Below are 224447 nucleotides of genomic sequence, written 5' to 3'. Positions count from 1 at the left end.
TCCGCAGCGCCTCCGCGCTGCGCAAGCCGCCGCGGGGACTGGGCGGGCACGTGGTGCTGCTGGGCCTGGGGAAGATCGGGACGCGGGTGCTGACGCGGCTGCGGGAGCTGCACATCCCCGTGGTGTGCGTGGAGTCCGACCCGGAGGCACGAGGGCTCGCCACGGCGCGGCGGCTGCGGGTGCCGGTGGTGCTCGGGGACGTCACGCAGGAGGGGGTGCTGGAGGCGGCGAAGATCCACCGGGCGCACGCCCTGCTGGCGCTCACCAGCGTGGACACGACGAACCTGGAGGCGTCGCTGTACGCCCGGTCCCTGCGGCCCGACCTGCGGGTCGTGCTGCGGCTGTACGACGACGACTTCGCGACCGCCGTGTACCGCACGCTCCGGGCCGCGCATCCCTTCGCGCTCACCCGGAGCCGGAGCGTGTCCCACCTGGCCGCGCCCGCGTTCGCCGGGGCCATGATGGGGCGGCAGATCCTCGGGGCGATACCGGTGGAGCGGCGGGTGCTGCTGTTCGCGGAGATCGAGGTGGGCGGGCATCCGCAGCTGGAGGGGCGGACGGTCGGCGAGGCGTTCCGCGCCGGGGCGTGGCGGGTGCTGGCGCTCAACACGGCACCCTCCGGAGGACGGCGCGGTGACGGCGCGAGCCCCGACGCGGACGGCGGGCCGGCCTCCGGACTGGTGTGGGACCTGCCTCCCACGTACGTCCTCGGGCCGGGCGACCGGGTGGTGCTGGCGGCGACCCGGCGGGGACTGGCCGAGCTGCTGGGACGCAGACGGCGGGACCGGGCGGGGGCGTGACGCCGGGCGGTGTCCCGGCACGGCCCGGCGTCCCGAGGTGCCCCCGACCGGTGCCCGGGCCGGATCGGATGGGCGACCCGGCGCGGCGGGGCACCGGACTACTGGGCGCTCGCCCTCACTGGACGCTCGCCATCACTGAGCGCTCGCCATCACTGAGCGCTCATCATCACTGGGCGCTCGCCACCCCCTTGAGATGCCGCTCCGCGAACTCCAGTTCCAGCCGGACCTGCTTGATCCGCTCGTCCACCACCAGCGAGCCGTGCCCGGCGTCGTACCGGTACACCTCGTGGACCGCGCCTCGCGCCTCCAGGCGCTTGATGTAGTTCTCGATCTGGCGGATCGGGCAGCGCGGGTCGTTGACGCCGGCCGAGATGTAGACCGGGGCCTTGACCTGGTCCACGTACGTGAGCGGGGACGAGGCCTCGAAGCGGTCGGGCACCTCCTCCGGCGTGCCGCCGAGCAGCGTGCGGTCCATCGCCTTCAGCGCCTCCATCTCGTCGTGGTACGCCGTGACGTAGTCCGCGACGGGCACCGCCGCGATGCCCACGGCCCACGCGTCGGGCTGGACGCCGAGGCCGAGCAGGGTGAGGTAGCCGCCCCAGGAGCCGCCGGTGAGGACGAGCCGCTCGGGGTCGGCCAGGCCCGAGGAGACGGCCCACGCGCGGACCGCGGCGATGTCCTCCAGCTCGATGAGGCCCACGCGGTGCTTCAGGGCGTCCGTCCAGGCGCGGCCGTAGCCCGTGGAGCCGCGGTAGTTGACACGGATCACCGCATAGCCGTGGTCGACCCAGGCGGCCGGACCCGCGGCGAAGGAGTCGCTGTCGTGCCAGGTCGGGCCGCCGTGGATGTCGAAGACCGTGGGGAGCGGGCCGGTGGCGCCCCGCGGCTTCTGGACGAGGGCGTGGATGCGGCCGCCCGGCCCCTCCACCCACACGTCCTCCACGGGCACCGAGCCGGGCGACTTCATGCCGGGCGGGTCGAGGACGACACCGCCCGCCGTGGAGCGCACCGCCGACGGCTCGGCCGCCGAGGACCACAGGTACTCCACGCTGCCGTCGGGCCGGGCCGTGGCGCCGGAGACCGTGCCGGGCGGGGTCGGGATCTCCGTCAGGGCGCGGCTCGCCAGGTCGTAGCGGAACAGCTCGCTGCGGGCCTCGAAGCTGTGTGCGACGAGCAGGCCCGTGCCGTCCGGGTACCACTCGGCGCTGACGTCGCCGGGCAGCTCCAGCGCCAGGTCCGCCTCCTCGCCGGTGGCCACGTCCCAGACGAGGGGCTCCCAGCGGCCGCGGCGCTGGTGGCCGATGAGCAGGCGCGTGTCGCCGTCGACGGGCGCGAAGCCGAGGACCTCCAGGCCCAGCTCGCGCGTGCCGCCCTCGGTGTCGTCGAGGTCGGCCACCGCCGTGCCGTCCGGGCGCAGGACGCGCAGGGCCGAGTGCATGGCGTCGCCGTGCTCGGTGTGCTCGATGGCGATGAGCGAACCGTCGTGGGACAGGTCGCCGACGCCGGCCGACTCGCGGTGGCGGTAGATCTCCACCGGGGCCTCGCCGGTGCGGACGAGGTGGATCGTCGTGCCGTCCTCGTCCGTGGAGCGGCCCACGACCGCCGTACGGCCGTCCCGGCCGAGGGCGAGGCCCGCCGGGTAGGAGGCCTCCAGGCCCTCGGCGGCCGGTTCGTCCGGGCCGCCCTCGAAGGGCTGGCGGCGCCACACACCGAACTCGTCGCCGTCCTTGTCGTCGAACCACCAGATCCACGCGCCGTCCGGCGACAGCACACCGTCCGTCGTGCCGTTGGGCCGGTCCGTCACCTGGCGCTGCTCGCCCGTCGCCCGGTCCCACGCGTACAGCTCGTACGTCCCCGTCGCGTTCGACACGAACAGGGAGCGGTCCGGCGCGTCCTCCGCCCAGTCGGGCAGGGACACCCGGGGTGCCCGGAAGCGCTTCTCCCAGTCCGGCATCCGCTCCTGCTGTCCCGCCGCCACCACGTGCTCGTGCTGGTCCCGCTCATCCCGTGCGCCGGGCCCGTTGCTCTCAGTCATGGCCCCATACTGCCCGCCTCAGCCGTCCTTTCGCTGGCCAGGCCCCCAGCCTGTGGACAACCTCCACCGCATACCCCCCGGGACGACGCCCACCCCGCGGGCCGGGAGCGGGCGGCGGCCCCGTACCGTGGGGGTGTGTACCGGTTTCTGCTGACGCCCCGATGGTGGGGGATCAACCTCTTCGTAGTGCTGTCGATCCCGTTCTGCATCTTCATGGGGTCCTGGCAGCTGGGCCGGTTCGAGGACCGCGTGCAGGACCATCGCACCGCGACCGAACAGGTCTCCGAGGCCGGGCGCGAGGCGCCGCGGCCGCTCGGGGAGATGCTGCCGGTGACCAAGGCGACGTCCGGCAAGCCGGTCACCGCGACCGGCCGCTACGGCAGGCAGCTGCTGGTGCCGGGGCGTGAGCTCGACGGCCGGCAGGGCTTCTACGTGCTCACGCTGCTGCGCACCGACTCGGGTGAGGCGCTGCCGGTGGTGCGCGGGTGGCTGCCCGGGACGGCCGACCCGGCGAAGGCGCCCGCGGCGCCGCGCGGTGAGGTCACGGTGACCGGGGCGCTGCAGGCGTCGGAGACTCCCGGGGACAACGGGGTCCGTGCGCAGGGCGGGTTGCCGGCCGGGCAGACCGGGGCGATCAGCGCGGCGTCGCTGGTGAACCTGGTGCCCTACGACGTGTACGACGCGTGGGTCACGCTGACGCGGGGCGACTCGGGGATGAAGGCCGTGCCGGCCGCGGCCCCGCCGGACACCGGGCTGGACTTGAAGGCGTTCCAGAACCTCGGTTACACCGCCGAGTGGTTCGCCTTCGTCGGGTTCGTGATCTTCATGTGGTTCCGGCTGCTGCGGCGCGAGGTGGAGTTCGCCCGGGACGCGGCGCTGGGGCTGGTACCGGACGAGGAGCCGGCCCCGGCGGAGGCCGCCGCCGCCAAGTGAGCGGGTTCCCCGCCTGCCATACCGAGTAGCGGGCGTCCGGGCTGGGGCGCCCCGTGAGCGAGCGCCCGGATTGAGACGCCCGGTGAGCGGGAGTCCGGGCTGAGGGCCCGAGTGAGCGAGCGCCCGGACTGAGACGCCCGGTGAACAGGCGCCCCGACTGAGGCCCTGAGTGAGCGGGCGTCCGCCCGAGACGCCCGGTGAGCAGGCGCCCGCGCTGATGCCGGGCAGGCCCGCCGCCCGGCGTTGCGCGGAGGTCCCTACCGTGCGCCGTGCCGGCCGAGGGCTCGGGCACCCGCAGCGGCGGCCGCCGGGGGGACATCTCGGCCGACCTGGACGCCCTCGACCTCGACGGCACCGAGGGCCCGGCTACGCCCCCGTCAGCATTCCCGTCCAGTACACCGTCCCCGCGCACGCGTTCGGGACGACGACCGACGTGCCGCCGGAGCCCGTGCCGGGCGTGTAGACGACCGCGACGCTGCCGTCGACCGTGCCGTCCTCCCGGACCAGTTGCGGGGCCGTGCCCGTGTCGCCGCCGGTGGACGTGCCGGCCGTGGTCGCCGGGTCCTCCGAGGGGGTCGGGTCGGGGGTGGGGTCGGGGCCGCCGACGCTGCCGCCGTCCGACGGGCAGGTCTCCGAGGGCACCCAGGCGAACCTCACGTCGTAGCCCAGGCCCGGCTGGAGCACCACCTCGGCGGCCTCCAGGGACGGGTCGGGCAGCAGGCCGGCCGCCGCGTCCCCGGACATGTGCCGGGCCGCGCCGACCTTGCTGATGTCGGCCGCGCCCTGCGGCGCCGCGCTCACCGAGCCGGGGCCGCTGACCGTGCAGGCCACGCCGGAGACGTTCGTGACGCGGAAGGAGCCGGAGACGGCGCCGGTGGAGTCGGGGGCGCTGCTGCTGCCCGCCGCCGGGCCGAGCTGGGCCGCGGTGCAGGCGGAGATGCCGGCGGTGGTGGTGGAGGAGGGTCCGGTGCCCTGGGACGTGCCGCTGCCGGTGCCGGAGCCGCCGCCCTTGTCCTTCTCCTTCTCCTTCTTGTCGTCCTTCTCCTTGCCCTCGGACCTGTCCGAGGAGCCGCCCGTGCTGCTGCCGCCGCCGTCGGGGCCCTTGCCCTGGCTCGCGCCGCCCTGGGTCTCGGAGGCGTGGCCGATGGCGGACGGGTTGGCGTCGGAGCCGGTGGCGTTGGAGACGTGGACGAGAGCGGGGATGGCGGTGCCGATGAAGAGCGCGGCGGCGGCCATGCCCACGACGGCCTGCCGCTTGCGGGTGCGCCGCTGGGGCACCGCCTTGCGCAGGTACTCCAGCGTGCCGTCGCGCGGCTCCACCTCCTGCACCGCCTGGTGCAGCATCGTGCGCAGGTCCAGCTCGTCCGAGTCGAGCCCTTGGGGGCTCTGGTCGTCGGGGCCGTGGTTCACAGTTCCGTTCCCAGCGTGCGATTGCTTCGGATCTTGCCCGTGCAGCCTTGTCGGCTCGTGCCACTCGAAGGGCTCGTGCCGGTCGCGCCCGTCACGGCGCGCGCCGTCCGGTTCGCTCATGCCGGCGCCTCCATGGCGACCCTGAGCGCCGCGATCCCCCGCGAACCGTACGCCTTGACCGAGCCCAGGGATATGCCGAGCGTCTCGGCGACCTGCGCCTCGGTCATGTCGGCGAAGTAGCGCAGCACCAGCACCTCGCGCTGGCGGCGCTGCAGGCCCTTCATCGCCTTGATGAGGGAGTCGCGCTCCAGCTGGTCGTAGGCGCCTTCCTCGGCGCTGGCCATGTCGGGCATGGGCTTCGACAGCAGCTTCAGGCCGAGGATGCGGCGGCGCAGCGCCGACCGCGAGAGGTTCACGACCGTCTGGCGCAGGTACGCCAGGGTCTTCTCGGGGTCGCGCACCCGCTTGCGGGCGGAGTGGACACGGATGAAGGCCTCCTGGACGACGTCCTCGCAGGAGGCGGTGTCGTCGAGGAGGAGGGCGGCGAGACCCAGCAGGGAGCGGTAGTGCGCCCGGTAGGTCTCGGTGAGGTGGTCGACGGTCGTACCGGCCGCGACACCGTCCTCGGCGCCGTCACGCTGGTTCGGGATGCGGGCCGGCCGCGCTGCGGGCACGGGCGCGATCACCGGCATGCCACCGGGCGTACCGGGCATGCGGGGTCGGAGAGCCGCCGGACGGGGCGGTCGGAGGACCGTGCCGCGTGCCGCGCTGAAGTCGAGAACCTCTGCCACGCCTGTTGGACACGCTGACCCCCGTGAGGGTTGTACGTGCCGGGCATCACTTTCAGGTCGGCCGTCGTCGTCGACGGTCTACCCGCGTCAGGCAGCACAACCGATGGTGCATCACATGCCCTCATGCGTCCCGCTCTTCCCCTATGTCCAGATGTGAACGGACGTCCCCACGTCCGGTTCCAGGCGTCCCCACGCCTGAGAAGCGCTCTCGCGGCCGAAGAGGCGACCGCAAAGACGCTCCCCGCCCTCCGCGCGGTTGCGGAGGGCGGGGAGGTAAATCCTCTGCCGCCGACGGGCCCGGGACAAGTGGTCCGGACCATCGACCTGCTCACATGGCGTCCACAGATCCTACAAAGCACCTCTGACATCGGCCCGGGGTTTTGCCGTGGTGAAACGCCCGCCACGCCCCGGCCCCGCGGCCGGCCGGTCCGTCAGGGCAGCTCGGCCGCGACCAGCTCGGCGATCTGCGCGGTGTTGAGCGCGGAGCCCTTGCGCAGGTTGTCCCCGCACACGAAGAGTTCGAGCGCCGTCGGGTCGTCCAGGGCCCGGCGCACCCGACCGACCCAGGTCGGGTCGGTGCCGACGACGTCGGCGGGGGTCGGGAACTCGCCCGCGGCCGGGTTGTCGAACAGCACGACGCCGGGCGCCGTGGCCAGGATCTCGCGGGCCTTGTCGACGGTGACCTCGCCCTCGAAGCGGGCGTGCAGGGTCAGGGAGTGCGTGGTGATCACGGGGACGCGCACGCAGGTGACGGCGACGGGCAGCCCGGGCAGTCCGAGGATCTTGCGGGACTCGTCGCGCACCTTCAGTTCCTCGGAGGACCAGCCGTCCTCGCGCGCCTCGCCGGCCCACGGCACGACGTTCAGCACGACCGGCTCGGGGAAGGGCCCGGTGCGGTCGCCGACGGCCCGCCGTACGTCACCGGGGCCGGTGCCGAGTTCCGTGCCGGCGACCAGGGACAACTGCTGCCGCAGGGTGGCCACGCCGTCGCGCCCGGCACCGCTGACGGCCTGGTAGGTGGAGGCGACCAGCTCGCGCAGGCCGAACTCGGCGTGCAGCGCGCCCAGGGCCACGATCATGGAGAGCGTCGTGCAGCTGGGGTTGGCGATGATGCCGCGCGGGCGCATGCGCACGGTGTGCGGATTGACCTCGGGCACGACGAGGGGCACGTCCGGGTCCATCCGGAACGTGCCCGAGTTGTCGACCACCACCGCGCCCTTGGCGGCGGCCAGGGGCGCCCACCGCTCGGCGACCTCGTCGGGGACGTCGAACAGGGCGACGTCCACGCCGTCGAAGGCCTCCTCGGTGAGGGCCACGACCTCGGTCTCCTCGCCGCGCACGGCCAGCTTGCGGCCGGCCGAGCGCGGTGAGGCGACGAGTCGGATCTCGCCCCAGACGTCCGCCCGCTGGGAGAGGATCTGGAGCAGGACCGTGCCGACGGCTCCGGTCGCTCCCACCACGGCGAGCGTGGGCCGGCCCGACCGGCCGGTCCGGCCGCCGCCCCGTCGAAGGTCGGCCATCAGCGGCCGGTGCCTCCGTAGACGACGGCCTCGTCGCTGTCGGAGTCGAGCCCGAACGCGGAGTGCACGGCGCGGACGGCCTCGGGGACGTCGTCGGCGCGCGTGACGACCGAGATGCGGATCTCGGAGGTCGAGATCAGCTCGATGTTCACGCCCGCGTCGGACAGGGCAGTGAAGAAGTCGGCCGTGACGCCCGGGTTGGTCTTCATGCCGGCGCCGACGAGGGAGATCTTGCCGATCTGGTCGTCGTAGCGCAGGGAGTCGAAGCCGATGCCGGCCTTGTTCTTCTCCAGCGCGTCGATGGCCTTGCGGCCCTCGGTCTTCGGCAGCGTGAAGGAGATGTCCGTCAGGCCCGTGGAGGCGGCGGACACGTTCTGCACGACCATGTCGATGTTGATCTCGGCGTCGGCGATCGTGCGGAAGATCGAGGCCGCCTCGCCCGGCTTGTCCGGCACGCCGACGACCGTGACCTTGGCCTCGGAGGTGTCGTGCGCGACACCGGAGATGAGAGCCTGCTCCACCTGCTTGTCCCCTTGCTCGATCGGCTCGCTGCTGACCCACGTGCCCTGCAGTCCGCTGAAGCTGGACCGGACGTGGATCGGGATGTTGTACCGGCGGGCGTACTCCACACAGCGGTGGAGCAGCACCTTGGACCCGGACGCCGCCAGTTCGAGCATGTCCTCGAAGGAGATCCAGTCGATCTTCCGGGCCTTCTTCACCACGCGCGGGTCGGCGGTGAACACGCCGTCGACGTCGGTGTAGATCTCGCACACGTCGGCGTCGAGGGCGGCCGCCAGGGCCACCGCCGTGGTGTCGGAGCCGCCGCGGCCGAGGGTGGTGATGTCCTTGGTGTCCTGGCTGACGCCCTGGAAACCGGCGACGATCGCGATGTTGCCCTCGTCCACCGAGGTCTTGATGCGACCCGGCGTGACGTCGATGATCCGGGCTTTGTTGTGGACCGAGTCGGTGATGACACCTGCCTGGCTGCCGGTGAACGACTGGGCCTCGTGGCCCAGGTTCTTGATCGCCATGGCCAGCAGGGCCATGGAGATCCGCTCTCCGGCGGTCAGCAGCATGTCGAGCTCGCGCCCGGCAGGCATCGGGGAAACCTGCTCGGCGAGATCGATCAGCTCGTCCGTCGTGTCGCCCATCGCGGAAACCACGGCAACCACCTGGTTGCCGTTCTGCTTCGCTTCCACGATCCGCTTGGCGACGCGCTTGATGCCCTCGGCATCGGCTACGGAGGAGCCTCCGTACTTCTGCACGACAAGGCCCACGTGCGCTCCTCGCTCAATCCGTCTCTATCCGCTCATACGCATTCGTACCGCGGTCGGCTCAGTCTAACGAGCGTCCGAAAATCCCCTCCGTGATATCGCATGGTGAGATCCGGCGCCCGTCCAGAGGGGCTCATGCCCATCTGGGCACGGGCCACGCGAGAAAGTGCCAGGGGTCACAAGGGGGCGCGACCCGGGCCCGTTCGCCAAACTTTCAAGTACTAGGGTTCGCCTGTGCGCGTACTCCTGGTGGAAGACGATGAACCGGTCGCCGAGTCCCTGCGCCGCGGCCTGAGGCGCTACGGCTTCGAGGTCGCGTGGGTCACCACCGGCGGGGCGGCGCTGCGGCACGAGGACCCCTACGAGGTCGTCCTGCTGGATCTGGGCCTGCCCGACGCCGACGGCCTGGACGTCTGCCGGGCGCTGCGCGAGCGCGGCGACGTCCCGATCATCGTGATCAGCGCCCGCAGCGACGAGACGGACCGGGTGGTCGGCCTGGAGCTGGGCGCCGACGACTACGTCTCCAAGCCCTTCGGCGTCCGGGAGGTCATCGCCCGGATACGGGCGGTCATGCGCCGCGCGCGGCCCCGCACGCCGGCCGCGGACCCTCCCGGCGGCCCCGACCGCTACGGCACGCGCCTGACGATCGACCGCAAGGCGGCCCGGGTGCGCCTGGACGGCACGGAGGTGGCCCTCGCCCCCAAGGAGTACGACCTGCTGGCCTTCCTCACCGAGGAGCCCGGGGCGCTGATGTCGCGGGAACAGATCATGGAAGCGGTCTGGGACGCGAACTGGTTCGGGCCCACCAAGACGCTGGACGTGCACGTGGCGGCGCTGCGGCGCAAGCTCGCCGGGGCGATCGCGATCGAGGCGGTGCGCGGGGTCGGGTTCCGGCTGGAGATCGTCACGGACGAGGACGACGGCGCCTCGTGATCCGCCAGCTCGTCCGCAGCTACGTCCTGCTGGTCGCGGTCGCCATCGCGCTGTTCACCGTGCCGGTGGCGTTCACGCTCACCGACCAGCTGCGCGGCGACACCGAGTCGGCGGTGCTGCGCGAGGCGAACGCCATGGCCCTGCTGCTCGGCGACGGCCGCCCGGCGTCCTGCCAGGCCCTGGAGGAGATGGCCCGCGCCTACGACGACGAGATCCAGGTGACCCGCACCCCGGACTGCGCGGCGAACCTGCCGCGCCCGGCGGCTGACGAGGTCCTGGCCCGGGCCCTGGAGGACGGCAGGTCCACCACCGACTGGGGCTCGTCCTTCATCTGGGGCCCCGAGCTGGTGATCACCGTGCCCGCCCGTGCGGCCGGCACCGACCGGATCGACGGCGCCGTCCGGGTCGTGTACGCCACGGACGAGCTGACCGGCCGCCTGTGGCAGATCTGGGGCTTCAGGGCGGTCCTGGCGGTGCTGGTGCTCGGGGTGGCCGCCCTGCTCGGCGCCGGGGTGGCCCGGCGGCTGACCCGGCCGCTGCGCCAGCTCAACGACATGGCCAGCAGGTTCAGCGACGGCGACCTGACCGCCCGCTCGCCCGTGACGGGCCCGCCCGAGACCCAGACCCTGGCACGCACCCTCAACCAGGGCGCCGAACGCCTGGACACGCTGATCGCGGCCCAGCGGATCTTCGTCGCGGACGCCTCCCACCAGCTGCGCACCCCGCTCACGGCGCTGCGGCTGTCCCTGGACAACATCGCGGACGGGGTGGACGACGCGTTCGTACGGGAGGACGTGGAGCAGGCGACGGCCGAGGTGGTGCGGATGAACCGCCTGGTCAACGGCCTGCTGGTGCTGGCCAGGGCCGAGGCGAAGGTGTCGGCGGCGGAGCCGCTCGCGCTGATGGACGTCGTGCGGGAGCGGCTCGCCGTGTGGCGGCCGGCCGCCGACGAGCGCGGCGTCGCCATCACGCTCACGGGCGGCGCCGACGGCCGGACGGCCGTGCTGGCCAGCCCCGGTCATCCGGACCAGATGCTCGACAACGTGCTCTCCAACGCCCTGGAGGTGTCACCGGACGGCGCCACGATCACCGTGCGGGTGGAACCCCGGGGCGAGGCGGTGGAGGTGTCGGTGCTGGACGAGGGCCCCGGCATGACGGACGGCGAGAAGTCCCGCGCCTTCGACCGCTTCTGGCGCGGCCGGGGCCTGACCGGGCGGACCGGCTCCGGCCTCGGTCTCGCCGTCGTCAGGCAGCTGGCGACGGACGACGGCGGGACCGTGGCCCTGCGGGACGCGCCCGGGGGCGGCCTGTGCGTGACGATCGCGCTCCGGGCGGCCCACCGGGGCGGCGGCTGACGCGGCTCAGCCCTCCGGCATCCTCGAGGAGTGGTGGTTGACGATCAGCCACGTGCCGCCGGGCTGCTTCTCGTAGACGTAGGTGTAGCGGGCCTCGACGGTCCTCACGGCGCCCGTCCCGGGATCGGTGAGCGCGAACTCGTACACGCCCGTGTCGATGACGGTGTTCCGGTCGAGGATGTCCACGTACGAGTCGATCTTCGTGCCGACCGGCTTGTTCCGCAGGAAGTGCGCGAAGTAGTCGGTTATCCCGGCTCTGTCGGTGCGGACCTCGTCGGAGACGGTCGGCAGCAGGACCGCGTCCGCGGCGTACAGGCGGGCGACCTCGCGCGGGTCGCCGGTCCTCAGTGCGGCGTTCCAGGTGTCGAACAGGCCGAGCACCTGCGCCCTGGTGACCGGCCCGGTGTGCTTCCCGGCCTGGCTCCCGGTGCCGGCTCCGGCGACACCGGCACCGAGGGCGAAGGAGCCGGTGACGGCGACGGCGACCGCGACGGCGACCGCCGTGCGTCGGCGGACAGGGCGACGGTTCATGGCATCTCCAGGGGGTGCGAGGGGAGTTGACCTGCCTCCGCTTGCGCTGCGGTGGAAGTGACTCCAGCCTCGCGTCCCCCCGGCCAGGGGCCGTGCAGGGGACGTACAGGAGACGTCCAGGATGCCGCCAACTCACGCAGGGTGAGGCGCCGTTGCCGTCGGGACGGCCGCAGCGCCGGGAAAAGGCGGCGCGGGCTCCCGGACGGGGCGCTACCTTCGGCGCCATGGAGATACTGCGCTACGTGGCGTTCAGCACGGACCCGGAGGGCGGCAATCCCGCGGGGGTGGTGCTCGACGCGAGCGGCGCCGACGACGCGGCGATGCTGGCGGCGGCGGCCGAAGTGGGCTACTCGGAGACGGCGTTCGTCACCCCGGCCTGCGACGGCTCCCTGGCCGTGCGGTACTTCAGCCCGCTCGCGGAGGTGCCGTTCTGCGGCCACGCGACGGTCGCGACGGCCGTGGCCCACGCGGAGCGGCACGGCCCCGGGCGCCTGCTGCTGCGCACGGCCGCCGGCCTGGTGCCCGTCACGACCGAGAGGGCGGCGGACGGCACGCTGGTGGCGACCCTGGTGAGCGTCGCGCCGCGCACGGCGCCGATCGGCGAGGCCGACCTGGCGGAGCTGCTGGCGGTCCTCGGCTGGTGCACGGGCGACCTGGACCCGCGGCTGCCGCCGCGCGCGGCCTTCGGCGGGGCCTGGCACCCGGTCCTCGCCGCCGCGACCCGCGACCGGCTGGCCGACCTGGACTACGACATGCCCGCCCTGGCCGCCCTCATGGCCCGCGCCGGCTGGACCACGATCGACCTGGTCTGGCGGGAGTCACCCACCGTCTTCCACGCCCGCAACCCGTTCCCGCCCGGCGGGGTGACCGAGGACCCGGCGACGGGCGCGGCGGCGGCCGCGTTCGGCGGCTACCTCAGGGAGCTGGGGCTCGTCGCACCGCCGGCGACGGTGACGGTCCATCAGGGCGCCGACATGGGACGGCCGAGTGTGATCACGGTGTCCGTGCCGGAGGGCGCGGACACCGGGATCTCCGTCACCGGACCGGCCGTCCGGATCTGAACCGCTACTTCGCCGGGCCCAGCCCCAGCGGGCCCGCGATCTCCTCCGCCATGACCCGGCCCGCCTCGATCTCCAGCGTGTCGTCGCCCATGCCCTGGTCCGTGTCCAGCCCGTCGAGCTCGGCGAGGGGCTGGTCGAGGCGGACGTGGGCGAGGACCGACTGCAGGGCCCGGAGGGTGGCCGAGGCGGTGGAGCCCCAGTTGGAGAAGTACGAGAACTGCCACCACCACAGGGCCTCGGTGGTGCGGCCGGCGCGGTAGTGGGCCATGCCGTGGCGCAGGTCCGTGATGACGTCCGTGAGGTCGTCGGAGATCCGGGCCGGCACGGGGGCCTTGCGGGGCTCGTAGGGGTCGAAGACCTCGGAGTAGACGTCGATCGGGTCCAGCAGCCGGGCCAGGTTCTCGCGCAGCTCGTCGACGTCCGCGTCCGGGCCCGTGTCGGGCTCGTAGCGCTCGTCGGGCACGATGTCCTCGTGCGCGCCGAGCCGGCCGCCGGCCAGGAGGAGTTGGGAGACCTCCAGCAGGAGGAAGGGCACGGCCGATTCCGGCTCGTCCCCCTTGGCGACCTCGGTGACGGCGACCAGGAAGCTCTCGACCTGGTCCGCGATCTGGACCGCGAAGTCGTCCGGGTTCTGGTCGGTCGCGAGCGTGGCGTCAGACATCTAGGAGTCGTCTCCCCTCGAAGGCGCGACCGAGCGTGACCTCGTCCGCGTATTCCAGGTCCCCACCCACCGGGAGGCCGCTGGCCAGGCGGGTGACCTTCAGGCCCATGGGTTTGATCATGCGGGCGAGGTACGTCGCCGTCGCCTCGCCCTCGAGGTTGGGGTCCGTGGCGAGGATGAGCTCGGTGACGGTGCCGTCGGCGAGACGGGCCAGGAGCTCCCTGATGCGCAGGTCGTCGGGGCCCACCCCGTCGATCGGGCTGATCGCGCCGCCCAGGACGTGGTACCGGCCCCGGAACTCCCGCGTGCGCTCGATCGCCACGACGTCCTTCGGCTCCTCGACCACGCAGATGACGGCCGGGTCGCGGCGGCTGTCGCGGCAGATGTTGCACAGCTCCTCCTGCGCGACGTTGCCGCAGGTCGCGCAGAAGCGGACCTTCGCCTTGACCTCCATCAGGGCCTGCGCGAGACGCCGTACGTCCGTCGGCTCGGCCTGGAGGATGTGGAAGGCGATCCGCTGGGCGCTCTTGGGACCGACGCCGGGCAGCCGCCCCAGCTCGTCGATCAGGTCCTGGACCACGCCTTCGTACAACGGACTGCCCTTCCTGGATCTTCGAGGCCGGTACGCGACCTCCCGTGAGTACCGTAGTTGTCAGCCGCCCGTCCGAGGAAGGCGGTACGCGGGGTCAGAACGGCAGGCCGGGGATGCCGCCGCCCCCAAGGCCCTGCGCGAGCGGGCCCAGCTTCTGCTGCTGGAGCGCCTGCGCGTTCTCGTTCGCCGCCTGCACGGCCGCCACGACGAGGTCGGCGAGGGTCTCGGTGTCCTCCGGGTCCACCGCCTTCGGGTCGATCTTCAGGGCGCGCAGCTCGCCGGAGCCGGTGACGGTGGCCTTCACCAGGCCGCCGCCCGCCTGCCCGTCGACCTCCGTCTGCGCCAGTTCCTCCTGCGCCCGCGCCAGGTCCTGTTGCATCTTCTGGGCCTGCTGGAGCAGCTGCTGCATGTTGGGCTGGCCACCACCGGGGATCACGATCAGCTCCTTGCTCGGTACGGGTTTTCCCGTTCGGCACGAGCCTACGTGGTCGGGCCCGCCGTCGCCCCGGCACTCTTTCGAGTGAGTCCCCCTCGCGCCCCATAACCGATCAAGGAATACTTCCGGGCGGAAAAGCGGCGAAAGCCACGCCTTCGCCACCCGGAGGGGGGTAGGAAGGGTCCGGCGTGTTCCGGGCGCGGACCTCACGTGTCCCGCGTGTCGGGTTGTCACGTGGGTCGGTCGTCGTGTCGGTGGGTCGCGCAGCGTGATCGGTGAACGCACCGCGCGTGGTCGTTCGTGGTCAGTTGGGAGTGCCGGGTGGGTCAGCCGGAGATGCAGCCCGAGGGGCCGCCTCAGGACGGGCGGGGCGAGCAGGCGGCGGCCCGGCCGCGGCCGGGCGATCTGGCCGGGCGGCCCCTTCCGCTCGGGGACTGGGGCGAGCCCGCGGCCCGGCTGGACGAGCTGTACCGCTGGGTGGAGCGCGGCGCGCTGCACACGGCCGCCTGGTACCTGGCGGACCGGGTGTGGAAGCGGCGGTGCGCGCGGAGCCTGCGCTGCGGGGCCGCGGCCGGGGCGGTCACCGGCGTCGCGCTGCCGCTGCTGGACCTGACCGGGGTGGTGGGCGGCATCGCTCCCTGGGGGTGTCTGGCGCTGCTGCTCGGGGTGGCGTGCGTGGCCGCCGACCGGTACTTCGGGCTGACGTCCGGGTGGATGCGGGACGTGGCGGCCGCGCAGGCCGTGCAGCGGCGCCTGCAGGCGCTCCAGTTCGACTGGGCGGCCGAGAGCGTGCGGGAGGTGCTGGGGCCGACGGAGGGCACCGCCGGGGAGGCGGCCGAGCGGTGCCTGGGGGTGCTGCGGAGGTTCTCCGAGGACGTCACCGAGCTGGTGCGCGTGGAGACGGCCGACTGGATGGGGGAGTTCCGCGTCGGGGGCGCCCCGGTGGGCGTGCAGGCGGTGGTCTTCCCCGGCGGGGGCCGGGGAGCGGAGGCCGGAGGCGTGAACGGGAGGTTCCCGGTCCCGCCGCACGGCGGGGCCCGGCCCAACATGCCCCGGCAGCGGCCACCGGAGCCGCGGTGAGGCCGGAGCGCCGGTGAGGGCCCGGGCCGCGATGAGGCCGGAGCCGTCGATAGGGCCCGGGCCGCGGTGAGAGCCCGGGGCCGCGGTGCAGGTGAGGGCCGCGGTGAGGGCCGGAGAGCGGGAGTTCACTCCTCCCTCGTGTACGTCAGCCGCTCCCCGCTGCTGGTGTTGCTGCGCTGCAGGGTGCCGTCGCCGAGGAGGGTGATCTCGGTGGCGGCACCCGGGGTGCAGGCGGTGCGCGGCTGCCCGACGGTCACGGTGGACGGGCCGATCCGCAGCGGCCCGCCGGCGCCGGGCGTGCCGGTCAGCTCACCCTCGAAGACGCAGTGGTAGGTGCCGCCGCCCTTGGTCGGGCCGTCCGCGACGAGCGACAGGACCGTGTCGCCCGGCTCGCCCTGCTGGAGCGTGAGCCGGCGGCTGTGCTGCCCGTCGGCGTTGTCGATGGTGGTGGTCCAGGTGCCGAGGTACGCGGTCGGGATCGCGCCGTCCGCCGGGGAGGCGGAGGGCGTCGGCGACGGGCCCTGGGTGGTCGGGGGCGCGCCGGTGCTGTGCGTCGGCGAGGGCTGCGCGCGGCCGTCGGTCCCGTCGTCGCCGCCCTGCATCAGGGCGTACACCGTCCCGCCCGCCGCCAGCGCCACCACCAGGGCGATCACGACGAGCAGCGCGGTGGACCGGCCGTTGCCCCGGGGCGGCTCGTGCCCGGGCCCGTACGGCGGGGCCGCACCGTACGGCGGCGGCCCGTAAGGCGGGGTGGGGCCGAGACCGCCCTGGCCCGGGTACGACGGTCCGGCACCGCCCGGGGGCCCGGACCGGGGGTGCTGCTGCGGGTAGCCGTAGGCCGGGTACGACGGCGTCTGGGCGTGGGGCGGGACACCCGGCCCCGGGAACGCGGCGGGGGCCGGCGGCGGTGCGGGGGTGACCTGGCCCTGGCCATGGCTCTGCCCGGCGACCATGGTGGGCAGGTGGTTCAGGGGCGCACCCGAGCCCGGCGCTCCAGGCGGAGGCGGGCCGGGAGCGGCGCCGGGCACCGGCGGCACACCACCGGCCCCGGACGCGTCGGCGACGGCGGCGTGCTCCGGGGTGGATCCGGGACCTCCGGCGGGGACGGCGGCAGGGCCGGGGACAGCAGGGCCGGGGACGGCCGAAGAGCCGGGAGCGTCGAGACCCGGGACCGCCGAAGAGCCGGGAGCGTCGAGGCCCGGGACCGCCGAAGGACAGGGAACGGCAGGGCCAGGAGCGGCCGAAAAGCCGGGAACGGCAGGGCCCGGGACGGCCGAAGAGCCGGGAGCGGCGGGGCCCGGGACGGCCGAAGGACCGGGAGCGGCAGGGCCGGGAACGGCCGAAAAGCCGGGAACGGCAGGGCCGGGAACGGCCGAAGGACCGGGGGCGGCGGGCCCGGGCCCGGAGGGGCCCGCGGCGCCGGCGGCACCGAGAGCGGCGGCGGCACCGGCGGCACCCCCTACGGCAGAGCCACCTGCGGCACCGGCCTCACCGGCAGCTCCGGCCGGACCGGCTGCCCTCGACGCCCCGGCGGCACCAAACGGGCCGGGCGGGCCGGACGCGTTGGACGGGCCGGACGAATGCGACGAGCCGGACGGGCTGGACGGGCCGGACGAGGGGCCGGGCGGGCTCGCGTCCGGGCGGCCGGACGACGGCCCGGGCACCGGGGCCGGTGCGCCCTCCGGGTTCTCCGCGTCCAGCAACCGGACCGCGTGGCGCCCCAGTTGGGCCACCAGCGCGCTGGGGAGCCACGGGTCGAGGGCGCGCCCGTCGGAGACGGTGTCGTCGGCGCCCGTGCGCTGCAGGACGCGGTCGAGGGACGGCCGGGCGGCGGGGTCCTTGCGCAGGCAGTCGCGGACCAGGTCGGCGATGCCCTCCGGGACGCCCTCCAGGTCCGGTTCCTCCTGGGCGATGCGGAACATCAGGGCGTGCACACCGCTGTTGGCGGAGCCGAAGGGCAGCTTGCCGGTGGCGGCGTAGGCGAGGACCGAGCCGAGGCAGAAGACGTCGCACGCCGGGGTGATGCGGTCGCCCCGCACCTGCTCGGGCGCCATGAACCCGGGCGATCCGACGAGCGCGCCGGTGCGCGTGAGCCCGCCGTCGGTCACCGTCTCCAGGGCGCGGGCGATGCCGAAGTCGATGACGCGCGGGCCGTCGATGGTGACCAGCACGTTGGACGGCTTGAGGTCGCGGTGGACGATGCCCGCGGCGTGGATGTCCTTGAGCGCGTGCGCGAGACCGGCGGCGAGGATGCGCACGGTCCGCTCCGGCAGGGCCCCGTGGTCGTGCCCGACGACCTGCTGCAGGCTCGGCCCGGCGACGTACCCGGTGGCGACCCACGGCACGGCGGCCTCGGTGTCGGCGTCCAGCACCGGCGCCGTCCAGTACCCGCCGACCCGCCGCGCGGCCCGCACCTCCTGCCGGAACCGCTCGCGGAACTCCTCCTGCGCGGCCAGTTCCTCACGCACCAGTTTCACGGCGACGGTACGGCCCCGCTCCGAGCGGGCCAGGTACACGTGTCCCATGCCCCCGGCGCCGAGCCGGGCCAGCAGCCGGTACGCCCCGATCCGCCGCGGATCCCCCGGGCCCAACGTCTCCATCGCGCAGCCGCCTTCCCCCCACACGCGAGCAACAGACCGAGAATAGTGCGGGGCCCGGGCCGGACGACCGGGCAGACGTCTACGGTTCCGTAACAGGCGTACCGATGCCGTCGAGCACCTTCGACAGCCGTTCCAGCGCCCGTACCGCCTCCGCCAGTTCCGCCTCCCCGAACGCCTCCGCCAGACGGTCGGCGAAGGCCGCGTGCCCGGGGTCGATGCGGGCGACGGCCGCGCGGCCCTCGTCGGTCGGCGCGAGGAGCTTGGCCCGGCGGTGCGCCGGGTTCGGCCGGTACTCCGCGAGACCGCGCTCCACCAGCAGATCGGCGACGCGCTGCACGCTCTGCCGGGTGATGCCCATGGCGCGGGCGACGCCGGAGACGGGCAGCGGTTCGCCGAGGACCGCGCCGAGCACCTGCCACCACGCGGCGGTGAGCCCGGCGGGCCGGGCCAGTTCCTCCGCGACGGCGAGGAACTGGCCGTTCAGCCGGAACACCCCGAGGGCGCTGCGGCTGAGCAGGTCCTGATGCTCCCGGCTCACAGCGCCCCGGCCTTCTCCAGCACCGCGTACGCCGTCGCGTCGGAGTCGTGGAAGAGCCGGTACCAGGCGTCCAGCACCTCGCCCTCGTACACCCCGAGCAGCCGGAGGATCTCCCGGGCGAAGGCGACGGGCTCGGTCGGGCCGGCCGTGACCAGGCCCGCGTCGGTGACGGCGTCGGTCTCGACGTAGCGTCCGGCGCCCGCGTAGCCGGTCGCCGCCAGGTAGAAGGAGACCGCGCTGGTGTGGTCGCGGTCGTCGAGCAGGCCCTCGCGGGCGAGTCCGGCGGTGGCCCCGCAGATCGCGGCGACCGGGACGCCCGCCTCCAGGAAGGCCCGGGCCGTGCGGGCGAAGGGGGCCAGGTCGCCGGTGCCCGCCGCGGTAGCGACTGATGCCGCATCCCAGAGGTCGGCGCCCGGGAGGATCAGCAGGGAGCTGTCCTCGGGGCGCAGTTCGTCCAGGGGCAGGTCGGGCTGGATGCGCAGGCCGCCGATGCTGGTGACCGGGGCGGTGGTCGGGCCGACCGTGCGGATCGTGTGGCCGGAGCGGGCGAGGTGGGCCGTGGCGTGGCCGGTCTCCCAGTCGGCGAGGGTGTCGTAGACGGCGAGATGGACGGGCTTGCGGCCTGCGGTGGCGTTCATGGTTCCTCCTCGGGACCCCGTGCCTTATGACAGCATCCTGACATCTGGACAGGAAGCTGTCAATCGATCCGCTCCCGTCTGGACAACCTGTCGCGGAAAGCGGCCGACGCCAGACAGGCCGCCGATACCACCGCCCGCTCCCCCGCGCCTACGCTCGCCCGCATGACCCCTCAGCCGAACCCCGAAGCCGGCGCCGCCGTGAAGGCCGCCGACCGCGCCCACGTGTTCCACTCCTGGTCCGCGCAGGAGCTCATCGACCCGCTCGCCGTCGCCGGAGCCGAGGGGTCGTACTTCTGGGACTACGACGGCCGCCGCTACCTCGACTTCTCCAGCGGGCTCGTCTACACCAACATCGGCTACCAGCACCCGCGGGTCGTCGCCGCGATCCAGGAGCAGGCGGGGCGGCTGGCGACCTTCGCGCCGGCGTTCGCCGTCGAGGCCCGCTCGGAGGCGGCCCGGCTGATCGCCGAGCGGACCCCGGGCGACCTGGACAAGATCTTCTTCACCAACGGCGGCGCCGACGCCGTCGAGCACGCCATCCGGATGGCCCGGCTGCACACGGGGCGCCCGAAGGTGCTCTCGGCCTACCGCTCCTACCACGGCGGCACGCAGCAGGCCGTGAACCTCACCGGCGACCCGCGCCGCTGGGCCTCCGACAGCGGCACGGCCGGGGTGGTGCACTTCTGGGCGCCCTACCCGTACCGCTCCCGCTTCTACGCCGAGACGGTCGAGCAGGAGTGCGCGCGGGCGCTGGAGCACCTGGAGACGACGATCGCCTTCGAGGGCCCGTCGACCATCGCGGCGATCATCCTGGAGACCGTCCCGGGCACGGCCGGGATCATGGTGCCGCCGCCCGGTTACCTAGCCGGGGTGCGCGAGCTGTGCGACCAGCACGGGATCGTCTTCGTCCTGGACGAGGTCATGGCCGGGTTCGGGCGGACCGGCGAGTGGTTCGCGGCGGACCTGTTCGACGTCACGCCCGACCTGCTGACCTTCGCCAAGGGCGTGAACAGCGGCTATGTGCCGCTCGGCGGGGTGGCGATCTCCGGGGCGATCGCTCAGACGTTCGGGAAGCGGCCGTACCCGGGCGGTCTGACCTACTCCGGGCACCCCCTCGCGTGCGCCGCCGCCGTCGCGACGATCGAGGTCATGGCCGAGGAGGGTGTGGTCGAGAACGCGGCCCGGCTGGGCGCGTCCGTCCTCGAACCGGAGCTGCGGGCGCTCGCCGAGCGGCACCCGAGCGTCGGAGAGGTGCGCGGCGTCGGCATGTTCTGGGCGCTGGAGCTGGTGCGCGACCGCGAGACCCGCGAGCCGCTGGTGCCGTACAACGCGGCCGGGGAGGCGAACGCGCCGATGACCCGCTTCGCCGCCGCCGCGAAGGCGGGCGGGCTGTGGCCGTTCGTGAACATGAACCGCACGCACGTGGTGCCGCCCTGCACCGTCAGCGAGGCCGAGCTGAAGGAGGGCCTGGCCGTCCTGGACGCGGCACTGTCGGTCGCCGACGAGTACACGGCGTAAACAGTCGTAAACCCGTCAGTAACCAACATTCTCGGGTCTCGTTCGAACGCGTAAGGTGGCGTGCTCGTAGACATATACGCGCACGCCACCCGAACGCGACGAGGGAGACGCCCTGACCATGCCCGGCAGTACCGGCGCCGTGATGCGCAGCACCCTGCGCCAGCAGATCGCCGACGCGCTCCGTGACGAGGTGCTGGCCGGGCGGCTCCAGCCGGGGCAGGAGTTCACGGTCAAGGAGATCGCCGAGCAGTACGGCGTCTCCGCGACGCCGGTCCGCGAGGCGCTGGTCGACCTCGCCGCCCAGGGGCTGCTGGAGGCGGACCAGCACCGCGGTTTCCGGGTCCACGAGTACTCGGTGGAGGACTTCCGCGGCATGATCGAGGCCCGTGACCTGGTCATCGAGGGCATGTTCCACGCCCTGATCACCGGGCAGCGCGCCTCCATACGGACCGACGACCCCCGCGTGGCGGCGACCCTCGCCGGGGTCCGGCGGCGCGGCGAGGAGGCCCAGCGGGCCGCCGCGGCCGGTGACCTGACCGTGCTCATCGGCTACGACCTGCGCTTCTGGCGCGAACTGTCCGCGGTCTTCGGCAACCCCTACCTCGGCGACTTCCTGCACCGGCTGCGCGTGCGGACCTGGGTGTGCGCGGTGCAGTATCTGCGCCGGCTCACCGACCTGCGCGGCGAGCTGTGGGCGGGGCACACCGAACTGGTAGACGCCCTGGGTGCGCGCGACACCGACACCGCCCGGGCCATCATCGCGGACTACAACACCCACTCGCTCGCCCTGATCGAGCGTCTTGCCTCCGGATGACCCGCGTCGCGTCTGTCCGTGTGGGTATGGGACATGCACGGCAGGAGCCGCGACCGTGCCGCACCGCTACTCTTCCCTGACCACCGTGCTACCCGACCACCGCGCTGAGCGAGGAGCCTTCTTTGGCCTGTGATCTGTGGCTGGTACCGCTCGTCGACGTGTTGTGCCACACGCCGGACAACCCCTTCGCCGAGGAACTCGCGCAATACAACAAGGTGCTCGCCGAAGCCGGGCTGCCACCGGTGCCGGTGTACCAGTACATGCCGGGCCTGTCGGGCGACGTCGCCCCGGTCGCGGGCTTCGACTACGACGCGCTGCACTTCCTGCGCCGCGCCTACCTGCTCCAGGTGTGCGGTCTGCCGGTGACGCCGGTGGACGAACTGGGCGGGGACTACGAGCAGTTGCTGGAGATGTTCGAGTCGACGGCCCAGCAGTCCCACCTGGTCTGGCACTACGACCACGCGGGCGCGTACGTCCCGGTCGACTTCCCCAGCCCGCTCGCCGACGACGAACTCCTCGCGGGCGGCGGCCCGCTGGGCTCCTCGCACGCCCTGCTGCGGGAGCTGGAGGTGGTCGCGCCCGCGATCGGCATCGATCCGGCCAACCCGCCGGCGGCCCCCCAGCCGCCGCCGGTCCCCACGGAGCTGGAGGAACCCGCCGTTCCCGCCCCGTACGACCCCAGCCCGTTCGCCCGTGAACGGCACGTCTGGCTCGGTCTGCACGCGGCCGTGACCCGCAGCCTGGCCCAGGGCTCGATGATCGTCTTCAGCTAGGCCGCTGGGCCGCGCGCTCAGCGCCCCAGCTGGGCCAGGCCCTTCTGCACGTCCTCCACGTTCATCACCGGCGTGTAGGTGATCTCCGCGCCCAGGTGGAGGAAGAAGGGCTCGCTGAGCACCGGCATCTGCGAGCTGTCCTGCATGTCGAAGACCAGGTAGGCGGTGCGCTTGCCCTGGTCGGAGGTGAAGTAGGCCGCTTCCGGCTTGATCTGCTCCAGCGACTCCTGGAGCAGCTTGCCCATGGTGCCGTTGCGGATGGCCTCGTTGGCCTTCTCCGTGTCCATGCGGGCCTTGAGCAGTACGCGCATCGCACTCACCTTCTTCTGGTCGACGCACGCGGGGTGTTGCTTTCAGCCTATGCCCGTTCGCGCCGGGTCTCCCTGCGAAGAACGCCGGCCGCCCCCGTGCGGAACGGGGGCGGCCGGCGGACGCGGGGAGGACCCGGGGCGTCAGATGAACGAGTTGATCTCGATCGTCTCGTCCCGGCCCGGGCCCACGCCGATCGCGGAGATCGGGGCGCCGGACATCTCCTCCAGCGCCTTGACGTACGCCTGGGCGTTCTTCGGCAGGTCGGCGAAGGTCTTCGCCTTGGAGATGTCCTCGCTCCAGCCCGGGAGCATCTCGTAGACCGGCTTGGCGTGGTGGAAGTCGGTCTGCGAGTAGGGCAGCTCCTCGACGCGCCTGCCGTCGATCTCGTACGCGACGCAGACCGGGATCTGCTCCCAGCCCGTGAGCACGTCGAGCTTGGTGAGGAAGAAGTCGGTCAGGCCGTTCACGCGGGTCGCGTAGCGGGCGATGACCGCGTCGAACCAGCCGCAGCGGCGGTCGCGGCCGGTGGTGACACCGCGCTCGCCGCCGATGCGCCGCAGCGCCTCGCCGTCCTCGTCGAACAGCTCGGTCGGGAAGGGACCGGCCCCGACCCGGGTCGTGTACGCCTTGAGGATGCCGATCACCCGGCTGATCTTCGTCGGGCCCACGCCCGCGCCCGTGCAGGCGCCGCCCGCGGTCGGGTTGGACGAGGTGACGAAGGGGTACGTGCCGTGGTCGATGTCGAGCAGCGTGCCCTGGCCGCCCTCGAACAGGACGACCTTGTCCTCCTCCAGCGCCTGGTTCAGGACCAGGACGGTGTCGGCGACGTACGGCGCGAGCTTGTCGGCGTAGCCCAGCAGCTCCTCGACCACCTGGTCGACGGCGATCGCGCGCCGGTTGTACAGCTTGGTGAGGATCTGGTTCTTGACGTCGAGGGCCGCCTCGACCTTCTGGGTGAGGATGGACTCGTCGTAGAGGTCCTGCACACGGATGCCGACGCGGTTGATCTTGTCGGCGTAGGTCGGGCCGATGCCGCGCCCGGTGGTGCCGATCTTCCGCTTGCCGAGGAAGCGCTCGGTCACCTTGTCCACCGTCACGTTGTACGGCGTGATGATGTGCGCGTTTCCGCTGATGAGGAGCTTGGACGTGTCGACGCCACGCTCGTTCAGCCCGCTCAGCTCGGAGAGCAGGACCGACGGGTCGACGACGACGCCGTTACCGATGACCGGCGTGCAGCCGGGGGACAGGATTCCGGAAGGGAGCAGGTGCAGGGCGTACTTCTGGTCGCCCACGACCACCGTGTGGCCTGCGTTGTTACCGCCCTGGTAACGCACCACGTAGTCGACGGATCCGCCTAGCAGGTCCGTCGCCTTTCCCTTGCCTTCGTCACCCCACTGAGCACCGAGCAGCACAAGTGCGGGCACGCGCGTACACCCCTTCCGGGCGGGGCATGTCCATGGTCGAGGGCGAACGCGGAGCTTTCGCAGCCGCGTGCACCGCGACCGCCGTTGGCCGCCAACCGTCGGACCGGATGCCCCGGAATAGACGAAGCCCCTGGCGCAATAGCGCAAGGGGCTCTTGCACAAAGATGCTACCCGAGGAAGCGAGGCATGGCCGAGGTGGCGACTTCCGCGAGGTCCGAGCAGCTGCTGGTGGTGGTCGACCCGGTCGCCCGTCGGTCCGACGGCGAGTCCGTGCGGATCGCGAAAGACGTGCTCACAGCGGGTGCGGCGGTGAAGCTGTGCCTGCCGGACGACGCGGAGGAGTTCGCGCGGGCCCTGCGCCGGCGGGGCTCGCGCCGCCCGGTGGTGGTGGGTGACGACCGGGCCCTGATCCGCGCGGTGGCGCTGCTGCACCGGCACCGGGAGCTGGCCGGATGTGCGCTGTCGGTGGTGCCCGTCGGCGGGGCGCTCTCGCTGGCCCGTTCCCTGGGGGTGCCGACCGGGACGGTGGCGGCGGCCCGGGCCGTGCTGGACGGGGTGGAGCGGCGGATGGACCTGCTGGTCGACGACAGCGACGGGGTGGTGCTCGGCGCGCTGCGGATACCGCCGGTGACGGCCGCGTCGCAGGAGCCCGAGCCCGAGGGCGCCGAGCCGGGCCACCCCTGGCTGCGCACCTGCCAGTCCCTGGTGCGCACGCTGCGGCCGGCCGCCCGGCCCTCCCGGCTCGCGGCCGCACCCGAGCCGGGGCCGTCCCGGCTGCGGGTCGAGGTGGACGGCAAGACCCTGGTCGACCTGGACCAGCCGGTGGAGGCGGTGTCGGTGTCACCGGGCCCCGACGGGAACGCGTCGGTGGAGGTCCGGCCGGTGTCGGTGGGCGCGGAGGCCTCACCGCTGCTCGCGGAGGGCCGGACGGTGACCGTCTCGGGGGCGCACTTCCGCTACCGCGCGGACGCGGTGGTGTCGGGTCCGGTGCGGACGCGGACGTGGGTGGTGAGGGAAGGGGCGTGGGGGCTGACCTTGCCGCCGGGGGCTTAGGGCCTGGGTTCAGTCCCGGTCCGGGCCGAACCTCTTCGCCCGGTGGGCGCGCCAGCGTTCCATCATCGCCACGACCTCGACCTCGACGAACTCGAAGAACGCCAGCGTCTCGGCCATCCGGCGGCCGGCGGGCGTGTCGGGTCCGAGGCTGGTGACGCCCTCACGCAGGGCGCCCTCCCAGCGCTTGATGACGGCTTCCCGGTTGGTCAGGGCCTCGTACCACTGGTCGCCGTGCACCCGGTAGCGCTCCCTCCGCGAGCCGGGCTCCCGCTCGCGCGACACCATGTGCGTCTGGGCCAGGTAGCGCACCGCCCCGGACACCGCCGCGGGGCTGATCCGGAGCTGTTCACTCAGCTCGGCCGAGGTCAGCACGCCTGTGTCGGAGGAGAGCAGCGCGGCGAAGACCCGGGCGGGCATCCGCGCCATCCCGGCCTCGACGAGCTGCGCCGCGAAGGACTCGACGAACCTCGACACCGCCTCCACGTCCCGGCCGCCACCGGCTGATTCCGTCATGCGGCTCACCCTATCCGCGATTCATACGTTTTCTTAACTTCACAAATTTCTGAAGTAAGCGTAGCTTCGTCGGCATGACGAAGGCCATCACCGTCTCCGGACTGCACAAGTCCTTCGGGCGGACGCACGCGCTCGACGGGCTCGACCTGGAGGTCGCCCCGGGCGAGGTCCACGGCTTCCTCGGCCCCAACGGCGCCGGCAAGTCCACCGCCATCCGCGTCCTGCTCGGCCTGCTGCGCGCCGACTCCGGGGCCGCGCGGGTGCTGGGCCGCGACCCGTGGGCGGACGCGGTGGAGGTGCACCGCCGCATCGCCTACGTCCCCGGCGACGTGACGCTGTGGCGCAACCTCTCCGGCGGCGAGGTCATCGACCTCTACGGCCGGCTGCGCGGCGGCCTCGATCCCCGGCGCCGGGCGGAGCTGGTCGAGCGGTTCGAGCTCGACCCCACCAAGAAGGGCCGCACCTACTCCAAGGGCAACCGGCAGAAGGTCGCGCTGGTCGCCGCGTTCGCCTCGGACGTCGACCTGCTGATCCTGGACGAGCCGACCTCGGGCCTCGACCCGCTGATGGAGGAGGTGTTCCAGCGGTGCGTCACCGAGGAGCGCGACCGGGGCCGCACCGTCCTGCTCTCCTCGCACATCCTCAGCGAGGTGGAGGAGCTGTGCGACCGGGTGAGCATCATCCGCAAGGGCCGCACGGTCGAGAGCGGGTCGCTCGCCGAGCTGCGCCACCTGACCCGCACCAGCGTGGTCGCCGAGCTCGCGTCCCCACCGGACGGGCTGGCCGGGCTGCCCGGCGTGCACGACCTCGACGTGCAGGGACACCGTGTCCGGCTCCAGGTCGACACCGACCGGCTGGACGGCGTCCTGCGGTCGCTGACCGCGTCGGGCGTGCGGTCGCTGACCTCGACCCCGCCCACGCTGGAGGAACTGTTCCTGCGGCACTACCAGGACGAGGCGGCCGCCCGATGACGACCCTGGCGGCACGGTCCGGCGGCACCCGACAGCTGGCCGGTACGGGCACCCTGCTGCGGTTCGCGCTGCGCCGCGACCGGCTGCTGATCCCGGTGTGGATCGCGGTGAACGCGGTCATGGTCCTGTCCATGCCGGGCACCCTGGAGGGCCTGTACGGCACCCCGGCCGAGCGCGCCGACCTGATCCGCCAGGTGGGGACCAACTCCTCCCTGCGCGCGATGGTCGGCCCGGTCTTCGGCGACTCCCTGGGCGCCCTGACCGCCTGGCGGGCCGGCGTGTACGCCGGTGCCCTCGCCGCCGTCCTCGGACTGCTGGTCGTCGTACGGCACACCCGGGACGAGGAGGAGAGCGGCCGTCAGGAACTGCTGGCGTCCGGGACGGTGGGCCGCAGGGCCTCCCTGACGGCGGCCCTGCTGGCGGCGGCGGTCGCGAACGGGACCCTCGCCCTGCTGCTGACGGCGGGTCTGGCCGGCCAGGGGGTGCGCGGCGCCCTGGCGCTGGGAGCCGGCATCGCGGGCGTCGGCATGGTCTTCGCCACGCTGGCGGCGATCGTCGCGCAGCTGACGGAGAGCGCGCGGCTGGCCCGCGGTCTGACGGCCGCGGTGCTGGGCGTCGCGTTCGTGCTGCGCGCGGCGGGCGACTCGGCGACCGACGACGGCTCCTCGGTGCTGACGTGGCTGTCACCGCTGGGCTGGCTGGAGAACCTGCGCCCCTACGCCGGCGAACGCTGGTGGGTGCTGGCGCTCCCCGCCGCGGCCGTGCTGCTCCAGGCGGCGGTGGCGTACGCCCTGGCCGGCCGGCGCGACACCGGCATGAGCTTCCTGCCGACCCGGCCCGGTCCGGCGACCGGCCGGCTGGGCAGCGCGGGCGCGCTGGCCTGGCGGCTGCAGCGCGGCAGCGTGCTCGGCTGGGGCGTCGGCTTCTTCCTCGCCGGCGTCGTCTACGGCGGCATGGCCGAGGGCGCGGCCGACCTGGTCGGCGACAACGCGGGCGCCCGGCGCGTCATCGAGCGGATGGGCGGCCGGTCCGGTCTGACCGACGCGTTCCTGGCGTCGATGACCGGCATGCTCGGGCTGGTCGCGGCCCTCTACATCGTCGCGTCGGTGCTGCGCCTGCACGGCGAGGAGACCTCCGGCCGGGCGGAACCGCTCCTGGCCAACGCGGTGGGCCGGCTGCGCTGGGCCGCCGGGCACCTGGTCATCGCCTTCGGCGGAGCCGCCCTGATCATGCTCCTGGCCGGCCTCGGCCTCGCCGTCGGCTACGGCAGGCGGACCGGCCCGGTCCTGGCCGCGTGCCTGGTGCAGCTCCCGGCGGTGTGGGTGATCGGCGGTGTGACGGTCCTGCTGCACGGCGTGCTGCCCCGGGCGGCGACGGCGGCCTGGGGCGTCGCCGGGGCGGTGCTGCTGATCGGCTGGGTCGGTCCGGCGCTGGACGTGCCGCAGGCGGTGCTGGACCTCTCGCCGTTCGGCCATCTGCCGAAGCTGCCGGGCGGCTCGATGGAATGGGCGCCCGTGGGGGTGCTGACGGTGCTGGCGGCGGCCCTGGTCGCCGCAGGGCTGGCCGGGCTGCGCAGACGGGACCTGTCGGTGTGAACCGGCCGGCCCCGCCCCGCGCCCGGCCCGGGGTCAGCCGACCTCCACACCGAGCCCTTCCAGCCCTCTGATCACGAAGTTGGGCTTGCGCTGCGGCTCGGCGGCGAGCCGCAGCGCCGGCGCCTTCTCCAGCAACGCCGCCATCGACGCCGCCAGCTCGATCCGGGCCAGCGGCGCGCCGATGCAGTAGTGGATGCCGGCACTGAAGGAGATGTGCGGGTTGTCGGCGCGAGCGAGGTCGAGGCGGCCCGGGTCGGCGAAGACCTCCGGGTCGTGGTTGGCGGAGCCGAAGAGCAGGGCGATCTCCGCGCCGCGCGGGATCGTCGTCCCGTCGATCTCGATCTCGTCCAGCACCCAGCGCTCGAAGAGCTGCAGCGGGGTGTCGTAGCGCATCAGCTCCTCGACCGCCCGGGGGACGAGCGAGTGGTCGGCGCGCAGCCGCTCCAGCTCGGAGGGGTTGCGGAAGAGGGCGTACCAGCCGTTGACCGTGGCGTTCACCGTCGCCTCGTGGCCCGCGTTGAGCAGCAGGACGCAGGTGGAGATCATCTCCTGCTCGGTGAGGCGGTCGCCCTCGTCGTGGGCCGCGATCAGGCCTGAGACGAGATCCTCGCCCGGCTCCTTGCGGCGGGCCGCGATCAGCTCGCGCAGGTAGTCGGAGAACTCGACCGACGCCCGCACCGCCCGGCGTGCCGTCTCCGGTGACGGCTTCAGCTCGTACATCCCGCAGATGTCCGCCGACCAGGGGCGCAGCGGAGCCCGGTCGGACTCGGGGATGCCGAGCATCTCCGCGATCACCGCGACCGGCAGGGGCTCGGCGACCTCCTTCAGCAGATCCCCGCCGCCCCGCTCGACCAGGCCCGCGGCGAGCTCGTCGGCCAGCTCCCGCACGTACGGCTTCAGCCGCTCCACCGTGCGCGGCGTGAACGCCTTCGACACCAGGCGGCGGATCCGGGTGTGGTCCGGCGGCTCCAGGTCGAGCATCCCGTGGTCGTTGAGCGTGTGGAACGGCTCGTGCTCCGGCGGAGGCGGGGTGCGGCCGAACTCCTCGTGCGTGAAGAGGTGCTGGTACGTCCGGCCCAGACGCCGGTCGCGCAGCAGCGCCGAGACGTCCGCGTGGTGCGGGACGAGCCACTGGTTCGTGGGCTCGAACCAGTGCACGCGGCCCCGGGCACGCAGCTCGGCGTAGGCGGGGTACGGGTCGGCGAGGAACGCCGGGTCCCACGGGTCGAACCCGAGGTCAAGAGCAGCTGCCATGAACGGACGCTAGCCCGCCCCACCCCACTCTGACCAGGGGCGGCACCCTGCGTCACCCGGGCGTCACCAGCCGCGCCTCGTAGGCGAACACCGCCGCCTGCGTCCGGTCCCTGAGACCCAGCTTCACCAGGATCCGGCTGACGTGCGTCTTGATCGTCGACTCGGCCACCACCAGCCGCTCGGCGATCTCCGAGTTCGACAGGCCCTGCGCGATCAGCACGAGCACCTCCGTCTCCCGCTCGGTGAGATCACCGTAGGCCGCCTGCGCGGAGGGCAGCAGGCGCGGCTTCTCGGCGAGCTTGGAGAACTCGGTGATCAGGCGCCGGGTCACCGAGGGGGCCAGCAGCGCCTCGCCGGACGCCACGACCCGCACCCCGTCGGCGAGCTGGCGGGCCGAGGCGTCCTTGAGCAGGAAGCCGGAGGCGCCCGCGCGCAGTGCCTGGTAGACGTACTCGTCGAGGTCGAACGTGGTGAGCACCAGCACCTTCGCCGCGCCGTCGGCGGCGACGATCTCGCGGGTCGCCTCGATGCCGTTCAGCTCGGGCATGCGGATGTCCATGAGCACGACGTCAGGGCCGAGTTCGCGGACCTTGGCCACGGCCTCCCGGCCGTTGACCGCCTCGCCGACGACCTCGATGTCCGGCATCGCGTTCAGCAGGACCGAGAAGCCCTCGCGCACCATCATCTGGTCGTCCGCGATCAGTACGCGGATGGTCATGCCTCATCCTCGTCCGGCAGGGCGACCGGCAGGAACACCGTCACCTCGTAGCCTCCGTCGTCCGTGCCGCCCGCCGTCATCCCGCCGTTCAGCATCGCCACCCGCTCCCGCATGCCCGTGATGCCGTGCCCGGCACCCGGCGAGGGCTTGATCAGGCTCGGGTTCGGCGGCGGGCCGTTGACTATGCGCAGGCCCAGGCCGCCGAGCACGTACCCGATCTCCACCCGGGCGGTCGCCCCCGGGGCGTGCCGCAGGCTGTTGCTCAGCGCCTCCTGCACGATCCGGTACGCCGACAGCTCCACGCCCTGCGGCAGCTCCCGCACCGCCCCGGTCACGGCCTTCTCCACGTTCAGCCCGGCGTCCCGCACATTGGCCAGCAGGCCCTCCAGGTCGGCGAGGGTGGGCTGCGGGGCGTCCGGGGCCTCGTAGTCCTCGGCGCGGACGACGCCCAGGACACGGCGCAGCTCGGTCAGCGCCGCCACCGCGTTCTCCCGGATCGTGGCGAAGGCCTTCTCCAGCTCCGGCGGCGGGTTCTCCACCCGGTAGGGCGCGGCCTCGGCCTGGATGGCGACCACCGACATGTGGTGCGCGACCACGTCGTGCAGCTCGCGGGCGATGGTGGTGCGCTCCTCCAGCAGCGTGCGCCGGGACCGCTCGTGCGCGGTGACCGTCTGCTGGGCGGTGACCTCCTGCTCGGCGTCGCGCCGGACGTGCCAGACCGTGACGGCGAGGAGGACGAAGGCGGAGACGGCGAGCATGGGGCCGGTGTTGGTGCCGTAGCGGCCCGCCGAGCCGAAGATCGTCTCCGCGAGGAGGCCGTAGAGCGCGGTCAGCGTCCACATCCAGGCGGCCGTGCGCGGCCGGGTGCGGATGGCGACGATCGTCAGCACCGTCAGGTGGCAGGCGAAGCTGCCCGGCAGCCAGGGCCAGTCCCCCCACGGGTCGCCGAAGGGAAGCGCGAGCGGGGTAGCGGCCAGGGACAACCAGAAGGCGCCGATCGGCCGCACCATGGTCAGCAGGATCGGGACCACCGCGAGCAGCCCCAGCGGCAGGGCCACGCCCCGGTCGACCGTGGCGATCGCCAGGGCGAACAGGGCGATCACGCAGATCACCGCGTGCGGTGTCCAGGCCGCGTACTCCCGCAGGCGCCCGGGCAGCCGCCGGGTCAGGGGGCCGTCGACGCGCATGCGCGGCAGCAGGCGGTAGGCGAACGCGTCGTGCATCAGGTCCTGCCGCAGCCCGCGCAGGGCGTCCGCGGCCAGCCGGAACTCCGGGCTGCGCGGCTTGGCCCCGTCCCCCGGCGGCGTGGTCTGCAGGTGAGTCGTCTCGGTCACGTACAGAACGGTAGGCGCGCCGGGGGGTCGCGGTCGTCCCCAGTGAGAGGGGTTCGGCGGCATCCCTCTCAGGTACTACGGGGTCCGGGTCAGTACCCCGACGGCCGCACCAGTCCCGACTCGTAGGCGAACACCGCCGCCTGCGTCCGGTCCCTGAGGCCCAGCTTCACCAGGATCCGGCCCACGTGCGTCTTCACCGTCTGCTCCGCCACGAACAGGTTCCGGGCGATCTCCGCGTTGGACAGGCCCTGCGCGATCAGGGCGAGCACCTCCGTCTCCCGCTCGGTCAGGTCGCCGACGCGTTCCTTCAGCGGGGCGCGGGGTCTGCCGTCCAGCCGGGAGAACTCGGCGATCAGCTTGCGCGTGATGACGGGGGCGAGCAGCGCGTCCCCGGCCGCCACCACCCGGACCGCCTCGGCGAGCTGCTCCGACGAGGCGTCCTTCAGCAGGAACCCGGAGGCCCCGGCGCGCAGCGCGTCGTACACGTACTCGTCGAGGTCGAAGGTGGTCAGCACCAGCACCCGGATGTGCGGGTGCGCGGCGGTGATGCGCTCGGTGGCCTCGATGCCGCCGACGCCGGGCATGCGGATGTCCATCAGGACGACGTCCGGGGCGGTCGCCGCGGCCTTGGCGACGGCCTCCTCGCCGTCCCGGGCCTCGCCGACGACCTCTATGTCGGGCTGGGTGCCGAGCAGGACGGTGAAGCCCTGCCGGACCATGCCCTGGTCGTCGACGATGAGGACCCGGATGGGGTCGCCGGTGCCGCTCGTCATGGTGTCCTTCCCTCGCGGTCGGTGCTGCGGTCGGTGCCCGGGGCGTCGGCGGGCGGGGTGTCCGGGAGGAAGGCGGTGACCTTGAAGCCGTCCCAGTGCCACGGGTGGGCCGTCATGGTGCCGCCGAGCATCGCCACGCGCTCCCGCATGCCGAGCAGCCCGTGCCCCGCCCCGGTCGAGGGCGGCGGGGGCGCGGTCGGGCGGCCGTTGACGATCTCCACTTCCAGGCCGTCCGGCCCGTAGGTGAGCCGGACGGTGATCCGCGCGCCGGGCGCGTGCCGCAGGGCGTTGCTCAGCGCCTCCTGCACGATCCGGTACGCCGACAGCTCCACCCCGGGCGGCAGGGGGCGCCGCTCGCCGTCGATCTCGGTGAGGACCTCGCGGCCGGCGGCCCGGGTGTTCTCCACCAGGGCGTCGAGCCGGTCCAGCGTGGGCTGCGGGGCGTGCGCGCCGCCCGGGCCCGCGGTGTCCCCCGGCCCGGTCTGCTCCGAGCGCAGCACGCCCAGCACCCGGCGCAGCTCGGTCAGCGCCTCCAGCGCGTTCTGCCGGATGCCGGCGAGGTTCTCCTTGAGCTCGTCGGGCGGGTCCTGCACGAGGTGCGGGGCGACCTGCGCCTGGATGGAGATGACCGACATGTGGTGGGCCACCACGTCGTGCAGTTCGCGGGCGATACGGCTGCGCTCCTCCAGCAGGGTGCGCCGGGTGCGCTCCTCGGCGGTGAGCGTGGTCTGCGCGACGAGCTGCGCCCGGGCCTCGCGGCGGCCGCGCAGGGAGGTGCCGACTATCACGACGACGGTGAACAGGGAGGTGGCGAGCACCCCGGTGGTGTCGTAGCGCCCGCCGCCCAGGCCCTCCAGGACGTAGGTGAGCAGCGCGGTCAGGGCCAGGGCCGCCGTCGCCGCGCGGGTGGGCACCCGCAGGGCGAGCAGCAGCAGCACGAACGTCTCGCCGATCAGGCCGGCCGCGGTCCAGGGCCAGGTGTAGGTCTCCGGGCCGTCGAACGAGAGCCGGCCGCGCACCGTCAGGGCGCACACGAGGAAGGCGCCCAGGGACAGCCACCAGGCCGGCACCGGCCGCCACAGCCCCAGGACCATGGCGCCGCCCTGCGCGCCCGCGACCAGCAGGGCCAGGCCCGAGCCCAGGTGGCCGTTGTCGGTCATGTCGCCGGCGCCGCCGACCAGGACCCCGAACGCCGCCAGGCACACCACCGCGTGCGGCAGCCAGCGCAGCCAGGTGGAGGGCGGCAGCGGATCCGCCCGGAGGTGCCACAGGTCCGCGCCCAGTGCGCGCAGCCATCCCGTGACGCGCGCTCGCAGCGCGCGGCCCACCCCCGTGTCCCTCACCCGGCCCAGCCTAGACATGACGGGCCCGAGCCGTCGTCCCCCGGTCGGAGGGGCGGTGCTCGCGCACCACCCGCGACCTGCGCCCCGGGCCCCCGCCCCGCTCGAAGGGGTGGAAGGCGGCCCAGCAGACGGCGAGGGCCGCGGCGAACACGGGCAGCCACAGCAGCCGGGCCCCGACCCAGCCGAAACCGTCGGGCGGGGTGTGCAGCCCGGGGAGCCGGCCCGCGAGGAGGCCGGTGGCGGTCGTGGCCATCAGGGCCGTCTGGTGCCAGAGGAAGACGGTCATCGCCGAGAGGTTGACGAGCGCCACCGCCGCCCAGGCCACGGGCCGGCGCATGGCCCTCCGCAGCCGCTCGCGCAGCAGCAGGGCGAGCCCGCACTGGGCCAGGCCGAAGGTGACGACGGCCAGGGTCGGCGGGTCCAGGTTGGACACGCCCTGGCCCGGGACGCCGACCATCGACGCCGGGTAGCCCACCCAGGCGACGAGCGCCGCGGTCGCCACCGCGCCCGACCCGAGCAGGATCCAGCCCGCGCGCGGGCGCTCCAGCTCGCCCCGGGTCCAGGCGGCGCCCAGGGTGTACGGCACCAGCCACCCGGCGACCACGTTCACCCAGCCCAGCCAGGCCGGGCCGCCGAGGCCGAAGCGCAGCAGGTCCACGTGGAGGACGACGGCCAGCGGCCACAGCGGGTTGAGCCGGGCCAGCAGCGGGGTCGCCGCCGTCAGGACGGCGAACACCACGAGGAACCACAGCGGGGACAGGGCCAGCTTCACCAGGGTGCGGACCGTCCCGAACTCCGCGCCCGACAGCAGCAGCGCCGACGCCGCGACCGTCCACAGCGCGAGGACGGCCAGGACGGGCCTGCCCAGCCGGGCCAGACGGCCCGCCAGCCAGCCGCGGTAGGACACGCCCCGGGCCCGGGCCGAGGCGTGGCCGCGGGTGGCGACATGGCCCCCGACCAGGAAGAACACCGCCAGCGTCTGGAAGATCCAGGAGATGGGCGCGAGCCAGGGCATGGGCCGCAGGGGGCTGGCCGTGCGCAGCGTGCCGCTGTCGGCGACCAGGGCCGTGACCAGCCAGTGCCCGAGGACGACGCCGAGGACGGCGGCGGCCCGCAGGGCGTCCACCGCCCGGTCGCGGCCGGGCGGGGTGGCGGCGCCGAACCGCCGCGCACCGCGCCGCAGTCCGCCGCGGATGCCTCGTACGCCGGGGTCAGTCATGGGTCACCGCCTTGGTCTCGCCCAGGACGATCCGGGCCAGGTTGGTCAGGGAGGTCGAGCCGGGTCGGAAGTAGTCGCTGTGACCGCCGTCCCCGGCAGAGAAGACGCGGGCGCCGAAGCCCGGGGAGACGGGGTCGGTGCCGAAGCCGACGGTGGTGCCGAACAGGCCGGCGCTGACGTGCGGGACGTTCTCCACCCAGTCGGCGGCGCCCCGGGCCGCCCACACGCGGGCCCGGGTGCGCAGGCCGGCGGCGGTGCCGGCGCCGGTGCCCGGGCTGCCGACGAGCGCGATGTCGTCGACGGCGAGCCCGGCGGCGGCCCGTGCGCACACCACCGAGCCGTAGGAGTGGCACAGCAGCGCGATGCGCGGTCCGCGGCCGGTGACGGCCCGCAGCCCGGCCACGAGTTCCCGCAGGCGCGGGGCGGCCCGGTCGGCTCGGCCGGTCGTGGTGACCGCCGTGCTGACCGTGCCCGGCGTCTCGTAGCCCAGCCAGGCCACGACCGCGGTGCGCGTGCCCGGGGCCTGCCGTGTGAGCTGCCCGTACAGGGCGGCGGCGGCCGCGTGGAACCGGCCGTAGGTGTCGATGCTCGTGTCGGAGCCGGGGACCAGGACGGCGACGCGCCCGGCGCGGGCCAGGTCGCCCAGGACCTCCGTCACCCGGCCGGGGCCGCGGCCGTCGAACGCGAGCAACTGCCGCTTCTCGGAGGCCAGTCGGCGGTCGGCCGCGGCCCGGTCCCGGTGGTGGTGGGCGGCCGCGGTGCGGGCCGCCTCGGCGGCGTTGGCCCGGTTGGCCGCGTACGCCGCGTCGAGCGTCGACGCGTCGAGCGGGGCCAGGACGGCCGGGGGCGGTGCGGGGATCTCCGGTCGCACGGCCGCGGAGAGCGGGAACACCACGGCGCCCGTGACGAGGGCGGCGAGCACGGCCCGGCGCCACCGTCCGGCACGGGACCGCCGTGCCCCGTCGCCACGGCGGTCCTTCGCTGCGAGTCCCACGGACGTCCCCCTCCACCGCGCCCGGCCATCGGGTCCGCGTGGAAAGGAAGTTACGGAGCGGGAGCCGTCGTCCGCGTCCCGCCGCGGAGCTCATCCGCGGCGTAGCTCTCAGGTACTAGGGGTATGACCGGGGCCGGACCACCACGGGCCTCGAACAGGGCCGTTCACCAGGCCAGTTGCGCGATCTCCTCGGCCACCACCGCGCACGCGTCCGCCGCCGGGTCGATGAGCGGGAAGTGCCCCACGTCCTCCAGCAGCGTCACGCCCACCATCTCCCCGGCCTTCGCCGCCGCGTCCGCGTACGACTCGGCGACCAGCTGCGGCACCTCGCGGTCCGCGCGGCCCTGGACGAGGGTGGTGGCGATGCCGGTCGGCAGCAGCAGCGCCGGGTCCGCGTACGGCTGCCGCTCGGCGAAGTGCTCCTCGCCGCCCAGCAGTTGGCGTACCGCGCCGCCGCACACGTCCAATTTGTCGGCGACCGCGAGGTCCGCGATCGGCGCCAGGGCGACCACGCCGCGCAGGGTCGCCGAGCCACCGCCGCGCCAGGGCGAGCCGGCCGGCAGGACGTGCCGGGCCGCACCCCACAGCGCGAGGTGCCCGCCCGCCGAGTGACCGGTGAGGACCGTGCGGCGTGGATCGGCCTGCGGCAGCACCTCCCCCACGAGCGCGGGCAGGGCGTCCAGCGCGGCGGCGACGTCGTCGAACGTGTCGGGCCAGCGGCCCGCGCCCGCGACGCCGTCGTCCCCGCGCCGGTACTCGACGCTGGCCACGGCGAACCCGCGCCGGGCCAGGAACTCGGCGAAGGGGCTGATGTGGCGCCGGTCGTACGGGGCCCGCCAGGCACCGCCGTGCAGCACGGCCACCACCGGGGCGGGCCCGCCCGGGCCGCCCTGCCGGCGGGGCGCGTAGAAGTCGATCACCTGGTCGGGGTGGTCGCCGTAGGCAGCGGTGGCGTCGGGGTCGACGGGCGCGTGGGAGAAGGCCGCCTCCTCCTCGGCAGCGGCCCGTGCTGCTGCGACGTCGTCCGTCATGCTCCAACCTCTCAGCGATGAAACGTACGCGGCGGACCGGTGACCGTTCAGCCGTTGGCCGGGACGGTACCAGGCCCGTGACATGCGGGGACACGGGCATGTCACGCTGGGTGAAGCCCACGGGGATCCACTGCCGCGGCGGCGCGGGCCGGGACCGCCGGGGGCGTCCCGGCCCGCCGCGGCTCAGGCCAGCGTGCCGGCCAGCACCCGTGCCGCCCGCTCCACGTCGGCGAAGCCCGTGTACAGCGGGGTGAATCCGAAGCGCAGCACGTCCGGGGCCCGGAAGTCCCCGACGACGCCCTGCTCGACGAGCCGCTTCATCACCTCGGCGGCGTCGTCGCAGCGCAGCGCGACCTGGCTGCCCCGCTCGGCGTGCGCCAGCGGCGTCAGGCACTGGACCCGGTCACCGGGCACGTACGCCGCCACGCACTCCAGGAAGAAGTCCGTCAGGGCGAGGGACTTGGCCCGCACGGCCTCCACCGACACCCCGTCCCACACCTCCAGGGCCGCCTCCAGGGCGAGCATGGAGAGGATGTCCGGCGTGCCGACCCGGCCGCGCGGCGCACCGGCGGCCGGTGTGTAGCCGGGGCGCATCCCGAACGGCTCGGCGTGCGAGTTCCAGCCCGGCAGCGGGGAGTCGAAGCGGTCCTGCAGCTCCCGCCGCACGTACAGGTACGCCGGCGAACCCGGCCCGCCGTTGAGGTACTTGTAGGTGCAACCGACCGCCAGGTCCACGCCGTGCTCGTCCAGCCCCACCGGCAGGGCGCCCGCGCTGTGGCACAGGTCCCAGACGGCGTACGCCCCCGCCTCGTGCACCGCGGCGGTCAGGGCCGGCAGGTCGTGCAGCCGGCCGGTGCGGTAGTCGACGTGGTTGAGCAGGACGGCGGCGGTGCGCCGCCCCAGCGCGCCCGGCACCTCCGCCGGTGCCACGGGCCGCAGCGTGCACCCGGTCATCCGGGCGGCGGACTCGGCGATGTACCCGTCGGTCGGGAAGGTCGTGGCGTCGACGAGGATCTCGTCACGCCCCTGCCCGGCCATCCGCACCGCCCCGACCAGGGCCTTGAAGACGTTGACGCTCGTGGAGTCGCCCACCACGACCTGCCCGGGCGCGGCCCCGACCAGCGGGGCGACACGGTCGCCGATCCGCTCGGGCGCCGTCCACCAGCCGCTCTCCTCCCACGAGCGGATGCGCAGCTCGCCCCACTGGCGGCTGACGACGTCCGCCACCCGGCCGGGGACGACGGCCGGCAGGGCGCCGAGGGAGTTGCCGTCGAGGTACACCACGTCGTCGGTGACGAACTCCGCCCGCTTGCCGGCCAGTTCGTCGGCGGTGTCCAGTTTCTCCGCGCGTACGGTCAGCTCAGACATACGACCGCGCCGTCCACAGCTCGGGGAACACGTTCTTCTGGGCGCGCTTCTCCAGCCAGGCCACCCCGGCGGAGCCGCCCGTGCCGGTCTTGGCGCCCATCGCGCGGCGGGTGGCGACGAGATGGTCGTTGCGCCAGCGCCACACCAGCTCGGCGACGTCGCTCAGCGCCTCGCCGAGGCGGGCGATCTCGTGCTGCTCGTCGCCCGAGTAGACGGCCGTCCACGCGGCCTCGACCTCCGGCGAGGGCTCGTAGCGCCGCGCGACGTCGCGCCGCAGCACCGACTCGGGGATGTCGTACCCGCGCCGCGCGAGCAGCCGCACGACCTCGTCGTACAGGCTCGGCTCGTGCAGCGCCTTCTCCAGCTCGGCGTGCACGCGCTGGGCGCCCCGGTGCGGCACGAGCATCGACGCGGACTTGTCGCCGAGCAGGAACTCCATCCGCCGGTACATCGCCGACTGGAAGCCGGAGCCCTCGCCGAGGGCGCTGCGGTACGAGTTGAACTGGGCGGGCGTGAGCTGGGCGAGCGGCTTCCAGGAGGAGTTGAGCGCCTCCAGTTCCCGCACGGACCGCTTCAGCGCGGCGATGGCGGTGGGGACGTCGTCGCCCCTGAGCGCGTGTGCCGCCGTCTCCCACTCGTGGACGATGACGGTGAACCACAGCTCCATCACCTGGGTCGTCACCAGGAAGACCATCTCTCCGGGGTCGTCGGAGAGGGTGTGCTGGAGGTGCGTGAGCACGTCCGCCTTGACGTAGTCCTCGTACGGCGTGGTGCCGTGGAAGTCGAGATGCGGGGTCTCGGGCTCGTGAGCCTCGTGGGACATCGCTGTCTCCTGCAGATAACTCCGGGTAGCGGTCCGCCCCTGCCGATGCCGGCACGGGGGCCCCGGTCCCCAATCCGCATCCTGCGGGGTCGCTCTCCGAACCGCAAGGCCCGCCCGCCGGACGGGACGGGCCTCACGTGCACGGAGCGTTGCCGGCGCGCCGTCAGCGCGCCGTCAGGCCGCCGTCAGCCCAGGACCTGCGCCGCCGTCGGCGAGGAGTCCTTCAGGAACTGGGAGCAGCGCTCGTACTCCTCCTGCTCGCCGATCGCCTGGGCGGCGCGGGCGAGGGCGTGCAGGGCGCGCAGGAAACCGCGGTTCGGCTCGTGCTCCCACGGCACCGGGCCGTGGCCCTTCCAGCCGTTGCGGCGCAGCGCGTCCAGGCCGCGGTGGTAACCCGTACGGGCGTAGGCGTACGACTCCACGGCCGCGCCGCGCTCGAACGCCTCGTCGGCGAGCTGCGCCCAGGCGAGCGAGGAAGTGGGGTGCGCGGCGGCGACGTCGACGGACGAGGCGCCCGACGCGAGCATCTCGCGCGGCCCGGGGTCATCGGGCAGGTGGGTCGGGGGCGGGCCCCCGAGGAGGTTCTCGTGAATGGACATGCCCCAAGTCTGCGCCATCCCGCCGACGGCAGCGCAGTGGGCCGGGGGCTGGGCCGGAGGGCCGGGCGGGGGCCGGCCGGGGGCTGGGCTCCCCACCCATGGGTGCCCCTCCCTGCGCGGCGCCCCGCTCACTGCGTGGTGCCCAGCTCACCGCGTGGTGCCCTGCCTCCGCGTGGCACCCCGTCCGGTGCGCGGTCTGCGTGCACTGCGCGGCGCCCCGCCACCGCGCCGCGCGGACGGGGCACCGGGCGGTGACCGGGGCACCCCGCCAGGACGGAGACCGCGCACCGGGCGGAGGCCTGATACCGGCCGGACGCCACTCACTGGGCCGGACACCACTCACCCGGCCGGCCGGACACCACCCACGCGGCCGGACACCACCCACCCGGCGGACACCACTCACCCGGCGGACACCACTCACTGGACCGGTCACCACCCACGCGGCCGGACACCACCCACCCAGCCGCAGGCCGCGTACTGGGTCGGAGGCCGTACCGGCCCGTGGCGGGACGGGGTCGCTATCCCAGCGTCTTGCGTACCGGCTCCCCCTCCAGCGGCGGTGCCGTCACCCCGCCGTGCCGCAGGCATTCCGGCCGCTTGCAACCCGGCGGCGGCCTGCGTACCGCGGCGGCCGCGACCACCGCCCCCACGACCAGCGCCCCGGCGCACCACACCATCGCCCGGCCGAACGCCGCGTCGAAGGCCGAAGGCTCCCGGTACGCCTCCTCGCCCATCCCCGCCAGCAGCGGCAACGCCGCCACCGCCAGCAGCCCGGCCGCCCGGGCCGCCGCGTTGTTGATGCCGCTCGCCAGCCCGGCCCGCGCCACGCTCACCGACCCCAGCACCGTCGCCGTCAGGGGTGCCACGAGGGTCACCATGCCCAGCCCGAGCACCAGCAGCGCCGGCAGCACATCGCCCGAGTAGGACGCCCCCGGCCCGACCCGCAGCATCAGCAGCATCCCGGCCGCGCTCAGCAGCGGACCCACCGTGAGCGGCAGCCGCGGCCCGATCCGGTCGGCCAGTTCCCCGGAGCGCGCGGACAGCAGCAGCATCAGCACGGTCGTGGGCAGCAGCGCCGTACCGGCGGCGAGGGCCGAGTAGCCCACCACCACCTGCAGTTGCAGCGCGGCGAGGAAGAAGAACCCGCCGAGCGCGGCGTACACGCACAGCGTGACCAGGTTGACGGCTGTGAACTGGCGGGACGCGAAGATGTCCGGCGGCATCATCGGCTCGGCCCGCCGCCGCTCGACGACCACGAACGCGACGGCGGCCGCCACCCCGGCCACCGCCGAGACAGCCGCCACCGCACCGCCCTCACCGGCCTCGATCAGCGCGTACGTCACCAGCGCGAGCGCCACCGCCCCCAGCACGGCCCCGAGCACGTCGAACCGCCCGTGGGCCCGCCCGTCCCCGGACTCGGGCACATGCCGCAGCGCGACCGGCACGCACAGCACCGCCAGCGGCACGTTCAGCAGGAACACCCACCGCCACCCCGGCCCGTCCACCAGCCAGCCCCCGACGAACGGCCCGACCGCGGCCCCGATCCCGCCGAAGCCGGACCACAGGCCCACCGCCCGTCCCCGGTCGTCGGGGTGGAACGACGCCTGGATCAGCGCCAGCGACCCGGGCGTCAGCAGCGCACCGCCGACCCCCTGCAGGGCCCGCGCGGCGATCAGCACCTCCGCGCTCGGCGCCAGCCCGCACAGCAGGGACGCCACCGCGAACCACACCACCCCGACGACGAACACCCTGCGCCGCCCGTACCGGTCCCCGAGCGCCCCGCCCAGCAGGATCAGCCCGGCCAGCGTGACCATGTACGCGTTGACCGTCCACTGCAGGGCGGCCAGGTCCGCGTCGAGGTCGCGGCCGATGCGCGGCAGGGCGACGTTGACGACGGTCGAGTCCAGCAGCGCCATGCTGGAGCCGAGGACGGTGGTGAGCAGGATCCACTTGCCCTGCGGTGAGGCCAGCCGGACATCGGGCATGCAGGGAGCATACGGAAGAGCCCGGCACCTGGTCAGGTGCCGGGCTCGACGCGCGGCGGACTTACTTGATCTTCGTGCCGGTGGAGCGCAGGTGGCCACAGGCCTCGACGACGCGGGCGGCCATGGAGGCCTCCGCCAGCTTGCCCCAGGTGCGCGGGTCGTAGGTCTTCTTGTTGCCGACCTCGCCGTCGACCTTCAGCACGCCGTCGTAGTTGCGGAACATGTGGTCCGCGACCGGGCGGGTGAAGGCGTACTGGGTGTCGGTGTCGATGTTCATCTTCACGACGCCGTTCTCCAGCGCGGTGCGGATCTCCTCCTCCGTGGAGCCGGAGCCGCCGTGGAAGACGAAGTCGAACGGCGAGCCCTTGCCGAACTTGGCGGCCACGCCCTCGTTGAGCTCCTTCAGCAGCTCGGGGCGGAGCACCACGTTGCCCGGCTTGTACACGCCGTGCACGTTGCCGAAGGAGGCGGCGAGCAGGTAGCGGCCCTTCTCACCCAGGCCGAGGGCCTCGGCGGTGCGGATCGCGTCGTCGACCGTGGTGTACAGGGAGTCGTTGATCTCGTGGGAGACGCCGTCCTCCTCGCCACCGGTCGGGGTGATCTCCACCTCGAGGATGATCTTCGCGGCGCGGGCCTGCTCCAGCAGCTCCTGCGCGATGGAGAGGTTGTCGGCGAGGGTCTCGGCGGAGCCGTCCCACATGTGCGACTGGAACAGGGGGGACAGACCGGCGTCGACGCGCTTCCTGGACAGGGCCAGCAGCGGGCGTACGTACCCGTCGAGCTTGTCCTTGGGGCAGTGGTCCGTGTGCAGCGCGATGTTCACCGGGTACTTCTCGGCGACGATGTGCGCGAACTCGGCCAGGGCGACCGCGCCGGTCACCATGTCCTTGCTGTACTGACCGCCCAGGAACTCGGCGCCACCCGTGGAGATCTGGACGATGCCGTCGCTCTCCGCCTCAGCGAAACCGCGCAGGGCCGCGTGCAGGGTCTGGGTGGAGGTCACGTTGATGGCCGGGTAGGCGAACTTTCCTGCCTTCGCCCGGTCCAGCATCTCGTTGTAGACCTCGGGAGTTGCGATGGGCATGCGTCCGCTCCTTGTATCTGCGGGTTGACGTACTGCTGTGTCTAACGGCCCTGACCTAGACCTTGGGGTGCGACGTCATCGTCGGCCCCATCTTTCCAGACTCGGCCGGAAGGTCCAGGCCACCGTCCACGCCCTGGTCAGGTCCCGGTCAGTCGAGGCCCAGCTCGTCCTTGGAGAAGGCGAAGAGGTACGGCACCCCGGCCCCCTCCTGGATCTTCTCGGCGGCGCCGGTCGCCCGGTCGACGATGGTCGCGACGGCGACGACCTCGGCCCCGGCCTCGCGCACGGCCTCGACGGCGGTGAGCGGGGAACCGCCGGTGGTGGAGGTGTCCTCGACGACCAGCACACGGCGGCCGGCGATGTCCGGGCCCTCCACGCGGCGCTGCAGCCCGTGCGCCTTGGCGGCCTTGCGCACGACGAACGCGTCCAAGCGCCGGCCGCGCGCGGCGGCCGCGTGCAGCATCGCGGCGGCGACCGGGTCGGCGCCCATGGTGAGGCCGCCGACGGCGTCGAACTCCAGGTCCGCGGTCAGGTCGAGCAGCACCTGCCCGACCAGCGGGGCGGCCTCCCCGTCGAGCGTGATGCGCCGCAGATCGACGTAGTAGTCGGCCTCCAGGCCCGACGACAGGGTCACCTTGCCGTGCACCACGGCCTTGTCCTTGATCTGCTGCAGCAGCGCGCCGCGTGTGTCCGTCATGGCGCCCAGCTTAGAGGCGGCGCCAGCTCCAGGTGGTGGTGGCCTCCAGCGGCTCCAGGGGCGTGACCAGGCGCGGCAGGGTGTTGAGGCCGTTGGGCGGGCCGGTCTGCGGCTCCACGCACACGGCCTCGGCCTGCTCGTCGTAGACGACCACCCACTCCTCGCGGCTGGCCACCTTCAGCTCCAGCTGCCCGGGCCAGGTGAGGGTCACGTCGACGCCGCCGGGCATGCCGAAGCAGTCGTCCCAAGGGCCGGGCCTGGGGTCGATACGGTTGCCGGTGGGCAGGTGGTCGTCGCCGCGCTCCTCCTGCCAGGCGGGGTCGAAGGCGAGCGTCACGTCCTCACCGCCGAGGTTCCGGTTGAACCAGGGGTGCCAGCCGATCTGCGCAGGGAAGGACGAACCGTAGGTCTCGACGGACATGGTCAGCGTCAGGCTGTCCCCGGTGAGGGCGACGATCTGGCTGACGCGCGCGGGGTAGGGCCAGGGGTCGACGAGCTCGTAGGTGATCACGGCCTCGTCGGTGCTCGTGCGGGCGGTGCGCCAGGCGTGGTCCCGGACGGTGCCGTGGATGGCGTGGGGCGGGGCGTTCAGGGGCATCTGCCGCACCGCCGCGCCGTCCAGGAACCGGCCGTCCCGGATCCGTCCGCACCACGGCACCATCGGGAAGCAGCCGAACCGCTCGCCCTGGCGCAGCAGCTCCACGCCGCCGATCCGCAGCCCTCCGACCCGGCCGCCGTTGCCCGGCTGCACGGTCACCTCCGCGTCGCCCGCGGTCAGCGTGATGTCTTCGTCACTCACGGGACGACCCTACTGGGGTGATCAAGAGGGCCTCGGCGACCGGCCCGTCCGGTGTCCGCGGCGGGCGGCCTCAGCGGCGCCGGCGCAGGGCCCGTACGGCGACGATCGCCGAGGCCACGGCGAGGGCGGCGGCGGGGGCGGCCCAGCGCAGCGGGGCCGGGGACGAGACGGTCTGGGGCGCGGGCACGGGCGCGTAGCGACCGCGGGGCGGGGCGTGGTCGACCTCCTCGGCGCTGCGGCCGATCATGGTCCGCCGGGCGTGGGCCGCCTCGGCGATGTCCTCGTCGTCCGTGCCGTCCGTGCCGTCCGTGCCGTCCGTGTCGTCCACGTCGTGCGCGTCGCCCGTGTCACCCGCGTCCGCGGGGCCGTGCGCGGAGCGCGGGGCCCCGGCGCCGAAGACGGGCCGGCGCCCCTCCGCCGGACCGGGGTCGAGGGCGTCGTCCGCCGGGCCGGGGCCGGCGGACCGGTCCTCGTGGTCGCCACCACCGCTTCCCCCGGCGCCGGCGTCGGCGCCCGCGTCGGCAGCGGTCCCGCCGGCACCGGCGCCCGCGTCGGCAGTGGTCGGGCCGTCCTTCTCGTCCGGGGCAGCCGGGCCTCCCGTCGCCGCCGGGGGCGCCGGGGGCGGCGGGTCGTCGGCGTCGGGAGCCGTCTCGTGGTCCGTCGTGGCCCGGGGCTCGAAGTCCTGGGTGGCGGCGGGCGTGCCCGGCTCGGGGGCCGTCTGCGCGAGGTGTTCCGCGAAACGGTTCAGCAGCCGGGTCACGGCGCTCTCCACCGCGTCCGCCGGCAGGTCCGTGATCCGGCCGTCCGCCGTGGCCGTCCCGTCGAACACCACCGTGCAGCCGTCCTCCGCCTCCCGCAGCACGATCCCCAGCGCGAGCGTGACCGAGCCGCTGCCACGCGACTCCTCCGCCGTCCCCTCGACGCCGTAGCCGCCGGTGTCCCGCCGGGTCACCCGGACGGCACCGCGGTAGGTGACGGAGTGGCTGCCGACCCGGATCTTCAGCCGCCCGGCGACGGGCTCGGCGCCGGCGTCCTGCTGGAGCCCGGGCACCGCCCGGGCGACCCGCGCGGGGTCGTCCAGCACCTCCCTGAGCCGCTCGGCCGGAACCGGAACGAACACCTCGTGCTCCATGTCGACGGACTCTACCCAGCCGCGGCCGCATCGCACCCGCGCCTGATGAATTACCCCTCGATCCGCTCCCGATCTGCCCCCCGATCCGCCTCCGAACCGCCTCCGCACCGCCTCCGCACCGCCTCCGCACCGCCTCCGCACCGCCTCCGCACCGCCTCCGCACCGCCTCCGCACCGGCCGCGCCGGGCGTACCCTCCGGCGGCCCGCGGACACACCGGAGCCGGTCCGGCTCAGTACCGCGGATGCACCAGCGTCGACGCCGGCAGCCCCGCGATCCGTGTCCGGCGCGCCACCCGCTCCCCCGCCGCGAGGGACGCGTCCGTCAGGACGCGGGGGCGCGGCCCGTCCGGGTCGAGCCGGGGCCGCGGCTCCGTGTGCGCGGCCAGGACGAGACCCCAGTCCCGGGACGCGCGGGAGCGGTCGGCGGGCGTGCGGTCCGGGCCGACCGCGAACCCGGCGTGCCGCCCGCCGGCCCGGTACGGGGCGGTCTCGAAGCCGGCGGCGCGCAGGGTCGACTCCACCGTCCAGTACACGCGCGGGCTGGACGCCACCGGCCCGGCGTGCACCACGACCCGGCCGCCGGGGGCCAGCACGCGCCGCGCCAGGCCGTAGAACTCCTGCGAGTACAGCTTGGTGCTCGCCGTGATCCCCGGGTCGGGCAGGTCCGAGACGACCACGTCGTACGCAGCCGTGGGCGCGCCGCGCAGCCAGCCGAAGGCGTCACCGGTCGTCACGTGCACGCGCGGGTCGCCGAACGCGTGCTCGTTCAGCGCGGACAGGCCCGGGTCGGTGCGGGCGAGCCGGACGACCTCCGCGTCCAGTTCGACGACGTCGACCCGGTCCACCCCGGGATGGCGCAGCACCTCGCGGGCCGCCAGTCCGTCCCCGCCGCCGAGGATCAGCACGCGCGCGTGCGGGCCGGTCATGGCGGGGTGGACCAGGGCCTCGTGGTAGCGCCGCTCGTCCCGCCCGCTGACCCGCAGCCGCCCGTCCAGGAACAGGTCCAGCGGCCGGCCCTCGGTGCCCCCCTTGAGGACGACCTCCTGCACGTCGCTCTTGAGGGCCACCCGCACGCCCCCGCCGTACACGGCGTCCCGCGCGGCCCGTTCGAAGTCGTCGACGAGGACGGCGGCCGAGGCGAGGATCGCCAGCACGAGCGCGTTGCCGAGCAGCAGCAGCCGGCGGGCCCGCCGGGTCAGGTCACGGTGGAACAGTCCCAGCACCAGCGCGCAGCCGACGACCGCGTTGACCGCGCCGGTGAGCAGCGCGCCCGTCAACTGGCCGAACAGGGGCAGCAGCAGGAAGGGGAAGGCGAGTCCGCCGACCAGCGCGCCGACGTAGTCCGCGGCGAACAGGTCGGCCACGGCGCCGCCGGCGTCCTGGCGGCGGATGCGCTGGATCAGCTCCATCAGCAGCGGCACCTCGGCCCCGATGAGCAGTCCGGTGGCGAGGGAGAAGGCGACCAGGACCCAGCGCGGCCCGTCGGCCCACATGCCGCCCCAGTCGCCGGTCCAGGCGAAGACGGCGTACAGGGCCATCGCGCTGCACCCGCCGACCAGGGCGAGGGTGGCCTCGACCGCGCCGAAGCCGGCGGCGGCGCGCGGGCGCAGCCGCTTGGCGGCGAGGGAGCCCAGTCCCATCGCGAAGACCATGACGGACAGCACGACGGACGCCTGGGTGACCGAGTCGCCCATCAAGTACGAGGCCAGCGCGACGAGTTCCAGTTCGTACACGAGTCCGCAGGCCGCGCAGACGAACACGCCCGCGAGGACCAGGAACCGCCCGGTGCCGGGCCGGACGGGCAGTCGCGCCGGGCCACCGGGGCCGCCCCGCGCGCTCCGGTGCGGCGGGGAACCGGGCGGGGCGGGCGCGTGCGGCTCGATCACCCTGCGACGTTACGTCACGCCCCGACCGCGGTACGTCACCCACACGTGTGGTGCTGGTTTACCCCGGGGCGATCCCGGTACGAGATCGGGTTCGGCACCGAAACCGCTTGCCCGCGAGGCCCGTTCAGTTGGCCGAGGCCGCCGCGGGGACCCGCACGCCCACCTTCGTCCGGGTCGCCACCAACTGCCCGTCCTGCGGATACGCGTGCCAGGTCCGCCAGTGCACCTGCCCCTCGTGGTGCTGGGCGAGCAGGGCCGTGAAGGCGTGCGGGTTGCCGGGGAAGACACCGGCGAGGCCGTGCGGGTGGTCGGAGACCAGGGCGAGCAACTCCTGGGCGCGGCCCGCGAAGGAGCCGGGCGAGAGAACCTCGACGCGGGCCGCGAACTCGTACTCCCAGTCGCCCATCCGCTTGGCGACGCCGAGCGGCAGCGGGGTGCTGCTGCCCGGGATGCACGCCACCGTCTCCGAGCAGATGCCCCGCTCCTCCTCCAGCAGGACCTGGTGGGACGCCCCGAGCAGGCGCAACTGCAGGCGCGCGCCGGTCAGTTCGAGGTCGAGTGTGGCCAGTGCGGGAAGCGGCTCGCGCCCCAGGGCCCAGGCGAGATCGGCCGCGCGGGTATCGGTGTAGGAGGTGTTCAGGGTCGTGAGCATGGATCGGCTCCGCAAGCACACAAGGAGAGGGAGGTGGGTCCGCCGCGCCCCGGTCGCACCGGGTGATTCGGCCCGGGTAAACCCGGTCGGCCGGTTTCGGGGAGGTGTCCGCAGGACGTCCGAGAGGCTGCGTTGGTGAGGGAAGGGAATCATGAACCGCGGCGCCCCCACAGCGTTTTTACCCAAGTTCGGTGGGTTTCCATCCCTCAGAGGGCTCCACAGCTCAACTGTTCAACTACGGCGTGCGCCGGTGCCGGGGAGGCGTGCGCCGGTGCGCCTCCCCTCACGCCCGGCACCGGGCCGAGCCGACGCCGGGGGCGCGCGGCCGGCCCGCGAAATGCACCTGTTGACGGGCGCAGTTGCCGCAGTCACGCCGGGACGGGGCGCGTTCGGGGCTGTCTTGTCCTACAGGCATGCGAAGTTGCCAGGATCCGCCCGAAGACACCCGACATCCGTACGACGGCTCCTCCGTCCGGGAACCCGGAGCGGAGGACCAGGACCCCGGCACGGCGTCGCGAGACCCCGGCACCGCGCCACGCAACCCCGGCAGCAGAGCCCGAGGAACGCGAACCCCGACCCCGGAGCGCGAGAAACGCGAACCCCGACCCCGGAACGTGAGGACCGCGCCCCCGGCACAGGAGCTCACGCCCCGGACGCGGAAAACGCGGGGCCCGCCCCAGGTGCGGACCCCGCGCTCGGTGGTTGCGGCTTCCCCGTCGGGCAAGCGGCCGACCTCAGTCAGCTGCCTCCGCCGCCGCAGCCACCTCCACCGCCCCCGCCGCAGGACGACCCGCCTCCGCAGGACGAGCTGCCGCCGCCGCAGGAGCTTCCCCCGTGGTGGCTGTCGCCGCCGGACGAACCGGAGTCTCCCCCGGCCCACCAGCTGCCGCTGCTGCCGCTGTCGTGACGCGTTCCGGTGGACGCCGCCGCCCCGCGGCCGGCCGTCCGCGCCGGACGGCGTGAACCGCCCCTGCGGGCGAGAGACACCAGAGCCCCCACGAAGAGGACCCCGATCACCGCCAGGATGATGCCGACGATCATGGCGCCACCCTCCTTCCGTTTCCCCCGAAGCGGCCCCCCGTGGGCGCCTCGCTCTTGCGTGACCGGGAGATGCCCTCCCGCCACGCGCGCCAAAGCAGAGTTGAGGAACTCCAGAGCTTCGGCGCAGGATGACCGGCATGACCTCCAGTGCGCGCCCCCTCCTCAACCGCCGGCTCGCCGAGTTCGGGACGACGATCTTCGCCGAGATGTCGGCCCTGGCCCTGAGCACCGGGGCCATCAACCTCGGGCAGGGCTTCCCCGACACCGACGGCCCCGAGGAGGTCAGGGAGGCGGCCGTGCGGGCGCTGCGCGACGGCCTCGGCAACCAGTACCCGCCGGGCCCCGGCGTCCCCGAGCTGCGCACCGCGGTCACCGCCCACCAGCAGCGCCGCTACGGCCTGTCCTACGACCCCGACACGGAGGTCCTGGTCACCGCCGGCGCCACGGAGGCCATCGCCGCCGCTCTGCTGGCTCTGGTGGAACCCGGTGACGAGGTGATCGCCTTCGAGCCGTACTACGACTCCTACGCGGCGTGCATCGCCATGGCCGGCGGGCGCCGGGTGCCGGTCACCCTGCGGGCGGACACCGGGGAGGGCCGCTTCCGCCTCGACCTCGACGAGCTGCGCGACTCCGTCACCGACCGCACCCGCCTGCTGCTGATCAACACCCCGCACAACCCGACCGGCACGGTCCTCACCCGCGAGGAGCTGGCCGCGATCGCCGAGCTGGCGGTGGAGCGGGACCTGCTGGTGGTGACGGACGAGGTGTACGAGCACCTGGTGTTCGACGACGCCGAGCACGTGCCGCTGGCGACGTTCCCCGGGATGCGCGAGCGCACGGTGACGATCTCGTCCGCCGGCAAGACGTTCTCGTTCACGGGCTGGAAGGTCGGCTGGGTGACGGCCGCCCCGGCCCTGGTCACGGCGGTCCGCTCGGCGAAGCAGTACCTGACGTACGTCTCGGCGGGCCCGTTCCAGTACGCGGTCGCCGAGGCGCTCGCGCTGCCCGAGTCGTACTTCGCGGACTTCCGCGACGACCTGCTGGCCAAGCGGAACCTGCTGGCGGCGGGGCTGGAGGAGGCCGGCTTCCGGGTCTTCCGCCCCTCGGGCACCTACTTCGTCACCACCGACGTCAGTCCCCTCGGCGAGAGCGACGGCTTCGCCTTCTGCCGCGCCCTGCCGGAGCGCGCCGGTGTCGTCGCCATCCCCAACGCGGTCTTCTACGACCACCGCGACCAGGGCGCGCCGTACGTGCGGTTCGCGTTCTGCAAGCGGACGGAGGTGCTCCAGGAGGCGGTGCGGCGGCTCAAGGGGCTCGCCGGCGGCTGACGCGCGGGCGGCGGGCGACCGGGATGAGAAGACAGACGGCGCGTACGGCGCGCACCGTGTGCGTACGCGCCGACGCGCCGTGAGAGACAGCCGGAGGGCTACTCCTCGTCGTCCTCGGGCTTCTCCGCCTCGTTGACCTCCTGCTCCAGACCGAGCTGCTCGACGAGCCACTTGTCGAACTCGATCGCGGCGCGCACCCAGCTGACCGTCGAGGAGACGAAGTGCTCCAGGCTCACGCCCATGCCGATCAGCATCTGGGCCTCGCCGATGAGGCGGACCGTGCCGTCGTCGTGGGTGTGGCTGTAGACCTTGGGCCACAGGGTGCGGCGGTTCCAGTCGTCGATGGACTCCAGGATCTGCGGCTTGGCCTCGATCTCGTGGGGCCGGTCGTAGAACGTCCGCACGGAGAAGACCTGCTGGTCTCCCTCTCCACGGAACATGAAGTAGGTGCGGAACTGCTCCCACGGCGCCGCGAGGTCACCCTCGTCGTCGACGACGTACTTGAGCTCCATCTGGTCGAGGAGCTGCTTCACGAGGTCCTGATCCGGGACGACGGGGCCCGCCGGTCCTTGGGGCTGCGGCTCGGGCTGGCCCCCGAAGTTCGGAATCGAGGACGGGTCGATGGTCACCGTGAATTTCCCTTCGTACGGATTCCGCCATCCTCCCCCATGCGGGGAGGGGGGTGGCAAGCCCCGACAGACCCTGTCAGCCCACGGCTGACACGATCCGGTCAACCGCAACCTCCGGGTGCCGCAGCCCGTCTCCCCCAGCGACGGACGAGGGGGCGAGGGCCATGGCGGCGACGGACCGAGGGCACACCCGGTGGGGGCTGACCGTGCCGTTCCTGGCGGTGCCGGTGCTCGTACTCGGGTTCCTCGTTCCGGGCCTGTTCATGTGGGCTCCGGACGACCGGCACGATCCGGATGCCGGGGCCGCGCAGCAGGACGTGTGCGCCGAGGCGCTGGCCTTCGGCGGCGCCCGGGCCCCGGCGGGCGCGGACCTGCGCGACTGCACGGTGCAGCGGGGCATCGACACGGCGTACTCGGCGGTGCTGCTGATGCCCCGCGAGGACGTGGCCGGCTGGCTGAGGTCGGCCTACCCGCACGCCCCGCGGCCCCGCACCGGCGGCGGCTCCTGCGGGGCGCTCTGCCTGGACGTGACCCACCAGGACGGCCTGCCCGCGTCGGCCCGGGCCCACGTCGTGCAGGTGCGGGTGGAGGACGGGAACGCCGAGACCGCGCGGGTGCGCTTCTCGGCGTTCACGATGTGACGTCCCGCCGGCCTACCGCGTCCCGCCCGTGGCCGGTCCCACCAGGAGCCCGTCCTCGAAGCGGTCCACCCGGACGGTGTCGCCGTCCTTGATCTCCCCGGAGAGGATCTCCTTGGCGAGCCGGTCGCCGATGGCCGACTGCACGAGCCGCCGCAGCGGCCGCGCCCCGTAGGCCGGGTCCAGGCCCTCCTCGGCGAGCCAGGCCAGGGCCTCCGGTGTGATGTCGAGGCTCAGGCGCCGCTCGGCGAGCCGCTTGGCCAGGCGGTCCAGCTGGAGCTTGGCGATGCGCTCCAGCTCCGGCTTGGTCAGCGCGGCGAAGACGACCAGGTCGTCCAGGCGGTTGAGGAACTCCGGCTTGAAGGAGCTGCGGACGACCTCCAGGACCTGTTCCTTCTTCTCCGCCTCGCTGGTGATCGGGTCGACCAGGAACTGGCTGCCCAGGTTCGACGTCAGGACGAGGATGGTGTTGCGGAAGTCGACCGTGCGGCCCTGCCCGTCGGTGAGGCGCCCGTCGTCGAGCACCTGCAGCAGGATGTCGAAGACCTCGGGGTGGGCCTTCTCGACCTCGTCCAGCAGGACGACGGAGTACGGCCGCCTGCGCACGGCCTCGGTGAGCTGGCCGCCCTCCTCGTAGCCGACGTATCCGGGCGGGGCGCCGACCAGGCGGGCCACGCTGTGCTTCTCGCTGTACTCCGACATGTCGATGCGGACCATGGCCCGCTCGTCGTCGAAGAGGAAGTCGGCCAGGGCCTTGGCGAGTTCGGTCTTGCCGACGCCCGTCGGGCCGAGGAAGAGGAAGGACCCGGTGGGCCGGTCGGGGTCGGCGATCCCGGCGCGGGAGCGGCGTACGGCGTCGCTCACCGCGCGCACCGCCTCGGTCTGGCCGATGAGGCGCTTGCCGAGCTCGTCCTCCATGCGCAGCAGCTTCTGCGTCTCGCCCTCCAGCAGCCGCCCGGCCGGGATGCCGGTCCAGGAGGCGACGACGTCGGCGATGTCGTCGGCGCCGACCTCCTCCTTGACCATGGTGTCCTTGGCGACCTCTTCTTCTGCCTCGGAGGCGGCCTCCAGCTCCTTCTCCAGGGCGGGGATCTCGCCGTAGAGCAGCTTGGAGGCGGTGTCGAAGTCGCCGTCGCGCTGGGCGCGTTCGGCCTGGCCGCGCACCTCGTCGAGGCGTTCCTTCAGCTCGCCGACGCGGTTGAGGGACTGCTTCTCCTTCTCCCAGCGGGCGGTCAGGCCGCGCAGCTCCTCCTCCTTGTCGGCGAGGTCGCGGCGCAGCTTCTCCAGGCGCTCGCGGGAGGCCGCGTCGGTCTCCTTGCCGATCGCCAGCTCCTCCATCTTCAGCCGGTCGACGGCGCGCTGGAGTTCGTCGATCTCGACGGGCGAGGAGTCGATCTCCATGCGCAGCCGGGAGGCGGCCTCGTCGACGAGGTCGATGGCCTTGTCGGGCAGGAAGCGGGAGGTGATGTACCGGTCGGACAGGGTGGCGGCGGCGACCAGGGCGCTGTCGGCGATCTGCACCTTGTGGTGGGCCTCGTAGCGGCCCTTGAGTCCGCGCAGGATCGCGATGGAGTCCTCGACGGACGGCTCGGCGACCAGCACCTGCTGGAAGCGCCGCTCCAGGGCGGGGTCCTTCTCGATCCGCTCGCGGTACTCGTCGAGGGTGGTGGCACCGACCATGCGCAGCTCGCCGCGGGCCAGCATGGGCTTGAGCATGTTGCCGGCGTCCATGGCGGAGTCGCCGCCGGCCCCGGCGCCCACGACGGTGTGCAGCTCGTCGATGAAGGTGATGATCTGGCCGTCGGAGTCCTTGATCTCGGCCAGGACGGTCTTCAGGCGCTCCTCGAACTCGCCGCGGTACTTGGCCCCGGCGACCATGGCGCCGAGGTCGAGCGCGACGAGCCGCTTGTCCTTGAGGGACTCGGGCACGTCGCCCTTGACGATCCGCTGGGCGAGCCCTTCGACGACGGCGGTCTTGCCGACGCCGGGCTCGCCGATCAGCACGGGGTTGTTCTTGGTGCGGCGGGACAGCACCTGCACCACGCGCCGGATCTCCTGGTCCCGGCCGATGACCGGGTCGAGCTTGCCCTCGCGGGCGGCGGCGGTGAAGTCGGTCCCGAACTTCTCCAGGGCCTTGTACTGGCCCTCGGGGTCGGCGGTGGTCACGCGGCGCTGTCCTCGCGTCTTCTGGAAGGCGGCCTGGAGCTTCTTGGCGTCGGCGCCCTGCCGGGAGAGCACCTCGCCGGCCGCGCCGCCCTTGGCGGCGATGCCGATGAGCAGATGCTCCGTGGAGAGGTACTCGTCGCCGAGGTCCTTGGCGCGGGCCTGCGCGTCGGCGACGACGGCGAGCATCTCGCGGTTGGGCTGGGGCGGCGCCACGGTCGACCCGGTCACGCTGGGCAGCCCGGCGAGCACGCGCTCGGCGCCGGAGCGCACGGCGGCCTGGTCGGCGTCGACCGCGGCGAGCAGGTCGGTGATGTTCTCGTTGTCCTGCCCCTGGAGCAGTGCGAGGAGCAGGTGGGCGGGGGTGAGGTCGGGGTGTCCCTCGGTCACGGCCCGGTTGCTGGCAGCGTTGATCGCGTCCCGGCTCCGGTTGGTCAGCTCGGCGTCCACGTTCGCGTTCTCCTCCTTGCACTGACCCGATCGACGTACACAAAGTTGAGTCTAGTCCACTCAAGGCCGTTTCGGGGAGCGTGCGGGAGTTAAGTTCCGGGCCATGGCGAACGACTACTCCGTCGACCCGGGTGCCCCGGACCCGTCGTATCTCGACTTCTGGCGGGAACGGCACCTGTGCACCCTGACGACGCTCCGCCCGGACGGCACCCCGCACGTGGTCCCCGTCGGGGTGACCTACGATCCCGCGGTCCGGCTCGCACGGGTGATCACGAACAGGACGAGCGCGAAGGTGCGGCACGTGCTGGCCGCAGGCGAGGAAGGGGCGGCGGTCGCCGTCTGCCAGGTGGCGGGCCGGCGCTGGGCGACGCTGGAGGGGCGGGCCTTCGTGCGCGCCGAACCGGAGCGGGTGGCGGAGGCGGAGCGCCGCTACGCGGAGCGCTACGAGCGGACCCCGGCACCGAATCCGTCGCGTGTGGTGATCGAGATCGAGCTGACGCGCGCGCTGGGGCGCGGTTGACCGAAGTGAAAATCCACACCGGTGATCGACCGGTTCCAGCCACAGGGGAAGCGGACGGATGCCCGGACATGTCCCCACAAACTGCAGCGGCGTCACCGTGTTCAGGTCACGGTGACGCCGCTGCGGGGGGAAGCACCTGAGCGATCTGTTACGACGGGGGAATCGCGTCAGGCACTGCGGGGGGTGGCAGAGATGGTCCGCGGGACAGGCGCGTCGGCCTCCACCTGCTGGTGGTCCCGTTGATCCAGGTTCACAAAGATCATTCCGTACCGTACGGCACATCGCACTGGCTGCGGCGCCCCCCGAGGCCGCCGCAGACACCGGTACGCCCGTACGTCTCCGTCCTCGTCCCGCGTGACGACGACCGGCTCACCGAACACGGTCACCATCAGCGAGTCACCGCTGTGGGGGATGGCGGTGACCAGGTCGATGAAGTGCCAGCCGGAGCGGTAGGCGGTGGCCATCTCACGTCGGAAGGAGCGGTCGTCGGGTGGAGTGGTCACGGTCAGCTCCCCGCCCCGTCTGCCCCGGGGGTCGGCCACTGGGTGTTGTCAGCGACTGCCGCGTTCACAGCCACCGCCGGCCACTGCGTGTTCGCCCGAGTTCCGCTCTCCTCATCGGAGAAGCCGCTCAGTGCAACGAGCGCTGCGACGGCGGAGAAGGCGGCGACAAGCACCGAGCGAAGCATTTTGTTACGCATAGTCGGCTTCGTCCTCACTTGAAGGTCCCCTTTTCCCCCGTCGAGTACGACGATGGCTCATTCGGGCACGTCATGGCCACACAATCGATGCATCATGTTCCTGCATGTTCAGGACCCTGGGGGGTGGAGATTTGGCAACGAATCCGACAAGTGAGACACATCCCCATGCGATGACCCAGTGGTGCGAGGAGGGCGGCCGTCTGTATGCCGCCGCTCTGCGTACCGGACGTATCGCACGAGCGGAAGTGGCGTCGGCGCCCTGCCTGGTGGAATTCGACCTCCTCCACCCCGACCCGGACGACCCCGACTGGCTGCGTCCGGTGCCGCCGGTCATCGCCCTGTCCCGGCAGCTCGGTCCGCTGGAGAGCGAGATCGCCGAGCGCAGGCGCCAGGCCGTGAACCTGGCGGAGACCTTCCAGCCGTTCATGGCCATGGGTACCCACACGGCGTCCAGCGACTCCATCACGGTCCTCGAGGGCGGTGAACGCATCAACGCCGCGCTCAACCTGGCCACCGCCCAGTGCCAGGCCGAGCTCCTGACGGTGCAGCCCAGCGACCGTGTCTCCGAGAGCAGCCTGCTGCGCAGCCTCGAACGGGACAAGCCCCTGATCGAGCGTGGCGTCAAGGTCCGGAGTCTGTACCAGCACACCGCTCGGTACAACCCCGAGAAACTGGCCTATGTGGCCCGGCTCTCCGAGGGGAAGGTGGAGTACCGCACCATCGACGAACTGGTCGAGCGCCTGATCATCTGCGACGAGGCGGTCGCCTTCATCCCCGCACGCGACGACCAGCAGGTCGCCCTGGAACTGCGCCACCCCGGGCTGGTGCGCTACCTCATCAAGGTCTTCGAGTACCTCTGGGACCGCGCGGTGCCGATGAGCACCGGCGCGCCCTACGAGGCGGCGTCCGGCGGCATCACCGAGATCCAGCACTCCATCGCCAAGCTCCTGGTGGAGGGCCACGTGGACGAGGCCATCGCCCGCCGCCTCGGCATGAACGTCCGTACCTGCCGGGCCCACATAGCCAAGCTGGCTTCGGCCCTGGGCAGCGGCAGCCGGGCCCAGCTCGGCTACCTCATCGCGCAGTCGGGGATCCTGCAGCAGGACCACTGAACAGGAGGAAGCCCCGGGCGACTTCGGCGCCGCACCGCCCGCACGCCCCGGAAGAACTGTGCCCCGCCGGCGCGGAGTCGTACGAGCGTGCCCTGCGGGAGGACGAGGGCTCAGCTCGGGTGCCTCATCGGGCGGTCCGGGATTCCCGGCCGGGAAGACCGACCGGCCGGGCCGCGCCGGACCGGGGCGGTCCGTCCAGACCCGCCTGGGCGATGCGCACGCCCAGCTGCGTACGGCTCGCCGCCCCCAGCGTCTCCGACAGCCGCGCGATGTGCGCCCGGCACGTCCGCACGCTGATCCCCAGCCGCTCCGCGATCACCGCGTCCTGGTGCCCCTCGGCAAGCAGGGCCGCGATGGACTGCTCCCGGTGGGAGATGCCCTCGATGCCCGTGTCGGGCAGCGGGGCCGTCAGGGGGATCGCCAGGCGCCACAGCCGCTCGAAGACCGTGACCAGGTACTCGATCAGCGCCGGATGCCGCAGCTCCAGCGCCATCGTCCGGTCGGTGTTGGCCGGGATGAACGCCACCGTCCGGTCGAACAGGATCAGCCGGTCGATCACCTCGTCCAGCGTGCGCGCCTCGACCGCGGTGCCCATCAGCTCCAGATAGGTGAGCAACCCCTGCCCGTGCCGGGCGACATGGGTGTACAGGTCCCGCATCCGCACCCCGCGGCCGCGCAGCGCGAGCGCCCGGTGCAGGCCCTCGGACAGCTCCGCCTCCCGGCGGATGCCGCCGGGCTGCACCGTCAGCACCTCGGTGGTGCACGCCTGCGTCGCCTCGTCCATCGCGGCCTGGATCCGGGCGAGTCCGTCGAGGACGCGGATCGCCGGGCCCTCGGCGGCGGCAGCGGCCGGCTGCACCTGACGGCCCAGCCCGGCGTACCACTCGACTGCGGCCACGGCCGAGCCCACCCGCCGCTGGCTCGCGCTGACCTCGTCGTACATCCCGCGCAGCAGCCGGGTCATGACCTCCTGCGGCGAGGTCGGCACCAGCCAGTCCATGTCGTCCGGATCCGGGTGCAGCAGGGCGAGTTCCAGCAGGCAGGGCACCGGCTCGGCGTCCCGGCGCGGCACCCGGCCCCGCCGTACGGCCCGGGAATACACGCGATCCCCGGCCTCGCACAGCCGGTCGGCACCGTGAGGATGCTCCTCCGCCCCGTGCCCGGCCATCGCCCATCCCACCCCCGGTTCCGCCGTGTCCGCAGCGCAACTATGCGCGGCCCGGACCTGCTCCGCAACACGGCTCCCGGGGGCCGGAGTTCCCTTTTGCGCCGTTCGGTCCGTGATTCCGCTCGCTCCCACCTGGCCGGTTGGCGCGTGCGGGGGGTGCCGGGCCGGCGGTCGATGTGCGACCTTTTGTGATCACGGGCCGGGACCGGGCCCGCTGCCCGGTGAGGGGGAGAGATGAACGACCCGGGGGGACGGGTGGACCCGCGGCGCCTGCCCGCCGTCGACGCGCTGCGGGGCTTCGCCCTGCTGGGCATCCTGGTGGTCAACAGCGCGCAGATGATGAGCCCTTACGAGGCGGAGGGGTTCCGCGACCCGGACGCGGCACCCGTGGACCACGTCGCCGTCTGGCTGGTGACGGCGCTGGCGTCGAGCAAGTTCTACCTGCTCTTCTCGTTCCTGTTCGGCTACAGCTTCACCCTGCAGACGGCCTCCGCCGAGCGGGACGGCGGGAACCCGACCGCGCGGTTCCTGCGCCGGTCCCTCGGCCTGGTGCTCCTCGGCCTGGCGCACGCCGTCCTGCTGTACACCGGCGACATCCTGATGGCCTACGGCCTGCTCGGCCTCGTCCTGCCGGCGGCGCGCCGGATCGCCCCGGCCACGGCCGTGAAGGCCGCCGGGTGGATCTACGGGGTGTTCGCGACCGTCCTCGTCGGGCTGGGGACCCTCGCCACGGCGGTGGACGAACAGGAACCCGTCCCGCACGGGGCGATCGACCGGGCCGTGGCCGCCTACCGCGGCACCGTCGGCTCCGTCGTGCGCGAGAACCTGGACCGGCTGCCGCTCACCCTCGCCGCCGCGCTCCTGATGGCCCCGGGCGTGCTCGCGGCCTTCCTCCTCGGCCTGGCGGCGGGCAAGAGACGGCTGCTCGCGCCCGGCGGGGTGGACCGCGCCCGGCTGCGGCGGACCGCGGCCGTGGGACTGGCCGTCGGCGTCCCGGGGGCCGTCTTCTTCGCCTCCGCCGCCCAGGGGCCGCTGGACGACCGCTGGCACCTCCTGGGCATCGGCGTGGGCACCCTGACGGCCCCGGCCCTGTCGGCCGCCTACGCGTGCCTGCTGCTGCTCCTGCTGGACTCGCCGTGGGGCGGGCGGGTGCGGCTGGTGTTCGTCCCGGCGGGCCGCCTGGCGCTCACGCACTACCTCGGGCAGTCCCTGCTCGTGATGTGCCTGGCGTCGGCGTACGGCCTGTCCCTGTACGGCCGCCTGGGCGCGGCCGCCGTGCTGCTGCTCGCGGTCGCCGTCTACGCGTTCCAGCTCGCCCTCGGCACGGCGCTGCTGCGGCGCTTCCGGCACGGGCCCGCCGAGTGGCTGCTCCGGGCGATCACCCTGGCGGGGCGGCCGGGGCGGACCCGCGCCCCGCGGGCGCCGGAACCGGCTAGTTGAGGCCCGCCGCCTCGCACGCCGCCTTGTACGGGGCGGTGCAGATGTCCGACACCTTGTAGATGTCGTCGGCGACGACCGTGTCCTCGATGTTCTTCTTGGTCAGCGCGACCACCGGGACGAGCTGGGCCGGGATGCCCTTGTGTGTGGGGCTGTCGACCTTGTCGCGGGTGAGGGCGGCGAACTGGATGTCGCGGCCCTGGACCTTGGCGACGGCCATCTCCGCGGCGTTCTCCGCCTCCTGCGGGTACGACTTGTAGACGCTCATGTACTGCTTGCCGGCGAGGATCCGCTGCACGGCGGCCAGTTCCGCGTCCTGGCCGGTGATCGGCGGCAGGTCGGTCACGCCCGCGGCCTCCAGGGCCTTGACGATGCCGCCGGCCATGCCGTCGTTGGCCGAGTAGACGGCCTTGATGTTGTCCTTGCCGATCTTCGCGATGGCCTGGGCCATGTTGGCCTCGGCGTTCTCCGGCTTCCAGTCCGCGGTGTCGAAGGACTGGGCGATCGTCACCTTGCCGTTCAGCTCGGACATCGCCCCGGCCTTGAACTGCTTGGCGTTGGGGTCCGTCGGCGAGCCGTTCATCATGACGATCTTGTCGGTGAGGCCGGCGTCCTCGCCGATGGCCTCCAGCAGGGTGCGTCCCTGGACCTCGCCGACCAGCTCGTTGTCGAAGGAGATGTACGCCTCGATCGGGCCCTCGGCCAGCCGGTCGTAGGCGATGACCGGGATGCCGGCCTCCTTGGCCTTCTTCACGCTGCCGGCGATGGCGTGCGAGTCGACCGCGTCCAGCAGGATCACGTCGACCCGGTCGTCGATCATCTGCTGCATCTGGCTCGCCTGCTTGCCGGCGTCCGCCTCGGCGTTGGCGTACTCGACGCGGCCCTTGTCGTTGGTGAGGGACTCGACCTTCCGCTTGATGATCGGGTAGTCGAAGTTCTCGTAGCGCGTGTTGGCCTTCTCCGGCAGCAGCAGGCCCACCGTGATGTCGTTGCCCTTGGTCGGGCTCGCGTCGTCACTGCTCCCGGTCGCGTTGAGCACGCCGCAGCCGGCGAGCGTGAGGGAGATCGTGGCGGCGGCCACGGATATGGCGATACGACGACGCATACGGGGGCTCACTTCGCGTGTGATTCGGACGTGGGCACAGCATTGCGGCCCATGTGTCTGAAAAGACAACGCGGACGCGCCCCCCAGCGTCAAGCGGAACCACTTAACGAGATGGCAACACCACGCTCCGCAGTAGTTGTGAAGACTCTGCGGAATCATCTTCAAGTGCCCTGCACCACACGGTCATCGGCGGGAGGGTGGACGAAACCGCCCAAGGCGCGCGAAAGGGACCGGGAGTCAACTCCCGGTCCCTTTCCCGTGCTTTCGCGGACGCCGCCGCCTCAGTCGGACTGCTGCTGCCGTTTCGGCCGCCACACCACCAGCGCGCTGGTCTGCTGCACCTCCTGGTACGGCACCAGGTCCCGGCGGTACGACGCGTGCACCGCCGCCTCGCGCTGGCGCATCGCCACCGCGGCGCCGTCCAGCGCGTCCTCCAGCTCGGCCACCCGGGCCTGGAGGGCGGCGACCTGGTTCTCCAGTTCGATGATGCGCTTGATTCCGGCCAGGTTGATGCCCTCGTCCTGCGACAACTGCTGCACCTGACGGAGCAGTTCGATGTCACGGGCCGAGTAGCGGCGGCCCCGGCCGGCGGTGCGGTCGGGGGACACCAGGCCCAGACGGTCGTACTGGCGCAGGGTCTGCGGGTGCAGGCCGGACAGCTGGGCCGCCACCGAGATGACGTAGACCGGGGTCTCCTCGGTCAGTTCATACGGGTTGCGTCGACGACCGTCCATCTGACTCATGCTCCCTTCGCGGCCTGGAACAGCTCCGCCCGCGGATCCTCACCCGCGGTCGCCTCGCGATACGCCTCGAGTGCGTCACGAGCCTTCCCCGTCAGGTCCTTCGGGACACTCACCTCGACGGTGACCAGGAGGTCGCCGCGGGTGCCGTCCTTGCGGACCGCGCCCTTGCCCCGGGCGCGCATCGTCCGGCCGTTCGGCGTGCCCGGGGGCAGCTTCAGCGTGACGGGCGGGCCGCCCAGCGTCGGCACCCGGACCTCGCCGCCGAGGGCCGCCTCGGTGAAGGTGACCGGGACGGTGACGGTGAGGTTGTCGTCCTTGCGGCCGAACACCGGGTGGGAGTCGACGTGCACGACCACGTACAGGTCGCCCGCCGGGCCGCCGCGCTCACCCGGCGCGCCCTTGCCGCGCAGCCGGATCCGCTGCCCGTCGCTGACGCCCGCGGGGATGCGCACCTGCATGGTCCGCGAGGACTTGGCCCGGCCGCTGCCCTTGCAGACGTCGCAGGGGGTCTCGGCGATCAGGCCGCGGCCCTTGCAGTCCGGGCAGGGGTCGGTGAGCGAGAAGCCGCCGCCGCTGCCCCGGGCGACCTGCCCGGTGCCGACGCAGGTCGGGCACACGCGCGGCGTGCCGTTCTTGTCGCCGGTGCCCGAACAGGCCTTGCAGGGCGACTGCGAGGACATCCGCAGCGGGACGGTCGCGCCCTCGATGGCCTCCGTGAAGGTGAGGGTGACCTCGGACTCGATGTCCTGGCCGCGCCGGGGCTGCGTACGCGTCCCCGGGCCGGCGCCGCCGCGGTTGAACAGGCCCCCGAAGACGTCACCGAGGCCGCCGCCGAAGCCGCCGGCGCCCTGGCCCCCCTGGGCGCCCCCGAAGAGGTCGCCCAGGTCGAAGTTGAAGGAGCCGCCGCCCGCGCCCGGCCCCGGGCGGAAGCCGCCGTTGCCGAAGAGGGCGCGTGCCTCGTCGTACTCCTTGCGCTTCTTGGGGTCACCGAGGATGTCGTTGGCCTCGGAGATCTCCTTGAAGCGCTCCTCGGCCTTGACGTTTCCCTTGTTGGCGTCCGGGTGGAACTCGCGGGCGAGCTTCCGGTACGCCTTCTTGATCTCGGCCTCGGTGGCGTCCTTGGGGACGCCGAGGACCTTGTAGTAGTCCTTCTCGATGAAGTCCTTGGTGCTCATCCTCGACGCCCCTCCTTCCCTTCGTCCGTGACGTCAGCCCTCGTCCGGGCCACCGCTCTCCTTGTCGTCGGCGTCGGCGGACTCCTCCGCCTTGACCGTCTGCGCCCCCGGCTGGGGCTCGGCCACCGCCACCCGCGCGGGGCGGATGGTGCGCTCGCCGATCCGGTACCCGGGCTGCAGAATCGCCACGCACGTCGTCTCGGTGACGTCCGGTGCGTAGCTGTGCATCAGGGCTTCGTGGATCGTCGGGTCGAAGGGCTCGCCCTCCTTGCCGAACTGCTGCAGGCCCATCTTGGCCGCCGTGCTCTCCAGCGACTCGGCGACGGACTTGAAGCCGCCCACCAGCTCACCGTGTTCGCGCGCGCGGCCGATGTCGTCGAGCACGGGCAGGAGCTCGGTCAGGAGGTTCGCGATGGCGATCTCCTTGACCGCGATCCGGTCGCGCTCCACCCGGCGGCGGTAGTTCTGGTACTCGGCCTGGAGCCGCTGCAGGTCCGCGGTGCGCTCGCCGAGGGCGGTGCGCACCTGGTCCAGCTGGGCCACCAGACCGGCGTCCTGGCCCGTGTCCCCGGCCGGGGCCGCCCCCTCCTCCGTGGAGGGGGAGGCGGCCTTCGGCTCGGCGTCGTCGGAGGTGGCGCCGGAAGGGACGTCGGGCTGCTGCTCGTCGAAGCCCGGGGTCTCCTCCGTCACGCGGCACCGTCCTTCCGGTCCTCGTCGACGATCTCGGCGTCGACGACGTCGTCGTCGGCCTTGGCGTCACCGGCACCCGCGCCGGCTCCGGCGGAGGCACCGCCGGCGGCCTGGGCGCCCTGCGCGTCGGCGTACATGGCCTGGCCCAGCTTCTGGGAGACGGCGGCGACCTTCTCCGTGGCCGTGCGGATCTCGGCCGTGTCCTCGCCCTTGAGCTTCTCCTTCAGCTCGGCGACGGCCTCCTCGACCTCGGTCTTGATCTCGCCGGGGACCTTGTCCTCGTTGTCCTTGAGGAACTTCTCGGTCTGGTAGACGAGCTGCTCGCCCTGGTTGCGGGACTCGGCGGCCTCGCGGCGCTTGTGGTCCTCCTCCGCGTAGCGCTCGGCCTCCTCGCGCATGCGGTCGACCTCGTCCTTCGGCAGCGAGGAGCCGCCGGTGACGGTCATCTTCTGCTCCTTGCCCGTGCCCAGGTCCTTGGCGGTCACGTGCATGATGCCGTTGGCGTCGATGTCGAAGGACACCTCGATCTGCGGGACGCCGCGGGGCGCCGGGGGCAGACCGGTCAGCTCGAACATCCCGAGCTTCTTGTTGTACGCCGCGATCTCGCGCTCGCCCTGGTAGACCTGGATCTGCACGGACGGCTGGTTGTCCTCGGCGGTGGTGAAGATCTCGGACCGCTTGGTCGGGATCGTCGTGTTCCGCTCGATGAGCTTGGTCATGATGCCGCCCTTGGTCTCGATGCCGAGGGACAGCGGGGTGACGTCGAGGAGCAGGACGTCCTTGACCTCGCCCTTGAGGACACCGGCCTGCAGGGCGGCGCCGATGGCGACGACCTCGTCCGGGTTGACGCCCTTGTTGGCGTCCTTGCCGCCGGTCAGCTCCTTGACGAGCTCGGCGACGGCGGGCATACGGGTCGAGCCGCCGACCAGGACGACGTGGTCGATCTCGCTGATGGAGATGCCGGCGTCCTTGATGACGTTGTGGAACGGCGTCTTGCAGCGCTCCAGGAGGTCCGCGGTCAGCTGCTGGAACTGGGCGCGGGTGAGCTTCTCGTCGAGGTGCAGGGGGCCCTCGGCGGAGGCGGTGATGTAGGGCAGGTTGATCGAGGTCTCGGTGGACGAGGACAGCTCGATCTTGGCCTTCTCGGCGGCCTCGCGCAGACGCTGCAGGGCCATCTTGTCCTTGCCCAGGTCCACGCCGTGGCCGGACTGGAACTGCTGGACCAGGTAGTCGACGATGCGCTGGTCCCAGTCGTCACCACCGAGGTGGTTGTCACCGTTGGTGGCCTTCACCTCGACGACGCCGTCGCCGATCTCCAGCAGCGAGACGTCGAACGTACCGCCACCGAGGTCGAAGACCAGGATGGTCTGGTCGTCCTTGTCGAGGCCGTACGCCAGGGCGGCCGCGGTCGGCTCGTTGACGATGCGCAGCACGTTCAGACCGGCGATCTCGCCGGCCTCCTTCGTGGCCTGGCGCTCCGAGTCGTTGAAGTACGCCGGGACGGTGATGACCGCGTCGGTCACCTTCTCGCCCAGGTAGGCCTCCGCGTCCCGCTTCAGCTTCTGCAGCACGAAGGCGCTGATCTGCTGCGGGTTGAAGGGCTTCCCGTCGAGCTCGATCTTCCAGTCCGTGCCCATGTGGCGCTTGACGGAGCGGATGGTCCGGTCCACGTTCGTGACCGCCTGGCGCTTGGCGACCTCGCCGACGAGCACCTCACCGTTCTTGGCGAAGGCGACGACGGACGGCGTGGTCCTGGCGCCCTCGGCGTTGGTGATGACGGTGGGCTCGCCGCCCTCCAGAACGCTGACGACGGAGTTAGTCGTGCCCAGGTCGATGCCGACCGCACGTGCCATGGTTGGTTCCTCCAGCTGACTTGAGTGCAACGGACTCAAGTGTGCACGACGGCACCCCACCGGTCAACAGAGCTGAGTCGACCGGGCTCAAGTCTTATCCGTTCCTTACACGCAACGAGGCATTGACCTGCGACGACACCGGCCTCCGGTCGGCGTACACAGGGACACGGAAGAGGACGAACACCAGCACCAGCGCCCCGCCCGCCACCCACCACAGGGCGTCGTCCCCGACCCGGCCGGCGTGCGCGAGTACCCCTACGAGCACGCCGGTGAACGCCGCGCAGCCCAGCAGCAGCGTGACCCCGGGCACGGTCAGCCCCAGCCGGCGCAGCCGGTGCGCGAGGTGGTCGGGCCCGCTGCGGACGAGGGGCCGCCCGCCCAGCCGCCGCGCCAGCAGCACCAGCAGGGCGTCGGCGCTCACCAGGGCCGTCAGCGCGAAGAGCACCCCCGCGCTCTCCCCGAGCCCGAACCCGGCCCGCACGTGCACCAGGCCGAGGGCGATCACGAACCCGGTGGACATGGAGCCGCAGCTGCCCAGCGCGGCGCGCGCCGGGTGCCAGTTGTGCAGCAGGAACCCGGTCAGCGCCGCGGCCAGCGCGCTCATCAGCGCGGCGACCCCGTCCAGCACGTCGACGGCCGCGCAGGCCGCCACCCCGAAGGCGGTGACCACCCCGACCGTCCCCGCGAGCCCGTCGGCGTGGTCGAGCGCCCGGAAGGCGAAGGTCACCCCGACGGCCCAGACGACGGCGAGCAGCCCGGGCCCCACGCCCGTCTCCCCGTAGGGCACGACACACGCGGCGGCCACGGCCGTACCGGCGGCCAGCACCCGGCGGCGCAGCCGCCACACGTCGTCGACGAGCCCGAGCAGGGCGACGGCGCCACCGGCGAGGAGCAGTCCACCGATCCCGCCGCCGTCCGACTTCCACTCCCCGAACCCCGCGACCGCCCCGGTGACGGCCACGACGGCCACCCCGCCCGACAGCGGCACCTCCCGCTGCCGCCGCCGCTCGACCAGCCGCAGCCGCAGCGCGGGCCCGCGCAGGGCGGCCGTGAGCAGGGCGGTGAGCAGGAGGGCGGTGGCGGCGGCAGCGATCCCGTAGAGCACGGATATAAGTTAGGCGTCACTATGACAATTCGGTATGAATAACACGACCGGATCGCGGCCGGATTCCGTGCCGCTTCTGAGGCAACCCTCAGCGATTCAGATCACTGCCCACCCGGCTACAGTGCGGCGGAAGATAGGGGTAGTCTCAGACGGACTGCATAAGTTACCGCTTAGTAATTTCGGGGAACCCTCCATCGCGACAGGTCGCCCCGACGAAACCCTCGCAGGCCCGAGGAGCCCCCATGCAACTCGCCGCGATCATCGTGTCGCTGGTACTGACCGTGGTCGGCGTCGCGCTGCTCGCACGCGCGATCGGCCAGTTCGTCCGGTACTTCAAGCTGGGCCAGCCCGTGCCCGCCGGTACCCGGACCGACAACCCCTACCAGCGCAGCGTGACCCTGGTGAAGGAGTTCCTCGGCCACACGCGCATGAACCGGTGGGGCATCGTCGGCATCGCCCACTGGTTCGTCGCGATCGGCTTCCTGACGCTGCCGCCGACGATCATCACCGCGTACGGGCAGCTGTTCCAGGCCGACTGGACCCTGCCGGTGCTCGGCGGCTTCCTCCCGTACGAGCTCTACATCGAGTTCATCGCGGCCATGACGACCCTCGGCATCGCCACGCTGATGGTCATCCGCCTGCTGAACCTGCCCTCGCGCCCGGGCCGCAAGTCCCGCTTCGCCGGTTCGAAGATGGGCCAGGCGTACTTCGTCGAGTACGTCATCCTCACCATCGGCCTGGCGATCTACGTACTGCGGGGCCTGGAGGGCGCGCTGCACCACGTGGACCACTACGAGGCCGCGTACTTCGCCTCGTACCCGCTGGTCCTGGCCTTCAAGGGCCTGAGCGTCGCGGCGCTGCAGAACCTCGTCTACTTCTTCGCGATGATCAAGCTCGGCACGACCATGATCTGGATGATCACGGTCAGCCTGAACACCAACATGGGTGTGGCCTGGCACCGCTTCCTGGCGTTCCCGAACATCTGGTTCAAGCGCGAGGCGGCCGGCGGCACGGCGCTCGGCGCGCTGCAGCCGATGACCTCCGGCGGCAAGCCGATCGACTTCACCGACCCGGGCGACGACGACGTCTTCGGCGTCTCCCAGGTCGAGCAGTTCTCCTGGAAGGGCCTGCTGGACTTCTCCACGTGCACCGAGTGCGGCCGCTGCCAGTCGCAGTGCCCCGCCTGGAACACGGGCAAGCCGCTCTCCCCCAAGCTGCTGATCATGTCGCTGCGGGACCACGCGCACGCCAAGGCGCCGTACCTGCTGGCCGGCGGCGGCAAGACCATGGAGGGCGAGGAGAAGGCGTCCGAGGAGCAGCTGGCGGGCGTCCCGGCGGCGGCTCTGGCCGAGGCCGAGCGCCCCCTGGTCGGCACGCTGGAGGACAACGGCGTCATCGACCCGGACGTCCTGTGGTCCTGCACCACCTGCGGTGCCTGCGTCGAGCAGTGCCCGGTGGACATCGAGCACGTCGACCACATCGTCGACATGCGCCGCTACCAGGTGATGATCGAGTCGGCCTTCCCGTCCGAGGCGGGCACGATGCTCAAGAACCTGGAGAAGAAGGGCAACCCCTGGGGCCTGGCGAAGAAGCAGCGCCTGGAGTGGCTCAAGGAGGTCGACTTCGAGGTCCCGGTCGTCGGCAAGGACATCGAGGACCTGTCCGAGGTCGAGTACCTGTACTGGGTCGGCTGCGCCGGTGCCCTGGAGGACCGCGCGAAGAAGACCACGAAGGCCTTCGCGGAGCTGCTGCACATCGCGGGCGTGAAGTTCGCGATCATGGGCGGCGACGAGAAGTGCACCGGTGACTCCGCCCGGCGCCTGGGCAACGAGCCCCTGTTCCAGGAGCTCGGCATGGAGAACGTCATGGCGCTGAACATGGCGTTCGGCGAGGAGATGGACGACGACGGCAAGGTGACGCCCGAGTCGGCGAAGCCGAAGTCCGCGAAGAAGATCGTCGCCACCTGCCCGCACTGCCTCAACACGCTCGGCAACGAGTACCCGCAGCTCGGCGGCGACTACGAGGTCATCCACCACACGCAGCTGCTGCAGCACCTCGTCGACGAGGGCAAGCTCATCCCGGTCACGCCGGTCGAGGGCATCATCACGTACCACGACCCGTGCTACCTGGGCCGCCACAACAAGATCTACACGCCGCCGCGCGAGATCATCGCCGCCGTCCCCGGCGTCCGCAACGAGGAGATGCACCGCCACAAGGAGCGGGGCTTCTGCTGCGGCGCGGGTGGCGCGCGGATGTGGATGGAAGAGCGCATCGGCAAGCGCATCAACAACGAGCGCGTGGACGAGGCCCTGTCGGTCAACCCCGACATCGTCTCGACGGCCTGCCCGTTCTGCCTGGTCATGCTCACGGACTCCGTGAACGGCAAGAAGAACGAGGGCAAGGCGAAGGAGTCCATCACGGTCGTGGACGTCGCCCAGCTCCTGCTGGACTCGGTGAAGACGCCGGTCCCGGCGGAGGCCGACGACACCGACGGCGACGACGAGCCCCCGGCGGGCACGGCGGACTCCGAGAACGCCCCGGAGCCGGAGCCGGTGAAGTAACTCCCCGCTCCGCGCACCGCACGTCGACGCCCCCTGTCCGAGTCATCGGGCGGGGGGCGTCGGCGTTCCAGGCGGGGCATCTGTGCGAGTTGCAGTACGAGTTCGTGCCGGAGTGACGCTGTCCGGCCGGACTCACGACTCCTCCAAACGCACAGCTTCGCCGAGTTCGTCGACCGCGGTCCAGTACTGATCAAGAGCCGTGTGGAACGCCGATGTCCCGGCGACACCCTCCGCTATGTCGCCCAGCGCCATGTAGAGGCTCCTGGACGCGGTGAAGACGCGATCGCACGCCTCGATGACGCTGCTGCTCCGGGCGTGCACGGTGGCGATCTGACGGGTGTGACGGAAGGGGCCGAAGACCTCGCGCAGGCGGGCCCGGTGCTCGTCCAGCAGCGTCCGGCGCTGCTCCTGGCCCTCGATGCTCAGGATGGACGGAGTCCGGCGATACTCCATACCCATGAGGTGCGCCTGCTCGAGGAAGGCCAGGTAAGCGGCTCGTCTGATCTCCCGCTGGCGTGTCTCCTCCTGGGCCGAAGCGGAGATCTCGGCTTGTAACCGTGCCGCTCGCGTGTGGCCACGACTGGTGACCCAACTGGCGAGTACCGCCGTTGCGCCCGTCAGCCCCGCGATCCAGAGTCCGGTGTCCCCCACGTCAGTCGAGTGTGGGGCTTGGCGCGCTGTCGGACCAGTCCGAGAACAATCACCGGGACGCAGCCGGTCGAGCTGGAGAGTGCGGGTGTCGCGGACCAGGCGCCGATGCGTGCTCAACGAACGAGACGAGCGGCCTTGCGGGCGTGGATACGGTCGCATCATGGAGTGGATCACACTGATCAGCACCGTTGTCGGCGCCGTGATCGCTACCGGCTCCACCATGCTCCTGGACCGGCAGCGGTGGCGACGCGAGCAGGGGGATCGCGAGACCCGGGCACGTCGCGCCCTGTACGGGGAGTACCTGGCCGGCCTCTCGGAGGCCCGGCACGCTTGTGGAAACGTGGCCCGGGATCCGGACATGGCCGTCGCGAAACGTCGCACCACGGCCCGCGAAGCCTTCGGCCCGTGCATCGGTCTGAGGTACCACATGACCATCAGCGCGCCCAAGACGGTGGTGAGCGCCTCCGAAGACGCGTTCCGCCGCCTGCGTGACCTGCGGGATCACGTGATGGAGGGCGTCCCGGTCACGGAATCCGCGTACCTGCAGGGGCGTCGAGCCTATGACGATGCTCTTGCCGCACTCCGGGCGCGCATGCGGGAAGACCTGCGCGTCAGTGACGACAGCACTGCTCTCTGACCGTTCAGGCCCTCGCTGAAGAAGACCCCGCCCTCCCCTGCAGCCGCCGGCCGAGTGTCCGGCGGGTGGGGCCGATCACCACGCGGCCGTGGGTTTTCTGGCCGGTCAGTTCCACTCGTAGAGTCACCGGCGTATCGGGGGCCGTCGGGGACTGGCGGTGCTTGATCCTGCAGTGCGTCAGCTGCAAGCCGTCCGTGTCGACCACGATGCCCGGTCTCGTGACCAGGGTCAGGGTCTTGCCCGTCATCGCCACGTCGATCCGCAGCGTGTCGTGCGTGATCACCGCCTCCGTGAAGTCGAGCGTCACCTTGCAGAACGTCACCGCGAGCTCCAGCCTCCGCGGTACCACCCAGCGGCCCAGGCGCTCGACCGGGCCGCTGTGGACCTGCTCGATCCGGACGACGTCCTTGGCCTGCGTCCCGGCCGCACCGGTCCCCGCCAGGGCGGATGGGAGGTCCGCGGTCAGGGGCGCCAGTTCCTTCAGGGTGCGCGCCGACAGGGCCGTCTCCAGGCGCTCGTCCAGCTCCTCCGCGGTCAGCAGGCCGTCCCCCGCCGCGATGCGCAGCACGTCCACCACCCGGTCCCGGTCGGCGTGGGAGGCCCGCAGCTCGGGTGGGGAACCGGGGCGGGCGGACTGCTCCTCGGTGGGCGAGATCTCTCCCGGCATGCTTCGGTCCTGCTTCCGTCCTGATCGAGACGACCGTCGGCGCGCGACGCGGGCAGCGGCACTCATCATCCCGAGCCCGGGCCGGGGCGACAACCGCCTCCCGCCGCCGAGTTCACCGGGCGGCGGCACACAGGGGGGCTCGCCCTCCCCGCGCTCCCCGCGCTCCCCGCGCTCCCCGCCTGAACCTAGAATCGAACGTATGAACGATCCAGAGTCGCGGCTCGCGCTGCTCCGTTTCCTGGAGCGCGTGCAGGAGCGCGACCTGGCACGCACCCGTCGGTGGATCGCGGACGAGGAGCGCCGCCAGGCGGAACGGCGGCGCGGCCTCGCGGCCCGGCCGCCCGCGCCCGACTGGCTGATCGAGCGCGGGCTGTCCGGCCAGGAGGCCGTGTACGTGCACGTCGGCGGCTGCTGGAACGCCGGGCAGCGCAGCCGGGGCGTCGACCGTGACCGCGCCCGGCAGGCCCTGGCCGAGGGCGTCAAGGCCTGCCCGCAGTGCCGGCCGGACACGGCCCTGGGCTTCGTGGACGGGTAGCCGCTCTCCGCCGGGCGCCTCAGCGCCCCACCCGCACCACCTCCGACGTGGCGCCGCGGAACGACCCCGTCTCCTCGAAGCGCGCCCGGTACGAGCCGCGCCCCGCGTCCGGCAGGTCCGCCGAGAACGCGTACCCCTCACCGGACCACTGAGCCTCCACCGTGCGCAGGTCCGTCCAGCGCTTGCCGTCCCGGGAGTACTCGACGTGCACCGGGACGGTGCCCGGCGTCCAGCCGTCGGGGAAGTCCATGGCGCCCTCGACGTGCACGCCGCCGCCCTGCGCACGAGTGGCCGAGAAGGACGTGAAGACCGAGGCGCGCAGGACCTTGATCTCCGCGCTGTTCCTGGAGGCCGGCGCGATGAACGGGTCGTCACTGTGGGAGGCCACGCGGAACGTGCCGGTCTCCCAGGGGGCGTGGGTGAAGCCGATCCTGCCGTCGGCCCCGGTGGTGAAGTAACCGACGCTCGCGAACTGCCCTCCGGCCGACGGCTCGAACAGCACCCCGCCGCTCTGGCCCTCGAACGGCACCCAGCCCTGCGGCGTCTCGCGCTCCAGCGTCGCCGTGATCGTGACCTCCTCGCCGAGGTCGATCGTCCGGGCCGCCGCCGGTGCCTCGATCGTCCAGCGCGTGGCCACCTGCCGGATGCCGATCTGCGTGGGCGAGGACTCGCCGTGGAGGACGTACGGGTTGGCGTTGTCGTGCCGGTAGACCGCCTGGACCGGGACCGCGTCGTTCACGGTGACCGTGCCGGAGAAGTGGCCCTGCGCGTCGGTGCGGACGGTGTTCTCCGTCCAGTAGTCCACGTCGAGGTCCACCCGGTGGTCCGCCAGCGGCTCGACCTCACGGGTTCCGGGCCAGCGTCCCTTCAGGGTGCCGTCGATCCGCACCTGGCGGTCGTCCGTGTCGATCTCCGTGCGGTCGGTGCGCACGTCCTCGAACACGGCCGCGACGTAGTAGGCGAGCGTGCCGGCGGAGGTGTCCAGGGTGCGGTCGCCGTCGGCGTCCGTGGCCTCGACGCGGACGTCGTAGGTACCGAGGGCGGGCAGGTCGAGCGGCTGCCTCGTGTGCCACACGCCGTCGTCCGCCGTGCCGTGGGCCAGGGTGAACGCGTCGAACTCGACGACGGCGACCTCCTGCTGCGTGGCCGCCGAGACGAGGTGGGCCCGGATGCCCGTGACGGCGCTGTCGGAGCGGATGCCGATCTGCAGCGTGCCGAGGTCGCCCGAGACGCTGTTGGCGTAGCGGACGTCCGGCGCCTGCCCCTCCACCCCCTCCGCCGCGTACGCCGCCGGCCCACCGGTCAGCAGGAGCGCGGCGGCCGTACCGATGGCAGCGCAGGCCGCCCGAGTTCTGAACAAGGTCCCCCCACAGGAACGCGTCAACGCCGCACCGGACAGCCCGCGCACGGCCGAACAGTCTTTCTACCGCACGCTTCTGACGACGGTCCCCTGGGTTTCCGCGCCTCCCTCCACCCCACAGCAGACGCAACTCACAGCAGCCCCGAAAACAACCGAACTCACGTACAACCCTTACGTCCTCACACAGGTCTCCTGATCGCCGACCGCCCATGAACGCCAGGACAACTTCCGGCGAACGGGGACGGTTCCGGCACCCCACCGACCGCGGATGCCCGCCAGGCACCCCGCACGCCGCAGGAGACCCCGCATGGACCAGCACGTCCCGCCGCACGGCGCACCGCACCGGGCCTGCGCGCCCACGCCCCAGGCCGGCCACGGCACCCCCGCCGTCTGAGCCCCTCCACCCCGACCCGGAGTCCCGCCTTGCGCAAGCGCACCCTCGTCCTGGCCGCCGCCCTCACCACCGGCCTGCTCACCGCCTCCCCCGCCGCCACGGCCGCACCCTCCGGCCTCTCCGGCGACTTCAACGGCGACGGCTACCGCGACGTCGCCATCGGCGCGTTCGCCGCCGACGTCGGCTCGGTGTCCGGCGCCGGCGCCGTCGTCGTGCTGTACGGCTCGTCGTCCGGCGTCTCGGCGGCCCGCCGGACCGTCATCACGCAGGACTCCGCCGGCGTCCCGGGCGCCGCCGAGGAGGACGACCGCTTCGGCTACAGCCTCGCCGCCGGCGACCTGGACCGCGACGGCTACTCCGACCTGGTCGTGGGCGCCCAGTACGAGGACATCGGCGACCGGGACGGCGTCGGCTCGGCCACCGTCCTGTGGGGCGGCACGTCGGGCCTGTTCGGCGGCAAGGGCCTGCCCCAGCCGTCCGACCTCACCGAGTGGGGCGGCTTCTCCTCCGGCGTCGCCACCGGCGACTTCGACGGGGACGGCGCGACGGACGTGACGATCACCGGCCAGTCCCGCACCCGCCTCTACAAGGGCCCCTTCACCCGCACGGGCGGCCCCGCGAGCCACACCGGCCTCGGCACGTTCGGCTCCACGTACGAGGTGTTCGCGGGCGACCTCGACCGGGACGGCGACGCCGAGCGCGTCTACCCGTTCCTCGTCGACGGCGATGTGGGCGGCGAGATCAGCTACCACGGCTGGACCGGCACCAGGTACGCCGCCACCGACCTGCCGGATGCCGACGGCGAGGAGGGCACCATCGCCGACGTCAACGGCGACGGCTACGGCGACCTCGTCCTCGGCGACTACCAGGACCCCCGCGCCGAGAAGCCCGGCGGCCACAAGGGCGGCCAGATCACCGTCTGGTACGGCGGCCCCACCGGCCCCGACCCGGCGCAGCGACCGACCGTGATCCACCAGGACACCTCCGGCGTGCCCGGCGCCGGCGAGGCCGGCGACCTGTTCGGCTCGGCGCTGTCCGCCGGGGACGTCAACGGCGACGGCTACGCCGACATCGCGGTCGGCGCCTGGTCCGAGGACATCGGCTCGGTGGAGGACGCCGGCTCGGTCACCCTGCTGTACGGCTCGGCGAACGGCCTCACCGGCACCGGCGCCAAGTCCTGGTCGCAGGACACCGCGGGCGTCCCCGGCAGCAACGAGACCATGGACGCCTTCGGCATGACCGTGCGCCTGGTCGACCTCGACAGGAACGGCAAGGCCGACCTGGTCACCGGCGCCGGCTACGAGAACGGCTACGGCGCGGTCACCGTCCTGCGCGGCTCCGCCTCCGGCCCGACCACCACCGGGTCGCTGTTCGTGTCGGCCCGTGACGTCTCCCTCAAGGGCGGCGCCGCCTTCGCCTGGGCCATCGCCCAGTGACCCCCCGACGACTCCTCAGCGAGGCACCCACCCCCATGCGGACCCGTATCACCGCCGTCCTGCTGGCCGCGGCCCTGACGCCGCTCACCCTCACCGTCTCGGCCCACGCCGCCACCGCCGCCGCCCCCTGGGACTTCAACGGCGACGGCCGCACCGACCTCGCGATCGGCGCGCCCGGCGCGACGGTCTCCGGGAAGGCGAAGGCGGGCGCGGTCTCCGTCGTCTACGGCAGCACCGGCGGGCCGAAGACCGCCACGCGCACGCTCCTCACCCAGGACACCGCCGGGATGCCCGGCGCGGCCGAGGCCGACGACGCCTTCGGCTCCGCCCTGGCCTCCGCCGACCTCAACACCGACGGCTACGCCGACCTGCTGATCGGCGTGCCCGGCGAGGACGCGTACGACACCAACAACGGCGCGGTCACCGTGGTGTGGGGCTCGGCGACCGGCCTGAGCGGCGCCCGTGCGCTCTACAGCCCCTTCGACCGGGACTACGACCGCTACGGCCAGACCCTCGCCGCCGGCGACTTCGACCACGACGGCACCCTCGACGTGGCGGCCGGCTCCACCGGCCCGATCACCCTCACCCTCGTCAACGGCCCCCACACGAAGACCGGTTCGCCCAACGGCGCCTCGGGCTCCCGCAACAGTTGGTGGTCGGCCACCGCCGGCATCACCCACCTCTCCGCCGGCGACGTCACCGGCGACGGCCACCCCCACGCCGTCCTGCACGGCCGTGCCGCGCACGACGGTGCCGCCACCACGGCCCTGGCCGACCTGGAGATCGGCAACTACAACGACTGGCTGCAGAAGCTGCCCGGCGGCTTCGTCTCCGCCGTCGGGGACATCGACGGCGACGGCCACGACGACATCGCCGTGGGCAACGACCGGGAGGCCTCCGCCGATCCCGGGGGCGCCCTCGGCGGCAAGGTCTCCGTCGTCTACGGCGGCCCCGCCGGCCTGGACCCGGACCGCGCCCCGCTCGTCCTCACCCAGGACACCGCCGGGGTGCCCGGCGCCGCCGAGAAGGGCGACCGCTTCGGCAGCGGCGTCGCGCTCGGCGACGTCAACGGCGACGGATACGCCGACCTCGCCGTCGGCACCGCGGGCGAGAACTCCGCCGCGGGGGCGGTGACCGTGCTGTACGGCTCGGCGTCGGGCCTGACCACGAAGGGCGCGGTGTCGTACACCCAGAACACGGCGGGCGTCCCCGGCGCCTCGGAGAACGGCGACCGGTTCGGCGAGCGCGTCGCCCTCACCGACACCACCGGTGACCGCCGCGCCGACCTGGCGGTCGCCGCCCCGGGCGAGAACGCCGGCGACGGCGCGCTGTGGTCCCTGCGCGCCACGGCCACCGGCCTGACGACGTCCGGCGCGACGAGCTTCGGCCCGGGCACCACGGGCGTCTCCACGGCGGGCGCACCGAGCTACGGCACCGCCCTCACCACCTGACCACCCGGCCTTCCCTCACCCCCGTCACCTGGAGGTTCCCCCCATGCGCAGGCAGACCGCAGCCGCACTCGCCGCCGCCCTGCTGACCGCCGGACTCACCCCGCTGACCCTGGCGGCCCCGGCCTCCGCCGCGCCCGCCGGGTACGCCGACGACTTCAACGGCGACGGCTACCGCGACCTGGCCACCGCCGCGCCCTACACGCCCGTCGCCGGCAAGGCCGACGCGGGCGCCGTCGTCGTCACCTACGGCTCCGCGAGCGGCATCGCCGCGGCCCGCCGGACCGTCCTCACCCAGGACACCGCCGGCATCCCCGGCACCGCCGAGCAGGGCGACCGCTTCGGCAAGGCCCTCGCCGCCGGCGACCTGAACGCCGACGGGTACGCCGACCTGGTCGTCGGCAGCACCGGTGAGGACGTCGGCTCCGACGCCGACGGCGGCTCCGTCACGGTCGTCTGGGGCGGCAAGAACGGCCTGTCCGGCGGCAAGGGCGTCACCGACCCGGCCGTCTCCGCCCACGACGAGTACGGCATGTCCCTCGCCGTCGCCGACTTCGACGGGGACGGCCGCCCCGACCTCGCCACCGGCAGCACCGGCGGCGACGTCTGGATCCACCGGAATTTCACCAAGACCACCGGCTCGACGTCCCGCTCCGAGCTCGCCACCGGCCTGCGGGGCGGCGCGGGTCTGGCCGGCGCCCGGAGCCTCTCCGCCGGCGACATCGACGGCGACGGCACCGACGACCTGGTCGCCACCGGCAGCCGGGCGTCGGACTACGAGGACGGCGCCATGGTCTTCCTCGGCGGCGCCTCCGGCCTCACCCACCAGACGTTCCTCACCAGCGGCGGCTGGGAGCTGGCCACCGTCGGCGACCTCAACGGCGACGGTCACGACGACGTCGTCACGGCGGACTACGGCGGCGACGCCAAGAGCCTCGGCGGCTCGGTGAGCGTGTACCCCGGCGGCCCCGGCGGCGCCCGCACCAGCCCGCAGCTCACGCTCGACCAGGACACCCCCGGCGTCCCCGGCGCGGACGAGGAGGGCGACTGGTTCGGCAACGACCTGTCGATCGCCGACGTCGACGGCGACGGCTTCGGCGACCTGGCCGTCGGCACGATCCACGAGGACGTCGGCACCGCGGAGATCGCCGGCGGCGTCACGGTCCTGCGCGGCTCGGCCGGCGGACTGACCACCACGGCCGCCCAGTCGTTCACCCAGGACACGGCCGGTGTCCCCGGCACCGCCGAGTCCGCCGACCGCTTCGGCTCCTCGGTCCGCCTGTCCGACCTCACCGGCGACGGCAAGGCGGACCTGTCGATCGGCTCCGACGGCGAGAACCACCCCTCGGGCGCGGTCTACAGCCTGCGCGGCTCGGCCTCGGGCATCACCACGAAGAACGCGGTCAGCTTCGGCCCCGGTTCCCTCGGCATGTCGACCACCGGCTACCTGCGACTGGGCCAGGACATGCTCTAGCCGCCGCCCCGGCAGGCCACCGGTGCGGCCCGTACGGCCCAACCCTGACGGCTCACGGACGCCCAAGGGCCCTGCCCCTTAAGGGATGTCACAGCTCGGCCGCAAAGCCGGGCCCGGACGCCCGGGCCCGGCACGCCACCGTCCGGGACCAGGTACGTTCGAAGACGTGGCTGGATTCAGGATCGGACGCGGCCGGAACAACGGCGCTCCTCAGACGCGACCGCACAACCCTCCGTACGGGCAGCAGACGCCGCAGGGGCCGTCCTACGGCTACCCGCCGGCGCCGCAGCCGTACCCGCAGCAGCAGCCGTACGGCAACGGCGGCGGCCCCACCTGGCCGCAGTCGAACGCCGGCGGCGGCCCCGGCGGGGGTTACGGCGGCCAGGGCGGTCACGGCGAGCCGGAGTACTTCGGCGACGGCGCGTACCCACCCGGCCCCCAGGGCCCGCACGACCCGTACGCGGCGAACAACCCGGGTCACACCCAGGCCTTCTCGGTCGGCGAGGACCCCTACACCCAGGGCGACACCTACCGCGCCGGCTCGGCCGCCCCGCCGCCCGGCCCGGTCGGGCCGCGCCTGCACTGGAAGGCCCTGCTGAGGGGGATCGTCCTCGCCCCGAACCAGACGTTCCTCCAGATGCGGGACTACACGATGTGGGGCCCGGCCCTGATCGTCACGTTCCTCTACGGCCTGCTCGCCGTCTTCGGCTTCGACGGCGCCCGCGCGGATGCGATAAACGCCACACTGTCGAACGCGGTGCCGATCGTCCTGACGACGGCCGTCGCGATGGTGCTGAGCGCGTTCGTCCTGGGCGTGGTCACCCACACGCTGGCCCGCCAGCTCGGCGGCGACGGCGCCTGGCAGCCCACGGTCGGCCTGTCCATGCTGATCATGTCGCTCACGGACGCGCCCCGCCTGGTCTTCGCGATGTTCGCCGGCGGCGACGCGATGTTCGTGCAGCTGCTGGGCTGGGCCACCTGGATCGCGGGCGGCGTCCTGCTGACCCTGATGGTCGGCCGCTCCCACGACCTGCCCTGGCCGAAGGCCCTGGGCGCGTCGGCGATCCAGCTGATCGCCCTGCTGTCGATCGTGAAGCTCGGCACGGTCTGAGGCTCGTCACGGTCTGAGGCTCGTCACGCACGAGAAAGGGGGCTCCCCGCACCGGGGAGCCCCTTTCCGCTGCCACTGTGGCCCGCTGCCGGCCGCTGGCAGCCGTGCTCAGGCGTCGAGAACCTGCCCGGCCCGCCGCACCACGGGCGGTTCGACACTCCACGGGAAGTTGATCCACTCGTCGGTGCGCTTCCACACGTACTCGCACTTCACGAGCGAGTGGGACTTCTCGTAGACGACGGCGCTGCGCACCTCGGCGACGGTGTCCAGGCAGAAGTCGCGCACCAGCTTGAGCGTCTTGCCGGTGTCCGCGACGTCGTCGGTGATCAGCACCTTCTTCTCGGAGAAGTCGATCACGTTCGGGACCGGGGCGAGCATGACGGGCATCTCCAGCGTGGTCCCGACGCCCGTGTAGAACTCCACGTTCACGAGGTGGATGTTCTTGCAGTCGAGGGCGTAGGCGAGGCCACCGGCGACGAAGACACCGCCGCGGGCGATGCTGAGCACGACGTCGGGCTGGTAGCCGTCGTCGGCGATCGTCTGCGCGAGCTCGCGCACCGCGACGCCGAACCGCTCGTAGGAAAGGTTCTCCCGCACAGGGCTCATGCTGCTGTCGCTCACACCTGGGTCCGATGGAAGTTGAGGAAGGACCGGGAGGCGGTCGGCCCCCGCTGGCCCTGGTACCGCGATCCGTACCGCTCACTGCCGTAGGGGAAGTCGGCGGGCGAGCTCAGCCGGAACATGCACAGCTGCCCGATCTTCATCCCCGGCCACAGCTTGATCGGCAGCGTGGCGAGGTTGGACAGCTCCAGGGTGACGTGTCCGCTGAACCCGGGGTCGATGAACCCGGCCGTGGAGTGCGTCACCAGCCCCAGCCGCCCCAGCGAACTCTTGCCCTCCAGCCGGGAGGCGAGATCGTCGGGCAGCGTGATGACCTCGTAGGTGCTGGCCAGGACGAACTCACCCGGGTGCAGGATGAACGGCTCGTCCCCCTCCGGCTCCACGAGCCGGGTCAGGTCGGCCTGCTCGATGGCGGGATCGATGTGGGGGTACCGGTGATTCTCGAACACCCGGAAATAGCGGTCGAGACGCACGTCGATGCTCGACGGCTGCACCATCGCGTCGTCATACGGATCGATGCGTACCCGTCCGGCGTCGATCTCGGCCCGGATGTCCTTGTCTGAGAGAAGCACGCCCCGAGGATACGCAGGGCGCGCGGAGCGCCCGCAACCGGACGCCACCGCGCGCCTCGCACACCTGCTCCTACGTACTGCTATGTACTGCTACACGCTCTGCTGCGGTACTGCTCGCTGTGTCCGCTACTGCTTCTGAAGGCTGACGGGCACCACGCTCCGGAGCCGCGCACATCGCGGGCACCGAAGCAGCCGCCCGGGGCCGAGCCGCTCGGCCTGCTGCATCGGGAACGAAGCGGTGGTGAACACGTGCCCATCGGCACAACGGACGACGGTGCGCTCCATCAAGTCCAAGAGTCCCTTCCCCAAGAGCCGCGTCGGGCTGCTGCTCGCCCGACGACAAAAGCCACAGTACGGGATCAAAGGGACGGCTCTCCAGGCGGCACTCCGGTCCCGCCCGGACCCTCCTCGACGCCCACACCGTACGCCCCAACTCCGTTCCCCCGCAGCCGCATCCCATCCCTGAAACAGCCTCAGGCCCCGCGGCACGGACACCGGGGGCCTGGCATGTTGTAGAGTGGGCGAGCATTCGGACACCGACTCCGGTCGGCGTCTTACGCGGGTGTAGTTTAATGGTAGAACATCAGCTTCCCAAGCTGAGAGCGCGAGTTCGATTCTCGTCACCCGCTCCATGTGAAACCCCCAGGTCAGAGACCCGGGGGTTCTTTGTTGTCTAGACCGGCGGCCCGGTCGCGCACCACAACCGCACCGTTAGCTCTCGGCAGCCTCCTCACTGTGGTGCGCGGGGTCGTCCGTGTGGCACTTCGCACGCTCGGCCCGCACCAGGTCGTCGAGCCCGGCGGCCACCTCCCGCTGCCGCTCCTCGTCGGAGTGCTGGTAGATCAGCGCGGCCTTCTCGGAGGACTGCCCGGCACGGACCATCGTGTCCTTGAGGGTGGCGCCAGAGCGGGTCGACAGGGTGTGCCCGGTATGGCGGAGGTCGTAGAAGCGGAAGCCGTCCGGGAGGCCGGCGACCGCGCGAGCACGGCGCCACTTCCGACCGAAGGAGGTACGCCGGAACGGGGCGCCCTTCTCGCCGACGAAGACCAGCCCATCGGGCCCCTGCTCGGCGGTGGCGACGTTGGCGCCGAGGGACGCCGTCAGTGCGACGAGGAACCAGCACCACCCGGCGGTTTTCGGCTCACCGGAGCGCAGGCGCCGCCAGGCCGCCACCAACAGCAGGTCGACGGAGATCGGGTAGGCCCAGGCCTTCCAGCCGTCCTGTCCGGCGGCGAGCGCCAGGTCGTGCAGGTGGGCGAAGGACAGCGCGGCGGCGATCACCGCTTGCACGAGCACGGCGTCCACACGGACGGGCAAGGCACGCACGGCCACTCCTTCCAGTTCCGGGCATGGGTGGGGTAGGGACTTGGCGCGGGACGGCCGCGCCGACCGTGGGAGCGGGTCGGTTACTCGGTGATGGGCCGAGGAGCGGCCAGGGGGCCGGACTCCGTCACCGGCACGGGTGGAACGTGAGGCCGGAACGGCGCGAGCGCCGGAACGTCCGGGGCGAGGTGCGCCGTCTCGCGACAGGTGGCCGCAGCGTCGGCGAGGGAGAGGTGAGGGGTGCGGATGCGGGACCAGCCGCCGGACGTGTCGCCGACGACGGCGAGGCCGGGCAATTCGGCAGCGATGGCGCAGGAGGCCAAGACAGCCTCAGGGGCGATGTCACCGAGCGCCATATTGTCAAAGTAGAAGCGGAGCGAACTCTTACCTTCCGGGCCAGGCATCGGCCACTACAAAGGAGACGACGGTTCCGCCGAAGCGGCTCGGTGCCGCGTGCCACGATTCGGCCAGCGAATCAACCAGGAGCAGCCCGCGCCCGTGGGCGTCGTCGGCGTCGGGATGCCTCAACCGCACGTTCGCCGGAAAGCCGGGGTTGTGCACGTCGACCCGGAGCGAAGTCCCCTCACGGAACCACTCGACCCGCACGAGCCAGGGTTCGTCCGACCGGCCGTAAGCGATGGCGTTGGTCACCAGCTCCGAGATCATCAGCGCACAGTCATCGACGGAGCAGGCCGGGTTGTAGGGGGCGATGAACTTGCGGAACCAGCGCCGAGCCCGTGACACAGACTCAGCGACAGGGTGCAAGGTCATCGCACCGAGACGCGGTGACTCCTCAGACGGGTAGCGGTCGATCATGTAGGCCATGGGTGCTCACTTCCTGCCGCTGCCGTCGCAGTCGAGGCAGCGCCGCTTCGATGTGGCACGGGTGCGATCGGCGGCGGTGGCAAGCGCCAGGGTCGTTCGCGAGCCGACACGCTTCCAGCCGCGCCCCCGGCAACCCCGGCAACGTAAGTGCGTGCCCTGATCCGGCCGCTGACTCGTCACACCACGCCTCCTCCCAGTGAAGTGGCCTTAGCCACTTCCTGGATAGTGGCATTAGCCACTTGGAGGACGCAAGCGGTTCGCCGCAACTGGCCCCCTCAGGTGAGGGGGTAGCCCTGCTCGAACGCCCAGCGATGCGGCGGGTAGGTGGCCTCAGCAAACTCCAACGGACGGTCCTGGAGGTCGAAGACGACGTGGTGCACGATCAGCACGGCGGAGCCGGCGGCAAGTTGCAGGTCCTCGGCCTCTTCGTCTGTGGCCGCACGCGCGCACATGCGATCCTCCGCGTAACTCCCCTGCCGTCCGGTCATGTTCTCGACGTACAGCAGCGTCCCCTCTTGGATCCGCTCCGGCTCCAGAAGCTTCGGCGCACGTTGACCGACATCCGGAGCGAACCACGAGGTGGAGAGCGTGATCGGCCCGTCCTGGTTGTTGGTCACCCGCCGCCGGTGCACCGCCCGGCGATCCTTGACCAGGCCCAGCGATTCAGCCACGTGGTCCGGCGCCTCCAGCCAACCGGCAGAAGTGATCACGGCGTACTCGCCGGGCGTGTAGATCTTCCCGGTCTGCCGAGCGCGCCCGTACAACTCACGAGCCCGCCGGTTGACTTCGAGGCTGCGCACATACGTGCCCGACCCCTGACGCTTCTCGACGAGCCCTTGATGACTCAGCGCCTCCAGCGACCGTGCGGCCGTGGGCCGAGACACCTTCCAGTCCGCCGCCAACTGCCGCTCCGACGGCACCTCGTCCCCCGGTCGCAGGTCACCCCGAAGAATCTGATCACGGATGTAATGCGCGATCTGGAGATACTTCGGCTGAGCCTCCTCGATCTGCGGCATCAGTCCTCCTAACCCAAGGCGAGCCCCAGGCGAGTAGGCGGGCACCCCGCTACCGAGCTGAGGCCTGCTTCTCGATACAAGTGGCTATGGCCTCTAGCCACTATAGGGTGAGTGGTCAACCCCCCACCCCGTAGGCTGAGACGCATGACGCGGTTGATCGTCGCAGCAGGAGGAGGGGGCGACGCAGTCGCCGCCGCAATGATGCACGCCGCCCTCTACGGCGACGTGGACCAGGCGGTGATCCTCACGTACGCGTGGGACCGTCTTCTGATCGACCCGGTTCCGGGTCCCCGAGGACCGGCCAACTTCACCGGCCTCCAGCACCTGGCCCCAGCAGTCTGGGCAGTGCCGGCCGAGGCTCGTCCCATCGCTCCGGCGGGCTCGACGCTCCCCCGACTCGCAGCAGAGCTCCGGCACACGTTCGCGCTGATCGACGCGCGCCGCGGAGTCGAGGGTGTCACCCGCCAACTCGAAGAACTGGTGGACCACTTGTCACCAGAGTCGATCGACCTCCTGGACGTGGGGGGCGACATCCTCGCCCGCGGCGATGAGCCGACATTGAAGAGTCCGCTTGCCGACGCCGTCACACTCGCCGCGTGCTGCCAGGTGAACGCGCCTGTCCGCCTCCTGGTGACGGGCCCCGGCCTCGATGGCGAACTCCCTCTCGACGAACTGCGCGGCATGCTCGGCCCGCTCATCCACACCCTCACAGCGAAGGACGTCGAGCCGATCCGCTCGGTCCTGGAGTGGCACCCCTCCGAGGCGACCGGGATGCTCGCTGCGACAGCCCGAGGCGTACGCGGCACCTGCGAGATGCGAGACGCCGGCCTTCCGGTCCCCCTCACCGACGAAGGACCGACAGTCCATGAGGTCGACCTGGACGAGGCGCTGACCCGCAACCAGTTGGCCCGAGCCATCCTGACGACCGCCACCCTGGACGAGGTCGAGGCACACAGCCGCGAAATCTGCGGCTACTCGGAGATCGACTACGAGCGCAACAAGGCCGCATGGCTCAAGGACCAGCCACCAGCACCGCTCGACCGTGAGGCCGTGCTGTCTCAGCTCGGCCAATTCGAAGCAGAGGCCCGGAACCGCGGAGTCACCCACACGACGTTCCGCCGCATCACTGAGGCCCTGAACCTCAACGGCTCCTTGCGCGAGGACCTGCGCCAACTGCTCATCAACGGACGTCCGGATCAGTACGACGCTCCCTTGTGGCGCATCACGGCCACTCCTGAGTAACAACCTTCTTCACGGGTTCAAGGGCGGCTCGCTCCGCTCACCGCGCGCGGCCCGGCCCCCGTCCGGGCCTGCGCTCCTGTCTCCGCCCCGCTCCAGCCCGGCCGGCGCCCGTGCCGCGACGCACAGCAAGCGGCCACCTGATGCCAGAAGAGGGGAACGTCGTGGCTGGGGCGGTCGGCTCCACGGCTTTAGGCAGCCACTTTGGCGCGAGCCTCGAAGATCATGGCCCCAACGTCGTGCTCTAGCGGGCAGGTCCACAGACTGCCCGACGCGCCGGAAGCTTACGGCGCCATGATCACTCGCGCCAAAGCAGCTCCAGCCCAAAGCCGTTCCGCCGACCTTCGTTGTCATTTACGCCTGCCCACACTCAGTGCTGCATCTTGCGTCACGGGAATGCAGGCTGTGACCCCATCGCGTATCCAAAAGATTCCTGCGTGGTGAACGAACTCATGGCATTTAAAAATATGGCAGGACCAACGCAGACCATGAGCCTGATCTAAAGTGAGTACGCCCGGATGGGGAATAGCTCGCTCTGTCATGCTATCGCTTCACGCGGTTACGAATTGACAGCAAGGCCAAAGCAATTAGTAGTGGCACAGCGACCCGTATTGATATCCGCATCAGCTGCCCCCACGCCGTGAGTTCTATGGAATCCATACTCGTGAGGTAAATTGCGGAATGCATGGCGTACAGAGCGGTTTCAGGATAGCTCAAACACTTCCCTGCGAAGCCGAAGTGCTGAAGCGGTAGCGCGATTACAAAGACAAATGCTATCAGGGTTACGACTACCCGCCACGCGCGAAGGGCGTAGCCAGAGATGACCCAGTAGGCATAAAGAATACAGCGCTCGCCGAAATTAGTGGAGTCGGCGTGGCGTCGCATTTCCATTTCCCCATAATAAAAATCTGCCGCCCCGGGTTCGTTCTTGTTATCCTCCTCAGACTTTCTCAACGCCCGATAGGTAGCGGCAATAGTTTCTGGACTCTGCTCTTCTACAGGCCGTGGCGATACACCCCCGGGAAATGCCGTTGTCAGAGGAGGATGTTGTTCAATGGTTCTCCATCCATTCCTGAGCCGCTGGCTTGCACGCCAGTGACTTTCTTCTACCAGGACCTGCCTCGATGACCAACGCCACAGTTTCCCGTAGAGTTTTTTCGACCCTGTTGAAGGCGTGCGCATGAACTCGCAACCCTCAATACGGAGTCCGTCCAGTCTGTGAGCACTCGCAAATAGACATACACTCAGATCGAGGCCAGAAATCGTCAGATTCTCGCCGTCTATTCCTCTTGAAGAGACCAACTTTACTATTGATCCATCCGTTTCTCCGAGAGCTTGACGGGCTTTCTCTTCCACTTCACCCTCATCGAGCAGCGCATCCGGGATATACGGGCTCCGGAAGGTCTCGCTGACAGCGGCGATGAGCATGGGTTGCGCGAATGTAGCACTCTCCAAACTCACGTGCGCATAACGGAGGCGGGCCCTACCTCCTAGAACGAACCGAGACCGGTCGAACCACACTTCAGAGGCGGCAACATCGAGAAGTGCCCTCCCTTCAAATATGGCCCCTCTGAAGACCGCACTACCGGCAACGGCAATCGGCCAAAGCCACACGTCATCACCAAAACGCGCAGACGCAAAAATAACGTCACTTGCGAAAACAACTCGCTCAAATACGGCACCGGCAGGAAATACCGCATCTTCGAAAGAGGCAGAGTGGCTGAATTTTGTGGACCCGGTGAACCAGACATCGTCACCAAAATGCGCCCCAGTGAAATTGACCTCTCCGTAGAATTTAACGTCACCGAAGCTGATTGTGCCAATCAGAAGAGACTTCTTAAAGGTAACTCCCTGGAAGAACTTGACCCTTGCGAATTCGACGCCACGGCTGAAATATGTAAAATCAAATCGCGTCGAACCTGGCGGCCCCTGAAATACAGTGTCATCAAATGAGGCCAATTCGCTGAATTGAGCCCCTGTGAACTTGGCTCGATTCAACGTTGCGTCACCAAATTGGGCCTCGCCGATGAACTGCGCATCGCTAAAGTCGGCAATTCGCTCAACATTCGCATGCCTGAAATCTGCCAGACCTAGGAAGTGCGTCCGGCAGTAGTATGCCCGCTCGCAACTTACATGAAAGAAGTCCGCTTTTCCTGTAAATCGGGCATCATCGAACCGAATGACACCCATCTCATTGTTGAGGTGCCGCTTAATTTCCCCAAATCGGTCGGCGTCTATCTTTGTGGCACGCAAGTCTAGATTCGCGTGTGGCGGCAGGCTCAATAGATAGGAACGAAAATCCGCTTCGCTTGCATGCTCCAAGCAATGCGGGGTATCGCCGATGCGGCGCCCACGGCACTTCTCGCAGAATATCTTGCGGTCGATCATGATTCCCGGCTTCCAATTGATACTCATTGGTAATCGGGGCAGGCGACCACCCTCGGTGCCCTCGTCGGCGGTGGTGCCGTGGGTGCCGTGGCCGAGGCCATTTAAGCGCAGCGGAACCGTGCATAATTCCGCGCCTTCTTCTGAACGGTGACTCGCAGGTAGCACTACGCGCACCTCTCTCAGATTACCTCCGAAAGCACTTCCTGTCTTTCTGGGCCGCTGCGTCGCCATGCCTCGACACAGGCGACATCGAGCACTTCACAGCACAGGAGATCGCCTGAGCCAGACCGATGACTACGCAAAAGCGTGCACCTCAACGCATGATGTGCGGGGGAGCCCTTCGTCGACGACCGTCGCGAGGCGGTCCCTGCCGAGTAAGGTATTCGTAACCCGTGAGTGGTCGTACAGAGGCTCCGACGGCAGTGACGGCAGCGCTGACGGCAACGAGCACGAACGGCGACAGCGCTCAGCGGTTGGCAACGGCATCGGCACGCACCGACGAGACGTGACCATAAGGGCCTGCCCGCATCTTCTAAGCGCTTGTCAGATGCGACTCTGAAGCGGTCTCGCTAGCCCGCCATGTTCGACATCCCCACATGTCCCCCGACAGCGAGCGAAATCGGGAAAGTTGCAGGTAGAGGGTGGTTAACTGAGCCCGCTGTAAATCTGCCGGCTCAGGCAGCCTGCCTGCTGACCCACTCAGATGGCACCTGAGGAAGTCGGTTTCAGGGACGAGCCCGGCTGGCAGATCGTCTACCTCACTATCGGCGGCTGGCAGTGCTCCTGGCACATCAGCCCGCGGGACGCCGACCTCTTCCAGCACGTCGAGCGCGTCGGCACCCTCGACGTGCGGGCCGTGTGGGACGGCCACACCACGGAGAGGAAGTACCAGCACATCGCCGCGTGGACGGCCGAGCTGGCGCAGCACGGCGGACCGGCACCCCTGCGCACTGGGCACCCGACCTACGAAGCAGAGGCGGGCCCGTAAACCTCCTGGCCGCGGGGCACCCCCATCCGGTGACCCCATCGCCGCGGTGAGCCGCTAGGGCTTTCGGGGCAACTTTGGCCTGAACAGCATGGCCGCCATCCGCCCCTGCCCAAGCCCCCTGTAGTGTGCCTACACTGAGGACAAAAACAGGGGTAGGTTGCGAGCAGATTGCCTGTGAACTGGGCCTTTGTGGGGACCGGAGGGGCCAATGGGGCAGACATACACGGAGACGCACCCGTGGATCACATTCAACATCGACCTGAACGACCTGGACCACGTGGCATGGATGCTGCTCGGTGAGGCCATCTCAAAGTGCGAGCACATCTCCGGCGTGCCCCTTCAGCCCGAAGTGGCTCGGCGGCTCAATGCGGTGTACCTGACCAAGGGCGTGCATGCCACCACCCACATCGAGGGCAACACGTTGTCCGAGGAGGAGGTGCACAAGCGCATCGATCATGACCTCAAGCTGCCCCCCTCCCAGGAATACCTGGGTCAAGAGGTCGACAACATCGTCGAGGGCTACAACCTGATCATCAGGGACGTCATCGAAGGGCGACCGCTCACATTGACGCCGGAGCGGATCAAGCAATTCAACGAGATCGTACTGAAGGACCTTCCACCGGAGGAGGGAGTAGTCCCGGGTGAAGTGCGCTCGGACAGCGTACTGGTGGGATCGGTGTATCGGGGCGCTCCCGCGGAGGAGTGTGACCACCTGCTGGAGCGGCTGTGCGAATGGCTGAACGGTCTGTCTCAAGCGCCCGAGTCTCTCCGCAAGCCTGTGGCTCTCGTCTCAGCGATCCTCGCCCATCTGTACCTGGCATGGATTCATCCCTTCGGCAATGGCAATGGTCGCACTGCACGCCTGATGGAATTCCAGCTGCTGCTCGCCGCCGGGGCTCCGACTGTCGCGGCTCACGTGCTGTCCGATCACTACAACCGGACGCGGAGCGAGTACTACCGGCAGCTCGCCATGACGAGTCGAAAGCCGTACGACATCGCCAACTTCATTCGATACGGCCTACAGGGCTTCGTGGATGGCCTTCGCGAGCAGATCGAGGCAATTCGGGTCCAACAGATGGCCGTGACCTGGCAGAACTTCGTACACGAGGAGTTCGAGGGCAGCGAGACGCCGGCCTGCCTGCGGCAGCGGCGACTCGTGCTGGATCTTCCTTGGGGGGTGCTGACCCCTACCTCCGCGATCCCTGACCTGACGCCTCGGCTGGCGCGTGACTACGCCGACAAGGGGGCGCGCACAGTACCTCGGGATGTGAACGCTCTGGTCAAGCGCGGCCTCGTCATCAAGGGCAAGAACCGCACCGTGATGCCGTACACCGACCAGCTCCGGGCGTTTCTTCCGGTGCGGGTAGACGACTGGTCAAGGTCGCAGTAACCACGTCGACGGCCCGGATCGACCTCCGACCACCGCAGTAGCGAACTGGGAGCCGTGCGTCCCCTCGGGGAACGGACGGCTCTCAGCGCGTCCAGGTCTCCGGCCCGCTTCGACGGAGCGAGCGGGGCCGCCCCGTCTGGCCTTCTCCCGCCAGCAGGCTCTTCCCTGCCGAATGGGCGCATCCTGCCAGCAGCCTGGCAACCGGGAGCGTCCTGATCACCCGATCCTCCGCCCGTACGCCGATCGGCCCCGCGGCTGAGCCCTGGCCGTGCCATAGGCGTGCCAGATCGTGCGGGGAACCGCGGGGAACCACGGGGCGTCAACGAACCGCTCATCCAGCGTCGACTCGTCGCCACCGCAGCTCAGTAGCCCAACCGCACTCAGAGGACCCAAGCTTCCCAAGCTGAGAGCGCGAGTTCGATTCTCGTCACCCGCTCCACGAAGAAGGCCCAGGTCAGAGACCTGGGCCCTTTTGCTGTCCGGGGTGATCACTGGCCGCGTGCCAGATCCGAGGGCGGATTCGCCCACAGGGGCCGCACATCCGTCCACAGGCTGTGGACACATGCGAGGCACGCTGCACTCAGGCAGCTGCTCCGCAAGCTGCCGCTACCCTCAAGCCCGTGGAAGAGGACAGCCGCCGCGCCCCACGACACCGTCGAGGAACACCTCGCCTCGCGGGCGTGGCACGAGGTCGTGGCGTGTGCCGGACGTCTCGCCTCGGTCATGGTCGCGAGTGACCTGAAGGAGCTCGTTCGTCACACTGCACGAGTCCCTGTCGGCGACCGATGGCGTGCTGCCCAGCACCTCAGGATCCGCCCCGCCAGCGCGCCAGATCGGGCGAGGAGCAGCAGGGAACCAGGGCGAGGAAGAACAAGTCTAGAGACAGGTCAGCAACCTGAAGCCGGTCGTGGTGCCTCGTGATCAGTAGGCCCGTATCAGAAGCTCGCCCGATCTCCATGACCAGTGCACGACCCGACCCGGTGGTTCAGCCGCAAGGTTCACCGGCCGGCCGACGGCCGAAAGCGAAGGCGCGGTTCCAGGAGATCGAGGGCCTCCTCCCACCGGAAGCTGTCGGCGCCACCGCCTGCCTTGGGCCGGTGGGGTTCGTACGAGCCGATCAGGATGTCCATCTCCCGGAGCTGGTCCACACTGCGCCGATAGGCGGGGTGAGCCGCTTGGGCGGCGTTCAGGTAGGGGAGGGCAGCTGTGGGAACACCCATCCCGTACGCCTCACAGAGCACGCCCAGAGCGAGAGTGTCGGATATGCCGGCCGCCCACTTGTTGACCGTGTTGAAGCTGGCCGGGGCGACAGCGATGGCGTCCGCCGGTGGGAGCGGACGAGGATCGCCGGGTGCGCGCCAGGCGGAGCGGATCGGATACCCCGTCTGCGCCTCGACCGCCGTGGCGTCGAGGAACCCCAGACCTTGCGGGGTGGCGACGACTCCCACGTCCCACCCCCTGCCCTGCGCGGCTGTGATCAGCCTGCCGACGTCACCGGCGACACCGCAGGCGCACACGACGACGTACAGGAAGGGCCTCTTGTCCCAGGCGCTCGGCTCGTTCACGCGGTGGCTCCCAGTCGGCGGCTGAAGCGGTGCAGCTCCGGCAGAGTACGACGGCGATCGCGGGCGGCCATGTCGGCGACCAGCTCACGGACGGCGGGGCGGCGGACATCCTGGGCGGCGCAGGTCTCGGCGATGCGCAGAGCCTGGTAGCCGTCGGCGAGCCGGCCCTGCTGGCTGTAGGCACGGGCCGCCTCCACCCACAGCGCGGCCCGGCGCTCCGGAACAGGAAGAGGACGGCGCATGAGCGGGCGGGCCGTCTGGAGGGCGAGACCGGCGTCTCCGAAGGCCACCAGGGCGCTGACCTCGTGCAGGGCGACGTTGGTGGGGCTGAAGCTGGCCCAGGCATCGGGTCGGTCGAACGCCACGTACCGCGCCACCTGCTTCGCCTCCGCGAGCAGTTCCCGCGCAGCGGGACGGTTCCCGCCGCTGCCGGCCGAGGTGACACCGCGCAGCAACAGCAGTCCGAGGGCGGCGAGATACTGCGGAGACCTGCGGTCGTAGGACCCGGTGAGCCGCTCGGCGGTGTGCCGGACCAGGCTGACGGCCTGAGCCGGGTGCTTCGCGCGGGCCAGGACGTGGGCCTGCACGCGGACACTCGAAGCGAGGACGACCGGGTCGCCGCAACGCTCGGCCTCGGCCATGGCCCGGCCGACGGCGAGCCAGGCGTTGCCCTGGTCGTCCTGCTTGAGCAGCAGGCTGGTCAAGGTCTGATACGCGGTGGCCAGCAATCCTGAGAGGTCGGCGCTGTCGGCCGTACCACCGGACGCCAGTCGCAGGTCCGCGATCAGACCGGGCAGCGCCTGCTCCAGCCCTTGGTAGTCACAGAGGTGGAAAAGCCTGCGAGCCGCGCCGACACGCGAACGAAGGGAGTGCGTCTCCAGGCCGGCTCCGGTACCTGCCGGGCTGGTTCCCGGCAACAGTGCCCGCACAAGGTCGTCCTGCACGTCGGCGGAGCCTGCGCCCGGAGCCCGGCTGCCGTAGAGGTCGGTGGAAGCAGCGAGGGCGGCAGTACTCACCGCCACGCTCGCGGCGATGAACGTGCGGCGCTGCATCCCTTCTGCTTCCGCATCGACAGTCAAGCCTTCACCGGCGACGGCGAGACCCAGTTCCTCCGCTGGAATGCGCAACTCGTCGGCCACCGCACGGAGTACCCCCACGCTGTCCGTGCCACGCCCGCTCTCCAGCCGACTCACCTTGGACTGGTGGTAGCCCAAGGAGGCAGCGGCATCCTGTTGCGAACGGCCTTGTGCCACCCGAGCACGGCGGATCACTTCACCGATCCGTCTCGCCTCACTGTGTGCTCCAGCCATCTGACACGGCTCCTTCCGCCGCCGATCCTGCCTGCTCAACGAGCCTAGAAGCGGCGGACGTTGCTGACATGCAGAACGTGCATGACCAATGCAGCGCCCGCACCTTCCCGGTCGCTGATCGCACCGGCCTGCTTGCCTGAAACGGTCACACCCGCTCCAGAAGGGCCGCTGATGAAGCCGCACGAGTTCGCCCTGCCGGTACCCGCCAGCCCACCGGCCGTCACCGACGCCCGGCACCGAGCGGTGAAAGCCCTAGGGCACTGGGGCGGTGAGTTGGACGCCGAGGTGCTGCAGACAGCCGAACTCGTACTCAGCGAACTCCTCACCAACGCAGTGCAGCACGCCGGCACCGGTCGCATCTCCCTGATGCTCCGCCGTCTGCCTGACGCTGTGCGGATCGAGGTCGATGACGCCAACTCGTCGCCGCCGAAGCTCGATCCCCCGGACGCGTACGACGAGCACGGCCGAGGCATGCTCCTGGTCTCCGTACTCGCCGGCCGCTACGGGACCGAGCGGACATGCGAGGGCAAACGCTGCTGGGCCGAGATCAACCTGCCCACCCCACCGAACCGGCAACTCAGCCCTGGTCCCTCGGACCGTCCCCGCGCTGGCCGACCACTCCCCCAACGGCAGCGCGGACGCCAGGTGGCCGGCATGTACGACTGCTCCACCTCGAACGACTCGGCTGAGGCCCCTCCCCGCCGCGCGTCAACTGCCGCTACCTCGACGGGCATCCAGCCGGGCGACCACTGATGCCGACGACGACGGCGCAGTGGGGCTTCTGGTGCGAATGCTGGACGGAGGACTTGATGAGGCGGGGTCGTCCGACCCTGGTGGCATCGTTCGACGCCCACTCGGCGGCTCAGGCGGACCGTTGGGTCGCGGTGGCGCTCCGCACGATCTCACCGGCTCTGGACGCGGCCGCTTGCGACCAGGCTTGGGAGTGGCTGCGCGACGGTCGTATCGACACGAGACGAGCCCTCCTGCGGGCCGAGCCCTGCGCGGTGTCGGTAACCCACGCGAACACCCTGATCACCTGGACGATCCACCCTGTGCTCTTCCTGCCTCTGGCCCACCGACAGGGCACCGAACGCCTTGAGTGCGCACACGTCTTCCCGATGGCCTGCATGCCAGAGTGAGTTACAACTCCATCACTGCCTTCAAGGCAGCTCGCTCCGCTTACCGCGCACCGTGCCTCGCCGTCGGCGGACACAAACCCCTTATGAGAGCGGGCACTTGGCCACCGCGAGTCCTGCGTCAGAGCGGGAGGTCGTCGGGGAGTACCCGGAACGCCTTGTGGCGGCCCAACGGGCGTACGGCCCGGAAGTCTCGGCGGTCGAGGGTGAGAATGGTGTCCGTGTCGTAGTCGGCGGCAAGCGCCACGTTCACCGCATCGGCGAGGTCGAGGTCCAGCGCGCGGTAGCGGACACGGACGGACTGGGCGGCGCCCAGGTGATCCTCCGTGATCTCCGGCATGACGACACGCCCCCGGCTCATCCAGCGCCGCAGGTCGTCGACCGCGCTGAGGGCAGCCTCCCTGCCGAGTTCACGCGTCGCCACGTGATCCAGTTCGGCCAGCAGGAGCGGCGACATGACCAGCAGGCCGGCCGCCATGATCGCCTCGTTCGCCGCCCGGTGTTCCGGATGAGCCGAGTCCAGGGCTGCCAGAAGGCCGGACGTATCGGCGATGACGATGATCACGCGGCGGATCCGGAACCCGAGCCGGTCTCACGTCGGACGGCCTCGGCGACTGTGTCGCCGACCTCCTGCTTGTCGAGCGTGCGACCCGGCCCTTCGAAGGTGCGTGAGAACAGCGGCTCGTCCCAGACCCGGTTCGCCATGGCTGCAAGGTGGATGCCCTGTCGGATGATCTCGGCCTCGCTTATACCTCGGCGCTTGGCTGCCTCCTTGATGATGGCCAGGTCCTCGGGGTCGGCGTAGACGTTGGTGCGCTTCATGGACATGTACCAAGAGTAGTCCATGTACCGGATTGATGTATGTCGGGGCCTTTCCCACGTCCTGTTGCCGAGGGCCAGCCATCCCCTACCAGGTCATGCACCTCCAGCACATCCTGAAGGGCTTCCCGCAACCTGACCGCTTCTGCTGTCCGCTGGCGCGCCCATCCACAGGCTGTGGATGGATGCCGCCGTACGACCCCACCCGGTGGTTCAGGCGCCGGCGGGCAGGGTGAGCGCGCGCCAGGCGGAGCGGGTCGGATGCTACGTCTCCCACACCCCTGGGCGGCGCAGGTCTCGGCGATGCGCAGAGCCTGGCAGCGCCTGTTTCAGTGCGTCGTAGTCACGAAGCCCGCGGGATGACAGGGCATGGCCGTCGCCCCTTAGGACGCCGAGGCCGGGGCAGTAAACAGGTGGCCTGAAGGCCCTTTTCCTCTCACGATGAGCGCATGGACCGGTTGCAGCGCAGCGCTTGGCAGTATGTGGCGGAGACGCTCACGCCCGCGGAGCTTCCGATGCTTGCTGCTCAGGCGCTCGTCGACGGGCGGGATTCCCCCGCGCTGTGCGAACTGGCCGGCCTTCCGCGCAGAAGCGACGAGTCCGAGATCCGTGAGCTGTACGTCCAAGCCCTGCACGAACTCGGCGTGTCCCTGCCCGACGAGGAGACAGCCGGCCGCCGGCTCCTCGTAAGCCTGGCGATCGGTCTCGCGGAGGCCGAGCTGAGCCCCAGGGATGTGGTCGACCGGCTGTCGATGACGGTCGCAGCCCACACGTCGGAAGAGACACAGTTCCTCTCCATCGCCGCGGACTACAGCGAAGGGATGGACGCGGACGAACTCCCGGGTTGGGAGAACCGTCTCAGGACCGCAGCTCACTCGTTGGCCGCTTCCACCGATCTCGGGCTCCCCGACATCGGCGTACGTGCCCAAGGTCGCGGCAGCGACTGACTGACCCGCGCCTGCCCCTAGCTAGAGGCCCACTTCCGTCACACGCCGTCAATCCAGCCAGACGAGTATCGCGTCGTCCGCCCTGGCGGCAACCCCGAAGAACTGGGTGAGGCCCTCGTACCAGGGACGTCCCCAGGCCAGCGGGTCCGGCTCGTTCCATCCGAGTGGATATATGTCGGCGCTGGTCAGGTCAGTGGCCTGCTTCTCTCTTCTGCTCCCGGCTGCAACGGTGTCCCGGTCGGAGGCGTTTCGGCGCAGGAGTTGGGTTGAGGGCCTCCGGTCCGGGCAGGTCGTGATGGGCTTGGGGCGTGGAGACCATCATCGCCAGCGGTATAGCCGTCCTGGGGACGCTGCTCGGCTCGGGGATCACCTTGGCGTTCCAGCAGCGCACCGTCGACAGGAGCCATCGGTTCACGCGTCGCGAGAAGCTGCGGCAGGAACGGCTCGACGCCTGCTCCGCCTACGCCGGCGCCCTGATCAACTATCGGCGCTGTCTCGTTCACCTCTGGTTCTGCGAGCACGAGCAGCCGCCGCCGGAGGACCCCGACGTCGTGCGGGTCCGTGCCTACGACCTGCGTTCCGCCGCGCAGGAGGCCCTGTTTCGCGTGCAGATGCTGATCGACGACGAGACGCTGAGCCGGGCTGCCGAGGACGTGCTCGCAGACGTCACGGCGCTGTCCAAGATCGGCGGCAGGACCGAACTCGACGACGCCAGGGTCCGGACCCGTGACGGCATCAGCCGACTCGTCCGAGCAGTCAAGCAGCATCTCTGAGGCGCAGGTCGGGGCCTGCCGTACGTCGTCGGGTTTCGGCGGGTGGGGATGTCGCTCCGCGCGCCGGCGCCCTCGTGCCCCTCAGCGAGGAGGGCGGGGCGCCCGGGCGATCGGGGGCGGCGGCGGATTGACGCCCGTCGCGAAGGTTCCCAAGCTGGTAGTGAGGGGGCCGGCGGAAGGGACCGCGGTCGTGAGTGGTGGGCACAGTGAGCTTTCCCGGCTGCTGACGGCAGCGGAGACGGCCGCACCGGTCGACGCCGCCGATGTGGTCGCCGAAGACCTGCGGCGGCGTTTCCGGGCGGCGAGGGTCTCCTTCCTCGTCGTGGATCTGACCGGGAGGGCCGTGGCACGGCTTTCCACGGCCCCTGCGACGGGGGACCGGGAGGCGGAACGGATCCCGTTGTTCGGGAGCGTCTACGAGGAGGTGATCCGCACCCAGCGGCTGTATCACAAGGCGACGGACCAGGGGCATCGGGTGATCATGCCGGTGACCAACCGCGGGGACGCGATGGGGCTGCTGGAACTGCTCCTGCCGGCCGACCCCGGCGAGGACGTCCTGGCGGCGGTCGGGGAAGCCGCCCATGTCCTGGCCTACATCGTGATCGCCAACGGGCGCTTCACGGATTTCTACACCTGGGGCAAGCGCTCCGTGCCGCCCACCTTGGCAGCGGAGATCCAGTACCAGCTCCTGCCCCCGTCCCTGTCCTGCGAGGCGGCGCAGTTCACCCTGTGCGGGAGCCTGGAGCCCTCCGAGGACCTCAGCGGTGACACGTTCGACTACACCCTGGACCGCGACACCCTGCACGTGTCGGTGACCGACCCCATGGGGCACGACATCGCCGCCGCCCTGGCCGCCACGGTCCTGGTGAGCGCGCTGCGCGGCGCCCGCCGCGCGGGAGCCGGCCTGGCCGAGCAGGCCCACCGTGCCGACCAGGCGCTGGCCGAACACGGACACGGTCACGCCACAGGGCAGCTGCTGCGGATCCACCTCCGCACCGGGCACGCACGGTTCGTCAACGCCGGTCACCCGTGGCCGCTGCGCCTGCGCGGAGGGGCCGCGGAGGTGGTCGCCTGCGAGGTGGACCATCCCTTCGGCCTCTCCCGGCTCGCGCAACGCCCCTACCGCGTCCAGCAGCTCGACCTGCGTCCCGGTGACCGTCTGCTCCTGTTCACGGACGGCATGGTCGAACGTCACGGCGGCAAGGTCGACCTCGCCGCCCTGCTGGAGCACACCCGGGACCTGCACCCGCGGGAGGCCGCGCTGGAGCTGACGTCAGCGGTCCGGAACTCCGCCGGCGGCACGCTCGAGGACGATGCCACCGTCGTGTGCCTGGACTGGCGCGGCCCCCAGGAGACACAGCGGCACGTCAGCTCCGGCGCGGACACCGGGCAGGCGTCCGCCGCCCGCGAGGGACAGCGGCCGTGACCGGGGCCGCCCCCGGGCGGTGTCAGGGCCGTTGCGGAGGGAGCCCGGGGGACGCGGGCTCGGGACGGTCATGGGTGTCCTTCCGCTCGGCGGGGAGCCCCGCCGGGTACTTCGAGGCGACTGCGTCGCCGGGTCCGCCCTGCGCCGGGACGGCTCCGGCGCCCGCCTCCCGTACCGGTGCCGGCTCGCCGCCGTCCGTGCGCCGCAGCACGCGTCGCCCGAGGTGGGGCAGGAAGGCGTAGAAGCGGTCGGGCAGGAACACCGCGTCGGCGACGATCATGGCCCCGGAGAACAGCGGCAGCCCCATGAGTACGGCGATGCCGATGTGCATGCCCAGCAGCATCGTGAGGACGGGGTACTTGAGCCTGCCGAACAGCACGAACGGGAAGGCCACCTGCAGCAGCACCGTCAGGTGACCGGCGACGGCGATCATGAGCGCGTGCCCGTCGACGAAGTCCGAGAGCACGGGCCAGGGCCGGAAGAGTTCGAGGTTCAGGGCGTAGTGAAGAGCCGTCCCGTTGCCCCAGGTGCTGCCCTGCACCTTGTACAGGCCGGCTGATCCGTAGAGGAGGCAGACCTGCGCCGCGATGAGGAACATGCCGCAGTTGTGCACGACCGTGACCAGGACGCCCCGCGCGTCGAGCAGGTGCCGGACGAGGGGGTGTCCCGGCGGTCCCGGCGCACGGTCGGCGGGGACCGGCTTCCGCCTGTTTCTGCGGGCGTCCAGGGACCAGCGCCGGCCGCAGGCGGTGAGGACGAGGTAGAGGGCCATCAGCAGGATCAGGTTGTCGCCGCCGTCCGTCATGAAGATCGCCCGCGCGTGGAAGGAGGTCACCACGACGGCGAAGAGAACGGACATGACGCGGGTCCGCCAGCCCAGCATGAACAGCGCGGACGTGACGAGGGCCAGCCCGTAGCAGACTTCGAGGAAGGCCCGGCTGTCGGACAGCACCAGCACGCTGACCCAGCCCGTCTCCGCGAAGAGCCCGCGGGCCAGGGCGGGAGTCCAGGGAGATCCGGGGCCCCAGATCTCGTGCCGGTGCGGGAACTCGCGCAGCAGGAAGACGAGGTAGAGCAGCCCGTAGCCGATGCGCAGCACCGACGCGGCGTACAGGGACACCGGCCGGCCGGTCAGGAGGTTCCACCCCGCGGTGATCCGTTCGCCGAGCCATGGGCCGGTGGCGGGAAGCGCCGTCCTTCGCGTCTCATTCGGCATGCCGGGTCACCTTCCACCAGGGCAGAAGCCGGTTCTCGGACGGCTTCGGCGGACGAGTGCCGGCCTTCGATCCGGGCGCGGCGACGGGCCGCGTGACGACGCGGAGCTGGACGAAGTCGAACGTGTGGCCTGCCTGGGCGGCGAGGCGGTCCGCGGCGATGTTGGTCAGGTACGTCCGCATCATCACCGCGCGCTCCGTGCGCGCCGTGTCGTCTCCTCCGTGCGAGTCGACGTAGCCGGACCAGGCGCGACGCAGCATGTTCTGTGCCGTGTGGCTCGGGAACACATGGTGTTCGACCGCGGAGCCGTCCACGGCGCTGAGATCGACCCAGGGACCCACCTCGAACGAGCCGTCGGCATCGGTGTGGGCGGTTCTCGCCAGAATCTGCCGGTTGACGGATTCCGGATCCGGGGCGAACAGTCGCCAATTCTGTTCGAAGAAGGGAAACACCCATGCATTGATCTGCGGGCCGTATCGCTTGGAGACGGTGTTGGCCGGTGCCACGTGGAGAAACACCAGAAACACATGCGCGACACTCGCCACGACGCACACGACCACCAGGGCGCACACACCCGTGCGGAGGGCACGGGCGCCTTTCGGCAACCTGGGCGGAGCAGCCGTGGCGTCGTCCGGGCTTTCCCGCACATCCGGGCCGGAATCGGAGTGCTGGATTTCCTTCGGGTCCGCTGCGTCGATTCCGCTCGACATCGCCTACCGCCTTTCTCGCATCAGCTGCCCACGCCCGGCGGCGCGCGGCGGAGTCGAGGAGACTCCGCCGCGCGCCGTCATCGGGTGAGCGGGCCGACCGTGGTGCGTTGTCTAGCCGTCGTGGCGCTTGGAGTGGTCGTCGTCCTCGTGCCCCTTGGGCGCGCCGTCGTGGCCGTAGCTCTCGTGGGGCTGGTCTCCGTAGCCGTACTTCTCGTGGGGCTGGTCTCCGTAGCCGTAGTCCTCGTGGGGCCGCTTGCCGTGGCCGGAGTCGTCGCCGTGACCGGGCTTGCCGTGTCCGTGGCCGTGGCCCGGCCTTCCTGGCTTGTCGTCATGGCCCGGCTTGCCGTGGTCGTGTCCGCCGCCGTGTCCGCCGCCGTGTCCGCCGTTGCCGCCGCCGTTACCGCCGTGGCCACCACCGTTACCGCCGTGGCCGCCGCCGTTACCGCCGTGGCCGCCGCCGTTCGCGCCGTTCCCGCCGGTGGTGTTGCCGGCCGTGTTGCCCGCGGTGTTGCCGGACGTGTTGCCGGCGACGTTGCCCGAGGTGCTGCCCGGCGAGGCGATGGGTCCGCCCAGGAGACCGCCGGTGACGAGGCCGCCGCTGACGAGACCGCCGCCGAGGAGCCCTCCGCCGGTCGTCGTGCCGGTCGTCGTGCCGGTGGTCGTGCCGGTCGTGGTTCCGGTCGTGGTGCCGGTGGTCGTGCCACCCGTCGTGGCACCCGCGCACCCGCCGAGGAAGATCCTGTTGTTGTCGAGCGTCACGGAGCCGTTCCGCGCCAGCGCACGCCCTTCGATGTTGGTCCCCGTCGTCACGCTGATCGACGTCAGCGCCATGATCGTGCCCACGAAGACGGAGTTGGTGCCGAGGGTGGCGGAACTACCGACCTGCCAGAACACGTTGCACGCCGAAGCGCCGTTCGTGAGGAGGATCTGGCTGGACGACGCGGTGATCAGGGTCGACGGGATCTGGAAGACCCAGACGGCGTTGGGGTCGCCGTGGGCGTCCAGGGTCAGGGTGCCGTTGATCTGGACACCGCCGGATTCCCGGGTGTAGACGCCCGGGTCCAGGGTCTGGCCCGCACCGATCACCGAACCGAGTGCGAAGTCCTGAGCCTGGCCGGCCGCGTTGTTGTACGCCTGGACCAGGTCGGCCTTGGCCTGGGCGGCCTGGGCGTCCGCGCGATGCACCGCGCCGCGCACCTCGCCGGGCGGGAACCCGGTCACGGCCGGGTTCGGGGAGGTCCCGAGGTCGTTGTAGAGCACGGTCGGGCCGGTGTTGGTCACGCCCTCGCCCGCCAGAACGGAATAGCTGGACGCCGTTCCCAGTCCGGGGGCCGTGGCGATGGCCAGGGCCGGGGTCGGGGTCACGGCGACCATCACGGCGGCGACCGTCGCCGCGAGGACCGACGCCAGCACGCCGGACAGGGAACGCCGGTCAGCCGCTTGTGGAATCTTCAGCTTCATCGGAAAAGGCCAATCCTCTGAGGACCGTGGCGTACCGGGCCCTGCCGATCACCCGGAAAGCCTTGTTGCTCTTACGCAGCGGCATATTACGCAGAAATATCCTTGTAACCGACTTGCACAAGACAGAAGAATTGGCGCTCATTCAGACGGCGCACAATGCTGGGAAAATAGCTTGAATTCAAACGGCCGGGGCCGGATGCAGCATTTTTCCTACCGGCGCTTCCGCGGGTCTCGTCAGCCGCTCGCGCCGGACCATCGGAGGATCCACGCCCCCGCCGGTCCGGGCGCCGGCCGGGGCCCTCGATCGGCCGACCGGTCAGCGCAGCCGGTTCCCCCCGGCCCGGCGCCGGTCATCGCGGATGCGGTCCTGCCGGTCCCGGCGGCGGAGGAAGTCGCCCGGTTCGAGATCGCCGTCCATGAGCCGCCCGATCACGAGGCCGACGACGCCCAGTCCCAGCACCAGCAGAAAGGCCCAGAAGTCGCCGAAGTACGCGGCGAACCCCAGCGCCATTCCCGCGATCAAGCCCACCGCGCCCCTGCCCATCACGCGCTCCTTCCGACACTCCGGGCCTGCTCCGGTCCCCCGGCTACGGACCAGCCGTGCTGCGGCCGCCCCCTACTCCTCCCGCCTCAGTGCTCTCCGGATGAGCAAGAAGGCCGCGACAGCGACCAGGGTGATTCCGATGAGGGTCAGCAACGCCCCGAGGGAGATCAGGATCGTCCCGATGACGAGAAGAAACACCGCGAGGACCGTCATGGCTGCCTCCTGCCCTCACTCGACTCTGACTCCGTCTTGTCCGTTTTGTAAACATTTTCGGAGGAAGTGGGTCCCGGACGAGGCTTTCGAAGGCCGGGCCATCGTCAGGCGTCACTGCGAGGAGCCGGGGGTGGACTACCAGGAGACGGGGCTGATCGCCTCCTACCGGCTGGCCCTCACCAGTCTCCATCGGGCGCGAGCACCGCTGCGGAGCGCGCGGATCCCCGCGTAAGACGGCAGGAGACGGCAGGCAACGGCTGGGGCGGCGACTTTCGGACGCCGTCCTTCCGCCGGCCGGACGAGGGAGTACTGCTGAGGCGCCGGCTGCCCGCCACCCGCGCCGATGGCTTCCCCGGGCGCGCGGGCGGGCAGACCTGGGCGTCGCCCCGCCGGGCACACTGTGCGACCACCTGCACTCCCGGATGCGCCGGGCAGCACCGACGACGTGGCACTGCTCGCCCTGCGCCTGCCGATGCCGTGACGGGCGACGGGCGACGGTCAACGGGCGAAAAAGTGGGCGACGGGCGGCCGACGTCGGCCGACGGGCTCACACCCCGAGGAGCAGAACGCGGAGCGGGCCGCGCGCGAACGCCGACGGCCGGGGCGTGTCGCCTTCGAGGCACCGCCACCCCCAGGACCGCAGCGCCTCGGTGGTCCTGCTGTCGGAGCGGCTCACCAGCATGACGCCGAGCGCGGCACCGTGGTCGGTGAGCAGCCGCTGCTGCAGGCGCCGGGCGAGGTTCCAGGGACGGCCCTGGTTCTCCCTGCGCACCCGGGGCGGGACGAGGATCACGGAGACGACGAAGAGGCGCCCGGAGGCGGCGGTGCGGAGCAGGCTCCCGGGGAGGTGCCCGTCGAACCCCTCCCACCAGGGCCCGTCGCCACGCACGGGGAAGCCGTAGGCGCATCCGGTCAGCTCCGTGGACTCCGCGATCACCAGTTCGAACCCCGGTCGCCGCAGGTCCGCCGCCAGCCGCCGCAGGAAGGCGCTGCGGGCCTGGTTCCACGCCCAGGGGCCGCCGCCCGAGGTCTGCGCGTACAGGTCGCCCAGCTCCCCCATGCGGTCCTCGATCTGACCCCGGGTCAGCTCACGGACGCGTTCGCCCGCGCGTGGCGAGGAGCCTCGCTCCGGCCCCGGCCGACGCGGCTTGCCCGTGCCGGGCCGGTCCGGACGGACGGTCCCCCCGGGGAGCTCGGCGGTGGTCGGCGGAACCGGCACGTTCACGGTCATGGGGCCAGCCCTGCCCCGGGCGCGGGCGGACCCGGCCCGGTGTCGTCGGTCGCCGAGGGCGGCACCGGTGTCGGAGCCGGTGCGCGAGGAGCTCCCGGTCCCTCCACCGTACTCCCGGCCGCGCGGGCCCTGCGGCGGACGGCGTGGGCGGACGGCACCCGGAACGGGGGCGGACGAGGCGGGGCTTGTGCCCCCGTACGGCCGGGGCCGTACGGGGCGACGGAGTACGGTGGAGGCACTGAGGGCACGTCGCACACCGGCTTCCGCGCCGGTCTCGCCCTCGGCGCGACACACTCGCCGGAAGACCCGCCGCAGCGCGAGGTCTCCCGAGACAGGTCGGCACGATGCCCTCGGCCCCCGAGCCCGTCACCGTTCCCCCGCCGCGCCCCTCGGCGCCGGTGCCCTCCCCGCCCTCCCGTCCGTCCCCTCGCTCCCGCCTCCGCCCGGGCGCGGCGACCGCTCCCGCGCGGGGCGTTCGTGCCGCCGGCCCGCCACCGGAACCCGACCCGCGCAGGAGCGTGCTGCTGTTCTTCACCACCGGCGCCGTCGCCCCCTGGCGCGGCGGGCCGGTGCGCCCGGCCGACTGACCGGCGGGACACGGCCGCGCGGCACCGCTGCGGCGCCGGGCCCGGCCGCGCTCCCCGTACCCACCGGCCGGCTCAGCGGCCGGGACCGCCGCGCCCGACCCGAACCGCGCCTCACCGGCCCGAAGGACTCGTCATGACCAACACAGCACCGCCGTCACCGCCCACCGGTCCCCCTCTGCGTCTGCGCCTCGCACCCGACAGTCCGCTGCCGCGCCGCCTCGACGGGGTGTGGTGGCCCCGCTCCTACGACCTGCTGGCGGAGCTGCCGCAGTTGCTCGCGGGGCTGCCGCGCGCCTGGGGTCACATCGCCGGCGTCACGGTGAACGGAGCGGCCTGGTCGGCGGCACCGGGCCGGATGCTCGTGTGCAACAAGGTCGTACGCCTGCGCAGGGCCGCCGCACGGCACGCCCCGGACACCGTGGTCCTGCTCGCCCCCGGCCACGGCCGCTGGGACCTGCTGGTCGTGCCGCCCGAGACGGCGGAGGAGGACGCGGAGCCGCTCATGGCCACCGCGCTGGCCGCCCGCGCCTGAGGGTGGGCGCGGCAGGCGGTCAGGGTGCCGCGCTGCCGGAGCCGGTGTCGAGGAGGATCTGTCCCGCCCCGGCGAGGTTGTCGCTCCGGACCGCCTGGGCCATGGCGGCGTGCGCGGCCTCGGGTGTGGCGTCCGGCGGGACCACCAGCAACGAGAGGATCTCCTCGTCCGCCCTGGTGATCAGGACCGTGTCGTCACCGACCGCGAACGAGTCGATGTGCACGACACGGTCGTCGACGACGATCCGCGTCGTGAGGCCTTCCCAGGCCCCGGCGTCCAGCCCCACCCGGTCGACCGGACCGAGGTGTTCGGTGAGGGCCTCGACCAGGGCGGGCAGTTCGGCGCCGATGTCCCGCGACCGCGGCCACCACGCGCCGTCGAGGATGCCCTCGCGCGACTCGGTCGTCTCCAGCCGGAGCAGTGCGCTCCCCGGCCGCACGCCGGAGAGACCGGCACTCGGCACGGGGCCCGTCCCGGGGGGTGTGTCGGAGTCGACCATGATGAGCCGCCCGTCTTCGAGGCTCGGCGTGTCCGGGGAGCCTGGGAGGGGATCTGAAGGTGCCCTCACCACGTTACTCCCGCGGGCCTGGTGGGAGCGGGGCCCGACGGATCCCGGCGGTGGACCCCGAACCGGGGTCCCGGCCCACGGCCCGGCCCGCGGCCGGTGCACGTCGGCCGGGGCACGTTGACACGGATCATCGCCGGACGTTGACTGACAGCAGGGCGCAGGGCCGTGAAGGGCAGGGCCGGCCGGGTTCTCCGGCAGCGTGTGGCAGGCCGCCGGGAAGACCGAGGGCGTCTCGGGCGGCGAACCCCAGCACAACGGAAACGGTGCATACGACGATGTACGACCAGACACGCGCCCAGCAACCCGCCGACCGGCCCCCGGGCGCCGGCGCCGCCGGGCGCCGCACCCACGGGCCGGAGCCGCTGGTCCCCTCCGACGAACGGGACAGGATCGCCCGGCGCCTCGGGCATGCCGTCAACACCTTCGCGAGCACCCCGGACGAGGCGCTGGCGGAGGCCGAGGGCGCCTTCGACGAGGCCACCGCGGCGCTGGTCGACGCCCTGGCGGAACGGCGGCGCGTCCTGCGCGCGGCCTGGGAGGCCCAGGACCCCGAGGCCCAGGACCCCGAGGCCCAGGACTCCGGGGACCAGGACTCCGGGGACCAGGACCCGGAGGCACGGGACCCGGAGGCACGGGACCCGGAGGCACGGGACCCGGAGGCACGGGACCCGGAGGCACGGGACCCGGAGGCACGGGACACGAAGGTACGGGACCCCGAGGCACGGGCCGCCGAACTCCGGGTCGCCCTGCGGGAGTACCGGGAGATCACCGGACGGCTGCTGCGCACCTGAGCGGCGCGGCTCCGCCGCGAGCGTCTTCCGACGGCCGCCACCGCCGCACCCGTCCGTGACGGTCGCCGCCGCTGATTCACTTCGCGACGGTCGTCGCCGCTGATCCGATCCGCGACGACGGCCGTCCGAGGCTCCCCGCGCGGCCGATCCCCCCTGCTGGGGTGCGCGATCGGGAGCCGTGTGCCCCGCATCCGGCCGTGCGACGGCACGCGGGAGGTGACCGCGCCGGTCTCGCGACGCGGGGAAGCGGGACGGGGCGAGCACGGGCGCCGCCGTCGAGGGGCGACGAAGCCTGCTGCTCGCGAAGGGTGCGCAGCGATCCGGGCGAGCACCGGCGCCGCCGTCGAGAGGTGACGAAGTCCGCTGCTCGTGACGGGTGCGCAGCGGTCCTCGCCCCGGGCTCGGGCTCGGGGCACAGGCGGCCCTCGGACGGCCGAACGGCGTGCGTTCCAGCCGGAACCTGTGCGCGAGGGACCGCCGCCGGGGGCCGGGTGCACGCGCCCCGGGTAAGAGGCCTTCAGCGGCAGTGCGCCCCGCGGCTCGCCCGTTTCCGGTTGGCGATCACGGGCCCGGGGCATCACGAGGGGGCAGGCCCGGCCGGACGCGACGTTCCGCGGCGGGGCGAGCGGTCGCGGCCAGGGTGGTCGGTGACCCAGGAGGGGAAGTGATCCGCCATGCGTACGCACCGGCGTACCCATCGGCGTTCCGCACGAGTCGAGTACCACCTGCCCGACGAGGCGCAATCGGCGCGCAGGGCACGGACGTTGACCGCACAGTTCCTGGCCCGGCCGGCCCTGGGGGCGGGGCCGCTCGACGCCGAGCACATCGGGGACGCGGCCCTCATCGTCTCGGAGCTGGTCACCAACGCGACGCGGCACGGGGGCGGTTGCCGCCTGTGCCTGCACGTGTCCGACACCCAGGTGACGGTCGAGGTCTACGACGGCAGCCCCGGGCTGCCGGAGGTACGGCCGCTGACGACGTGGAGCGAGAGCGGACGGGGTCTCGCCATGGTGCGGTGCCTGGCGCAGCGCCTCGACATCGCGAGGCTCGCCGGGGGCGGCAACAGGGTGCGCGCGGTACTGGCCCTGTGACCGGCCCGGTACCCCGAGGAGAGGGGCATCCGAGCAGGCGACGTCACGTGGCCCGGGCGTGCCCGGTGGGTCTCGGATCCGGGACGACCGCGGGCTCCGGTGATGCGGCCCGCCCCAGAACGCCCGGCCCGCCCCAGGACATCCAAGACGCCCGGCCCGCCTCAGGACGCCCGCCCGCTTCAAGGGGCCCATCTCAGGACGCCCGGCCCGCCCCAGGACACCCGCCCGCTTCAAGACGCCCGGCTCGCCTCAGAACGCCCGCCCCCCTCAGGACGCCCGGGCCGGCGCGGGCTGTGGTTCCGGCTGGAGGGCGGGTCCGGGTGCCGGGGTCCAGTGTCTGGTCGTCCGTATGTAGCCGTAGATCACCGAGGCCATGGCCAGGATGAGGACGGGGCCGGATATCTCCGGGTACCGGGCCAGCTCCGTCGGCGCGTAGCGGTACGACAGCAGCAGGGCCACGAAGACCGTGGCGCCGTGGGCGACCAGTCCGGCGCCCCGGCGGTCCCAGCCGCGGTCGTGGGCGCGCAGGGCCGTCTCGACCGTGAGGGCGAAGACCACGCCGGCGACGAGGTCCACGCCGTAGTGGTAGCCGAAGCCCAGGGTCGCGGTGAGCGTGGCGACCAGCCAGAACGTGCCGGCCCAGCGCAGCAGCCGTGAGGTCCCGCGGGTGTGGATGTAGATCGCGAGCGCCCAGGCCGTGTGGAGGCTGGGCATGCAGTTGCGCGGGGTGATCCCGTCGTACGTCATCGGGACCGGGGCGGTGAGCGGCGGCGGGGTGTGGGGCCACAGGTCGGCCACCGCCCACTCGACGCCGCCGGTGCCGGAGGCGCCCGGGCCGTAGGCGAAGACCGGCCCGACCACCGGGAAGAGCATGTAGACGCCCGGGCCGAGGAGGCCGATCAGCAGGAACGTGCGGACCAGGTGGTGGCGGGGGAAGCGGCGCTCGGTCACGACGTGGCGCAGCTGGTAGCAGGCGACGACCACCGCGGCCACGGCCAGCTGGGCGTACACGAGCTGGATGACGTGCGGGCCGATCGGGGCGGTGGCCCGGAGCATCCGGCCCACCAGCCACGAGGGGTCGCCCAGCGCGTGGTCGGCGACGGCCACGTACTGGTCGAGGACCGTCGGGCGGGTCTTCGCCGTGATGAACAGCCAGGTGTCGCCGACCTTGCGGGCGGCGACCAGCAGCAAGCCCAGGCCCACGCCCTTGAGGAGCAGGACGCGTTCGGGGCCGGTGCGGCGGGTGAGCGCGATGCCGGCGGTGCCCAGCATCACCCACAGCGCGCCCGTGCCGAAGGCGACGCCCTCGGGCATCTCGGCGCCGGCCGCCCAGCGGACCAGCAGCAGGACGGTGTCGATGCCGACCGCCGTGCCGGCCGCGAGGAACCGCTGCCGCCAGGTCAGGACCACCATCATCAGCGCCAGGCCGCCGTAGAGCGGACCCGACTTGGGGGCGAGGACCAGGGCCTGCAGCTGGGTGGTGAGCGGGCCCGGTTCGCCGTAGCCGCGTGCGGCGATCTCCAGGGCGACGAGGAACCCGCACGCCACCGCGGCCGCCGCGGTCCACAGCAGCGCGCGACGGTGGCGCCACGCGACCCACGAAGTCATGCCGCTCATCCGCGAAGACACCCGCGATGCTCCAGTTTTTGATCCTTTGGCAAGGTCGAACATGTTATCGGAGTACTGTCGCCGGGTGGCCGGAACGGCGGGAACGGGCGGCGGGGACGGCTCGGGCTCCGTTGTCGATCATGGACCGGACAACTGCTACGATCCGGCCACTCACCTGGGGGGGTGTCCGAACGTCACCGGTCCGCGCGTCCATGACCTGCGGCTCCGCGGCACACGTACCGGCCTCTCCGCCATGCCTACATCCCCGGAGAGGTCCTGCATGGGCAGACGCGCGCTCGTTCGAGGCGCCACCGCCGTCGCCGTTTCCCTCACGCTCGCCGTCGGTCTCGGTTCGCTGACCGCCGGCAGCGCGCACGGCGAGACGGTCGCCGGAGAGGTGGTCGTCCCGGCCACCACGGCCGCCGTCCCCTGGACGAGCCTGCTGAGCGCGGGGCCCTCCGGGTTCCTCCGCTTCGAGCAGGGCCGCGGTCACCTGTGGACGGGCTACGACGGGACCGACACGGTCGTCGACCCGTCCGGCTGGGACTCGTACGGCACCACGGCGTCCGGCGCGGGCACGGACGTCGTCGCCCGCTACGACCACACGGACCGGACCGTGACGCTGCGCGACATGGCCTCCGGCGAGACGAACGAGATCGCCCTGCCCGACGGGCACACCTACTTCAGCACCCTCGGGTCGACGGTCGTGACGACCACGGGGACCGCCGGATCGAACACCGTGCTGCACCTGCTGGACCTCGGCGACGACGGCTCGGTCGCCGAACGCACGGTGCCGGGCCTGCCCTCCGGCAGCTACCTGTGGCACTCGTCGCTGGGCGACGCGCGCGGTCAGATCGTGCGGTACCGCATCGGCGACGACGAGTTCACCGGCTGGCTCGACGTCGAGCAGGGGCGGCTCACGACCCTGCCGTACGAGGTGAAGGCCTGGTACTCCCTCGTCGCGCTCAGCGCCACCCACCTGGTGTGGTGGCACAACGGCACCCTGTCCACCGTCTCGCGCCAGGACCTGACCGCCACGCCGCGGACCATGCCGCTCGACGACGTCGGGCAGGTGCTGGGCCTGGTCGGCGACTCCGTCATCGTGTCCCGGTACGACGCGTCCTACGGCCGCAGCAGCACCAGCCTCCCGGTCTGGCGCGTCGACGCCGTCCCGCTCGACGGCTCCGCGCCGCGGACGATCCTGGCCCGGACGTCGCGGCAGGCCATGCCGACCCCGGACGGCGGGCTGCTGGTCCCGGGCGGCACGGACCCGGACCACTGGGGCGTCTCCCTCGTCGAGGCCGCGGCCGGCGGCGGGGTGACCGTGCGCCGGGTCGCCGACGCGGACCCGCGGCGGGCCGCCCACACGGTCTCCCGGCTGACCTACGCCCAGGGCCGGCTGACCACCGTGGAGGAGGACCCCGCCGGGGAGTGGACGTACCTGCACACCCGGGAGACCGGCGTGACCGGCTCCCCCACGGCGGGCACGCGCACCAACCGCGGCCGCATCGACCTGGTGCCCTACGGCGAGGGCGGCCCGCGCCTGGCCGACACCGGCGACGGCCGGACGATCATCGCCGGCTACGGCGAGGACACCGCGGCCCAGCCCCACCTCCTCGGGCCCGCCCAGTCGATGCCGGGCACCCGGATCGACAGCTCCCGCACGCTGCTGCCGGTGACGGCCGCCAACGGCCGTTTCGCCGCGCTGACCGGTTCCTTCGACAGCGCCGAAGCGGGGCAGACCCGGATCGTCGACCTCGACTCCGGGCGCACGGTGTACGCGACGACGGAGCGGGTGGAGGCGCTGTGGGGCACCACGGCGTGGCTGTCGTACGGCAGCGGTGGCGTGATCCCGGTCGACCTGCCGAGCGGGCGCGAGGGCGAGCCGGTGTCGTTCGGGCGCGGGTGCCTGCTGGAGAACTTCCAGGCGGTCGGTCACCGGCTGCTGTGGCAGTGCGTGCTCAACTCGGAGGGCCTGGGCGTCTACGACACCGTCACGAAGCGGAAGACGACGCTCGTCTCCGGTGACGTGTGGGGACAGGCGCAGCTCGGTGACGGCTTCGTCGCGCTGTCCGACGAGGGACAGCTCAAGGTGATCGACGTGCGTGGCGAGACGCCCGTGACGCGCACCGCCGGAGCGTTCGAGGGCAACGCCTACCACACCTGGGACGTCGACCCGTACACCGGCGTGATCGCGCAGCTGCGCTCCGACAACTCCGTCCGGCTGACGCCCAGCGGCGTCCCCGTCTCCCCCCTGGTGCTGCGGGACGCCACCGTCGCCGCCTCGGTGGACGTCAAGGGCGGTGCCGCGCAGTGGAGCCCGAAGTGGTGGCTGAACAAGCCGGCGGCCTCCTGGAAGCTGGTGCTCTCCGGCAAGGCGGGCACGGCCGTCCGCACCCTCTCGGGCGGCCAGGCGCGCGGTGTGGTCGCCCCGGCGTGGAACGGCAAGGACGGCGCCGGCCGGCTGGTGCCCAACGGCGCCTACACCTGGACGCTGACCGTCACCCCCGCCGACGGCCAGGGCGCGGCCCTGACGAGGACGGGGTCGGTGAAGGTCACCGGCGCGGCGGCCGCGCGGCGCGATTTCGTGGGCGCGGACGGCTTCGGCGAGCTGCTGACGCTGAACGGCTCGGGCGGGCTGACGTACCAGTACGGCTCCGGCACCGGGGTGTTCACCGGGAAGACCACGGGCTCGGGGTGGCCGACGACCGTGAAGGCGGTGCCGTTCGGCGACCTGAACGGGGACCGGTGCAACGACGTGCTCGTGCGGTACAGCAGCGGGGCGCTGCGCGCCTACCGGCCGGGGTGCGGCAAGGCGGTGACCCCCTCGACCGCGTACACCTCGCTGGGGACGTCCGGCTGGACCCAGTACAACGTGCTGACCTCGCCGGGGGACATCAGCGGTGACGGGCGTGCGGACCTGATCGCCCGGCACGCCACGACCGGGGACGTCTACCTGTACAAGGCGACGAGCACGGGCACGCTCTCCACCCGCGTGAAGATCGCGTCCAACTGGACGGGCTACAAGAAGATCGTAGGTGTCGGCGACCTCAACGGCGACGGCCGCGGCGACCTGCTCGCCCAGGACAAGTCGAACGAGCTGTGGCGCTACGACGGCACCGGCACGGGCGGATTCAAGGCCCGCGTGAAGGTCTTCAACGACTGGGGCGCGTCCTACGACACGGTCGTGGGCGTCGGCGACCTCACCGGCGACGGCCGGGCCGACCTGGTCTCCCGCGACACCTCCGGCAACGCCTGGCGCAACAACGGCGACGGCAAGGGCTCCTTCGGCGGCCGCACGAAGATCGCGACCGGGTGGCAGGGGTACAAGGGGCTGTTCTGACGGCGGCCTGCGCCCCGGCCCTGCGCGCCGGGTGACATGGGATCGCGACAAGGGGGCATTCGGACCATCGAGCCGAACGTGAGGCCACGGGCGGCTCGTTCGGTCCGTGTCATCGACAACTGGGAGTCTCCCATGACGAGTTACGGCAGTTCCCCTGCCGCGTCCTCCGGATCGCGCACCAACGGCATGGCGATCGCGAGCCTGTGCTGCGGCATCGTCGGGCTGTTCATCCTGAACATCATCCTCGGCCCGCTGGCCATCGTCTTCGGTGTCGTCGCCCGCCGTCAGGGGGGCGGCAACGGTGCCGGGATGGCGAAGGCCGGCATCATCCTCGGCGTGGTCGCCGTGGTGCTGTGGCTCGTGATGCTGGCGGTCGCGTCCAGCAACGGCGGGTTCAGCTGGTACGTGGGCGGCTAGCGTCCGCCCCGGCGGACGAGGCGCCACGCGCGCGTGCGGGTGGGCACCGGCAGGTCAGGGCCGGTGCCCACCCGCAGCGCTGTCCGCCCTTCCAGATTTTTTCCCTGCGGGGCCGCGCTCCCGTGGCCAGATACCCCCCAGGGGTATAGAGTGGGCGACATGGACCACACCGCTCACGACTCGGCACCTCACGCGTCGCCCCACGACGCCCGGTCGGGCGCCTCCTGGGGCATGGCGGTCAAGGCGACGCTGCACTGCCTGACCGGCTGCGCCATCGGCGAGATCCTCGGCATGGTCATCGGCACCGCGCTGCTCTGGGGCAACGTGCCGACCATGGCGCTGGCGATCTCCCTGGCGTTCCTGTTCGGCTACTCGTTCACCCTGTTCGCGGTGGTGCGGGCGGGGCTCGGCCTCCGGGCCGCGATCAAGGTGGCGCTGGCCGCCGACACGGTCTCGATCGCCGTCATGGAGCTCGTCGACAACGCGATCATCGCCCTGACGCCGGGCGCGATGGACGCCCATCTGTCCGACGGGCTGTTCTGGTCGGCCCTGCTCGGCGGGTTCGCGGTCGCCTTCCTGGTCACCACGCCCGTCAACAAGTGGATGATCGGGCGGGGCAAGGGGCACGCCGTCGTCCACGCCCACCACTGACGGACCCGGGGCCCGGGCCCTCCGGATACGGGCCGGGGGTATATTGCCCCTGTCGTCCACGACGGAGGTCCAGTCACCGTGGCCGTGAACCGGTACGTACGAGCGGGAGGCGCCCTCGGGCACCTGCTGCTCGTCGTGGTGCTGGCGCTCGGGGTCTTCGTCATGCACACCGTGGGCCACCCCACCGAGGCGCACGGCTCGGGCACGGGGCAGGCGTCGCACGGGGCGGCGGCGATGCCGCGGGCGGAATCCGCGCACGGGGAACCGGCCGCCGCCTCCTTCGAGGACGCGCCGCACCCGGCCGCGGCGGGGCACTCGGCCTCCACCGACCTGCCCGTCGGCGCCGGGGACATGACCTCCCTGTGCGTGGCGGTCCTGCTCGCCGCATGGGTGCTCGGCGCGCTCGTCCGCTCGGCGCTCGCCCGCGACCCGGACCGGCTGACGCCGCTGCGCGCCCGGGCCCGCGCGGCGTCGCGCCCCGACCCCCCTCCGCCCCGCGGTCCCGATCCCACCCGGCTGTCGGTCCTTCGGCTGTAGGCCGAGACACCTTCGCGGGCGCGCTCCTCGCGCGGTCCCGCCGTCTCGCACACCCGAAAACAGCCCGAAGACCGAACCACCCGAGGTGAAAGACACCATGACCGCCTTCACGCGCGCCCTGCGCCGCACTGCCGCCCGGCGTACCGCCGCCCGGCGCACCGCCGCGGCGAGCGCCCTCGCGGCCGCTGCCCTGCTGCTGTCCGCCTGCGGCAGCGGCGACGACACGAGCGGAACGCACCACGCCGGCACCGGCCCGTCGGCCACGGCCGGCGCCGGGGCGGGCGCCGCCTCCAGCGCCCCCGCCGGTGGCTTCAACGACGCCGACGTGATGTTCGCGCAGATGATGATCCCGCACCACGAGCAGGCCCTGGAGATGTCCCGGCTGGCCGACGGCCGGGCCTCCGACGGCGAGATCAAGGACCTCGCCCGGAAGATCGAGCGGGCCCAGGAGCCTGAGATCAAGACGATGAAGGGCTGGCTCACGGCCTGGAACAAGCCCACCACCGCCCCGTCGGCGCCCGGCACGGACCACGGCGGCGGTCACGGCGGTGGTCACGGCGGCGACGGCATGATGAGCGCCGCCGACCTGAGCCGGCTCGAGGCCATGAAGGGCGAGGAGTTCGACAGGGCCTTCGCCCGGATGATGATCGACCACCACGAGGGCGCGATCACCATGGCCGAGGACGAGCGGCGCGACGGCGAGAACGCCGACGCCCTCAAGACGGCCGCGGCCATCGTCAAGGGCCAGTCCGCCGAGGTCGAGCAGCTCCAGGGCATCCTCGACCGGCTCTGACCGGCGGCTGAACGGCGGCTGAAACGGCGGCCGGGCCCAGGGCACCCGCCCCGGGCCCGGTCCGTCCCGCCCGTCAGGCCGCCGCCTCGACCGAGGGGTCCGCCGTAACCGCTCCGGCCACGACGCGCCGGCGGCGGGCCGGCCCGAGGACCGGATGGGCGACGCCCCAGGCAGCGCCCTTGCAGACCAGTTCCTTGTACAGGGCGGCGAACCGGCCGGTCAGGGCCGCGTCGACGGCGCGGTCGTCGGCGGTGACGTACTGGATCAGGCCTTCCCCGCGTCCCAGCGAGATGCACTGGTTGAAGTACCTGATGGACACGTTCGGGAGCTTCCCGCCGGTCAGCCGGGCCGCGACGGCGTCCGCGGCCTGCCAGGCCATCGGCACGCCCGAGGCGCACGACATGCGCAGCGGCTTGCCGCCGGGGCCCGTCGCGAGGGCCGCGTCGCCGACGGCGTACACGTCCGGGTGCGAGACCGAGCGCATGGTCCGGTCGACCACGATCCGGCCCGTGCCGGTGACCTCCAGGGCGGTGGCCCGGGCGATGGGGTGGACGGCGAAGCCCGTGGTCCACACGGTGACCGCGGCCGGGAGGGTGCCGCCGCCGGCGGTGGTGACGTGGTCGGCCGCGACGGCGGTGACCGTGGCGTGCTCGTGCACGGTGATGCCGAGCCGGTCGATCACCTTGCGCAGGTGCCGGCGGCCCCGCGGCGAGAGCCAGTCGCCGAGACCGCCGCCGGCGGCGAGGGCGACGTCGAGGTCCGGGCGGGCCTCCGCGATCTCGGTCGCGGCCTCCAGGCCGGTGAGGCCGCCGCCGACCACGACGACGGGCTGCCCGGCGGCCAGGCCGGCCAGGCGCTCGCGCAGCCGGAGCGCCCCGGGGCGGCCGGCGATCTCGTGGGCGTGCTCGGCGACGCCGGGCACGTCCTGGGCGTTCCAGCCGCTGCCGAGCGCGTACACGAGGGTGTCGTACGCCAGCTCCTCGTACTCCGGCCCCTCCCGCCCCGGCTCCCCCCGCCCCGGCTCCTCGCGCCCCGGCCCCGCGGGTCCCTGCGCGGAGGTCACGGTGACGGTCTTGCGGTCGACGTCGACGGCGGTGACCTTCGCGAGCTTCAGGGCGACGCCGGTGCCCCGGAGCATCTCGCCCAGCGGCCGGGGCGTCAGGTCCTGGCCGACGGCGAGCTGGTGCATCCGGACGCGCTCGACGAAGTCGGGCTCGGCGTTGACGAGGGTGATGGCGACGTCGTCGCGGTGCAGCCGCCGGGCGAGACGGCCGGCGGCGACGGCGCCGGTGTATCCGGCGCCGAGGACGATGATGCGGTGCTGCATTTCCTGGCTCCTGTCGTCTGCGGATTCACCCCTTGAACCGGGTGGTCCGCCGTTTCCTGACAGGAATGCGATGTGAAGCAGCTCACATCACCGTGGGCGCGGGGTCAGAAGATCGTCACCAGGGGGTCGCCGTGCTCGGCGGCCGCCCACTGCCGCGTCGCGCGCTCCAGCTTGTCGGGGTTGACCTGGCTGCGGAACGCGGCGATGCCGTCGGCGGTGATCTCCAGGCTGATGACGCCGAAGACCCGGCCGTCGACGACCGCGAGGAGGGCGGGGCCGCCGTTGACCGTGGTCGCGTGGACGTCGACGGAACCCCCGGCCAGGGCGCGCTGGGCCTTGCCCGGCTTGAACATGCCGCGCAGGAACTTCGCGACGGCGAGCGCGCCCTCGAACGCACGGGCACGGGCCGGGACCTTGCCACCGCCGTCGCCGACCGCCACGGCGTCCTCGGTGAGCAGCCGCACGAGCGGTTCGGTCCGGCCGCTGGTGGCGGCGGCGAGGAACTCGTCGACGACCCGCCGCGCGGTGGCCTCGTCGACCTCCGCGCGGGCCTTGCCTGCGGCGACGTGCCGCTTGGCGCGGTGGAGGATCTGCTGGCTGGCGGCCTCGGTGACGTCGAGGATCCCGGCGATCTCCCGGTGCGTGTAGCCGAAGGCCTCCCGCAGCACGTAGACGGCCCGCTCGTTGGGCGTCAGGCGCTCCAGCAGCGTGAGCACGGCGTACGAGACCGACTCGCGCTGTTCGGCGGTGTCGGCGGGGCCGAGCATCGGGTCGCCGGCCAGGAGCGGCTCGGGGAGCCACTGGCCCACGTAGGTCTCACGGCGGGCCCGGGCGGAGGTGAGCTGGTTGAGGCACAGGTGGGTGAGCACCTTCGTCAGCCACGCCTCGGGCACCTCGACGCGCTCGACGTCGGCGGCCTGCCACCGCAGGAACGTCTCCTGCACGACGTCCTCGGCCTCGCTCGCCGAACCGAGGAGCCGGTACGCCATGGCTTCCAGGCGGGGCCTGAAGGCTTCGAACCGGTCCACGTCGTCCGCGGTCAGGGGCATGGCCCGGATCCTAACGCCCTCGGTCTCCGGGCCCGGCGCCGCCCGGGCCGAGGCGGCGGTAGGCGGCGCGGGCGTGGGCGACGCGGGCCAGGGCCGTGCCGACGAAGGCGGCGGTGAGCAGGCAGGCGAGCCAGGTGGTGTCGCGGTGGCCGGCCCAGCTGAGGGTGCCCATGGGCGGGATGCCGAAGGCGTTGAGGAACAGCCAGCACAGCACGGCCGTGCCGGGGGCCGCCGTGAAGCGGGCGCACAGCCCCAGCACGGCGGCGAGCAACGACAGCGCGGCCAGCACCAGTTCGGGCCGGCCGGGCCCGGCCACGCTGTTGACGAGCGCCACGAGCACCAGCGCGCCGCCGAAGGCCCCGGCCCAGACCAACGGCGTCGCCAGGGGCTGCGGGACGGGCCTGATGCCGGTCCTCAGGGGCATCCACTCGATCATGCCGGCGGTTCCTTCCGCTCTCCTGGACAGAAATTGTGCCCCCCTGTCAGGTCCGCCGGGCGCGGTCGGGGGATATGGCCACTTTGCCCGGGCGTCATCGAGCCGTTCCCGGCACGCGGTGTCCCCGTTGCTCAACTCCCCGCCGAAGCCGGGCTCTTGAGGCTCTCCGCAGCGGGTGCGGAGGCGGTGCGGCGGTCCAGGCGCCGGGCGAGGGGCTCGGTCCAGCGGGCGGCGAGCGGGCCGACGACGACCAGGATCAGCACGTAGGCGGTGGCCAGCGGGCCGACCCGGGGTTCGGCGCCGACGGCGAGCCCGGCGATGACGATGGAGAACTCGCCCCGCGCGACCAGGGTGCCGCCCGCGCGCCAGCGGCCCCGGGGCGAGATCCCGGCGCGGCGGGCGGCCCAGTACCCGGTGGCGACCTTCGTGAGCGTGGTGACGGCGGCGAGGGCGAGCGCGGGCACCAGCACGGGCGGGATGTCGGCCGGATCCGTGTGCAGCCCGAAGAAGACGAAGAACACGGCGGCGAACAGGTCCCGCAGCGGCGTGAGGAGGCTGCTGGCCCCCTCGGCGACCTCGCCGGACAGCGCGATCCCGACCAGGAACGCGCCCACGGCGGCGGAGACCTGCAACTGCTGGGCGACCCCGGCCACCAGGAGGGTCAGCCCGAGGACGGCCAGCAGCAGCATCTCGGCGCTGTCCGAGGAGACCGCGCGGCTGACCAGGCGGCCGTGCCGCAGCGCCACGTACAGAACCGCGCCCACGGTGCCGAGGGAGATCAGCAGGGTGAGCGCGCCGCCGGCCAGGCTCACCCCGGCCAGCAGGGCGGTGAGGATCGGCAGGTAGACCGCCATGGCCAGGTCCTCCAGGACCAGCACGCCGAGCACGACGGGTGTCTCGCGGTTGCCGAGCCGGCGCAGATCGCCCAGCACCTTGGCGATGACGCCGGACGAGGAGATCCAGGTGACGCCGGCCAGGGCGACGGCGGCCACCGGTCCCCAGCCGAGCAGCAGCGCCATCGCGGCCCCCGGCAGGGCGTTGAGGACGAGGTCCACGGCCCCGGAGGGGTACTGGGTCTTGAGGGTGGTGACGAGTTCGGAGGCGCTGTACTCGAGGCCGAGCAGGAGCAGCAGGAGGATGACGCCGATCTCGGCGCCGGTGGCGACGAAGTCCTCGCTGGCCCGCAGCGGCAGGATGCCGCCCTGGCCGAAGGCGAGCCCGGCGAGCAGGTAGAGGGGTATGGGCGAGAAGCCGACCCGTCCGGCGAGGCGTCCCAGCAGCCCCAGCGCGAGGATGATCGCGCCGAGTTCTATGAGCATGGCGGTGGTGTCGTGCACGGGCGTCTGACCTCCGGTGTCGGGTCTGTGGCGTCTGTGCCGTGGCGGGTGCCGGCGGCCGGGCGCGGGGTGCGCCGGGCGTGGTGGCGTGCGGGTGCGGGCGGGTGGGCGGTGAGCGGTCGGTTCCGCCGGGCCGGTCGGGCCGGTCACCGGCCGGGACGGGCGGTGGGGTGATGCGCGGTGTCGCGGCCGAGGGCCGCCCGGGGAACGCGGCGGAGCGGCGGATGCGTCAGGACGGCTGCGGGTCGCCTCGGCGGTTCCGGGGGGCCGTCGCGCTCGGGCGGGGCCGTCGGACGCGGGGCCGGATGGCACGCGCCGCCCGGTCACGCGGTGACACCCGGTGACGCGGTGTCACCCCGTCGCGCGGTGACACCCGGTCACGCGATGACGCCCGGTCTCGCGGTGGTCCCGGGATCACCTCGCGGTGTCGCGGTTCACCGGCCCGGCCGGCCCGGCCGGTGTCGGCCTCGGGGTGCCCGCCGCAGCAGCGGGAGAGGACCGCTCAGACGGCGGTGCGGCCGGTATCAGGGACGCCGTCACGGGCGGCGTTGTGGACGCGTACGCACACCACTCGACCCATGTCACGCCCCCCTGCATGCGGCCCGATACCGGGCGAATACCGACCTGCGACCGAGCGTGGACACGCTCAACAGAGCGTAAGAGCCCGGTAAAGGAGTTTAGCGCACACCAACAGGCGATCTTCGCAAACGCGTTCTGCCGGGACGGGATCAGGCGGTCCTCGACTGCCCCGTCAGGGCGTCGAGTTCGGCGGCGAAGAGGCGCGCCGGGTCGAAGCCCATGCCGGTGAAGTGGCCGGCCAGTTCCAGGGACAGGGGGTCGCCGCGCCGTCCGGAGGCAGCTCGGCGCAGGCGTCCAGGAGGGTCGCCATGGTCTCGGAGGCGATCGCGGTGATGTCGTCGGGCGCGTGGTAGCCCGGCACCGGCGTGCCGAAGACGAGGAAGTACCGCTGGGGGTCCGCCAGGGCCCAGGCGCGCAGGGCGTGCGCCACCCGGTACGGGGACGCGCGTCGGGGGCGGAGCCGCTCCGGCCGCGTGGTGACGCCGGGCCGTCCGCCCGCGGCGGCGCCCCGCCCCGTTACCGTGTCCGGCAGCCGGCACGGGACGGGGGCGTACGGGGTGACGGGGACACGCGGCACAGGGGCCGTCGGCGGCATACGCGGCTTACGCGGCATGCGCGGGAGGCTGAGCGACGGGTGGGGCCGGGCGCGGGAACTGGCCGCGGCCAGGCCGCTGCCGACCGATCTGGGGATCGCCCTGCTCGTGCAGGGCGCCATGACGATGCCGTTCCTGGTGCCGCGCGATCCCGCCCTGCCGCCGGCGACCTGGGGGGCGTACGGGCTGAGCACGCTCACCGTCGTGCCCCTGGTCTGGCGGCGGCGCGCCCCGCTGACCGTGCTGTTCGCGGTGCTGGCCGCGAACGCGCTGTACCGGCTGACCCTCGACGGGCCCGGACAGCCCCTGCCGTACACCGGCCTGGTGGCCGTGTACACCATCGCCGCCCTGTCGCCCGCGCCGCGGCGGCTGCTGACCGGGCTCGTGCTGCTCGTCGCCGTGCCGGCCGGGGTGTGGCTCAACACCCGGTCCGCTCGCGAACTGACCTTCTCCTGCTTCGTGTTCGCCGCCGCCTACGTCTTCGGGCGCCTCACCGACGCCCGGCAGCGCGCGCAGCGCGTGGAGGCCGAGCGGGCCGCCGCCCGGGAACGGGCCCGGATCGCCCGCGAGATGCACGACATCCTGTCCCACGCGGTGAGCCTGATGATCGTGCAGGCGGAGGCCGGACCCGTGGCGGTGCGGGCCGCGCCCGAGCGGGCCGAGGCCGCCTTCGACGCCATCTCCGCGACCGGGCGGGACGCCATGGCCCAGCTGCGCCGGATGCTGGGCGTGCTGCGGGACGGGGACGAACCCGGCGGCCCCTCGCGTGCCCCGCAGCCCGGCCTCGCCGAACTGCCCGCCCTCCTGGACCGGGTGCGGGGCAGCGGCCTGGAGGTCGGCCACCGCAGCGCGGGCCGCGTCCGCCCGGTCCCGGACGGGGTCGGGGCCACCGTGTACCGGATCGTCCAGGAAGCCCTGACCAACACCGTCCGGCACGCCGGCGCCCGTACCGTGACGGTGGAACTGCACTGGGAGGCCGAGGAGTTGGACATCCGGGTGACGGACGACGGGCGCGGGCCGCGGCCCGGTCCGGGCCGCGCGGGCGGGCACGGGCTGGTCGGGATGCGGGAGCGGGCCGCGGCGCACGGCGGCACCGCGACCGCCGGGGCGGGCCCGGACGGCCGGGGCTTCGGGGTGCGCGTGCGCCTGCCCCTCGCCCCCGCCCCGGCCGCCCGGGAGGCGGTGCGGTGACCATCCGGGTGGTCGTGGCCGACGACCAGGAGCTGGTGCGCAGCGGCTTCGCCCTGATCCTGGACGTGCAGCCGGACATCGAGGTCGTCGCGGAGGCCGCCGACGGGGCCGAGGCCGTCGAGGCGGTGCGGCGGCACGCCCCGGACGTGGCGCTGCTCGACATCCGGATGCCGCGCATGGACGGCATCGAGGCCTGCCGGGCGATCAGCGCGGCCGGCGGCTGCCGGACGGTGATGCTCACGACCTTCGACTCCGACGCGTACGTGTACGAGGCGCTGCACGCGGGCGCCGGCGGGTTCCTGCTGAAGGACGTCCGGCGCGACGACCTCGTGCACGCGGTGCGGGTCGTGGCCCGGGGCGACGCGCTGCTCGCGCCGACCGTCGCCCGGCGCCTGGTGGAGCAGTACACCCGGCCCACCGCCGCCCGGCTGCGCGGGCCCGACCCCCGGCTGGACGTGCTGACCGCCCGCGAACGCCAGACGCTGCTGCTGCTCGCGCGCGGCCTGTCCAACGCCGAGATCGCCGCCGAGCTGGTGGTCAGCGACCACACCGTGAAGACGCACGTGGGCAACGTGCTGGCGAAACTGGGGCTGCGGGACCGGATCCACGCCGTGATCTGCGCCTACGAGACGGGCCTGGTCGCGGCCGGGGAGCCCCGCCCGGGGGAGCCGGAACGGCCGGTTCCTCCCCCGCGCCGGTGAGGTGCCGGGGCGCCGGAACCGCTCGCTCGGGCGATCCGCCGCGCGCCGCCCCCGCGGAGGATGGAGCCGTTCCCGACCACGGCCCCTCACACCGGAGTTGACCCATGAGACCCCGTACCGCACTGCTGGCCGCCGTCCTCGCCGTGGGCGTGGCGGCGGGACCTTCCGTCCTGCCGGCCACCGCCCACGCCGCGCCCGCCGCGGCCGCCGCGCGGTCCCCGCACGCCGCCCTGGAGGCCGCCCTCGCCGGGCTCCCCGACGCCGACGCGACCGCCGCCCTCGTGCGGGTCGGGGGCAAGGAGGGCGTCTGGCACGGCAGTTCCGGCGTGCACGACCTGCGCACCGGCCGCCCGGCCGATCCCCGGGCCCGGTTCCGCGCTGGGTCGGTGACCAAGGTCTTCACGGCGACCCTCGCCCTGCAGCTGGCCGCCGAGGGCCGGCTGGACCTCGACCGCACCGCCCGCTCCTACCTTCCGGAGCTGATCCCGGTGTCGTACGCGGGCGTCACCGTCCGCCAGCTGCTGAACCACACGCACGGCATCCCGGCGGCCGACGTCCCCGGCACCACCGTCGAGGAGTGGTACGCCCGCCGCCTGGAGGTCCACGACCCCCGCGAGATGGTCCGCTCGGCGACCGCGAAGCGGCCGGAGTTCGCGCCGGGCGAGCGGCAGCACTACCTCAACATCGGCTACACCGTCGCCGGTCTGATCGTCGAACGCGTCACCGGCGACACCTACGAGCACCAGCTCGCCCGCCGGGTGCTCCGCCCGCTGGGGCTGCGCGACACGTACTCCCCGGGCACCGATCCGCGCATCACCGGCCCGCACAACCACGGCTACCAGCGGATGCGGCTGGACGACGGGACGACGGGGCTGCGCGACGTGTCCGTGTGGACGAGCACGGACGGCTGGGCGGCCGGCGACCTCGTCTCCAGCACGAAGGACCTCGAACGGTTCACCCGCGCCCTGTTCCGGGGCGAGGTCGTGCACGGGCCGCTGCTGGAGGAGATGTTCACCCTGCCCCGGGTGAGCGACCTGGGCAGCGGCGAACCGGCCGCGCACTCCGCCGGCCTGTCCATGAAGGTGCTGGGCGGGCGCGAGGTGTGGGGCAAGACGGGCGGGCGCTGGGGCTACAACGCGGCTCTCGCCTCCACCCGCGACGGCTCGCGCACCCTCGTCTACAGCGTCAACTCCACCGACGCCAAGGGCCGGGACATGAACCGGGTGGCGCAGCACCTCATGGTGGCCGCCTACGGCAGGCCGTGACGCCCCCTCACGCCGGGGGCGTCGCGCGGACCAGCCCCGACTGGTAGGCGATGACGACGAGCTGGGCCCGGTCACGGGCGCCGAGCTTGGTCATGGCCCGGTGGATGTGGGTGCGCACGGTCAGCGGGCTGAGCACCAGGTCGTCGGCGATCTCGGTGTTGGAGCGGCCCTCCGCCGCCAGGGCCATCACCTCGCGCTCGCGGACGGTGAGGTCGGCCAGGCGCTCCGGCGGCGCGAGATCGGTGCCGGGGGCCGGCGCCATGAGGAAACGCGTGATGAGGGAGCGGGTGGCGCCCGGTGACAGCAGCGCCTCACCGGAGGCCACCGTGCGCAGCCCGGCCAGCAGGGTGTCGGCGGTGACGTCCTTGCCGAGGAAGCCGCTGGCCCCGGCGCGCAGGGCCTGGGCGACGTAGTCCTCGGTCTCGAACGTGGTCAGGATCAGCACGCGGGTGGCGGACAGCTCCGGGTCCGCGCACAGCGTGGAGGTGGCGGTCAGGCCGTCGGTGCCGGGCATCCGGATGTCCATCAGCACGATGTCCGGGCGGTGGGCGCGGGCCAGCTCCACCGCCTCCTTGCCGTCCGAGGCCTCGGCGACGACCTCCATGTCCGCGCAGGAGTCGATGAGGATGCGGAAGGTGGCCCGCAGCAGGGCCTGGTCGTCGGCGAGCAGCACCCTGACCGTCATGCGCCGGTTCCTTCCGGGAGGTGGTCCGCGGGCTGCAGCGGCAGCGCGGTGGCCACCTCGAAGCCGCCCTGGGGACGGGGACCGGCGCACAGGTCGCCGCCGATGGAGCGGGCCCGTTCGCGCATGCCCATGACGCCGAAACCGCGGCCCTGGCCGGCCGCCGGTCTGCTGGGGCCGTCATTGGTGACGGTGATCAGCAGCCGGGAGTCCGTGTAGGAGAGCAGGACGTGCGCGGTCTCGGCGGCGGCGTGCTTGCTGACGTTGGTGAGGGCCTCCTGCACGATCCGGTACGCGGTGAGGTCGACGCCGGGCGACAGCGGCTGCGGCTCCCCCTCCGTGCTGACGGCGACGTCCAGACCGGCCGACTCGCAGGCCGCGACCAGCTCGGGCAGCCGGGCCAGCCCGGGCGACGGCTCCAGCGTGCCCGTGCCGTCGGCGTCGTCGTGCCGGCGCAGCAGCCCGAGCGCGGCCTTCAGCTCCCGCAGGGCGGCGGAGGTGGTGCCGGTCAGGTCGTTGAGGATCTTCCGGCTCTGCTCGGGGCTGGTGAGGGCCAGGTGGGCGGCGGTGCCGGCCTGGGCGTTGGCCAGCGCCATGTGGTGGGCCACCACGTCGTGCAGCTCCCGGGCGATGCGCATGCGCTCCTCCGTGACGCGCATGCGGGCCTCCTCCTCCCGGGTCCGCTCGGCGTGCTCGGCCCGGGCCTGCACGGCGTGCAGATAGGCGCGCCGCATCCGCGTCATGTTGCCCGCGGCGAGGGGCAGCAGCAGCCAGAAGAAGGGGCCGATCGTCCGCAGCAGCAGCGACAGGTGGTCCATGGAGTCGGCGAACACGGCCGCCCCGGTCACCGCCACCATGGTGACCAGGCCGTACACCCGGGTGGTCTTCGGGTCGGTGTGGGTGGCCAGCCAGTACAGCGCCGCCATGATGGGCGCCAGCAGCAGGGGGGTGAGCAGATAGCCCTTCGTGACCGCCGCGACCGTGCAGGCCGTGTTGACCAGGACGACGGTGCGCGGATAGGCGCGGTGCTTGAGCAGCAGGAGGCAGCCCACGCCCATGCAGACCACTCCGGTCTTGTCCTGGGCCGGTGAGGTCGCGCTGGGCAGGGACAGGGAGGTGCCGTACGTCGCGCAGGCCATCAGCGCCAGGGCCGTCGCCAGGTCGACGAGGAGGGGGCGGCGGTGGGCGAACTCCTCCAGGCGGTCCGCGTAGCGCCGCTCCGGGCTGGTGGTCATGGGCTCTCCGGTCGGTGGGCTGCCACCATCGTGGTCGATGCCGGGTGGGGACGCCCCTGGGGCCGCCCGTGTCGTTCGCCACGGGCGGCCCCGGGGACGGGCCTTCCTCAGATGCGCGCCGGTTCCGGCTCGGGGGCGCTGTCCCGGGCGGGTCCGGCGGCCGGCCGGGTCAGGGCCTCGCCCTCCACGTCGACGCGGGGCAGCAGCCGGTCCAGCCACTTGGGCAGCCACCAGGCCCGCTCGCCGAGCAGGGCGAGGACGGCCGGCACGATCGCCATCCGGACGACGAACGCGTCGAACAGGACGGCGGTGGCCAGTCCGAAGCCGATCATCTTGATCATGGAGTCGCTCTCGCCGATGAACCCGGCGAACACCGCGATCATGATCAGCGCGGCGGCCACGACCACCCGGGCGCTGTGCCGGAAGCCGGACGTGATCGCCCGCTCGGGCGTCTCGCCGTGGACGTGCGCCTCCCGCATCCGGGAGACGAGGAACACCTCGTAGTCCATCGCCAGGCCGAAGACGATGCCCACCAGGAAGATCGGCATCAGGCTCATGATCGGGCCGGTCTGCTCCACGCCGAGGAGCTCCGCGCCGTGGCCCTGCTGGAAGACCACCACGACCGCGCCGAGCGAGGCCAGCACCGACAGCAGGAAGCCCAGGGCCGCCTTCAGCGGGACGAGCACCGACCGGAAGACCACCAGCAGCAGCACCACCGCCAGGCCGACCACCACGATCAGGTACGGGACCAGAGCCGCCTGCACCTTCTGCGCGATGTCGATGTTCATGGCGGTGGTGCCGGTGACCTCGTAGCTCGCTCCGGTGTCCGACTCGACGCCGGGCCGCTCGTCCCGGATGGTCGTCACCAGGTCCTCGGTCTTCCGGTCGGTCGGCGCCGTGGACGGCACGGCCGAGAAGACGGCGGTGTCGCCGGCGTCGTTGAACCGGGCCGGGGAGACCGACACCACGCCCTTCGTGGCGCCGATCTCCTCGGCGACCGTGGCGGCTGCGGCCTTCGGGTCGGCGGCGCCCTTGGCGTCCACGACGATGGTCAGCGGCCCGTTGAAGCCCGGCCCGAAGCCCTCGGCGAGCGCGTCGTAGGCCCGGCGTTCGGTGGTGGAGGTCGGCTTGGCCTCGTCGCCGGGCATGCCCAGCTGCAGACCGGTCACGGGCACGGCCAGGGCGCCCAGGCCCAGCACGCCCAGGAGCAGCACGGGCAGGGGGCGGCGCAGGACGTAGCGGGCCCAGCGGGTGCCGCCGTTGGTCTCGCTGCTGCCCTCGACGCGACCGCTCTTGCGGGACCTGCGGGTCAGCACGGCGTTCGGCCAGAAGCCGAGGAACGCCGGGACGAGGGTCAGCGCGATCAGCACGCCGACGACGACCGCGCCCGCCGCGGCCAGTCCCATCTTGGTGAGCATCGGGATGCCGACGACGGCGAGCCCGGCCAGCGCGATGACGACGGTGAGCCCGGCGAAGACGACCGCCGAGCCGGCGGTGCCCACGGCGAGCCCGGTGGCCTCCTGCGGCGTGTGCCCCTTGGCGCGCTCCTCGCGGTAGCGGGAGACGACGAACAGGGCGTAGTCGATGCCGACGGCCAGGCCCAGCATCATCGCCAGGGTGCCGGTGGTGGTGGACAGGCCGAGGGCGCTGGACAGGGCGAGGATCGTCGCCATGCTCACGCCGACCCCGATGACGGCCGTGAGCAGGGGCAGCCCGGCGGCGGCCAGGGAGCCGAAGGTGACGAGCAGCACGACGGCGGCGATCGCGACGCCGATCACCTCGGCCGCGCCGCCCGGCCCGCCCTCCTCGGCGAACGCGGTGCCGCCGGCCTCCACGGTCAGGCCGGACTCCCGGGCCTGGTCGATCGTCCGCTCCAGATGGGCACGGCTGGCGTCGGTGAGGTCGGCCGCGCCGACCTCGTAGGTGACCGTCGCGAAGGCGGTGGAGCCGTCACCGCTGACCGTCTTCGCCCGGAACGGGTCGACGGCGCCCGCGACCTGCGTCCCGTCGCCCAGGGCGCCGACGGCCTTCTCTATCGCCTCCTTGTTCCCGGCCGCGGTGACCTTCTCGCCGCCCGGCGCGATGAACACGACCCGGGCGGTCGCGCTGTCGGCGGTGGCCCCGGGGAAGCGCTCCTCCATCAGGTCGAACGCCTTCTGGGACTCGATGCCGGGCATCGAGAACTCCTCGTCGACGGCGCCCGGCGCCCGGAGGGCGCCCAGCCCCACGGCGGCCAGGACGGCCGCCCAGACCAGGGCGACGTACCAGCGTCGCCTGAAGGCCAGACGGCCCACTCGGTACAGGAAAGTTGCCACGGCAGGAGGTCTCCACATCTGGTGTCGATCGTCCGCCCAGCCTCTCCGCCCGGGGGCCCTGCCGTCGTCATGCGGCTGCCGACAATCCGGGGTACTCGCCACGCAGTAGGACCGGCACCCGGGTCAGCCTCGGGTACGAGATTTTCCGGGCCTTCCTCCGCCTGCTGTGCTACCGTCGTTGTTGTTGCAGTTTTGGTTCCCAGAGACTTCGAGTGCTCTATCGACCTTTTGTCGACACGAGCACTCTTTTTTGTTTCCGAGATTTTCGGATCTCTCCACAGGGTGATCATTTCGGCGACTACGGGTCCGCAAGGTGCGGGCCCTGAGTACTGCCCCTCAAGGGAGATTCATATGGCTACCGGCACCGTGAAGTGGTTCAACTCGGAAAAGGGCTTCGGCTTCATCGAGCAGGAGGGCGGCGGTCCCGACGTGTTCGCCCACTACTCGAACATCGCCACCTCCGGCTTCCGTGAGCTCCAGGAAGGCCAGAAGGTGACCTTCGACGTCACGCAGGGCCAGAAGGGCCCGCAGGCCGAGAACATCGTTCCCGCCTGACGCCGACGCGTCTTGCCCTGACCGGGGCCCGCACCCCTCGCGGTGCGGGCCTCGGCTCGTTTCCACTCATTCCGGCTCGCTCTTGCGAATCCTGCGGCTCTCCGGCGCCGTCGCGCATTCCCCGATACGTGCCGCATCGAGGAAGGTTCCCCATGGACCGCACGGCTCGCAGGAGCAACGGCTCCCCCCGCTCCCGCAACAGCGGGTTCCGGACCCGCAAGGCCGCAGGCCAGACCCCCGCCGCCCGCTCGGCGAACGGCGGCCACGGCGGCCGCCGCCCTGCCCCCGCCCGGGAGTTCGCACCGCCCGCCACGCTCACCCCGGCCCTGCCCGCCGTCGAGGCGTTCGCCGATCTCGACCTGCCGCCGCGGCTGCTGGCCGCACTGCGCGCCGAGGGCCTGACCGACCCCTTCCCGATCCAGGCGGCGACCCTGCCGAACTCGCTGGCCGGCCGGGACGTCCTGGGCCGCGGCCGCACCGGCTCGGGCAAGACCCTGGCCTTCGGTCTGGCCCTGCTGGCCCGCGTCGACGGGCAGCGGGCCGAGGCCCGGCAGCCCCTGGCGCTGGTCCTGGTGCCCACGCGGGAACTGGCCCAGCAGGTCACCGACGCCCTCACCCCGTTCGCCAAGGCGCTGCGGCTACGGCTCGCGACGGTGGTCGGCGGGCTGCCGATCGGCCGCCAGGCGAACGCCCTGCGCGCCGGTGCCGAGGTCGTCGTCGCGACGCCCGGCCGGCTCAAGGACCTCCTGGACCGCGGCGACTGCCGCCTGGACCAGGTCGGCATCACGGTGCTCGACGAGGCCGACCAGATGACCGACATGGGCTTCATGCCGCAGGTGACCGCCCTGCTCGACCAGGTGCGCCCCGGGGGCCAGCGGATGCTGTTCTCCGCCACCCTGGACCGCAACGTGGACCGGCTGGTGCGGGCGTACCTGCACGACCCGGTGGTGCACTCGGTCGACCCGTCCGCCGGCGCGGTCACCACGATGGACCACCACCTGCTGCACGTCGACGACGACGACAAGCACGCCACCACGACCCGTATCGCGGCCCGCGACGGACGCGTGATCATGTTCCTGGACACCAAGCACGCCGCCGACCGGCTGGCGAAGAAGCTGCTGGCGGTCGGGGTACGGGCGATGGCCCTGCACGGCGGCAAGTCACAGTCCCAGCGCACCCGGACCCTGGCCCGGTTCAAGGACGGCGACGTCACGGTCCTGGTGGCCACCAACGTCGCCGCCCGCGGCATCCACGTGGACAACCTCGACCTGGTCGTCAACGTGGACCCGCCGGCCGACCACAAGGACTACCTGCACCGGGGCGGCCGTACCGCGCGTGCCGGTGAGTCCGGGACCGTCGTCACGCTGGTCCTGCCGCACCAGCGGCGCGAGATGTCCCGGCTGATGGCCGACGCCGGCATCACCCCGCGGATCACCCGGGTGGGCCCGGAGGAGGCGGAGCTGAGCCGCATCACGGGTGCGCAGGAGCCCTCGGGCGTGCCCGTCGTCCTGACGCCGCCGCCCGCCGAGAACCGCCCCGCCCGCACGGGGTCCGCCCCGAGCGGCCGCCGCGGCAGGCCGCCCCGGGCCCGCCGCCGCTGACCACCGACGGGCCTTCCCCGCCGCCTCCTTCGAAGCCGCCCGCGCGATCGTCGCGGGCGGCTCGGTCGCGGGTGGCTCAGCGCGGGCTGCTTCGCGGTGGTCGCGGTCCGTCAGGGACGAGCGGCGGCAGGCCGCCTCAACGCGCCCTGCGTGCCGTGCTCTCGCGCACCACCAGCCGCGTGGGCACCAGCGTGGTCCCGTGTCCGCCCCCGGCGGCTCCGGCGGCTCCGGCGGCTCCGGCGGCCGGGCCGCCGCCCTGCCGCATCTTGCTCAGCACCCCCTCCACGCACAGCCGCCCCACCTCGGCGAAGTCCTGGTGGATGGTCGTCAGGGGCGGCAGGAAGGACGCGGACTCGGGGAGGTCGTCGAAGCCGACGACGCTGACGTCGTCGGGGACGCGGCGCCCCCGCTCGTGCAGGGCGCGCAGCAGGCCCAGGGCCATCTGGTCGTTGGCGGCGAACACGGCCGTGCAGCCGGGCTCGCCGGCGAGCAGCAGGCCCGCACGGTAGCCGGACTCCGCCGACCAGTCGCCGCGCACCGGGGGCGGCACCGCGCGGCCCGCCTCGGTGAGCGTGGCCCGCCAGGCGTTGGCGCGGCGCTGCGCGGCGAAGGAGTCCTCCGGGCCCGCCAGGTGCCACACCGTCTCGTGGCCGAGGCCGAGCAGATGCCGTACGGCCTCCCGGGCGCCGCCCGCCTGGTCGGTGTCGACGACGGTGTAGCGGTCGCCCGCGTCCGAGTCGGCCACGACGACCTGCACCCCCGGCGGCAGGGAGACCGTGGCCGCGTCGAGCAGGTGGGTCTCCATGATGACGATCACCGCGTCCACGGCCAGTTCGCCCAGCCGGGAGAACGCGCCGTTCACCTCGTCCTGGGTGGGGACGGCCACGGGCAGCAGCGTGACGGCGTAGCCGTGCCCGGCCGCCGCGGTGGCGATGGCCTCCAGGGTGCGGATGTTGCCCAGGGTGGAGAGGGAGAAGGTGATCACCCCGAGGGTGCGGAACTCGCCGCGGCGCAGGGCCCGGGCGGCGCTGTTGGGCCGGTAGCCCAGTTCCCGCATGGCGGCCAGCACCTGGCGCCGGGTGTCCTCGGTGACCCCGGCGAAGCCGTTCGAGACACGGGAGACCGTCTGGGAGGAGACCCCGGCGAGCTGCGCCACGTCGGCCATGGAGGCACCCTGGCGGGGCCGGGCCGCACGTCTCCCGGTCCGGCCCGTGCCCTTCGAGCCGCTCTCGCCGTCCACCGCGCCCACCCGCCCCTCGCTTCCCCCGCCGGCCGCCCGGCCCGGCCGGTCCGGTCCGGTCCGGAACGACTCCTTGACCCCTGAGATTCGGACAGTGTAGACATCCCGCCAGCGCATGTTTACGTAAACATCGCCGAGCCCGAACCGTACTAGAAGGTGTCGAAACCGGACCAGTCGCACCACCTGGGCCCCGATCTCTGTGTCCGCCAGGACGCGCGGCACGCAGAAGAGTGGAGTACGCGAGATGGCACACCGCACCCGCAAGAGGAGGCTCCTCGGGGCCATCGGCGTCACCGCCGTGGCGACCGGAACCATCCTGGCCACGACGACCCTGCCGGCCGCCCACGCCGGACCGGCGGCCGACCGCGCCGCCGCCGCGGTCACCGTCCGGCCGGACCCCTCCTACGCCGGGGAGAGGTTCGAGGGCTGGGGCACCAGCCTGGTCTGGTTCGCCAACGCCACCGGCGACTACCCGCCCGCGATACGCGAGAAGCTGTACCGGCTCCTCTTCGGCGACGAAGGGCTGGCCCTGAACATCGCCCGCTACAACATCGGCGGCGGCAACGCCCCGGACGTGAAGGACTACCTGCGGGCGGGCGGCGCGGTCGAGGGCTGGTGGAAGGCCCCGGCGGGCACCACCCGCGAGGACGTCGACTGGTGGGACGCGGACGACCCGGCCGACTGGAACGAGAACGCGGACGCGACACAGCGCTGGTGGGTCGACCGGATCAAGAAGGACATCACCCACTGGGAGACCTTCAGCAACTCCCCGCCCTGGTTCATGACCGAGAGCGGCTACGTCTCCGGCAACTTCGACGCGGGCAAGGACCAGTTGAAGCCCGGGTCGGTCGAGGACTTCGCGAAGTACCTGGTGGGCGCCACCGAGCGGCTGGAGAAGGCGCACGGCATCGAGGTCGACACGCTCGACCCGTTCAACGAGCCGAACACGGACTACTGGGGCACCCGGCTCGGCCCGGACGGCGAGCCGGTCGGCGGCCGCCAGGAGGGCGCGCACATCGGCCCCGAGCTCCAGCAGAAGGTGATCCGCGCACTGGCCCCGGTGCTGGAGAGGTCCCGTTCGAAGGCGGAGATCTCCGCGATGGACGAGACCAACCCCGGCATCTTCGCCACCAACTGGAACTCCTACCCCCAGGAGGTCCGCGACCTGGTCGGCCAGATGAACGTCCACACCTACGGCACCGGTCAGCGCACCACCGTCCGCGACCTCGCCAAGGCGGCCGGCAAGCCGCTGTGGATGAGCGAGGTCGAGGGCGACTGGGGTGACGGCCAGAGCTTCACGGACATGCGGCCCGGCCTCGGCCTCGCCCAGCGCATCGTCGACGACCTGCGGGAACTTGAGCCCACGGCCTGGGTGTTCTGGCAGCCGGTCGAGGACTACGACAACATGAAGCCGGGCGGCGAGTCCGCCAAGGGCGGCAACTGGGGCGAGATCCAGCTGCCGTTCAGCTGCACGGCCGAGGACACCCTGGAGACCTGCCCGGTCTTCACGAACACCAAGTTCGACACCGCCCGCAACTTCACGCACTTCATCAAGCCCGGCGACCGGCTGGTCAAGACGGACGACACGTCGAGCACGGCGGCCGTCTCCCGCAAGGGCGACGCGGCGACCGTCGTGCACGTCAACGGCACCGCCGAGACGCGCGAGGTCACGCTCGACCTGTCCGGGTTCGGCCACGTCTCCTCCCGCGCGACCGTCACCCCCGTGGTGACCAGCGCCGACGGCAAACTGGACCGGCAGCGGCCCGTCCGCGTCACCGGTGAGCGGGCCACCATCGCCGTGCCCGCGCAGTCGGTGACGTCCTTCCTCGTGCAGGGCGTCTCGGGCGTCGCGAAGGACGCGGCGGAACTGCGCCGGGGCCACACCTACCGCCTGACCGGCGTGCAGAGCGGCAAGGACCTCACGATCGCCGACGACGGCACGGGCCTGGTCGTCCGCGGGGCCGCCACCGGTCCGGCCGGGCAGTGGACGGTGCAGCGGACCCGCGGCACCGGCAACCACGAGCGCCACGTCCTCACCGAGTCCGCGTCGGGCAAGCGCCTCGCCGTCCGCGGCGGCGCCCTGGTCGCCGAACCGGACACCGGCCGCCGCGACAGGGCCGCCGAGTGGATCGCCTCCACGACCGGCGACGGCACCTGGACCCTGGTCAACGCGGCCACCGGCCAACTGCCGGACGTCTCCGGCCAGTCGACGCACGAGAACGCACCCGTCGGTGTCTGGCAGCCCAATTCGGGCGCGAACCAGCGCTGGAGGGTGACGGAGGTGACGGACTAGCCGCACGGCCGCACGGCCGCTCCGCGCGGCCGGTGCCCGCAGGGCCCTCCCGGTAAGGCCCCCGCCGCGTGGCGGGGGCCTTACCGCTCCGGACCGCAGGCGGTGGCCGGCCCAGGCTCGGCGTTGTCGGCCGAGGCCGCTGCCGCCCGACGCCCGCTGCCGCCCGGCGAGCGCTGTCATCCGGTGGCCGCTGCGGCCCGGAAGGCGCTGCCACCCACGGGCCCCTCACCCAGCGGGCGCTCTCGCCCGCGGAGCCTCCCGCCCGCGGAGCCTCCCGCCCGGAGGGCACTCTCGCCCTCCGGGCCCGGCCTCGTGTCCCGGTGCCGCGGCAGGCACCCTCACCGCTCCGGCCGGAACCGGTCCGTCGCCGCCGCCACGGCCCCCGCCGACGTGCTCCCGGACAGCGCGTGCCCCTCACCGCCGATCGGCACGAACTCCGTGTCCGGCCCGCCCTGTGAGCCGAACTGCGGGGTTCCGCAAGTGAACACCCTCACAACTACCGCCAGGTAATGGAAAGATCACGTCCCAACACATCGACAATCCCGACCCGGGCGCGGTCTCCCGCCCGGGGTGGCTGGAAACTGCCACCGACCGACTCGATCGACCGACCAGTCCGATCGACCAGCGACCGACTACCGAGCGCCGGGCCGACACCCGTGCGCCCGAGGGGGAAACACCCAGTGAGAACGACAGAACACGGCGAACGCCGGTTCGCCGCACGGCCGTCCAGACGTCTGTCCCGCCTGCGCGTCGCCGTCGCGGCCGCCCTCGCCCTCGCCGTCTCCGGGGCCGCGGCGCCCCAGGTGATGGCCGCGCAGTCCACCGCGATCGACCCGCAGCCGACCGTGCCGAGCCTCGCCTGGGCCGACTGCCAGGGCGGCTTCGAGTGCGCGAACGCCGAGGTCCCGCTGGACTACCGCGACCCGCAGGGCAGAACGATCACCCTGGCGGTCGTCCGCAAGAAGGCCGCGGACCAGGGCGCGAAGAAGGGCACGCTCTTCCTCCAGCCCGGCGGCCCCGGCAACTCCGGCGTCGACTTTGTGCGCAACAACTACGCCGGCCTGCCGGCCTCCCTGCGCGAGAACTTCGACGTCTTCGGCTACGACGTGCGCGGCGTCGGCCGGAGTTCGCAGGTGGTGTGCTGGGACGACCCGACGTACACGCAGGCCGTCACCGCCGCCAAGGGCACCCCGGGCCCGGACGCCTACGAGCCGGCCGTGCGCCAGGCCGCCTCGTTCGTCCAGGGCTGCCAGGACAACGCGGGCGAGCTGCTGCCGTACGTCGGCACCGGGTACGTCGCCCGGGACATCGACCTGCTGCGGCAGGCCCTCGGTGAGGAGCAACTCACCTACTACGGGCGTTCGTTCGGCAGCTACATCGGCACCGTCTACGCCGCCATGTTCCCGCAGCGCGTGCGCGCCCTCGTGCTCGACGGCGGCTACGACCCGGAGCACTACGCCAACCGCCCCTACGCCTACGACCGGCCGCAGTACCTGGCCCTGGACGGCGCGATGGGCCGCTTCCTCGACTGGTGCAAGGCCGACCAGGCCACGTGCGGGTTCGGCGACGGCGACCCCCGGGCCGCGTTCGAGAAGCTCAAGGCCGACCTGGACGCCAACCCCGTGCCGACCGCCAACGGCGGTCAGGCGAACGGCTACACCCTCGTCTACCGCCTGATGTTCAACATCAACGAGGGCAAGGTCATCTGGCCCTCCCTCGGTGCGGCCCTGCGCAAGGCGCAGCAGCGCGACAACACCTCGTTCCTGCTGCGTCCGCCGTCCCCGGCCAGCTACGACTTCCTCAACCCGAACGTGGCCGTCGAGTGCGTCGACAAGGACTACCCGCGTGACATGGCCCGGCTGAAGCGCCAGGTCACCCGGAACGCCGAACTGGCGCCGCTGCTGGGCCCGGCCATGGCGTACGGCCCGCCGACCTACGACCACCAGCACGCCACCGCCTGCGTCCAGTGGACCGGCGAGAAGCCCAGCCGCTACGCCGGCTCCTTCCGCGCGAAGGGCTCCGCCCCGATCCTGGTCCTCGGCACCACCGGCGACCCGGACACCCCGTACCAGGACTCGGTGGCCCTGGCCCGCAAGCTCGACAACGGCCGGCTGCTGACCTTCCGGGCCGAGGGGCACACCGCCTTCGGCCGCAGCGCCTGCGCGACGGACGCCGTGACCGGCTACCTCGTCGACCTCACGGTCCCCGCGCGCGGCACGACCTGCACGGACGAGACCCAGCCGCCCTCCGCCACACCGAAGACGGCCCCCGCGGGCACGACCCTCGGTGAGCTGCGCAACGGCGTCAACGAGCGGCTCGACCAGCTCGGCACCCTGCGCTGACCTGCCCCGGACCCCGGACGCCCCGTACCGCACGGGGGGTCCGGGGTTCGTCGTGTCCCGGTGGTGCTGCCCCCACCGGCCCCCGGAGCCGCCCTCGACCTCGTCGCCCGTCACCGGCCCGATGTCGCCCTGGCCGACCTGCGGATGCCGGTGCTGGACGGGGTGGCGACCACGGCCGGGATCGTGCCGCGCTTCCCCGGCACCCGGGTGCTGATCCTGACGACGTACGACACGGACGCGGAGATCGAGCGCGCGGTGGAGGCCGGGGCGATGGGCTACCTCCTGAAGGACACCACCCGCGAGCAACCGGCCGACGCCGTCCGCGCGGCGGCCCGCGGCGAGACCGTCCTGGCCCCACGCGTCGCCGAACGCCTCGTCGCCCGCCTGCGCCAGCCCGCCCAGATCCCCCTCACGGCCCGCGAGACGGACGTCCTGAACGCGGTCGCGGACGGCCTCACCGACGCCGGGATCGGCCGCCGCCTCGTCATCGCCGAGGCGACGGTGAAGACCCACCTGCTCCGCCTGTTCGCCAAGCTCGACGTGAACGACCGGACGCGGGCGGTGGTGGTGGCCATGGAGCGGGGGTTGCTGACGAGGCCGTGAGGCCCTCCGGCGACTTTGCCATCTCTTTACAACCCGCCCGGTCGCCGCCTCGTCTCTCCGCACGACCTGTTCACCGACCTGGGAGTGCGACTCCATGCGCCGAACCGTCCTCAGCCTGCTGGCCCTCGCCGGCACCGCCGTACTGATGGGCACCGGGCCCGCGTTCGCGGACGGGGCGACGGCCCCGAGCCCCGTTCCGTCGGCCGCCGAGCCGACCACCCACCCGGACGCGCGGGACACGCCGAAGCCGGCCGCGCCCTCCGAGCGGACCCGCCCGGCCCGGCCCGCCCCGAGCGCCGAACCCACCCGGGCACCGGCGCGCGACCAGGTGTCCGTCGTGCCGAGCGGCGCGCCCGACACCGGGGTGACGGCCGGGTCCGCGGGCTCCGGCACCGACGGCGCGGCGCTCGGCGCGGGCGCCGCCGCGGTGCTGCTCGTGGGCGGCGGCACGGTGGTCGCCGTGCGGCGCCGGGCGAGCGGGGCATGACCGCGTTCTCCAGGCGCGCGTTCACGGCCGCCGCGCTGGCGTCCGTGCTGACGGCCTGCGGTGGCGGCCCGGCGGCACGGCCGCGCGCCGCCGCGACGTCGCCGTCGCCGGAGCCGGCCCGGGGGTCCCGCCCCGCGGCCGGTCCGGTCCCGGTCCGGCTGCTGATCCCGGCGATCGGCGTCGACACCCCGGTCATCACGCTGGGCCTGGCGGCGGACGGCACCGTGCAGGTGCCGCCGGTCACGGCGGACGACCGGGCGGGCTGGTACCGGCACTCGCCGGCACCGGGCCGCACCGGGCCGTCGGTGCTGCTCGGCCACGTCACGGTCGGGCGGTTCGGCGACGGCGTCTTCCGCCACCTGGACCGGCTGCGCCCCGGCGACCGGATCGAGGCGCGCCTGGAGAACGGCACGGCGGCGCGGTTCGCCGTCACCTCCGTACGGACCGTCCCGAAGCACGACTTCCCGGCGGACGACGTCTACGGGAACGTCGACCGCCCGGAGTTGCGGCTGATCACCTGCGGCGGAGCGCGTACCGGCGACGGCTACGCGGACAACGTGATCGTCTTCGCCGCGCGGGACGGCGCCGGGTCCCCCACCTTGGGAGAGCGTTGAAAGGGTCCCGCGAGAAGGCCGCGTCCGAGCTGTTCGCCGCCCTCTACCCGCGTCTGGCCGGCTGGTGCCGCCGGCTCGTCGACGACGACGAGACGGCCCACGAGATCGCCTCGGAGGCGTTCACCCGGCTGTGGGCGCGCTGGACGTCCGTGGAGGAGCCCCGCGGGTTCCTCTACGTCACCGCGGCCAACCTCGTCCGCGACCACTGGCGCAAGCTGGAGCGCGAGCGCCGGGCCCTGCACCGCGTCACCTCGGAGGCCGCCGTACGGCCCCACCCCGAGCAGGCCGACCCGTCGGTGCGGCTGCTCGTGCAGGCGCTGCCGGAGCGACTGCGCGTCCCGATCCTCCTCCACTACTACGCTGACATGCCGGTCCGGGAGGTGTCCGCCCTGACCGGGCGCAAGGAAGGAACCGTCAAGGCCGATCTGCACGCGGCCCGGGAACTGCTCCGCGTCCACCTGAGGAGAAGCCTTGACCACACGCCTTGACGACGCCGCGGGCGAGCCGGAGTCCGGCCCCGACGACCCGCTCGCCGTGATCCTGCGGCCCTCCTCACCCGACTACCTGGGCGCGCCGCCCGGCCAGTACGAGGCGGTGCGCCGCCGGGCGGCCCGGCGGCGGCTGCTGCGTGCCGCGGCCGGGGCGGGGCTGTGCTGCGCCGCGGTCGCCCTCGTCGTACTCCCCCTGCGCCTCACCGCGCCCGGGGCGCCCGCCGCCCCGACCGTCCCGATGGCCCCGCCGGACCCCACCCGGGCACCCGTCACCCCGGCTCCCTCCCCCTCCGTGACGGACTCCGCCGCGGATCGTCGGACGCGGGCCCCGAGCACGGCTCCCCGCGCCGAGGACTCCCGCCCGCCCGAGCGGCGCACGGACACCGCACCGGCCACCGAGCCCGCCCGCACCACCGGGTCCGGCGACGGCGCGCGCCCCACGCCCGGCACTCCTTCGGCCACGACGGACCCGGTCCGTCCCGTGCCCTCCGAGGCCCGCACCGGGACGGCCGGGACGCCGGCCCCCGAGCGCCGGTAGGCCCGGGCGTCCCCCCTCGCGTTGGGCCGGGCGGGGGTTTGCGGAACCTTTGCCCGTGGGCCGGGCGTTGGGAGGGTGTGCGCGCGTGAGCGGGTGCGCTCTTTGACGGTGACGAGTACCGAGGTGACGGCAATGGCAGTGTGGGACCGGCTCAAGGACCAGGCCAAGGCTCTGCAGCAGGGTCAGGCCGGACACGGCGCGACCGGCGGGCACAGTGGCGGGCACAGCGGCGGGTCGAGGTCCGGCGGGGGCGGCAAGGCCCAGCTGATCGGCCTGTTCAAGACGCAGCTCGGCTCGCTGAAGAACGAGTTGAAGAGCGGGGCCTACCGGGACGCGAGCATGGCGATGTGCGCCCTGGTCGCGGCGGCCGACGGGCAGGTGGACCCGTCCGAGCGCCAGCAGGTCGAATCGATGATCCTGAGCAACGACGTGCTGCAGAACTTCCCGCCGGAGCAGCTGCGCCAGCGGTTCAACAAGCACGTGGACCAGCTGACGATGAACTTCCAGCACGGCAAGGCGGAGGCGATGCAGGAGATCGCCAAGGCCGCCAAGAAGCCCACCGAGGCCCGGGCCGTGATCCAGACCGGCATGGTCGTCGCCGGTGCCGACGGCCACTTCTCGCAGGCCGAGGCGCAGGTCCTGCGCGAGGCCTGCGCGGCGCTGGGCCTGTCCCCGGCGGAGTTCCAGCTCTGAAGCACCCCCACCCGCGCCCTGTGCCGGGCCCGGGCGCTCCGCTCAGCGGGCGCGCAGGGCGTCCACGGCCAGCCGGGCCGTCGTGCCGATGACGGCGTCGGCGGCGGGCAGGAGCGCGGAGGTGCGGGCCGTGCGGGTGAAGACGGCGACGGCGTAGCGGCCCCCGTCGGGGTACTCGACGACGCCGACCTCGTTGCGCACGGTCGGCAGGCTGCCCGTCTTGCCCGCGACGTGCACGTCGTCGAAGGGGAAGCCGGAGGCCAGCCGGTGCGGCCACACCTGGAGTCCCAGCACCCGGCGGATGGCCGCGCCGTGCTCCGGCAGGCAGGCCTCGTCGCGCCAGACGGCGGCGAGCAGCCGGGTCATGTCGCGCGGGGTGCTGCGGTTGGTGCGGCCCGGGTCGAGCGCGCGGAGCCGGGACACGACGTGCGGGTCGGCCAGCGCCCCGGCGCCGCCGGGACCGGCGTCCTCCTTGATGGTGGCGAGGAGTTCCCCGAAGGTGTGGACGGCGTACGTGCCGGTGAGGCCGAGACGGGCCGTGGCGCGGTTGACGGCGTCGAGGCCGACGCGCGCCAGCAGCAGGTCCGCGGCCGCGTTGTCGCTGACGGACATCATCAGATAGGCGAGGTCCCGCAGGGACAGCCGGGCGCCGTCGAGCATCGCGGCGAGCCCCGTGGGGCCGGCGGTGCGGCCCTGCGGCGGGCACTCGACCTGCTCGGTGAGGTCCAGCAGCCCTTCCGCCGCCCGCTGGTGCAGCGCGACGAGCAGACACAGCTTGTGGACGCTGGCGGTGCACACCGGCTGGTCGGCCCCGGCGTCGAGCTGCGCGCCGGAGTCGATGTCGACGGCGTGCAGCCGGCCGGTGACCCCGGCGTCGGCGAAGGCCATGCGGATGCGGGCGAGGACGTCGGTCACAGCCAGTACTCCGAGGCCGGGCGCAGATGGAGCGGGCGGGAGGGCAGGTCGGGGGTGGCGCCGGCGGTGGCGCGCAGCGCGTGCGCGGCGGCCTCGGCGAACGCGCCGACGGCTCCGTCGCCCCGCCCGCCGGGCCAGGCCACGGAGTGCCGCAGGGCCAGCGGGGCGCCGGTGAGGGGCCGCCACACGACGCCGGTGTCCGCACCCCCGGGCGCTTCCCACCCCGCGTGGCCGTGCGTGTCGCGCGGGCCGAAGGCGACCGCCCGGGCCGACAGCACCAGGCCGCGCACGAAGCTGGCGCCCTGGGCGTGACGCACGGCGGGCGGGGTGTAGCCGTTGCGGGCGCAGGTGGTCAGGAGGTCGTCGTAGACGGCCGGGGCGGCCGTGCGGGGGAAGAGGATCAGGTCGTGGCCGGTGAGGGAGGCGAGGGGCACCTCGTCGAGCCCGGCCGCGGCCGCGTCGCCGGGCAGCAGCACGCCCAGCTCGCGGCGGAGCACCGGGCCGAGTTCGAGACCGGTGACGTCACAGGGGTGGTGGATGAGCCCGACGTCCAGTTCGTGCGCGGCGAACCGCTCCAGCTGCTGGGCGGTGGACAGTTCGTGCAGCTCCAGTTCCAGCCCGGCGGCGCCCTCGGTGAACGCCGTGAGCAGCGCGGCGACCGTCTCGCCGGACACGTCCGGGGGCAGGGCGGCCCGCAGCAGCCCGGTCTCGCCGGCGCGGATGCGGCGCGCGGTGGCCAGCAGCGCCTCGGAGCGGGCGAGCACCTCGCGCGCCTCGGCCAGCAGCAGCGCGCCCGCCTCGGTGATGGTCACCTGCCGGCTGGTGCGCTCGAACAGCCGGACGCCGAGGTGCCTCTCCAGGCGCTGGATGCGCTGCGACAGCGGCGGCTGGGCCATGCCGAGCCGGGCGGCGGCACGGCCGAAGTGTGACTCTTCTGCAACAGCCACGAAGCACTCCAGGTGCCGCACCAGGTCCACGAGCAGCGATCATATCGACTGGATATTGATCCGACACCGATAACGGTCTTGGACAGGATGCCGGACCGCTGCTGTCCTCGGCGCATGGACACTCATGCCGACCACACGGGCGTCACCACCGGTACACCGGGACCGCTCCGCAGGGCCCCGCGGGCCGTCGCGGCCGGGGCGGTGGTGCTCGCCGCCATCGCGGGAGGGGCGTACGCGGCGGGTCTGGGGCCCTTCGCGCGGGACACCGGGCCCGATCCGGCGGCCACGCGACAGGCCCGCGCGTTCCTCGCCGACTGGGCCGCCGGGCGGGTGCCGGACGCGGCGGGCCGTACGACGAGCCCCGGTACGGCGCGGCGGGTGCTGGACAGCTTCACCACCGGGCTCGACATCAGCGGTCCGAAGCTGAAGGCCGGGTCCGCGACCGAGACCGGGGACGGCACGGTCACCGTCCCCTTCACCGCCCGGATGCCCGTGACCGGCCTGGGCACCTGGACCTACGAGTCGAAGCTGCCGCTGCGCGAGCAGGGCGACGGCACCTGGAAGGTCGACTGGACGCTGTCCCTGGTCCACCCGCGGCTGAGCGACACCGAGAAGTTCCGCCTGGAACGCGAGGAGACGAAGCCGCCCGAGGTCACCGACCGGAGCGGGACCACCCTGTCCGCCGCCGACCACCCTTCCCTGGCGCCGCTGATGACCCGGCTCGCCGGGGGCGGCGGCACGGACACCGGCGCGCGCGGCGCGATCCGCCTGGTCGACCGGGCCACCGGGAAGGTGGAGCGCACGGAGGCCGCCTTCGGCGCGAAGACTCTCCCGGCGGACGAGGGCCCGGTCGCCACGACCCTCGACGCCGACTGGCAGGCCGCCGCCGAACGGGCCCTCGCCACCCACGCCGATGGCAAGAACGCCGCGCTGGTCGCGCTGCGCGTCGACGACGGCGAGATCCTGGCCGTGGCCAACTCCCCGTCGTCCGGCTTCAACCGCGCGCTGTCCGGCACCTACGCGCCCGGCTCCACCTGGAAGATCGTCACCACCGGTGCCCTGCTGCTGAAGGGCGCCGTCGCGCCGGACGACGTGGTCGACTGCCCCAAGTACCTCACGGTCGGCAAGCGGTTCCAGAACGTGGAGCTGTCCGAGCATCCGGGCGCGACCTTCGCCAAGGACTTCACCGAGTCGTGCAACACCGCGTTCATCGGCCTGCGCGACCGGCTCGACGACGGGGAGCTCGGCGAGGTGGCCCGCCGGTACTTCGGCGTCGGGCAGGAGTGGCACGTGGGGGTGCCCACGTACGACGGCTCGGTGCCGGTGCCGAAGGACGAGACGGAGAAGGCCGCCTCGATGATCGGGCAGGGCCGGGTGCAGGCCAACCCGCTGATCATGGCGTCCGTGACGGCGACGGCCGTGTCCGGCACGTTCCACCAGCCCTCGCTCACCGCCGGCGCCGAGGACACGACCGAGACGACTCCGCTGCCCAGGGGCGTGGTCGCGCAGCTGCGCACGATGCTGCGGGCCACGGTCACCGAGGGCACCGCGAAGGTCCTCGCCGGACTGCCCGGCGAGATCGGCGCGAAGACCGGCACCGCCGAGGTCTCCGACGACCAGGACAACAACGGCTGGCTCGTCGCCCACCGGGACGGCGTGGCCGTCGCCTGTGTCGTCGAGGAGGGCGTCACCGGCGGCGGTTCGGCCGGGCCGGTGGTCCGCGGCCTGCTGGCCGCGGTGCCCGGCGACGCCGGGTGAGCAACGCCCCCGGTCCGCACCGGCATGAGTGCGGCCCCGCCCCCCGACGGGAAGGCTCCCCGACCGGGGACACCCCCGGCGGGAAGGCTCCCCGACCGGGGACACCCTCGGCGGGGACGCCCCCCGGCGGGGAAAGCCCACGGCGGGAAAGGCCCTCCGACGGGCCCCCGGACGGGGACACCTCCCGATGGGGAAAGCCTCCCGACGGGCAGAACCCCCGGACGAGCAAAGCCCTCGACGGGGAGCCCCCCCCCCGACGGGCAAAGCCCCCCGATGGGGAAAGCGGGAAAGCCCCCCGATGGGGAAAGCCTCCCGACAGGGAGAACCCGCCTATGGGGAAAGCCCCCCGACGGAGGCAACCCCCCGACGAGCAAAGCCCCCCGACGGAGGCAACCCCCCGACGAGCAAAGCCCCCCGACGGCTAGAACCCCCGGACGGGCACAGCGCCCGAGTGAGAAGAGTGACCCGTATGCCCCTCGATCGCCCGGCGTCCTCCCGCCGTTCCTTCCTGGCCGCCGCCGCGCTGCTCCCCCTCCCCCTGGCCGCCTGCTCCGCCGACGACCGGCCCACCGGACGCCCGGGCCGGGGCGCCACCGCCACCCGGTCCGCACCGGCGGCCGGCCGGCCGCCGGTGCACCGGCTGCGGCTGGCGGACCTGGAGCGCGCGTACGGCGCCCGGGTCGGCGTCCACGCGCTCGCGACCGGCACCGGGGCCACGGTCGTGCACCGCGCCGGGGAACGCTTCGCGTTCTGCTCGGTCTTCAAGGCCCTGGCCGCCGCGGCGGTCCTGCACCACCGCTCCCCGCAGGACCTGGACCGGGTCGTCCGGTACACCCGGGCCGACCTGCGCTCCACCACTCCCGTCACCGGCCGGCACCTGGCGACGGGCATGACCCTGCGCGAGCTCTGCGACGCCGCCGTCCGCCACAGCGACGGCGCGGCCGGCAACCTGCTGATGCGCGAGATCGGCGGCCCGCGGCAGCTCACCGCCTATCTGCGCGGACTCGGCGACCGGACCAGCCGCATGGACCACTACGAGCCCGAACTGCACGACGTCCCGCCGGACGACCCCAGCGACACCACCACCCCCGAGGCGGTCGCCACCGACTTCCGGGCGCTCCTGCTGGGCACCGCCCTGCCCGCCCGGGACCGCGCGCTGCTCATGGACTGGCTCTCGCGCAACGCCACCCCGGTCGGCGCCCGCCGCATCCGGGCCGGGCTCCCCGCCGGCTGGAAGGTCGCCGACAAGACCGGCACCGGCGACTACGGCCGGGCCAACGACGTCGCCGTCGTCCACCCGCCCGGCGCCGAGCCGCTCGTCCTCGCCGTCATGACCGACCGCCCCGGCCGCGCCGCCGAGCCCTCGGACGCCCTGGTCGCCGAGGCGGCCGGACGGGCCGTCGCCGCCCTGGGCCTGTGAGCCCGAAGCCCGGGAGAGGCCAAGGGGGATGCGGAAGGGGGCTATAACGGGGGCCATGATCTATCACGTCGTACCGAGCACCGTCTGGAACTCCGAACCCGGCCGGCCGTACGCCCCCGCCTCCCTCGCCGAGGAGGGCTTCGTGCACTGCTCCCCGGACGAGGCGACCACGCTGGCCGTCGTCGACGCCTTCTACCGGGACGCGCCGCGGCCGCTGCTGGTGCTCGCCCTCGACGAGACGCGGCTGACCGCGCGGGTGGAGTGGGAGGCGGCGGCCCCCGCACCGCCGCCCGGGGTCTCCGGGGACACCCTCTTCCCGCACGTCTTCGGCCCGCTCGACCGGGACGCCGTCGACCACGTCCTCCAGGTGCGGTGGGACGGGCAGGGCCGGCCGTCGGGACTGAGCCGGAACTGAGTACGACAAGATGACCGGGGTGACACTCCAGGACTCCCCCGCCGCCCCGGCCCCGCACCCGCGCCCGGCCGGTCGCGCGGCCCGCTGCGCCGTCGCCGCCCTCGCCCTCGCCGGGACCGCCTGGGCCGTCCGGGCGGTCTGGCACCTGCGGCTGTCCCTGGCGGGGGAGCCCGCGTCCGGCCCGCCGGACCAGGGCGGCGGCACGCACCGCCCGCTGAACGCGCTGGAGGACTCCTACCACCAGGTCGCCTCGCTGGGCAGCGCCGTCACGGCCGTCTGCGCCGTGGTGTTCCTGTTCTGGCTGGACCGTGTGCGGGACAACGCCCGGGTCCTGTCGGGCACCCAGCCGCGCTACGGCTCCTTCTGGTTGCTGCTGGGCTGGGTCGTGCCCGTCGCCAACCTGTGGATACCCCGGGGCGTGGTGGCGGACGTCCACCGCTCGGTCTTCCCCGAGCGGCGGCTGCCCGCCGTCGTGAACTGGTGGTGGGGCCTGTGGCTGGCCGGTCTGGCCGGCAGTGCGGGGATCATCTACTCCGACGGCACGGACGAGATCATCGCCCGCGCCTACAGCGGCGTCCTCCCGCTGCTCGCCGCCGATCTGTTCGTCGTGGCGGCGGCCGCGGCCGCCGCCCTCATGGTCCGCACGCTCACGGCGGCACAGCAGGAGCACATCGCCCGCGCGGGCTATTGAGCGGACCCGCGGGGCCGGTACACCGACACGGCGAACGACGCGGTCACCCGCACCGGTGTCCCCAACCGGGCGACGTCGTCCCGTAGTCCGGCCGCGTCGAGGTGGTGCGCGGCCGGGGTCATGGCCACCAGGCCGAGGACGTCCCCGGCCGTCAGGGCGAGGGGGAACTCCAGCGATTCGGCGCGCTCGAGCCGGAAGGAGGCCGACAGGGTCCGGCGCAGGCGTTCCTCCTTCCTCGGGTCGACGGCCAGCAGGCCCAGGGGCGCGCGCAGTTCGCGCAGGTGCCGTGGCGTGGGGGTGACGACGAGCAGGGCGCCGTCCGGGTGCAGGACCCGGCGGAACTCGGGGCCGTTGCGGGGTGCGAAGACGTTGAGCACGAGGTGGGCGCAGCCGGTGCGGACCGGCCAGGGCCGCCAGACGTCCCAGCCTGCGGCCTCCGCGCGGGGATGGGCCCGGGCCGTGGCGCGCAGGGCGGCCGCCGAGGTGTCCAGGCCGACGCCCAGGGCCCCGGGGAGGGCGTCCAGGACGGCGGCCAGGTAGTGGCCGGTGCCCGCCCCGGCGTCCAGCACGGTGGCGTCGGCCGGTGCCAGACCGGCGGCGAGGTCCGCGAGGGCGCGGGCGAGCGGGTCGTAGTGCCCGGCGCGCAGGAAGGCGGCGCGGCTGCGGACCATGGCGGCGGAGTCGGCGCTCGGGGCGCGCCGGTGGCCGGTCAGCAGGCTCACGTAGCCGTGGCGGGCGATGTCGAAGGTGTGCCGCGCGGCGCAGCGCAGGGCGCCGTCGGCGCGGGTGAGGCCGGAGGGGCACAGGGGGCAGGTCAGAACGGTCAGCAGCCGGTCGGACGGCGGGCGGGCGGGACCCGAGGGCATGGCGGTGCTCCTGGACGACGCGGCGCGGCGCGCTGCCGGTCCGCGTGCGGGCGGTGGACGTGCGTCACCGACGGCCGCACGTGGGCGGACACGCCGGGGACGGCGACGGGGGTGTTCACGTCGCCGTCGTCACCGCGGTGTCAGAGGAAGCAGTGCGGCAGGGCGTTGCATGCCAGAGCCATACGAGCAGGCTACCCGGCGCCGCCCGGACGTCACGACGGGCCGGACGTCACGACGGGCCGGACGTCCGGGGCGGACGACCGGGTGCCGTCGTCCGGCCGGCGCCGGGCGAGGGCCGCGCCCGCACCGCAGGCGCCACCGCCACCCCCGCGACCCGCCCCGCCCCGCCGGCGACGAGCCGGGCGCCGGACATCGCACTCCTGCGTCCTCGTTCCCTTCGCAGCGCTGTCCGGCTGACGGCGTCGTCCGGTTCCTTCGCGTCACGGACGACGGCGCGGGGCGCCGGGCGTCCCGCGACGCCGACGGCCCGCACCCGGTGGATTCGGGTGCGGGCCGTCGCCGTGGCGTTGTGCCGCCGTGGCGTTGTGCCGCCGTGCCGCCGTGTCAGCCTGCCGTCAGCCGTCGTCGCGCGAGCGGAGCCGCAGGCGCGGGCCGAAGCGGAACGCCGCGAAGCCGACCGCCGCCAGGGCCGCGGCCGCGGCGGCGAGGAGGCCGATGCCGCCCGCGCCGGTGGAGGCCAGGCTGCCGCCGTCGAGGCCGGTGGAGGTGCCGCCCGTGGTGGAGGTGCCGCCGGTGGAGGTGCCGTCACCGCCGGTCGTGCCGCCGGTGCCCGCCGAAGGGCTCGGGTCCGCCGAAGGGCTCGGGGTGCCCGACGGGTCGTCGCCCGGGCCGGGGTCCTGCGAACCGTCGCCGGGAACGACCTCGACCGCGAACTGGGCCGTGGCGTCGCCGACCGACGCGGTGACGGTGTAGGTGCCGGTGCCCTCACCGGCCGTCAGGGTCGGGGCGGTGGCGGCGCCCTGCTCGTCGGTCCGCACCCGGACGGCCCGCTCGCCGTCCGCGAAGCGGGGCGCGTCGTCGCTGCCGTCCTCGACCCGGAACTCCACCTCCGTGCCGGCCGGTGCGGCGGCGCCCGAGGTGACCACCTCGGCCCGCAGCGGCTCCTCGAAGTCCGCGCCCCGGGCGGCGCGCTGGCCGTCGCCGCCCGTGACGGAGACGGTGTACGCCGACTCCTTCACCTTCACGGAGAAGACCGTCGAGGCGCCGCCGGCCGTCGCGCGGACGGTGAACGCGCCCTCCTTGCCGCCCACCTGGATCGGCTGGGCCCCGGCGCGGCCGCGCGCGTCGGTCGGCACCACGAGTGCCGTGGCGTCGGGCCCGCCCTTGACGTGGAAGAAGGCGCCCTGCCGGTCGGGGTCCTCGATCGTGAAGGTGACGGAGGCGTTTTCGACGGGGTTGCCCGCCTCGTCCCGGGCCACCACGGCCGGCGGGTCGGCGGCACCGCCCGGCCGGACGGTCTGGTCGGAGCCGGAGACCTGGACCAGCTCCGCGATCGCGGGGGTCCTCCACTGGAAGACCACGCGCCCGTCGCCGGAGCGGTCGGTGTTGACGCCGCCCTCGGCGGTCCCGCCGCGCACCGGCTCGCCGGAGGCCTTCCAGAAGGGGTCGTTCTTCGCCGGGGGCACCGTGCGGCTGCCGGTCAGGAAGCGGGCGTCCGTCACGCGGTCGGGGTCGGTGTACCCGCTGCCGCCCGCGCCGCTGCCGACGAGTCCCTCGCTCTCGTCCGTGCCGCCGCCACCGCCGCCGCCCGCGTGACCGGCGCCGCCGCCACCGCCGGCGCCGTGCGCACCGGAGCCGCCCGCGCCGCCCTTGCCGCCGGGCGCGTCGGCTCCCGAGGAGCCGTTGCCGCCGCCCGCGCCGCCGGTGGGACCGGCCGCGCCCTTGCCGCCGCGCTCGGAGTCGGGATCGTCCTGGCCGCGCTCGCCGCCGCCGGGGCCGCCCTGGCCGGACTCCGAGCTGCCGTACCCGCCACCGCCGCCACCGGCCGCGATGAGCAGCGGCTCGCCGTCGCCGGTGCGGACGCCGGTGCTGTTGCCGCCGACCGCGGCGTACCGGCCGCCGCCCGCGCCGCCGAGCGCGTCGCCGAAGCCCTGCACGCCGACCGCGACCGTCAGCTTCTCGCCGGGCGTGACGTCGAGCGTGCCGGCGGTGTAGCCGCCCGCTCCGCCGTTGGCGAAGGGCGTGCCCTCGCCGCCCTGCCCCCAGGCGCGCACGTCCAGCTCCGTGACACCGGCCGGGACCCGGAAGTCCTCGCGGGCGCCCGTCGGATCGAACAGCCGGCAGCCGGAGAAGCCCTCCGTCGGCGTGCACGCCGCCCCGGCGAGGGCCTCGCCGCCCGCGGCCGAGGCGGCCGGGGTGCCCGTCAGGGCGGTACCGCCGGTCAGGGCCAGCAGGGTCAGGGCGGCCGCGCCGTGGCGGAGCCGGGCACGCCCGAACAGGGCATGCCGCGGCACGGCGGCATCGTGATGCGTCAAGGGTTCCCCCACCTGTCGACAGCTCCCCCCGGGAGCCGGACGTCGCTCGATCAGAATCGAACAAGACCAGTGGGACAGCTGATCAAACTTGAGGCTGCCGGTCAACCGGGAATCGACGGTTCCCAACTGGGCAGCCACCGCGCGGAGTCGGCGTCGGGGTCATCGACGCCGTACGGCCGGCGGCGGGACGGGAAGGCCGGGCCGGGCTCCCGAGCGGCACACGCGGGGACGCGACGGCCCGGCCGGCCTTCCTCTGGCCGCAATCTGCCACCCGGCACCCCGCGGCGCCTCCCGGGGGAGCCCGAACGGGGACGGCGGGGCGAGGCTGCGATGATGCGCGCATGTCGACCCTCGCCACCGTCGCGGTCCTGGCCCTGGCCGCGCTGCACGTCTACATCCTGGTGCTGGAGATGTTCCTGTGGACCACGCCCCGGGGCCGCGCCGCCTTCGGCACCACGCCCGAGTCGGCCGAGGCCACCAGGGCCCTCGCCGCCAACCAGGGCCTCTACAACGGCTTCCTCGCCGCCGGCCTGGCCTGGGGCGCGGTGGCCGCCGACCCGGTGGGGTTCCAGGTGTCGGTGTTCTTCACGGTGTGCGTGGCGGTCGCGGGGGTGTACGGCGCCGCGACGGCAAACCGGAAGATCCTCTTCGTGCAGTCCGTCCCGGCGCTGGTCGCGCTCGCCCTGGTGCTGATCGCGCACTAGGCCGGGTCCCGGGCGCCGCTCAGGCGCCCTGCGTGACGGCCCGCTCCATCAGCAGGCCCGCCTCGTCCTGTGCCGTCCCGGGCGGCACCACCAGCAGGTCCCAGCGGCCGCGGCCGGGGGTGAGCAGGCAGACGGTGTCGGAGGCGGTGGGCGTGTCCCGGCGGCCCACGTGGACGGCCTGGCCCGCGACGTCCACCCGCTCCGGGCAGTCCTGCCAGATGTCCCCGTGCACGAGGACGCTGCTGATCCGGCCCCAGGCGTGCGGCAACCCGGCGAGCAGGGCGGGCAGTTCGGCGGCCAGGTCGTAGGAGCGGGGCCACCACGCCCCGTCGATCCTGCGGGCCGTGCGGCGCTCGCGCGGCTGGTCGGCGAGCCTGAGCCGGGCCCCGGACGGGGCGGGGACCTGGGGCGGGGGCGAGGAGGCGGACGTCATGGGGGCTCCTGCTGCGGACGGGGAGGCGGCCGGCGACCGTACGGCCACCGCTCTGCGACCTACCCCGGTTCCTCCACCGTACCCCGCGCGGTGGTGCGGGAGCCGGGGCCGCCCGTACCGTCCGGTGCCGGGACGGCCGGGGAGCCCCCCCCGACCTGGGACATCGGACATTCCGGGCGCTTTATCTCAAGCTGTCCGCGATAATCGGAGCATGAATACGGCAACGTACGAAGTGCTGGCGGCGTCGTCAGACCACGCGGTCGCCGTGACCATCGCCTTCATCGCCGGTCTGATCGTGGCCTGCGCCCTGATCTGGGCCGTGCGCGTCGGCATGCAGGTGATGGACAAGGACACCCACCACCCCGATCCGGCGGAGCAGCCCCACGTGCCGGACGGCGGACCCGTCCGCGAGATGCGCGAGATGCGCGAGCCCGACGACGTGCCGGTCATGGCACGCGACGGACGCCGGATCCTGCCGCACGAGCTGCACCGCGCGAGCACCAGGACCGGCAAGGACCAGAAACCGCGGCGCTGGTCGCCCGGATCCAGCGGATCCTTCGGCGGCGGCGGCCTCGGACGCACGTGATGCCGTGCGCCGTCCGGCCCGCGGGCCGGCGGCTCCCCCGGGAGGCGCCATGACCGCCCGCCACCGGACGCGCCGGGCGACGGCCGGGGCCGTCCCGGCGCTCGCCCTCGCCCTGGCCGGTGCGCTCACCGGCTGCGGCGGCGACAGCCCCGCGGACACCGCCCGCAAGGCGGAGTCCGCGGTCGGATCGATCGCCTCGCGCGCCTCGGGCGCCGCGGAGTCGGCCGCGGCGGAGGCCGAGCGCCGGCTCGGCGACATCCAGGACGGCGTGGACGCCAGGGCCGACGTCGAGGCCGGCGCACCCGTCACCGGCTCCGACGGCCGGGTCCGCAGCGAGGTCACCGTCCGCAACACCGACGACACCGCGCGGTCCTTCGCCGTCCAGGTGAACTTCGAGGACTCCGGCGGCGGACTGGCCGACACGGTGATCGTCACCATCGACCAGGTGCAGGCCGGCCAGTCCGCCACGGCCACCGCCCGCAGCACCCACGAACTCTCCGGCGGGATCCGGGTGGAGGTGGCCCGGGCGGTCCGCTACTGAGGGCCCGCGGCGGCCTCGGCCACCGCGATGTCGATCTGCTCGCTCATCGCGCTCACCCCGTTCAGGGTGGCGACCGCCTGGAGCCGGTTGGCACCCGCCGGCAGGGCCGGCCCCGGCGTGCACGCCCAGACGCCGTCCGGGCCCGCCGTGGTCGCGCAGGCCTCCTGCTCGTCCTTGTCGCGGACGGTGACCTGGGCGCCCGGGTGGGCGGTGCCGGAGATCTCCGGCCGGGTGGCCAGCGGGACGCCCGACAGCGGACGGGCCAGCGTCGGCGCGGCCAGCCCCACGGTCACGGAGCACCGGCCGGCGGCCCGCCGTACGCCCTGCCCGTCGGTGAGGCGCAGGTGACAGCCGCGCAGCCGGGTCCCGGGCACGGCGTCCGCGGGGACCGCCAGCACGAAGGAGAAGGTGCGGTCCGGTCCGGGCCGCGCCGCGGTGCCGCCGCCGACGGTGTACGAGGCGCTGCGCCCGCCGGCGGCGACGGACCCCCGGTACGCGCCGAGCGGCGTGCCCGTCACCCGCGCGCCCCGGGGCGCGACCAGCGTCAGGGTCGCTCCCGGCGGCGCGTCCGCGACGCCCGCGACCTCGACGACGCCCTCCCGCCCCGGCGCGATGACGGCGGCCGCCCACAGCGGTCCGCCGTCCCGGGCCACCGCCGGGGGACCGCACGTCGCGAGCACCCCCGCGACGACGGCCCCCGACACTGCTGCTGACCGGATGCACCTGTTCATCGCGGGCGGGGCTCCCTGTCGGATACGGCCTGCACGACACACTCCGACGACGATCCTCGCGGGCGCCCGGCCGGACGGCACCCGCTGCCGGTCCACCCGGGTGGACCGGCGCCCCGCGAAGGGCGCGGGGCCGCCGGCCCGGAGGGCGGCGGCCCCGCCCGTGGCGGGCCGCTACCGGCCGAGCCACACCGTCGTGTCCGGCCCGATCCGGCCGTCCTCCAGCGGGGCGCTGCTCAGCAGCACCTCACCGGCCGGCAGCGACACCGCCGTCGCGGACAGGTTCGTCACGCAGCGCCAGCCCTCGCAGCGGTCGAACTGCAGGACACCGTCCGGGACGTCGGCGGCCCAGGTCAGCTCCTCGCCGTCGAGCAGCTTGCGGCGCAGCCGCAGGGCCGTGCGGTACAGCTCCAGGGTCGAGCCCTCGGCCCCCTCCTGCGCCGCCACGGCGTAGGAGGCGAAGCCGGGCGGCTGCGGCAGCCAGGCCCCGCCGGGCCCGAAGCCGTACGACGGCCCGTCCGTCGTCCACGGCAGCGGCACCCGGCAGCCGTCCCGGCCCTTGCGGACCCGGCCGGTCTGCTCCCAGATGGGGTCCTGCAGAACCTCCGTCGGCAGGTCGGCGACCTCGGGCAGGCCCAGTTCCTCGCCCTGGTAGACGTAGGCCGAGCCGGGCAGCGCCAGCATCAGCAGCGTCGCCGCCCGGGCCCGGCGCAGCCCGGCCGCCTCGTCGACCGCCGGGGCACGGCCGCCGGAGAGCAGCCAGGCGTTGAGGTCGGTGTCCGGGGGGAGCATCAGACGGGAGGCGTGCCGGATCACGTCGTGGTTGGACAGCACCCAGGTGGCCGAGGCCCCGGCGGCCCGGGCGGTGGCGAGCGAGTCGGTGATGACCTGCCGCAGCTCGCCGGCGTCCCAGCCGGCCTCCAGATACTCGAAGTTGAAGGCCTGGCCCAGCTCGTCCGGGCGGGCGTACAGGGCGCGCCGGGCGCCCGGGACCCACGCCTCGGCGACGGCCATGCGCGGCGGGCGGTACGCGTCGAGGATCTTGCGCCAGTCGCGGTAGATCTCGTGCACGTCGTCCCGGTCGTAGAAGGGGTGCGTGCCGGGCGGCAGCGCGGTCAGCGCCCCTTCGCGGCTCAGCTCGGGTCGGCCGAGGTCGCGCAGCGGTTCGCTCAGGTCCTTGACGAGGGCGTGGGCGACGTCGACGCGGAAGCCGTCGACCCCGCGGTCGGACCAGAAGCGCAGGGTGGTCCGGTGGTCGGCGCGCACCTCCTGGTTCTCCCAGTTGAAATCGGGCTGCTCGGGGGCGAACAGGTGCAGGTACCACTGCCCGTCGGGCACCCGCTTCCAGGCGCTGCCGCCGAAGACGGACTGCCAGTCGGTGGGCGGCAGTTCGCCGTGCTCGCCGCGGCCGTCGCGGAAGACGTACCGGTCGCGGGCGGCCGAGCCGGGCCCGGCCCGCAGGGCCTCCTGGAACCAGGCGTGCTGGTGCGAGGAGTGGTTGGGCACGAGGTCGACGATGACCTTCAGGCCGAGGCGGTGGGCCTCGGCGACCAGGGCGTCGAAGTCGTCCAGGGTGCCCAGGCGCGGGTCGACGTCCCGGGGGTCGGCGACGTCGTAGCCGCCGTCGGCGAGTTCGGACGGGTAGAACGGGCTCAGCCACAGGGCGTCCACGCCCAGCGCCGAGAGGTGGGTGAGACGGCGGGTGATGCCGCGCAGGTCGCCGAGTCCGTCACCGTCGGCGTCGGCGAAGCTGCGGGGGTAGACCTGGTAGACGACGGCCTGCCGCCACCAGTCCGGGTCGCGGGACGACAGGTCGAGGGTGGAGCGATCGGTCACGCGGTCTCCTTCGCAGGGCATACGGGCGACAGCATTAAATCTGTCCAGAATGCCGGAAAAAAGAACCATCATGTTGATCGGAGTGATCCATTCCCACTGTGTCGGAAGTGTGATGGAGCGGTAACTCCCTTTGCATTCCCGCAGGTTGACAGTGTGCTGCGGCGCCGCCACCATGGGGGCTCACTGAGGCGCATGTGACCAATGAGCCCAGTGTTTCTCAGACCACTCATCCCCGGTGCGGCCCCGGCAGCCGTGCGCCACGTGCTGCCCGCATGCCGCCACCCGGGTTCCGGCACACGCCAAGAAACGGGATACCCCTATGTCCATAGCGAGACGTGTCACCGCGCGCCGCCTGCTGGGGACGGGCGCCGCGGCCCTCGTCCTCTGTGCCGCCTCCGCCACCACCGCCTCCGCCCACGGGACGCCCGGCGGTGACGGCTGGTCGTCCGGCGGCAGCTACAAGCCCGGGACGGGCGCGGGCACGGAGACGGGGACCGACCGCTGCCAGTTCTCGCTCGACGGCACCACCTTCCAGGACTCGGTCAAGGTCGACGACCAGAACCTGAAGCCGACCGAGGACGGCAAGGTGCACATCAAGGTGCGCACCGCCGGTGACGCCTCGACCTGCACGGCCTCCCTCGCCTCCTACCTGGCGCACGGCGCGACCTTCGCGACCTCCGGCGAGCAGGTGTTCGTCGACTTCGACACGGTGACGGTCAAGCCGGGCGGCACCGACTCGCTCGACATCGCCATCCCCGACCAGGGCTGCTTCGCGCAGATCGACCTCTACCGGGGCGCGGTGAAGTTCGACGGGGAGCTCGACGCGAAGGACGGCTTCGACCACGGCGAGCTGCCCAAGGGCCCGGACCGCCCGGTCATCAAGGACAAGCTGATCGCGGCCTGGAACGGCGGCACCAAGGACTGCACGACCCCGCCGCCCGCCGAGGAGGAGCCGCCCGCCTCCACGCCGCCCGCGACCCCGTCGGAGCCGGCCGAGGGCACCACCCCGCCGGCCTCCCCGTCCGAGCCGGCCAAGCCCTCCACCCCGCCGTCCGGGGACACGGACACCCCCGCCCCGAGCGCCTCCGAGTCGACACCCGCCGCCCCGAAGCCCAACGGCGGGGGCGGCGACCTCGCCGAGACCGGCGCCGACGGCAACACCGGCCCGATCGCCCTCGGCGCGGCAGCGCTGCTCGCGGGCGGCGCGGCCCTCGTCCTGACGACCCGCCGCAGGGCGAAGCGGAACGCGTCCGGCGCCTGATCCGCGTGCGGTGACGCCCCCTTCGCCGCCGTCCGGCGGCGGCGGCGAAGGGGGCGCCTTGCGCGAGCGGGCTAGAGCGTTCCCTCCACGGTCGCCAGGTACAGCTGCACGTAACGCTCCACGTCCACGTCCAACCCCACGTCCACCAGCGGCTGTTCGCGGGTGCCCTCGTGCAGTTCGGACTCGCCCGGGCGGGGCCGCCGGTCCACGATCGTCATGCCGCGCGTGGGGCCGGGCGCGAGACTGACGTCGACGGGCAGCCGGTGGGTGGTCAGGCCCTCCGGGTCGGCGACCGCACAGAGCGCCCCCGCGTCACCGAGGCCGCCCGCCGTCTCGGACGGGTCGTCGGGGCGGCTGCCGGGGTGCGCCGGCCGGTGGGCGAGCAGCTCCCCGGCCAGCCGGGCCCCCGGCTCGGCGCTCGCGCGCAGGCGCCGCACCTGCGCCGCCGGGACGACGACCCGCGTGAACACGTCCAGCCCGTACATCGTGACCGGCACCCCGGCGGTCAGCAGGATCGCGGCCGCCTCCGGGTCGTGCCAGACGTTGAACTCCGCCACGGGCGTGGCGTTGCCGATCGCGGCAGCGCCGCCCATGAACACGATCCGCTCGATGTTGCCCACCACCTCCGGGTGGGTGCGCAGCAGCAGCGCGATGTTGGTGAGGGGCGCGGTGGGCACCAGCGTCACCGGGCGCGGGGAGGCCAGGATCTCGCGCCGCAGCAGCGTCACGGCGTCCACGCCGGCGGGCCCGCGGGACGGGGCGGGCAGCCCCAGGTCGCCCATGCCGTCGTCGCCGTGCACGTGCCGGGCCGAGCGGGGCGCCTCGATCAGCGGCCGCTCGGCGCCCCGGGCGACCGGGATCTCCGGGGCGCCCGCCTGTTCCAGCACGGTGAGGGTGTTGCGGACGACCCCGTCGACGTCCGTGTTCCCGGCCACGCAGGTGATCGCGCGCACGTCGAGCGCCGGGTGCCGTACGGCGAACAGCAGGGCGAGGGCGTCGTCGACACCGGTGTCGCAGTCGATGATCACCGGGGTGCGCGGACCGTCCGTCACGACGAGGGCTCCTTCCACCGGCCCCGGGCGGGGCCTGCACCAGCGACCTTACGGCCTGCTCCGCACACGGCTCAGGTGACGTATCGGCCGGGCCCTCGGGAGGCCGGCTCAGCCCTGCCGCACCGCCGTGACGTCGAACTCCAGCGTCACCTTCCGGCCGATCATGGCGCCGCCGCCGCTGACGCCCCAGTCCGCGCGGTCGAGGGCGGTCCTGCCCAGGAAGTGCGCCCGGAAGGTGCCCGTGGCGTCGCTCCCGGCGCCGGCCAGGGTGAAGTCCACGGTGACCGGCCTGGTCGCACCGCGCACGGTCAGGTCCCCGGTGACCTTGAAGCCGGTCGCGTCGACCTGCTCCACCCGCGTCGAGACGAAGGTGAGGACCGGGTGGGCGCCCACGTCCAGGAAGTCGCCGCCGCGCAGGTGGTCGTCGCGCTTGCGGTGGCGCGTCTGGACGCTCGCGGCCCGGATGGTGATCCGGACGGAGGAGGCGGACGGGGTGCCGCCGTCCAGCCGCGCCCCGCCGTCGAACGCCTCGAAGTGCCCGCGCACCGTGGAGACCAGCGCGGCCCGGGCCGTGAAGCCGATGCGGGTGCGGGCGGTGTCGAGGACGTAGTCGCCGGTCAGTTCGCCGAGTGTGGTCGTCGTGGTCATGCTCGCTCCCGGGGTAGTCAGGGGGTCTCACCGGTACGACGGAACAGCCCGGCGGAATGTGAGGCCGGGTGGGGTGACGTCACATTCCGGGGCGCCGTCTCGTCGTACCGGTGAGGGGGTCCGCTCGGTGCGGGCTTCCACGACCGAGGGAGTCGTGCGTACCGTGACCACACCGCCCGAGCCGGCCGACGACCTGAGCGTGCTCACCCGGGAGCGGCGGAACCTGCTGGGCCTCGCCTACCGGCTGCTCGGCTCGCTCGCCGAGGCCGAGGACGTCGTGCAGGAGGCCTACGCCCGCTGGTACGCCCTCTCCCCGCGGCAGCGGGACGAGATCGTCTCGCCGGGCGGCTGGCTGACGACCGTCGCCGGGCGCATCTGCCTCGACGTGCTCGGCTCGGCCCGGGTCCGGCGGGAGCGGTACGTGGGCGCGTGGCTCCCGGAGCCGCTGCCCGGCCGCAGCGAGTGGATCAGCGGGCGGTGGGACGACGGCACGGCCGAACCGGCCGACCCCGCCGACCGGGTCACCCTCGACGAGTCGCTCCACATGGCCTTCCTGGTGGTGCTGGAGTCGATGACCCCGGCCGAACGCGTCGCGTTCGTCCTGCACGACGTGTTCCGGTACTCCTTCGCCGAGGTGGCCGGGATCGTCGGCCGCACCCCGGCCGCCTGCCGCCGGCTGGCCTCCTCCGCCCGCCGCCGCCTCCGCGCCGCGGGGCCCCCGGCGGCCCCGGCCGCCGAGCAGGCCGAGGTGGTCAGGGCCTTCAAGCGGGCCTGGGAGGACAAGGACATCGCGGGCCTGCTCGGGGTGCTGTCCCCCGACGCCACCGCGACCGGCGACGGCGGCGGACTCGTCCCGGCCGCCGCGCACCCGGTGCGGGGAGCCGAGCCCGTCGCCCGCTTCCTCACCGAACGGGCCCGTGCCGTGCCCGGCGTGACACTGCTGGAACGGACGGTCAACGGGCGCCCCGGACTGGTGGCGCGGCTGGGTGGCGTCACCGTGTCGGTGCTGGCCTTCGACATCGCCGACGGCCGGGTGCGCCGCATCTGGGCCGTCCTCAACCCCGACAAGCTCCGGCCGTGGACACGGTGACCGCAGACGAACGCGTACTCCGGCTCCCTCGCCTGGACCAACTCCTTCACCCGGGTCACCCGGCGCTACCCGGGCCGGATGGTGTTCGTCCTGGTCCGGCGGCGACGCCCCACGGCGGGCGCCGCCCCGGTCCCGGGTCCCGGCCCCGGCGGGCCCAGGCCCTACGCCGGATCCCACAGGCCGGTGCCGCGGGCCGCCACCCGGGCGCCGACGCGGTCCAGCAGGTCCGCCGCGGGCAGCGGGTCAGGGCGGCGGCCGTCCCGCAGCCGTACCGCCACCAGGCCGGCGGCGGCCTCACGAGCGCCGATCACCACCTGGTACGGCACCAGCCGGGCCGCGCGGACGCGGGCCGCCAGGGTGCCCTGGTCCGGGTCGGCGACCTCGGCGCGCAGGCCCAGTTCCCGGGCGCGGCGGGCCAGCGCGTGCGCCGCTCCGCCCTGCTCGTCGCCCACCGGCAGGACGGCCAGCTGCACCGGGGCCAGCCAGGCCGGGAAGGCGCCGCCGTGGGCCTCCAGCAGATGGGCGACCGCGCGGTCCACGCTGCCGATGACGCTGCGGTGCACCATGACCGGGCGGTGCCTGCCGCCGTCGGGGCCGATGTAGTGCAGGTCGAAGCGTTCGGGCTGGTGGAAGTCGATCTGGACGGTGGAGAGGGTGGCCTCCCGGCCCGCGGGGTCGGTGATCTGCACGTCGATCTTGGGTCCGTAGAAGGCCGCCTCGCCCTCGTCGGCCTCGTAGGGGACGCCGGAGCCGTCCAGGACCTCCCGCAGCAGCGCGGTGGCCCGCCGCCACAGCTCCGGGTCGGCCACGTACTTGCCGCCCTCGCCGGGCAGCGAGAGGCGGTACCGGGACGCCCGGATGCCCAGGTCCGCGTAGGCGCGGCCGATCAGCTCCAGCGCGGCCCCGGCCTCCGCCACGGCCTGATCCGGGGTGCAGAAGATGTGCGCGTCGTTGAGGGTGATGGCCCGCACCCGGGTCAGCCCGCCGAGCACCCCGGACGGCTCCGAGCGGTACATGCCGCCCAACTCGGCCATGCGCAACGGTAGTTCGCGGTAACTGCGGGCGCGTGAGCGGTAGATGAGGGCGTGGTGGGGGCACAGGCTCGGACGCAGCAGGACCTGCTCGGCGCCCAGGTCCATGGGCGGGAACATGTCGTCGCCGTAGTGGTCCCAGTGGCCGGAGATCTCGTACAGCTCGCGTTTGCCGAGGACGGGCGAGTACACGTGCCGGTAGCCGGCCCGCCGTTCCGCCTCGCGGACGTACTCCTCCAGGGTGTGCCGCACGATCGCGCCGTCGGGCAGCCAGTACGGCAGCCCCGCGCCCATCAGCGGATCGGTGTCGAACAGTTCCAGTTCACGGCCGAGTCGGCGGTGGTCGTGCATGGTGGCTCCTCCGGATGCGGGGTTCCGGGACGAGCACCGCGCGACGAAGCCCCGGGGCACTCGCCCCGGGGCTTCGGACATCTGCGTCAGCTGTCAGCGCGCCGGGACGTTCACCGGCGTCGTCGTGGCGGACGGGAAGGGCTGGACGCGCTGCATGGGCGTGACCGTAGCAGCGACGCGGGAGACGGGGCGACGGCTTTTCACGCGGGGCCCGGCACGTCCCGCGCCCTACGGCAATCCGGCCCACGCCGCGGCGGGACACGCCCCGCGTCCGTCCCCGCTCACCCGGACGGCCCGTCGCGCTGGTGGGCGGAGGCCCGTGGTGGTGCCGTATGAGCAACGAACCCGATCTTGGTCAGCCCCGGCCGCCCTCCAGGAGGCACCCCGATGACGCACCCACCGGCCACCGCCCGTGCCCTCCTCGTCCCCGTGCTGGCCCTGGCCGCCCTGGTGGGCACGGCAGGGTGCGCCGTCCGGGACGAGCCGCGGCCCCGGTGGTTCTCGGCGTCCGCCTCCCCCGCCTCGCCCGCCGTCGAGCAGCCCGCCGGGCCCGGGGCCGGCCTCACCGAGGCGCAGGCCCAGGCGGCGCTGATCACCGAGACCGACCTCGGGGAGCCCTGGGGCCCGACGCGGGGCGCGCGCACCTGGCGGGACGGGCTGCTGAAGGCGACCACCGAGGACCCCGAGTGCCAGCGGCTGCTGGACGCCCTCTACACCGAGGAATTGTTCGGCGCCCCCGAGGGCCCCGCGGCGACGGCCGCGTTCGACGCCGCCGACACCGACGCCCAGATCCGCTACCAGGTCGCCGCCCATCCCCCGGCCACCGTCGACCGCACCCTGGACTGGCTGACGTCGCTGCCGGACCGGTGCGGCGAGTTCACCGCCGCGACCACGCGCGGCGGCGTGCAGGGCGTCGAGGTCGGCGAGCTGCCGCTGCCGCCGGCCGGTGACGCCCGCCGGGCCCTGCGGATCACGCTGGCCGGCGAGACCGAGGAGGGGGAGCTGACGTACCTGACGATGGACGTCGCCGGTGTACGGGTCGGCGAGGAGGCGATCGTCGTCACCCACGGCGGCCTGGAGGAGGTGGACGCCGAGGTGACACGGGAGGCCGTACGGCTCGGCGCGCAGCGACTGGCGGAACTCACCAAGCGGGGCCGGGCCCAGATCTGACCGCCGCCGCGGGTGTCCGCCGCGTCCGGGGACGGGCGAATACCCGGAACGACCGGAACGCCCGACGCGGGCGGGGCGGCCAGGGGACCAGGCGGCCAGGCGGCCAGGCGGCCAAAGGGCCGGAACGGCCGAAGCAGGCGGGCGGCCAGGGGCCGGAGCAGCCGGAGTGGCCGGGACGGCCAGGGGCCAGAACGGCCGAGGCGGGCGGGACGGCCATGGAGCCGCAACAGCCGACGCAGCAGGGCGGCCAGGGGCCAGAACGACCACGGCGGACAGGACGGCCACGGAGCCGCAACAGCCGACGCGGACAGAGCCGCCAGGGGCCAGCACGGCCACGGCGGACAGAGAGCCAGACAGCCACGGCGGCCAGGCGGCCAAGCGGCCACAGAGCCGGCACAGAACGGCCCGGGAGCCGGAACAGCCAGAGCGGCCGGAACAGCCCGGGAGCCGGAACAGCCCGGGAGCCGGAACAGCCCGGGAGCCGGGGCGGCCGGGGGCGTCGGGACTTCGGGGTGGTCGGTCAGTCGCGGTCGAAGCGTCTGCGGTGGGCGATGACGTCGTCGGCCACGTCCAGGGCCGTGCGCCCGTGCGCGAACGCGTCGCCCCGCAGCCGCGCGAGGGCGTCGTCGGCGCCGACGCCCAGCTGCGCCATGATCATGCCGACCGCCTGGTAGACCTTGTCGTGGTCCGAGGCGAGCCCGCTCAGCCAGGGCTCCCCGTCCTGGGCACCCGGCTCGTCCCCGCGCGGCAGTGCCATCAGGGCGACGGTCATGACACCGGCCACGAGCCGGGCCACGTACAGCTGACGGTCGGTGAGGGTGCCGGGGGTGTCGCGGTACAGGTCGAGGGTGCCCACGCACATCCCGTCGCTGCCGAGCGGCATCGCGTACACCGCGCGGACCCCGGCGGCGGTGGCCTGCTGGGCGAAGACCGGCCAGCGTCCGGCGTCCCGGCCGGTGGTGAGGTCGCCGGCGAGCACGGGCGCCCCGTCCGCCAGCGCGCTCTGGCAGGGGCCGTCGCCCAAGGTGGCCTGCACCTGCGCCAGATGCGCGGCCTGCGGGCTGCTCGCGCTCAGCTGCACGGGCATCCCCTCGCCGCGCAGCGACACGCTGGCCCCGATCACCGGCAGCAGTTCGACGGCCACCTCGCACAGCCGCCCGGGCACCTCACCGGGCTCGGCGCCGCGCACACCCCTGGCGATCACCTCGGCGGCCCGGACCCCGTCCAGGCCGGGATCGCCGCCCCCCGGGTAGCACGGGCCCGGGTCGCCGCCCGGTGCGCCCTGGGGGTCGTCCGAGGGCCGCACGGCCACCGCCTCCTTCGATCACCGCGGCCTGCACATCTCCGGTCCTGGGGCGAGCCCGCGTGAGCGGCCGGCCGGTACGGCCGCGGGCGACCGACCGGGACCTCCCGGGTCATGTTCCGGCGCCCGCCCCGGGTCTGGCCCGACTACCCGGGGCGGGTGCGGTGAAACCAGGGCCGGAGCCGTGACCGGCCCGGGCTTCCGGCCTCAGCGTTTCTCGTACGGGTTGGCCGGCTGCGGCACCCGCCGTACGGCCGTGGCGTCCACGACCGGCGGCCAGGCGGCGTCCGAGCCGAGGGCGCCCTCGGGGTGCCAGGTGCCGGTGACCGTGACCCACGTGTCGACGGCCGGGGCGTCGGCGCCGCGCACCTCGGCCTTGGCGGTGCTCGCGTCGGCGGCGCAGCAGGACACCAGCAGGCGGGTGACGTACCAGGTGCCGTCGGCGTCGCGGGTGACGAACCCGGTGAGCCGGACCGTACGTCCCCGCAGGGAGCGGCCGCTGTCGTACACCGCCCGGGAGCCGAACTCCCCGAGGGTGAGCTCGAGGGGGTCGCCCTGCGGCAGGGCCGGGAAGGTGCCGACGCCCTGCGCCGCCCGCGCCGCCGCCTCGCGTTCGGCGCTGTAGGAACCGAGGGCGGGCGGCGGGAAGAGGAGCAGGGCCAGGGCGGGGAGGGTGAGCAGCCAGGCGACGCGGGGGCCGTGCGCGGGGTGCTCGTGGCCGTCCCCCGGGTCGTGGGCCCGGCGGTGGCCGTCCCGCGGGTCGTCGTCCCGCCACCGGCCCGCCGGCCGCGCCGGCAGTGCGGCCACCGCCGCGAGCAGGACCAGCGCAGCGCCCGACACCACCAGGAAGGGCCGCAGCCCCGGCTGGACGTAGCGCAGGTACAGCTCGCTGAAGAGGGACACCCGCAGGATCGCCGCCCCCACGAGCGCGAGCAGCACCGCCGGTCCGTACCGCCTCACAGCAGCCACCACCCGGCCAGGACACTGCTGCCCACCGCCACCACCCAGGTCGCGGCCGAGAACCGCACCGCGAAGGACCGGCCGAAGGTGCCCGCCTGCAGCGCGATCAGCTTCAGGTCGACCATCGGCCCGACCACCATGAACGCCAGTCGCGCGGTGGGCGAGAAGCCGCTCAGCGACGCCGCCACGAACGCGTCGGCCTCGCTGCACACGCACAGCACGACCGCCAGCAGCGCGAGCAGCGGCACCGACAGCCAGGGCGACCCGGTGAACAGCTCCAGCACGGACCGCGGCACGACGACGGCGAACGTCGCCGCGGCCGCCGCACCCACCACGAGGAACCCGCCCGCGTGCAGGAAGTCGTGCTGCAGGCCCGCGACGAAGGCGCGCGCGCCGCCGCCCGGCTCGTGGCCGGCGCTGCGCTGCGGCAGCCGCAGCCACTCCTCCTTCCCGAACCGCGCCCACAGCCAGCCCATCACCACGGCCGTGCCGAGGGAGGCGGCCAGCCGGGCGAGGACCATCGCGGGCTGCCCGGGGAAGGCGATCGAGGTCGCCACCAGGACCACGGGGTTGATCGCGGGCGCCGACAGCAGGAAGGCCAGCGCGGCGGCCGGGGCGACGCCCCGCCACATCAGGCTGCCCGCCACCGGCACCGACGCGCACTCGCAGCCGGGCAGCACCACCCCGGCCGCGCCCGCGACCGGCACGGCGAGCACCTCGCGGCGGGGCAGCAGCCGGGTGAGGACCCGCTGGGGCACGAACGCCCCGATCGCGGCCGACACCACCGTGCCCAGCAGCAGGAAGGGCACGCCCTGGACGGCGATCGCCGTGAAGACCGTCCACCAGGCCGCGACCGGCGGGGTGTACAGCTCGAGCGCGACCATCGGCCCGAGCACCGACACCACCGTCACGACGGCGATCAGCGCGGCGCCCCCGAGCACGGCGTACACCAGGGCCCGCAGGCCCAGCCGTATGCCGTCGGCCACCGTCCGTTCGTTCTCCACGTGCCCCGCCCCGGTCGTCCGTGCTCCGCGAGGAGGCTAACCCGGACGGCTGTGCGAGAGCCGTGCTTCCTCACAGCGGGGGCTGTGCGGGCGCGGGTCCGAGGGTGGTGGTGCCGGGGGCCGTGCGGTGCCCCAGGCCCGTCCGGTAGGCGTCCAGGGCCGCCTCCACCCGCCCCGAGCGCCGCAGCAGGTCGCCCAGCAGCCGGCACAGGTCGGCCAGGTCACCGGCGGCCCCGGCCCGCTCCAGCAGGCTCAGGGCGCGCACGTAGTGCTCCTCGGCCTCCTCGGTGCGCCGGGCGTCCTCGGCGATGATGCCGAGCAGCCGGTGCGCGGCCGCGGAGTGGACGGCGCCGCGCTCCGGGGACAGGTGCCCGAGGACGTCGTGCAGCAGGGCCGCCGCCTCGTCGGACCTGCCGCGCCTGTGCAGCACGTCGGCCAGCTCCACGGCGACCTGGCTGCTGTACAGGGCGGCGCGCTTGGCCGACAGCATGCCGAGGGCCTCCCGCAGCTCCGCCTCGGCGCGCTCCAGTTGCCCGTCCTGGGCGTAGACGTAGCCGCGCATCCAGTGGCAGTTGGCGAGTTCGGTGCGGATCTGCAGGCCCCGGTACAGTTCGGCCGCCTTGGCCAGCGAGGCGTCGGCCTCGGCGAGGCGGCCCTCGGCGACCAGGGTGCGGGCGACCGAGCGGTGCATCCGGGCGACCAGGGCCGGGTCGCCGGACTGCGGGGCGAGGGCCAGGGCGAACTCGGCCGCCTGGGCGGCGCGGGCGTGCGCGCCCATGTCCATGTACGGGCCGATGGCGCTGGCGTAGAGCAGCAGCAGGGCGTCCGGGTCGTGCAGGCCGCCGCGGTTGAGTTCGTCGAGGGCGGTCTCCAGCAGGTAGACGGCGTACCGGAGCTCACCGGCGAGGTAGTGCGCGACGGCCCGGCCGCGCAGGGCGGGGACACGGGCCGGCAGCGGCGCGTCGGCCAGGCAGGCCTCGGCCCGCTCGAAGTACTCCCGGCCGGGCACCAGGTCGCCGGTCTCCAGGGCGCACTCGCCGAGCCCGAGCAGGGCGGCGGACTGCTCGGCGGCCAGGCCGTGCTCCTCGGCCTCGGCGAGCAGCTCGGCGTACTGCCCGGCCGCCGTCTCCGCCTCGCCGACGGCCAGGATCCGCTGGGCCTCGGTCAGCCGCAGCCGCAGCTCGGTCACGAGCCGCGCCGAACGCCCGGTGGCGAGTTCGTCGAAGGCGACCCCGAGCCGGCCGGCGAGATGCCGCAGGGCGTCGTCGGAAGGGCGCACCCGGCCCGACTCCAGGGTCGAGATGTAGGCGGGGGTGTACGCCGGTTCCGCCAACTGCCGCTGGGTCAGTCCGCGTTCGACGCGTAACCGCTGCACCCGGCGGCCGATGGTCCCCGGATCGTCCCGCTCCCCCACGCCAACTCCCCCTGCGCCTCTTGCCGTTCGGCCTGGACAGCCCCTAGGTTAAACGGAGTGTTAAGCCGAATTGTTGAAGACGCTTAATACCTTGCCGCCCAGTCGCCGCCCCAGTTGCGAGGTCGCCGTGCTCGAACGCACACGCACCGCCGAGCGGTACGCCCGGGGCTTCGCCGCCGCCCTGGTCGCCATGGCCACCCTGCTGCTGGCGGCCAACGCCGGGCCGGCCGGACCGGAGGAGCCGCCGCACGGCCGGCAGGCCGTCGCCGACGCCCGCTGAGCCGCACCGGCGCGGGCCGGTAGCGCCGGCCCGCGGCGCGGGTCACGGCATCCCCGGCGGCGCGTCCGCGAGGGCCATGGACAGCACGCTCCGGTCGAGCGGGGCGGGGGTGTCACGCGGGGGCAGGCGCAGGTAGGCCGTGATCTGCTTGCCGGCGGCGCGGGGTGTGACGTCGACCCGGTGGCTGACCGAGTGCACCAGGCGCAGCCCGTGGCCACCGAAGCGGCGCGGGTCGCGCGTGCGGGGCGCGGGCCGGCCGGATGAGGTGTCCCACACGGTGATCGCCAGCTGGTCGCCGGAGAGCCGCAGGGCCATCCCGCAGGGTCCGGGAGCGTGTTTGACTGCGTTGGTCACCAGCTCACTGATCGCGAGTTCTGCGTCCTGGACGGTCGGGGCCGGCAGCTGCGGGCGGCCGGTGCGTGCGGCGTGGGCGAGGACGGCGTGCAGGGCGCGGCGCGCATCGACGGAGCGTGCCGTGCCCTCGGCCCAGGCCACGCCGTAGTGCAGCGTGGCGTGCGTGCCTGGGTCCTGCGCATCTGCCGCCTGATTCCTAAGCGGGATGGCCATGCGGACTCTTTCGTTGTGGTCGCCGTGCGGCGGCTTTCCGCGGTGCGTCTACCCGGCCCAAGACCGGGCACACGGCGCCCGGCCCGCGGATGCGGCGGATGCGGCGGATGCGGCGGATGCCGCGATGCCCGGCACGGAGCGGTCGGGAGGGGTCAGGAGGCGTCGGCGGACTCCGCGCTGACCTTCCGGGCGACGTCGCGGAGTTTGATGTTGTGGTGCTGAGAGAGGCGGCGCAGCACGCCGAAGGCGTCGTCCTCGCTCAGCTGGTGGCGCTCCATGAGGATGCCCATGGCCTCGCCGATGGCGTGGCGGGTGTCCAGGGCGTGCTCCAGCTGGTCGATGGTGCGGGCACCGGCCAGGGCCACGGCGGCGTGCGAGGCCAGCAGCCAGGCGGCGGTCTCGATGTCCTTGTCGAACGTCCCCGGCTCGCGGGCGTACAGGTTCAGCGCGCCGAAGTCCTCGTTCTCGGCGTAGAGCAGCACACCGGTCATGCTCCCGATGCCGAGCCCGCGGGCCGCCGAGGCGTAGCGCTCCCAGTCGGGCTGGGGGCTGGCGAAGTCCGCGATCCGGTACACGCGGTCGCCGTCCTTGCGGCGGGCCAGGTCGAAGCACGGCCCCTCGCCGAGCTCGCCCTGCAGGCGGTCCGACTCCTCGACCATGTCCCCGCAGGAGGCCAGGGTCACCGCCCGGCCCTTGCGCACCGCGAGGATCCCGGCCGCGTCGCACCCGTCGACCAGCCGGACGGCCGCCGCCGCGATCTCGTCCAGGGTGGCCTGGACGGAATCCTGCGCCAGCAGGTCCCTGGCCAGCAGCGCCATCCGCTCGGCGTACTCACGCCACTCCAACGCCACCACCGCCTCGTCCCCGGTTGCGGCCACAGTACCTCCGGGGCCGTCCGGGAACAGGCCGGGCCGCCGGGCCCGCGACGTGGTCAGTCGATGCGGTGGCCACCGGGGCAGACGGCGCTGCCGGGGGTGGTCCAGGCCCGGCAGTAGGGGCAGGAGCGGACTCGGCTCAGCGAGATCAGGGCGGGCTGTACGGCCCCTCCCACCGTCCGTCGTGCCCGGAGCGATACGACGGTCATTCTCCTCCGCAGGAGGCCGGCGACACCGGGCACGCCTCGTCCTTCCCTCGGGCGGGGCACAGCCCGCACACACTCATGCCCGATCACGTGTGCCCGCCTTCGCGCCGCGCACACCGGGCGGAATCTCAGCCGGGCAGGAGCTCGCGCAACGCCTCGTCGAGGTTCCGCGCCACCTCCGCGGCCCCCGGCCGCCCGGGCCCGTACAGGGCGTCCAGTTCGGTGACGAGGGTCCGGGTGACGGCCCCGTACAGGGGCGTGCGCGGGCGCTGCACCGCGCCCCGCAGGGCGGGGAACAGGATGTCCCGGGAGTAGCTCACGCCCTCGGCGAACCGGTCGGGCGCCTTCAGCTCGGCGCTCTCGCCGGTCGGGGACGCCGAAGGGCTCGCGGTGTACGCGGAGGCGTGCCGGCACACCGGGGAGCCGCCGCCGTCCTGGTAGGAGGAGGTGCGGGTCGCCGCGAACCCGGCGCGCAGCAGGCAGCGCTCGCTGTCCGGGTCGGTCAGGAACGCGATCAGCTCGGCGGCCTTGGCGGCCCGCCGCTCGGACGTCGACGAGGTGACGGCCAGGTTCTGCCCGCCGAGCACCGCCTTGCCGGGCAGCCGGGTCACACCGAGGTCTTCTTTGAACCGCTCGTACAGCACCGGGTAGACGTACGGCCAGTGCCGCAGGAAGGTGGTGCGGCCCTCGGCGAAGGCGCTGAGCGACTCGGCCTCGCGGGACGCGGAGGCGTCGGCCAGCATGTACGGCGGTGCCGTGCGCTCGCGCAGTTCGGTGACGCCGGCCGTCAGCTGCGCCGCGTCGGTGGCGTACCGCCCGTCCCCGTCGGTCAGCTCGAAGCCCGGCACGGCCGACGCGAAGGCCTCGACCGCGTTGACCGTGCGGCCCTCGTAGGCGGCGAGCTGGGTGGTCCAGCCGTCCTCGTAGCGCGGCGGCCTGCTGCGGTCGTTGACGGCGTCGATCAGGGTCCGCAGTTCGGCCCAGGTCAGCCCGCCGCTCAGTTCGGTCCGGGAGGCGCCGGCGTCACGCAGGTGGTCCTTGCGGTAGTACAGCAGGCCCACGTCGCTGTTGAAGGGGACCGCGTACCGCTCGCCGTCCCAGAACGACGTCGCGTCGACGGACGGGATGATGTCGCCGGGCGCCTTCACCGCCGCCCCGGTCAGCGGGCGGATCAGGCCGGCGGCGGCGAACTCCGGGATCCACGTCACGTCCAGGTTGACCACGTCGTACTGGGCGCTGCCGGACTGCAGCGCGCCGAGCAGCTGGCTGCGCTGCTGGTCGGCGGAGCCGGGCAGTTCGACCAGGCGGGCCCGGTAGCCGTGCTCGCCCTCCCGCGCGTTCCAGGCGTCGATGAGCTGCTGGCGGATGCCGTTCTTGCCGGTGACGTCCTGGCCGCTGGCGACGACGATCCGGGGCGGGTCGGCGCCCGGCGGCTGCTCCCGCGCGTCGTCGCCGGTGCAGGAGACGAGCGCGAGCAGGGACAGCAGCGCCAGGGCGGCGGCCGCCAGGCGGCGGGCCGGGCCCGCGCCGCCCGGGCCTCTGGGTGTGCGGGCGGCTGTCATGGCTCTCCCCTTCCGGTGCGGGCGACCTCGTCGTGCAGGGCCGGCACGAGGTCGTCCCCGGCGTCCAGGCAGCGGCCCCGGGCGGCCTCGGCGATCCGGGTGGCGGGGCGGCCCCGGTCGCAGCCGGCGCTGTTCAGGGACACCATGACCACCGGGACGCCCGCGCCGCCGGCCCGGTCGAGCAGGTCCTCCAGCGCCCGGCCGGCCAGGCGGGTGTCGTCCTCGCCGTCGGTGAGGTACACGATCAGCTGCGGCCGTTCGTCGCCGGCGCCGCGCCGCTCCATGTACGTGAGGGCGTCCCCCAGGGCGGCGGCCGGGTCGGCCTCGGCGTCCCGCCACCGGCCGCCGTCGAGGGCCTGTTCGGCCGCGGCCCGCTCGTGCGTGGAGAAGGGCAGCAGCCCGGTGTGCGTGCGGCCGCCGACGCCGTGCACGGCCCACACGCCGTACTCGTCCTCCCCGCCGAGCCCCGGCAGGGTCTGCTTCAGGATGCCGGGGCCGCCACTGGGCCCGTCCCACCGGCCGGCCATGGAGCCGGAGCTGTCGAGCAGGTACAGCACCCGGCCGGGGCCGTGCGCGTCGGCGTAGCGCTGCAGTGCCTTCTCCATGGCCTCGGGCGAGGCCGGTTTCGCGGGGCGGACGGACTCGGTGAGGCCCTCGGGGACCTGCCGGGTGCCGAGCAGACGGCGCTCGCCGGTCGCGGACCGGAAGCCGTGCTCGCCGAGGACCGCCAGGCCGCCCTCGCCGGTCAGCCAGGTGCGGAAACGGTCCACCGCCTCGTCCCGCGCCTCGGCGTCCCGGTCGCCGTCCTCCCAGCGCACCCGCACGAACGCCGGCTCCAGACCGGGCACGTCCTCGGGGTAGGCGGCGACCCGGGGGGCACGGGTGGCCGGATGACAGCCCACGCCGCTCTTCAGCAGGAACTCCGGCACCAGCGCCGCGCTGCGGTCGTCCACGGCGTCGTCGCCGGGCAGGGCGCACAGCAGCCGCACGGCCGACGGCTCGGGCCGCCCGGCCCGGGTGAGGTACTGCTCGGCACGGCGCGCGTCGGCCTTCTCGCCCTGCAGCCCCAGCGTCGCCAGCAGCGCCGCACCGGTGAACTCCGGGTCGGGGCGGCGCAGTTCGGCCCCGGCATCGGCCCGTTCGAGGGCGGCGACCAGCTCCGGCAGCGACTGTCCGGTGGGTTCGAGACCGGCGTCGAGGGCCTTCGGGACGGCCAGCACGACCGGCGAGTACGCGATCGGTCCGGCCGCCGGTTCCAGCCGGGCGAAGACGCGCTCCTCACGGGCCGCGGCCGCGTTGACCCGGTCGGCGTCGGCGCGGGTGGCGGGGATCCACACGTCCGGCTGCGGGCCGATGTCCCGCTGCGGGTTGTCGTCCTCGCGCGGCTGCTGCCAGGCGTCGGTCCGCTCGCCGAGCGCGGTCACCACGGCGGCGGCGCCCGCGCTGTTGACGGTGACGCCGCTGCGCCGGCAGCCGTCGCCGGTGGTGTTGGCGGCCGAGGTGACGTAGGCGTCGGCGGCCGCCCGCATCGCCGGTTCCAGGTCGGGATCGGTGAGCACGCGCAGTTCGAGGGAGGGCGCGCAGGGGCCGGAGTCCCGGATCAGGACGAAGAGGCCGTAACCGCCGGCGCCGCTGGCGAGCAGGGCCAGCAGCAGGGTCAGCGCGGTCCGGCCGAGCCGGTCGGCCACGGCCCGGAGGCGCTCGCGCGGGCGGGGCCGGTGCGGGTGGGGCGTGGGGCGCCCCGGCAAAGGGGCGGGGGCGGGCGCGGGTGCGGGGATCGCGGACGGTAAGGGAACGGCGGACGGTAAGGGAACGGCGGACGGTAAGGGGACGGCAGGCGGCGGGTGGCCGGCACGCGATGCCGGGTCGGCATGCGGTGCCGGGGCGGCATGCGGTCCCGGGACGGTGGGCGGTCCCGGGACGGTGGGCGATGTGGGGACTGTGGGCGACGTGGGGACGGTGGGCGATGTGGGGACGGTGGGCGGTGTGGGGACGGGCCCCGCGGCCAGCAGTACGTCCGCGTCCGGGTTCCACGGCGGCGCCAGCGCCTGCGGTTTCTGCCGGTCGTTGTCCTCCGCCTCGTACCCCGCCTCGGCCATCCGCTGCTTCACCGCGGGATACAGCTTGGACAGCCACACCTCCCCGCCCCCGTCGAGGACGCGCGCCAGCTCCCGCGTGAAGGGCGTCGCGACGTCCGCGTCCCCGCCCAGGATGCAGCGGTTGGGCTGCACGCTCATCAGGAGGAGGATCTTCTCCTTGCTCTCCTGCGGGGCCTCGAAGCGGTGCCAGATCGCCGCCGCGTTGCCCGCGTAGCAGCAGTCCAGGATCACCAGCACCTTCTCGGCGCGGCTCTCGGGAGCGCAGAGCTCGCCCAGCACCCCCGCGAAGCTCACCGCGCCGGGCAGCTCCTCGCCCGCCACCACCCGCGCGGTGCGCATCTGGAGGTGCAGCTTGTGGGTGGAGGTGTCGGTGACGACGGCGTGCCCGGCGAAGTAGAGCAGCAGCAGGCCCTCGGTCTCGCGGACGGCGCGGCGCAGCTCACCCGTGAAGTCGTCGGGGGCCGGCGAGGGCAGCACCCTGATCTCGCCCGCGCGGAACACCCCGCCCCGGTGCAGCGCGTCCTCCAGGGTCCTGCGGTTGTGGAGCACGGCGGGGAGCTGGCCCGACACGCCCTGCGGATCCGGTGTCGTGTGGTCGTACTCGGACACGCCGACCAGCAGCGCCCTGTTCCGTCTGCCGCGCGGGTCGAAGCGGCTCACCGGACTACTCCCCGTCGGGGCCCAGTGGGCGTATCTCCGTGTCGGGTTCGCCGCCCTGGAGCCTGCGGCGGTTGTTCTTCCAGGTCTTCACGGCCCGGTTGGTGTACTCGGTCAGCGCCACGACCGTCGCCACGTCACTGAGCAGTTGCAGCACGAGTTCGATGTCGGGCCCCAGGCGGCCCTTCTGCCCGTCCGTCCTGGTCCGCTCCTCGATGCGCAGCTGCTCGCCGGAGATCAGTTCCTCCAGCGGCTCGTCCCGCTCCAGCCACGCCTTCAGGGCTCTGACATCGTCCGCGGTCGCGCCGTCACCCAGCCGAACGCGTACGCCTGAGACAGCCACATGGTCCCCCTCTGCCATGACCGCCATCATGACACCGGGTCAGGCCCCGGCGGCAGACCCGTGACGTGACCCGGGCAGGTGACTGCACGCCCCCTTCACGCCAGGCGCACACGGCGTGCGCGTGCTCAGCCCTGTGTCTGCAACTGCCGCAACTGGCGCTGCACATGGTCCAGCGCCCCCTCGCGCCGGCCCGGCACCCGCCCGCGCAACACGGCCAGGGCCGCCCCCAGTTCGCGGGCACCGGCGGGGTCGCCGACCTGGCCCCACTGGTGGTGGGCCCGGTCGGCGGCGGCCTCGACGGCGGGGGAGTCGGGCGCCTGTCCGGCGTTGAGCCGGGCGGTGGCGACCGTCAGCCAGGTGCGGCAGCTGCGCGCCGCGTCCCCGGCGAACATCGCCAGGTCGGCCCGTACCTCGGCCCAGTGCAGGGCCTCCTCGGAGGCCGGCCCGTGCGCGGCGACGGCGGCCTGCTCGTGCCGGGCGGCGAGCGCGTCCGCCTCGGCGTGCCGGCCGGACTGCACGGCGGCCGTGATGGCGGCGTGCGGATCCCCCGCCGACGGGCCGGGGGTGTTCAGGACCAGGTCCGTGCCCGCGCTCTCGGGGGCGATGCGGGCCAGGGCCTGCTGGTGCAACTGCTCGGCGGGGGGCCTGAATCCGCTGCGCAGGATCGTCGCGACGGCCTTCATGTACGCGGGTGCGGCGACCGTGCGCCGGGACGGGGGCGGTGCGATGCGACCGTGAACGGCGTTGCCGCGCCCGGCGTCCAGCGGGGTGGCGCGCAGCGCCGCCCAGGTCTCGGCGTCGGCGTGCAGGTCGAGCAGGAGGGTGGTGGCCCCGGCCGGTCTGAGCCGCAGTTCCTCCCGGAACCAGTGCCAGGGGAAGGCGGTGTAGCGGGCGGTGGAGGGGGTGGTGCGGGCCAGCGCCAGGTGGGGCAGGCGCTGGCGGCGGTCCAGCTGGAGCTGCCCGGTGACGTAGACGGTGAGCGGGCCGGGAGCCGCCGCGGCGGCGCGCAGCCGGGTGAGGACGGCCTGCGGGTCCAGCGGGTCGGCGAGTTCGACGACGTTCGCGGTGTCCGTGCCGGACAGCACGGCGGGCGGCACGGCGGCCAGGACGGGGAGCACGGAGGCGGCGTCGACCAGGCGCCCCTTGCCCACCGGCGAGGCCGCCAGCAGCAGCACGGTTCCGGGCATCGTCCCTCCCCCTGTGTCGATCACGTACGGCAGCACCGTAACCGCTGCGGCTGCAAAGGAGGGCCTCAGGACCGCAAACGCCCGCCTTCGGGTGCTTCGCCCCGGCCCCGGAGCGGTGCGTCGCCCCTGGGGGCGCGGGGAACTGCGCGACCGGCCACGACGAGACCCGCACCCCGTACTCCCCGGCACCCCCCAGCACCCCTCACGGCACTCCCGTCAGCCTCTCCGGGCCGCTGCGCGACGGCGGCGGACCGTGAAGATCGTGGTGTCGTCGGCGAGACGACCGCCGCAGTGCCGCAGGGTGCCGTCCCGCACCAGGGCGGCCAGCCGGGCCGGCTCGGCCGCGCTCGGGTCCTCGGCGACGGCCCGGGCCACCTCGCGGGCGAGCGCGTAGAACGCCCCGGTGGCGTCCCGGGCCTCCGTCACGCCGTCCGTGACCAGCAGCAGCGTCTCGTCGGCGGCCACCCGCACCCGCCGGGCCCCGGGCGGCCCGGGCGCGAGGTCCCCGAAGCCCAGCGGCAGTCCGGCCCCGGCCGGCAGGGCCCGCACGCCGCCCGGCCCGACCGCGAGCGGCGGCTCGTGCCCGAACACCAGGACGTCCACCGCCCCGGGGTCGTCGTCGGGGAAGCCGAGCAGGACGGCCGTGGCGAACCGGTCGCCGTCGGAGCGGCCCAGGGCGACCGTGTGCCCGCGGTGCCGGATCATCCGCGTCTCCAGCCGTCCGGCGACGGTCCTGAGGTCGGCCTCGTGGTACGCGGCCTCGCGGAACGTGCCGAGCAGCGCGGCCGCCGCCTCCACCGCTCCGAGGCCCTTGCCCTGCACGTCCCCGACCAGGACGCGGGTGCCGTGCGGGCCGGGCTGGATGTCGTAGAAGTCGCCGCCGACGCGGGCCTCGGCGTCGGCGGTGAGGTAGACCCCGGCGTGGTCGAGGCCGCCCCAGCCCGGTGGCAGCGGGCGCAGCACCGTGCGGCGGATGGTCTCGGTGACGTCGCCCATGCGCAGCACGCGCTGCTCCTCGCGGACCCGGATCACGCAGGCCAGGGTGGCGAGGGTGCCGCCGAGGGCGACGAGGACGAAGTCGGCGAGTCCGGCCTGGTACTCGTGCGGCCAGGCGCCGTCCACGAGGACGTACGTCACCAGCGACGCGAGGGCGAACAGGGCCGTGCCCCACACCCCGCAGATCGCGGCGGCGATGCCGGGCACCAGCACGATCCAGGAGATCATGCGGAACTCGCCGGTGGTGTGGTAGTCCGCCACGGCGATGGCGACGAGCAGCACCAGCGGTGGCAGCCAGGCCACCCGGTGGCCGCGCAGCCGCAGCAGTTCCTGCCGCCGCACGGGGTCCCGGCCGCCGGCCCCGGTGTACCCGTCACCGGCACCCGGGTACCGGTCGAGCGGGCCGTGGCCCCCGCGGTGGCGCCTCACGGGCCCAGCGAAACACGGGCCCGGGCGGGCCGCATCCGGTCGGGTGCCGTCCGCCGACTTGCCTCCGGGTGCGCGCCGGTGTGCCCTGGAAGCCAGGGCAGGGACAGAGAGGAGAGCTCTCATGGCTCACGCGGCACCCGCCTCACGCGGGATGACCAGGCCCCGGCGCAGGCCCGACATCCTCAGCGCCCGGACCCACGCGGCCGCGGCGGTGGTACTGCCCGTCGCGCTCGGGCTGATCTACGGCTTCTGGGCCGCGGCCAACCAGCGGCACGGCGGGTCCATCACGGGCTGGAACCTGCTGTTCGGCTTCGTCACCGCGCTGGTCTTCGCGGTGCTGTTCGCCGCCGTGTGGCGACTGTCCCCCCGGCTGCGCCGCGAACTGCACGCCCTGGCCTGGTTCGCCTTCACGGGCTGCGCGATCGGCTTCCTCGTCAGCCAGTCCGGCGAGTCCGTCCTGAAGTCCGCGGGCCTGGGCCTGGCGGCCGGGGTGGGCGTGCTTGTGACGATGTTCTACCGCTACTACACCCGCGAGGACGCGGCGGGCCACCGCGTGACCTGACGATCCACGCAGCCCGTCCCGCCCACCCCGGCCACCCCGGCTGAGACGGCCGGTCCACGCGCGGGTTCGGAGCCGCGTGCCCTGCCGGGGCGGCCGGGGTGCGGAGACGGTGGCCGCTCCCTGCCAGGACGGCCGGACGGGTCGGCGGGGCCGGTTGGCCGAGGTCCTGCCGAGCCGACCGGAACCCTCGCCGGGACGGCCCTTTGGCCGGGCGGCCGGGGGCATGCCCGGTGTGGCTGCCAGGTCCGGTCTCCGGGACACCCGTCGCCGGCGCACGGTGCGGGAACCGGTCCTCTCCCCCCGGGTCCCCGGCCGCCCCCGCCGGGCCCGGGTCACGCCAGCCCCGGGTCCCCGGCCGCACCCGCCAGGCCCGGGTGCCCGGCCGCCCTCGCACGGGCCCGAGTCCCCGGCCGCCCCCGCCAGCCCCGGGTCACCGACCGCCCCCGCCGGGCCTGGGTGCCCGGCCGCACCCGCCAGCCCCGCGTCCCCGACCGCACCCGCCAGCCCCGCGTCCCCGACCGCACCCGCCAGCCCCGCGTCCCCGGCCGCACCCGCCAGCCCCGGGTCCCCGGCCGCACCCGCCAGCCCCGGGTCCCCGGCCGCCCACGCCGGGCGGCATGTCACCGGCGGGGCGTCCGTTCGGGGGCGTGCGGGGGCCCGGATGCAGTCCCCCCGCTCGCAGCCCGCGCTCGCCGCGGTTTGGCTGGGAGGGTGCCCGGACCGGATCGGGCGCCCGCACCCGCGGTGGCGCCCTCACGAGCGCGGAACGTCCTGTCGGGCGTTCTGCTCACCCTCGCGTGCCTGCTCCTGCCGTTCGGCGCGCTGGCCGCCTGGGCGACGCACGGGCCGGCCGACACCGGCCGCTACGTGCGGACGATGGCGCCGCTCGCCGCCGACCCCGCCGTGCGGCGCGCGGCAGCCGACGCCCTCGGGGACGGCGTCCTGCGCGCGGCCGGACCCGAACTCCGCACCGGGCCCCTGCGCGGCGCCGAGGCCGGGCCCTTCGTGCACGACGCGGCCCGCTCGTTCACCCGGACCGAGGCGTTCGCCACGGCCTGGGACGCCTCGAACCGGGCCGTCCACACCGCCGTGCTGCGCGCCCTGCGCACCGACGCGCCGGCCGCCCCGGTCACCGTCGACCTCGCCCCCGTGGTCGACCGGGTCAGACAGCGACTCATCGAGGACCACGTGCCGTTCGCCCACCGCATCCCGGTCACGCACACCCGCGTCCCGGTGCTCGGGGCCGGCGACGTGGACCGACTGCGCGAGGGGTACCACGTGCTGGACGCCGCCGCCTTCTGGCTGCCGCTCGCCGCGGCCTCCTTCGCCGTCGCCGGGATCGCCGTCGCCGCGTGCCGGCGCCGCGCGCTCACCGCCCTCGGCCTGGGCACGGCCCTGGGCGGGGCGCTGCTCGTCCTCGCCGTGGCGATCGGCCGCCGCCTCACCCTGGCCGACCTTCCCGACGCCCTGCGGGGCCCGGCCTCGGGCGCGGTCTACGACGCCCTGACGGCCACCCTGCGCACGGTCTCCTGGCTGCTGTGCGCCCTCGGCCTCGCGGTGGCGCTCGGCGCGTGGCTCACGGGCCGCTACGGTCCCCGGATCGCCGCGCGGCGACGTGCGCGAGGGTCCGCAGGGCCCGCCGCAGATCCGGCTCCGGAGCCGACGCGAGCCCGAGCCTGACCGCGTCCGGCGTGTGCCCGGGCGCGACCGCGAAGGCGGGCCCGGGCGTGACGGCGATGCCGTGCGCCGCCGCGGCGGCCGTGAAGGTGTCGGCCCGCCACGGCGGGGGCAGCTCCCACCAGGCGAAGTAGGCACGCGGGTCGGACCGTACGGCGTACCCCGCGAGCTCCTCGGCGAGGATCCGCTGGCGCCGCCCGGCGTCCGCCCGCTTGGCCTCCACCAGCCGCGCCACCGTGCCCTCCGCGACCCACCGCACGGCCGCCTCCAGCGCGAACCGCCCCGCGCCCCAGCCGCCCGACCGCACGGCGTGGGCCACGGCTTCGGCCCGGTGCGGCGGAACGACGAGGAAGCCGACGGTGAGCCCGGGGGCGACCCGCTTGGAGAGCCCGTCGACGACATGGGTGAGCGCCGGGGCGTGCGCGGCGAGGGGGACACCGGCACCGGGCTCGTCCAGGAACGACCAGATGCGGTCCTCCACGACCGGGAGGTCCAGCTCCCGCACCAGGCGGGCGAGCTGCCGCAGCCGGGGCCCGCTCGTCGTCAGGGACGTCGGATTGTGCAGCGTCGGCTGCACGTACAGGGCGGACAGCGGGGCCGTGCGGTGGGCGGCGGCGACGGCCTCGGGCAGCAGCCCGGCCGCGTCGCCGGCGAGCGGCACCAGCGTGATGCCGAGCCGCGCCGCGATCTCCTTGACCAGCGGATACGTCAGCTGCTCCACGCCGACCCGGCCGCCCGGCCGGACCAGGGAGGCCAGCACGGCGGCGATGGCCTGGCGGGCGTTGCCGGTGAACAGCAGCCGCTCGGGGCCGGGGCGCCAGCCCGGGGTGGCGAGCAGCCCGGCGGCGGCCTCCCGGGCCTGCGGCGTGCCGGTGGCGGGCGCCGGTAACAGCGCCCCGGCCAGCAGGTCGGGACGCAGCAGCGGGGCGAGGACGGGCGCGAGCAGCTCCGGCTGGCCGGGCGCGGAGGGGTAGTTGAGCTCCAGGTTCACCGGGGCGGCGGCCTCGACGGACTCGACGAGCGCCCGCCCCGCCGGCCGGTCCGGCGCGGCCCGGACGAAGGTGCCGCGCCCGACCTCCCCGACGACCAGCCCGCGCCGCACGAGTTCGCCGTACACCCGCCCGGCCGTCGACGGGGCGATCCCCCGGCGCCGGGCGAACGCCCTTTGCGGCGGCAGCCGTTGGCCGGGCTTGAGCCGCCCGCTGGCGATGTCGTCGGCTATCCGGTCCGCGATCCGCCGGTAGTCACCCATCGGTCGGTCTCCCCCTCGCTCCCCTCGGATTGCACCGAGAGCAAAGATCCTATTGCACCGAGTAGTTGAGCCCGCCTAGGGTCGCTGCATGGCACCCTTCCTCGCATACGAGGACAAAGGACCCACATCCCCCGGGCAGTCCCTTGTCCCCCCGACTCCCCTGGTCCTCGTCCACGGACACCCCTTCGACCGCACCATGTGGGCCCCGCAGCTGGAGACGTTCGCGGCCGCCCGCCGTGTCATCGTCCCCGACCTGCGCGGTTACGGCGCCTCCCCGGTCACCCCGGCCGTCCCGGACTTCTCCGGGTTCGCCCGGGACATCGAGGCCCTGCTGGACGAACTGGGCGTGGAGTCCTGCGTCCTGGCGGGCCTGTCCATGGGCGGCCAGATCGTCATGGAGTGCCACCACCTGTTCCCCGAGCGCGTCCGCGGCCTGGTCCTCGCCGACACCTCCGCCGCCCCGGAGAGCCCCGAGGGCGTCCGCGCCCGCGACGCCATGGCGGACCGCCTGCTCGCCGAGGGGCTGCGCGGCTACGCCGACGAGGTCCTGGAGCGGATGGTCGCCCCGTACGCGTCCGCCGCGGTCAAGGCCCACGTCCACGGCATGATGACGGCCACCTCCCCCGAGGGCGCCGCCGCGGCCCTGCGTGCCCGCGCCCGGCGCCGGGACCACCGGCCCCTGCTGCCCCGCGTGCGCGTCCCGGCCCTGGTCGTCGTGGGCGCCGACGACACCTACACGCCCGTCTCCGAGGCCCGCGCCCTGCACACCGCCCTGCCCGACGCCACGCTGCACGTCGTCGAGGGCGCCGCCCACCTGCCGAACCTGGAACGCCCCGAGGTCTTCGACAGGATCCTGGGCGAGTTCCTGGCCCGCGTCGACGAACGGCAACCTTCCTCCGCCCCACCCCGTCCTTGAGGGAGGATTCGGGCATCCGCCCCCCGCGAACGGAAGGCCGGGCCTTGGACACCGCCGCAGCCGAGTGGACCGCCACCGACGACGGGCCGGAGCGCCGCCCGCCCGGGCGGCGCCTCGCCGCCTGGTGCGCCGGCCTGCTGTGCGCGGCGGTCAGCGTGGTCGTGGGCTTCCGGGCCGCCGACAGCGACGGCCTCACCCCCGTGACCCAGTTCCTGGCCTTCTTCCCCTGGCTGCTCGTCCCCACCGCCCTCGCCCTGCTGCTGACGTTGCTGGCCCGCTGGTGGACCGGCACGGTCTGGGGCGTGCTCCTGCTCGGTCTGCTGGCCTGGTACATCGAGCCGTACGGCACGACCGACGACCCCGCGGGCCGCCCGGTCGCCGAGCTGCGCGTGCTCACCTCCAACGTGGAGTTCGGCCAGGGCACCGCTGCCCTGGTGGGGGCGGTCCGCCGCGAGAAGCCGGACATCGTCTTCGTCCAGGAGTGCGACCACGCCTGCGACGCGCGGCTGAGGTCGGACCTCACGCGGGACTTCCCGCACCGCCGGGCCGTCGAGGGCGGCGGTTCCGAGGGCTCGGTCATCCTCAGCCGCTTCCCGCTGACCCCGACGGCGGGCGTCCGCGGCACGATGGGCATGCCCGGGGCGGTCGCCGACGTGGACGGGCACGCCGTCCGGCTGCAGCTCGCCCACCCGATGCCCCCGCTGCCCGGCCAGGTGGACCTGTGGCGGCGCGAGCTGGGGGCCCTGCGCGAGGCGGCCGCGGCCGACCGCGGCACCCCGCTGATCCTGGCCGGTGACTTCAACGCCTCCCAGGACCACGCGGCCTTCCGCCGCATCCTCGACACGGGGCTGCGCGACGCCTCCCGCCTGGACGGCGCCGACCGCACGGCCACCTGGCCGGCCCCGACGGCGCCCACCTTCGGCGTGCAGATCGACCACGTGCTGCTCTCCCGGGACTTCGCGGCCGACCGCACCCGGATCCTGGACCTGGCGGACACCGACCACCGGGCGGTGGTCACGGACCTGACGCTGCACGGCACCCGGTGACGGGGAAGGGGGGCGCCCCGCGGACGCCCCCCTCGTTCTCCCCGGCCCGGGTGGTGCCCCGGTCAGACGCCGATGTCGCAGCCGTCGGCGCGCCACACGGACACGACGGCCGGGCGGACGTACGTGCCGGGCCCGTCGGGCCAGGTGCTGGCGGGCTTCTCCACGGACGCGCCGTCGATCTCGCCCGGGTGCTGCACGGCGACCAGGACGCGCCGCTCCTGGATGATCGGACCGCAGGTCTCGGCGCCCTTCGGCACGGTCAGGAACTGCTTGAGCTCACCGCGCCGCTCGCCCCGGGTCGCCACGCCGAACAGGCCGTCGTGCGAGCCGAGCTGGGCGCCGTCGGTGGAGATCCACAGGTTGCCGTGGGGGTCGAAGGCGACGTTGTCCGGGCAGGAGATGGGGCTGACGCCCTCCTTCGGGAAGCCCGCGAAGTAGGTCGCCGGGTCCTCCGGGTCTCCCGCGACGAGGAACAGCGACCAGGCGAACGCGGTGCTCTCCGGCCGGTTCCAGCGCTCGGTGAGCTCCAGGACGTGCCCGTGCTTGTTGGCGTGGCGCGGGTTGGCCTCGTCCGCCTTGGGGTTGGAGCCGACGCCGCGGTTGGAGTTGTTGGTCAGGGCGACGTACACCTTGCCCGTGACCGGGTTGGGCTCGATGTCCTCGGGCCGGTCCATCTTCGTGGCGCCCACCTTGTCGCCGGCCAGCCGCGTGAAGACGAACACCTCCTCGGCGGTCATGCCCTCGACGTGCGAGACGGCGCCCTTGGCGGTGGCCGTGGCCAGCGGGATCCACTGGCCACTGCCGTCGAACTCGCCGTCGTTCGGGAGCTTGCCGGTGCCGTCGATCTCGATGGCCGGGGAGTCGCCGGTGAGCTTGGCGACGTACAGGGTGCCCTCGTCGAGCAGCGACAGGTTGTGCTCGCGCACGGCCCGCGAGGTGCCGCGCTTCATCCGCTTGCTGCTGACGAACTTGTAGAAGTAGTCGAACCGCTCGTCGTCGCCGGAGTACACGACGGGCCGGCCGTCGTGCGTGAGCCGCACGGTCGCGGCCTCGTGCTTGAACCGCCCGAGCGCGGTGTGCTTGCGGGGCGTCGAGGACGGGTCGTAGGGGTCGAACTCGACGACGTACCCGAACCGGTGCACCTCGTTGGGCTCCTGGGCGACGTCGAACCGCTTGTCGAACCGCTCCCACTTGCGCTCGGTGGCCCCGGTCCCGATGCCGTAGCGCTTGTCCGTCGCGCGGCTGCTGTTGGCGAAGTACTGGTTGAAGTTCTCCTCGCCGTGCAGGGTGGTGCCCCACGGCGTGACACCGCCCGAGCAGTTGTTGAGGGTGCCGTACACCTTCGTGCCGCTCGGGTCGGCGGAGGTCTTCACCAGTTCGGAGCCGGCGACGGGGCCCGTCAGCCGGAACTCGGTGGTGGCGGTGACGCGCCGGTTGAGCTGGTGCCGGGAGACGGCGGTGAGCCGGCCGCTCCTGCGGTCCTCCTCCACGACGACGGCGGACAGCCCGTGCGCGGCCCAGGCGATCTCGACCTGCTCACGGGTCGGGTTGGCGGCGTCGTAGCCGCGGAACATGAGTACCTCGTCGGTGTACTCGTGGTTGGCGACGAGCAGCTGCCGGCCCCGCTCGCCCGGCAGCGGCAGGAGCGCGAGGAAGTCGCAGTTGTACCCGAACTGCCCCGCCTGGGCCTTGGCGGTCTGCTTCTCCGGGTCGAAGGCGGGAGCGCCGCGCAGGATGGGCTCGCCCCAGCGGATGACGACGTTCTGCCGGTAGCCGTCCGGCACGGTCACGGCGTCGGCGGTGTTGGGCGCGACGGGCGCGAAGCGCAGGCCGCGTGCGCCCTTGGATTTGCTGCGCGCGGCCTCCCGGGCGGCTGCCGCCGGGACGGCGGCGGCCTGCGGGGCCTGCGCGACACCCACGGCCCCCGCGCCCGCGGCGGCCACGGTCACCACGGCCGCGGCGCGCATCATCGAACGGCGGCTGAGGGCCCCGGCGATCACATCGCCGACGTACTCGTTGGAGCTGGTGTTGGGCACCTCGTGGAAGCAGGCGTCACCACACCGGAAACGACAGGTCATGGCGGACCGGCCGCCAGGATGCGAATCGGACGGCGTTCCGATCAACGGCAGCAGCTTGCGCACTTTGCTCTCTCCTTGGATGCCCTGGGTGTCAGCGTGACCGTAGGGGCACATATGTGCGGGAGCCGGGCGCCCCGATGAACAACGAGTGAACCCGTGGCTGCCGTACGGGGGTTGCACTCCTTCAGCCCGGCGACACCTGAGCAGGCCGGATGTTCCCCTTGACAGCGAGAATCCCGCGTAGCAGACCCTGCCCAAGATCACCCAGGAGGGCCGCTAACCTTACGTGTCCGTCCTGGCCAGGGATTGACGGGCTTCAACTCACGCGAAGGGTTGCGCGCACATGGGCATTCTCACTCGGTTGCGGAACGCGTTCGGACGGTCCCGCAAGTCACGGACCGCCGAGGCGGAGGGTGCGGCGCCCACGACGGAGGCACCGGCCGAGCCCACCCCCACGGAGGCCGTCCCGGCCCGGGTCCCGTCCCCGACCCCCTCCCCGGAACCCGACCCCACCCCCACGGCGACGGTCCCCGAGCCCCGCGACGAACACGACCTGGTCTCGGCGGCGTTCGACAAGGTCTCGGTCCCCCGCCCGGCCCGCTCGGAGGAGGCCACGGCCACCCCGACGACGCCGGAGCCCGAGCCGGCGGAGAAGCCGACGGACGCGGACCAGGAGCGTGCCGAGGCCCCGGAGCCCGCGAAGCCGGAGCGGGTTGAGGAACCGGAAGCCGTGAAGGCGGAGCCTGTCGAGGAGCCGGCCGCGGCGAAGCCGGAGCCTGCGGAGGAACCGGAGGCTGTGAAGCCGGCGCCTGCGGAGGAACCGGGGGCTGTGAAGCCGGAGGCTGCGGAGGAAACGGGGGCTGTGAAGCCGGAGCCGGTCGCGGAGAAGCCGGAGGCTGTCGAGGAGCCCGCCGAGGAGCCGGCGGACACCGAGGCGGCGGCGGAGACGGAGACGCCGAAGGCCGAGGAGACGCCCGCCGCCGAGGAGCCGGAGGCCACGACGCCGGAGGCCGCCGAAGAGGCGAAGGCCACGACGCCCGTGGCCGAGGAAGAGCCCCAGGCCACGGAGCCCAAGGCCGCGGAGGCGACGCCCGCCGCCACCGAGGAGTCGGCGGAAGCCGAGAAGCCCGCGGTCACGGACGCGGAGCCCCAGCCCGAGCCCGAGTCCGCGCCCGCGCCCACGGACGAGCCGAAGGCGGAAGCCGAGCCGGCGCCCGAGACGCCCGCCGAACCGGAACCGGAAACGGAAGCGGAAACGGAAGCGGAAGCGGAAACGGAAACCGCACCGGAACCGGCGTCCGAGCCCGCGGCCGCCGACGACGAGAAGGCCCCACAGGGGCCACCCGCACCCGGTGACGAGAGCCGCACGGGTGGTGCGGGTGGGAACGACGACACGGCCGAAGGCGAAGCCGAGGCCGAGCAGCCCGAGGCCGAGCAGCCCGAGGCCGAGCAGCCCGAGGCCGAGCAGCCCGGCCCCGAGGCCAAGCCCGCCCTCACCCTCGCCCAGCTCAAGAACACCGCCCCCGGCCTGGCCACCGCCTACCGCGCAGCGGCCACCGCCCTCAAGACCCACGACCTCACCGGCACCCGCGCCAAGGTCTACCTCGTCCTGGACCGCTCCGCCTCCATGCGCCCGTACTACAAGGACGGCTCCGCCCAGGCCCTCGCCGAGCAGACCCTCGCCCTCGCCGCCCACCTCGACCCCGAGGCCGCCGTCCCCGTCGTCTTCTTCTCCACCGAACTCGACGGCACCGGCGAGATCACCCTCGCCGACCACGAGAACAAGATCGACACCCTGCACGCCTCCCTCGGCCGCATGGGCCGCACCAGCTACCACGCGGCCGTCGAGGCGGTCCTCGGCCACCACGACAAGGTGACCGCGGACACCCCCGGCACCCCCGCCCTGGTGGTCTTCCAGACCGACGGCGCCCCCGACGCCAAGACCCCCGCGACCCAGGCCCTCACGGACGCGGCCGAGTCCCACCCGGCCGTCTTCTTCTCCTTCGTCGCCTTCGGTGACCCGGAGAACAAGGCCTTCGACTACCTCCGCAAGCTCAAGACCCCCAACAAGTCCCACTTCCTCGCCGGCGAGACCCCCCGCGAGCTCACGGACAAGGAGCTCTACGAGGGCGTCCTCGCGCACTGGCGCCCGTAGACCTCGGCACACCCAGCGGCAACCCGGGGGGGGGTGGACGGCAGGCACCACCTGCCGTCCACCCCCCGAAACGCGTGTGAGTCGATCTTCAGCGGCCCAGTAGGATTTCGACCATGGCGGCCACTGGATCCGAGAAGCAGGGGGCGAAGGCGTACTACGTCTCGACCCCCATCTACTACGTCAACGACGCTCCTCACCTGGGCCACGCCTATACGACCGTCGCAGGCGACGTGCTCACCCGCTGGCACCGTCAGCGCGGCGAGAAGGTGTGGTACCTCACCGGCACGGACGAGCACGGTCAGAAGATCATGCGCACGGCCGAGACCAACGGGGTCACCCCCCAGGCGTGGGCCGACAAACTCGTCACCGAAGCGTGGGAGCCTCTCTGGGAGCACCTGGAGATCGCCAACGACGACTTCATCCGCACCACCCAGAAGCGGCACACCGACCGCGTCCAGGAGTTCGTCCAGGACCTGTACGACAAGGGCGAGATCTACAAGGGCGGCTACGAGGGCCCGTACTGCGTCGGCTGCGAGGAGTACAAGCTCCCCGGCGAGCTCCTCGACGGCGAGGGCGACTACGCGGGCCAGAAGCTGTGCCCGATCCACAAGAAGCCGGTCGAGATCCTCAGCGAGGAGAACTACTTCTTCAAGCTGAGCGAGTACGGCGAGAAGCTCCTCGCCCACTACGAGGCGAACCCCGGCTTCATCCAGCCCGAGTCCGCGCGCAACGAGGTCGTGAACTTCGTGCGCCAGGGCCTGCAGGACCTCTCCATCTCGCGCTCGACCTTCGACTGGGGCATCCCGATCCCCTGGGACGACAAGCACGTGATCTACGTGTGGGTCGACGCCCTGCTGAACTACGCCACGGCGGTCGGTTACAACGAGAACCAGGCGAAGTTCGAGGAGACCTTCCCGGCCGACGTCCACCTGGTCGGCAAGGACATCCTCCGCTTCCACGCGGTGATCTGGCCCGCGATGCTGATGGCGCAGGGGCTGCCCCTGCCCGGCAGGATCGCGGCCAACGGCTGGCTGATGGTCGGCGGCGAGAAGATGTCGAAGTCGAACCTGACCGGCATCAAGCCGCAGGACCTGACCTCGCACTTCGGCGTGGACGCCTACCGCTGGTACTTCCTGCGCGCGATCGCCTTCGGCCAGGACGGCTCCTTCTCCTGGGAGGACTTCTCCGCCCGGTACACCAGCGAGCTGGCGAACGACTACGGCAACCTGGCGTCCCGCGTCGCAGCGATGGTCGGCAAGTACTTCGGCGGGGAGCTGCCGGCGTCGGCGGCCGACGGCGAGGCGGAGCGGGCGATCCACCAGGGCCTGGCCAAGGCGGTCACCGAGGCCGACCGGCGGATCGGCGAGGAGCTGGACTTCCAGGGCGGCATCCTGGCGGTCTTCGACTTCGTCAAGCAGGTCAACGGCTACATCACCGAGCAGGAGCCCTGGAAGGTCGCCAAGGACACCTCCGACGAGGGCAGGGCCCGCCTGGCGACGATCCTCTACACGGCCGCGGAGTCCCTGCGCGCCGTCGCGGTCCTCCTCAACCCGGTCATGCCGGAGACGTCCCAGAAGCTGTGGGACTCCCTCGGCGCGGAGGCCTCCCTCGGCGCCCTCGCCGACCAGCGAATCCAGGAGGCCGGCGACTGGGGCAGGCTCCCGGCCGGCACGACGGTCACCAAGGGCGCGGTGCTCTTCCCGCGCCTGGAGGAGAAGCCGACGGCGTAACAGCCGTAACACGCTCGCTACAGCGACGGGCCCGGGAGGACGAGAACCTTCTCCCGGGCCCGTCGCTTTGCGAAGATCGCGTGAGGGCGGCCACCGGGCCGCCCCCACACACGGGGGGACCAACCCATGGCACTGTTCGGCAACGCCCACACCGTCGACCCCGCCTCCGCCCAGCAGGACTACGCCCGCCTGCTCGGCCACGGCGAACAGGTCCACGCCGCGTTCCTGCTGATCCGCGACACGATCCTCTTCACCGACCGCCGCCTGATCCTGATCGACAAGCAGGGCATCACCGGCAAGAAGGTCGAGTACCACTCGGTCCCCTACCGCAGCATCACCCACTTCGCGGTGGAGACGGCGGGCACCTTCGACCTGGACGCGGAACTCAAGATCTGGATCTCCGGCACCCCCACGCCCCTGCAGAAGACCTTCACCAAGGGCGTCGACATCTACGAGGTCCAGGCCATCCTGACCCAGTTCGTGGCGCGGTAGCCCTCCGCACGAGGGGAACGTTTTTGCCGCCCTCGAAAGGGTGAACGCACCTCTGTCGGCCCGTATCACCGCGTTCGACAGTCCTACTTTGCCCGCATGGTCACATCCACTCATGAGACCTCGCACCGGATCTTCCAGGACCATCCGGAGGTTCTCTTTCCTGTCTTCGAGGCGCTGGGACTCCCCCCGCCCGCGAAGGCGACGATCGAGGCGCTGACACCCGACGCCACGGAGATCAAGCCCTTGGAACGCCGGGTGGACACGGTGCTGAGAGTCGAGCCGTCGGACGGCGACGGCTTTCTCCTCGCCATCGAGGCCCAGACCGGCAAGGTGCGCGGCAAGGGGCTCAGCTGGGCGTACTACGTGGCGTACCTGCATGCCAAGTTCGGGCTGCCGGTGCTGCTCGTCGCGGTGTGCAGGAACCGGCCGACGGCGGCCTGGGCGGCCGGGCCCTTCGAGTGCCGCGTCGGTACGTGGACGTCCCAGGCCACGCGGCCGTTCGTCCTCGGTCCGGACAACGTCCCGGAGATCACCGACGAATCCCTGGTCGCCCGGGCGCCGGCGATGGCCACCTTCTCGGCCATCGTGCACAGCGAAAGCGAGAACGCCCCCGCCATACTGGACATGCTGGCCCGCGGAATGCGGTCGTTCGACGAGGCCACAGCGAAGTACTGGTGCGAGTGGCTCGAAGTCGGACTGGAGAACACTCCGGTCCGGGAAACCTGGAGAGAGCTGGAGAAAATGGTCGCCACTTACTTCCCGGGCAGGGGAACCCTCTTCGAGCAGACCTACCTCGAAGGCAAAGCCGAAGGGGTGGCCGAGGGCAAAGCCGAAGGGAAAGCCGAAGGCACAGTTGAGTCCATTCTCCGTGTGCTCGAGAAGCGTGGTGTTGCCCTCACCCCCGACGCGCGCGAACGCATCGTCTCCGAAACCGACCTCGACACCCTCACCCGATGGTTCGACCGGTCCCTGACCGTCGCGACCGCGCAGGAGATCTTCTCCGAGGAGTGACGCGCTCGGGGCTGGACACGGCAGTGCCCCGGAACCGGTGTCGGTTCCGGGCCACTCACACGGTGCGCCCTACTTCGGCTGCGGCTTGCGCACCGTCAGGTGCAGTTCCTTCAGCCGGGTCTCCTCCAGCTCCGTCGGCGCGCCCATCATCAGGTCCTGGGCGTTGCCGTTGAGCGGGAAGGCGATGGTCTCGCGGATGTTCGGCTCGTCGGCGAGCAGCATGACGATGCGGTCGACGCCGGGGGCGATGCCGCCGTGCGGCGGGGCGCCGAAGCGGAAGGCGCGCAGCATGCCCGCGAACTTCTCCTCGACGGTCTCCCGGTCGTACCCGGCGATCTCGAAGGCCTTGAGCATGATCTCCGGCTCGTGGTTCCGGATCGCGCCGGAGGACAGCTCGACGCCGTTGCAGACGATGTCGTACTGCCAGCCCAGGATGTCCAGCGGGTCCTGGGTCTCCAGTGCCTCGAGGCCGCCCTGCGGCATGGAGAACGGGTTGTGCGAGAAGTCGATCGCGCCGGTCTCCTCGTCCTTCTCGTACATCGGGAAGTCGACGATCCAGCAGAACCGGAAGACGCCCTCCTCGAAGTGACCGGCGCACTTGGCGGCCTCGACCCGGACCGCGCCCATGATCTTGGACACCTCGTCGAACTCGCCCGCGCCGAAGAAGACCGCGTGGCCGGCGGCCAGGGAGAGCCGCTTGGTGAGCTCCGCGACGTTGTCCTCGGTGAGGAACTTCGCGATCGGGCCGGACAGCGAGCCGTCCTCACCGACGCGGACCCAGGCCAGGCCCTTGGCGCCCTGCGAGACGGCGTAGTCGCCGAGCTGGTCGAAGAACTTGCGGGGCTGGCCCGAGACGTCCGGCACCGGCAGGGCGCGCACGTGCTTGCCCGCGAAGGCCTTGAACTCCGAGCCCTCGAAGATGTCGGTGATGTCGACGAGTTCGAGCTGGGCGCGCAGGTCGGGCTTGTCGGAGCCGTACTTCAGCATCGCCTCGCGGAACGGGATCCGCGGGAACGGCGAGGTGACGTGACGGTCGCCGCCGAACTCCTCGAAGAGCTCGGTCATCAGCTTCTCGACGGGCTGGAAGACGTCCTCCTGCTCGACGAAGCTCATCTCGATGTCGAGCTGGTAGAACTCGCCCGGCGAGCGGTCGGCGCGCGCGTCCTCGTCGCGGAAGCAGGGCGCGATCTGGAAGTAACGGTCGAAGCCGGAGATCATCAGCAGCTGCTTGAACTGCTGGGGCGCCTGCGGGAGGGCGTAGAACTTGCCCGGGTGCAGACGGGAGGGGACGACGAAGTCGCGGGCGCCCTCGGGGGAGGTCGCGGACAGGATCGGCGTCGCCATCTCGTTGAAGCCGAGAGCCGTCATCTTGTGACGGATGGCGGAGATGACCGCCGTGCGCAGCATGATGTTGCGGTGCATGCGCTCGCGGCGCAGGTCGAGGAAGCGGTACTCCAGGCGCCGCTCCTCGTTGACGCCGTCCTCGGCGTTGATCGTGAACGGCAGCGGGGCGGCCGCGCCGAGCAGCTCGACCTCGCCGACCTCGACCTCGACCTCACCGGTCGGCAGGTCGGGGTTGACGTTCTCGGCACCGCGGGAGACGACCGTGCCGTCGACGCGGACCGTCGACTCCTTGGAGAGCTTGTCGAGAGCCTCGTAGGCGGGCGTGCCCGGACGGGCCACGAGCTGTGTGATGCCGTAGTGATCGCGCAGATCGATGAAGAGGATGCCGCCCAGGTCGCGCCGATTGTGCAGCCAGCCACTCAGCCGGACGTCGGTGCCGACGTCAGAGGAGCGGAGCTCGCCGCAGGTGTGGGACCTGTACCGATGCATCGTCGTTCATCCAGTCTTCGCTGATCGGGGTCTGTGTTTCACGTGAAACTGGTCCCCAGCGTACCGGGCAGGCGAAGATCGGCTCTCCCTGGTTCTCCGCGGGTGGCGATCGAGCGTGCTTCCGCTCTCGGTGGCAGTGTGCGAGGGCGTCTTCTTAAAGTAGGGCAATGCGCACTGGCGAGCCCCTGCCCGCCGTGGGGGAGGTTCTCGCCGCCCTCGCGACCGGCCTGTGGCACTGGGACACCGCCACCGGGCTGGTCACGGTCGACGCCGAGGCGGCACGGCTGCTCGGGCTGCCCGCCGAACAGGTCAGTCTCACGGAGCCCCAGGTCCGGGCCCGGCTGCACCCGGTCGACTGGAACGAGATCACCGGCGTGGTCCAGCTGGCCGTCGCCGAGGGGACCCTCGCGGAGGTGCGGATCCGGATCATGGACGAGCAGGGCCGGGTCGTCCGGGTCGTCCGCAGCCGTTCCAAGCCGACCTTCGACCGGGCGCGCAAGGCGTATCTGCTGATCGGCACGTTGCAGGAGGTCACCGAGCCCACGCCGGGCACCCCGGCCGGGCGCAGCGCGGTCACCGGGGACTGGCGGCGTTCGCGGGAGGCGTTCCTGCTGGACGCCGGCCGGGCCCTGGCCGAGGCCCGCTCCACGCAGGAGGTCCTGCGGGTCACGGCGAACCTGTCGATGCCCGGGTTCTCCCCGGACGGACTGGCGGTGTTCGGCGTGGAAGGCGACCGGCTGACGGTCATCGGCCACCACGGGCAGCAGCGGGGCACCGAGAGTCCCTTCTCGGACATGCCGCTGGACACCGACTACCCGGCCGCCGAGGTGGTGCGCACCGGCCGGGCCGTGTATCTGTCCTCGGCCGAGCAGTACAAGGCCCGCTACCCGCTGACCTGGCCCCTGGCCGAGCGGTTCGGCCGCCGGTCCTGGGCGTTCCTGCCGCTGACCGTGGCCGGCCGCACGATGGGCGCCTGGATGGCGGCGTTCACCTACCCGGTCGCGTTCACCCCGGACGAGCGGTCCGTGCTGGCGACGGTGGCGCGGATGCTGGCGCAGGCACTGACCCGGGCGGGCGTGGCCGAGAGCGAGCGGGCCCTGACCGACGGGCTGCAGCGCACGATGCTGCCGAGGCTCGGCCCGCAGCGCATCCCGGGCATGAGCGTCGCCGCCCGCTACGTCCCCACCGGCGGCGGACTCCAGGTCGGCGGCGACTGGTACGACGTGATCCCGCTGCCCAGCGGGCGGTTCGCGCTGGTCATCGGGGACGTCCAGGGGCATGACGTGCGGGCGGCGGGGCTGATGGGCCAGCTGCGGATCGCCCTGCGGGCCTACGCCTCCGAGGGCCACCGCCCGGACGCGGTGCTCTCCCGCGCCTCCCGCTTCCTGCACGGCATCAGCGACGAGGACCCCACCGATCCGCGTTTCGCCACCTGCGTCTACGTGGAGGTCGATCCGGCGTCGGGGCTGCTGGACATCGCTCGCGCGGGGCATCCGGACCCGGCGATCCGGATGGCCGACGGCACGGTGCTGACCCGGCCGACCTCGGGCGGTCTGCCGCTGGGCATCGACCCGGACGCCGACTACCCCACGACCCGGCTCGCGCTGGAGCCCGGCGAGACCATGCTGATCTGCACGGACGGCCTGATCGAGACCGGCGGCCACGACCTGGACACGGGCTGGCGGCGGCTGCGGGCGATCCTGGAGGAGCACAAGGGCGATCTGGAGGAGCTCGCCGACACCCTGGTGCAGGCCGTGCACGGGCCGTCCTCGCACCACACCACCGGCCCGTTCGCGGACCGCCGCGAGGACGACATCGCGATGCTGCTGCTGGGCCGGGACGACGAGGGCTGCGGCTGCGGCGACACCATGACGGCGGCGCCGCCGGTGCGGCGCTCGGTGCTGACGGTCGCGCAGGCCGAGCCCGAGCGGATCGCGGTGGCCCGGCAGCAGCAGCGGGAGCTGCTGCACGACTGGGCCTCCCCGGACCAGGTCGACTCGGCGGTGCTGCTGGTGTCCGAGCTGCTGACGAACGTCCTCGTGCACACCGACTCCGACGCGCTGCTCGTCACCGAGGTCACCGGTGAGGTGGGGGAGCGGCGGCTGCGGATCGAGGTCACCGACGCGGGCGACGACCTGCCCCACAAGCGCAGGCCCGGGGAGCTGGCGTCCTCGGGCCGCGGCCTGGTCCTGATCGAACTGCTCGCGCACGCCTGGGGGGTGGACCCGCGCGGCGAGGGCAAGAGCATCTGGTTCGAGCTGCACGAGTCCGTGAACGGCTCGGGGGACGGCTCCTGGTCGCCTTGACGGACCCATCCGTCAACTCCGTGAAGCCCATACACCCTTTCGTGTGACCGCCGGGTGAGTGACGGCGACGCCCTTCACACCGCCTGCACGATAAGTCCCCTGGCCGCACTCCGACCGCAGGCAAGGAATTCGCATGGGCACGTCCGCATCCCGGGAGGACCGGGGCAAGAGGTCCTCCTTCTCGGTGTCGTACGAGGGCGGCGGCCGACGCGACCCCTCCGCGCAGGTCAAGCTGGGACGCCTGTCGTACAAGGGTCCCGCCACCGCCATGGTGGCCGTCACCGTGGTGGCCATGGTGGGCGTGGTCGGCTATCTGTGGCTCGACGGTCGGGGCGCCCAGGGCGGCGCGGAGGCCGGGGCGGGCACGAGCGTGACGACCGGTTCGTCCGCGCCCTCGGACCCGGGCACGACGGCCGCGGCCACGGGCGGCACGCCGTCACCCGCTCCGGCCGCCTCCCAGCCGGGCGCCGCTGCCCCGGCGGCCGACGCCGACGCCGCGGCCGACGCCGACGCCGCGGCCGACGCCGACGCCGCGGCCGCGAAGGTGCGGGAGCACCGCAAGGTGGTACTGAGGTCCGGGTCCGGCACGGACCTGGACTTCAGCAAGGGGTTCTCCGACATCACCTACACCACGCCGACCGGCGGCAACGGCTGGACCATCGGCGGTGACAGGGGTGACATCGCCACCGTCGAAGGGGCGGCGACGCCTCAGAGCTGCGCCGCCGCCACCGACTTCGGTTTCACCATCGACCGGAAGAACATCGGCAAGGGGCTCACCGCCTGCGTGCTCACCGACGAGAACCGGGTGGCCTCCCTCACCGTCCTCGGCTGGCAGACGGACGACAACGGCCTGTCGTCCGTCACCATGGACGTCACCACCTGGGAGAACCCCGAGGCCCAGTGACGCCCCGTCAGCCCTGCGGGCCGCTCTCGCTCATGCCGTGCACGGCCGGCACCGTGCCCAGGCGGCCCTTCTGGAAGTCCTCGAAGGCCTGCATGAGCTCGTCCTTGGTGTTCATCACGAACGGGCCGTAGTGGGCCATCGGCTCACGGATCGGTTGCCCGCCGAGCAGGACGACCTCCAGGTCCGGCGTGCGGGAGTCCTGCTTCTCGTCCGCGCGGACGGTCAGCGAGGAGCCCGCGCCGAAGACGGCGGTCTGGCCCGAGTGCACCGGGCGGCGGTCGGTGCCGACGCTGCCGCGGCCGGCCAGCACGTACGCCAGGCCGTTGAAGTCCTCGCGCCAGGGCAGGGTCAGCTCCGCACCCGGTGCCAGCGTGGCGTGGATCATCGTGATCGGCGTGTGCGTGATGCCCGGGCCCTGGTGCCCGTCCAGCTCACCGGCGATGACCCGCAGGAGCGCGCCGCCGTCGGGGCTGGTGAGCAGCTGGACCGAACCGCCGCGGATGTCCTGGTAGCGCGGGGCCATCATCTTGTCCTTGGCCGGGAGGTTCACCCACAGCTGCAGGCCGTGGAAGAGCCCGCCGGACATCACCAGATGCTCCGGTGGGGCCTCGATGTGCAGCAGGCCCGAGCCGGCGGTCATCCACTGGGTGTCGCCGTTGGTGATGGTGCCGCCACCGCCGTTGGAGTCCTGGTGGTCGAAGATCCCGTCGATGATGTACGTGACGGTCTCGAAGCCGCGGTGCGGGTGCCAGGGGGTGCCCTTGGGCTCGCCCGGCGCGTACTCCACCTCACCCATCTGGTCCATCATGATGAACGGGTCGAGGTGGCGGTAGTTGATCCCCGCGAACGCCCGGCGCACCGGGAAACCCTCGCCCTCGAAACCGCTCGGGGCGGTCGTGACGGCGAGCACGGGACGTGCCACGGCGTCGGCGGGGGCGGTCACGCGCGGCAGGGTCAGCGGGTTCTCGACGGTCACAGCAGGCATGTCGGTTCCTCCTCGTGTACGCCCAGTTTAGTTGAGCGTTGAACTTTCTGCCACCCCCAACAGAGAAAACCGGGAGGGCATTCCCACGAGAGGCGGACGCTATCGCGGACGTTCCGGCACGGCGGAGGGCCGGCGTCCCGCCCCGGGACACCGGCCCGCGTCCCCCCGGGTCAGGCGGCCGGTTCGGGCTCCCCGCCGCCGGCCCCGGCCGGCTCCGCCGCACGGTCCCGCACCACCAGCACGGCGACGACCGCGGCGGCCAGGACCCCGATCGCGCTGATGGTGAAGGTCGTCGACATCGAGGCGGTGAAGGCCTCCCGGCCCGTCCGCACCAGGCCCGCGTCCCCGCCGCCGACGGCGAGCGCCCCGGCGATGGACTCCCTGGCGTGCCCCGGAGCGCCGGCCGGCATCGCCAGAGGGGCACCCAGGCCCAGGACCCCAGCGCGACGGCCGGGACCGGCCAGGACCAGGAGGGAACGGCCCGCGAAGGCGCCGTGCTGCGGGATCTCGATGATCCACCAGACCAGGGCCGTCATGCCCACCGCCGACAGCGCCGCGCCCGGCGGGTCCGGCTTCTGCCACGGCGCCTTCGACGACAAGTTCGCCCACGGCCTCGACGTCGTCCTGGACGGCCTGGCTCTGCCGCTGCCGAAGTGAGGGCTCAGTCCCCGGCCGTCCCCGGAGCCACGGCGTCCAGCCGTCCGCGAAGCAAGGCGTCCGGCCGTCCGCGATGCAAGGGCCTCTAGCCGTACATCCGGCGCATCGCGAACTCGACCATCTGCTCCACGGCCTTCGCGTCGAACACCATGCGGTGCTCGCCCTCCATGTCGAGGACGAAGCCGTAGCCGGTGGGCAGCAGGTCCAGCACCTCGGCACCGGTGATCACGAAGTACTTGGACTCCTTGCCCGCGTACCGGCGCAGCTCCTTGAGCGTGCTGAACATCGGGATCACCGGCTGCTGCGTGTTGTGCAGGGCCAGGAAGCCGGGGTTGTCGCCGCGCGGGCAGTACACCTTCGACGTGGCGAAGACCTGCTGGAAGTCCTCGGCGGCCATCTGCCCCGTCGTGAACGCGCGCACCGCGTCCGCGAGGGAGGGCGGGGACGGCTCGGGGTACAGCGGCGGCTGCTGCCCGTACCCGCCGGACATCGGCTGCTGCGGAGGGGCGTACTGCGCTTGCGGGCCCGCTGTCTGGTCGTAGCCGTACATGGGCGCAAGCGTACCGAGAGCGGCCGGGCGGGCGGGCCGGTATGCGCTCCGGTACGCGGTCCGGGGAAACCGACAGCGACTCGACAGCCGCGGGCCCGTGGATCGGCGGGGCCACCGCTCGTAGCGTCGGGTCATGGACGCACGCCATGACGAGGGCCCGCACGAGCACGACCGGGGCCTGACTTACGACCTGCCCGTGCTCGCCCGCCGCCGGATGATCCGGCTGATGGCGGGAGTGGGCCTGGTCCCGCTGGCGGGCTGCACCGCGGACGGGAAGCCCTCGGCGCCGGTCCCCGAGGCGGCCCCGGACTCCGCGTCGGCGTGCGCGGAGATCCCCCAGGAGACGGCCGGGCCGTTCCCCGGGGACGGCTCGAACGGGGTGAACGTGCTGAAGGAGAGCGGCGTCGTCCGCAGCGACATCACCCGCAGCTTCGGCGACTCCGCGGGCGGCACCGCCGAGGGGGTGCCGCTGACTGTCACCCTCACGGTGGTGGACGCCGCCTCCGGCTGCGGCACCCCGAAGCGGGGCGCGGCCGTCTACGTCTGGCACTGCGACCGGGCCGGCGACTACTCCCTGTACTCGGAGGGCGTCACGGAGGAGAACTACCTGCGGGGCGTGCAGGAGACCGACGCGACCGGCCGGGCCACCTTCACCAGCATCTTCCCCGGCTGCTACCAGGGCCGCTGGCCGCACCTCCACTTCGAGGTCTACGGCAGCCTGGCCGACGCCACCGCGGCCACCTCGGTCACGAACACCTCCCAGCTGGCGTTCCCGAAGGACGTCTGCGAGGCGGTGTACGCGACGGAGGGCTACGAGCGGAGCGTGACGAACCTGAGCGGTCTGTCGATCCGGACGGACGGCGTCTTCGGCGACGGCCACGACCGGCAGCTCGCGACGGTCACGGGCAGCGTGGACGAGGGCTTCACGGCGGCCCTCACCGTGCCGGTATGAGCCACGTATGAGCCACGCGTCACAGATGACCGGATCGGGGTTGCCTCTTATTACCGACGGGTAGCATCATGTGTAGCTACTTGTTGGTACGTGAACTAGCGCGAGGATCCAGTGCCTCGCCGATCTCTCTACGGAGCCGGGAGCCGTCGCCATGGGGCACTACAAGTCGAATCTCCGCGACATCGAGTTCAACCTCTTCGAAGTACTCGGGCGCGACAAGGTCTACGGCAGCGGCCCGTTCGAGGAGATGGACGTCGAGACCGCGAAGAGCATCCTGGAGGAGCTGACCCGCCTCTCCGAGAACGAGCTGGCGGAGTCCTTCGCCGACGCCGACCGCAACCCGCCGGTCTTCGACCCGGAGACCAACACCGCGCCGGTCCCCGCGTCCTTCAAGAAGAGCTACCAGGCCTTCATGGACTCCGAGTACTGGCGCCTCGGCCTGCCCGAGGAGATCGGCGGCACCACCGCGCCCCGCTCCCTCATCTGGGCCTACGCCGAGCTGATCCTGGGCGCCAACCCGGCCGTGTGGATGTACTCCTCGGGCCCGGCCTTCGCCGGCATCCTCTTCGAGGAGGGCAACGAGGTCCAGAAGCACATAGCGAAGGTCGCCACGGAGAAGCAGTGGGGCTCCACGATGGTGCTCACCGAGCCCGACGCGGGCTCCGACGTGGGCGCCGGCCGCACCAAGGCCGTGCAGCAGGAGGACGGCTCCTGGCACATCGAGGGCGTGAAGCGCTTCATCACCTCCGGTGAGCACGACATGTCGGAGAACATCCTCCACTACGTGCTGGCCCGCCCCGAGGGCGCCGGCCCCGGCACCAAGGGCCTGTCCCTCTTCCTCGTCCCGAAGTACCTCTTCGACTTCGAGACCGGCGAGCTGGGCGAGCGCAACGGCGTCTACGCCACCAACGTCGAGCACAAGATGGGCCTGAAGGCCTCCAACACCTGCGAGATGACCTTCGGTGACCAGCACCCCGCCAAGGGCTGGCTGATCGGCGACAAGCACGACGGCATCCGCCAGATGTTCCGGATCATCGAGTTCGCCCGCATGATGGTCGGCACGAAGGCCATCTCGACCCTGTCGACCGGCTACCTGAACGCGCTGGAGTACGCCAAGGAGCGCGTCCAGGGTCCGGACCTGGCGAACTTCATGGACAAGACCGCGCCCAAGGTCACCATCACGCACCACCCGGACGTGCGCCGCGCGCTGATCACGCAGAAGGCGTACGCGGAGGGCATGCGCGCCCTGGTGATGTACACCGCCTCGATCCAGGACGCGATCCAGATCAAGGAGGCCGCCGGTGAGGACGCCACCACCGAGCACGCGCTGAACGACCTGCTCCTGCCGATCGTCAAGGGCTACGGCTCGGAGAAGGGCTACGAGCAGCTCGCCCAGTCGCTGCAGACCTTCGGCGGCTCCGGCTTCCTGCAGGAGTACCCGATCGAGCAGTACATCCGGGACTCCAAGATCGACACCCTCTACGAGGGCACCACGGCCATCCAGGGCCAGGACTTCTTCTTCCGGAAGATCGTCCGCAACCAGGGCGCCGCGCTGAACTCCCTCGCCGAGGACATCAAGAAGTTCCTGGCGCTCGGCACCGGCGGCGAGGAGCTGGCGGGCGCCCGCGAGCACCTGGCCAAGGCGACCGTGGAGCTGGAGGCGATCGTCGGCCTGATGCTGACCGACCTCGCGGCCACCGAGCAGGACGTCAAGAACATCTACAAGGTGGGGCTCAACACCACCCGCCTGCTGATGGCCTCCGGTGACGTCGTCGTCGGCTACCTGCTGCTCAAGGGCGCCGCGATCGCCGCCGAGAAGCTTCAGACCGCCTCCGCCAAGGACAAGGCCTTCTACACCGGCAAGATCGCCGCCGCGAAGTTCTTCGCCGCCAACGTCCTGCCGGGCGTCACCCTGGCCCGCAAGGTCGCCGAGGGCGTCGAGCTGGACCTGATGGAGCTGGACGAGGCCGCGTTCTGATCCTCACGTCCTCGGTTCGAGGGCCTGTTCCCCAGCCCGGGGAGCAGGCCCTCGTCCGTCGTTAAGGTGAAGGCATGACCAACCCAGCGCGCTTCGACCGCGGCCACACCGACGACCTCATGACCTTCCTGGCGACGAGCCCGTCGCCCTACCACGCCGTGGCGAACGCCGCCGAGCGGCTGGAGAAGGCCGGCTTCCGGCAGGTCGCCGAGACGGACGCCTGGGACGGCACGAGCGGCGGCAAGTACGTGCTGCGCGGCGGGGCGATCGTCGCCTGGTACGTGCCGGAGGGCGCCGCGCCGCACACGCCGTTCCGCATCGTCGGCGCCCACACCGACTCCCCCAACCTGCGCGTCAAGCCGCTCCCCGACACCGGGGCGCACGGCTGGCGCCAGGTGGCCGTGGAGATCTACGGCGGACCGCTGCTCAACTCCTGGCTCGACCGCGACCTCGGCATCGCCGGCCGGCTGACCCTGCGCGACGGCTCCACGCGCCTGGTGAACGTGGACCGGCCGCTGCTGCGCGTCCCGCAGCTCGCCATCCACCTGGACCGCTCCGTGACGGCCGACGGCCTCAAGCTCGACAAGCAGCGGCACATGCAGCCGGTGTGGGGCCTCGGCCGCGACGTCCGCGACGGCGACCTGATCGCCTTCCTGGAGGAGACGGCCGGCATCCCGGCGGGCGAGGTCACCGGCTGGGACCTCATGACCCACTCGGTGGAACCGCCCGCCTACCTGGGGCGCGACCGCGAACTGCTGGCCGGGCCGCGCATGGACAACCTGCTGTCGGTGCACGCCGGCACGGCCGCGCTCGCCGCCGTCGCCACCGCGTCGTCGAAGCCCGCCTCCATCCCGGTCCTGGCCGCCTTCGACCACGAGGAGAACGGCTCCCAGTCGGACACGGGCGCGGACGGGCCGCTGCTGGGCAACGTGCTGGAGCGCTCGGTCTTCGCACGCGGCGGCTCCTACGAGGACCGGGCCCGCGCCTTCGCCGGCACGGTCTGCCTGTCCTCCGACACGGGCCACGCCGTCCACCCCAACTACGCGGAGCGGCACGACCCGACGCACCACCCGCGGGTCAACGGCGGCCCGATCCTCAAGGTGAACGTCAACAACCGCTACGCCACGGACGGTTCGGGCCGCGCGGAGTTCACGGCGGCCTGCGAGGCGGCCGACGTGCCGTTCCAGTCGTTCGTCTCCAACAACTCCATGCCCTGCGGCACCACGATCGGCCCGATCACCGCCGCCCGGCACGGCATCCGGACGGTCGACATCGGCGTGGCCATCCTGTCGATGCACAGCGTCCGCGAACTGTGCGGCGCGGACGACCCGTTCCTGCTGGCGAACGCGCTGACGGCGTTCCTGGAGAGGTAGAACGCCCCGCTTCCGCATGGGTGTTCGCCCCGGGGGTACCCGGTGTTCCGGGACCGGAACGGCCGGACCGTACAGGGAGGCGACACACATGGGCCTCGGCGGATGCATCATCCTCATCGCCGTGGGAGCCATCCTCACGTTCGCGACCGACTGGGACATGGAGGGGGTCAACCTCGACCTGGTCGGAGTCATTTTCATGATCGTCGGACTGATTGGCGTCACGGTCTTCAGCAGCATCTACCGGCGCAGGCGCGTCATGGTGCCACCGGCCGCGGGCGTCGTCGACGACCCGGCCGCCCACCAGCGCCGCGACGGCTACAACGGCGGGTACGGGGTGTAGGACCGGCGAGGTCCGCGCCCCGGACCGCCGGTCCGGGAAGGCTTTCGGGGAAACACCCCCTTATCTCGGCAACTAACTCAGTAGTGTGCCGAGTTATGGACTTCACCGTTATCGCGCACGCCGTAGAGGTGGATCACGGCATCAAGCGGCTCTCCATGCGCTTCATCAAGAAGTACGCGGCGCCGGAACGGCAGCGGCTGAGCGCCGAGCTGTGCGAGGGCATCTCCAGGGAACTCGACAAGCTCGGGCTCATCACGCTGCCCCGGCGCCTGCCGACGTCCGAGAACGCGTTCGTGTTCGTGATCGAGAAGGACAGCGCCCTCGGCCAGACGGTGGCCGTCGGCTCGACGCTCGCCGCCCTCGACAAGCTCGGCCAGAGCCCGCTGCCCCGGCTCTTCGACAACTACACCGAAGCGCGTGCCCAGTTGGCCTCCTGATGCCCTGATCGGATCGTTTCCGACCGGTAGGGATCCAGGTGTGACCGGGTGCCCGAATCGAGTTGGTGAGGCCCCTTCGGGCCAGTAGTTTTTTCAGTGCGCGAAGCGAGGCGCCTGCAACGCGCGAGCACCGCCGTTGCAGCGGAGGCTCCCTGACATCCCTTGCCGGGCAACGGAGTTGAGCCTTGAGCGCTTCCGAGAAGCACCCCGCCGTCCCCGCCGCCGGCGGCGGGACCGATCACATACCCTCTTATTTCGCGAACGCGAACAATCCACCCCGGAGCGTTTACGTCGCCGCCCTGTCCGGCGGCCCGGACCTGGCCGTCGCCGGGTGGCTCCAACTTTCGTACGAGGCCCTGGAGTCCAAGAGCGCGGTCTGCGCCTGGGACGGGTTCCACGAGGAGCTCTACGCGGACCCCGCGCTGAACATCAGACGCGGTGACACGCTTCGCGCCCGGAAACTCGCGGCCGGGCAGGGCAGACCGCGCCTCACCTCGGCCCGGCGCGGCCCGAGCCGGGCCGAGCAGTGGGGCTACCGGCACGTCCTGCGGCGCGGCCTGGAGGTCGTCGCCCGGCTGCCCGGGACCACGGCCGGGACCGCCCTCGGAGCGGGGGCGAGTGCCGCCGCGACGACCGAGGCCCTCCTGGCAGGGCTGTCGTCCCGGCACCGCGCGGACGGCGGCACCGCCGCGCTGGCGGTCGTCCGCACCCACACGGCGGCCGCCCACTGGTACGACCTCACCCCGCACCCGGCCCCGGCCGCCCCGGAGCTGGTCCAGGGCCCGCCGTACGCCCCGGCCGCCCCGGAGCTGGTCCAGGGCCCGCCGTACGCCCCGGCCGCGGCGGGCGGCCTGCTGGAGGCCGCCGAGTTCGTCGCCTACTGCGCCTACCAGCACCACGCCCGTTTCCACAACCGCCGGTTCCTGTGGGAGTGGCTCCCGGACCTCCTCCCGGACGCCCTGCCGCCGCTTCGTATCTGAGGCGAACCGGTACCGCTGCGCGACGTCACCGGCCCGGCTCCTGGGCCCCGCGTCAGCGTGCCCCGCACCACCGGACCGGACGGCCGCAAGGCCGCGCTCCGGGTTCCCACGCCCGATTTCATGTCTTGTTTCCGTTTCGTACTCTGGAGGACTCCCTCATGCCCGTTCCCTCCCCCCGCTCCTTCACCGTGCAGTGGGGTTCCGAAGCCGTCCTCGTGTCCAACGTCGAGCCCGAGCTGCCGGTCGCCACCGCGGACGCGGACCTCGCGAAGGTCGTCGAGGCGGGCCGGGCCAACCCGGTGACCCTGCTGCCGGAGGCCGCCTGGCAGGCCGTCGCCCGTGCCACGACCAGCCCCGACGGCGTCGCCGTGCAACTGCGGCCCACCGCCGCCGAACCCGCCGGGCTGCTGATGGTGGAGAACGTCGACGGCGCGACCCTGCACTCGGTCGTCACCCGGGTCCACCTCAGCGAGGTGCTGCCCGGCATCCAGCCGCGCACCGGGATGGAGGTCATGGAGATCCCGGACCCCCAGGTCCAGGGGCTCACGGACGCCGACCGCCCCTGCGCGATCGTGCGCTACCGCTACCAGGACCTCGACCACCTGCGGAACCACGTCTGGCAGACCGTCCACGGCACGCTGTCGCTCAACAGCTACGCGCCCTCCATCCTGGCCCGCAAGGTCACCCGGAACCTCATCACGCACCCCGTCGAGATCACCTTCGAGGACGGCACCGAGTCCTTCCACGCCCTGGTCGTGCGGGACGGCATCACCCGGCTCGCGAGCGCCTGGTCCGTCCTCGCCGGGCCGGACGCGGACGCGGCGGAGACGGCCGGGCTCGCGGTCGACTCCCTGTTCGGCAAGAACCCCGCCGCGCAGGGCGGTGGCCCGCTCGGACCGCGCCTCGCCGCGGGCCGGGAGAAGTGGCGCCGGAGCCTGCGCGAGGAGTTCGCGCGGGGCATCGCGGAGGAGCAGCCCGGGACGCGGACCGCGCAGATCGCCCAGACCTTTGTGCTCCCGGCGCAGATCGCCGTCGGCGCGGAAGGGCACCCCGGGCACCTGCTGGCCGCCGAGGACATCTTCGACGACGCCATCCGCTCCGTACTGGCCTCGGTGCACGTCGAGTTCAAGCAGTGGGACACGGCCGCCCAGAACGTCGAGGTCGCCACGCGCGCCCTCAAACGCGTCATCCAGCTCGGCGACTCCCTGGTTCCCAAGGACGACCTGCAGATCGTCTACGGCCTGGCCGTCGGCCGCATCCCCGTGGAGGAGCTGCCGAGGGTGTTCGCCGGCGACGCGGGGTCCGAGCCGCCCGGCACCGCCCTGTGGCGCAGCGTCTACCTGGTGCACGCGCTGACCCGGCCGGAGCTGCTGGAGCCCCTGAAGGACCAGGCCAAGGCCATCAAGGGCGGCAAGCGGATGGGCCTGAAGGGGTTCGCGGAACTGCTCGGGCCGCTGATCGACCTGCCCTGGCGCTCGTACAAGAAGCACGTCACGACCCAGGCCCGCAATGCCTGGAACAACGGCGGTGTCCTCACCTCCGACGTCATCCAGGAGTGGGAGCCCCGCCCCACGGACGACTTCACGAGCCTGGTGCGGCCCGCCCTGGACGGTGACGTCGACGCCCGCTGCACCCTGGCCGTGGCCGGGGGCGTGGCGCTGATCGCCGACAAGCTGCTGACCCGCAACGTCGGTTCGGCCCTCATGGCGGCCAAGGAGAAGGGCGGCGTCCCGTTCCGCGCCGACGTCAACCAGGTCGTCGAGGACCTGTCCCAGCGGCACAACGAGCTGGGGCTGTGGACCCTCGCGCTGGCCGCGAACCGGTTCCGCAGCGACGCCCTGCCGGAGAACGCCGTGACGATGCGCCAGCTCATCCACAAGCAGAAGACGGAGGGCGAGCCCGGCACGCCGTACGTGCACTTCAAGGTCGACCTGGACGATCCCGACAGGATCGCGCGGGACGCCGACGGGGTGCCGGTGACGCTGCACCAGTGGGACGTGGTCTGGGCCTCGAACCCGGAGCGCGCCGCCAAGGCGCACCCGCCGAAGACGCTCCTGGTCCCGCACCCGTCGGGCCCGGTGACCGGCCCGGCGCCGGAGGCCGGCGGAGCCGACGGGGAGCCGGCGGGCGAGACCGGCCGCGACGGCGCGGGCACCCCGCCCCCGGACGGGAGCGGGCCGCAGGCGGCGTCCCGGCCCGCCAGTCAGCGGGCCGCCGAGCACCGGCAGGTCCTGCGGCACAGCGTCACGGGCGCCCGGGACGCGCTCGACCGGCTGCTCCTGCTCGAACCGGAGGTCGGCGGCCACACCCCCATCGTCCCGGTGAGCGTCCTGGACGAGCTCCACACGCTGCTCATCGGCCTGCAGACGGACGTGGAGAACCTGCGCCGCAAGGTCGCCCGGGAGGAGACGGCACCGGAGGACGAGGAGGTCCTGGAGGAGGCGGGGGTGTGAGCGCGGAGGCGCTGAGTCCCGTACCCGCGCCGTCGCGTGGAGCACCGAGGCCGGCGACCGACCGCGGCGGACCTCAGCCCAGCGCGTGACCCGTCGTGGCGTCCACGTGGTCCGGTACCTCGTCGTGGCGGTCGCCGACGGTGAGGGTGCCGGTCGGCTCGAACATCAGGATCGCGGTCGGGACGGGCGCGTACGGCTTGTGCTCGGTGCCGCGCGGGACGGTGAAGACGCTGCCCGTGGGCAGGACGACCGTGCGCTCGCCGGCCGGTTCGCGCAGGCCGATGTGGAGTTCGCCGTCGAGGACCAGGAAGAACTCGTCGGTGTGGTCGTGGACGTGCCAGAGGTGCTCGCCCTCGACCTTGGCGACCCGGACGTCGTAGTCGTTGACGGCGGTGACGATGCGGGGGCTCCACTGCTCGGCGAAGGAGGCCAGGGCGTGGGCGAGGGAGACGGGTTGCTGGGTCATGCGCCGATCCTGCGGGGTACCGCGGGCCGGGCACGAGTGCTAGGAATCGCACATGTCGCAAGGATCCTCGCAGCGTCCGCACCGGGTCGCCGTGATCGTGGACGAGGGCACCAACCCCTTCGAGGTGGGCGTGGCCACCGAGCTGTTCGGGCTGCCGCGGCCCGAACTGGGGCTGCCGGGACCGCTGTACGAGGTGGCGCTGTGCGGGCCCGCCGCGCGGATCCGGATGAACCACGGCTTCTTCACCCTGACCGGCGTCGCGGGCCTGGACACCGTGGACGCGGCGGACACGCTGGTGGTGCCGGGCCGGCCGGACAACGTGGTGCCCCGGGTCCCGGCCGTCCTGGACGCCATCCGGCGCGCCCACGCGCGGGGCACCCGGGTGGTGAGCTTCTGCACCGGCACCTTCGCGCTCGCCGAGGCGGGGCTGCTGGACGGGCGGCGGGCGACGACGCACTGGCGCTGGGCGGACTCCTTCCGCCGGCTGCACCCGGGGGTGCTGCTGGAGCCGGACGTCCTCTTCGTCGACGAGGGTGACGTCCTCACCGCGGCGGGCAGCGCGGCCGCGCTCGACCTCGGGCTGTACGTCTGGCGCCGCGACCACGGGGCGGAGATCGCCAATCACGTCTCGCGCCGGCTGGTGTTCGCCGCGCACCGGGACGGCGGGCAGCGGCAGTTCGTGGAGCGGCCGGTGCCCGAGGTGCGCGACGAGTCCCTGGCGCCGCTGCTGGAGTGGGCGCAGGAACGGCTGGGCGAGCCGCTGACGGTTCCGGACCTGGCCGCACACGCGCGGGTCAGCCCCGCCACGCTGCACCGCCGCTTCCGCGCCCAGCTCGGGACGACGCCGCTGGCGTGGCTGACCCAGGAGCGGGTGGCGCTGGCCTGCCGGCTGATCGAGCGGGGCGAGGAGCGGCTGGACGCGGTGGCCGCCCGGAGCGGACTCGGGACGGCCGCCAACCTGCGCCGGCGGCTGCGGCGGGCGACCGGGCTCAGCCCGTCGGCCTATCGCCGGCGTTTCGGCAGCGGCGGCGGGGAAGCCCTGGTCCCATGAGATTCCTCGTGTACGACCGGCTCCTCGGCTTCGGTGACGACTACTGGATCGAGGACGAGCACGGCTCCAAGGTGTTCCTCGTCGACGGCAAGGCCCTGCGGGTGCGCGACACCTGGGAGCTGAAGGACGCCCAAGGGCGCGTCCTCGTCGACATCCACCAGAAGATGCTCGCCCTGCGCGACACGATGGTGCTCCAGCGGGCCGGGGAGCCGCTGGCGACCATCCGCCGCAAACGGCTGTCCCTGCTGCGCAACCACTACCGGGTGTCCCTGGCCGACGGCAGCGAGCTGGACGTCAGCGGCAAGATCATGGACCGGGAGTTCGCGGTCGAGTACGACGGCGAGCTGCTCGCGGTCGTCTCCCGGCGGTGGCTGACCGTGCGGGACACCTACGGCGTGGACGTCGTCCGTGAGGACGCGGACCCGGCGCTGCTGATCGCGGTGGCGGTGTGCGTGATCCACCTGGCGGAGAAGGAACGGGAGGACTGAGGGCGCGCGGAGGACCGAGCGGGCGGAGTACCGAGCGCGCGCCGAGGACCGAGCGGGCGGAGTACCGAGCGCGCGCCGAGGACCGACCGCGCCGAGGACCGACCGCGGGGATCGGGCGCCGGGATCGGGCGCCGGGATCGGGCGGGACCGGTCAGGGCCTGCGCGGCGGCCGGAGTCCCAGCATCCGGTCCTTCAGCGCCGGGAACTGCTCCCGGGTCGTGGCGACCTTGCCCGGGTCGAACTCCACCGTGAGGACCTCCTCGCCGGCGCCCGCCTCGGCCAGCACCTCGCCCCAGGGGTCGACCACGACCGAGTGACCGGACTGGGGGACCCCGGCGTGCGTCCCGGCCGTCGCGCAGGCCAGGACGAACGACTGGTTCTCCACGGCCCGCGCCCGGGCCAGCAGCGTCCAGTGGGACCGGCGGCGCTCCGGCCAGCCCGCCGACACCACGAGCGTCTCGGCACCGGCGTCGACGAGCCCGCGGAAGAGTTCGGGGAAACGCAGGTCGTAACAGGTGGCCAGGCCCAGGGTCGTGGCGGGCAGACGCACCGTCACCAGCTCGCCGCCCGCGCCCATCAGCACGGCCTCGCCCTTGTCGAAGCCGAACCGGTGGATCTTGCGGTAGGCGGCGGCCAGGTCGCCGGAGGGCGAGAAGACGAGCGAGGTGTTGTACAGGGGGCCGTCCGGGTCCCGCTCGGGGACGGAGCCGGCGTGCAGCCAGACGCCCGCGTCGCTCGCGGCCTTGGCCATCGCCTCGTACGTGGGTCCTTCGAGCGGCTCGGCCTCCGAGCCGAACGCGTCGTAGGCGAAAGCGCCCGTGGTCCACAGCTCCGGCAGGACGACGAGGTCGGCCCCGGCCTGGTCCCGGACCATCGAGGCCACTCGCCGGCGGCGCGATTCGACCGATTCGCCCTCGTCTACGGCGATCTGGATCACAGAGGCGCGCACACTACCACCGTCCTGGCATTCGAGCCGTCCACACGGGCCTACGATCGTCACACGAAAGCACTGCCGGGGTGCCCCACAGCAGCGTAACTTAGCTCGCAAGACACCCACCGACAGCCGCCACCTCCCACTGGCAAAGCCGCCACCACCTGCCCGTGCACCGACCGCCGAGGGGTCCCGTTCCGTGAGTCTGCATCCCACCCTCCAGCCCTACGCCGACGCCTGGACCCACTCCATCGAAGCGATATCCGAGCTGGTCCAGCCGCTCGCGGAGGCCGAATGGAACCGGCGTACGCCGTGCCCCGGGTGGTCGGTGCGGGACGTGGTGTCCCATGTCATCGGCCTCGACTGCGAGATGCTCGGCGACCCGCGGCCCATCCACACGCTGCCGCGCGACCTCTTCCACGTCACCAACGACCACCAGCGGTACATGGAGATGCAGGTCGACGTCCGCCGGCACCACACCGCGCCGGAGATGACCTCCGAGCTGGAGTACGTGATCATCCGCCGCAACCGCCAGCTGCGCAACGACTCGCGTGACCCGGGCACGAAGGTGCGGGGGCCGCTCGGGGCCGAGCTCACCCTGGAGGAGTCCATGCGCCGGCACGCCTTCGCCGTGTGGGTGCACGAGCAGGACCTGCGCACGGCCCTCGGCCGGCCCGGCAACCTCGACTCCCCCGGCGCGCACATCACCCGTGACGTGCTGCTCGGCGAACTGCCCCGCGTGGTGGCGGAGGACGCGCAGGCGCCGCGCAGCTCGGCGATCGTCTTCGACGTGCACGGCCCCGTCGAGTTCCTGCGCACGATCCGCGTCGACATCCAGGGCCGCGGCACGCTGGAGACGGCCCCGGCGCTGGGCCCGGCCGCCACGCTCACCCTCGACTGGGAGACCTACGTCCGCCTGGCCTGCGGCCGTGTGACGCCGGAGGCGGTCGCCGACCGCCTGAAGACCGAGGGCGACCCGGACCTGACGGCGGCGATCCTGCGCAACTTCACGGTGACGCAGTAGGGCACCGGGCTCCCGGCAGCGGGCCTCGTGCCGCCGAGGGCGGCACGGGTGAGGGCCGGGTGTCCCCCGTAAACCGGGTGCCGCGGCCCCGCCCCCGGCCGTACCGTCCCCTCCCATGACCGAACCACCCCGCCGCTCCGGCCGCCTCACCTTCCACGGCCCCCTGTCCGAGGCCCGCGCGGACGCCCTCGTACGGCGCCTCGCCGGCACCTCCCCGGCGACCGTCCTGGACATCGGCTGCGGCTGGGGCGAACTCATGCTGCGCGTCCTGGCCGCCGCCCCGGAGGCGACCGGCACGGGCATCGACCTCGACGCCGAGGACCTGGCCCGCGGCCGCCGGGCCGCCGAGGCCCGCGGACTGACGCCCCGGGTCCGTTTCCTGGAGGAGTCCGCCACCGGCACGGCCCACGGCCCCGCCGATCTCGTCCTGTGCGTCGGCGCGAGCCAGGCCCTCGCCGGCGACCTCCCCGGGGCGCTCGCCGAACTCCGCCGCCTGGTCACCGGCCGCGGCCGCGTCCTGCTGGGTGAGGGCTTCTGGCAGCGCACCCCGACCGCTGCCGAGCTGTCCCGGATGTGGCCGGGCGCCGCCGTCACCGACCACCCCGAACTGCCGGGCCTGGTCGACCTGGCGGTCCGGGCGGGGTTCCGGCCGGAGTGGACGGAGACGGCGAGCCTCGACGAGTGGGAGGAGTTCGAGTCGGCGTACCTCGCGGACACCGAGGTGTGGCTCGCCGGGCACCCCGGCCACCCCCTGGCCGACCGGACCCGGGAGCGCGCCGACCGGCACCGCGCCGCGTGGCTGACCTACCGCGGCGTCCTGGGGCTGGCCTACCTCACGCTGGTGCCGGCGTAGGCCCCTCGCCCTACGCCGGGACGTGCACCGTCGTGACCCGGCTGGCCACCAGCCGCTCGCGCTCCCGCCGCGCCGCCCGCCTGCGCAGCCGCAGGATCTGCGTGACGCCGAGCGCCTGCAGCACGAAGACGGCCGAGAACGCCACGGTGTAGTCGTCGCCGGTGGCGTCCAGCAGCACGCCGATCGCGAACAGCGTGGTCATCGAGGCCACGAAGCCGCCCATGTTGGTGATGCCGGAGGCGGTGCCCTGCCGCTCGGGCGGGTTCGCCGGGCGGGCGAAGTCGAAGCCGATCATCGAGGCGGGCCCGCACGCCCCGAGCACCGCGCACAGCACGATCAGCAGCCACATGGGGGCGTGCGGCGCGGGGTAGAGCAGCGTCGCCGCCCACAGGGCGGCCGTCGTGCCGACCGTGCCGAGCGCGAGCGGCAGCCGGGCCCCGTGGTGCCGGGCGACGATCTGCCCGTAGACCAGGCCGACGACCATGTTGGACAGCACCACCAGGGTGAGCAGTTCACCGGCCGTCGCCCGGGACAGGCCCTGCGCCTCGACCAGGAACGGCAGGCCCCACAGCAGCAGGAACACCATCGCCGGGAACTGGGTCGTGAAGTGCACCCACAGGCCCAGCCGTGTCCCGGGCTCCCGCCAGGAGGCCGCGATCTGGCGCCGTACGTAGCCCGCGCCCCGGTGCGCCACCGGCTCCGGTTCGTGGCCCTCCGGGTGGTCCTTGAGGAACAGCAGGACCAGCACGAACACCACGGCCCCGGCGGCGGCGCTGCCCGCGAAGGCGGGCGTCCAGCCGATGCCGTGCAGCAGCCGGGCCAGGACGAGCGTGGAGACCAGGTTGCCCGCCATGCCCACCAGACCCGCGAACTGGGCGACGAGCGGCCCGCGCCGGGCCGGGAACCACCGGGTGCCCAGCCGCAGCACGCTGATGAAGGTCAGCGCGTCACCGCAGCCGAGCAGCGCCCGGGAGGCCAGCGCCGTGCCGTACGTCGGGGAGAACGCGAAGCCCAGCTGTCCGGCCGTGAACAGCACGGCGCCGAGGGCGAGCACCTTCTTGGTGCCGAGCCGGTCGACGAGCAGGCCGACGGGTATCTGCATGCCCGCGTAGACCAGCAGTTGGAGGATGGAGAAGGTGGACAGCGCCGAGGCGTTGACGTGGAAGCGGTCGGCGGCGTCGAGGCCGGCCACGCCCAGGGACGTGCGGAAGATGACCGCGACGAAGTAGACCGAGACACCGACGCCCCACACGGCCAGGGCACGCCGGCCGCCCGGGGGGTCGCCCGGCAGCGTCGTGGAGCTCATCGGACCTCCCCGCGGGCCAGGTGGGAGAACCAGCCGACGTGCCGGTGGACCAGTCCGACGGCCGCCTCGGCGTCGCCCGCGCGCAGCGCGCCGAGGATCTCCTCGTGCTCGGCGAGGGTCTTGGCGATGCGGTCGGGGTGGGAGTGCATCACGGCCACGCCCATGCGCAGCTGACGGTCGCGCAGCTGGTCGTAGAGGCGCGAGAGGATCTCGTTGCCGCCGCTGCGGACGATCTCGGCGTGGAAGCAGCGGTCGGTGACGGCGGCTCCCGCGAGGTCTCCGGCGGCGGCCTGCTTCTTCTGCCGGGCCAGCAGTTCCTCCAGGCGCTCGATGAGCCCGGCGGGAGCGGGCACGGCCTTGCGCGCCGCGTGCTCCTCGACGAGCAGCCGGGTCTCGACGACGTCGGCGATCTCCTGCGCGGAGACGGGCAGCACCAGGGCGCCCTTCTTGGGGTAGAGCCGGATCAGCCCCTCGGCCTGAAGCCGGAGCAGCGCCTCGCGCACCGGGGTCCGCGACACCCCGACGGCCTCGGCCAGCTCGCCCTCCGTGAGGAGGGTCCCGCCCTCGTAACGGCGCTCCAGGACGCCCTGTTTGACGTGGGTGTAGACGCGGTCGGCGGCGGGGGGTTGCTTCACGGCCAGGGTCATGCGGACAGCATAGATACAACAGGTGTGCATGGACGCATCCGTCCAGGATCCGGACGCCTATGTCACACATCTGTGGCAAAGCAGGGGTCCCGCCCGGTGTGAGCACAACCAACTGTGCTACTTACAAGTCAGACACGTGCGGCCCCTTTCTCCTCGTCCTCAACTCGGCCGCACCGTTGGGGCATTCAACGCAATCGGGGTACTTGACTTGATAACCGGCATTAAGGGCTCCCGTTTCCGCAGAGCCGCGGCCGTCGCCGTGACCACCGGCGCCATGCTCGCGACCGGAGCCCTCACCACCACGCAGGCGCAGGCCGCCGCCACGCCCACGATCGCCGCCAAGGGCGGCTACGTGATGAACAACGCGACCGGCAAGTCGCTCTACACCAAGGCGGCCGACACGCGCCGCTCGACCGGCTCCACCACCAAGATCATGACCGCCCTGGTGGTGCTGAAGCAGTCGAACCTCAACCTGGACAGCAAGGTCACGGTCCAGAAGGCGTACAGCGACTACATCGTCGAGAACAACTGGGCGTCCAACGCCAAGCTGATCGTCGGCGACAAGGTCACCGTCCGCCAGCTGCTGTACGGGCTGATGCTGCCGTCCGGCTGCGACGCGGCGTACGCCCTGGCCGACAAGTTCGGCTCGGGCTCGACGCGGTCGGCGCGCGTGAAGTCGTTCATCGGCAAGATGAACACCACCGCCAAGAACCTGGGCCTGAAGAACACCCACTTCGACTCGTTCGACGGCATCGGCAAGGGCGCCAACTACTCCACGCCGCGCGACCTGACCAAGCTCGCCAGCGCGGCGATGAAGAACTCCACGTTCCGCACGGTCGTCAAGACCAAGAAGTACACGGCGAAGACGACCACCAAGTCCGGCGGCACGCGGACGATGGCGCCGTGGGAGAACACCAACCCGCTGCTCAGCAGCTACACCGGCGCGATCGGTGTGAAGACGGGCTCCGGCCCCGAGGCGGGCTACTGCCTGGTCTTCGCCGCCACGCGCAACGGCAAGACGGTCATCGGCACGGTCCTGTCCTCGACCAACGCGACCACGCGCAAGTCGGACGCGACGAAGCTGCTCAACTACGGCTTCACCAAGTAGGACCGCACACGGGAAGGGGGGCCCACCGCCGGCGGCGGTGGGCCCCCCTTCGTGTCAGTGCCGGATCACGCCCAGGTGATCAGGCGCTTGGGCTGCTCCAGGACCGCCGCCACGTCGGCCAGGACCTTCGAGCCCAGCTCGCCGTCGACCAGGCGGTGGTCGAAGGAGAGGGCCAGCGTGGTGACCTGACGGGGCTTCACCTTGCCCTTGTGGACCCACGGCTGGAGCTTGATCGCACCGACCGCGAGGATCGCGGACTCGCCCGGGTTCAGGATCGGCGTGCCCGTGTCGACGCCGAAGACGCCGACGTTGGTGATCGTCACCGTGCCGCCCTGCATGGCCGCCGGGGACGTCCTGCCCTCACGGGCCGTCGCCACCAGCTCGCCCAGCGACCCGGCCAGCTGCGGCAGGGTCTTGGCGTGGGCGTCCTTGATGTTCGGCACGATCAGGCCGCGCGGGGTCGCCGCCGCGATGCCCAGGTTCACGTAGTGCTTGACCACGATCTCCTGGGCCGCCTCGTCCCAGGAAGCGTTGATCTCCGGGTTGCGCTTGATGGCGACCAGGAGCGCCTTGGCGATGAGCAGCAGCGGGTTCACGCGCAGGCCCGCGAACTCCTTGTCCTGCTTCAGCTCCTCGACCAGCTTCATCGTGCGCGTCACGTCGACCGTCACGAACTCCGTGACATGCGGCGCGGTGAACGCCGAGCCGACCATCGCCGCCGCCGTCGCCTTGCGGACGCCCTTGATCGGGACACGGGTCTCGCGCGCGGTGTCGTACGAGGCCGACGCGGCGACCCGGGCGGGCTCGGCGGCCGGAGCGGGCGCCAGCGCGGGTGCCTCCGGCACGGCCGCGGCCACCGCCGCGTGCACGTCCTCGCGGGTGATGACGCCGTCCGGGCCGGTCGGGACGACCGTCGTCAGATCGACGCCCAGGTCCTTGGCCAGCTTGCGGACCGGCGGCTTGGCCAGCGGGCGGTCCGCACCGGCCGGGGCCGGGACGGTGGCGGCCGGAGCCGGGACGGCCGGGGCCGCCGGCGCGTGGCCGTTCAGCTCGGTCTGGATGGCCGTCGAGGCCTGCTGGACCGGTACCTCCGGGCCCTTGCGGGGTCGGCGGCGGGTGGACGAGGCCGCCACCCCGTAGCCGACGAGCACCGGCTGGCGGCCGGAGCCCTCGGGCTTCGGCTCCGCCGCGGCCTCGGGCCTCTGCGGCTGCTGCTCGGGAGCGGGCGCGGCGGGCGCGGTCCCTCCGGCCACGTCCACCGCGATGATCGACGTGCCCACGTCGACCGTGGTGCCCTCCGGGAAGTGCAGCGCCCGGACCACGCCGTCGTACGGGATGGGCAGCTCGACGGCCGCCTTCGCCGTCTCGACCTCGCACACCACCTGGCCGTCCGTGACCGTGTCACCGGGCTGGACGTACCACTTGAGGATCTCGGCCTCCGTGAGCCCCTCGCCCACGTCGGGCATCTTGAACTCGCGCACGGACGCTTCCGTCATCGTCGTCACGACCCTCTCCTCAGTACGCCAGCGAGCGGTCGACGGCATCCAGTACCCGGTCCAGGTTCGGCAGGTACTCCTCCTCCAGGCGGGCCGGCGGGTACGGGGCGTGGTAGCCGCCGACCCGGAGCACCGGGGCCTCCAGGTGGTAGAAGCAGCGCTCCGTGATCCGGGCGGCGATCTCCGCGCCCGAGCCGAAGAACACCGGCGCCTCGTGGACCACGACCAGGCGGCGGGTCTTCTCCACCGAGGCCTGGATCGAGTCGAAGTCGAGCGGGGAGACCGAGCGCAGGTCCAGCACCTCCAGGTTCTTGCCCTCCTCGGCGGCCGCGTCGGCGGCCTCCTGGCAGAGCTTCACCATCGGGCCGTAGGCGGCGAGGGTCAGATCGGTGCCCTCGCGGACCACCTGGGCCTTGTGCAGCGGGCCCGGGATCGCCTCCGTGCTGACCTCGCCCTTGTCCCAGTAGCGGCGCTTGGGCTCGAAGAAGATCACCGGATCGTCGCTCTGGATGGCCTGCTGCATCATCCAGTACGCGTCCGAGGCGTTCGACGGGCTGACCACCTTCAGGCCCGCCACGTGCGCGAAGAGCGACTCGGGGGACTCCGAGTGGTGCTCGACCGCGCCGATGCCGCCGCCGTAGGGGATGCGCACGACGACCGGCATCTTGACCTTGCCGAGCGAGCGGGCGTGCATCTTCGCGAGCTGCGTGACGATCTGGTCGTACGCGGGGAAGACGAAGCCGTCGAACTGGATCTCCACCACCGGGCGGTAGCCGCGCAGGGCCAGGCCGATCGCGGTGCCGACGATGCCCGACTCGGCGAGCGGGGTGTCGATGACGCGGCTCTCGCCGAAGTCCTTCTGCAGGCCGTCCGTCACCCGGAACACGCCGCCGAGCTTGCCGACGTCCTCACCCATGATCAGGACCTTGGGGTCGGAGTCCAGAGCGCGGCGCAGCGACTCGTTGATCGCCTTGGCCAGTGCCATCTTCTCGGCCATCTCAGTTACCCCCCTCGTCGGCGAACGACGCCTGGTACGCGGCGAACTGGGCGCGCTCCTCGTCGACGAGCGCGTGCCCGTCCGCGTAGGCGTTCTCGAAGATCGCGAAGCGGTCCGGGTCCGGCATGGCACGGACCGCCTCGCGCACTCGCCTGCCCAACGCCTCGGACTCGGTCTCCAGTTCCGCGAAGAACGCCTCGTCCGCGTGGTGGGAGGCCTCCAGGTAGCGGCGCAGGCGCAGGATCGGGTCCTTGGCCTCCCAGGCCTGGCGCTCCTCGTCGCCCCGGTAGCGGCTGGGGTCGTCGGAGGTGGTGTGGGCGCCCATGCGGTAGGTGAACGCCTCGACGAGGGTCGGGCCCTCGCCGGCGCGCGCCCGCTCCAGGGCCCAGCGGGTGACCGCGAGGCAGCCGAGCACGTCGTTGCCGTCGACCCGGACGCCCGGGAAGCCGAAGCCCTGGGCGCGCTGGTAGATCGGCACGCGCGACTGCTTCTCGGTCGGCTCGGAGATGGCCCACTGGTTGTTCTGGCAGAAGAACACGACCGGGGCGTTGTAGACCGCGGAGAAGGTGAAGGACTCGGCCACGTCGCCCTGACTGGAGGCGCCGTCGCCGAAGTAGGCGATCACCGCGCTGTCCGCGCCGTCCTTGGCGACGCCCATCGCGTAGCCGGTGGCGTGCAGCGTCTGGGAGCCGATGACGATCGTGTAGAGGTGGAAGTTGTTGCCGTTGGGGTCCCAGCCGCCGTTGTTCACGCCGCGGAACATGCCGAGCAGGTTGGTCGGGTCCACGCCCCGGCACCACGCGACGCCGTGCTCACGGTAGGTGGGGAAGACGTAGTCGTCGTCGCGCAGGGCCCGGCCGGAGCCGATCTGGGCGGCCTCCTGGCCGAGCAGCGAGGCCCACAGGCCCAGCTCGCCCTGGCGCTGCAGGGAGGTCGCCTCGGCGTCGAAGCGGCGGGTGAGCACCATGTCGCGGTAGAGGCCGCGGAGCTCCTCCGGGGTGACACCGGCGACGTACTTGTCGAACTCGGCGTTCTTGACGCGCTTGCCCTCGGGCGTCAGCAGCTGCACGAGCTGGGGCTCGGTGCCCTTCGCGCCGGCGTCCTTCTTGGCGGTGGTGCGGGTCGTGCGCTTGGTGCCGGTGGTGCCGGCCTTGCTTCCGGCGCTGCGTCGCGGTGTGCGCGCGGCAGTGCTCTCCACGGTCACGTGTGCTCCTCCGTCGGTCCAGCCCCCGGGGTTGCCGGTAGGCCAGTGCGGCTCACCTGTTCTCGACCCACGAGGCACGGGGTGGGTGCCACTCGGCCGGGAACAGGCGTGACAGGTGCCCCGGCGAGCGCCCTGCAGAAAGCACGTTACCCAGTGCGCCACATCTCTGTGAAACCCCCTCTGACCTGCGATTTTGCTTGGAAATCCAAGTAAATCGAGAAGACGGTGAAGGAGCCCTGGTCACAGCCTTGCAGGAGGCCGGAGCTACCGCACGTTAACCCGGTGACCCAGGTCACGGGAAGAGTCATTTTGCGGGCGCGCCACAACGGCACGCGCGCGTGGGCCCCGTCCCCGGGCCCCACGCGCGCGTGGATCATGCGTTTTCCCCGGCGGTCAGCCGCCGCCCTCGCCGCCCGGGCCGCCGACGACGCCGGTGGTGGTGCCCGCGTCGGTGCCGCCGGCCGTGTCGCCGGTCGGGGTTCCGCCGCCCGGGTCCGTGGGCTCCTCGTCGGTCGGCTCGCCGGTGGGCTCGTCGGTGGTCGGCTCGTCCGTCGGCTCGCCCGTGGGCGACTGCGGGGCGCTCTGCGACGGGGTGTAGGAGGGCGTGTAGGACGGCGTCCAGTTGCCGTTGCCGTTGCCCGTGCCGGTGCCGTCGTCCGTGGACGTGTCGGTCGGCTCGTCGGTCGCCTCGTCGCTCGGCGTCTCGCTGGGCTTCTTCTCCTCGGCCGTCTGCGAGGAGGTCGGCGACTGCTTCTTGCTCGGGTCGTCGTTGCCGCCGCCGGTGTTCTGCAGGGCCAGGGCGACGCCCGCCGCGATCGCGATCACCGCGAGCACGGCCAGGATCCACAGCTTGCCGCGGCCGCCGCCCCGGTTGCCCTGCCCCTCGAAGCCGCCGTCGTCGCCGTTGCCGTAGCCGGCGGGCAGGATCGGTGAGGGGATCTGCGTGGTGCCGGAGGCGTCCCCGGCCTGGCCCATCACGGCCGTGCCGGCGAAGCCGCCCGAGGGGGTGTGCCGGCCCTCGTGCAGGTCGACCGGGCCGGTGTTCCAGGTGCCGGTGTGGCCGCCCTGGTCGTAGAGCATCTGCAGCGCGTACTGGACCAGTCCGCGCATCTCCTCGGCCGTCTGGAAGCGGTCGTCGGGCTCCTTGGCGAGGGAGCGCATGACCAGGCCGTCCAGCTCCGGCGGGCAGGCGTCGGAGGCCTCGGACGGCGGGGTCGGGATGTCCTGGACGTGCTGGTAGACCACCGACAGCGGGGTCTCGCCGGTGAAGGGCGGGCGCAGCGAGAGCAGCTCGTACAGCAGGCAGCCCGTGGCGTACAGGTCGGAGCGGTGGTCGACGGCCTTGCCGAGGGCCTGCTCGGGGGAGAGGTACTGCGGGGTGCCCATGACCATGCCGGTCTGGGTCATCGTCGTGGACGCGCCGTGCAGGGCGCGGGCGATGCCGAAGTCCATCACCTTCACGGCGCCGTTGTGCGTGATGATGACGTTGGCCGGCTTGATGTCGCGGTGCACGATGCCGTGCTGGTGCGAGTACGCGAGCGCCTCCAGGACCCCGGAGACGATGATCAGCGCCTGCTCGGGGCCGGGCGCCTCCGCGTTGAGCAGCAGGTCCCGGATGGTGCGGCCCTCGACCAGCTCCATGACGATGTACGGCACGGACTGGCCGCCGACGAAGTCCTCGCCGGAGTCGTACACGGCGACGATCGCGTGGTGGTTGAGGCCCGCGACCGACTGTGCCTCACGCGTGAAGCGCGCCTTGGACACCGGGTCCTCGGCGAGGTCGGAGCGGAGCAGCTTGACGGCGACGGTGCGCCCGAGGCGGACGTCCTCGGCGGCGAACACCTCGGCCATGCCGCCCCGGCCGAGTCTGTGGGTCAGCCGGTACCGGCCGTCCCCGACCAGCCCGCCGTTCCCCCAGGACTCCGGCGCGTCCGACATGCCGCTGCCAGTCGCCTCGGGGTCGGACGGGCCCTGAGCGCGCTGCTGCTGTGCCATCAGTCCTCGCCGTCGTTTCTGCCCGCGGTGCGCGCGGTGTTGTTACGGTCTCCGTCGGCCACGCTACAGCCTCCGCGCAAGCCTCCGGTCCGAGACGGGTGCCAGGACCGGCACGAGACGGACGGGCCATGAAACCCGCACTCCGCACCGTCGTGCAAATTCTGTGTGCCGGCCGTACGCCCCCTGTAACGCTTCCGCGACGCTTCTTTCGCGTACGGTCACGGAACGGGCACCGAGCTTGACGTGTCAGTGGCCTGGGGCAGACTTGGCCGGGAATGACGGTGTGGATCAACGACGGATCGGCGACAGTCGGCGGCGCCTGCGGGGGCTACGGGGGACGGGGAACATGAGCCAGGACGGCGCACAGGGCCAGTACACGGGGCGGGCGCTCGCCAATGGCCGCTATCAGCTGCGCGACCTGCTCGGCCAGGGTGGCATGGCCTCGGTGCACCTCGCGTACGACAGCGTGCTCGACCGGCAGGTCGCGATCAAGACACTGCACACGGACCTCGGGCGGGAGCAGGCCTTCCGCGAGCGGTTCCGCCGCGAGGCCCAGTCCGTGGCCAAGCTCACGCACACCAACATCGTCTCGGTCTTCGACACCGGCGAGGACACCCTCGACGGCATGACGACGCCGTACATCGTCATGGAGTACGTCGAGGGCCGTCCCCTCGGCTCGGTCCTCGACGAGGACGTCCGGCAGCAGGGCGCGATGCCCGCCGACAAGGCGCTGAAGATCACCGCCGACGTGCTGGCGGCCCTGGAGATCAGTCACGAGATGGGCCTGGTCCACCGGGACATCAAGCCGGGCAACGTGATGATGACCAAGCGCGGCGTGGTCAAGGTCATGGACTTCGGCATCGCCCGCGCCATGCAGTCCGGCGTGACGTCGATGACGCAGACCGGCATGGTCGTCGGCACCCCGCAGTACCTCTCGCCGGAACAGGCCCTCGGCCGCGGTGTGGACGCCCGCTCCGACCTGTACTCGGTCGGCATCATGCTGTTCCAGCTGGTCACCGGCCGGCTGCCGTTCGACGCCGACTCGCCGCTGGCCATCGCGTACGCGCACGTCCAGGAGGAGCCGCCGGTCGCGTCCGCGATCAACCGCGCGCTGCCGCCCGCCGTGGACGCGCTGATCGCCCGCGCCCTGAAGAAGAACCCGAACGAGCGCTTCCCGAGCGCGGAGGCCATGCGCGGCGAGTGCCTGCGGGTCGCGGCCTCCTTCCAGGCCGCGCCGCCGAGCATCGTGCCGGGCACCCAGGCGCAGAGCGGCGCGGGCGTCGGCTCGGCCGTGTTCCCGCCGGTCGACCAGGCGACCCCGGCCCCCTCGGGCCAGGTGCAGACGCCGTACCAGCCGACCCCGCCGCCGAACCCGTACGGCACGCCCACCCCGTCCCCCGCCTACGGCTACCCGCAGCAGGGCGGCTACCAGACGCCGAACCCGGCCGCGTACTCCCCGCAGCCCGGGCCGTCGACCCCGCCGCCGTACAACCTGACGCCCCCGTCCGGGTCCGCGCCCTCCGGCGGCGGCCGGAGCAACAAGCCGGTGATCATCGGCTCGATCGTGGTGTCCGTCGTCGCGGTCGGCGGCCTGGTCGCGGCGCTGCTGATGAACGGCGGCAGCGAGGACGACAAGGGCGGCGGCGGCAGCAGCGCGAGCGCCTCGGCGTCCGCGGAGAAGAAGCCCGGCTACCGGGGCCCCGACCCGACCAAGACGATCGAGGCCGAGGAGTGCACCGAGCCTCAGGAGTCGTACAACGACCCCGACAAGATCGAGGTCCCGGACTTCAAGTTCAAGAACATCACGTCGGTCAAGGCCTGCGCGCAGGCGGCCGGCTGGCAGATCAACACGAAGAACGTCGACGAGAACACCTACGGCGAGGGCACGGTCATGAACCAGTTCCCGTCGAAGGGCACCGACGTCGACCCGGACGACATGCCGACGATCGAGCTCAACGTCTCCACGGGCAACCCCCCGTCCTGACGGCCTTCAGGGTTCCGGCACGGGGAAGGGCCCGGCGGCTTCGGCCGCCGGGCCCTTCCCCGTCCGTGACATCGCGCCGGGCTCTACAGGTACGGGCCGCCCGACCGGCCGCCCGGGTGCGGCTCGTCGAGGCCCTCGGCACCGACGCCCGGCGGGAGGGCGCGGCGCATCTGCTCCAGCTGGGCTCGGGCGGCCATCTGCTGGGCGAACAGCGTCGTCTGGATCCCGTGGAACAGCCCTTCCAGCCAGCCGACCAGCTGGGCCTGGGCGATGCGCAGCTCCGCGTCGCTCGGGGTGCCCTCGTCCGTGAAGGGCAGGGAGAGCCGCTCCAGTTCCTCGACCAGTTCGGGCGCCAGACCGTCCTCCAGCTCCTTCACCGAGCTGGCGTGGATCTCCTTCAGCCGGACCCGGCTGGCCTCGTCCAGGGGAGCCGCGCGCACTTCTTCCAGAAGCTGCTTGATCATGCTGCCGATGCGCATGACCTTCGCGGGCTGCTCCACCTGTTCCGTGACCGGGGTCTCGCGGGAGTCCTCGTCTCCGCCGCCACCGAGCGCCATGCCGTCCTGGCCCACGACCAGGATCTGCGGGTTCTCCGGCGACCTTTCGTTCCTCGGCATCTCCATGCGGCCATTCTCTCGCACGCCTGCACCTCACCTGTGTGGTGCCCCCGGGTGAGGCTGATCCACCGTGTCGGAGAAGACGCGCCGCCCGGGCGCGGGGTTGTCCGCCGCGTGCGGTTCCCCCTCCCGGGTGGCGGCCGGGCCCCGGCGCACGGGCCGCGATTCCGTCCGTCGGCCGAACCCGGAGTGCCGCGGGGCCGGGGCGGTGTGAGGCTGATGGCCTCGATATGACCGAACGTGCCGTTTCTGCCCCACCGGGCACGGCGGGAGGGGGTCACCCACGTGACTCCATGGCTACGCGCACTGCGGGCGACGGGACTGGTGGTCGCCCTGGGGGCGGGTGCGGTCGTCTCACCGTACGGGGCCGAGCGGTCCCACGGTGCCGTCCTGATCCACGACGAAGAGACCGGGGCCGGCGCCGTCGCCGCCCCCTCCGCCCGGCCCGTCCCGTCCGGGACGGCACAGCCCTCGCGGGCCGGCAGCCGGGCGGGCGAGGGGCGGCAGCGGCCGGGGCGGCCGCAGAGCACCGAGGAGGAACCGGACGCCGGTGACCGCACCACCGCGCCCGGGGCGTCCCGGGAGGCCCTCCCGCTGCCCACCGCACCGACGGAGCCGCCCGTGGGGGAGGCCGCCGCCGCCCGCGCCGACCGCCCCGTCGGCCCGGTCCTGCGGATCCTGCCGCTGGGCAGCGGGCTGGTGCTGATCGGCCTCGGCCTCGGCCTGGCGTTCGTCGGGCTCCGGCTGCGGCGTCCGGGCCCGTTCTAGGGCGCCTCAGCCGGCCGCCCCGGACCGCGGGAGAGTGCCGGGGCCTTTCCCCGGTGCCTAACCCTGCGGCGTGACCAGCAGTACCTTGCCGATGTGGCCGCTCTCCTCCACGACCCGGTGGGCGGCGGCCGCCTCCCGCATCGGCAGTTCGCGGTCGACGACCGGGCGCAGCGCGCCCTCGGCGAACAGCGGCCAGACGTGTTCGCGGACGGCCGCGACGATGGCGGCCTTCTCCTCCCGCGGCCGGGCCCGCAGGGACGTGGCGGTGACCGCGGCCCGCTTGGCGAGCAGGGCGCCGATGTTCAGCTCGCCCTTGACGCCGCCCTGCATGCCGATGATCGCCAGCCGGCCGTTGACGGCGAGGGCCCGGACGTTGCGCTCCAGATACTTGGCGCCCATGTTGTCGAGGATGACGTCGGCACCGGCCCCGTCGGTGGCCTTCCTGACCTCCTCGACGAAGTCCTGCTCGCGGTAGTTGACCAGGATGTCCGCGCCCAGTTCGGCGCACCGGTCCAGCTTCTCGCGCGTGCCGGCCGTGACGGCGACCCGGGCGCCGAGGGCCTTGGCCAGCTGGATGGCCATGGTGCCGATGCCGCTGGAGCCGCCGTGCACGAGCAGCGTCTCGCCGGGGCGCAGGTGCGCGACCATGAAGACGTTCGACCAGACCGTGCAGACCACCTCGGGCAGCGCCGCGGCCTGCTTCAGGTCCACGCCCGCGGGCACGGGCAGCAGCTGCCCGGCCGGGACCGCCACCTTCTCGGCGTAGCCGCCGCCGGCCAGCAGCGCGCACACCTCGTCGCCGACGTTCCAGCCGGAGACGCCGGGGCCGATCCCGGCGACGCGCCCGGAGCACTCCAGCCCTGGGTAGGGGGACGCGCCGGGCGGCGGGTCGTAGAAGCCCTGCCGCTGCAGGAGGTCGGCGCGGTTGACGGCCCCGGCCGTCACCTCGACCAGGACCTCGCCCTCGCCGGGCACCGGGTCGGGGACCTCGTCCCAGACCAGCGCCTCGGGCCCACCGGGTTCGGGAATCGTGATCGCATACATGGAGGGGACGCTACCCCCAGGTCCCGGGACCGAGTCCGGTCCGTCCCGAGGCCGGTGTCCGCTACGCCGTTGGTCCCGTCTTCGCGAAAACCGGTGTGCGGGACCGATGAGTTTGCGCGACGGTGAAGGTCTCCCCATGCGTAGCCCCCGTGCAGCGGAAGGACCCGAAGCATGAGCACGCAAGCGTCCGGCCTGGCGATCGAGACCGCAGGGCTGGTGAAGACCTTCGGCGAGACGAGGGCCGTCGACGGAGTCGACCTGGCCGTGCCCGCGGGCACGGTCTACGGCGTCCTCGGCCCGAACGGCGCCGGCAAGACCACCACCGTGAAGATGCTCGCCACGCTCCTGCGCCCGGACGGCGGCCAGGCGCACGTCTTCGGGCACGACGTCGTCCGCGAGGCCGACGAGGTGCGCGGCCGGGTGAGCCTCACCGGCCAGTACGCCTCGGTCGACGAGGACCTCACCGGCACGGAGAACCTGGTCCTGCTGGGCCGGCTGCTCGGCCACCACAAGAAGGCCGCCCGGGAGCGGGCCGCGCAGCTGCTGGAGGCCTTCGCGCTCACCGAGGCGGCGGGCAAGCAGGTCAAGCAGTACTCGGGCGGCATGCGGCGCCGGATCGACATCGCCGCGTCCATCCTCAACACCCCCGACCTGCTGTTCCTGGACGAGCCGACGACCGGCCTCGACCCGCGCAGCCGCAACCAGGTGTGGGAGATCGTGCGGGCCGTGGTCGCCCAGGGCACCACCGTGCTGCTGACCACGCAGTACCTGGACGAGGCGGACCAGCTGGCGTCCCGGATCGCCGTCATCGACCGGGGCCGGGTGATCGCCGAGGGCACCAAGGGCGAGCTGAAGTCGTCCGTGGGCGCCGGATCCGTGCATCTGCGGCTGCGCGAGGCCGACCGGCGTCCCCTCGCGGCCGACCTGCTGGGCCGGGCCCTCGGCGCGCGGGTGCAGCTGGAGCCCGACCCGGTGGCCCTGACCGCCCGCCTCGGCTCGGCCGCGGACGGCGACTCCGCCGCCGAGCAGGCCTCCCGTGCGCTGGGCGAGCTGGCCCGGGCCGGGATCACCGTCGACAACTTCTCCCTGGGCCAGCCCAGCCTGGACGAGGTGTTCCTCGCCCTCACCGGGCACGACACGCACGACTCCCCCGACCACTCCACCGACCCGAAGGACGAGGTGGCGGCATGAGCACCGCGACGACCACCGAGAGCAAGGAACTGGCCCCCGTCAGCACCGAGTCCCTCACCGCGCTCCTCATCGCCAAGGAGCGGCCGCCGCGGCCCAGCGCGTGGTCCGCGTCGATGACCTTCGGCTGGCGGGCGATCCTGAAGATCAAGCACGTGCCGGAGCAGCTCTTCGACGTCACGGCGTTCCCGATCATGATGGTGCTGATGTACACGTACCTGTTCGGCGGGGCGCTGGCCGGCTCGCCGAAGGAGTACATCCAGTTCCTGCTGCCGGGCATCCTCGTGATGTCGGTCGTGATGATCACGATGTACACGGGCGTCTCGGTGAACACCGACATCGAGAAGGGCGTCTTCGACCGGTTCCGCAGCCTGCCGATCTGGCGCCCCTCGACGATGGTCGGGTACCTGCTCGGCGACGCCCTGCGGTACACGATCGCGTCGGTCGTGATGCTGACCGTCGGCATGATCCTGGGCTACCGGGCGGACGGCGGGGTCGGGGGAGTGCTCGCCGGGATCGCCCTGCTGGTGCTGTTCTCGTTCTCCTTCTCGTGGATCTGGACCATGTTCGGGCTGCTGCTGCGCACCGAGAAGTCGGTGATGGGCGTCAGCATGATGGTGATCTTCCCGCTCACCTTCCTGTCCAACGTCTTCGTCGACCCGAAGACCATGCCGGGCTGGCTGCAGGCCTTCGTCAACAACAGCCCCGTGACGCACCTGGCGTCGGCGGTGCGCGGTCTGATGGGCGGCGACTGGCCGGCCGACGAGATCGCCTGGACGCTGGGCTGGGCCGGGCTGTTCGTGCTGGTCTTCGGCCCCATCACGATGCGGCTGTACAACCGCAAGTAGCGCTGGCGCACGCGACCGGCCCCCGCGCACGAGGTGAGTGCGCGGGGGCCGGTCGCGTGCCCGCCCGGGGCGGCGGGCGCCGTCAGTCGCGGTGCAGGGGCCGGATGTCGGGCGCGACCCGGGTCTCCGGTGTCTTGCGGACGATGGTGATCAGGCGGTCGGCGAGCTCCAGCCTCCCCACGGCCGGGTCGTCGTAGCCGAGCACCCGGTGCCCTCGTATGACACTGACCACCAGGTCGGTGACCTCGCGCGGCGTCTTGCCCACCTCGGCCTTGACGACCGGGCGCTCGATGATGTCGAGTCCGCTGCCCTGGTGGATGAGGTCCTCCATGACCATGCCCGCGGAGGGGCTGAGCACGGAGAGGCCGAGCAGCCGGCCGGCGGCGCTGGCACTGGTGATGACGGCGTCGGCGCCGGACTGCTTGAGCAGGGGCGCGTTCTCCTCCTCGCGGACGGCGGCCACGATCTTCGCCCCGCGGTTGAGCTGCCGGGCCGTCAGCGCCACCAGCACCGCCGTGTCGTCGCGCTGGGTGGCGATGATGATCTGGCGCGCCTTGTGCACCTCGGCCCGCTTCAGCACCTCGCTGCGGGTGGCGTCCCCGACGATGCCGGCGTAGCCCTCGGCGGTCGCGGCGTCTATCACCTTGGAACTGGGGTCGACCACGACGACCTGTTCCTTCTTCAGCCCCGTCGCGCAGACGGTCCGGATCGCCGAGCGGCCCTTGGTGCCGAAGCCGATGACGACGGTGTGATCGCGCAAGGTGGACCTCCAGCGGGTCAGCCGCCACTCCTCACGGGTGCGCTCGGTGAGGGCTTCGAGGGTCGTACCGACCAGGATGATCAGGAACAGCACGCGCAGGGGCGTGATGACGAGGATGTTGGTGAGCCGGGCGCTTTCGCTGGCCGGGGTGATGTCACCGTAGCCGGTGGTGGAGAGCGTGACGGTGGCGTAGTAGAAGGCGTCGAGGAAGCTGACGCCTCCGCCCGCGTTGTCGTTGTAGCCGCTGCGGTCGGCGTAGACGATCAGCGCGGTCACGACGAGGACCAGCAGGGCGACGGAGAGCCGTTTGGCGACCTGGCGGAACGGGTGCTCCACCACCTTCCTCGGGAGGGACACCCGATGGGTCACCAGATGCTCGTCGGCCTGGCGGGCGATCGCGTCCTGGCCCGGAAGTTTCACGTGAAACACACCCCGATTCCTGCGGACGCCCAGGGCAGGTCGAGCAGTTCCGCCTCCTGCCCGGGTTGTGCGCCGCCCGGCGGTACGACGGCCAGCGCGTCGGCCGCGGCGATGCCGCGCAGCATGGCCGGGCCGTTGTAGTGCAGCGGCACGGCCCGGTCGCCGCGCAGGGCGACGGGGACGAGCCGCGTGTCGTGCGGGTGCCCCTGGACGCCGTCCCGCACCGGCAGCGTGTACGCCTCGGGGGCCTGGCGGGCGGCGAGGATGCGCAGCAGCGGCTCGGCGAGCGTCAGCAGCCCGGAGACGGCGGCGAGCGGATTGCCCGGCAGCCCGACCAGGTGCTGGGTCGGTGTGGTCCGCGCCAGCAGCATGGGGTGGCCGGGGCGGACCTCGACGCCGTCGACGAGGAGCTCCGCCCCGAGCCGGCGCAGTGTGGGATGGACGTGGTCGACCGGGCCCGCCGCGGTGCCACCGGTGGTGACGACCAGGTCCGCCTCGCAGACGCCGATCGCCTCGTGCAGGGCGTCGGCGTCGTCACGGACCCGCCGTACGGCGGTGACCTCGGCCCCGAGCGCCCGCAGCCAGGGCGGCAGCATCGGGCCGAGAGCGTCCCGGATCAGCCCGTCGTGCGGCAGCCCCTCGGTGAGCAGTTCGTCGCCGAGGACGAGGACCTCGGCCGTCGGGCGCGGGACGGCGGTGAGGGTGTCGTACCCCGCCGCCGCGGCGAGTCCGAGCACGGCCGGGGTGACGAGGGTGCCCACGGGCAGGAGCTGGTCCCCGGTGCGGCACTCCTGGCCCCGCGGGCGGATGTCCTGACCGGTCATGACGTCCCGGATCGCGTGCAGGCGGCCCTTGTCGTCGGTGCGGCCGTGCTCGCTGCGCAGGACGGCGCTGGTGTCCTGGGGGATGCGGGCGCCGGTGGCGATCGGGACGGCCTCGCCGTCGGTGAGGCGAGCGGGCCCGGCGTGCCCGGCCAGGACACCCTCGTCGCGCACGTGCCAGGGGGCGGGGCCGCAGACCGCCCAGCCGTCCATCGCGGAGGTGTCGAAGGAGGGCAGGTCGGTGAGGGCGTCGAGCGGGGCGGCCAGGGTGAGGCCGAGGGCGGCGCCCAGCGGCACGGAGACGGGAGCGCGCCGGGCGGCCCGGACGGCGTCGCGCGCGGCCCGTTCCGCGACGGCGCGGGCCTCCGGCCAGGGCGTGGCGCGGTGGCGGTCGGGGGGCGCCGGGGTGTCCTGCTGCCGGGGCGTGGAGGTGCTCGGCGCCTCGCTCCGGGCGGCGGGGCCGCGCGGCGGGCGGCCGCTGCTGTCGTTCACGAGGGCGAGCACCTCCTCGACGTCGAGGTCCTCGGCGTCCTCACCGGTGCGGCTGCCGGGCGGGGTCATCCGGCGTCCGGCCGGGTGTCGGGGGTGGCGTCGGGGGCGACGTCGGCCCGGGGCGCGGCGGCGGACGGCCCGTCGCCGGAGGTGCTCTCCTCGGCCCAGCGCGTCGCGAGCGCCGCGGCCTTGCGGGCGGCCTCGGCGACCGCCTCGGGGCCGCCGCCCGCCCGGGCGGCCGCGTAGCCGACCAGGAAGGTGGTCAGCGGCGCCGCGGGCCTGGCCACTCCGTGCGCGGCGTCGCGGGCGAGATCGAGCAGGCCGTGGGTGTCGACGTCGAGGTCGAGGCCCAGTTCGTCCTTGACGGCGGAAATCCATTCATCCAACACGTGCCCATGCTCCCTGATACGTGCCCTGGCGGTGGCGATGTCGTCCCAGGTGTCGCAGTCGAAGGACGCGACGGGATCGGCGATGCGGGTGAGGTGCAGTCCGGCGACCAGGCGCCGCAGCGGAAGACCGTGCGGGCCGCCGTGCCGGGCGGCGAGGAGCGCGAGCGTCTCCCGCAGGCGCGGCGCGCGGTACGCCGCCACGAGCGGCTGGTCGCGGCCGTCGGGGTCGGTCAGCAGCGCCCCGTCGGCGCCGCTCGCGCGCAGCGTGTCCAGGAGCCGGCCGACGGTCCGCTCGTCGAGGAAGGGCAGGTCGGCCGAGACCACCAGGACGTGCTCCGCCGTGGTGTGCCGCAGCCCGGCGTCGAGCGCGGCGAGCGGGCCACCGCCGGGCGGGTCCTCGCGGGCCCAGGTCACGGGCCGCGCGGTCGGCCGGGGCGCGGCGACCACGACGGTGGTGCCGGCGCCCGCGCACGCCGCGAGCACACGGTCGAGCAGGGGCCGCCCGCCCACGCGCACACCGGGTTTGTCCGCGCCGCCCAGGCGCCGGGCGGCGCCGCCGGCGAGCACGACGGCGTCGTACGCGGCGTGCTCCGCCGGCTGCTCGCGGCCGGTCGCGACGCCGGGTCCACCGGGGTGCTGGTGTGCGGTCACACCCCGAGTATGCGTGCCCCCGCGATCACACGGAACGCGGGGGAAGCGACGCGATCACGAGCGGCTGCTCGCGGCAGGAACAGGAATCACAGCGTCCGCAGCAGCACCGCCGGTTGTTCCACGCAGTCCGCCACGTACCGGAGGAAACCGCCCGCCACGCCGCCGTCGCACACCCGGTGGTCGAAGGTGAGCGAGAGCTGGACGACCTGGCGCACCGCCAGCTCGCCCTCGTGCACCCACGGCTTGGGGACGATGCGGCCGACACCGAGCATGGCGGCCTCGGGGTGGTTGATGATCGGGGTGGAGCCGTCGACACCGAAGACGCCGTAGTTGTTCAGCGTGAACGTCCCGCCGGTGAGGTCCGCCGGGGTCAGCGTCCCGGCCCGGCCCGCCTCGGTCAGCCGGGCGAACTCCGCGGTCAGCGACTCGGCGTCGCGCGCGTGGGCGTCCCGTACGACCGGGACGACCAGCCCGCGGTCGGTCTGCGCCGCGAAGCCCAGGTGCACGTGATCGAACCGGACGATCTCCCGGGCCTCCGTGTCCACCGTGGAGTTGAGCTCCGGGAAACGGGCCAGGGCAGCGGTGCAGATCCGGGCCAGCAGGGCCAGGAGGGAGATCTTCGGGCCCCCGGC

The 224447-nt window shown here is 73.0% G+C and carries 203 protein-coding genes, 1 tRNA gene and 4 pseudogenes (2 of these 208 running past the window's edge); 92 read left to right on the top strand and 116 right to left on the bottom strand.

All coding sequences use genetic code 11. The features are described from left to right. Positions 1-800 carry the final stretch of a potassium channel family protein gene (locus ACPXCS_RS05860; RefSeq protein WP_425944521.1) on the top strand. 1099 nt of this gene lie to the left of the window's left edge, so only the last 800 of its 1899 coding nucleotides appear in the window; the start codon falls outside the window, past its left edge; it ends in the stop codon at positions 798-800. Positions 801-966: 166 nt separating this feature from the next. Here ACPXCS_RS05860 and ACPXCS_RS05855 read toward each other — a convergent pair whose 3' ends face one another. Then, positions 967-2835 (bottom strand): S9 family peptidase, encoded by a 1869-nt coding sequence (locus ACPXCS_RS05855; RefSeq protein WP_425943858.1) that lies wholly within the window; start codon positions 2833-2835, stop codon positions 967-969. A gap of 135 nt (positions 2836-2970) precedes the next feature. Between ACPXCS_RS05855 and ACPXCS_RS05850 the strand changes: the two genes are divergently transcribed. Then, positions 2971-3768: an SURF1 family protein gene (locus ACPXCS_RS05850; protein ID WP_425943860.1), complete on the top strand. Its 798-nt coding sequence runs from the start codon at positions 2971-2973 to the stop codon at positions 3766-3768. 366 nt (positions 3769-4134) lie between these two features. Here the strand turns inward: ACPXCS_RS05850 and ACPXCS_RS05845 are convergent, their stop codons facing one another. The 4 genes from ACPXCS_RS05845 to ACPXCS_RS05830 form a co-directional block, all read right to left on the bottom strand. Beyond that, the gene (locus ACPXCS_RS05845) at positions 4135-5178 is read right to left on the bottom strand and encodes a hypothetical protein (RefSeq protein ID WP_425943862.1); all 1044 of its coding nucleotides are present in this window, start codon (positions 5176-5178) and stop codon (positions 4135-4137) included. Positions 5179-5294: 116 nt separating this feature from the next. Continuing rightward, entirely contained in the window at positions 5295-5870 is a 576-nt protein-coding gene (locus ACPXCS_RS05840; protein ID WP_306970667.1) for a SigE family RNA polymerase sigma factor, read from the bottom strand. Between the two features lie 530 nt (positions 5871-6400). After that, positions 6401-7489 (bottom strand): aspartate-semialdehyde dehydrogenase, encoded by a 1089-nt coding sequence (locus tag ACPXCS_RS05835; RefSeq protein ID WP_425943865.1) that lies wholly within the window; start codon positions 7487-7489, stop codon positions 6401-6403. Continuing rightward, on the bottom strand, positions 7489-8766 hold the full coding sequence (locus ACPXCS_RS05830; RefSeq protein WP_309095133.1) for an aspartate kinase: 1278 nt from the start codon (positions 8764-8766) through the stop codon (positions 7489-7491). The genes ACPXCS_RS05835 and ACPXCS_RS05830 overlap by 1 nt, the downstream gene beginning before the upstream one ends. Before the next feature lie 231 nt (positions 8767-8997). Here ACPXCS_RS05830 and ACPXCS_RS05825 point away from each other — a divergent pair, with 231 nt between their 5' ends. Further along, the gene (locus ACPXCS_RS05825) at positions 8998-9696 is read left to right on the top strand and encodes a response regulator transcription factor (RefSeq protein ID WP_425943867.1); all 699 of its coding nucleotides are present in this window, start codon (positions 8998-9000) and stop codon (positions 9694-9696) included. Then, a complete protein-coding gene (locus tag ACPXCS_RS05820; protein ID WP_425943869.1) occupies positions 9693-11051 on the top strand; it encodes a sensor histidine kinase in 1359 nt (452 codons plus the stop codon). The genes ACPXCS_RS05825 and ACPXCS_RS05820 overlap by 4 nt, the downstream gene beginning before the upstream one ends. Before the next feature lie 6 nt (positions 11052-11057). Here ACPXCS_RS05820 and ACPXCS_RS05815 read toward each other — a convergent pair whose 3' ends face one another. Further along, the gene (locus ACPXCS_RS05815; RefSeq protein ID WP_425943871.1) at positions 11058-11582 is read right to left on the bottom strand and encodes an SgcJ/EcaC family oxidoreductase; all 525 of its coding nucleotides are present in this window, start codon (positions 11580-11582) and stop codon (positions 11058-11060) included. Between the two features lie 224 nt (positions 11583-11806). Between ACPXCS_RS05815 and ACPXCS_RS05810 the strand changes: the two genes are divergently transcribed. Further along, complete coding sequence (locus tag ACPXCS_RS05810) at positions 11807-12643, top strand: PhzF family phenazine biosynthesis isomerase (protein WP_425943873.1); 837 nt, start codon at positions 11807-11809, stop codon at positions 12641-12643. A gap of 4 nt (positions 12644-12647) precedes the next feature. Here the strand turns inward: ACPXCS_RS05810 and ACPXCS_RS05805 are convergent, their stop codons facing one another. From ACPXCS_RS05805 to ACPXCS_RS05795, 3 genes are all read right to left on the bottom strand, one after another. Continuing rightward, positions 12648-13304 (bottom strand): DUF5063 domain-containing protein, encoded by a 657-nt coding sequence (locus ACPXCS_RS05805; RefSeq protein WP_425943875.1) that lies wholly within the window; start codon positions 13302-13304, stop codon positions 12648-12650. Continuing rightward, positions 13297-13896, bottom strand: coding sequence for a recombination mediator RecR (recR, locus tag ACPXCS_RS05800; protein WP_381034800.1), 600 nt, complete (start codon positions 13894-13896; stop codon positions 13297-13299). The genes ACPXCS_RS05805 and recR overlap by 8 nt, the downstream gene beginning before the upstream one ends. 94 nt (positions 13897-13990) lie before the next feature. Next, the gene (locus ACPXCS_RS05795; protein ID WP_344537358.1) at positions 13991-14332 is read right to left on the bottom strand and encodes a YbaB/EbfC family nucleoid-associated protein; all 342 of its coding nucleotides are present in this window, start codon (positions 14330-14332) and stop codon (positions 13991-13993) included. Positions 14333-14653: 321 nt separating this feature from the next. Between ACPXCS_RS05795 and ACPXCS_RS05790 the strand changes: the two genes are divergently transcribed. Then, positions 14654-15412, top strand: coding sequence for an SLATT domain-containing protein (locus ACPXCS_RS05790; protein ID WP_425943878.1), 759 nt, complete (start codon positions 14654-14656; stop codon positions 15410-15412). 125 nt (positions 15413-15537) lie between these two features. Here ACPXCS_RS05790 and ACPXCS_RS05785 read toward each other — a convergent pair whose 3' ends face one another. The 3 genes from ACPXCS_RS05785 to ACPXCS_RS05775 form a co-directional block, all read right to left on the bottom strand. Continuing rightward, positions 15538-18012, bottom strand: a complete 2475-nt coding sequence (locus tag ACPXCS_RS05785) for a protein kinase domain-containing protein (protein ID WP_425970905.1) — start codon at positions 18010-18012, stop codon at positions 15538-15540. Between the two features lie 79 nt (positions 18013-18091). After that, on the bottom strand, positions 18092-18550 hold the full coding sequence (locus ACPXCS_RS05780) for a MarR family winged helix-turn-helix transcriptional regulator (protein ID WP_425943882.1): 459 nt from the start codon (positions 18548-18550) through the stop codon (positions 18092-18094). Then, complete coding sequence (locus ACPXCS_RS05775; RefSeq protein ID WP_425943884.1) at positions 18547-19188, bottom strand: DJ-1/PfpI family protein; 642 nt, start codon at positions 19186-19188, stop codon at positions 18547-18549. Before ACPXCS_RS05775 ends, ACPXCS_RS05780 begins: the two co-directional genes overlap by 4 nt. A gap of 162 nt (positions 19189-19350) precedes the next feature. On the opposite strand from ACPXCS_RS05775, the gene ACPXCS_RS05770 reads away from it, so the two are divergent. The 3 genes from ACPXCS_RS05770 to ACPXCS_RS05760 all read left to right on the top strand — a co-directional run bounded on the left by ACPXCS_RS05770 (position 19351) and on the right by ACPXCS_RS05760 (position 22293). Continuing rightward, positions 19351-20706 (top strand): aspartate aminotransferase family protein, encoded by a 1356-nt coding sequence (locus ACPXCS_RS05770; protein WP_425943886.1) that lies wholly within the window; start codon positions 19351-19353, stop codon positions 20704-20706. 118 nt (positions 20707-20824) lie between these two features. Next, a complete protein-coding gene (locus ACPXCS_RS05765; RefSeq protein ID WP_425943888.1) occupies positions 20825-21520 on the top strand; it encodes a GntR family transcriptional regulator in 696 nt (231 codons plus the stop codon). 122 nt (positions 21521-21642) lie between these two features. After that, positions 21643-22293, top strand: coding sequence for a hypothetical protein (locus tag ACPXCS_RS05760; RefSeq protein WP_425943890.1), 651 nt, complete (start codon positions 21643-21645; stop codon positions 22291-22293). Between the two features lie 17 nt (positions 22294-22310). Here the strand turns inward: ACPXCS_RS05760 and ACPXCS_RS05755 are convergent, their stop codons facing one another. Further along, positions 22311-22604 carry a hypothetical protein gene (locus ACPXCS_RS05755; protein ID WP_425943892.1) on the bottom strand — a complete coding sequence of 98 codons (294 nt, stop codon included), beginning with the start codon at positions 22602-22604 and terminating at the stop codon, positions 22311-22313. 141 nt (positions 22605-22745) lie between these two features. Further along, positions 22746-24029: an adenylosuccinate synthase gene (locus ACPXCS_RS05750; RefSeq protein ID WP_425943894.1), complete on the bottom strand. Its 1284-nt coding sequence runs from the start codon at positions 24027-24029 to the stop codon at positions 22746-22748. 186 nt (positions 24030-24215) lie between these two features. On the opposite strand from ACPXCS_RS05750, the gene ACPXCS_RS05745 reads away from it, so the two are divergent. Beyond that, positions 24216-25082 carry a diacylglycerol kinase family protein gene (locus tag ACPXCS_RS05745; RefSeq protein ID WP_425943896.1) on the top strand — a complete coding sequence of 289 codons (867 nt, stop codon included), beginning with the start codon at positions 24216-24218 and terminating at the stop codon, positions 25080-25082. Between the two features lie 9 nt (positions 25083-25091). Here the strand turns inward: ACPXCS_RS05745 and ACPXCS_RS05740 are convergent, their stop codons facing one another. Beyond that, positions 25092-25595: a GbsR/MarR family transcriptional regulator gene (locus ACPXCS_RS05740; RefSeq protein WP_425943898.1), complete on the bottom strand. Its 504-nt coding sequence runs from the start codon at positions 25593-25595 to the stop codon at positions 25092-25094. Between the two features lie 74 nt (positions 25596-25669). On the opposite strand from ACPXCS_RS05740, the gene ACPXCS_RS05735 reads away from it, so the two are divergent. Next, positions 25670-26566, top strand: coding sequence for an ATP-binding cassette domain-containing protein (locus ACPXCS_RS05735; RefSeq protein ID WP_425943900.1), 897 nt, complete (start codon positions 25670-25672; stop codon positions 26564-26566). Continuing rightward, on the top strand, positions 26563-28161 hold the full coding sequence (locus ACPXCS_RS05730; protein ID WP_425943902.1) for an ABC transporter permease: 1599 nt from the start codon (positions 26563-26565) through the stop codon (positions 28159-28161). Before ACPXCS_RS05735 ends, ACPXCS_RS05730 begins: the two co-directional genes overlap by 4 nt. Before the next feature lie 33 nt (positions 28162-28194). On the opposite strand, the gene ACPXCS_RS05725 is transcribed toward ACPXCS_RS05730, so the two are convergent. The 18 genes from ACPXCS_RS05725 to ACPXCS_RS05640 form a co-directional block, all read right to left on the bottom strand. Further along, a complete protein-coding gene (locus ACPXCS_RS05725) occupies positions 28195-29415 on the bottom strand; it encodes a cytochrome P450 (RefSeq protein ID WP_425943904.1) in 1221 nt (406 codons plus the stop codon). A gap of 52 nt (positions 29416-29467) precedes the next feature. Continuing rightward, on the bottom strand, positions 29468-30133 hold the full coding sequence (locus ACPXCS_RS05720) for a response regulator (protein ID WP_425943906.1): 666 nt from the start codon (positions 30131-30133) through the stop codon (positions 29468-29470). Further along, positions 30130-31467, bottom strand: a complete 1338-nt coding sequence (locus tag ACPXCS_RS05715) for a sensor histidine kinase (protein WP_425943908.1) — start codon at positions 31465-31467, stop codon at positions 30130-30132. The genes ACPXCS_RS05720 and ACPXCS_RS05715 overlap by 4 nt, the downstream gene beginning before the upstream one ends. Positions 31468-31556: 89 nt before the next feature. Then, complete coding sequence (locus tag ACPXCS_RS05710; RefSeq protein WP_425943910.1) at positions 31557-32240, bottom strand: response regulator; 684 nt, start codon at positions 32238-32240, stop codon at positions 31557-31559. Next, positions 32237-33601 carry a sensor histidine kinase gene (locus ACPXCS_RS05705; RefSeq protein ID WP_425943912.1) on the bottom strand — a complete coding sequence of 455 codons (1365 nt, stop codon included), beginning with the start codon at positions 33599-33601 and terminating at the stop codon, positions 32237-32239. Before ACPXCS_RS05705 ends, ACPXCS_RS05710 begins: the two co-directional genes overlap by 4 nt. Further along, positions 33594-34802 carry an acyltransferase family protein gene (locus ACPXCS_RS05700; protein ID WP_425943914.1) on the bottom strand — a complete coding sequence of 403 codons (1209 nt, stop codon included), beginning with the start codon at positions 34800-34802 and terminating at the stop codon, positions 33594-33596. The genes ACPXCS_RS05705 and ACPXCS_RS05700 overlap by 8 nt, the downstream gene beginning before the upstream one ends. Further along, a complete protein-coding gene (locus tag ACPXCS_RS05695) occupies positions 34795-35796 on the bottom strand; it encodes an alpha/beta hydrolase (protein WP_425943916.1) in 1002 nt (333 codons plus the stop codon). Before ACPXCS_RS05695 ends, ACPXCS_RS05700 begins: the two co-directional genes overlap by 8 nt. A gap of 164 nt (positions 35797-35960) precedes the next feature. Further along, positions 35961-36827, bottom strand: coding sequence for an alpha/beta hydrolase (locus ACPXCS_RS05690; protein ID WP_425943918.1), 867 nt, complete (start codon positions 36825-36827; stop codon positions 35961-35963). Positions 36828-37010: 183 nt separating this feature from the next. Further along, complete coding sequence (gene kynU / locus ACPXCS_RS05685) at positions 37011-38195, bottom strand: kynureninase (protein ID WP_425943920.1); 1185 nt, start codon at positions 38193-38195, stop codon at positions 37011-37013. After that, positions 38188-39018, bottom strand: a complete 831-nt coding sequence (locus ACPXCS_RS05680; protein ID WP_425943922.1) for a tryptophan 2,3-dioxygenase family protein — start codon at positions 39016-39018, stop codon at positions 38188-38190. Before ACPXCS_RS05680 ends, kynU begins: the two co-directional genes overlap by 8 nt. Before the next feature lie 185 nt (positions 39019-39203). Next, complete coding sequence (locus ACPXCS_RS05675) at positions 39204-39617, bottom strand: DUF3151 domain-containing protein (RefSeq protein ID WP_425943924.1); 414 nt, start codon at positions 39615-39617, stop codon at positions 39204-39206. 518 nt (positions 39618-40135) lie between these two features. After that, positions 40136-41602 (bottom strand): MFS transporter, encoded by a 1467-nt coding sequence (locus ACPXCS_RS05670; RefSeq protein ID WP_425943926.1) that lies wholly within the window; start codon positions 41600-41602, stop codon positions 40136-40138. 61 nt (positions 41603-41663) lie between these two features. After that, a complete protein-coding gene (fbaA, locus tag ACPXCS_RS05665) occupies positions 41664-42686 on the bottom strand; it encodes a class II fructose-bisphosphate aldolase (protein ID WP_425943928.1) in 1023 nt (340 codons plus the stop codon). Positions 42687-42834: 148 nt separating this feature from the next. Further along, on the bottom strand, positions 42835-43383 hold the full coding sequence (pyrE, locus tag ACPXCS_RS05660; protein ID WP_193500873.1) for an orotate phosphoribosyltransferase: 549 nt from the start codon (positions 43381-43383) through the stop codon (positions 42835-42837). 10 nt (positions 43384-43393) lie between these two features. Beyond that, positions 43394-44182, bottom strand: a complete 789-nt coding sequence (locus ACPXCS_RS05655; protein WP_425943931.1) for an aldose 1-epimerase — start codon at positions 44180-44182, stop codon at positions 43394-43396. 70 nt (positions 44183-44252) lie between these two features. Then, the gene (locus tag ACPXCS_RS05650) at positions 44253-45314 is read right to left on the bottom strand and encodes an SRPBCC domain-containing protein (protein WP_425943933.1); all 1062 of its coding nucleotides are present in this window, start codon (positions 45312-45314) and stop codon (positions 44253-44255) included. 230 nt (positions 45315-45544) lie between these two features. After that, a complete protein-coding gene (locus tag ACPXCS_RS05645; RefSeq protein ID WP_425943935.1) occupies positions 45545-47200 on the bottom strand; it encodes a polyamine aminopropyltransferase in 1656 nt (551 codons plus the stop codon). Positions 47201-47324: 124 nt separating this feature from the next. Then, on the bottom strand, positions 47325-47852 hold the full coding sequence (locus tag ACPXCS_RS05640) for a DUF2617 family protein (RefSeq protein ID WP_425943937.1): 528 nt from the start codon (positions 47850-47852) through the stop codon (positions 47325-47327). A gap of 1169 nt (positions 47853-49021) precedes the next feature. Here ACPXCS_RS05640 and ACPXCS_RS05635 point away from each other — a divergent pair. Next, entirely contained in the window at positions 49022-50221 is a 1200-nt protein-coding gene (locus ACPXCS_RS05635) for a pyridoxal phosphate-dependent aminotransferase (protein WP_425943939.1), read from the top strand. Between the two features lie 98 nt (positions 50222-50319). On the opposite strand, the gene ACPXCS_RS05630 is transcribed toward ACPXCS_RS05635, so the two are convergent. After that, positions 50320-50850: a YbjN domain-containing protein gene (locus ACPXCS_RS05630; protein WP_425943941.1), complete on the bottom strand. Its 531-nt coding sequence runs from the start codon at positions 50848-50850 to the stop codon at positions 50320-50322. A gap of 164 nt (positions 50851-51014) precedes the next feature. On the opposite strand from ACPXCS_RS05630, the gene ACPXCS_RS05625 reads away from it, so the two are divergent. Further along, entirely contained in the window at positions 51015-51491 is a 477-nt protein-coding gene (locus ACPXCS_RS05625) for a hypothetical protein (protein WP_425943943.1), read from the top strand. 12 nt (positions 51492-51503) lie between these two features. On the opposite strand, the gene clpB is transcribed toward ACPXCS_RS05625, so the two are convergent. Then, positions 51504-54101: an ATP-dependent chaperone ClpB gene (gene clpB / locus ACPXCS_RS05620; protein WP_425943945.1), complete on the bottom strand. Its 2598-nt coding sequence runs from the start codon at positions 54099-54101 to the stop codon at positions 51504-51506. A gap of 103 nt (positions 54102-54204) precedes the next feature. Between clpB and ACPXCS_RS05615 the strand changes: the two genes are divergently transcribed. After that, positions 54205-54621: a pyridoxamine 5'-phosphate oxidase family protein gene (locus ACPXCS_RS05615; protein ID WP_425943947.1), complete on the top strand. Its 417-nt coding sequence runs from the start codon at positions 54205-54207 to the stop codon at positions 54619-54621. A gap of 167 nt (positions 54622-54788) precedes the next feature. Here the strand turns inward: ACPXCS_RS05615 and ACPXCS_RS05610 are convergent, their stop codons facing one another. Further along, entirely contained in the window at positions 54789-55124 is a 336-nt protein-coding gene (locus tag ACPXCS_RS05610) for a hypothetical protein (protein ID WP_376326699.1), read from the bottom strand. 367 nt (positions 55125-55491) lie between these two features. Between ACPXCS_RS05610 and ACPXCS_RS05605 the strand changes: the two genes are divergently transcribed. Next, positions 55492-56433 carry a helix-turn-helix transcriptional regulator gene (locus ACPXCS_RS05605; RefSeq protein ID WP_425943949.1) on the top strand — a complete coding sequence of 314 codons (942 nt, stop codon included), beginning with the start codon at positions 55492-55494 and terminating at the stop codon, positions 56431-56433. A 124-nt stretch (positions 56434-56557) separates the two neighbouring features. On the opposite strand, the gene ACPXCS_RS05600 is transcribed toward ACPXCS_RS05605, so the two are convergent. Continuing rightward, on the bottom strand, positions 56558-57601 hold the full coding sequence (locus tag ACPXCS_RS05600; protein ID WP_425943951.1) for a LuxR C-terminal-related transcriptional regulator: 1044 nt from the start codon (positions 57599-57601) through the stop codon (positions 56558-56560). A 234-nt stretch (positions 57602-57835) separates the two neighbouring features. Between ACPXCS_RS05600 and ACPXCS_RS05595 the strand changes: the two genes are divergently transcribed. After that, complete coding sequence (locus tag ACPXCS_RS05595) at positions 57836-59041, top strand: DUF418 domain-containing protein (RefSeq protein WP_425943953.1); 1206 nt, start codon at positions 57836-57838, stop codon at positions 59039-59041. Here the strand turns inward: ACPXCS_RS05595 and ACPXCS_RS05590 are convergent. The 6 genes from ACPXCS_RS05590 to ACPXCS_RS05565 form a co-directional block, all read right to left on the bottom strand. Next, on the bottom strand, positions 59034-60143 hold the full coding sequence (locus ACPXCS_RS05590) for a substrate-binding domain-containing protein (RefSeq protein WP_425943955.1): 1110 nt from the start codon (positions 60141-60143) through the stop codon (positions 59034-59036). The genes ACPXCS_RS05595 and ACPXCS_RS05590 overlap by 8 nt on opposite strands. Positions 60144-60424: 281 nt before the next feature. Beyond that, positions 60425-60877: a heat shock protein transcriptional repressor HspR gene (locus ACPXCS_RS05585; protein ID WP_425943957.1), complete on the bottom strand. Its 453-nt coding sequence runs from the start codon at positions 60875-60877 to the stop codon at positions 60425-60427. 5 nt (positions 60878-60882) lie between these two features. Beyond that, positions 60883-62061 carry a molecular chaperone DnaJ gene (gene dnaJ, locus ACPXCS_RS05580; RefSeq protein ID WP_425943959.1) on the bottom strand — a complete coding sequence of 393 codons (1179 nt, stop codon included), beginning with the start codon at positions 62059-62061 and terminating at the stop codon, positions 60883-60885. A 33-nt stretch (positions 62062-62094) separates the two neighbouring features. Then, positions 62095-62751, bottom strand: coding sequence for a nucleotide exchange factor GrpE (gene grpE / locus ACPXCS_RS05575; protein ID WP_425943961.1), 657 nt, complete (start codon positions 62749-62751; stop codon positions 62095-62097). Further along, positions 62748-64604, bottom strand: coding sequence for a molecular chaperone DnaK (dnaK, locus tag ACPXCS_RS05570; RefSeq protein WP_311678084.1), 1857 nt, complete (start codon positions 64602-64604; stop codon positions 62748-62750). Before dnaK ends, grpE begins: the two co-directional genes overlap by 4 nt. A gap of 94 nt (positions 64605-64698) precedes the next feature. Next, the gene (locus tag ACPXCS_RS05565) at positions 64699-65709 is read right to left on the bottom strand and encodes an undecaprenyl/decaprenyl-phosphate alpha-N-acetylglucosaminyl 1-phosphate transferase (protein WP_425943963.1); all 1011 of its coding nucleotides are present in this window, start codon (positions 65707-65709) and stop codon (positions 64699-64701) included. Positions 65710-65951: 242 nt separating this feature from the next. Between ACPXCS_RS05565 and ACPXCS_RS05560 the strand changes: the two genes are divergently transcribed. Next, positions 65952-68270, top strand: coding sequence for a heterodisulfide reductase-related iron-sulfur binding cluster (locus tag ACPXCS_RS05560; RefSeq protein WP_425943965.1), 2319 nt, complete (start codon positions 65952-65954; stop codon positions 68268-68270). 132 nt (positions 68271-68402) lie between these two features. Here the strand turns inward: ACPXCS_RS05560 and ACPXCS_RS05555 are convergent, their stop codons facing one another. Next, positions 68403-68729: a hypothetical protein gene (locus ACPXCS_RS05555; RefSeq protein ID WP_425943967.1), complete on the bottom strand. Its 327-nt coding sequence runs from the start codon at positions 68727-68729 to the stop codon at positions 68403-68405. Positions 68730-69081: 352 nt separating this feature from the next. Between ACPXCS_RS05555 and ACPXCS_RS05550 the strand changes: the two genes are divergently transcribed. Beyond that, the gene (locus ACPXCS_RS05550; protein ID WP_425943969.1) at positions 69082-69558 is read left to right on the top strand and encodes a hypothetical protein; all 477 of its coding nucleotides are present in this window, start codon (positions 69082-69084) and stop codon (positions 69556-69558) included. A 4-nt stretch (positions 69559-69562) separates the two neighbouring features. Here the strand turns inward: ACPXCS_RS05550 and ACPXCS_RS05545 are convergent, their stop codons facing one another. Then, positions 69563-70225 carry a DUF1707 SHOCT-like domain-containing protein gene (locus ACPXCS_RS05545; protein WP_425943971.1) on the bottom strand — a complete coding sequence of 221 codons (663 nt, stop codon included), beginning with the start codon at positions 70223-70225 and terminating at the stop codon, positions 69563-69565. Positions 70226-70424: 199 nt separating this feature from the next. Here ACPXCS_RS05545 and ACPXCS_RS05540 point away from each other — a divergent pair, with 199 nt between their 5' ends. After that, positions 70425-70760, top strand: coding sequence for a DUF6233 domain-containing protein (locus tag ACPXCS_RS05540; RefSeq protein ID WP_425943973.1), 336 nt, complete (start codon positions 70425-70427; stop codon positions 70758-70760). Between the two features lie 19 nt (positions 70761-70779). On the opposite strand, the gene ACPXCS_RS05535 is transcribed toward ACPXCS_RS05540, so the two are convergent. Further along, positions 70780-72120: a hypothetical protein gene (locus ACPXCS_RS05535; protein WP_425943975.1), complete on the bottom strand. Its 1341-nt coding sequence runs from the start codon at positions 72118-72120 to the stop codon at positions 70780-70782. A 423-nt stretch (positions 72121-72543) separates the two neighbouring features. Here ACPXCS_RS05535 and ACPXCS_RS05530 point away from each other — a divergent pair, with 423 nt between their 5' ends. From ACPXCS_RS05530 to ACPXCS_RS05515, 4 genes are all read left to right on the top strand, one after another. Beyond that, entirely contained in the window at positions 72544-73950 is a 1407-nt protein-coding gene (locus ACPXCS_RS05530) for an FG-GAP-like repeat-containing protein (RefSeq protein ID WP_425943977.1), read from the top strand. Between the two features lie 35 nt (positions 73951-73985). Beyond that, positions 73986-75401 carry a hypothetical protein gene (locus tag ACPXCS_RS05525; RefSeq protein ID WP_425943979.1) on the top strand — a complete coding sequence of 472 codons (1416 nt, stop codon included), beginning with the start codon at positions 73986-73988 and terminating at the stop codon, positions 75399-75401. 43 nt (positions 75402-75444) lie between these two features. Continuing rightward, the gene (locus ACPXCS_RS05520; protein WP_425943981.1) at positions 75445-76872 is read left to right on the top strand and encodes a VCBS repeat-containing protein; all 1428 of its coding nucleotides are present in this window, start codon (positions 75445-75447) and stop codon (positions 76870-76872) included. Between the two features lie 85 nt (positions 76873-76957). Next, positions 76958-77983, top strand: coding sequence for a Yip1 family protein (locus ACPXCS_RS05515; RefSeq protein ID WP_425943983.1), 1026 nt, complete (start codon positions 76958-76960; stop codon positions 77981-77983). A 108-nt stretch (positions 77984-78091) separates the two neighbouring features. On the opposite strand, the gene ACPXCS_RS05510 is transcribed toward ACPXCS_RS05515, so the two are convergent. Both ACPXCS_RS05510 and dcd read right to left on the bottom strand, forming a co-directional pair. Beyond that, a complete protein-coding gene (locus ACPXCS_RS05510; protein WP_425944522.1) occupies positions 78092-78589 on the bottom strand; it encodes a phosphoribosyltransferase in 498 nt (165 codons plus the stop codon). 11 nt (positions 78590-78600) lie between these two features. Beyond that, on the bottom strand, positions 78601-79176 hold the full coding sequence (dcd, locus tag ACPXCS_RS05505) for a dCTP deaminase (RefSeq protein WP_309097764.1): 576 nt from the start codon (positions 79174-79176) through the stop codon (positions 78601-78603). Positions 79177-79734: 558 nt separating this feature from the next. Between dcd and ACPXCS_RS05500 the strand changes: the two genes are divergently transcribed. After that, positions 79735-79808, top strand: a tRNA-Gly gene (locus tag ACPXCS_RS05500). A gap of 79 nt (positions 79809-79887) precedes the next feature. Here ACPXCS_RS05500 and ACPXCS_RS05495 read toward each other — a convergent pair. The 4 genes and pseudogenes from ACPXCS_RS05495 to ACPXCS_RS05480 all read right to left on the bottom strand — a co-directional run bounded on the left by ACPXCS_RS05495 (position 79888) and on the right by ACPXCS_RS05480 (position 82340). Next, a complete protein-coding gene (locus ACPXCS_RS05495; protein ID WP_425943985.1) occupies positions 79888-80502 on the bottom strand; it encodes a DUF2637 domain-containing protein in 615 nt (204 codons plus the stop codon). Between the two features lie 80 nt (positions 80503-80582). Next, a pseudogene (locus ACPXCS_RS05490) lies at positions 80583-80855 on the bottom strand (FtsK/SpoIIIE domain-containing protein); the annotation flags it as partial. Between the two features lie 28 nt (positions 80856-80883). Further along, positions 80884-81324, bottom strand: coding sequence for an ATP-binding protein (locus ACPXCS_RS05485; RefSeq protein WP_030901877.1), 441 nt, complete (start codon positions 81322-81324; stop codon positions 80884-80886). A gap of 275 nt (positions 81325-81599) precedes the next feature. Next, the gene (locus ACPXCS_RS05480) at positions 81600-82340 is read right to left on the bottom strand and encodes a GntR family transcriptional regulator (protein ID WP_402045170.1); all 741 of its coding nucleotides are present in this window, start codon (positions 82338-82340) and stop codon (positions 81600-81602) included. 144 nt (positions 82341-82484) lie between these two features. On the opposite strand from ACPXCS_RS05480, the gene ACPXCS_RS05475 reads away from it, so the two are divergent. Then, positions 82485-83582, top strand: coding sequence for a DUF1152 domain-containing protein (locus tag ACPXCS_RS05475; RefSeq protein ID WP_425943988.1), 1098 nt, complete (start codon positions 82485-82487; stop codon positions 83580-83582). 540 nt (positions 83583-84122) lie between these two features. Here the strand turns inward: ACPXCS_RS05475 and ACPXCS_RS05470 are convergent. Further along, positions 84123-86141, bottom strand: a complete 2019-nt coding sequence (locus tag ACPXCS_RS05470) for a pentapeptide repeat-containing protein (protein WP_425943990.1) — start codon at positions 86139-86141, stop codon at positions 84123-84125. Between the two features lie 529 nt (positions 86142-86670). On the opposite strand from ACPXCS_RS05470, the gene ACPXCS_RS05465 reads away from it, so the two are divergent. Continuing rightward, positions 86671-86955 carry a hypothetical protein gene (locus ACPXCS_RS05465; protein ID WP_425943991.1) on the top strand — a complete coding sequence of 95 codons (285 nt, stop codon included), beginning with the start codon at positions 86671-86673 and terminating at the stop codon, positions 86953-86955. 208 nt (positions 86956-87163) lie between these two features. Next, positions 87164-88345 carry a Fic family protein gene (locus ACPXCS_RS05460; protein ID WP_425943993.1) on the top strand — a complete coding sequence of 394 codons (1182 nt, stop codon included), beginning with the start codon at positions 87164-87166 and terminating at the stop codon, positions 88343-88345. A 998-nt stretch (positions 88346-89343) separates the two neighbouring features. On the opposite strand, the gene ACPXCS_RS05455 is transcribed toward ACPXCS_RS05460, so the two are convergent. Both ACPXCS_RS05455 and ACPXCS_RS05450 read right to left on the bottom strand, forming a co-directional pair. Next, entirely contained in the window at positions 89344-89910 is a 567-nt protein-coding gene (locus tag ACPXCS_RS05455) for a flavoprotein (RefSeq protein ID WP_425943995.1), read from the bottom strand. Then, positions 89907-91220: a helix-turn-helix domain-containing protein gene (locus tag ACPXCS_RS05450; RefSeq protein WP_425943997.1), complete on the bottom strand. Its 1314-nt coding sequence runs from the start codon at positions 91218-91220 to the stop codon at positions 89907-89909. Before ACPXCS_RS05450 ends, ACPXCS_RS05455 begins: the two co-directional genes overlap by 4 nt. Positions 91221-91301: 81 nt before the next feature. On the opposite strand from ACPXCS_RS05450, the gene ACPXCS_RS05445 reads away from it, so the two are divergent. Continuing rightward, a complete protein-coding gene (locus ACPXCS_RS05445; protein ID WP_425943999.1) occupies positions 91302-91973 on the top strand; it encodes an ATP-binding protein in 672 nt (223 codons plus the stop codon). Beyond that, positions 91973-92359, top strand: coding sequence for a hypothetical protein (locus ACPXCS_RS05440; protein WP_425944001.1), 387 nt, complete (start codon positions 91973-91975; stop codon positions 92357-92359). The genes ACPXCS_RS05445 and ACPXCS_RS05440 overlap by 1 nt, the downstream gene beginning before the upstream one ends. A 118-nt stretch (positions 92360-92477) precedes the next feature. Here ACPXCS_RS05440 and ACPXCS_RS05435 read toward each other — a convergent pair whose 3' ends face one another. Continuing rightward, on the bottom strand, positions 92478-92921 hold the full coding sequence (locus ACPXCS_RS05435) for a PIN domain-containing protein (protein ID WP_425944003.1): 444 nt from the start codon (positions 92919-92921) through the stop codon (positions 92478-92480). Next, the gene (locus tag ACPXCS_RS05430) at positions 92918-93184 is read right to left on the bottom strand and encodes a CopG family transcriptional regulator (protein WP_425944004.1); all 267 of its coding nucleotides are present in this window, start codon (positions 93182-93184) and stop codon (positions 92918-92920) included. The genes ACPXCS_RS05435 and ACPXCS_RS05430 overlap by 4 nt, the downstream gene beginning before the upstream one ends. Before the next feature lie 440 nt (positions 93185-93624). Here ACPXCS_RS05430 and ACPXCS_RS05425 point away from each other — a divergent pair, with 440 nt between their 5' ends. After that, the gene (locus ACPXCS_RS05425) at positions 93625-94122 is read left to right on the top strand and encodes a hypothetical protein (RefSeq protein ID WP_425944006.1); all 498 of its coding nucleotides are present in this window, start codon (positions 93625-93627) and stop codon (positions 94120-94122) included. A 48-nt stretch (positions 94123-94170) separates the two neighbouring features. Here the strand turns inward: ACPXCS_RS05425 and ACPXCS_RS05420 are convergent, their stop codons facing one another. Continuing rightward, entirely contained in the window at positions 94171-94311 is a 141-nt protein-coding gene (locus ACPXCS_RS05420) for a DUF1877 family protein (RefSeq protein ID WP_425970913.1), read from the bottom strand. Between the two features lie 119 nt (positions 94312-94430). On the opposite strand from ACPXCS_RS05420, the gene ACPXCS_RS05415 reads away from it, so the two are divergent. Both ACPXCS_RS05415 and ACPXCS_RS05410 read left to right on the top strand, forming a co-directional pair. Next, positions 94431-94895, top strand: a complete 465-nt coding sequence (locus ACPXCS_RS05415; RefSeq protein ID WP_425944008.1) for a hypothetical protein — start codon at positions 94431-94433, stop codon at positions 94893-94895. 190 nt (positions 94896-95085) lie between these two features. Next, complete coding sequence (locus tag ACPXCS_RS05410; RefSeq protein ID WP_425944010.1) at positions 95086-96321, top strand: PP2C family protein-serine/threonine phosphatase; 1236 nt, start codon at positions 95086-95088, stop codon at positions 96319-96321. 22 nt (positions 96322-96343) lie between these two features. On the opposite strand, the gene ACPXCS_RS05405 is transcribed toward ACPXCS_RS05410, so the two are convergent. From ACPXCS_RS05405 to ACPXCS_RS05380, 6 genes are all read right to left on the bottom strand, one after another. Then, on the bottom strand, positions 96344-97537 hold the full coding sequence (locus ACPXCS_RS05405) for an HTTM domain-containing protein (RefSeq protein ID WP_425944012.1): 1194 nt from the start codon (positions 97535-97537) through the stop codon (positions 96344-96346). After that, positions 97527-98246: a DUF5819 family protein gene (locus tag ACPXCS_RS05400; protein WP_425944014.1), complete on the bottom strand. Its 720-nt coding sequence runs from the start codon at positions 98244-98246 to the stop codon at positions 97527-97529. The genes ACPXCS_RS05405 and ACPXCS_RS05400 overlap by 11 nt, the downstream gene beginning before the upstream one ends. A 111-nt stretch (positions 98247-98357) precedes the next feature. Continuing rightward, the gene (locus tag ACPXCS_RS05395; protein ID WP_425944016.1) at positions 98358-99707 is read right to left on the bottom strand and encodes an ice-binding family protein; all 1350 of its coding nucleotides are present in this window, start codon (positions 99705-99707) and stop codon (positions 98358-98360) included. 316 nt (positions 99708-100023) lie between these two features. Then, complete coding sequence (locus tag ACPXCS_RS05390; RefSeq protein WP_425944018.1) at positions 100024-100251, bottom strand: hypothetical protein; 228 nt, start codon at positions 100249-100251, stop codon at positions 100024-100026. Between the two features lie 72 nt (positions 100252-100323). Continuing rightward, positions 100324-100464: a hypothetical protein gene (locus tag ACPXCS_RS05385; protein ID WP_425944020.1), complete on the bottom strand. Its 141-nt coding sequence runs from the start codon at positions 100462-100464 to the stop codon at positions 100324-100326. 547 nt (positions 100465-101011) lie between these two features. Next, positions 101012-101695: a hypothetical protein gene (locus ACPXCS_RS05380; protein ID WP_425944022.1), complete on the bottom strand. Its 684-nt coding sequence runs from the start codon at positions 101693-101695 to the stop codon at positions 101012-101014. Positions 101696-102415: 720 nt separating this feature from the next. Between ACPXCS_RS05380 and ACPXCS_RS05375 the strand changes: the two genes are divergently transcribed. Next, positions 102416-102814 (top strand): DUF5994 family protein, encoded by a 399-nt coding sequence (locus ACPXCS_RS05375; protein ID WP_425944024.1) that lies wholly within the window; start codon positions 102416-102418, stop codon positions 102812-102814. A gap of 19 nt (positions 102815-102833) precedes the next feature. Here the strand turns inward: ACPXCS_RS05375 and ACPXCS_RS05370 are convergent, their stop codons facing one another. Further along, positions 102834-103313: a DUF5994 family protein gene (locus ACPXCS_RS05370; protein WP_425944026.1), complete on the bottom strand. Its 480-nt coding sequence runs from the start codon at positions 103311-103313 to the stop codon at positions 102834-102836. 344 nt (positions 103314-103657) lie between these two features. On the opposite strand from ACPXCS_RS05370, the pseudogene ACPXCS_RS05365 reads away from it, so the two are divergent. Next, positions 103658-103951: pseudogene (locus ACPXCS_RS05365) on the top strand (hypothetical protein); the annotation flags it as partial. An 896-nt stretch (positions 103952-104847) separates the two neighbouring features. Beyond that, the gene (locus ACPXCS_RS05360) at positions 104848-105264 is read left to right on the top strand and encodes an ATP-binding protein (RefSeq protein ID WP_425944028.1); all 417 of its coding nucleotides are present in this window, start codon (positions 104848-104850) and stop codon (positions 105262-105264) included. A gap of 267 nt (positions 105265-105531) precedes the next feature. Here ACPXCS_RS05360 and ACPXCS_RS05355 read toward each other — a convergent pair whose 3' ends face one another. After that, the gene (locus ACPXCS_RS05355; protein ID WP_425944030.1) at positions 105532-106872 is read right to left on the bottom strand and encodes a phosphatase PAP2 family protein; all 1341 of its coding nucleotides are present in this window, start codon (positions 106870-106872) and stop codon (positions 105532-105534) included. 280 nt (positions 106873-107152) lie between these two features. Here ACPXCS_RS05355 and ACPXCS_RS05350 point away from each other — a divergent pair, with 280 nt between their 5' ends. The 5 genes from ACPXCS_RS05350 to ACPXCS_RS05330 all read left to right on the top strand — a co-directional run bounded on the left by ACPXCS_RS05350 (position 107153) and on the right by ACPXCS_RS05330 (position 112613). Then, positions 107153-110215, top strand: coding sequence for an FG-GAP-like repeat-containing protein (locus ACPXCS_RS05350; protein WP_425944032.1), 3063 nt, complete (start codon positions 107153-107155; stop codon positions 110213-110215). 132 nt (positions 110216-110347) lie between these two features. After that, positions 110348-110632 (top strand): DUF4190 domain-containing protein, encoded by a 285-nt coding sequence (locus ACPXCS_RS05345; protein WP_425944034.1) that lies wholly within the window; start codon positions 110348-110350, stop codon positions 110630-110632. A gap of 159 nt (positions 110633-110791) precedes the next feature. Beyond that, on the top strand, positions 110792-111283 hold the full coding sequence (locus ACPXCS_RS05340) for a DUF4396 domain-containing protein (protein ID WP_425944035.1): 492 nt from the start codon (positions 110792-110794) through the stop codon (positions 111281-111283). Positions 111284-111361: 78 nt separating this feature from the next. Continuing rightward, complete coding sequence (locus tag ACPXCS_RS05335) at positions 111362-111820, top strand: DUF6153 family protein (RefSeq protein ID WP_425944037.1); 459 nt, start codon at positions 111362-111364, stop codon at positions 111818-111820. A 97-nt stretch (positions 111821-111917) separates the two neighbouring features. Beyond that, complete coding sequence (locus ACPXCS_RS05330; RefSeq protein ID WP_425944039.1) at positions 111918-112613, top strand: DUF305 domain-containing protein; 696 nt, start codon at positions 111918-111920, stop codon at positions 112611-112613. Between the two features lie 73 nt (positions 112614-112686). Here the strand turns inward: ACPXCS_RS05330 and ACPXCS_RS05325 are convergent, their stop codons facing one another. The 5 genes and pseudogenes from ACPXCS_RS05325 to ACPXCS_RS05305 form a co-directional block, all read right to left on the bottom strand. Next, positions 112687-113940 (bottom strand): NAD(P)/FAD-dependent oxidoreductase, encoded by a 1254-nt coding sequence (locus ACPXCS_RS05325; protein ID WP_425944041.1) that lies wholly within the window; start codon positions 113938-113940, stop codon positions 112687-112689. Between the two features lie 104 nt (positions 113941-114044). Beyond that, positions 114045-114989, bottom strand: coding sequence for an RNA polymerase sigma-70 factor (locus ACPXCS_RS05320; RefSeq protein ID WP_425944043.1), 945 nt, complete (start codon positions 114987-114989; stop codon positions 114045-114047). Positions 114990-114999: 10 nt separating this feature from the next. Further along, positions 115000-115425 (bottom strand): hypothetical protein, encoded by a 426-nt coding sequence (locus ACPXCS_RS05315; RefSeq protein WP_425944045.1) that lies wholly within the window; start codon positions 115423-115425, stop codon positions 115000-115002. Positions 115426-115556: 131 nt separating this feature from the next. After that, the gene (locus ACPXCS_RS05310) at positions 115557-116762 is read right to left on the bottom strand and encodes a cation:proton antiporter (protein ID WP_425944046.1); all 1206 of its coding nucleotides are present in this window, start codon (positions 116760-116762) and stop codon (positions 115557-115559) included. Positions 116763-117490: 728 nt separating this feature from the next. Continuing rightward, a pseudogene (locus ACPXCS_RS05305) lies at positions 117491-117771 on the bottom strand (TetR-like C-terminal domain-containing protein); the annotation flags it as partial. A gap of 181 nt (positions 117772-117952) precedes the next feature. Here ACPXCS_RS05305 and ACPXCS_RS05300 point away from each other — a divergent pair. From ACPXCS_RS05300 to ACPXCS_RS05290, 3 genes and pseudogenes are all read left to right on the top strand, one after another. Further along, the gene (locus tag ACPXCS_RS05300; RefSeq protein ID WP_425944047.1) at positions 117953-119125 is read left to right on the top strand and encodes a sensor histidine kinase; all 1173 of its coding nucleotides are present in this window, start codon (positions 117953-117955) and stop codon (positions 119123-119125) included. Beyond that, positions 119122-119927: pseudogene (locus tag ACPXCS_RS05295) on the top strand (response regulator). The gene ACPXCS_RS05300 and the pseudogene ACPXCS_RS05295 overlap by 4 nt, the downstream one beginning before the upstream one ends. A 3-nt stretch (positions 119928-119930) precedes the next feature. After that, complete coding sequence (locus ACPXCS_RS05290; RefSeq protein ID WP_425944049.1) at positions 119931-121091, top strand: serine hydrolase domain-containing protein; 1161 nt, start codon at positions 119931-119933, stop codon at positions 121089-121091. Between the two features lie 7 nt (positions 121092-121098). On the opposite strand, the gene ACPXCS_RS05285 is transcribed toward ACPXCS_RS05290, so the two are convergent. The 3 genes from ACPXCS_RS05285 to ACPXCS_RS05275 form a co-directional block, all read right to left on the bottom strand. After that, positions 121099-121776, bottom strand: coding sequence for a response regulator transcription factor (locus ACPXCS_RS05285; RefSeq protein ID WP_425944051.1), 678 nt, complete (start codon positions 121774-121776; stop codon positions 121099-121101). Then, positions 121773-123008, bottom strand: coding sequence for a sensor histidine kinase (locus tag ACPXCS_RS05280; protein ID WP_425944053.1), 1236 nt, complete (start codon positions 123006-123008; stop codon positions 121773-121775). The genes ACPXCS_RS05285 and ACPXCS_RS05280 overlap by 4 nt, the downstream gene beginning before the upstream one ends. Positions 123009-123115: 107 nt before the next feature. After that, positions 123116-125323, bottom strand: coding sequence for an MMPL family transporter (locus tag ACPXCS_RS05275; RefSeq protein ID WP_425944055.1), 2208 nt, complete (start codon positions 125321-125323; stop codon positions 123116-123118). Between the two features lie 351 nt (positions 125324-125674). Here ACPXCS_RS05275 and ACPXCS_RS05270 point away from each other — a divergent pair, with 351 nt between their 5' ends. Continuing rightward, positions 125675-125878 (top strand): cold-shock protein, encoded by a 204-nt coding sequence (locus tag ACPXCS_RS05270; protein ID WP_003991681.1) that lies wholly within the window; start codon positions 125675-125677, stop codon positions 125876-125878. A gap of 152 nt (positions 125879-126030) precedes the next feature. After that, on the top strand, positions 126031-127479 hold the full coding sequence (locus ACPXCS_RS05265; protein ID WP_425944057.1) for a DEAD/DEAH box helicase: 1449 nt from the start codon (positions 126031-126033) through the stop codon (positions 127477-127479). A gap of 136 nt (positions 127480-127615) precedes the next feature. On the opposite strand, the gene ACPXCS_RS05260 is transcribed toward ACPXCS_RS05265, so the two are convergent. Continuing rightward, positions 127616-128644: a LacI family DNA-binding transcriptional regulator gene (locus ACPXCS_RS05260; RefSeq protein ID WP_425944059.1), complete on the bottom strand. Its 1029-nt coding sequence runs from the start codon at positions 128642-128644 to the stop codon at positions 127616-127618. A 319-nt stretch (positions 128645-128963) separates the two neighbouring features. Between ACPXCS_RS05260 and ACPXCS_RS05255 the strand changes: the two genes are divergently transcribed. From ACPXCS_RS05255 to ACPXCS_RS05220, 8 genes are all read left to right on the top strand, one after another. Further along, complete coding sequence (locus ACPXCS_RS05255) at positions 128964-131012, top strand: glycoside hydrolase (RefSeq protein ID WP_425944061.1); 2049 nt, start codon at positions 128964-128966, stop codon at positions 131010-131012. 680 nt (positions 131013-131692) lie between these two features. Beyond that, complete coding sequence (locus ACPXCS_RS05250) at positions 131693-133354, top strand: alpha/beta hydrolase (protein ID WP_425944063.1); 1662 nt, start codon at positions 131693-131695, stop codon at positions 133352-133354. Between the two features lie 60 nt (positions 133355-133414). Next, positions 133415-133957: a response regulator gene (locus ACPXCS_RS05245; RefSeq protein WP_425944065.1), complete on the top strand. Its 543-nt coding sequence runs from the start codon at positions 133415-133417 to the stop codon at positions 133955-133957. 94 nt (positions 133958-134051) lie between these two features. Further along, positions 134052-134444 (top strand): sortase-dependent protein, encoded by a 393-nt coding sequence (locus ACPXCS_RS05240; RefSeq protein ID WP_425944067.1) that lies wholly within the window; start codon positions 134052-134054, stop codon positions 134442-134444. Beyond that, positions 134441-135058, top strand: a complete 618-nt coding sequence (locus tag ACPXCS_RS05235) for a class F sortase (protein WP_425944069.1) — start codon at positions 134441-134443, stop codon at positions 135056-135058. Before ACPXCS_RS05240 ends, ACPXCS_RS05235 begins: the two co-directional genes overlap by 4 nt. Next, positions 135055-135546 (top strand): RNA polymerase sigma factor, encoded by a 492-nt coding sequence (locus ACPXCS_RS05230; protein ID WP_425944071.1) that lies wholly within the window; start codon positions 135055-135057, stop codon positions 135544-135546. Before ACPXCS_RS05235 ends, ACPXCS_RS05230 begins: the two co-directional genes overlap by 4 nt. After that, positions 135530-136087: a hypothetical protein gene (locus tag ACPXCS_RS05225; RefSeq protein WP_425944073.1), complete on the top strand. Its 558-nt coding sequence runs from the start codon at positions 135530-135532 to the stop codon at positions 136085-136087. Before ACPXCS_RS05230 ends, ACPXCS_RS05225 begins: the two co-directional genes overlap by 17 nt. A gap of 132 nt (positions 136088-136219) precedes the next feature. After that, positions 136220-136780, top strand: a complete 561-nt coding sequence (locus ACPXCS_RS05220; RefSeq protein ID WP_425944075.1) for a tellurite resistance TerB family protein — start codon at positions 136220-136222, stop codon at positions 136778-136780. 42 nt (positions 136781-136822) lie between these two features. On the opposite strand, the gene ACPXCS_RS05215 is transcribed toward ACPXCS_RS05220, so the two are convergent. Both ACPXCS_RS05215 and ACPXCS_RS05210 read right to left on the bottom strand, forming a co-directional pair. Continuing rightward, complete coding sequence (locus ACPXCS_RS05215) at positions 136823-137668, bottom strand: serine hydrolase (protein WP_425944524.1); 846 nt, start codon at positions 137666-137668, stop codon at positions 136823-136825. A 23-nt stretch (positions 137669-137691) separates the two neighbouring features. Next, on the bottom strand, positions 137692-138642 hold the full coding sequence (locus ACPXCS_RS05210; RefSeq protein ID WP_425944077.1) for a LysR substrate-binding domain-containing protein: 951 nt from the start codon (positions 138640-138642) through the stop codon (positions 137692-137694). A 114-nt stretch (positions 138643-138756) separates the two neighbouring features. On the opposite strand from ACPXCS_RS05210, the gene ACPXCS_RS05205 reads away from it, so the two are divergent. From ACPXCS_RS05205 to ACPXCS_RS05190, 4 genes are all read left to right on the top strand, one after another. Then, on the top strand, positions 138757-140400 hold the full coding sequence (locus ACPXCS_RS05205) for a penicillin-binding transpeptidase domain-containing protein (RefSeq protein WP_425944079.1): 1644 nt from the start codon (positions 138757-138759) through the stop codon (positions 140398-140400). A 469-nt stretch (positions 140401-140869) separates the two neighbouring features. Beyond that, positions 140870-141820: a class A beta-lactamase gene (gene bla, locus ACPXCS_RS05200; RefSeq protein ID WP_425944081.1), complete on the top strand. Its 951-nt coding sequence runs from the start codon at positions 140870-140872 to the stop codon at positions 141818-141820. 55 nt (positions 141821-141875) lie between these two features. After that, complete coding sequence (locus ACPXCS_RS05195; protein ID WP_425944083.1) at positions 141876-142235, top strand: DUF952 domain-containing protein; 360 nt, start codon at positions 141876-141878, stop codon at positions 142233-142235. A 19-nt stretch (positions 142236-142254) separates the two neighbouring features. After that, positions 142255-142926, top strand: a complete 672-nt coding sequence (locus tag ACPXCS_RS05190; protein ID WP_425970904.1) for a DUF4328 domain-containing protein — start codon at positions 142255-142257, stop codon at positions 142924-142926. Here ACPXCS_RS05190 and ACPXCS_RS05185 read toward each other — a convergent pair. Both ACPXCS_RS05185 and ACPXCS_RS05180 read right to left on the bottom strand, forming a co-directional pair. Then, a complete protein-coding gene (locus tag ACPXCS_RS05185) occupies positions 142920-143792 on the bottom strand; it encodes a putative RNA methyltransferase (protein WP_425944087.1) in 873 nt (290 codons plus the stop codon). The two genes, ACPXCS_RS05190 and ACPXCS_RS05185, sit on opposite strands and share 7 nt — an antisense overlap. A gap of 575 nt (positions 143793-144367) precedes the next feature. Beyond that, the gene (locus ACPXCS_RS05180; protein WP_425944089.1) at positions 144368-146287 is read right to left on the bottom strand and encodes a hypothetical protein; all 1920 of its coding nucleotides are present in this window, start codon (positions 146285-146287) and stop codon (positions 144368-144370) included. A 341-nt stretch (positions 146288-146628) separates the two neighbouring features. Here ACPXCS_RS05180 and ACPXCS_RS05175 point away from each other — a divergent pair, with 341 nt between their 5' ends. Beyond that, positions 146629-146991, top strand: coding sequence for a DUF1304 domain-containing protein (locus ACPXCS_RS05175; protein ID WP_425944091.1), 363 nt, complete (start codon positions 146629-146631; stop codon positions 146989-146991). 19 nt (positions 146992-147010) lie between these two features. On the opposite strand, the gene ACPXCS_RS05170 is transcribed toward ACPXCS_RS05175, so the two are convergent. After that, on the bottom strand, positions 147011-147424 hold the full coding sequence (locus ACPXCS_RS05170) for a DUF5994 family protein (protein WP_425944093.1): 414 nt from the start codon (positions 147422-147424) through the stop codon (positions 147011-147013). A 211-nt stretch (positions 147425-147635) separates the two neighbouring features. On the opposite strand from ACPXCS_RS05170, the gene ACPXCS_RS05165 reads away from it, so the two are divergent. Both ACPXCS_RS05165 and ACPXCS_RS05160 read left to right on the top strand, forming a co-directional pair. Continuing rightward, on the top strand, positions 147636-148010 hold the full coding sequence (locus ACPXCS_RS05165) for a DUF6479 family protein (RefSeq protein ID WP_425944095.1): 375 nt from the start codon (positions 147636-147638) through the stop codon (positions 148008-148010). Positions 148011-148059: 49 nt separating this feature from the next. Further along, positions 148060-148551: a hypothetical protein gene (locus ACPXCS_RS05160; RefSeq protein ID WP_425944097.1), complete on the top strand. Its 492-nt coding sequence runs from the start codon at positions 148060-148062 to the stop codon at positions 148549-148551. Here ACPXCS_RS05160 and ACPXCS_RS05155 read toward each other — a convergent pair. Then, the gene (locus ACPXCS_RS05155) at positions 148545-149282 is read right to left on the bottom strand and encodes a carboxypeptidase regulatory-like domain-containing protein (protein ID WP_425944099.1); all 738 of its coding nucleotides are present in this window, start codon (positions 149280-149282) and stop codon (positions 148545-148547) included. The two genes, ACPXCS_RS05160 and ACPXCS_RS05155, sit on opposite strands and share 7 nt — an antisense overlap. 171 nt (positions 149283-149453) lie before the next feature. Next, entirely contained in the window at positions 149454-151136 is a 1683-nt protein-coding gene (locus ACPXCS_RS05150) for a glycoside hydrolase family 13 protein (RefSeq protein ID WP_425970902.1), read from the bottom strand. 298 nt (positions 151137-151434) lie between these two features. Between ACPXCS_RS05150 and ACPXCS_RS05145 the strand changes: the two genes are divergently transcribed. Further along, positions 151435-152376: an LAETG motif-containing sortase-dependent surface protein gene (locus tag ACPXCS_RS05145; RefSeq protein ID WP_425944103.1), complete on the top strand. Its 942-nt coding sequence runs from the start codon at positions 151435-151437 to the stop codon at positions 152374-152376. Between the two features lie 71 nt (positions 152377-152447). Here the strand turns inward: ACPXCS_RS05145 and ACPXCS_RS05140 are convergent, their stop codons facing one another. After that, the gene (locus ACPXCS_RS05140; protein WP_425944105.1) at positions 152448-153428 is read right to left on the bottom strand and encodes a nucleoside hydrolase; all 981 of its coding nucleotides are present in this window, start codon (positions 153426-153428) and stop codon (positions 152448-152450) included. A gap of 108 nt (positions 153429-153536) precedes the next feature. Beyond that, positions 153537-154076: a YceI family protein gene (locus ACPXCS_RS05135; RefSeq protein WP_425944107.1), complete on the bottom strand. Its 540-nt coding sequence runs from the start codon at positions 154074-154076 to the stop codon at positions 153537-153539. A gap of 163 nt (positions 154077-154239) precedes the next feature. On the opposite strand from ACPXCS_RS05135, the gene sigJ reads away from it, so the two are divergent. After that, complete coding sequence (gene sigJ, locus ACPXCS_RS05130; protein WP_425944109.1) at positions 154240-155166, top strand: RNA polymerase sigma factor SigJ; 927 nt, start codon at positions 154240-154242, stop codon at positions 155164-155166. A 161-nt stretch (positions 155167-155327) separates the two neighbouring features. Here sigJ and thrS read toward each other — a convergent pair whose 3' ends face one another. Then, complete coding sequence (gene thrS / locus ACPXCS_RS05125) at positions 155328-156548, bottom strand: threonine--tRNA ligase (protein WP_425944111.1); 1221 nt, start codon at positions 156546-156548, stop codon at positions 155328-155330. A gap of 387 nt (positions 156549-156935) precedes the next feature. Here thrS and ACPXCS_RS05120 point away from each other — a divergent pair, with 387 nt between their 5' ends. Then, positions 156936-157718 carry a hypothetical protein gene (locus ACPXCS_RS05120; RefSeq protein ID WP_425944113.1) on the top strand — a complete coding sequence of 261 codons (783 nt, stop codon included), beginning with the start codon at positions 156936-156938 and terminating at the stop codon, positions 157716-157718. Between the two features lie 520 nt (positions 157719-158238). Here the strand turns inward: ACPXCS_RS05120 and ACPXCS_RS05115 are convergent. The 4 genes from ACPXCS_RS05115 to ACPXCS_RS05100 all read right to left on the bottom strand — a co-directional run bounded on the left by ACPXCS_RS05115 (position 158239) and on the right by ACPXCS_RS05100 (position 162399). Then, the gene (locus ACPXCS_RS05115; protein WP_425944115.1) at positions 158239-159030 is read right to left on the bottom strand and encodes a GAF and ANTAR domain-containing protein; all 792 of its coding nucleotides are present in this window, start codon (positions 159028-159030) and stop codon (positions 158239-158241) included. 198 nt (positions 159031-159228) lie between these two features. Further along, on the bottom strand, positions 159229-159981 hold the full coding sequence (locus tag ACPXCS_RS05110; RefSeq protein WP_425944117.1) for a TIGR03943 family putative permease subunit: 753 nt from the start codon (positions 159979-159981) through the stop codon (positions 159229-159231). Further along, on the bottom strand, positions 159978-160985 hold the full coding sequence (locus tag ACPXCS_RS05105; RefSeq protein ID WP_425944119.1) for a permease: 1008 nt from the start codon (positions 160983-160985) through the stop codon (positions 159978-159980). Before ACPXCS_RS05105 ends, ACPXCS_RS05110 begins: the two co-directional genes overlap by 4 nt. A gap of 70 nt (positions 160986-161055) precedes the next feature. Next, complete coding sequence (locus tag ACPXCS_RS05100; RefSeq protein ID WP_425944121.1) at positions 161056-162399, bottom strand: tetratricopeptide repeat protein; 1344 nt, start codon at positions 162397-162399, stop codon at positions 161056-161058. Between the two features lie 127 nt (positions 162400-162526). On the opposite strand from ACPXCS_RS05100, the gene ACPXCS_RS05095 reads away from it, so the two are divergent. Then, entirely contained in the window at positions 162527-162679 is a 153-nt protein-coding gene (locus tag ACPXCS_RS05095; protein ID WP_425944123.1) for a hypothetical protein, read from the top strand. A gap of 42 nt (positions 162680-162721) precedes the next feature. On the opposite strand, the gene ACPXCS_RS05090 is transcribed toward ACPXCS_RS05095, so the two are convergent. From ACPXCS_RS05090 to ACPXCS_RS05060, 7 genes are all read right to left on the bottom strand, one after another. Further along, on the bottom strand, positions 162722-163246 hold the full coding sequence (locus ACPXCS_RS05090; protein ID WP_425944125.1) for an ATP-binding protein: 525 nt from the start codon (positions 163244-163246) through the stop codon (positions 162722-162724). 152 nt (positions 163247-163398) lie between these two features. Beyond that, a complete protein-coding gene (locus ACPXCS_RS05085; protein ID WP_425944525.1) occupies positions 163399-164064 on the bottom strand; it encodes a GAF and ANTAR domain-containing protein in 666 nt (221 codons plus the stop codon). Between the two features lie 391 nt (positions 164065-164455). Next, entirely contained in the window at positions 164456-165889 is a 1434-nt protein-coding gene (locus ACPXCS_RS05080; RefSeq protein WP_425944127.1) for an extracellular solute-binding protein, read from the bottom strand. Further along, on the bottom strand, positions 165886-168648 hold the full coding sequence (locus ACPXCS_RS05075; protein ID WP_425944129.1) for a substrate-binding domain-containing protein: 2763 nt from the start codon (positions 168646-168648) through the stop codon (positions 165886-165888). Before ACPXCS_RS05075 ends, ACPXCS_RS05080 begins: the two co-directional genes overlap by 4 nt. A gap of 4 nt (positions 168649-168652) precedes the next feature. Then, positions 168653-169006 carry a hypothetical protein gene (locus tag ACPXCS_RS05070; RefSeq protein WP_425944131.1) on the bottom strand — a complete coding sequence of 118 codons (354 nt, stop codon included), beginning with the start codon at positions 169004-169006 and terminating at the stop codon, positions 168653-168655. A 107-nt stretch (positions 169007-169113) separates the two neighbouring features. Continuing rightward, positions 169114-170175 (bottom strand): hypothetical protein, encoded by a 1062-nt coding sequence (locus ACPXCS_RS05065; protein ID WP_425944133.1) that lies wholly within the window; start codon positions 170173-170175, stop codon positions 169114-169116. 216 nt (positions 170176-170391) lie between these two features. Then, positions 170392-171600 (bottom strand): PP2C family protein-serine/threonine phosphatase, encoded by a 1209-nt coding sequence (locus tag ACPXCS_RS05060; protein ID WP_425944135.1) that lies wholly within the window; start codon positions 171598-171600, stop codon positions 170392-170394. A 121-nt stretch (positions 171601-171721) separates the two neighbouring features. Between ACPXCS_RS05060 and ACPXCS_RS05055 the strand changes: the two genes are divergently transcribed. Beyond that, positions 171722-172162, top strand: coding sequence for a hypothetical protein (locus ACPXCS_RS05055; RefSeq protein ID WP_425944137.1), 441 nt, complete (start codon positions 171722-171724; stop codon positions 172160-172162). Between the two features lie 711 nt (positions 172163-172873). After that, positions 172874-173842, top strand: a complete 969-nt coding sequence (locus tag ACPXCS_RS05050) for a hypothetical protein (protein ID WP_425944139.1) — start codon at positions 172874-172876, stop codon at positions 173840-173842. Here ACPXCS_RS05050 and ACPXCS_RS05045 read toward each other — a convergent pair. Then, the gene (locus ACPXCS_RS05045; protein WP_425944141.1) at positions 173739-175091 is read right to left on the bottom strand and encodes a PLP-dependent aminotransferase family protein; all 1353 of its coding nucleotides are present in this window, start codon (positions 175089-175091) and stop codon (positions 173739-173741) included. The two genes, ACPXCS_RS05050 and ACPXCS_RS05045, sit on opposite strands and share 104 nt — an antisense overlap. 88 nt (positions 175092-175179) lie before the next feature. Here ACPXCS_RS05045 and ACPXCS_RS05040 point away from each other — a divergent pair, with 88 nt between their 5' ends. Together ACPXCS_RS05040 and ACPXCS_RS05035 are read left to right on the top strand one after the other, a co-directional pair. After that, a complete protein-coding gene (locus ACPXCS_RS05040) occupies positions 175180-176007 on the top strand; it encodes an alpha/beta fold hydrolase (protein WP_425944143.1) in 828 nt (275 codons plus the stop codon). Positions 176008-176051: 44 nt separating this feature from the next. Next, complete coding sequence (locus ACPXCS_RS05035; protein WP_425944145.1) at positions 176052-177053, top strand: endonuclease/exonuclease/phosphatase family protein; 1002 nt, start codon at positions 176052-176054, stop codon at positions 177051-177053. Between the two features lie 62 nt (positions 177054-177115). Here the strand turns inward: ACPXCS_RS05035 and ACPXCS_RS05030 are convergent, their stop codons facing one another. After that, on the bottom strand, positions 177116-179194 hold the full coding sequence (locus ACPXCS_RS05030) for a PhoX family protein (protein WP_425944147.1): 2079 nt from the start codon (positions 179192-179194) through the stop codon (positions 177116-177118). A 280-nt stretch (positions 179195-179474) separates the two neighbouring features. Here ACPXCS_RS05030 and ACPXCS_RS05025 point away from each other — a divergent pair, with 280 nt between their 5' ends. From ACPXCS_RS05025 to ACPXCS_RS05010, 4 genes are all read left to right on the top strand, one after another. Then, positions 179475-181286, top strand: a complete 1812-nt coding sequence (locus tag ACPXCS_RS05025; RefSeq protein ID WP_425944149.1) for a VWA domain-containing protein — start codon at positions 179475-179477, stop codon at positions 181284-181286. A 113-nt stretch (positions 181287-181399) separates the two neighbouring features. After that, a complete protein-coding gene (gene metG, locus ACPXCS_RS05020) occupies positions 181400-183016 on the top strand; it encodes a methionine--tRNA ligase (RefSeq protein ID WP_425944151.1) in 1617 nt (538 codons plus the stop codon). A gap of 126 nt (positions 183017-183142) precedes the next feature. Beyond that, positions 183143-183508 carry a PH domain-containing protein gene (locus ACPXCS_RS05015; RefSeq protein WP_031118097.1) on the top strand — a complete coding sequence of 122 codons (366 nt, stop codon included), beginning with the start codon at positions 183143-183145 and terminating at the stop codon, positions 183506-183508. A 96-nt stretch (positions 183509-183604) separates the two neighbouring features. Continuing rightward, positions 183605-184519 carry a hypothetical protein gene (locus tag ACPXCS_RS05010; RefSeq protein ID WP_425944153.1) on the top strand — a complete coding sequence of 305 codons (915 nt, stop codon included), beginning with the start codon at positions 183605-183607 and terminating at the stop codon, positions 184517-184519. Positions 184520-184588: 69 nt separating this feature from the next. Here the strand turns inward: ACPXCS_RS05010 and aspS are convergent, their stop codons facing one another. Then, positions 184589-186352, bottom strand: coding sequence for an aspartate--tRNA ligase (aspS, locus tag ACPXCS_RS05005; RefSeq protein ID WP_425944155.1), 1764 nt, complete (start codon positions 186350-186352; stop codon positions 184589-184591). Positions 186353-186519: 167 nt separating this feature from the next. Between aspS and ACPXCS_RS05000 the strand changes: the two genes are divergently transcribed. Next, complete coding sequence (locus ACPXCS_RS05000; RefSeq protein WP_425944157.1) at positions 186520-188658, top strand: ATP-binding SpoIIE family protein phosphatase; 2139 nt, start codon at positions 186520-186522, stop codon at positions 188656-188658. A gap of 133 nt (positions 188659-188791) precedes the next feature. After that, positions 188792-189562 carry a hypothetical protein gene (locus ACPXCS_RS04995; protein WP_425944159.1) on the top strand — a complete coding sequence of 257 codons (771 nt, stop codon included), beginning with the start codon at positions 188792-188794 and terminating at the stop codon, positions 189560-189562. 7 nt (positions 189563-189569) lie between these two features. On the opposite strand, the gene ACPXCS_RS04990 is transcribed toward ACPXCS_RS04995, so the two are convergent. After that, positions 189570-190547, bottom strand: a complete 978-nt coding sequence (locus ACPXCS_RS04990; RefSeq protein ID WP_425944161.1) for a pirin family protein — start codon at positions 190545-190547, stop codon at positions 189570-189572. 170 nt (positions 190548-190717) lie between these two features. Continuing rightward, complete coding sequence (locus tag ACPXCS_RS04985; RefSeq protein ID WP_425944163.1) at positions 190718-191083, bottom strand: hypothetical protein; 366 nt, start codon at positions 191081-191083, stop codon at positions 190718-190720. On the opposite strand from ACPXCS_RS04985, the gene ACPXCS_RS04980 reads away from it, so the two are divergent. Further along, a complete protein-coding gene (locus ACPXCS_RS04980; RefSeq protein ID WP_425944164.1) occupies positions 191082-191204 on the top strand; it encodes a hypothetical protein in 123 nt (40 codons plus the stop codon). The two genes, ACPXCS_RS04985 and ACPXCS_RS04980, sit on opposite strands and share 2 nt — an antisense overlap. A gap of 85 nt (positions 191205-191289) precedes the next feature. Here the strand turns inward: ACPXCS_RS04980 and ACPXCS_RS04975 are convergent, their stop codons facing one another. Continuing rightward, positions 191290-191754: an SseB family protein gene (locus ACPXCS_RS04975; protein WP_094057835.1), complete on the bottom strand. Its 465-nt coding sequence runs from the start codon at positions 191752-191754 to the stop codon at positions 191290-191292. A gap of 133 nt (positions 191755-191887) precedes the next feature. On the opposite strand from ACPXCS_RS04975, the gene ACPXCS_RS04970 reads away from it, so the two are divergent. The 7 genes from ACPXCS_RS04970 to ACPXCS_RS04940 all read left to right on the top strand — a co-directional run bounded on the left by ACPXCS_RS04970 (position 191888) and on the right by ACPXCS_RS04940 (position 200267). Further along, a complete protein-coding gene (locus ACPXCS_RS04970; protein ID WP_425944166.1) occupies positions 191888-192706 on the top strand; it encodes an intradiol ring-cleavage dioxygenase in 819 nt (272 codons plus the stop codon). A gap of 151 nt (positions 192707-192857) precedes the next feature. Next, a complete protein-coding gene (locus ACPXCS_RS04965; RefSeq protein WP_425944168.1) occupies positions 192858-194684 on the top strand; it encodes an acyl-CoA dehydrogenase in 1827 nt (608 codons plus the stop codon). Positions 194685-194758: 74 nt separating this feature from the next. Next, the gene (locus ACPXCS_RS04960) at positions 194759-196057 is read left to right on the top strand and encodes a M18 family aminopeptidase (protein WP_425944170.1); all 1299 of its coding nucleotides are present in this window, start codon (positions 194759-194761) and stop codon (positions 196055-196057) included. A gap of 88 nt (positions 196058-196145) precedes the next feature. Further along, positions 196146-196397 (top strand): DUF6458 family protein, encoded by a 252-nt coding sequence (locus tag ACPXCS_RS04955; RefSeq protein WP_425944172.1) that lies wholly within the window; start codon positions 196146-196148, stop codon positions 196395-196397. A 95-nt stretch (positions 196398-196492) separates the two neighbouring features. Continuing rightward, the gene (locus ACPXCS_RS04950) at positions 196493-196834 is read left to right on the top strand and encodes a hypothetical protein (RefSeq protein ID WP_425944174.1); all 342 of its coding nucleotides are present in this window, start codon (positions 196493-196495) and stop codon (positions 196832-196834) included. 185 nt (positions 196835-197019) lie between these two features. Further along, complete coding sequence (locus ACPXCS_RS04945; protein ID WP_425944176.1) at positions 197020-197814, top strand: hypothetical protein; 795 nt, start codon at positions 197020-197022, stop codon at positions 197812-197814. Between the two features lie 158 nt (positions 197815-197972). Next, positions 197973-200267, top strand: coding sequence for a hypothetical protein (locus tag ACPXCS_RS04940; protein WP_425944178.1), 2295 nt, complete (start codon positions 197973-197975; stop codon positions 200265-200267). A gap of 73 nt (positions 200268-200340) precedes the next feature. Here ACPXCS_RS04940 and ACPXCS_RS04935 read toward each other — a convergent pair whose 3' ends face one another. Beyond that, positions 200341-200733, bottom strand: coding sequence for a cupin domain-containing protein (locus ACPXCS_RS04935; RefSeq protein WP_425944180.1), 393 nt, complete (start codon positions 200731-200733; stop codon positions 200341-200343). A gap of 52 nt (positions 200734-200785) precedes the next feature. Here ACPXCS_RS04935 and ACPXCS_RS04930 point away from each other — a divergent pair, with 52 nt between their 5' ends. Both ACPXCS_RS04930 and ACPXCS_RS04925 read left to right on the top strand, forming a co-directional pair. Continuing rightward, positions 200786-201784, top strand: coding sequence for a helix-turn-helix domain-containing protein (locus tag ACPXCS_RS04930; RefSeq protein WP_425944182.1), 999 nt, complete (start codon positions 200786-200788; stop codon positions 201782-201784). After that, the gene (locus ACPXCS_RS04925) at positions 201781-202272 is read left to right on the top strand and encodes an LURP-one-related/scramblase family protein (protein WP_425944184.1); all 492 of its coding nucleotides are present in this window, start codon (positions 201781-201783) and stop codon (positions 202270-202272) included. Before ACPXCS_RS04930 ends, ACPXCS_RS04925 begins: the two co-directional genes overlap by 4 nt. A gap of 151 nt (positions 202273-202423) precedes the next feature. Here ACPXCS_RS04925 and ACPXCS_RS04920 read toward each other — a convergent pair whose 3' ends face one another. Beyond that, positions 202424-203221, bottom strand: coding sequence for a carbon-nitrogen family hydrolase (locus tag ACPXCS_RS04920; protein ID WP_425944186.1), 798 nt, complete (start codon positions 203219-203221; stop codon positions 202424-202426). Positions 203222-203402: 181 nt separating this feature from the next. On the opposite strand from ACPXCS_RS04920, the gene ACPXCS_RS04915 reads away from it, so the two are divergent. Next, positions 203403-204227 (top strand): maleylpyruvate isomerase family mycothiol-dependent enzyme, encoded by an 825-nt coding sequence (locus ACPXCS_RS04915; RefSeq protein WP_425944188.1) that lies wholly within the window; start codon positions 203403-203405, stop codon positions 204225-204227. A gap of 115 nt (positions 204228-204342) precedes the next feature. Beyond that, entirely contained in the window at positions 204343-205080 is a 738-nt protein-coding gene (locus ACPXCS_RS04910; protein WP_425944190.1) for an SAM-dependent methyltransferase, read from the top strand. 10 nt (positions 205081-205090) lie between these two features. Here the strand turns inward: ACPXCS_RS04910 and ACPXCS_RS04905 are convergent, their stop codons facing one another. Both ACPXCS_RS04905 and ACPXCS_RS04900 read right to left on the bottom strand, forming a co-directional pair. Further along, positions 205091-206386, bottom strand: a complete 1296-nt coding sequence (locus ACPXCS_RS04905) for an MFS transporter (RefSeq protein WP_425944192.1) — start codon at positions 206384-206386, stop codon at positions 205091-205093. Next, positions 206383-207033 carry a GntR family transcriptional regulator gene (locus ACPXCS_RS04900; RefSeq protein ID WP_425944194.1) on the bottom strand — a complete coding sequence of 217 codons (651 nt, stop codon included), beginning with the start codon at positions 207031-207033 and terminating at the stop codon, positions 206383-206385. Before ACPXCS_RS04900 ends, ACPXCS_RS04905 begins: the two co-directional genes overlap by 4 nt. Before the next feature lie 208 nt (positions 207034-207241). Here ACPXCS_RS04900 and ACPXCS_RS04895 point away from each other — a divergent pair, with 208 nt between their 5' ends. Continuing rightward, complete coding sequence (locus ACPXCS_RS04895; protein WP_425944196.1) at positions 207242-208141, top strand: D-alanyl-D-alanine carboxypeptidase family protein; 900 nt, start codon at positions 207242-207244, stop codon at positions 208139-208141. A 65-nt stretch (positions 208142-208206) separates the two neighbouring features. Here ACPXCS_RS04895 and ACPXCS_RS04890 read toward each other — a convergent pair whose 3' ends face one another. The 4 genes from ACPXCS_RS04890 to ACPXCS_RS04875 form a co-directional block, all read right to left on the bottom strand. After that, a complete protein-coding gene (locus ACPXCS_RS04890) occupies positions 208207-209646 on the bottom strand; it encodes a dihydrolipoamide acetyltransferase family protein (protein WP_425944197.1) in 1440 nt (479 codons plus the stop codon). A gap of 10 nt (positions 209647-209656) precedes the next feature. Next, positions 209657-210634 carry an alpha-ketoacid dehydrogenase subunit beta gene (locus tag ACPXCS_RS04885; protein WP_425944199.1) on the bottom strand — a complete coding sequence of 326 codons (978 nt, stop codon included), beginning with the start codon at positions 210632-210634 and terminating at the stop codon, positions 209657-209659. A 1-nt stretch (position 210635) separates the two neighbouring features. Then, positions 210636-211838: a pyruvate dehydrogenase (acetyl-transferring) E1 component subunit alpha gene (gene pdhA, locus ACPXCS_RS04880; RefSeq protein ID WP_425944201.1), complete on the bottom strand. Its 1203-nt coding sequence runs from the start codon at positions 211836-211838 to the stop codon at positions 210636-210638. 393 nt (positions 211839-212231) lie between these two features. Further along, positions 212232-213833, bottom strand: coding sequence for a protein kinase domain-containing protein (locus ACPXCS_RS04875; protein ID WP_425944203.1), 1602 nt, complete (start codon positions 213831-213833; stop codon positions 212232-212234). Positions 213834-214179: 346 nt separating this feature from the next. On the opposite strand from ACPXCS_RS04875, the gene ACPXCS_RS04870 reads away from it, so the two are divergent. Continuing rightward, positions 214180-215817, top strand: a complete 1638-nt coding sequence (locus ACPXCS_RS04870) for a protein kinase domain-containing protein (RefSeq protein ID WP_425944205.1) — start codon at positions 214180-214182, stop codon at positions 215815-215817. Between the two features lie 83 nt (positions 215818-215900). Here the strand turns inward: ACPXCS_RS04870 and ACPXCS_RS04865 are convergent, their stop codons facing one another. Further along, positions 215901-216440: a bacterial proteasome activator family protein gene (locus ACPXCS_RS04865; RefSeq protein WP_425944207.1), complete on the bottom strand. Its 540-nt coding sequence runs from the start codon at positions 216438-216440 to the stop codon at positions 215901-215903. Positions 216441-216719: 279 nt separating this feature from the next. Between ACPXCS_RS04865 and ACPXCS_RS04860 the strand changes: the two genes are divergently transcribed. Further along, entirely contained in the window at positions 216720-217202 is a 483-nt protein-coding gene (locus tag ACPXCS_RS04860; protein WP_425944209.1) for a hypothetical protein, read from the top strand. A gap of 57 nt (positions 217203-217259) precedes the next feature. On the opposite strand, the gene ACPXCS_RS04855 is transcribed toward ACPXCS_RS04860, so the two are convergent. After that, complete coding sequence (locus ACPXCS_RS04855; RefSeq protein ID WP_425944211.1) at positions 217260-218246, bottom strand: NAD(P)H-quinone oxidoreductase; 987 nt, start codon at positions 218244-218246, stop codon at positions 217260-217262. A gap of 171 nt (positions 218247-218417) precedes the next feature. Between ACPXCS_RS04855 and ACPXCS_RS04850 the strand changes: the two genes are divergently transcribed. Together ACPXCS_RS04850 and ACPXCS_RS04845 are read left to right on the top strand one after the other, a co-directional pair. Beyond that, on the top strand, positions 218418-219437 hold the full coding sequence (locus ACPXCS_RS04850; RefSeq protein ID WP_425944213.1) for an ATP-binding cassette domain-containing protein: 1020 nt from the start codon (positions 218418-218420) through the stop codon (positions 219435-219437). Next, the gene (locus ACPXCS_RS04845) at positions 219434-220282 is read left to right on the top strand and encodes an ABC transporter permease (protein ID WP_425944215.1); all 849 of its coding nucleotides are present in this window, start codon (positions 219434-219436) and stop codon (positions 220280-220282) included. The genes ACPXCS_RS04850 and ACPXCS_RS04845 overlap by 4 nt, the downstream gene beginning before the upstream one ends. An 82-nt stretch (positions 220283-220364) precedes the next feature. Here ACPXCS_RS04845 and ACPXCS_RS04840 read toward each other — a convergent pair whose 3' ends face one another. The 4 genes from ACPXCS_RS04840 to ACPXCS_RS04825 form a co-directional block, all read right to left on the bottom strand. Beyond that, the gene (locus ACPXCS_RS04840) at positions 220365-221462 is read right to left on the bottom strand and encodes a potassium channel family protein (protein ID WP_425944217.1); all 1098 of its coding nucleotides are present in this window, start codon (positions 221460-221462) and stop codon (positions 220365-220367) included. Beyond that, a complete protein-coding gene (locus ACPXCS_RS04835) occupies positions 221459-222844 on the bottom strand; it encodes a molybdopterin molybdotransferase MoeA (protein WP_425944219.1) in 1386 nt (461 codons plus the stop codon). Before ACPXCS_RS04835 ends, ACPXCS_RS04840 begins: the two co-directional genes overlap by 4 nt. After that, positions 222841-223815, bottom strand: coding sequence for an NTP transferase domain-containing protein (locus ACPXCS_RS04830; protein WP_425944221.1), 975 nt, complete (start codon positions 223813-223815; stop codon positions 222841-222843). The genes ACPXCS_RS04835 and ACPXCS_RS04830 overlap by 4 nt, the downstream gene beginning before the upstream one ends. An 86-nt stretch (positions 223816-223901) precedes the next feature. Next, positions 223902-224447, bottom strand: partial view of a dihydrolipoamide acetyltransferase family protein gene (locus ACPXCS_RS04825; RefSeq protein WP_425944223.1) — the end only. Its footprint extends 1038 nt past the window's final position; 546 of the gene's 1584 nt are visible here — the last part of the coding sequence; its start codon lies off the right edge, out of view; it ends in the stop codon at positions 223902-223904.

It is taken from the genome of Streptomyces sp. DT190 (assembly GCF_049846985.1).
GTDB lineage: Bacteria > Actinomycetota > Actinomycetes > Streptomycetales > Streptomycetaceae > Streptomyces.
This window is presented reverse-complemented; position numbering and strand designations above follow the sequence as displayed.

What these genes read in the sequence shown, in the direction of transcription:
- ACPXCS_RS04975 (WP_094057835.1), bottom strand. Translation starts at nt 191,754, where the DNA reads ATGTACGGCTACGACCAGACAGCGGGCCCGCAAGCGCAGTACGCCCCT.
- ACPXCS_RS05145 (WP_425944103.1), top strand. Translation starts at nt 151,435, where the DNA reads ATGTCCATAGCGAGACGTGTCACCGCGCGCCGCCTGCTGGGGACGGGC.
- ACPXCS_RS05385 (WP_425944020.1), bottom strand. Translation starts at nt 100,464, where the DNA reads ATGACGGTCCTCGCGGTGTTTCTTCTCGTCATCGGGACGATCCTGATC.
- ACPXCS_RS05785 (WP_425970905.1), bottom strand. Translation starts at nt 18,012, where the DNA reads ATGGAGACGTTGGGCCCGGGGGATCCGCGGCGGATCGGGGCGTACCGG.
- ACPXCS_RS05615 (WP_425943947.1), top strand. Translation starts at nt 54,205, where the DNA reads ATGGCGAACGACTACTCCGTCGACCCGGGTGCCCCGGACCCGTCGTAT.
- ACPXCS_RS05010 (WP_425944153.1), top strand. Translation starts at nt 183,605, where the DNA reads ATGGTCACATCCACTCATGAGACCTCGCACCGGATCTTCCAGGACCAT.
- ACPXCS_RS05705 (WP_425943912.1), bottom strand. Translation starts at nt 33,601, where the DNA reads ATGTCTAGGCTGGGCCGGGTGAGGGACACGGGGGTGGGCCGCGCGCTG.
- ACPXCS_RS05235 (WP_425944069.1), top strand. Translation starts at nt 134,441, where the DNA reads ATGACCGCGTTCTCCAGGCGCGCGTTCACGGCCGCCGCGCTGGCGTCC.
- ACPXCS_RS05000 (WP_425944157.1), top strand. Translation starts at nt 186,520, where the DNA reads ATGCGCACTGGCGAGCCCCTGCCCGCCGTGGGGGAGGTTCTCGCCGCC.
- ACPXCS_RS05450 (WP_425943997.1), bottom strand. Translation starts at nt 91,220, where the DNA reads ATGGCTGGAGCACACAGTGAGGCGAGACGGATCGGTGAAGTGATCCGC.
- ACPXCS_RS05590 (WP_425943955.1), bottom strand. Translation starts at nt 60,143, where the DNA reads ATGCGTCGTCGTATCGCCATATCCGTGGCCGCCGCCACGATCTCCCTC.
- ACPXCS_RS05540 (WP_425943973.1), top strand. Translation starts at nt 70,425, where the DNA reads ATGAACGATCCAGAGTCGCGGCTCGCGCTGCTCCGTTTCCTGGAGCGC.
- ACPXCS_RS04875 (WP_425944203.1), bottom strand. Translation starts at nt 213,833, where the DNA reads ATGGCACAGCAGCAGCGCGCTCAGGGCCCGTCCGACCCCGAGGCGACT.
- ACPXCS_RS05355 (WP_425944030.1), bottom strand. Translation starts at nt 106,872, where the DNA reads ATGACTTCGTGGGTCGCGTGGCGCCACCGTCGCGCGCTGCTGTGGACC.
- ACPXCS_RS05025 (WP_425944149.1), top strand. Translation starts at nt 179,475, where the DNA reads ATGGGCATTCTCACTCGGTTGCGGAACGCGTTCGGACGGTCCCGCAAG.
- ACPXCS_RS05465 (WP_425943991.1), top strand. Translation starts at nt 86,671, where the DNA reads ATGGCACCTGAGGAAGTCGGTTTCAGGGACGAGCCCGGCTGGCAGATC.
- ACPXCS_RS05635 (WP_425943939.1), top strand. Translation starts at nt 49,022, where the DNA reads ATGACCGGCATGACCTCCAGTGCGCGCCCCCTCCTCAACCGCCGGCTC.
- ACPXCS_RS05280 (WP_425944053.1), bottom strand. Translation starts at nt 123,008, where the DNA reads ATGACCACCAGCCCGGAGCGGCGCTACGCGGACCGCCTGGAGGAGTTC.
- ACPXCS_RS05430 (WP_425944004.1), bottom strand. Translation starts at nt 93,184, where the DNA reads ATGTCCATGAAGCGCACCAACGTCTACGCCGACCCCGAGGACCTGGCC.
- ACPXCS_RS04900 (WP_425944194.1), bottom strand. Translation starts at nt 207,033, where the DNA reads ATGACCCTGGCCGTGAAGCAACCCCCCGCCGCCGACCGCGTCTACACC.
- ACPXCS_RS05205 (WP_425944079.1), top strand. Translation starts at nt 138,757, where the DNA reads ATGGACACTCATGCCGACCACACGGGCGTCACCACCGGTACACCGGGA.
- ACPXCS_RS05380 (WP_425944022.1), bottom strand. Translation starts at nt 101,695, where the DNA reads ATGACCGTGAACGTGCCGGTTCCGCCGACCACCGCCGAGCTCCCCGGG.
- ACPXCS_RS05735 (WP_425943900.1), top strand. Translation starts at nt 25,670, where the DNA reads ATGACGAAGGCCATCACCGTCTCCGGACTGCACAAGTCCTTCGGGCGG.
- ACPXCS_RS05475 (WP_425943988.1), top strand. Translation starts at nt 82,485, where the DNA reads ATGACGCGGTTGATCGTCGCAGCAGGAGGAGGGGGCGACGCAGTCGCC.
- ACPXCS_RS05215 (WP_425944524.1), bottom strand. Translation starts at nt 137,668, where the DNA reads ATGGCCTTCGCCGACGCCGGGGTCACCGGCCGGCTGCACGCCGTCGAC.
- ACPXCS_RS04905 (WP_425944192.1), bottom strand. Translation starts at nt 206,386, where the DNA reads ATGAGCTCCACGACGCTGCCGGGCGACCCCCCGGGCGGCCGGCGTGCC.
- ACPXCS_RS04935 (WP_425944180.1), bottom strand. Translation starts at nt 200,733, where the DNA reads ATGACCCAGCAACCCGTCTCCCTCGCCCACGCCCTGGCCTCCTTCGCC.
- ACPXCS_RS05080 (WP_425944127.1), bottom strand. Translation starts at nt 165,889, where the DNA reads ATGACAGCCGCCCGCACACCCAGAGGCCCGGGCGGCGCGGGCCCGGCC.
- ACPXCS_RS05605 (WP_425943949.1), top strand. Translation starts at nt 55,492, where the DNA reads ATGACCCAGTGGTGCGAGGAGGGCGGCCGTCTGTATGCCGCCGCTCTG.
- ACPXCS_RS05690 (WP_425943918.1), bottom strand. Translation starts at nt 36,827, where the DNA reads ATGACGGACGACGTCGCAGCAGCACGGGCCGCTGCCGAGGAGGAGGCG.
- ACPXCS_RS04850 (WP_425944213.1), top strand. Translation starts at nt 218,418, where the DNA reads ATGAGCACGCAAGCGTCCGGCCTGGCGATCGAGACCGCAGGGCTGGTG.
- ACPXCS_RS05040 (WP_425944143.1), top strand. Translation starts at nt 175,180, where the DNA reads ATGGCACCCTTCCTCGCATACGAGGACAAAGGACCCACATCCCCCGGG.
- ACPXCS_RS04925 (WP_425944184.1), top strand. Translation starts at nt 201,781, where the DNA reads ATGAGATTCCTCGTGTACGACCGGCTCCTCGGCTTCGGTGACGACTAC.
- ACPXCS_RS05150 (WP_425970902.1), bottom strand. Translation starts at nt 151,136, where the DNA reads ATGCCCTGCGAAGGAGACCGCGTGACCGATCGCTCCACCCTCGACCTG.
- dnaJ (WP_425943959.1), bottom strand. Translation starts at nt 62,061, where the DNA reads ATGAGCACCAAGGACTTCATCGAGAAGGACTACTACAAGGTCCTCGGC.
- ACPXCS_RS04910 (WP_425944190.1), top strand. Translation starts at nt 204,343, where the DNA reads ATGACCGAACCACCCCGCCGCTCCGGCCGCCTCACCTTCCACGGCCCC.
- ACPXCS_RS05510 (WP_425944522.1), bottom strand. Translation starts at nt 78,589, where the DNA reads ATGAGCCCTGTGCGGGAGAACCTTTCCTACGAGCGGTTCGGCGTCGCG.
- ACPXCS_RS04990 (WP_425944161.1), bottom strand. Translation starts at nt 190,547, where the DNA reads ATGCCTGCTGTGACCGTCGAGAACCCGCTGACCCTGCCGCGCGTGACC.
- ACPXCS_RS05805 (WP_425943875.1), bottom strand. Translation starts at nt 13,304, where the DNA reads ATGTCTGACGCCACGCTCGCGACCGACCAGAACCCGGACGACTTCGCG.
- ACPXCS_RS05160 (WP_425944097.1), top strand. Translation starts at nt 148,060, where the DNA reads ATGACCGCCCGCCACCGGACGCGCCGGGCGACGGCCGGGGCCGTCCCG.
- ACPXCS_RS05480 (WP_402045170.1), bottom strand. Translation starts at nt 82,340, where the DNA reads ATGCCGCAGATCGAGGAGGCTCAGCCGAAGTATCTCCAGATCGCGCAT.
- ACPXCS_RS05350 (WP_425944032.1), top strand. Translation starts at nt 107,153, where the DNA reads ATGGGCAGACGCGCGCTCGTTCGAGGCGCCACCGCCGTCGCCGTTTCC.
- thrS (WP_425944111.1), bottom strand. Translation starts at nt 156,548, where the DNA reads ATGCACGACCACCGCCGACTCGGCCGTGAACTGGAACTGTTCGACACC.
- ACPXCS_RS05720 (WP_425943906.1), bottom strand. Translation starts at nt 30,133, where the DNA reads ATGACCATCCGCGTACTGATCGCGGACGACCAGATGATGGTGCGCGAG.
- ACPXCS_RS05815 (WP_425943871.1), bottom strand. Translation starts at nt 11,582, where the DNA reads ATGAACCGTCGCCCTGTCCGCCGACGCACGGCGGTCGCCGTCGCGGTC.
- ACPXCS_RS05400 (WP_425944014.1), bottom strand. Translation starts at nt 98,246, where the DNA reads ATGTCGAGCGGAATCGACGCAGCGGACCCGAAGGAAATCCAGCACTCC.
- ACPXCS_RS05725 (WP_425943904.1), bottom strand. Translation starts at nt 29,415, where the DNA reads ATGGCAGCTGCTCTTGACCTCGGGTTCGACCCGTGGGACCCGGCGTTC.
- ACPXCS_RS05345 (WP_425944034.1), top strand. Translation starts at nt 110,348, where the DNA reads ATGACGAGTTACGGCAGTTCCCCTGCCGCGTCCTCCGGATCGCGCACC.
- ACPXCS_RS05260 (WP_425944059.1), bottom strand. Translation starts at nt 128,644, where the DNA reads ATGGCCGACGTGGCGCAGCTCGCCGGGGTCTCCTCCCAGACGGTCTCC.
- ACPXCS_RS05775 (WP_425943884.1), bottom strand. Translation starts at nt 19,188, where the DNA reads ATGAACGCCACCGCAGGCCGCAAGCCCGTCCATCTCGCCGTCTACGAC.
- ACPXCS_RS05220 (WP_425944075.1), top strand. Translation starts at nt 136,220, where the DNA reads ATGGCAGTGTGGGACCGGCTCAAGGACCAGGCCAAGGCTCTGCAGCAG.
- ACPXCS_RS04885 (WP_425944199.1), bottom strand. Translation starts at nt 210,634, where the DNA reads ATGGCCGAGAAGATGGCACTGGCCAAGGCGATCAACGAGTCGCTGCGC.
- ACPXCS_RS05325 (WP_425944041.1), bottom strand. Translation starts at nt 113,940, where the DNA reads ATGCAGCACCGCATCATCGTCCTCGGCGCCGGATACACCGGCGCCGTC.
- ACPXCS_RS05375 (WP_425944024.1), top strand. Translation starts at nt 102,416, where the DNA reads ATGACCAACACAGCACCGCCGTCACCGCCCACCGGTCCCCCTCTGCGT.
- ACPXCS_RS05525 (WP_425943979.1), top strand. Translation starts at nt 73,986, where the DNA reads ATGCGGACCCGTATCACCGCCGTCCTGCTGGCCGCGGCCCTGACGCCG.
- ACPXCS_RS05835 (WP_425943865.1), bottom strand. Translation starts at nt 7,489, where the DNA reads ATGGCCGACCTTCGACGGGGCGGCGGCCGGACCGGCCGGTCGGGCCGG.
- ACPXCS_RS05070 (WP_425944131.1), bottom strand. Translation starts at nt 169,006, where the DNA reads ATGGCAGAGGGGGACCATGTGGCTGTCTCAGGCGTACGCGTTCGGCTG.
- ACPXCS_RS05440 (WP_425944001.1), top strand. Translation starts at nt 91,973, where the DNA reads ATGCCGACGACGACGGCGCAGTGGGGCTTCTGGTGCGAATGCTGGACG.
- ACPXCS_RS05680 (WP_425943922.1), bottom strand. Translation starts at nt 39,018, where the DNA reads ATGTCCCACGAGGCTCACGAGCCCGAGACCCCGCATCTCGACTTCCAC.
- ACPXCS_RS05650 (WP_425943933.1), bottom strand. Translation starts at nt 45,314, where the DNA reads ATGGAGCACGAGGTGTTCGTTCCGGTTCCGGCCGAGCGGCTCAGGGAG.
- ACPXCS_RS05550 (WP_425943969.1), top strand. Translation starts at nt 69,082, where the DNA reads ATGGAGTGGATCACACTGATCAGCACCGTTGTCGGCGCCGTGATCGCT.
- ACPXCS_RS04995 (WP_425944159.1), top strand. Translation starts at nt 188,792, where the DNA reads ATGGGCACGTCCGCATCCCGGGAGGACCGGGGCAAGAGGTCCTCCTTC.
- ACPXCS_RS05640 (WP_425943937.1), bottom strand. Translation starts at nt 47,852, where the DNA reads ATGCTCACGACCCTGAACACCTCCTACACCGATACCCGCGCGGCCGAT.
- ACPXCS_RS04970 (WP_425944166.1), top strand. Translation starts at nt 191,888, where the DNA reads ATGGACGCACGCCATGACGAGGGCCCGCACGAGCACGACCGGGGCCTG.
- ACPXCS_RS05710 (WP_425943910.1), bottom strand. Translation starts at nt 32,240, where the DNA reads ATGACGAGCGGCACCGGCGACCCCATCCGGGTCCTCATCGTCGACGAC.
- ACPXCS_RS05055 (WP_425944137.1), top strand. Translation starts at nt 171,722, where the DNA reads ATGGCTCACGCGGCACCCGCCTCACGCGGGATGACCAGGCCCCGGCGC.
- ACPXCS_RS04855 (WP_425944211.1), bottom strand. Translation starts at nt 218,246, where the DNA reads ATGTATGCGATCACGATTCCCGAACCCGGTGGGCCCGAGGCGCTGGTC.
- ACPXCS_RS04965 (WP_425944168.1), top strand. Translation starts at nt 192,858, where the DNA reads ATGGGGCACTACAAGTCGAATCTCCGCGACATCGAGTTCAACCTCTTC.
- ACPXCS_RS05340 (WP_425944035.1), top strand. Translation starts at nt 110,792, where the DNA reads ATGGACCACACCGCTCACGACTCGGCACCTCACGCGTCGCCCCACGAC.
- ACPXCS_RS04940 (WP_425944178.1), top strand. Translation starts at nt 197,973, where the DNA reads ATGCCCGTTCCCTCCCCCCGCTCCTTCACCGTGCAGTGGGGTTCCGAA.
- ACPXCS_RS05745 (WP_425943896.1), top strand. Translation starts at nt 24,216, where the DNA reads ATGGCCGAGGTGGCGACTTCCGCGAGGTCCGAGCAGCTGCTGGTGGTG.
- ACPXCS_RS05270 (WP_003991681.1), top strand. Translation starts at nt 125,675, where the DNA reads ATGGCTACCGGCACCGTGAAGTGGTTCAACTCGGAAAAGGGCTTCGGC.
- ACPXCS_RS05165 (WP_425944095.1), top strand. Translation starts at nt 147,636, where the DNA reads ATGAATACGGCAACGTACGAAGTGCTGGCGGCGTCGTCAGACCACGCG.
- ACPXCS_RS04985 (WP_425944163.1), bottom strand. Translation starts at nt 191,083, where the DNA reads ATGACGGCCCTGGTCTGGTGGATCATCGAGATCCCGCAGCACGGCGCC.
- ACPXCS_RS05265 (WP_425944057.1), top strand. Translation starts at nt 126,031, where the DNA reads ATGGACCGCACGGCTCGCAGGAGCAACGGCTCCCCCCGCTCCCGCAAC.
- ACPXCS_RS05560 (WP_425943965.1), top strand. Translation starts at nt 65,952, where the DNA reads ATGCAACTCGCCGCGATCATCGTGTCGCTGGTACTGACCGTGGTCGGC.
- ACPXCS_RS05740 (WP_425943898.1), bottom strand. Translation starts at nt 25,595, where the DNA reads ATGACGGAATCAGCCGGTGGCGGCCGGGACGTGGAGGCGGTGTCGAGG.
- ACPXCS_RS05185 (WP_425944087.1), bottom strand. Translation starts at nt 143,792, where the DNA reads ATGCCCTCGGGTCCCGCCCGCCCGCCGTCCGACCGGCTGCTGACCGTT.
- ACPXCS_RS05810 (WP_425943873.1), top strand. Translation starts at nt 11,807, where the DNA reads ATGGAGATACTGCGCTACGTGGCGTTCAGCACGGACCCGGAGGGCGGC.
- ACPXCS_RS05135 (WP_425944107.1), bottom strand. Translation starts at nt 154,076, where the DNA reads ATGACCACGACGACCACACTCGGCGAACTGACCGGCGACTACGTCCTC.
- ACPXCS_RS05460 (WP_425943993.1), top strand. Translation starts at nt 87,164, where the DNA reads ATGGGGCAGACATACACGGAGACGCACCCGTGGATCACATTCAACATC.
- ACPXCS_RS05840 (WP_306970667.1), bottom strand. Translation starts at nt 5,870, where the DNA reads ATGCCGGTGATCGCGCCCGTGCCCGCAGCGCGGCCGGCCCGCATCCCG.
- ACPXCS_RS05170 (WP_425944093.1), bottom strand. Translation starts at nt 147,424, where the DNA reads ATGACGTCCGCCTCCTCGCCCCCGCCCCAGGTCCCCGCCCCGTCCGGG.
- ACPXCS_RS05195 (WP_425944083.1), top strand. Translation starts at nt 141,876, where the DNA reads ATGATCTATCACGTCGTACCGAGCACCGTCTGGAACTCCGAACCCGGC.
- ACPXCS_RS05765 (WP_425943888.1), top strand. Translation starts at nt 20,825, where the DNA reads ATGCCCGGCAGTACCGGCGCCGTGATGCGCAGCACCCTGCGCCAGCAG.
- ACPXCS_RS05545 (WP_425943971.1), bottom strand. Translation starts at nt 70,225, where the DNA reads ATGCCGGGAGAGATCTCGCCCACCGAGGAGCAGTCCGCCCGCCCCGGT.
- ACPXCS_RS05855 (WP_425943858.1), bottom strand. Translation starts at nt 2,835, where the DNA reads ATGACTGAGAGCAACGGGCCCGGCGCACGGGATGAGCGGGACCAGCAC.
- ACPXCS_RS05485 (WP_030901877.1), bottom strand. Translation starts at nt 81,324, where the DNA reads ATGGCCTACATGATCGACCGCTACCCGTCTGAGGAGTCACCGCGTCTC.
- ACPXCS_RS05290 (WP_425944049.1), top strand. Translation starts at nt 119,931, where the DNA reads ATGAGACCCCGTACCGCACTGCTGGCCGCCGTCCTCGCCGTGGGCGTG.
- ACPXCS_RS04955 (WP_425944172.1), top strand. Translation starts at nt 196,146, where the DNA reads ATGGGCCTCGGCGGATGCATCATCCTCATCGCCGTGGGAGCCATCCTC.
- ACPXCS_RS05120 (WP_425944113.1), top strand. Translation starts at nt 156,936, where the DNA reads ATGACGCACCCACCGGCCACCGCCCGTGCCCTCCTCGTCCCCGTGCTG.
- bla (WP_425944081.1), top strand. Translation starts at nt 140,870, where the DNA reads ATGCCCCTCGATCGCCCGGCGTCCTCCCGCCGTTCCTTCCTGGCCGCC.
- ACPXCS_RS05045 (WP_425944141.1), bottom strand. Translation starts at nt 175,091, where the DNA reads ATGGGTGACTACCGGCGGATCGCGGACCGGATAGCCGACGACATCGCC.
- ACPXCS_RS05085 (WP_425944525.1), bottom strand. Translation starts at nt 164,064, where the DNA reads ATGGCGCTGCTGGCCAGGGACCTGCTGGCGCAGGATTCCGTCCAGGCC.
- ACPXCS_RS05625 (WP_425943943.1), top strand. Translation starts at nt 51,015, where the DNA reads ATGGCGGCGACGGACCGAGGGCACACCCGGTGGGGGCTGACCGTGCCG.
- ACPXCS_RS04870 (WP_425944205.1), top strand. Translation starts at nt 214,180, where the DNA reads ATGAGCCAGGACGGCGCACAGGGCCAGTACACGGGGCGGGCGCTCGCC.
- metG (WP_425944151.1), top strand. Translation starts at nt 181,400, where the DNA reads ATGGCGGCCACTGGATCCGAGAAGCAGGGGGCGAAGGCGTACTACGTC.
- ACPXCS_RS05175 (WP_425944091.1), top strand. Translation starts at nt 146,629, where the DNA reads ATGTCGACCCTCGCCACCGTCGCGGTCCTGGCCCTGGCCGCGCTGCAC.
- ACPXCS_RS05015 (WP_031118097.1), top strand. Translation starts at nt 183,143, where the DNA reads ATGGCACTGTTCGGCAACGCCCACACCGTCGACCCCGCCTCCGCCCAG.
- ACPXCS_RS05515 (WP_425943983.1), top strand. Translation starts at nt 76,958, where the DNA reads ATGTCACAGCTCGGCCGCAAAGCCGGGCCCGGACGCCCGGGCCCGGCA.
- dnaK (WP_311678084.1), bottom strand. Translation starts at nt 64,604, where the DNA reads ATGGCACGTGCGGTCGGCATCGACCTGGGCACGACTAACTCCGTCGTC.
- ACPXCS_RS05595 (WP_425943953.1), top strand. Translation starts at nt 57,836, where the DNA reads ATGAACGACCCGGGGGGACGGGTGGACCCGCGGCGCCTGCCCGCCGTC.
- ACPXCS_RS05390 (WP_425944018.1), bottom strand. Translation starts at nt 100,251, where the DNA reads ATGGGCAGGGGCGCGGTGGGCTTGATCGCGGGAATGGCGCTGGGGTTC.
- ACPXCS_RS05285 (WP_425944051.1), bottom strand. Translation starts at nt 121,776, where the DNA reads ATGACGGTCAGGGTGCTGCTCGCCGACGACCAGGCCCTGCTGCGGGCC.
- fbaA (WP_425943928.1), bottom strand. Translation starts at nt 42,686, where the DNA reads ATGCCCATCGCAACTCCCGAGGTCTACAACGAGATGCTGGACCGGGCG.
- ACPXCS_RS05065 (WP_425944133.1), bottom strand. Translation starts at nt 170,175, where the DNA reads ATGCCCGGAACCGTGCTGCTGCTGGCGGCCTCGCCGGTGGGCAAGGGG.
- pyrE (WP_193500873.1), bottom strand. Translation starts at nt 43,383, where the DNA reads ATGACGGACACACGCGGCGCGCTGCTGCAGCAGATCAAGGACAAGGCC.
- ACPXCS_RS05255 (WP_425944061.1), top strand. Translation starts at nt 128,964, where the DNA reads ATGGCACACCGCACCCGCAAGAGGAGGCTCCTCGGGGCCATCGGCGTC.
- ACPXCS_RS05700 (WP_425943914.1), bottom strand. Translation starts at nt 34,802, where the DNA reads ATGACTGACCCCGGCGTACGAGGCATCCGCGGCGGACTGCGGCGCGGT.
- ACPXCS_RS04865 (WP_425944207.1), bottom strand. Translation starts at nt 216,440, where the DNA reads ATGGAGATGCCGAGGAACGAAAGGTCGCCGGAGAACCCGCAGATCCTG.
- ACPXCS_RS05395 (WP_425944016.1), bottom strand. Translation starts at nt 99,707, where the DNA reads ATGAAGCTGAAGATTCCACAAGCGGCTGACCGGCGTTCCCTGTCCGGC.
- ACPXCS_RS05425 (WP_425944006.1), top strand. Translation starts at nt 93,625, where the DNA reads ATGGACCGGTTGCAGCGCAGCGCTTGGCAGTATGTGGCGGAGACGCTC.
- ACPXCS_RS05555 (WP_425943967.1), bottom strand. Translation starts at nt 68,729, where the DNA reads ATGGGTATGGAGTATCGCCGGACTCCGTCCATCCTGAGCATCGAGGGC.
- ACPXCS_RS04930 (WP_425944182.1), top strand. Translation starts at nt 200,786, where the DNA reads ATGTCGCAAGGATCCTCGCAGCGTCCGCACCGGGTCGCCGTGATCGTG.
- ACPXCS_RS05520 (WP_425943981.1), top strand. Translation starts at nt 75,445, where the DNA reads ATGCGCAGGCAGACCGCAGCCGCACTCGCCGCCGCCCTGCTGACCGCC.
- ACPXCS_RS05770 (WP_425943886.1), top strand. Translation starts at nt 19,351, where the DNA reads ATGACCCCTCAGCCGAACCCCGAAGCCGGCGCCGCCGTGAAGGCCGCC.
- ACPXCS_RS05360 (WP_425944028.1), top strand. Translation starts at nt 104,848, where the DNA reads ATGCGTACGCACCGGCGTACCCATCGGCGTTCCGCACGAGTCGAGTAC.
- ACPXCS_RS05670 (WP_425943926.1), bottom strand. Translation starts at nt 41,602, where the DNA reads ATGCCCGATGTCCGGCTGGCCTCACCGCAGGGCAAGTGGATCCTGCTC.
- ACPXCS_RS05330 (WP_425944039.1), top strand. Translation starts at nt 111,918, where the DNA reads ATGACCGCCTTCACGCGCGCCCTGCGCCGCACTGCCGCCCGGCGTACC.
- ACPXCS_RS05155 (WP_425944099.1), bottom strand. Translation starts at nt 149,282, where the DNA reads ATGAACAGGTGCATCCGGTCAGCAGCAGTGTCGGGGGCCGTCGTCGCG.
- ACPXCS_RS05755 (WP_425943892.1), bottom strand. Translation starts at nt 22,604, where the DNA reads ATGCGCGTACTGCTCAAGGCCCGCATGGACACGGAGAAGGCCAACGAG.
- ACPXCS_RS04845 (WP_425944215.1), top strand. Translation starts at nt 219,434, where the DNA reads ATGAGCACCGCGACGACCACCGAGAGCAAGGAACTGGCCCCCGTCAGC.
- ACPXCS_RS05320 (WP_425944043.1), bottom strand. Translation starts at nt 114,989, where the DNA reads ATGCCCCTGACCGCGGACGACGTGGACCGGTTCGAAGCCTTCAGGCCC.
- ACPXCS_RS04960 (WP_425944170.1), top strand. Translation starts at nt 194,759, where the DNA reads ATGACCAACCCAGCGCGCTTCGACCGCGGCCACACCGACGACCTCATG.
- ACPXCS_RS04950 (WP_425944174.1), top strand. Translation starts at nt 196,493, where the DNA reads ATGGACTTCACCGTTATCGCGCACGCCGTAGAGGTGGATCACGGCATC.
- ACPXCS_RS05315 (WP_425944045.1), bottom strand. Translation starts at nt 115,425, where the DNA reads ATGATCGAGTGGATGCCCCTGAGGACCGGCATCAGGCCCGTCCCGCAG.
- ACPXCS_RS05370 (WP_425944026.1), bottom strand. Translation starts at nt 103,313, where the DNA reads ATGGTCGACTCCGACACACCCCCCGGGACGGGCCCCGTGCCGAGTGCC.
- ACPXCS_RS05445 (WP_425943999.1), top strand. Translation starts at nt 91,302, where the DNA reads ATGACCAATGCAGCGCCCGCACCTTCCCGGTCGCTGATCGCACCGGCC.
- ACPXCS_RS05300 (WP_425944047.1), top strand. Translation starts at nt 117,953, where the DNA reads ATGCGCGGGAGGCTGAGCGACGGGTGGGGCCGGGCGCGGGAACTGGCC.
- aspS (WP_425944155.1), bottom strand. Translation starts at nt 186,352, where the DNA reads ATGCATCGGTACAGGTCCCACACCTGCGGCGAGCTCCGCTCCTCTGAC.
- ACPXCS_RS05090 (WP_425944125.1), bottom strand. Translation starts at nt 163,246, where the DNA reads ATGGCCATCCCGCTTAGGAATCAGGCGGCAGATGCGCAGGACCCAGGC.
- ACPXCS_RS04980 (WP_425944164.1), top strand. Translation starts at nt 191,082, where the DNA reads ATGCCCACCGCCGACAGCGCCGCGCCCGGCGGGTCCGGCTTCTGCCAC.
- kynU (WP_425943920.1), bottom strand. Translation starts at nt 38,195, where the DNA reads ATGTCTGAGCTGACCGTACGCGCGGAGAAACTGGACACCGCCGACGAA.
- ACPXCS_RS05675 (WP_425943924.1), bottom strand. Translation starts at nt 39,617, where the DNA reads ATGTCCATTCACGAGAACCTCCTCGGGGGCCCGCCCCCGACCCACCTG.
- ACPXCS_RS05600 (WP_425943951.1), bottom strand. Translation starts at nt 57,601, where the DNA reads ATGGCCGGGCACGGGGCGGAGGAGCATCCTCACGGTGCCGACCGGCTG.
- ACPXCS_RS05405 (WP_425944012.1), bottom strand. Translation starts at nt 97,537, where the DNA reads ATGCCGAATGAGACGCGAAGGACGGCGCTTCCCGCCACCGGCCCATGG.
- ACPXCS_RS04835 (WP_425944219.1), bottom strand. Translation starts at nt 222,844, where the DNA reads ATGACCCCGCCCGGCAGCCGCACCGGTGAGGACGCCGAGGACCTCGAC.
- ACPXCS_RS05240 (WP_425944067.1), top strand. Translation starts at nt 134,052, where the DNA reads ATGCGCCGAACCGTCCTCAGCCTGCTGGCCCTCGCCGGCACCGCCGTA.
- ACPXCS_RS05730 (WP_425943902.1), top strand. Translation starts at nt 26,563, where the DNA reads ATGACGACCCTGGCGGCACGGTCCGGCGGCACCCGACAGCTGGCCGGT.
- ACPXCS_RS05585 (WP_425943957.1), bottom strand. Translation starts at nt 60,877, where the DNA reads ATGGACGGTCGTCGACGCAACCCGTATGAACTGACCGAGGAGACCCCG.